Genomic DNA, 224,093 nt, shown 5'->3' with positions numbered 1-224,093 from the left:
CTGGCCGACGGCCGCGCCCGCACGTTCATGCCGCTGATCCCGGCCCGGACCCAGAAGACCGTCGACACCGCGCTCGTGATCCCGATCCGGCGCCGGATCGCCCACGCCCCCGACGGCTCGATCGCCGACGTACGCCGCTGGACCCGGTCGCTGCGCGGCGGCGCGCTGAGCTCGCTGGTCGACCTCGGCGCCACCGCCGGCGGCCGGCCGGTGACCTGGCTGGTCGACCCGGCGGTCGTCGACGCCGTACGCCGCCTCGCCGACGGCAACCCACCGCGGTCGCTGGCCCCGACGATCACTCAGGGCGGAGAGGGCGGAGAGACCGAGTCGCCGAGCCCGTCGCCGACCGAGGACGCCGAGGGCCAGGACGAGGGCCGGGCGGAGCCGGACCCGCGGACCGCGGCCGCCGCCGCGGCGGCCACCGACTGGCTCGACCGGCTGCGTCGGGCGCTCCCCGGCAACGAGATCCTCACCCTGCCCTACGGCGACCTCGACGTCGCCGCGGCCGCCGAGCACGACCCGCGCGCCTACCGCGAGGCGCGCAAGCGCTCCTCCGGCGACCTCGCCCCCTGGGACCTGCCGACCACGCCGGCGGTCGCCGCGCCGAGCGGCTACCTGGACGCCGCCGGCATCCGGCAGACCGAGCCGGGCACCACCACGATCGTCACCGACCAGATGTTCGGCAGGGGCGCGCCCGCGATCGCCACGACCGCGGGCCGCACCCTGGTGGTGTCGTCGTCGGGGGCCGCGAGCGGCGGGCCCGGTCCCGACGACCCGCTCTCCCCCATCGCGGTCCGGCAGCGGATCGCCAGCGAGGCCGCCGTCCGGCTGCTCGCCCCGGACCAGCCACCGCTGTTCGTCGTCCTCCCGTCGACCTGGTCGCCCCCGGCCGACAGCGACTTCTTCGCCGGCCTCGACGACCTGGACTGGATCGACCTGACGACGGTCGACGGCGCCTCCTCACGACCCGGGACCGCGGTACCGGCCGGCGACCTCGACTACCCCGAGGAGCAGGACCAGCTCGAGCTCGACGCCACATCCTTCGCCGCGGCGCAGGACCTGGTGGGCGCCGGCGAGACGCTGCAGAACCTGCTCACGCTCAACGACCAGGTCGCCGCCGAGGTGCGCGACGAGGCGTTCACCGACCTCTCCTACGCGACCCGGGGCAACCCCGCCGAGGCGAGCGCGGGCGCGAGCGCCTCCACCGGCTGGATCACCTCCCGCCTGCGCTCGGTCGGCATCGACGCCCCCAAGGCCGTGATCCTCTCCAGCGGCAGCGGCGGGTTCGCCGCGACCGTGACCAACGGGCTCGACCAGCCCGTGAGCGTGCGGATCCGCGCGATCGCCGAGCCGCCGCTCAAGGTCTCCGTGCCCGCCGAGACGATCGAGCTCAGTCCCGAGAGCCAGAGCACCGTGCTGCTCAACGCCTCCTCCACGGCGGTCGGCATCCGGAACCTCCGGCTGCTGCTGACCGACAGCGACGACGTACCCCTCGGCTCGTCCGACGACCTGCCGATCCGGTCCAACCGGGTCAGCAACGTGATCTGGCTGATCGTCGGCACCGGCATCGCGCTGCTGTTCGGCGCGATCGCGGTCCGCCTGTTCCGCCGCGTGCGTACGGCGAGGCGCGGCTCGTGAGCGACGGGGCCGGCGCGGCGCGCGAGAGCGAGCAGCAGCGCGACCTCGCGAACAGCGTGCTGATGGCCGCCGGCACGATCGTGTCGCGGATGAGCGGGTTCGTCCGGTCCGCCCTGCTCGTCGCGGCGCTCGGCAACGCCCTGCGCGCGGACCTGTTCACGATCGCGAACACGATCCCGAACATGCTCTACATCCTGCTGGCCGGCGGCGTCATCAACGCGGTGCTGGTGCCCCAGCTGGTGCGCTCGATGCGCAACGACGCCGACGGCGGCGACGCCTACCTCGACCGCGTCGTCACGCTCGCGGCCCTGTTCCTCGGGGCGGTCACCGTGCTGCTCGTCGCCGCGGCGCCGTGGGTGATGGACCTCTTCCTGTCCGCGAAGTACGACGACCCCGCGCTGGCGGCCCAGCGCGAGTCGATCATCGCGCTCGCCCGGTTCTGCCTGCCGCAGGTCTTCTTCTACGGGATGTTCGTGCTGGTCGGCCAGGTCCTGAACTCCCGGGGCCGGTTCGGCCCGATGATGTGGGCGCCGATCGCCAACAACGTGATCTCGGTCGGCGTGCTCGTCGTCTACCTGTTCGTCTTCGGCCCGGCGAAGGGCGCCGAGGTCTTCGGCGCGCTCTCCCCGGGCCAGGAGCTGCTGCTCGGCCTCGGCGCGACGCTCGGCATCGTCGCGCAGTTCGCCGTGCTGGTGCCCTACCTGCGGGCGGCGGGAGTGCGCCCGCGCCCGCGCTTCGACTTCCGGCACACCGGCCTCGCCCACACCCTGCGGCTCGCGGTGTGGACCGTCCTGTTCGTGATCGTGAACCAGGTCGCCTACACGGTCGTGGTCCGGCTCGCCGGTGGCGGCACCGCCGAGAGGGGCGACGGCACCGGCATCACGATCTACTCCTCGGCGTTCCTCATCATGATGGTCCCCCACTCGATCGTGACGGTCTCGCTCGCGACCGCGATCCTGCCGGGGCTCTCCGCCCGCGCGGCCGAGGGCGACCACGGCGGCATGTCGCGGTCGCTGTCGGGCACCCTGCGCACCGCGCTCGCCGTCGTCGTGCCCTTCGCGCTGCTGATGCCGGTGGTCGCCACCGACCTGTCCCACGTGATCTGGGGCTTCGGGGCGTCGGCCGGCACCTTCGACCGCTTCGCGCCGTCACTCGCGCTGTTCGGCGTCGGCCTGGTGTTCTTCACCGTCCACTACCTGATGCTGCGCGGCTTCTACGCCCTCGAGCGCACCCGCACCGTGTTCTGGATCCAGTGCGCGGTCGCCGGCACCAACGTCGCCGCCGCGCTCCTGCTCGTCCGCGCGGCCACCGCCGCCGAGACCTCGCCGGCGCTGGTGCTCGCCTACAGCGCCTCCTACGTCGTCGGCTCCGTGATCTCGTACGCCGTGCTCCGGCGCCTCCTGGGCGGGCTGCGCACCCCGGCGCTGGTGCGCTTCCTGGTGCGCATGCTGATCGCTGCCGGGCTCGCGACGGCGGCGGCCGCCGCGGCGGCGTACCTCCTCGACCTGGTCGACGACGACCCGGGGTGGCTCCTCGCCGCCGTCCGCGTGGTCGTGGTCGGCGCGGTCGACGTGGTCGTGCTGATCGCACTGGCCCGGATCTTCCGGGTCCGCGAGGTCACCACGATGGTCGAGACCCTGACCCGCCGCGTGCCCGTCCTCCGCCGGCCGTAAGGGGGTGTCGCGCAAGCCGGATGCGCCTGCTGCGCGGGCTTGCGCATCCGATCTGGCGGCGTTGTCGGCGACTCGACGGGCCTCCGGCCCGCCTTCGCACCTCCGCCTTGCCAGATACGGCGCGAAATCCCGCTCGCGACGGCGCCGGCTTGCGTGACACCCCCTGGCCCGGATCTACGATGGCCCTGTCCGGGAACGACGAGGGGAGTTGCGTGCCGAGCTCGATCCGGCCCGGCGACGTGCTCGCCGGCCGGTACCGCCTGGTCGACCTGCTGACCGAGAGCAGCGGCGGCCGCTTCTGGCGAGCGCACGACAAGGTCCTCGAGCGGTACGTCGCCCTGCACATCGTCGCCGCCGACGACGAGCGCGCCCCGGCGCTGCTGGAGGCCGCCCGCCGCTCGGCGCTCGTGCACGAGCGCCGGCTGCTGCGGGTGCTCGACGCCGACCGCACCGACGCCCTGGTCTACGTCGTCAACGAGTGGGGCTCGGGCGACTCGCTCGACATCATGCTCGCCGGCGAGGGGCCGCTGACCCCGCGCCGGGCGGCCTGGCTGGTCTCCGAGGTGGCCGCCGCGATCGCGAACGGCCACGAGGCCGGCGTCGCGCACGGCCGGCTGGTGCCCGAGAACGTCCTCGTCGACCACACCGGCGCCGTCCGGCTGATCGGGTTCGCGGTCGAGGCGGCGCTGTTCGGGCTGGGCCCGTGCCGCCCGAGCGCCGACGTCGACGCGCTCGGCGGCCTGCTCTACGCCGCGCTCACCGGGCGCTGGCCGGGCGCGCTGCCCTCGCAGGTGCCCGTCGCCCCGGTCGTCGGCGGCCGGGTGCTGCGGCCGCGCCAGGTGCGCGCCGGCATCCCGAAGCCGCTCGACGTGCTCTGCGACGAGGTCGTCAACCCGTACGCCGACAGCGACGGCTCCCGGCTCCGCGAGGTCCACGACCTGGCCAGCGCCCGCGGCATCGCCGACTACCTGGCGGCGTTCGTCGGCGACCCGACCGGCCTCGCCGCGGCCGAGGCCGCCGCCGGCCACCGCGACCTGACCGAGACGATCTCGCTGCCGGGCATCCCGGACCCGCCGCCGCGCGAGCCGGAGCCCGCCTCGACCGAGCTCCCGACCGAGGCCGGGCTGCCGATCTTCGACGACGACAACGACGACGTGTCCTGGCTGGCCGCGCGCGCCGAGCCGGCACCGCCCCCGCCGCCGTTCGAGGAGCCGCCCGAGCGGCCGCTGTTCGCGCCCGAGCCCGCGGACGGCCCGGCACGCACGCCCCGCAAGCCGGTGCCGGCCGCGGCGGCCGGTGGGGCGTCGTACTGGCCCTGGGAGAGCACCGGACCGAGCACCGGCACCGGCCTCACGCCGGCGATCGACGAGCCGGACGAGGAGGTGCCGGGGCGCAGCTGGCTGCGGCTCGCCGGCGTCATCGCGGCCTGCCTGCTCCTGCTGCTCGCGATCGTGGTCGCCTACAACCTCGGCCGCGGCCGCAGCCCGCTCGGCGCCCTGCCCGGCCAGGGCGACGACGGCCCGTCGACCAGCCCGTCGGCCACTCCGACGGCGCAGGTGATCACCGGCGTGACCGCGACCGACTTCGACCCCCAGGGCTCCCCGCCGCGAGACGAGTACCCGGAGCTGGTGCCGCTCGCGCTCGACGGCAAGCCCGGCACCGCCTGGTCGACGATGACCTACACGCAGAACTTCGGCCCCGGCGGCCTCAAGGACGGCGTCGGGCTGATCCTCGACCTGGGCCGCTCCTACGACGTCGGCTCGGTCGACCTCACCTTCCTCGGCGCCCCGACCGGCTACCGGCTCTTCGTCACCGACGCCGCGCCCACCGGCGTCTCGGGCCTCACCCCGGTCGCGGAGGGCACCGCCGCGGACGAGAGCCGCACCCGCGTCGACCTCGAGCGTCCCGCCACCGGCCGGTTCGTCACCGTCTGGCTGACCTCGCTGCCCCAGGTCGAGGACGGGTTCCGCGGCCAGGTCGCCGAGGTGGCGGTCCGGGGATGACCCCCGACGAGCTGGAGTCCGCGAGCGACGCCGACCTCCTGCGCGCCCACGTCGACGGCGACCCGCACGCGTTCGGCGCCCTCTTCGGCCGGCACCGCGACCGCCTGTGGGCGGTCGCGCTGCGCACCATGGGCAACCGCGAGGACGCCGCCGACGGCCTGCAGGACGGCATGGTGGCGGCGTACCGGCGGGCCGGGAGCTTCCGCGGCGACGCGGCCGTCACCACCTGGCTGCACCGGGTCGTCGTCAACGCCTGCCTCGACCGGCTGCGGGCCGCGAAGGTGCGCCGCGCCGAGGCGCTGCCCGACGACCTCGAGGAGTACCGCCACCGCGGCTCCCTCGCCTCCGCGACCGACGAGGCGGACGACCCGGCCGACCGGTCGGTGCGCGCGGAGCGGCGGGCGCAGGTGCTGACCGCGCTGCGCACCCTGCCCGACGAGCAGCGCGCGGCCCTGGTGCTCGTCGACATGGAGGGCTACCCGGTCGCCGAGGCGGCCGAGATCCTCGACTGCGCGGTCGGCACCGTGAAGTCGCGGTGCTCGCGCGGGCGAGCCCGGCTCGCCGAGCTGCTCGCTCCCCTGCTCGAGCCGGACGACGACGCGGCCCACCTCCCCGCACGGAACCCGCGTCCGGCGGGCCCCGTCGAAACCGACGATGCCCCCCGCGGGCCACCCACCCCGGCCTGACCGCGAGCCCCAGCCCTTCCCGAGGAGGTGAGTCACCCATGACCGAGGACGACCAGGTACGCCGGCTGCTGGCCGCCGCCCGCCACACCGACCCGACCCCGGCCGACGTCGTCGAGCGACTGGACGGGGTGCTCGCCGACCTCCACGCCGGCCGGCCGCCCCGGCCGGCCGTCACCGACCTCGCCGCCGCCCGCCGCCGGCGCCGGGCCCGCGCCCTGCTGGTCGCCGCGGCCGCCGTGGTCGTCGCCGGCGTCGGGTTCAACCAGCTCCTCGGCGCGAGCACGTCCGGTGGCGACGCCAGCTCCTCGGCCGACTCCGGTGGCGCCGCCGAGGTCCAGGGGAGCCAAGGGGACGGCCTCGCCAGCGGGCTCCCCGGCGACCGCTTCGAGGGGGCGCCGGGCACCGCCTCGAAGCCCGCCGCGCGCGTCGCCGCCACCGACTTCGGCGAGTCGGCGCTCCGGCTCCGCCGGGTCACCCTGACCACCCAGCTGGACGGGGCGTACAGCCTCGCCAAGGCCCGGTGCACCGGCCGGGACGCCGGCACGGGCACCCTCGTCCCGATCCGGTACGACGGCCGGCCGGCCGCGCTCGTCTACCGCCTGCCGCGGGGCCGCACCCAGGTCGTCGACCTCTACCTCTGCGGCCGCGGCGGGGTCGCCCGCTCGATCACGCTCCCCGCACCCTAGTCACCATCAGGGTCGCGCCGGGCGCGGGAAGATCCCTCGCCTACGATCGGTTCTACTCACCGCGCACTTCCGAGCCCCGAGGAGAACCGACCCCCATGACCGATGTCCGCGATGTGATCGTCATCGGCTCCGGCCCGTCCGGCTACACCGCCGCGCTCTACACCGCCCGGGCGAACCTCAAGCCGCTCGTGTTCGAGGGCTCGGTCACCGCCGGCGGCGCGCTGATGAACACCACCGAGGTGGAGAACTTCCCCGGCTTCCGCGACGGCATCATGGGCCCGGCCCTGATGGACGAGATGCGCGCCCAGGCCGAGCGCTTCGGCGCCGAGCTGGTGCCGGACGACGTGGTCGAGGTCGAGCTGACCGGCGACGTCAAGACCGTGCGGACCGCCACCGGCACCTTCCGCGCCCGCGCGGTGATCCTCGCGATGGGCTCGGGCTACCGCAAGCTCGGCCTCCCCCGCGAGGAGGAGCTCTCCGGCCGCGGTGTCTCCTGGTGCGCCACCTGCGACGGCTTCTTCTTCCGCGAGCAGCACATCGCCGTCGTGGGCGGCGGCGACTCCGCGGTCGAGGAGGCGACGTTCCTGACGCGCTTCGGCTCCAAGGTGTCGCTGATCGTGCGCCGCGACGAGCTGCGCGCCTCCAAGATCATGCAGGAGCGCGCTTTCGCCGACCCCAAGCTGGAGATCCTCTGGAACTCCGTGGTCGCGGAGATCAACGGCGCCGACCGGCTCGAGTCCCTCACGCTCGAGGACACCGCGACCGGGAAGACCCGCAACCTCGACGCGACCGGCCTGTTCATCGCGATCGGCCACGACCCGCGTTCGGAGCTCATCGGCGGCCAGGTCGACCTCGACGAGAACGGCTACGTCGTCGCCAGCCACCCCTCGACCGGCACCAACCTGCCCGGCGTGTTCGCGGCCGGCGACCTGGTCGACCACCACTACCGGCAGGCCATCACCGCCGCCGGCACCGGCTGCGCGGCGGCCCTCGACGCCGAGCGCTACCTCGCGGAGCTGGACCACGCCGCGGCCGGCACGCTCGACGCACAGGCGCGTGCGGACGCCGAGATGGTCACCGAGGCTGTCCAGACCGCCGGGGCCTGACCGGCCCGATCCGCGCGCCGGGAACAACCGTCCCGGCGTCGCTGTTGACCGGACCAGACCTCAGAGTTCACCGAAGAAGGGAATCACCCGTGGGCAACATCAACGCCGTGACCGACGCCGAGTTCGACGCGCAGGTCCTCAAGTCCGACAAGCCGGTCCTCGTGGACTTCTGGGCGGAGTGGTGTGGCCCGTGCCGCCAGGTCGCCCCGATCCTCGACGAGATCGCCTCCACCCACGGCGACAAGATCACGTTCTTCAAGATGAACGTCGACGAGAACCCGGTCACCCCCTCCAACTACCGGGTCACCGGTATCCCGACGATCAACGTCTACCAGGGCGGCCAGGTCGTGAAGACCATCGTCGGCGCCCGGCCGAAGGCGACGCTCCTCAACGAGCTGTCCGAGTTCATCGCCTGAGCTCTAACGAGCACTCCGCGAGGCCCGCGTCGACTTCGGCGCGGGCCTCAGCGCGCTCATCAGCCGGTCGATGGCGGCGTCGACCTCGTCGCGCCAGGTGACCGCGGTGCGCAGGTCCATCCGCATCCGCGGGCTGGCGCGGTGCGGCCGGTGCGTCTTGAAGCCGACGCTGCCCAGGAAGTCGACCGGCAGCACGCAGCGACCGGTCCGGCCCCGGGCGTCGCCGAAGGCCTCGATCGCCCCGATCCCCCCGCGCTTGATCAGGTCGCGCGCCATCCCCTGCACGAGCATCCGGCCCAGCCCGCCGCCGCGGTAGGCCGGGTCGACGTAGGCCATCGTCAGCAGCACCGCGTCCGGGGAGGCCGGCGCGGTCGGGAACCCCGCGGCGCCGGGCACGAACGCCTCGGGGGCGTAGACGACGTACCCCGCGGGCCGTCCGTCGACCAGCGCGACCCGGCCGCAGGAGCCCCACTCGCGCAGCACCTCCGACACCCAGGCGTCCTTCTCGGCGCTCGCGTCCTCGGTCCGCTCCCGGCGGACCGGGTCCAGCTCCCAGAACAGGCAGGAGCGGCACGGGGCGTGGAACGTCTCGAGGTGGTCCAGCGTCAGGCGGACGATCTTGCGCGACATCACCTCTCCGTCCCGTGATACCCGGATGCCATCGTAGGCCGCCGCCTGCGACGATGGGCGGGTGCGCAAGATCCGACAGAGCCGGAAGCTCCAGAACGTCCGCTACGACGTGCGGGGCCCGATCCTCGTCGAGGCCCAGCGGCTCGAGGCCGAGGGCCACCACATCCTCAAGCTGAACATCGGCAACACCGCGCCGTTCGGCTTCGACGCGCCCGAGGCGATCGTGGCCGACATCGTCCACCACCTGCCGGACTCGCAGGGCTACAGCGACAGCCAGGGCATCTACCCTGCGCGCACGGCGGTCGCGCAGTACTACCAGAGCCACGGCCTGCGCGACGTCAGCGTCGAGGACGTCTTCATCGGCAACGGCGTCTCCGAGCTGATCACGATAGTGCTGCAGGCGTTCCTCGACGACGGCAACGAGATCCTCGTGCCGGCGCCCGACTACCCGCTGTGGACCGGCGCGATCACGCTGTCCGGCGGCACGGCCGTGCACTACGACTGCGACGAGAGCAACGGCTGGGACCCCGACCTGGCGGAGGTCGAGTCCAAGATCACGGAGAACACCCACGGGCTGGTGATCATCAACCCGAACAACCCGACCGGGGCCGTCTACAGCGAGGCGACCGTCCGGGGCCTCATCGACATCGCCCGCCGCCACGACCTGGTCGTCTTCGCCGACGAGATCTACGAGAAGGTCATCTTCGACGACGCGGTCCACCACCACGCGGCGACGTACGCCGGGGACGACGTGCTGTGCCTGACGTTCAGCGGGCTCTCCAAGGCCTACCGGGTCTGCGGCTACCGCGCCGGCTGGGTGATGATCTCCGGGCCCAAGGAGGTGGCCGAGGACTTCCTCGAGGGACTCACCCTGATCGCGAACATGCGGATGTGCGCGAACGTGCCCGCCCAGCACGCGATCCAGACCGCGCTCGGCGGCTACCAGTCGATCCAGGAGCTGATCGTCCCCGGCGGCCGCTTCTACGAGCAGAGCAAGCTCGCCGACCGGCTGCTCAACGACATCCCCGGCGTCAGCAACGTCGCCCCGCGGGGCGCGCTCTACTGCTTCCCGCGGCTGGATCCGGAGGTCTACCCGATCGAGGACGACGAGACGTTCGTGATCGACCTCCTGCGGTCCAAGAAGCTCCTGGTCACCCACGGCACCGGCTTCAACTGGCCGGCGCCCGACCACTTCCGGCTGGTCACCCTCCCCGACGTCCAGGTGCTCGAGGAGGCGATCGGCCGGATCGCCGACTTCCTCCAGACGCGGTACTGACCGGCCCTGCGCATGCGCGACCTCGCCTACCCTCCAGTCATCCTCGCGGCCAAGACCGCGTTCCGCCTGCTCGGCCAGGACATCCGGATCACCGGCGCCGAGCACGTCCCCCGGTCCGGCGGCGTGCTGCTCGCCTACAACCACATCGGCTACGTCGACTTCGTCTACGGCGGCCTGGCCGCCAACCCCTCGGGGCGCCTGGTCCGGTTCATGGCCAAGCGCGAGCTGTTCGCGCACCGGTACGTCGGGCCGCTGATGCGCTCGATGCACCACATCGAGGTCGACCGCGGCGCCGGCGAGGCGTCGTACCGGACCGCGGTCGAGTACCTCCGCGCCGGCGAGGCCGTCGGCATCTTCCCCGAGGCCACCATCTCCCGGTCCATGGAGCTCAAGGAATTCAAGACGGGAGCCGTCCGGATCGCGGCCGAGGCCGGCGTGCCGCTGGTCCCGGTCGTCATGTGGGGCACCCAGCGGATGCTGACCAAGGACCACCCCCGCGACCTCTCCCGCGGCCGGACCATCTCCCTCACCGTCGGCGCGCCGCTGCAGCCGACCGCTTCGGACCCGGTTGCCCAAACAGCGCAATTGCGCGCCACGATGGCCGAGCTGCTGGACCGGACGATCCGGGAGTACCCCGCCGACGAGCAGCCGCCCGGTTCGTGGTGGCTCCCCGCGTCGTACGGCGGCGGCGCGCCCACACCCGCCGAGGCGCTCCGCCTGGACGCCGAGGAGAAGGAGCGTCGCCGCGGCCGATAGGACGACAGGTCTCTTTGTCGACTTATCTCTCTACCGTCTCGTCGCTAGATCGGCCGGTCGCTCCGGTTGCGCGGGTCCATGATGTCGACGATCCGCCGGAGGTCGTCCAGCGAGGCGAACTCGACGGTGATCTTGCCCTTGCTCTTGCCGAGGTCGACCTTCACCCGGGTCTCGAGCCGGTCCGAGAGCCGGTCGGCCAGGTCCACCAGTCCCGGGGCGAACGGCTTGGGCCGGGCGGCCCGCCGCGTGGGTGGCCCGCCGTCGCGGAGCGCCACGATCTCCTCGAGGCCGCGCACGCTGATGCCCTCGGCGACCACCCGCTGGGCGAGCCGGTCCTGGCGGTCCGAGTCGTCGACCGCCAGCAGGGCGCGGGCGTGGCCGGCCGAGAGCACTCCGGCGGCCACGCGCCGCTGGACGGCCGGGGTCAGCTTGAGCAGCCGGAGCGTGTTGCTGATCTGCGGCCGGGAGCGGCCGATCCGCCCGGCGAGCTCCTCGTGGGTGCAGCCGAAGTCGTCGAGCATCTGCCGGTACGCGGCGGCCTCCTCCAGCGGGTTGAGCTGGGAGCGGTGCAGGTTCTCCAGGAGGGCGTCGCGGAGCATGTCCACGTCGTCGGTCTCCCGGACGATCGCCGGGATCACCTCCAGGCCGGCCTCCCGGGAGGCGCGCCAGCGGCGCTCGCCCATGACCAGCTCGTAGTCCTCCGGGCCGTGCCTGCGCACGACGACGGGCTGGAGCACGCCGATCTCGCGGATCGAGTGGACCAGCTCGACCATCGCCTCCTCGTCGAAGACCTGGCGCGGCTGCACCCGGTTCGGCAGGATCTGGTCGATCGGCACCTCGGCGAAGTAGGCACCCGCCACCGCAGCGAGCTCGTCGGTCGCCGTGCCGGCGCCCGCGGTGGACGCCGCCGGCGCCTGGTCCGTGGCCGGACCGGTCGGGATCAGCGCGCCCAGCCCCCGGCCCAGCCCGCGTCGCTGCGGCGGCCGGCCGGCGGCGTTCATGACAGGGCCCCCTTGGTCGCGATCTCGCGCGCCGCTTCCAGGTAGGAGAGCGCGCCCGGCGACCCGGGATCGTAGGTCATCACGGTCTGGCCGTAGGAGGGGGCCTCCGAGACCCGTACCGAGCGCGGGATCGTGGTCCTGAGGACCTGACCCCCGAAGTGCTCGCGCACCTCGTCCGCGACGCCGGCGGCGAGCCGGGTACGGGCGTCGTACATGGTGACCAGGATGGTCGAGATCTCCAGGCTCTGGTTGAGGTGCGCCCGGACCATCTCGACGGTCTCGATCAACTGGCCGAGCCCCTCGAGGGCGTAGTACTCCGCCTGGATCGGGATCAGCATCTCGTTGCCGGCCACGAGCGCGTTGAGCGTCAGCAGACCGAGCGAGGGTGGGCAGTCCACCAGGACGTAGTCGAACCGGTCCTCCCCCGCCTCGGCGGCGGAGCCCACCTGCGGATGAGCGTGGATGGCCTTGCGCAGCCGGCTCTCCCGGGCGACCACCGACACCAGCTCGATCTCGGCTCCGGCCAGGTCGATCGTCGCCGGGACGACGTACAGGTCGTCGGCCTCGGGGCTGGGGCTGATCACCTCGGCGAGGGGCACCCCCTCGACCAGAGCGTCGTACGTCGAGGGCACACCGCGACGGTGCTCGACCCCGAGCGCGGTCGAGGCGTTGCCCTGCGGGTCCAGGTCGACGACGAGGACCTTCTGTCCGAGCTGGGCGAGCGCCGCGGCGACATTCACGGTCGACGTGGTCTTGCCTACGCCGCCCTTCTGGTTCGCGACGACGAAGATCCGGGTCGACTCCGGGCGCTCCATCGGTGGCCGCATCCGGGCCCCGTGCCGGGCCAGGACGGTGTGCTCCGCGGCCCGGGCCAGCGGCGTCGCGTGGTCGGCCCCGAGATCCTGCCCGGCGAAGTCCGGCGCGGCGACCGCGATGTCCTCGGCGGTGCGCACCGCGAAGCCGGTTTCACGTGAAACACCGGAGGTCGAGCTGCCGTCGTCATCCTGTGGAGGAGTGCCGCCCGTCTGTGGAAAACCACGCTCAGCGGAGGGTCCGCCACCGGTGGAAAACTCGGTCACGCCCGTCCCCTCCGGTTCGATGTCGCGCGCCTGCGACCGGCACGCCGCTTCGATCGTCCGCCACTCGGCGGTACCGCAAGCGGCCAAGATACCCGCCCCGGATCGGCCCAGACCACCCGGAGCGCGACAGTTGTGGAGAAGTCCCGGCCATCCCCCAGCACCACGACCTCCGGCTCGGCGCAGCCCCACCGGTCGAGCTCCAGCCGGGCGGCGGCCACCTCCTCGGCGACCGCCGCCCCCTTCATCGCGACGAGTGCCCCGGTCGGTGCGACCAACGGCATCGACCAGGCGAGCAGCCTGCCCAGCGGCGCGACGGCGCGCGCGGTGACCACGTCGAACCGGCGCTCGCCATGGAGGACGTCCGCCCGACCACGGACCACCTCGACATGGTCCAGCCCGAGCTCGGCGACCACCTCCTCCAGGAAGGTCGTGCGACGCAGCAGCGGCTCCACCAGGGTCACCCGCAGGTCGGGTCGCGCGATCGCCAGCACCACGCCGGGCAGTCCCGCACCGGAGCCGATGTCGCAGACCGAGCTCTCCGGAGGCATCAGGTCGGCGAGCAGCCCGCAGTTGACCAGGTGCCGTTCCCACAGCCGCGGCGCCTCGCGTGGACCGATCACGCCACGGACGACCCCCTCGGTGGCCAGCAGCTCGGCATACCGCTCGGCGAGCGGCATCAGCTCGGACGCAAACACCCTCCGTGCCTCGTCGGGCGCGGAGGGCGTTTCACGTGAAACACCGCTCATGCCATCACGCGGGCAGGACCACCACGTGCCGACGCGGCTCCACGCCCTCGGACTCCGAGGTCAGGCCGGCGGCGGCCACCGCGTCGTGCACGACCTTGCGCTCGAACGGCGACATCGGCTCCAGGGCGGCCGGCGAGCCGGTCTCCCGCACCCGAGCGACGATCTCCCCGGCCAACTTCACCAGCTCCTCGCGCTTCTGCGCCCGGAAGCCCGAGATGTCGAGCATCAGTCGTGAGCGCTCCCCGATCTCCCGGTAAACGGCGAGCCGGGTCAGCTCCTGGAGCGCGTCGAGGACCTCGCCCCTGGCGCCCACCAGCTGCGAGAGGTCCGCACCGACGATGGAGACCGCGGCCCGATCACCGTCGACGTCCATGTCCAGGTCGCCGTCCAGGTCGGCGATGTCGAGGAGCTCCTCGAGGTAGTCGGCGGCGATGTCGCCCTCGCGCTCGAGCTGCTCGATCCGGGAGACCCCACCGGACTCCTCGGTCCCCTGCGCCTCCACCTCCGTCTCCACGGTCTCCACGTCGGTCACGGCGTCCTCAGTCACTGGTGCCTCCCTCGGGCTTCGGCTTCGGGGCGGGCTTGGGCCCACCGGACTTCTTGCGTTGCTGACGCGACTGCTTCTTGGGCTGCTGGCGCTGCTGCGGCCGGCGCTCCGGCTCGGCCTCCGGCTCGGGCGCCTCGACCTCCGCAGGCTGCCCCTTGCGGGCCGCCTTGGCCGCGTCGCGCTCCTTCTTCGCCGTCTCGGCCGCCGTGCCCGGAGCCGGGTTGTTCCGGATCACGTAGAACTGCTGGCCCATCGTCCACAGGTTCGAGGTCGTCCAGTAGAAGAGGACACCGATCGGGAACGCGATGCCGCCGACGGCGAACACGACCGGCAGCACGTAGAGCAGCAGCTTCTGCTGCTGGGCGTAGGGGCCCGTCAGCGCGTCGGGCGGCATGTTCTTGCTCATCAGCTGGCGCTGGGTGGTGAAGGTGGTCGCGGTCATCGCCACGACCAGGAGCGCGGCGAGGACCTGCACGGACACCAGTCCCTCGGACCGCAAGAAGGTATCCGTGATCGGGATCGAGCCGAACAGCTTCGCATCGCCGAAGCTGGTCGCCAGGTCCGGCGACAAGAACGCCTTCCCCTCCTCGGCCGCGGCGTACTTGTCGAGCAGCCGGAACAGCGCCAGGAAGATCGGCATCTGGATCAGGATGGGCAGGCACGACGAGAACGGGTTGGTGCCGCTCTCCCGGTAGAGCTTCATCGTCTCCTGGGCGAGGCGCTCCCGGTCGTGGCCGTACTTCTTCTGCAGCTCCTTCACCTTCGGCTGGATCAGTTGCATGTTCCGGCTGGCCTTGATCTGCCGCACGAACAGCGGGATCAGCAGCGCCCGGACGACCAGCGTCAGGCCGATGATCGACAGCACCCAGGTGCTACCGCCGTCCGGATCCATGCCGAGGGTCGTGAGGACCGTGTGCCACGCGACCAGGATCGCCGAGATGGCGTAGTACAGCGGCGTCATGATCAGGCCGCCGATGTCGAGGAGGAAGTCCACCGGGTCAGGCTCCTTGCTGAGGTGAGGGAGGTGAGCCCGCGCTCACGCGGGAAGTCTCGGTCGAGGTCGTGCGCCGGGGCACCGGGTCGTAGCCACCGCGGGCCCACGGATGGCACCGACCCAGGCGCCGCACGGTCAGCCAGAAGCCCACGATGCTGCCGCGCTCGGTGACCGCCTCGAGGGCATACGCCGAGCACGACGGGTGGTAGCGGCAGACCTGGCCGTAGAGCGGGCTGATCAGCAGCCGGTAGGCGCGCAGGAGGCCGATCAGCAGCCAGCGCAGCGGGTCGTACCTCACGCGTTCACCTCCGGGCCGACGGCGTCCAACGCTCGTCGGAGGCAACGTGTCAGGTCGGCGCCGAGTTCCGCGGAGGTGGCGGTCGCGGCCGCCGGCAGCGCCCGGACCACGAGCACGGCGGAGCCCGGGAGCGACGAGACGTGCTCCCGGGCGAGGTGTCGCAGCCGGCGCTTCACACGATTACGGGTGACGGCGTCTCCCACGGCCTTGCTGACCACGAAGCCGACCCGTGCGGTCCCTGCGTCACTGCCCGGTGCCAGATGCACCACGACGGTGCGCGCACCGCTGCGGCGGCCCGTTCGGACCGCCTCGCGGAACGACGCACCGTCGGTGAGGCGGTGGGTCGAGGACAGCACGCGGCTGGCCCGGATCCGGCCTGGTCGACCGTCGTCAGACGGCGAGGCTCTTGCGGCCCTTGCGGCGGCGCGAGGACAAGATGGCGCGACCGGCACGGGTGCGCATGCGCAGGCGGAAACCATGCACCTTGTGCCGGCGGCGGTTGTTCGGCTGGTACGTACGCTTGCTCACGAGCTTCTCTCCATGGTGTTGTCAGGGCAGCCACGCCGGGCCGGAGCGGCACGATGCTGGGCCTTTCGGCTGGCACCGCGCACCCACGCTCGATCGTGCAGAGCTGCCGCGACAGCTGCGCCGTCGTGGACATGCGGCACCGGTCGACACCGGGTGACCGAGCAACGGTACGCGCTGCGAATCCACAGGGTCAAACCGGCACTGACCCGGCGTCACCGAACCTGTGGATGACGGGTTGCCGCGGCCCGGTCGCGCTTGTTACGTTCGCCGGTAACGAGGTTCCCCGCCACCTGTGCATCGGTCCGGGACTGCCCTTCGTGTGACCCGCGTCACGATGCGGGGACAGGGGGGCTGGCCTGCAGAAACACCGGCTCGGACCGGCTGCCGGGAGGACTCGTGCCGGCTCTCTCCACAAGGAGGAGGTCGGGTTCACAACCTGTGGACAAAGTTGTGGACGCAGAAGCGGCGAGCAGTGCACGGAGAGTGGGAACGGTGGAGCAAGGAACCTCGGACCTCGGCCCCGACCTCGGCGTCGCCTGGCGCGGTGTCGTCGACGACCTGCAGCCCAACCAGCGGGCCTGGCTGCGCGCGAGCGAACCGGTCACCCTCCACGAGAGCACCGCGATCGTCGCGGTGCCCAACGACTTCACCCGCAGCCAGCTCGAGGGCCGGCTGCGCGGCCAGCTCGAGGACGCGCTCACGCTCCGCTTCGGCCGCGAGATCCGGATCGCGGTCACCGTGAACCCCCAGCTCGAGGAGCTCACGGAGGTCGCCCCGCCCGAGCCGGCGCCCGTGGCCGACGAGGCAACAGAACGACATATAGATATGTCGCCAAAAGTGGCGGCGGCGCCTCCAGTGGCCGCGCCGCCGGCCGAGGCCGGTCCCGCCGGTGACGCCAAGCGCCCGACCGCGCTCGAGACCCGGCTCAACCCGAAGTACACGTTCGAGACCTTCGTGATCGGCTCGTCCAACCGCTTCCCCCACGCGGCCGCCGTCGCGGTCGCGGAGGCGCCGGGCAAGGCGTACAACCCGCTGCTCGTCTACGGCGACTCCGGACTCGGCAAGACCCACCTGCTGCACGCGATCGGCCACTACGTGCGCTCGCTCTACACCGGCGCCAAGGTGCGCTACGTGTCGAGCGAGGAGTTCACCAACGAGTTCATCAACGCGATCCGCGACGACCGGCAGGATCGGTTCAAACGCCGCTACCGCGACGTCGACGTCCTGCTGATCGACGACATCCAGTTCCTGGAGGGCAAGACCCAGACCCAGGAGGAGTTCTTCCACACGTTCAACACCCTCCACAACGCCAACAAGCAGATCGTGCTGACCTCCGACCGCGCGCCCAAGCGGCTCGAGGCGCTGGAGGACCGGCTGCGCAATCGCTTCGAGTGGGGCCTGATCACCGACGTGCAGCCGCCCGACCTCGAGACCCGCATCGCGATCCTGCGCAAGAAGGCCGCGATGGACCGCCTCACCGCGCCCCCGGACGTGCTGGAGTTCATCGCGAGCAAGATCCAGACCAACATCCGCGAACTCGAGGGCGCGCTGATCCGCGTGACGGCGTTCGCCAACCTCAACCGCCAGGAGGTCGACATGACCCTGGCCGAGATCGTGCTCAAGGACCTGATCCCCGAGGGCGGCGAGCCCGAGATCACCGCGGCGCTGATCATCGCGCAGACCGCGGCGTACTTCGGCCTCTCCATCGAGGAGCTCACCGGCCCGAGCCGAGGGCGGCACCTGGTGATGGCCCGCCAGATCGCGATGTACCTGTGCCGGGAGCTCACCGACCTGTCGCTGCCGAAGATCGGCGCGCAATTCGGCAACCGCGACCACACGACGGTGATGTACGCCGACCGGAAGATCAACCAGCTGCTCGCCGAGCGCCGCGCGGTCTTCAACCAGGTCTCCGAGCTCACCAACCGGATCAAGATGCACGCCCGCCAGGGCTGACCACGCGCGGATCACACGTTGTGGAGGACTTGTGGTTCGTCTCCCTCCGGCCCGGGACAAGCTGTGGACGAACGACAGGGTCCGTGCCGGCGCCGCCGCTCACTCCACAGCGGCGGCGAGTACCTCAGCTGTCGCTCCACAAGGCTGTGCACGTCCTCCCGCCCAGCTGACCTGCGAGAACACGAGTTCTCCACAGTGTCCACCGACGCTACGACTCCCACCTACCTCCAGATATCCCGACCCCCGGGCAACATCCACTCCGCGCCCTTCCTGGGGACGACTCCCGCCGTTGGGCCGCGCGTGGCAGGATGCGCATCCCACGACTTTCCCAAGTTCTCGTAGTTCGACCGACCCGAAGGAACCACCGTGAAGTTCCGCGTCGAGCGCGACGTGCTCGCCGATGCCGTCGCCTGGGCCGCCCGCAGCCTCCCGGTCCGTCCCAGCGTGCCGGTGCTGGCCGGCCTCCTCGTCCAGGCCAGCGACGACGGCCTGGTGCTGTCCACCTTCGACTACGAGACCTCCGCACGGGCCACGCTCGCCGCGCAGGTCAGCGACGAGGGCAAGGCCCTGGTCAGTGGCCGGCTGCTCGCCGACATCTGTCGGTCGCTCCCGGACAAGCCGGTCGACATGGTGCTCGACGGCGCCCGCGTCTCGCTGACTTGCGGCTCGGCGCGGTTCAGCCTCCAGACGATGCCGGTCGAGGACTACCCGTCGCTGCCGGACATGCCGGCCGCGACCGGCACCGTCGATGCGGAGTCCTTCGCGCATGCCGTGGCCCAGGCGGTGACCGCGGCCGGCCGAGACGACATGCTGCCGGTGCTGACCGGCGTCCGCATCGAGATCGACGGCGCGACCATCTCGCTGCTGGCCACCGACCGGTTCCGCCTCTCGCACCGCGAGCTGGACTGGAGTCCGCGCACCCCCGACGAGTCGGCCGCAGCGCTGGTCCCGGCCCGGGTCCTCGGCGACACCGCGAAGTCGCTCACGGCCGGCGGCGAGGTGACGATCGCCCTTGCGACCAGCGGCACCGGCGAGGGCATCATCGGGTTCGAGGGCCAGGCGGCTGGCGGCGTACGCCGCACGACGACCCGCCTGCTGGACGGCGAGTTCCCCAAGGTGCGCAGCCTGTTCCCCAGCGAGCACCAGACCACCGCGCTGGTCGACAAGGCCGCGCTGATCGAGTCCGTGAAGCGTGTGGCCCTGGTCGCCGAGCGCAACACCGCCGTCCAACTGGCGTTCAGCGACGGCGTCCTCACTCTCGACGCAGGGTCCGGCGACGAGGCGCAGGCCTCGGAGTCGATCGAGGCGAGCATCACCGGCGAGGACATCACGACGGGCTTCAACCCGCAGTTCCTCCTCGACGGCCTCACCGCCATCGACCAGGCCGTGGTCGAGTTGGCGTTCACGCAGGCCTCGAAGCCGGTGGTCATCAGCGGCCAGCCGGATGACGGCGAGGAGGCGGCGCCGTTCCGCTATCTGCTCATGCCGCGCCGCCTGCTCTCCTGACCCATCGCCCACGCGCCTACGCTGAGACCTATGGACATCGGACTCGTCGGTCTCGGCAAGATGGGCGGCAACATGCGCACCCGGCTCCGCGATGCGGGGCACACGGTGGTCGGCTACGACCGCGACCCCGATCTGGCGGACGCGGACAGCCTGGCCGCGATGGTCGAGCGGCTCCCCTCGCCCAAGGTCGTATGGGTGATGGTGCCGGCGGGCGACCCGACCCGCGAGACCATCCGCGAGCTCGGCGATCTGCTCGGCGAGGGCGACCTCGTCGTCGACGGCGGCAACTCCAAGTGGACCGACGACCAGGCGAACGCCGAGATGCTGGCCGAGAAGGGCATCGGGTTCGTCGACTGCGGTGTCTCCGGAGGCGTCTGGGGCCTGAAGAACGGCTACGCGCTGATGTGCGGCGGCTCCGACGAGGACGTCGCCAAGGTGCAGCCCGCCCTCGACGCACTCAAGCCCGACGAGGGCGGGTTCGTGCACGCCGGCAAGCGGCCGGGCGCGGGCCACTTCGCGAAGATGGTCCACAACGGCATCGAGTACGCGATCATGCAGAGCTACGCCGAGGGCTGGGAGCTGCTGGAGAAGGTCGACCTCGTCGACAACGTCACCGAGGTCTTCGACTCGTGGCGCTCCGGCACCGTCATCCGCTCGTGGCTGCTCGACCTCCTGGTCGCGGCGCTCGAGGAGGACGTCCACCTCGACAAGATCGCCGGCTACGCCGACGACTCGGGCGAGGGCCGGTGGACCGTCGAGGCCGCGATCGACAACGCCGTCCCGATGCACGTGATCGCGGCCTCGCTCTTCGCACGGTTCACCTCGCGTCAGGACGACAGCCCCGCGATGAAGGCGATCGCGGCGATGCGCAACCAGTTCGGCGGCCACGCCGTCCGCACCGAGCCGCCCGTCGGCGGCGACGCCAAGCCCTAGCCGGTCGACGCGTGTACGTCTCGCACCTGACCCTCCACGACTTCCGGTCGTACGCCGCGGCCGAGGTCGCGCTCGAGCCGGGTGCGACCGCGTTCATCGGGCGCAACGGGCAGGGCAAGACGAACCTGGTCGAGGCGATCGACTACCTCTCCCGGCTGGCCAGCCACCGGGTCGCCAGCGACGCGCCCCTGGTGCGGGCCGGCGCCGACCGGGCCGTGGTGCGGGCCGCCGTCGTGCGCGACGGGCGCACCGCCGTACTCGAGGTGGAGCTCAACCCCGGCAGGTCCAACCGCGCGCGGATCAACCGGTCGCCGCTCCCCCGCGCGCGCGAGATCATCGGGCTGGTGCGGACCGTGGTGTTCTCGCCGGAGGACCTGACCCTGGTCAAGGGCGACCCCGGCGACCGGCGCAGGCTCCTCGACGACCTGCTCGTGCTGCGCGCGCCGCGGCTGGCCGGCGTCCGCGCCGACTACGACCGAGTGCTGCGGCAGCGCAACTCGCTGCTCAAGACCGCCCGGATGAGCAAGGGCAGTCTCGAGACGCTCGGCGTGTGGGACGCGCACCTCGCGCGCACCGGCGCCGAACTGCTCGCCGAGCGGATCGCGCTCGTCGACGCGCTGCGGCCCTACGTCGGCAAGGCGTACGAGACGGTCGCGCGCGGTGCCACCCGCGACGACGCCGACGTCGAGTACAGGCCGTCCTTCGACCTCGGCGGGAGGACTGGGCGCGAGGACCTGACCGGGGCGCTGCTCGCCGAGGTCGAGGCCCGACGCGACGACGAGCTCGACCGGGGCGTCTCGCTCGTCGGACCCCACCGCGACGAGCTGCTGCTGACGCTCGGCGACCTGCCGGTGAAGGGGTACGCCTCGCACGGGGAGTCCTGGTCGTTCGCGCTGGCGCTCCGGCTGGCGTCGTACGACCTGCTCCGCGCGGACGGCGACGACCCGATCCTCATCCTCGACGACGTGTTCGCCGAGCTCGACACCGAGCGCCGCGGCCAGCTCGCGGACCTGGTCGCCGGCGCGGAGCAGGTGCTGGTCACCGCGGCGGTCGGCACCGACGTACCCGAGGCGCTGGCCGGCACGCGCTACGCCGTGGCGAACGGCGAGGTGGTCCGTGAGCAGTGACGAGACCGGGCAGGAGCACCGGGACGACGGCCTGGACCTGGCCAAGTCACTGACCCGCGCGACCGCGAAGTCGACGCCGGCGGCGCGCACGAAGCAGCGCGGGAAGGACGCACCCCGACGCGGGCGGGTCTCGGGCGCGCACCCCGACGACCGCGACCCGCAGTTGCTCGACGCGACGCTCGGCCGGCTGGTGGAGGACCACGGCTGGGGCCTTGAGCTCCGGGTGCACGGCGTCTTCGGTCGCTGGGGCGAGCTGGTCGGAGACGAGGTGGCCCAGCACTGCACCCCCGAGTCGTTCGCCGAGGGCCGCCTGGTGGTGCGCACCGACTCGACCGCCTGGGCGACGCAGCTGCGGCTGCTCGCCCCCACCGTCGTGCGGCGGCTCAACGAGGAGCTCGGCCACGGGACGGTCACCGCGATCGACGTCCAGGGCCCGCACCTGCCGACCTGGAAGAAGGGCCCGCGGTCGGTCCGCGACGGCCGGGGGCCGCGCGACACCTACGGCTGATCGAGACGAACTGGCAGGCGGTTCGGCGTACGGGGGCCCGTCCGCACCCCTGTTCGGCGCTCGTGCCGGCGCTCAGGAGCCTCTCTGGCCGCGATCTCCTCCACAGACACCCCCGCGCGGACACGTGACCCGTGGAATGCGGCCTTCTGCCGGGTAGTATGGCCGTTGGCCGCCCAGCCCTCGCGCAGCGGCCATCGCCATGTCAAGAGCAGCAGAAGAGGTCCCGTGAGCGACAACGACGAGGTGCAGTACGACGCCTCCGCGATCCAGGTCCTCGAGGGCCTCGAGGCCGTCCGCAAGCGGCCCGGCATGTACATCGGCTCCACCGGCGAGCGCGGCCTGCACCACCTGATCTGGGAGATCGTGGACAACGCGGTCGACGAGGCTCTCGCCGGCTACTGCGACCGGATCGTCCTCACCCTCCAGGCCGACGGCGGCATCCGGGTCGAGGACAACGGGCGCGGCATCCCGACCGACACCGCGCCCGGTCAGGAGCTGCCGGCGATCACGCTCGCGCTCACGGTCCTCCACGCCGGCGGCAAGTTCGGTGGCGGCGGCTACAAGGTCTCCGGCGGCCTCCACGGCGTCGGCGTCTCGGTCGTCAACGCGCTGTCGTCCACGGTGGTCGCCGAGGTGAGGAACCGCGGCCACCTGTGGCGCCAGACCTTCACCGTCGGCGTACCGGACGGTGAGCTCGAGGAGGTGCGCGCGCTGGCGGACGGCGAGCGCACCGGTACCTCGATCACGTTCTACGCCTCCCCCGACGTCTTCGAGACCACGGCGTACAACCTCGAGACGATCACCTCGCGGATCCGCGAGTACGCCTTCCTCAACAAGGGGCTGGAGATCGTGGTGCGCGACGAGCGCCCGCAGGCCGACGAGATCGCGGACGCCGTCGAGGACGACACCGTCGCCGACGACGTCGACACGAACCGTCCCGACGGCATCAAGCGCGGCGAGGGCGGCGGCATCGAGCAGGTCTTCAAGTACGACCGCGGCCTGGTCGACTTCGTCGAGCACATCAACCGCAAGAAGCAGGCGGCCAACCCCTCGGTCATCTCCTTCGAGGCAGAGACCCCGGACGTGTCCGAGAGCCACATGAGCCTCGAGGTCGCGATGCAGTGGAACACCTCGTTCACCGAGTCGGTGCACACCTTCGCCAACACCATCAACACCCACGAGGGCGGGACCCACGAGGAGGGCTTCCGTGCGGCGCTGACCTCCCTGGTCAACAACTGGGGCTTCGAGTGGGGCCTGATGAAGAAGCAGGAGGACCGGGTGTCGGGCGACGACATCCGCGAGGGCCTGACGGCGATCATCTCGATCAAGCTGGGTGAGCCGCAGTTCGAGGGCCAGACCAAGACCAAGCTGGGCAACACCGAGGCCAAGGGCTTCGTGCAGCGCATCGTCAACGACCAGCTCGGTGCCTGGCTCGAGCAGAACCCGGGTGAGGGCAAGGACATCGTGCGCCGGGCTCAGGCCGCGGCGACCGCCCGGATCGCCGCGCGCAAGGCGCGCGACCTGGCCCGCAGCCGCAAGGGCTTGCTCGGCGGCGGCGGGCTCCCCGGCAAGCTCGCCGACTGCCAGTCGACCAACCCGGGCGAGTGCGAGGTCTTCATCGTCGAGGGCGACTCCGCGGGTGGCTCGGCCAAGTCCGGCCGCGACCCGCGCGTGCAGGCGATCCTGCCGATCCGCGGCAAGATCCTGAACGTCGAGAAGGCGCGCATCGACAAGGTCCTGGGCAACCAGGAGGTGCAGGCGATCATCTCCGCGCTCGGCACCGGCATCCACGAAGAGTTCGACATCGACAAGCTGCGCTACCACAAGGTCGTGCTGATGGCCGACGCCGACGTCGACGGCCACCACATCAACACGCTCCTGCTGACGCTGCTGTTCCGCTTCATGAAGCCGCTGATCGAGGGCGGCTACGTCTACATGGCGCAGCCCCCGCTCTACCGGCTGCGGTGGAACAAGCCGGCCGAGCACGAGTTCGTCTACTCCGACGCGGAGCGCGACGCGCTGATGCGGGCCGGCCAGGAGGCGGGCAAGAGGCTGCCGAGGGAGAACCCGGTCCAGCGCTACAAGGGCCTCGGCGAGATGAACGCCGACGAGCTGTGGGAGACCACGATGGACCCCGACCAGCGGCTGATGCTGCAGGTGACCCTCGACGACGCGGCCCATGCGGATGAGATCTTCTCGATCCTCATGGGCGAGGACGTCGAGCAGCGCCGGTCCTTCATCCAGCGCAACGCCAAGGACGTCCGATTCCTGGATATCTAGTCGTCTCGCGACGTTCCCAGATTCCGGTAGAGGCGACGAGAGAGAGCCAGACAGGTGACTGAGACACCCACGACCGGCGGTGGCGGCGGCCGGATCGAGCCGATCGAGCTGCAGACCTCGATGCAGCGCGCGTACATCGACTACGCGATGGCGGTCATCGTCGGCCGCGCGCTGCCCGACGTACGCGACGGGCTCAAGCCGGTGCACCGGCGGGTGCTCTACGCGATGTACGACGGCGGCTACCGGCCCGACCGCGGGTTCTCGAAGTGTTCGCGCGTGGTCGGCGACGTGATGGGTCAGTACCACCCGCACGGCGACAGCGCGATCTACGACACCCTGGTCCGCCTCGCGCAGCCGTGGGTGATGCGCGCGCCGCTGATCCACGGGCAGGGCAACTTCGGATCGCCGGGCAACGACCCGGCCGCGGCGATGCGGTACACCGAGTGCCGGATGGCCCCGCTGGCCATGGAGATGGTGCGGGACATCGACGAGGACACCGTCGACTTCCAGCCCAACTACGACGGTCGCTCGCAGGAGCCGACGATCCTGCCGGCGCGGTTCCCGAACCTGCTGGTCAACGGCTCGGCCGGCATCGCGGTCGGCATGGCGACCAACATCCCGCCGCACAACCTGCGTGAGGTCGCGGACGGCGCGAAGTGGTGTCTGGAGCACCCCGACGCCGCCCGCGAGGAGCTCCAGGACGCGCTCATCGAGCGGATCAAGGGCCCCGACTTCCCGAACGCGGCGCTGATCGTCGGCCGCCAGGGCATCGAGCAGACCTACCGCACCGGCCGCGGCTCCATCACCCAGCGCGCCGTGATCGAGGTCGACGAGGACAGCAAGGGCCGCACCTGCCTGGTCATCACCGAGCTGCCCTACATGGTCAACCCGGACAACCTGGCGCTGAAGATCGCCGAGCTCGCCGACTCCGGCAAGGTGCAGGGCATCTCCGACGTCCGCGACGACACCTCGTCGCGCACCGGTCAGCGCCTGGTCGTCGTGCTCAAGCGCGACGCGGTCGCACGGGTCGTGCTCAACAACCTGCTCAAGCACACCGAGCTGCAGACCAACTTCAGCGCGAATATGCTCGCGCTGGTCGACGGCGTCCCGCGGACGCTGACCATCGACCAGTTCATCGCGAACTGGGTCGCGCACCAGATCGAGGTCATCCAGCGGCGTACCCGCTATCGCCTCGCGGAGGCCGAGCGTCAGGCGCACATCTACCGCGGCTACGTGAAGGCCCTCGACATGCTCGACGAGGTCATCGCGCTGATCCGCCGCTCCCCCGACGTCGCGGAGGCGCGCGAGGGCCTGATCGAGCTGCTGGAGATCGACGAGGTCCAGGCCGACGCGATCCTGCAGATGCAGCTGCGGCAGCTCGCCGCCCTGCAGCGCCAGAGGATCATCGACCGCCTGGCCGAGCTCGAGGAGGTCATCGCCGACCTCGAGGACATCCTCGCCAACGAGGCGCGGCAGCGGCAGATCGTCTCCGACGAGCTCGACGAGATCGTCGAGAAGTACGGCGACGACCGGCGCACGCAGATCATCGCGGCCGACGGCGACCTCTCGATGGAGGACCTGATCCCGGACGAGGAGCTGGTCGTCTCCATCACCCGCGGCGGCTACGCGAAGCGCACCCGGGCCGACCAGTACCGCACCCAGAAGCGCGGCGGCAAGGGCGTGCGCGGCGCGACCCTGCGCGGCGACGACGTGGTCGAGCACTTCATCGCGACCACCAACCACCACTGGCTGCTGTTCTTCACCACGGCCGGCCGGGTCTACCGGACCAAGGCCTACAACCTGCCGGAGGCGTCGCGCGACGCGAAGGGCGGGCACGTCGCCGGGCTGCTGTCCTTCCAGCCCGACGAGAGCATCGCGCAGGTGTTGGCGATCCGCGACTACGAGCAGGCGCCGTACCTCGTGCTCGCGACCCGCAACGGCCTGGTCAAGAAGACCCGGCTCGGCGACTACAACAGCCCGCGCCAGGCCGGCGTCATCGCGATCAACTTCCGCGAGGACGACGACGAGCTGATCGGCGCGGAGCTGGTCAACGCCGAGGACGACATCCTGCTGGTGTCCCGCAAGGGCTCGGCGATCCGGTTCCAGGCCGAGGACGGGCAGCTGCGACCGATGGGACGTGCGACGTCCGGCGTCACCGGCATGAAGTTCCGCACCGCGGACGACTCGGTCCTGTCGATGTCGGTGATCCGCGCCGAGCAGGTCGCGGCCGAGGAGGCCGCCGAGGCCCGCGCGGAGGCGGCGGGCGAGTCGACCGAGCCGGGCGACCTGCCGGGTGTGCAGGAGCAGTACGTCTTCACGATCACCGACGGCGGCTACGCCAAGCGCAGCCGGATCTCGGAGTACCGCACCACCAACCGTGGCGGCCTCGGCATCAAGGCGATGGCGCTCACGAACGAGGACCGCGGCCAGCTCGTCGGCGCGTTCATCGTCGAGGAGGGCGACGAGGTCCTCTCGATCACGCAGAACGGCCAGGTCGTGCGCAGCCCGATCAACGCCGACTTCCGCCCGACCGGGCGCTCCACCCAGGGCGTGAAGTTCGTGACGCCGAAGGCGGGCGACTCCGTCGCCGTCGTGGCCCGCTCGGTCGACGCGCGGGACGAGGAAGATGCCCTCGACGAGGCAACCTCCGACGTTCCCGAATCGTCGGATGAGGGTACGGATGCAACAATCGAGACGACCGAGCCCGAGACCGACGGGGCCCGAGACCGACCGGGAGAGTGACGGCTGATGACCGACGGCCAGGACACCGCCGTACGCGCGCCTCTGGGCGACCGGATCTCGGCGAAGCTCGCGAACGCGACCGACGAGCACCGCGCCAACGCGCAGCCGGATTCGACCAAGGTCGCCACGAAGGCGGCCGGGCCGGGCAAACGACCTCCGCGCCGAGCACGGCTCCGCCTGACCCGGATCGACCCGTGGTCGGTCATGAAGACGTCGTTCCTGCTCGCGATCGCCTTCGGTGTCGTCACCGTCGTGTCGGTCTTCATCATCTGGTCCGTGCTCGCGGCCGCCGGCGTCTGGGACTCGATCAACGACACCGTCCGCGACGTGGTCGGCGGCCAGGACGCGGCCAACTGGGACGTCGAGAAGTACGTCGGGATGTCGCGTGTCATGGGCTTCACGATGCTCGTGGCCGTGGTCGACGTCATCCTGATCACCGCGATCGCGACCCTGGGCGCCTTCCTCTACAACATGGCCGCGGCCCTGCTCGGCGGCGTCGAGCTCACTCTCGCCGAGGACGAGCGGTAGCCGTTTTGTCGCCGTCCGAGGGGGTCCGGTAGTGTTCCCCCTCGGTTCGAGGGCCTATAGCTCAGACGGTTAGAGCGCTTCCCTGATAAGGAAGAGGTCACAGGTTCAAGTCCTGTTAGGCCCACCATCCGGCACTCTTCCACCCGCCACCAAGGGAGCCACCATGAAGAAGATCCTGTCCCTCCTGCTCGTGGTCGGCGCCGTGGTCGTCGTCAAGCGCAAGCTCGACGAGGGCAAGAAGGAGCAGGCGCTCTGGGCCGAGGCGACCGACCCGGTCGAGCGCGCCTGACGCTCACTCGTCGGGGCCCGGCCCCGCACGGGGCCTTGGCGCAATTGGTAGCGCACCTGCTTTGCAAGCAGGGGGTTGCGAGTTCGAGTCTCGTAGGCTCCACAAGGAAGACCAAGGCCAGCCTGGAGCTTTCGTCAATTGTTCTGATCGGCTTTGGGGTCGGGTTCTAGGACTGGCTGGGGAAGGGCCATCGGTCGCAGGCGCCGGCTACGCGGGTGCTGCGCTCGCGCCTTCGGTACGCCGGGTGCTCTCTCGCGCGCCTCGTGGGTGCTGCGGAGTGGTCGGTCCGGGTGCGGCTGAGCTCGTCCCGGTCGACCTGGCGCTGATCACCGGCGACGGGCGGTCAGGGCGTCAGCAGCTCGGCGAGCTTGTCCACGGCGCGGTAGTTGGCCGGGACGCCCTCGACCAGGCAGGCGATCGACTCGGAGTGCTCGGTGCGCAACAGCAGGATCGCCTGGTAGCCGGGCGACTCGTACCACGCCCCGGCCGACGCGGCGTCGGGGAACTCGATGACCACGACGTCGCCGTCCCAGGTGCCCTCGATCGGCGTCAGCCGGCCGCCGTGGACGAGGAACCGGCCGCCGTACGGCGCAAGGGTCTCGTCGATGCGCTCCAGGTACTCGACGATCGCGTCGCCGAGGTCGACGTTGCGCAGGTAGGCGATGGCGTAGGCCTTGTGGTGCGTGCTGTCCATGGTGGACTCCTCTCGTCGGTGGTGCACCGATCACAGCGCCCCGGGGTGTGGTGCGTCGATGACCTCCGAGGTCATGTCCCCGGCGCCGGGGAGCACCTAGGTTGGCCGGCATGAGCGCCCCCGCCGGAGCCCTGATCCGCGAGTGGCGGCAGCGTCGCCGCCTCTCCCAGCTCGAGCTCGCCAGCCGAGCCGACGTCTCCACCCGCCACCTCAGCTACATCGAGACCGGCCGCTCCCGGCCGACCACCGCGATGGTCGCCCGGCTGTGCGACCACCTGGAAGTCCCGTTGCGCGAGCAGAACCACGTGCTGCTGGCCGCCGGCCACGCGCCGATCCACCCCGAGCACCGGCTCTGCGACCCGCCCATGGCTGAGGCGAACGCCGCCCTGGAGGCCATCTTGCGGGCGCACCATCCCTACCCGGCGCTGGTCGTCGACCGCCGCTGGGAGCTGGTCACGGCCAACGACGCGGCGTACGGCCTGCTCGGCGGCGTGGACGCCGACCTCCTCGAGCCGCCGGTCAACGTCATCCGGCTCTCGATCCACCCGCGCGGCCTCGCGCCCCGGATCGTCAATCTCGGCCAGTGGCGCGCCCACTTGGCCGAGCGGCTCCGGCGTGAGTACGACGCGAGCGGCGACCCGGTCCTCGGCGAGCTCCTCGCGGAGGTGGCCGCCGGCGGGGTGGAGCCGGTCGGGTCCGCGGTGCTCGTGGTGCCGTTGGAGCTGCGCGGCGCCGACGGCACCGTGCTGTCCTTCATCTCGACCACGACGGTCTTCGGCTCGCCGCGGGAGGTCACCCTCTCCGAGCTGGCGATCGAGGCGTTCTACCCGGCCGACGAGGCCACGCGTGCCGCCCTCGCCGCGTCCTGACCGATCCGCCCAACGCGTCGGCGGGCCGTCCGCTCCATGCCGGGACGTGGAGGTGATCACCTCGGATGAGTTCCTCTGCGCGCTGCTCACCGATCACCGTCACGGTGTTGTCGAGTCGTTCACTCGTGCGGCGCTCAGCAAGAAGAGCCCGCCGACGACGACCGACGACCTGGCCACGAGGCTCGCCATCGCGGGTGCACCACGGTTCGCCGGCCGCGTACGCCCGCACCTGGCACACTGACATCCGTAGACGTCGGACCGGTCGCCTGGAGTATCCCGTTCGGCGAACGCGTCGTCGTGACAATCCAGGTAGAAGTCGTCGCCGTCGATGGTCAGGCGCTTCTGGGTAACGACGAACGCGAAGGCTGTGACGACCTCGACTGTCGCGTGAACCGCACCTCAGGGTGAGGTCCGACTGCTCGAACCCTCGCCGACCCGGGCCACACGTGGTTGAACCCCGTCGGCGCGGTGGTGATGCCAGCGAACGAGTCGACGGTGATTGACTGTGCGACGTGACCGAACCGACCGACGTTCAGCGCCTGGTGAAGCAGCTGATAGCCGGAGCCAGCCCGGAGGAGAGCAAGGCGCTCCTCGACGCCCTGATGAGCGGGCAGGTGACCAGTATCTTCGAGAAGCTGCAGCGCGACCAGGCGCCGGCGCTGCTCCCGGTCCCGAGCGAGGTCCGCGGGTTCCGGGTGCGTCTGGACCTGTACGGCGCGAGACCGCCGGTCTGGCGCCGACTCGAGCTGCCCGGCGACCTCAGCCTGCCGCGGCTGCACGAGGTGATCCAGGCCGCGATGGGGTGGTACGACAGCCACCTCCACCGGTTCCGCGCCGGCAGCGACCACCGCTCGCCGTACTTCGTCACGCACTTCGACCTCGACGAGGGCGAGGACGGCGTGCTGGAGGACGACGTACGACTCGACCAGGTCGTCGCCGAGAAGGGGGACGAGCTCTGGTACGAGTACGACTTCGGCGACGGCTGGGACCACCGGCTGGTGGTCGAGGAGGTGCTCGAGGAGTCACCCTCGACGGCGTGCTGTACGGGCGGGCGGATGGCCTGCCCGCCCGAGGACTCCGGTGGGCTCGGCGGCTACGCGGAGCTCGCCGCCTGGGTGCGCAGCGGGTACGACGACGCGCAGCTCCCCGGCGTCTTCGACGCCGCCGCCCACGCCCATGACTGGCTGCCGGTCGACTGGCACCCCGACCACTTCGACGTCGAGGAGGCCAATGCTGCCCTCGCGGTCGTGGTCGCCGAGCCGGTCGCGGTCACCGGTGAGCTGGCGGAGCTGGCCGAGCAGCTCGAACACCATGGCGTCCGCCTGCTGCGGGAGGTGCTGGCCCGGCCGGCCTCCCACGGCCCGACTGAGGTGAACGCGGCCGAGGCCGCGCGGCTGACCGAGACCTACCAGATTCTCCTCGACGTCATCGGCGACGGCGTCGAGCTCACCTCTGCCGGCTACCTGCGACCCGTTGTGGTCGAGCAGTTCGCGGAACGCAGCGGCATCACTGACTGGTGGATCGGCAAGGCCAACCGCGAGGACCTGACACCCCCCGTCGCGCACGTGCGCGACACGGCTCGCGCACTCGGGTTGGTCAGCGTCCGCAAGGGTCGGCTGGCCCCGACCGCGGCCGCCAGGCGCGCCCGCCAGGACCCGCAGGCACTCTGGCGGCACATCGTCGGCCGTCTTCCACTGGGCAGCAAGGACGCCGAGCGCCAGGCGGGCTGGATGGCGCTGGCCGTGGCCGGGAGCGGTGGTGCGGCTCGGGAGTGGCGCAGCGAGGTCAGCGACCTGCTGTTCGCGCTGGGATGGCGGAGCGGGCACGACCGGTTCTCGCCGCCACCGGCCGGCAGCGCGACCCTCGATGTCCTCGACCACCTGGCCGGCGTGGCCCGCAGCGGATGGGGCCGCGGCGAGGGCGTCGACCTCGCCGTGGCGGCCACCGCTCGCGCGGTGATCCGGCGCGGGTGACGCGGCTCCGGAGTGCCCGGCGTCCTCTCCTGATCGAGCTGGTCAGCTTGCCGGCGCAGACGTGCGCCCGTGCCCACGGGTAGTCGCCGATGCCGCCGACGTGGTCGAGGTGGGCGAGCGCGAAGTCGGGCGGGCGCCGACGAGCGCCACCTGCGGACGCCGTAGGCTGGCGCGGTGTCAGCACGGGTGTCCGGCAAGCTCGCTCCGAGGTTCTGGGGCGCGCACCTGCTGGCGCTGGTGTGCGTCGGGATCGCCGTCGGCCTCGGCCTGTGGCAGTACGGCGCCTGGCAGGCCGCCCGCGACGCCGAGGCGGTCGACCTGACCGATGCCGCGGCCGTGCCGCTCGCCGACGTGATGGGCCCCGACGACCCGTTCCCGGCGCCGCAGGTCGGACAGCCGGTGTCGGTCGCCGGCACCTGGGTGCCCGACGGCACGGTCTACGTCTCCGGACGCGAGCGCGCCGGCGTCACCGGCTACTGGGTCGTCACCCCGCTCGCGGTCGGCGGTCCGGGCGCGGCCGCGCTGCCCGTCGTCCGCGGCTGGGTCGCCGACCCCGCCGACGCGCCGCCGGCGCCGACCGGCGGTGCCGAACTCGAGGCCTGGCTCCAGCCGACCGAGGGCACCGGCCAGACCGACGACGACCCGACCGACGACGTCCTGCCGCAGCTGCGCACCGCGGACGTCATCCAGCACGTCGACCAGGACCTGTACGGCGCGTACGGCGTCGCCCGGGAGCCCGAGCCCGGCCTCGAGCAGGCGTCGGTCGAGCAGTTGCCGCCGGTGGGCGCGCTGACGAGCATCCGCAACCTCCTCTACGCGATCGAGTGGTGGTTCTTCGGTCTGTTCGCCGCGTTCATCTGGTGGCGCTGGGTGACCGAGGAGGACGAGCCCGTCACCACGGCTGCCGCCGAGCCGGCCGCCGGGGACGTCCCCGTAGGCTGAGTCCGTGAAGCTGTTCCAGGTCTACCGCGTGCTCGCCTTCGTCGTGGGTGTGCTGCTCGCGTTCTGCGCACTCGTCGCCGCCCCGCTCAAGTACCTCGCCGCCGAGGGCAGCGGCCTCCAGGAGTTCGGCGAGTCGGCGAGCATCCTGTGGGTCGTCCACGGCTGGGTGTTCATGGTCTACGTCGTGGTCGCGCTGCTCCTCGCGCGCCAGGCGCGCTGGTCGCTCGGCTTCACGCTGCTGATGTTCGTCGCCGGCCTGATCCCGCTGCTGATCTTCTGGGTCGAGCACCAGGTCGTGCAGAAGGTGCGTGCCGAGCACCCGGAGCTCGTGGGACCCTCCACGGTGTGACGACGGCATTCGTGCTCGGCGGCGGCGGCGTGCTCGGCGCCGCCGAGGTCGGGATGCTCCGCGCACTCCTCGAGCGCGGCGTCGTCCCCGACCTGGTCCTCGGCACCAGCGTCGGCGCCCTCAACGGCGCGCTCGTCGCCCGCCAGCCCGACGTCGGCGTGGTCGAGAAGCTGACCGCGCTCTGGCAGGGCGCCTCCGAGCAGGCCGCGCAGGTGTACGGCGACCGCCCGCTGCGCACCGTCCGCCGGGCCATGAGCACCGGCACCCACCTCTGGTCGGCCACGCCGCTCAAGCAGGCGCTCGTCGAGGAGTTCGGCTCCGTCACGTTCGAGGAGCTGCCGGTCCGGTTCCAGGTCTGCGCGGCGAGCATCGAGCGGGCCGCGGAGCACTGGTTCGACACGGGACCGGTCGTCGACGCGGTCGTCGCGAGCGCCGCCGTACCCGGGCTGCTGCCGCCGGCGAAGGTGGGCGACGAGCACTACCTCGACGGCGGCATCGTGAACTCCATCCCGCTCGGCCGCGCCGTCCGGCTCGGCGCCACCCGGGTGTTCGTGCTCCAGGTCGGCCGGATCGACCGGCCGCTCTCGGTGCCGCGCCGGCCGTGGGAGGTGGCGCGGGTGTCCTTCGAGATCGCCCGGCGGCACCGCTTCAACCGAGAGCTCGACGAGCTCCCCGCCGGGGTGGAGGCCCACGTCCTCCCCGCCCGCGGCACGTCCGGCAAGGACGACAGCCTGCGCGGCAGCCGCGACTTCTCGGGCGTCCAGCAGCGGATCGACGAGACGTACGCCGCGTCGGTCGCCTACCTCGACGAGATCTTGTGAGTCACCGGTGACTCCCCCGGTGACGTGGTTGCTGCGGCGGCTCGTCATCGCGCCCGCGGTCGTCGCGCTGGCCGCGCTGGTCTGGGTGACGCTGCCGCTGTGGCTGATCGGCGCCGCCGCGCTGTCGCCGCTGATCCGCGGACGGCTGCGCCCGCTGCGCGTCCTGTGGGTCGCGATCGTCTACCTCACCTGCGAGGCGCTGCTGCTCGTGGTGATGCTCGGCCTCTGGATCGCCAGCGGCTTCGGGTGGCGGCTGCGCACGCCGTACTTCGAGGGCATCCACTACGACCTGGTGCAGGGCACCATGTGGGTCTTCTTCCGCGAGGCTCGGCGGGTGCTGCGGCTGACCATCGGCACCGAGGGCCCGACGCCGAACGCGCACCCGGGCCGGCCGATCCTGGTGTGCTGCCGGCACGCCGGGCCGGGCGACTCGTTCGTGCTGATCCACACGCTGATGGCGTGGTACGGCCGCGAGCCGCGGGTGGTGCTCAAGGACACCCTCGCGTGGGACCCGGCCATCGACGTACTGCTCAACCGGATCCCGGCGCGGTTCATCACGCCCAACCCGACCGGCGGGGCCGACCTGGAGGCCCAGATCGCCTCGCTCGCGACCGGGCTCGACGAGAACGACGCCTTCGTGATCTTCCCCGAGGGCGGCAACTTCACCCCGCGCCGGCGGCAGCGCGCGATCGACCGGCTCCGCCGCCTCGGCATGGAGCGGATGGCCGAGCGCGCCGAGCGGATGATCCACGTGCTCGCACCCCGGCCGGGCGGCCTCCTCGCCGCGCTGGACGCGGCTCCCGGGGCCGACGTGGTGCTGGTCGCGCACACCGGGCTCGACCACATGCTCACCGTCGGCGACGTGTGGCGCGAGCTGCCGATGGACAAGCGCATCGTGATGCGCTGGTGGCAGGTGCCGCGCGACGAGATCCCCGCCGGCCGCGAGGAGCGGATCGACTGGCTGTTCGGCTGGTGGGAGCGGATCGACGACTGGATCGACGCCAACCGCCCCTGACCAACGGGTCACTTCTTGTCGACGTCCACCACGTCGGCCGGGTCGTCCGGCGTCGTCACCGGGTGCGGCGACTCCGCCTCGGCCTCGTCGGCGATCGCCTCGCCGGCCGAGGCGCCGCCGGCGTCCTCCTCGGTCGCCGGGCGCGGGGCCGGCGTCGGGGTGTACGACGACTGCCAGTTCTCGCTCTCGCTGCCGCCGCGCAGCCTCTTGGCGATGAACGCGGCCGCCGCGGCGATGCCGGTGATCAGCAGCAGCTTCCTGATCCTGCGGCCCTTCTTCGGGGTCGCGGCGGCCGTGGCCGTCGTGGAGACCTCGTCGGCCTTGTCGGCGACCGCCTGGGCGCCGGCCGCGAGCTTCTCGGCGGCGAGCGCCGCGCCCGTCGCCACCACCGGTGCGGCCTTGGCCCTGGCGTCCGCGAGGGCGGGAGCGGCCTTCGCCTTCGCGTCCGCGAGCACCGGCCCGGCCTTCTCCTTCGCCGCGGCGACGGCGTTCTCCACCTGGGGCTTGACCTGGTCGGCGTACTGGCTCACGGTGTCGGTCGCCTGGTCGAGGAGGGACTTGTTCTTGCGAAGACCCATGTCGGCACTTCCTCTCGTCGTGTCCTACTCATTCGATCATGGCACCCGGGAGGTCACCAGTCGTCGTTCTGCTTGGCGGTCGTGCGAGGATCGGGGTCGCACGTCTGCCCGAGGTACGCCTCGGGTGTACCCATCAGAAGCGAGAGGCACTCATGGCTGACCAGGCCGTCCTGCACACGAACCGCGGCGACATCACGCTCAACCTGTTCCCGAACCACGCTCCCGAGACGGTCGCGAACTTCACCGGGCTCGCCGACGGCAGCAAGGACTACGACGCCGGCAACGGCCGCAGCGGCCCGTTCTACGACGGCCTCACCTTCCACCGGGTCATCACCGGCTTCATGATCCAGGGCGGCTGCCCGCTCGGCACCGGCACCGGCGGGCCGGGCTACACCTTCAAGGACGAGCCGCACCCCGAGCTGGTCTTCGACAAGCCCTATCTGCTCGCGATGGCCAACGCCGGCCCGGGCACCAACGGCTCGCAGTTCTTCATCACCGTCGGCGCGACCACCTGGCTGAACTTCAAGCACACGATCTTCGGCGAGGTCGCCGACCAGGCCTCGCGCGACGTCGTCGACGCGATCGCCACCACCGCGACCGGCCCCGGCGACCGCCCGGCCGAGCCGGTCGTCATCGAGTCGGTCGAGCTCCAGGACTGAGCTTGTCTCCCCGAGCATGACTCAGCCTCCGACCCCCGAGACCGGGGTGCCGACCTGCTACCGGCACCCCGGCCGGGAGTCCTACATCCGCTGCCAGCGCTGCGACCGGACCATCTGCCCGGACTGCATGCACGACGCGTCTGTGGGCTTCCAGTGCCCCGACTGCGTGGCGGAGGGTAAGCAGGCCACGCGCAGCGGCCGCACGGCGTACGGCGGGCTGCGGCCCACGAACGCCGGGCTGACGTCGTTCGTGCTGATCGGCGTCAACGTCGCCGTCTGGCTGGCGGTGCTGGCCACCGGCGGCCAGGGCGGGTGGCTCTACTACTGGCTGTCGCTGCACGCGCGTGGGCTCTGCACGGCCGACGGCGGCTTCTTCCCGCAGGTCGGCAGCGAGACACTCTGCAACACGGTGGGCGGCGCGACGTGGGTGCCCGGCGTCGCCGACGGTGCCTACTGGCAGCTGATGACGAGCGCGTTCACGCATGCGCAGCCGTGGCACATCGCGTTCAACATGCTCGCGCTCTACGTGCTCGGCCCGCAGCTCGAGATGGCCATCGGCCGGGCGCGGTTCCTCGCGCTCTACCTGCTTGCGGCGCTCACCGGCTCCGCGTTCGTCTACTGGTTCTCCGGTGAGACCACGGCCACCGTCGGCGCCTCCGGTGCGATCTTCGGCCTGATGGGCGCGCTGCTGGTCGTCGTCCACAAGATCGGCGGCGACTACCGCACGGTCCTCACCTGGATCGCGATCAACTTCGCCTTCACGTTCCTCTTCGCCGGGATCTCCTGGCAGGGCCACCTCGGCGGCTTCCTCGGCGGCGCCGCCGTCGCCGGCGTCCTCGTCTACGCCCCCCGCGGCTCCCGCCGGACCCTGGTCCAGGTCTCCGGCATGGTCGCCATCGGTGCCCTCACCGTGCTCGCGATCATCCTCCGCAGCGCCACCCTCGCCTGACGCCGAGTCGGCGGGTCTTGCCCGCGTCAGAGTGCCGAGTCGGCGGGTTTTGCCCGCGTCAGGGTGCCGAGTCGGCGGGTTTTGCCCGCGTCAGGGTGCCGAGTCGGCGGGTTTTGCCCGCTGCCGGCTCCACAGCTGTGGAATCTCCTGTGGAGAACTACACGCGTGTAGTTCTCCACAGCGGTTATCCCCAGTGTGGACAGACGGCACCCGCCAGCCCCGTGCCCGGGGCAAGATGCGCCGACTCGGCGTTTACTGGCGGGCAAGTTGCGCCGACTCGACGGCCCCACGCGGGCAAGACGCGCCGAGTCGGGGTCACTCCCAGCGGGTGGCGAAGGTGAAGCCGACCGCCATGAAGGCGATGCCGACGATCAGGTTCTTCTGGCCGAGGTCGTTGAAGACCGGGATGCTGGACATGTCGTTGCTGAAGACGTAGTAGGTGCAGATCCACAGCAGGCCGACGAGGAAGCAGCCGAGCATGCCGACCACGACGCCGCGGCCCCGGCCGAGCGGGGTCGATGGGTGCGCGGAGGCCACCAGGCCGAGCAGCAGCAGGCCGAACCCGATCAGGTAGTTCCAGTTGCCGAGATCGGCCAGGAACGCCGGCTTGCCCGGGTCGGGCGCCGGGAACTCGGTCGGGTCGACCCGGACGACGATGTAGTAGTAGGCCATCCAGGCGACGCCGAGCACCATGAGAACGACGGCCACGAGGAAGCGCGGCGTGAGGATCGGGCCTCGCTGCGGGGCGAGGGGGTCCGCGGGGGCCTTGGCCACGGGTGCTCCTGGATCGGGTCGGACGAGTCTCCGGGTTACCTTAGTCGGCGTGTCCGGTGGAACTCACGCTCGACCCCCGGAGTCCGTGGACTCCGGGGAGCGTCGGCGTCGGCTCGCGCTCCCCGGCACCCGCCCGCAGCAGGGCCGCAGGCGCACCGCCTGGCGGATCGGTACGCCGGTCGTCGTCCTGCTCTGCGGGTCGCTGTTCGTCGTGAGCGCCGCCGACTCCGACGGCACCGACCTGCGCCCGGGCCGCTACACCGACCTCGCCGCGCTGGTCCAGGACGAGTCCGACCAGTACGACGCCCTGCGGCAGGAGGTCTCGGACCTCGACGCCCAGGTGTCCGCGCTGAGCGCGGCGATGAAGGACCGCGAGGTCAACCGCTACCACCGCCGGATCGCGAAGCTGAAGGACCCGGCCGGGCTCGTGCCGCGGTCGGGCCCGGGCGTCACCATCACGCTGTCCGACGCCCCCGAGGACCTGATCAACTCCACGACCGGCAACGTCAACCTCCTGCTGGTCCACCAGCAGGACATCCAGGCGGTCGTCAACGCGCTCTGGAAGGGCGGCGCCACCGCGGTCACCATCGCCGGCCAGCGGATCGTGTCGACCACCGGCATCAAGTGCGAGGGCAACGCGGTCCAACTCCAGGGCGTGCCCTACCCTCAGCCCTACGTGATCTCGGCCGTCGGCGACCAGGGCGACCTGCTCACGGCCATCGAGGACGACGAGTACCTGCAGACCTACCGGGCCCAGGCCGCCGACCCCGAGATCTCCGTCGGGTGGGACCTCGAGCTCGAGGACTCGGTCACCGCTCCGGCGTACGACGGCCTGCTCGACCTGAACTTCGCCACCCCGCTCGGCCCGGCGGGGAGCTGAGCGGCCGCTCCCCCAGCGGCGGGATCGTCGGGGACTCCGTCGTCGGCGACTCGGTCGGCGTGTCCGTCGGGGTCTCGCTCGGCTCCACGTACGTCGACACCTGGATCGTCACGGTGGTGCCCTCGGGTGCCGGCTGCCCGGGCGGGGGGAACTGGTTGACCACCGTGCCGGCCGGCTCGGTGCTGGTGGGGTCCTCCTCGACCTGGACCTTGAAGCCCGCCTTGCGGATCTCGGTCTTCGCCTCCGCCTGCATCAGGCCGCGGACGTCGGGGATCAGCTCCTGGCCGTCGGAGTAGTAGACGGTGACGTTGGTGCCCTGGGCGACCGGCTGGCCCGGCGCGGGATCGGTGCGCGTGACGACGCCCGCCTCCTCGTCCGACTCCTCCTCCTCGAGGGTGACCTTGAGCTTGGCCGCCTCGAGCGTGGCCCGCGCCTCCTCCTTGGGGTCGCCGACGACGTCGGGCACCTGCACCTCGGGCTTGCCCAGCGAGATCACCAGCGCCACCGGGCTGTCGGGCGCCACGAACTGGTCGGCGCCCGGGTCCTGGCTGATCACCCTGCCGGCGGGCACGTTCTCGCTGTTCTGGCGGTCGATGGTGCCCACCGCGAGACCGGCCTCGCCGATCAGGGTGCGCGCCTGGTTCTCGTTCTTGCCGATCACGTTCGGGACCGCGACCTCCTCCGGCGCGGACTCGAACAGCCGCGGCATCAGGTACGCCGCACCGGCGATCAGCACCACCAGCAGCAGCCCGAGCGCGACGAGCAGACCGGTGCGCCCGCGCGGGGAGTCGTCCTCCTCCGGCGGCACGGGCGCGACCACCGCGGTCGCGGCGGTGGGGTACGGCGAGGGGTCCGGCACCGGCGGCGGCACCGGAGCCTGGACCGGACGGCCGGCCAGGTAGCGCTCGATGTCGCTGCGCATCGCCGCCGCCGACTGGTAGCGGTCCTCGACCCGCTTCGCGAGCGCCTTCATCACGATCGCGTCGACCTCGGACGGCAGCTCGGTGTCGTGGTCGGACGGCGGCAGGGCGGGCTCGCGTACGTGCTGGTAGGCGACCGCGACCGGGCTGTCGCCCACGAACGGCGGGCGGCCGGTCAGCAGTTCGTAGAGCAGGCAGCCGGCGGAGTAGACATCGGAGCGGGAGTCGACCGTCTCACCGCGCGCCTGCTCGGGCGAGAGGTACTGCGCCGTACCGACGACCGCCGCGGTCTGGGTCATCGTCGAGGACGCGTCGCTGATCGCGCGGGCGATGCCGAAGTCCATCACCTTCACGTCGCCGCTCGGCGTGAGCATCACGTTGCCGGGCTTGATGTCGCGGTGGATGATCCCCGCGCGGTGGCTGTAGTCGAGGGCGGAGAGCACGCCGCTGGTGATCTCCAGCGCGCGCTCGGGCAGGATCTTGCGGCCCTCGCGCAGGATGTCGCGCAGGGTCCGCCCGGCGACGTACTCCATGACGATGTAGGGCTGGGAGATCCCGGATCCGTCGGTCGCGGGCTCCTCGCCGGTGTCGTAGACCGCGACGATCGCGGGGTGGTTGAGCGAGGCCGCGGACTGCGCCTCCCGCCGGAACCGGGCCTGGAAGGTCGCGTCGCTCGCGAGGTCGGTGCGCAGCCGCTTGACGGCGACGACCCGGCCGAGCCGGGTGTCGGTACCCTTGCGCACCTCGGCCATGCCACCTCGGCCGAGCAGCTCGCCGAGCTCGTAGCGACCCCCGATCAGGGTCGGCGGTTGGTTGCTCATCGACGCATCGACCTGGCCTCACTGCTCGCTGCGCTGGGGGACGGGGTTCCGGAGGGGGTCTGGCTCGGGGTCTCGGACGGCGTCTCGCTGGGCGTCTGCGAGGGCGTCTGGCTCGGCGTCTCCGAGGGGGTCTCGGACGGCGTCTGGCTCGGTGTCTCCGACGGCGTCTGCGAGGGGGTCTCGCTGGGCGTGGGCGGCTCGGACGTCGGCTCCTCCGAGGGCGTCTCGGAGGTCGTCCGCGACGGCGTCGGGGGCTGGCTCGGCTCGTCGGCCGGCTCGTCGTCGCCCAGCGACTGCGCGATCAGGAGGATCGCGAGCACGACGACCGCGACCAGCGCGAGCACGAGCAGCACCGGCCAGGCGGCGTTGCGCCTGCGGACCCGCTTGCCCTCGGCGGGCTGGTGGCCGGCGACGGGACCGGCGTGCACCGGCGGCAGCACCGCGGTCTCGGCCGCCACCGGAGCGGCCACCTGGCTGGTGACCTGGGCGGCGATCTGGGTGGCGGCGGTCGCCGGGTCGCGCAGCGCGGCCGCGAGGGCCGCGCCGTCGGCGTACCGGTCCTGCGGGAGCTTGGCCATCGACCGGCGTACGACGGCGGCCAGGTCGGCCGGGACGGCGTCCGGCAGCGAGGGCACCGGCTCGCGCAGGTGCATGAGCGCGGTCGCGACGGCGGTGTCGGCGGCGTAGGGCCGGTGTCCGGCGAGGCACTCGAACGCGACCACGCCGAGCGAGTAGACGTCGGACGCGGCCGTGGCGCTCTGGCCCTGCGCCTGCTCGGGGGAGAGGTACTGCGGGGTGCCCATCACCTCGCCGGTCCGGGTCAGCCCCATGCCCTCGGCGGCGCGGGCGATGCCGAAGTCGGTGATCTTCACGCGCCGGTCGGGAGTTACCAGCAGGTTGGCCGGCTTCACGTCGCGGTGCACGATGCCGGCGGCGTGCGCGGCCCCGAGGCCGTCGGCGGCCTGGGCGAGCAGCTCGCGGACGGCGGCCGGGTCCATCGGGGTGTCCGGCCGCAGCAGCGCGGACAGCGGCTGGCCGTCGACCAGCTCCATCACGAGGTACGGGCGGCCGTCGTCGCCGGCGCCGTAGTCGTAGACGGTCGCGATGTTCGGGTGGTGCAGGGCACCGGCGTGCTGCGCCTCGACCTCGAAGCGGGCGCGGAACGACGGGTCGTCGGCGTACTCCTGCTTGAGCAGCTTGACCGCGACCTCGCGGCCGAGGGTGGTGTCGGTCGCGCGCCACACCTCGCCCATGCCGCCCGTGGCGAGGCGGCGCTCGAGCCGGTAGCGCCGCGCGTCGTCGGCGGAGCTGTCGGGCGTCTCGGTCACTTGATCACCGCCTCCATCACGGCCTTCGCGATCGGGCCGCCGATCAGGCCGCCGGCGATCTCGCCTCGATCGATGTCGGCCCTCTGGATCATGACGGCGACGGCGACCTCGGGGTTGTCCGCCGGCGCGTAGGAGATGAACCAGGCGTACGGCGGGACGTCGGGGATGCCGCTCTGCGCGGTGCCGGTCTTGCCGGCCACCGAGATGCCGTCGATCCGCGCCGGGCTGGCGGTGCCCTCGTTGACGGTCGCCACCATCAGCTTGGTGACCTCGCTCGCGGTCGTCGGCGAGACCGCCCGGGACAGCTCCTGCGGCTCGGTCTTGTCGAGCACGTCGAGGTTGGCGGACTGCTCCTCGTCGACGAGGTAGGGCTTCATCACGGTGCCGCCGTTGGCGAGCCCGGCCGCGACCATCGCCATCTGCAGCGGCGTCGCGGACACCTCGAACTGGCCGAAGCCGCTCTGCCCGAGCTCGGCGTCGTCGAGCTCGTCGGGGAACACCGACCGGGCCTGCGCGCTCAGGTCGTCGAGGTAGCTGCTGTTGAAGCCGAAGCCCTCCGCGGTCCTCAGCATGTCCTCGGCGCCGACCTGCCCGGCGATCTGCGCGAACGAGGTGTTGCAGGACTGGCCCATCGCCTGGGTGAACGGGATCGTCGAGCCGTTCGCGCCGCAGCTGCGGCCCTCGTTGTCGATCAGGCCGGTCGGCCCGGACGTCAGCGGCAGCTGGTAGGTGTCGCCGCCCGGCACCCGGTCGTCCGCCTTGTAGAGGCCCTTCTCGATCGCCGCGGCCGCGGTGACCACCTTGAACGTCGAGCCGGGCGGGAGCCGGGTCTGGATCGCGCGGTTGAGCAGCGGCTGGGCCGGGTCCTTCTCGAGCCGGTCGAAGGTGTCGGTGACCGCGCCGAGGTCGTGCGAGGCGAGCTTGTTCGGGTCGTAGGTCGGCAGCGAGGCCATCGCCAGGATCCTGCCGGTGTTCGGCTCGATGGCGACCACGGCGCCCTGCACGCCGGGGCCGACGGCCCTGAGGCCGTCGTAGGCGGCCTGCTGTGCGGCGCGGTCGATCGTGAGCTGCACGTTGCCGCCCTGCGGCGGCTCGTTGCTGAGCAGGTCGACCAGCTTGGTGACGAACAGCCGGGAGTCCTCGCCGGAGAGCACGTCGTTGCGGGTCAGCTCGACGCCGGCCTGGGAGTAGTAGGAGAACCACCCCGTGATCGGCGCGTACATCATCGGCTGGGGGTAGGTGCGCTGGAACTTGTAGACGTCGTCGGACTCGACGCTCTCCGCGACCGCGGTGCGGCCGGTGAGGATCGCGCCGCGCTCGCGGGAGTACGACGCCACGATCTCGCGCCGGTTGCGCGGGTCGTCGCCGAGCTTCCCGGCCTTCCAGTACTGCAGGTAGGAGGCGTTGACCATCAGCGCCAGGAACAGCAGCAGGCAGAAGATCGAGATCGTCCGGATCGGCTTGTTCACGTCGGCATCACAGCTTCACCACCTGAGTGGCGTCTGAGTCGATGGCCGCGGTGTCGCCCGACAGCCGAGGCACCGGCCGGCGGGCCTGGTCGGAGATGCGCAGCAGCAGCGCGACGATCACCCAGTTGGCGATCAGCGAGGAGCCGCCGTACGAGAGGAACGGCGTGGTGAGGCCGGTCAGCGGGATCAGCCCGGTCACGCCGCCGATGACCACGAACACCTGGACGGCGAGCACGGTGCCGAGGCCGGTGGCCATCAGCTTGCCGAAGCCGTCGCGGCAGATCAGCGCCGTGCGCAGGGCCCGCTCGACCATCAGGCCGTACATCATGATCACCGCGATCACGGCGGTCAGGCCGAGCTCCTCGCCGATCGCCGCCACGATGAAGTCGGAGTTGGCGAACGGGACCCGGTAGGGGTCGCCCTCGCCGAAGCCGCGGCCGATCAGCCCGCCCCAGCCCATGCCGAACATCGCCTCGACCGGCTGGTAGCTCTGCCCGCCCTGCTCGGCGGTGTAGTAGTCGAACGGGTTGAGCCAGATGTCGAAGCGCACGCGCACGTGGTCGAAGAGGGTGTACGCCGCCGTCGCGCCGCCCGCGAAGAGCAGGCCGCCGACGACCAGCCAGCCAGGGCGCTCGGTGGCGACGTAGAGCATCACCAGGAAGACGCCGAAGAACAGCAGGCTGGAGCCGAGATCGCGCTGGAAGACCAGGATGCCGAGGCTGACCAGCCACATCGCGAGGATCGGGCCGAGGTCGCGGCCGCGGGGCAGGTCGACGAACAGCACCCGGCGGCCGGCGAGCGCGAGCGCGTCGCGGTGCAGCACCAGGTAGCCCGCGAACGCGATCACCAGCAGCACCTTGGCGAGCTCGCCCGGCTGGAAGTTGAACGGCCCGACCTGGATCCAGATCAGGGCGCCGTTGACCTCGTTGCCGATCCCGGGGAGCAGCGGCAGGAGCAGCAATGCGATCGCGGCGAGGCCGCTGGTGTAGGTGAGCCGCTGGAGCACCCGGTGGTCGCGGATGACCAGCAGGGTCGCGACGAACAGGATCACGCCGAGCGTCATCCAGACCAGCTGCTGCTGGGCGTAGTCGGCCTTGCGGTCGACCGCCTCCGCGGCCAGGTCGAGGCGGTGGATCACCGCGAGCCCGAAGCCGTTGAGGGCCGCGACGATGGGCAGCAGCACCGGATCGGCGTACGGCGCGACCAGGCGGATCACGACGTGGGCGCCGATCAGCAGGGCGGCCAGCCAGCCGCCGTACCCGAGCAGGTCGGTGGGGACCTCCTGGTCGACGCCGATGCCCACCGCGGCGTACGCCCCGATGCCGACGGCGAGGGCGAGCACGAGCAGGAACAGCTCCGCGCCCCGGCGGCGCCGGTGCACGAACCCGAGGAAGCTGCCGGACTGCGCCATCAGGACGGCCCCGTCGGCGCGTCCGCCTGCTGGCGGGCCGCGAGGTCCTGGACCTTGGCCTCGGCGTCCGCGAGGTTGTCGTAGGCGATGCCCTCGCGGACCCGGTCGGCCTCGATCTTGCCGAGCAGGTCGACCTGGACGTCGCTGGTCTCGTAGGGCTCGGACAGTTCGAAGCCGGCGATCTGGGTGTTGATGCCCCGGAAGATCGTGACGGCGCCGTCCTGCTCGCCGACGTAGAACTGGTCCTGGCTCCACCCGTAGGCGTAGGCGAGCCCGGTCCAGGCCAGGCCGACCACGACGAGCCCCGTGAACAGCCGCTTGAGCCAGACGAACCGGCGCGGTGCGCGGGGCGCGTAGCGCGCCTGCTCCGGGTCGATCGGGTCGCTGCTGATCGCGAACGCGCCGCCGGGCAGGTCGTCGGGGATCTCGGCCCGTACCGGCTCCAGCTCGCCGGTGTCGCCTGCGCGGTGGCCGCGGAACAGCGCGCCCATCCCGGCCACGCCACGGGTGCGCGGCCGCGGCTCGGCGGCGGCGCCGACCACGAGCGGCTCGGCGGCCGGGCCGCCCTGGTCGGCGACGACGTCGGCGACCAGGCAGGTGACGTTGTCGGAGCTGCCGGCCTCCAGGCTCGCGCGGACCAGCTCGACGGCGGCGTACTCGGCGCTGCCGCCGGACAGGATGTCGGCCAGCCGGCCGTCGGGGAGTACGCCGCTCGCCCCGTCGCTGCAGAGCAGGAGCCGGTCGCCGGCGGCGAGCTCGATGACGAACAGGTCGGGCTCGGACTCGTGGACGCCGTCGAGCGCCTTGAGGATGATGTTGCGGTGCGGGTGGACCCGCGCGTCCTTCTCGGTGATCCGGCCCTCGTCGATGAGCGTCTGCACGAAGGTGTGGTCAGCGGTGAGCTGGGTGATCTCGCCGCCGCGGTAGAGGTACGCACGGCTGTCGCCGACGTGGCCCATGCCGACCCGCTGGCCGTCGAAGAGCGCGAGGGTCGCGGTGGTGCTGGTGCCGCTCAGGGCCGGGTCCTCGTCGACCAGCTCGCCGATCCGGTCGTGCGCGCGGTGCAGGGCGCCGGCCACCCGGCCGAGCAGGTCGTGGTCCGGCTCGTCGGTGGGCGGGACGTCGATCCGGCGCAATTGCGCGATCGCGGTCGACGAGGCGATGTCGCCGCGGGCCGCGCCGCCGACGCCGTCGCAGACCGCGAGCAGCCAGGGTCCGGCGTACCCGGAGTCCTGGTTGTCCTTGCGCACGCGGCCGACGTCGGACGTCGCCGCGAAGAGCAGCCGCAGGCTCGCGGGCGCGCCGGAGGTGCCGTCGGTCATCGCCGGCTACTTCCTGAGCTCCAGGACGGTCTTCCCGATGCGAACCTGGGTGCCGAGCGAGAGCGTGGTCGGCTGGGTGATGCGCACGGTGCCGACGTAGGTGCCGTTGGTGGAGCCGAGATCCTCGACGAACCACTGGTCGCCCGAGGCGGCGATCCGGGCGTGCCGGGTCGAGACGTAGTCGTCGTCGAGCCGGATGGCGGCGTCCGCGCCGCGGCCGATGAGGATCGGCGCGCGGTCGAGGTTGACCCGCTCGCCGGCGTTCGACCCGGCGGAGACGTAGACGTGCGTCGGTGCGCCGCGGCGCCTGCTCGGCTGCTTGGGCTGTTTCGGGACCTTGCCCCCGCGGGCACCGCGCGCCGCCTCCGGGACCCGCGCGCCGAACATGTCGGAGCGGATCACCGAGATCGCGGAGAGGACGAAGATCCACAGGATCGCCAGGTAGGCGATCCTGATCAGGAAGAGGGTCAGCTCGGACACCTAGTGGTCACCGCCGGAGGTGCGTCGGGGGTGGCCCGTGCTCCGGGTGCGTGCCTCGCAAGGCGCCGGAGCGAAGCCGTACCTGATCGTCCAGCGAGCGACGGCAACGCTGCGAGGTGCGTGCCCGGGGTGCGGGACACACGGCGAACCTCCTGTGGTGACCACTAGCCCTCCTCGACGAGTCGGACGGTCAGCGTGGTGTTGCCGATCTTCACCTGGGTCCCGTCCCGTACGCCGGTGGAGGTGATGCGGTGGCCGTCGACCAGCATGCCGTTGGTGGAGCCGAGGTCGTGGACCTGGATCGAGAGGCCGGCCTCGCCGCCACCGGTGGTCGAGCCCGTCGAGACCACGAACTCGACGTGCCGGCGGCTCACGCCGGGGTCGTTGATGCGCAGGTCGGCCTCCGTGCCGCGGCCCACCACCAGGCCGGGCGCTTGGAGCGGGTGCCGGGTGCCGTTGACCTCGAGCAGGGCACGCGCCCTGCGGGTCTGGGTGTGCGTCGCCGTACCCGTCACCTTGGCCTGGGCCCGGCTGCGGATCCGGAACCGCCCGGTGGTGAGGTCCTCGGCCGCCTCGAACCCGATGCTCACCGGCCCGGGGAACACGTAGCTCTGCTGGTCGGCGTGGGTCTTGACCTGCCGCGCGAGCTCGTCGGCGAGCGCCGTGTCGTACGGCGCCAGCCGGTCCAGGTCGCTCGAAGCGAGCTCGACGTGGAAGTCGTTGGGCACCAGGCGCCGGTCGCGGGACAGGATCTGCGCGTTGTTGTCGCACTCGCGCTGGAGGGCCGCCGAGATCTCCACCGGCTGCACGGCGGAGCGGAACGCCTTGGCGAACGCGCCGGAGATCATCTGCTCGAGCCGCTGCTCGAGCCGCTGGAGTCCGCCCACGCCGTCTCCTTCCGCAGTCCCGTGATCGTGTCCCCCAGAGATGTCAGGGTGGGTCGTGCCCGCTGCGGGCCCGGTCCAACCGCGCAGGTGGTTCGAGTGCAGGGGGCCTCCCCCGGTTGCGACCGATCGTAACGAAGCGGACCCATTCGCCCGGGTTTGGGCCAAGCCGACGCGCTGGGATAGCCTTGCCCCGCTTCACGCGCGAGTGGCGGAATAGGCAGACGCGCACGGTTCAGGTCCGTGTGTCCGAAAGGACGTGGGGGTTCAACTCCCCCCTCGCGCACGTCACAACTGGCCCCGGGTCCTCGGATCCGGGGCTTATCCATAATCACGCCAACCCCGCGGGCGGTGGCTGGGAAGCACCTCGCCGTGTTCGGTTGTCGCCGTTGCTGCGGCGTGGCCTTCTTCCTGTCGGTGCGGGCAAGACCGTCAACCGCAGACTCAGCCCTGCCCAGGCCGAGCTATACGCCGAATGGATCGACACCGTAGTCGCACTGGGCACCCCAGCCAGTCCACCGAAACCCAGCCGAGCCGGCCCCGGACGCCCCAACGGCAGCCGCACCGGCCCCCACGAACCCGCCACCCCGCCATCAAGAAGGCAGCCTGACCACCCGGCCAAGGTTTAATCGCAAGCTCAGGTGAGGCGACGTATCGACCTACGCGGGCAGTTTTCGTGAGTCAAGTCGCACTCTTGACGGCGTCGACCCCTTGGTCTATTTTCGATAATCGATGAATGGCCAGCGGGAGTGATGCGCTACTACCGGCCGAGCACGGCGATCCAGGCAGTCGCCGCGCTCGCCGCCGAGCCAGGCACGGCCCGGGTGCTGGTGGGGGGCACCGACCTCTTGGTCGCCATCCGGCACGGCAAGCTCGCTCCGAGCCTGCTCGTGGACATCAAGGACGCAGGCGACCTGCCCCGGCCTGTCGCGGTCGACGACCGGGGCATCACGTTCGGTCCGACAGCGACCATGAGCGCGGTCGCGGCCCATCCGGTCGTGCGGGCCTGGTATCCCGGCTTGGTCGAGGCCGCCGCCCTGGTGGGTTCGGTCGCCATCCGCAACCGGGCCAGCCTTGTCGCCAACTCGGCCAACGGCTCCCCGGCAGCCGATACCTCACCCTGCCTCCTGGCCCTGGGCGCGCAGGTGCGGATCCTCTCGGTGGAGGGGGAGCGCACCGTGGCCTTGCGCGACTTCTTCCTCGGGCCTCGCCGTACCGCGTGCGCACCCGGTGAGCTGGTCACCGGGCTGAGGGTCCCTCGCCCTGCTCACGGCAGTTCGTCGGCCTTCGAGCGGATGACGCGGCGGCGCGGTGTAGACCTCGCGACGTGCAGCGTGGGAGCCGTCGTGACCGCGGACGGCGCGGTGACGGTGGGCCTGGGGGCGGTGGGACCCACAACGCTCTGGGCCGGTCCGGTCACCGTGGGCGACCTCCTGTCCAAGGAGGGGCTCGAACGTGCCGTCGACCGGCTGCTGGCACCGGCGACGCCCATCGGTGACGTACGCGCCGGCCAGGTCTACCGGAGCGCCATGTTGCGAGTGCTGGCCGCCCGTGCCATCGGCAGGGCGGCCCGGCGCCGCGCGGCGGTGGCGGAGCGATGACCACGTCCGGGGGCGGGACGCGCGGGGATTCGGCGCTCGCAGGTGGTGGGGACGCCGATCTCATCGAGGTGACCTGCCGGGTCAACGCCGCTCCGGCGACGTTGCGGGTGCCCGCCCATCGGACCCTGACGGACGCGCTGCGATACGAGCTCGACCTGACCGGCACCAAGACCTGCTGCGCCGAGGGAGAGTGCGGGGCCTGCACCGTGATCATGGACGGCGTGGCCGTCAACAGCTGCCTGGTGCTGGCAGTGGAGACCGAGGGCCACGACATCCTCACGGTCGAAGGCCTCGGCGAGCACGAGCCGACCGGCATGAACGATCTCCAGGAGTCCTTCCTCGAATGCGGCGCCGTGCAGTGTGGTTTCTGCATCCCCGGCCAGGTGATGTCTGCGGAATACCTCCTCCGGACCAACGCCAACCCCTCGGTGGAGGAGATCCGCGAGGGTCTCTCGGGCAATCTGTGCCGGTGCGCCGGCTACCAGCGCATCGTTGCGGCGGTCCGCTCGACCGCTGAGAAGCGAGCCTCGCGTGAGTGACGACGGTGCCCGGTCCGAGGTGTCCCAGGAGACGCTCGATGCCGAGCGCCGCATGACGGGGGCTCCGTTCGCTGCTCCCGCCGGTGCCCCGTCTGGGATCGGGGGAGTGACCCCGGAGCAAGCCCGAGCACTGCTGGACGCCGCCACACAGGGCACCGTGGGGACGCCGGTGCGCCGCTACGGTGGTGAGGACCGGGTCACGGGGCAGCAGAAGTTCCTGTCCGACCTGCGGTTCCCCGGGGTCGCCCACGTCGCCCTCGTCACGATCCCCGTCGCCTGCGCCACCATCACCGAGGTCGACGCACGATGCGCTGCGGACCTGCCGGGAGTGATCGCCGTGGTCAGCGTCCAGGACCTCTCGCAACCCGTCCCGCGGTTCGGTGTCTCCCACCAGGACCGACCGGTCTTGGCCGACGGGGAGGTGCTCTATTTCGGAGAGCCGGTCGCGGCCGTGGTCGCCGAGACACTCGACCAGGCTGAAGCCGCGGCTCGCGCGGTCCGGGTCTCCTACGAGGAGAGGCCCGGGGTCTTCGACCTGGATCAGGCCCTGGCCCTCGGTGCCCCCCTGGTCCGTGACCCGTCCAGACGGCCCGAGGGCGACGAGCACCGCGACTCGAACGTCCTCGAGACCGCGCTCTATGGATGGGGTGACGTCACGGCGGCCCTCGGCGAGGCCGACCTGGTGGTCGAGAACACCTACACCTTCCCCATGGTCACGCACTTCCCGATCGAGCCGGGGGGCATCGTGGTGGTCCCGACGGAGTCCGGTGGGCTCGACGTGTACTCGCCCGTCCAACATCCCTATCTGCTGCAGCGCACGGTCGCCAAGGTCCTGGGCCTCCCTCTCGCCCAGGTCCGGGTCTTCGCGCCGGACCCGGGGGGTGCCTTCGGTGGCAAGCAGAATCCGAAGCTGGAACCCCTGCTCGCCTTCTTGGCCCTGCGCACCCGTCGGCCCTGTCGGCTGGTGCTGTCGCTGGAGCAGACCTTCCAGATGATGCGGCGAGCGGCCTGCCGGGTGACGGCCCGCACCGGCTTCGACGCCGGGGGCCAGCTGATCTTCCACGACCTCGAGTGCGACTACCTCATCGGTGCGTATGCCGACGTCGCACCCCGGGTGATGGCCAAGGGCAGCTACGTCGGGGCCGGTCCGTATCGGATCCCACACGTGCGCACCGCCGCCCGGGCAGTCATGTCCAACACGACACCGAGCACGGCGTTCCGGGGGTTCGGATGTCCCCAGGTCGCGTGGGCCACCGAGGGTCAGATGGACGCGGGCGCTCGTGAGCTGGGCTTGGACGGCCTCGAGATCCGCAGGCGCAACCTGGTCGCCAAGGGCGAGGCGTTCTTCCGCGGTCCCTATGAGGCGAGCGCCGACGGACACTGGCACGAGACGCTCGAGAAGGCCGCCGAGTTGCTGGGTTGGGACCGCCCGCGCGAGCCGGGTCGTGGTCGCGGCATCGCGGTGGCCATCAAGCCCGGCGCGACGTCCGGCCTGTCACAGAGCCTGGTGCGGTTCCTCGCCGACGGGAGTGCGATCGCCTACGCCGGGACCTCGGACATGGGCCAAGGCGCCCGCACGCTGTGGCAACAGATTCTCGCCCACGAGCTCGGGACCCCCCTGGACCACGTGCGAGTGGTCAGCGGCGACACGGGCGTCGTGCCGTTCGACCTCCAGACCTCGGCAAGCCGCTCGACGGTCTTCATGGGCAACGCCGTGATCGAAGCCTGCCGGGACGTGCGCAGCCGCATCTTGTCGCTCTACGCCGAATCGACCGGGGTGGACAGGTCCGAGCTCGCCGAGGCACCAGGCGTGCTCCTCACCCCGGACGGAGAGCTGCCCCTGGTGGAGGCGGCCCGGATCGCGCTCGGGACCCTGGGCGGGGAGTTCGTGGGGCAGGGAACCGTGCGCATGCGTGGACGCAAGGGTCACCCGCTGGGCGGCGACGCGGCCTTCTACGAGTTCAACTGCACCGCGATCGAGGTCGAGGTCGATCTCGAGACGGGCGAGCTGCTGCTCCACAAGCATGTCTCGGTCAGTGACGTCGGCACCGAGCTCAACCCCCTCCAGGTCACCTCGCAGGACGAGGGTGCCTCGATCATGGGACTCGGCCACAGTCAGATGGAACAGCTCCTCCTCGACGAGCACGGCGTGATCCGCAACCTGGGGGCCCTGGACTACCGCATCCCGACCTTCATGGACGTGCCCCTGGAGTTGGTGACCCACGGCGTGGAGAACCACGACGGCCCGGGACCGTACGGCGCCAAGGGGATCAGCGAGGGCGCGCTCCTGTGCACCGCCGGGGCTCTGGGCTCCGCGGTGTCGGATGCGATCGGCGTGGCGGTCCGAGACCTACCGCTCACACCGGAGCGCGTGTGGCTGCTGCTCCGCGAGCGAGGGCCGAGGACCTCGCCTTGACTGAGGAGAGCGCCTTTCGTAGGATGATCATCGATTATCGAAGGATTTCCGCTGGGTTGCCGGCGATGCCGCCGATCGCCCCCTGGAGTCGAAGGATGTCATGACCAGTTCCGAGCCCGTCACCCGCAGCGTGTTGGCGGATCAGGTCAAGGAGTGGCTGCTCGACGCAATCCTGCACGGCAAGTACCCACCGGACTCGCGGATCGTGGAGACGGCCGTGGCGCGCGAGCTCGGCACCAGCCAGGCACCGGTCCGTGAGGCGCTGCGAGGACTGGAGGCCCTGGGTGTCGTCGACATCGCGCCGTTCCGCGGGGCGCGCGTGCGTCGGCTGGAGGCCCCAGACCTCCTCGAGGCCTACGTCGTCCGCTCGACGATCGAAGAGCTCGGCGCCCGGTTGGCCATGGAGCGGATCACCGACGAGGACGTCGCCGAGATCATGGTCATCGGCGAGAAGATGCAGGAGGCCGCCGCCGCCGCCGACGGTCGCTCGCTCGCGGTGATCGACGCCAGCCTGCACGAGCGCATCGTCTCGCTCTCCGCGAACCGGACGCTGCTTCGGGTCTGGAACTCCCTCGAACCCATCTCGCGCACCTACATCACCCTGGCCGGTCCCGGCTCCGACCCCAAGTGGACCGCGGCGCTGCACGACCCCATTCTCAAGGCCATCGCAGACCGGGACACCGAGGCCGTCGTGGTGGCGATCCGTGGCCACTTCGAGGAGGTGCGCGAGTGGCTCGCCGGGCACCTCGCGGAGGTGGTGGATCAGGCCGCCGGGTCGACGGGTGAGGTGTAGGGGTGCCGGCTCGGTGGTCGCCGCGGCGCCGGCGGCGTTGCGGGCCCCGACCGGTGCCCGACCCCCGACCAGCCGGCAACCTCGGAAAGGCGATGAGATGACCCAGACCGCGACCTCCCCTCCTGGCCCGCTGCTCCGCATGGCCCAGCAGACGCCGACGCGGCTGTGGAACGACTCCGCGTCACCCCGTGAGCTCGAGGCCGCCATCGGGTGGGGCGCGGTGGGCGCGACCTGCAACCCCGTGCTCGCCCTGGCCGCGCTGCGCAGTGACCTGCCGCGATGGCAGGCCCGGATCCTCGACTACGCCGAGGAGCACCCGAGCGCGTCCGAGTCGCAGATCGGCTGGGCGATGGTGCGCGAACTGTCGGTGGAGGCGGCCGCCCTGCTGTGGGAGACGTTCAGAGAGCATCGCGGCCGCAACGGCCGGCTCTCGGTCCAGACCGATCCCAGGCTCTACCGCGACAGCGAAGCGTTGGTTGCCCAGACGGTCGAGTTCGACCAACTGGCCAGGAACATCATCGTCAAGATCCCCGCCATCGGGACCGGGATCCGGGCGATCGAGGAGGCCACCTTCCGGGGGGTGAGCATCAACGCCACCGTGTCCTTCACGGTGCCGCAGGCCGTGGCAGTCGCCGAGGCCGTCGAGCGTGGACTGGAGCGGCGCGAAGCCGCGGGGCTCGACGTGAGCGAGATGGGTCCGGTCTGCACGATCATGGTCGGGCGGCTCGACGACTGGCTGAAGTCGGTCGCCGCCCGCGATCGGGTCACCATCGACCCCGGGGTCCTGGAGTGGGCGGGGGTCGCGGTGTTCAAGCGTGCCCACGAGATCTACCAGGAGCGTGGGTTCAGGACCCGCCTCCTCTCCGCGGCCTTCCGCAACCACATGCACTGGAGTCAACTCGTGGGTGGGGACGTGGTGATCTCGCCTCCCTTCGACTGGCAGGTCCGGTTGAACGAGAGCGGCCTCGAGCCAATACCGATGCTCGACCGCCCGGTGGACGGCATGGTCCTGGACACGCTGAATGGCCACTTCGCCGACTTCCGGCGGGCCTACGGCGTGGACCCGATGCCGGTCGAGGACTTCCTGGACTTCGGGGCCACCAGGCACACGCTGCGCCAGTTCCTCGGGGCCTGCGCGGACCTCGAGAGTCAGGTTCGTGACGTACTGCTGCCCTCGCCGTCGTCCTGACCGCGTGGGTCAGGTGGAGGAGCCCATGAGCAGGACCGGCTTGACGACGTCACCCTCGAGACAGTCCGCGGCGGCCCGGTTGATCGCCTCGAAGGGGTAGGTCCGCTGCAGCCGTTCGAAGGGCAGCAGTCCACTCCGGTGGAGCTCGACCAATCGTGGGATGCTCCGCGCCGGGACGCTGTCGCCCTGGAGGACCCCGCGAACGGTCAAGCCCTTGGACATGGCCTCGAGCATGGGGAAGCCCACCGGGGATCCCCGTGGGGCGGTTCCCACGTAGGCGCACGTGCCCAGGGAGTCCAGTGAGCGCACCGCCTGGGTGAGCACCTGCGGCACGCCCGTGGTCTCCAGGGCGAAGTCGACCCCTCGGCCGCCGGTGGCCTCGCGGATCGGCTCGAGAGGGTCCGCGTCGAGGGGGGACACGGTGTGCGTAGCCCCCAGCTCGCTGGCCAGTCTCAGTCGTGCCGGACGACGGTTGACCGCCACGATGACCCTCGCCCCGCTCAGGCGCGCGGCCATCACGGCGCACAGCCCGACCGAGCCCGTCCCGAAGATCGCGATCGTGGATCCGGGTCGGACCTTCAGGACATCCAGCACGGCACCGACGCCGGTCTGCACCCCACACGCCAGTGGTCCGGCTACCCGAAGGTCGATGCCGTCGGGCAGCTTCACGGCGCAGCGGCCGTCGACGACCGCCAGGGTGCCGAACGAGGACTGTCCGAAGAAGTGGTCACCCACCGGACGACCCGACCCGTCGAGCGTCGAGGTGGAGCCGTCGACTCGTCGGCACCCGAACTTCAGCGAGACGATCGAGTCGCAGTAGGCGGGCTGGCCGCCCAGGCAGCGATGGCAGCCACCACATGACGGGAAGCTCAGCACCACCGGGTCTCCGGGCCGCAGCCAGCAGACCGCGCTTCCCACCTCACGGACGATGCCGGCACCCTCGTGGCCGAGAACGGCCGGCAGGGACTCCGGGCGCTCGTCGCGGACCAGGAGGTCGGTGTGACACATCCCGGTCGCGACGATGTCGACCAGAGCCTCGGTCGCCCGCGGACCCGTCAGCTCGACCTGCTCGAGGTTGAAGGGGCCGCCCGGACGGCGTACGACGGCGCTGGTGGCCTGATGTCTCACTGTGTGGCTGTGAGGCCGCCGTCGAGGGTGAGGACTTGGCCGGTCACGAACGAGGACGCCATCGAGCAGAAGAACAGCACGGCGCCGACCAAGTCGTCGGTCTCGGCGATCCGGTGGAGTGGGATCCGATCGACCAAGCTGTCGTAGAAGCCGGGCGCCGACAACAGCGCCGCTGCCTGCTCGGTGCGCACGAACGTCGGCGAGATGGCATTGACGCGGATCCCGTGCTTCGCCCACTCCGTGGCGTGCTGCCGGGTGAGGGCATCCATGGCACCCTTGGCCGCGACGTACGCCGAGTAGCCGGCGTCGATGCCCAGTTGGCCGCGCACCGAGCTGACGTTGAGGATGGAGCCCCCGCGGCCGCCGTCGATCATGGCCCGTGCCGCTGCCTGCGAGACCAGGAGAGCGGTCGTCAAGTTGAGGTTGAGGATGCGGTCCCATTCGGACTGCGGGTAGTGCTCGGCGGGATGCAAGGCGGTGCCGGCCCCGCCGCCGATCCCGTTGACGAGGACGTCGACCCGCCCGAAGGCCGACAGCGCCTCGTCGACGGCATCGTCGGCCGCTTCCTTCTGTGACATGTCGCCGGTGATGACCAGGGCGCGGCCGCCGGCGCTCTCGATGGCCTCGCGCGCCTCGGCGAGCCGTTCCTGAGATCGTCCGATGACCGCGACGTCCGCTCCTACCGCCGCCAGCGCCGCACACATCCGGACGCCGACGCCACCCGAGCCGCCGGCGACGAGGACGAGGTGGTCGTCGAGGCGGAAGCGGTCGAGCTCGTTGAGTGGGGTGTGGGTCATGGCGTCGGAGGCCTTCTGGTCGATGGGGTGGTGGGCCTCAGGCGCCGGCACTGAACTTGTCCCACAGCGAGGCGGCGTTGAGCGTCTGGATGTGGTCCATCATGTAGCCCTGGCCGATGTCGACCGGGCCGAACTTGTCGCGGAAGTCGACCCGGTCAATGGTCTCCTCACGGGACCACCCCTTGGCGACCGCCGCCGCCACGGCACTGGTCCACTCCAGGAGCACCGAGCGCTGGGTGGCCAGGTAGGCCGGGGTCGTGACCGGGCCGTGACCGGGGACCACGATGTCGGCGTCCAGTTCCGCGATGACATCGAGGGCGCCGATCCACTGGTCGATGTCGGAGGTCATCAGCCAGGTCTGGCACTGCGAGAAGACGGTGTCGCCGGTGAAGACCACCCTCTCCTCGGGGACGAAGACCGCCACCTGACCGGGCGTGTGCCCCGGGGTGTGGATGAGGTGAAGGGTCTTGTCCCCCACCCTCAGCTCCAAGTCACCGGTGAAGACCAGGTCGCCTCGGTTGGGGTCCTCGTAGTAGCTGTCCCGGTCCGGGACGATGGTGGCCGCCTGGGGGTCGTCGGTGGGAATGGCCTCGAGTGCGTAGTCGAACGGGTCCAGGTCGGGAGTCGGCTCCATGAAGTTGTCGGCCACCCCCTGGTGGTGCACGACGTCGCCCGCGCCCTTGAAGAAGTAGTTGCCGAAGATGTGGTCCACGTGGTGCTCGGTGTTGATGACGAACTTGATCGGACCGGCGGCTTCGGCCTCGGCGCGCATCTCCAGGGCCTTGGTGGGGAGCTGGGGAGTGTCGATGACGACGACTCCACGGGAGGTCACAACATAGCTGGGGTTGCAGCCACGGAACTCGGTCGAGGTGAACACATGGGGGGTGACGCGCTGCACGAGGTTCCCTTCTGCAGTCGGACGGCTCCGGCCTCATGGGAGGGGGCCGTACTCGCGGCGGATCGCAGCAAGAGAACTATAATCGATTCTCGATGTAGGTGTCAAGGGTTGTCGTGGGGCGCTCGGAGGGGCCTTGACGGCCCCTGTGACGTGAGTTACCTTGCTCGTCATCTATAATCGAGAATCGACTGATCGGGTCTTTGGTTGCCCATGATGAAGCCCAGAACGGCCCGGCACGACCGCGGCCGACGTCCACTGCGCGACGCGGGGGAGGCCCCGTGAGCGGCACCGAGCCGGTGGTGGTCGAGGCCCGGACGACGCCGCCCACCGCGAATGCCACAGGCTGGCGTGGTGTCGCGCGGAGGTCCAACGGTGGCTCGATGGTCCTGGTCGCGGCGGCGCTCCTCGTCGCCTACTGGGTACTGACCAACCGGTCGGCCGCCGGGCCCTCCCTCGTCATCGGGCTGACCGAGCACGCGCCCTTGGTACTCGCCGCGACCGGCTTCGCGTTGCTCTACCGGCTTACCGGACTGATCAACGTGGCGTATGCCGAGACCGTCACCCTCGGCGGCTACTTCGCGATGTACCTCAACACGACATTCGACCTCGGGTTCTTCGTGGTGCTCTTGCCTGCCGGGGTCCTGGCGGGCCTGCTGAGCGTCGCGACGTACCTGCTGATCTTCCGTCCCGCCAAGCTCCGGGGCGTCGGGGAACTCGAGCTGATCATCATCTCGTTCGGGCTCAGCATCGCCTTGCGCTACGGACTGCAGTTCATCTTCGGCACACCAGCGCGCTTCTTCGAGGTCCCACCACCCAACAGCATCGAGATCCTGGGGGTCGGGGTCGCCTCCTTCCGCCTGGTGGCGCTGCTCTGCGTGGTGCTGCTCGCCGCGGGGCTCTACGTGTTCATCCAACGCTCGAGGTACGGGCTGATGATCCGGGCCCTCGCCGGCGACGAGGCATTGGCTCAGGTGAGTGGGATCCGGCCCTTCGCGGTGACGGTGCTGATCTGGTTCCTGGCCGGGCTCGCCGGCGGGCTCGCCGGCGCGTTCTACGGCGTGGGGTCATCGGTGACGCCGTTCCTCGGCGCCCGCGTCTTCCTGTTCGTGCTGCTCGTGGTGCTGGTCGGGGGGATCTGGGGCATCAACGGGGTCATGGCGGTCGGTGTGGCCACTGGCATCGCGCTCGCCTTCATGACGCTGACCCTGGGCGTGGTCCTCTATGCCCAGCTCGTGTTGATCGTCGGCTTCCTGGTCCTGCTCAAGGCCCGTGGTCGCCGACTCACCGAGAGCACGAAGGTCTGAGCGATGGTTCTCGACACGTTCTTGATCTCGGGCCTGTTCACCATGGTCATGCTCATCGGGCTGGCCCTGCTTCTCCACCTGCAGCTGGGGCTCGCCCGCATCGCGAACTTCGGGGTGGTGGGCTTCTGGGGCGTCGGGCTCTATGCCTACGGAGTGCTGTACGTGCGGGTCGACTGGCCATTCGGCGATCCGCTGCGCTTCGTGGTGTGCGCGGTCCTGGCCACGCTGATCGCCGGTTTGTGTGGCTTGCTCGTCGCCTGGCTGATCGCCGACTTGGACGTCGACGGGGTCATGGTCGGCACGCTGGGTTTCGCCACGGCGGTCTCCCTGCTCGCGACCACCGAGCAAGACCTCACCGGTGGCGCGCTGGGCATGGGCGGCCTGAGGTTCCCCTATGACACCGGCGACGTCGCCGTCGACGAGCTGGTCTGGTTGCTCGTCCTGATTGCACTCGTCCTGGGCATCCTCGGCTACGTCTGGCAGGTTCACCGCTCGCCGTACGGCCGGCTGCTCTTCGCGATCGGCAGCAACGAGCCACTGGCCAAGAGCCTTGGGAAGGCGGCGGTCCGGACCAAGTTGGGACTCTTCGCCATCACCTCCGGGCTGATGGGTCTGCTCGGGGTGATGTACGGCGTGATGGTCAAGTTCCTCGAGGTGTCCAGCCTCGGCATCGAGCTGACGCTGGCGGCGGTCGTGGGTCTGGTCCTAGGTGGATCGCTGCGGGTCCTCGGCGGCGTGGTCGGAGTGATGCTCACCGTCGGGCTGTTCGACGTCATCATCCAGTCCTACATCCCGCTGCCAGACAGTTGGTACACCCAAGCCGTGCCGGTGTTGCGCGAGGTGCTGTTCGGCGTCGCCCTCATCCTCGTCCTGATGTTCCGGCCACTCGGCCTGCTGGGACACCTGAGGCGCGATCGACTGATGGAGCGCATCCATGGTTCCTGAGCCATTGACAGGTACGAGAGCGACGGAGGCGCCCGGCCGCCGGGCATCGGCCCATCTGACCCTCACCGACGTGACCAAGAGCTTCTCGGGCCGCACGGTCGTATCGGTGGACGAACTGACCCTGGGTCGGCACGGCATCGAGGGGCTGATCGGCCCCAACGGTGCCGGCAAGACCACCCTCATGCGACTGATCATGGGTTCGCTGGGGGCCGACTCAGGGTCGATCCGGTTGGGGCGCGAGGGTCGGCCGGACATCGAGCTCACCTGCCTGGCTCCTCACCAGATCGTGCGTCGTGGAGTGGTGAAGTCCAACCAAGTGGTTACCGACTTCGACGGGCTCACCATCCTCGACTCACTGCTGTTGGCAACCACGCCCAGCAGGCGCGAGAGTCCGCTGCGGCTGTGGGGGGAGCGGGCCGCCTACGAAGAGCACCGCGCCGAGATCGAGGACGTGCTCTCGTTCTTCGGGCTCGGCAACACTCGGCGGGCCGCGCTCTCGGCCGGGGAGAAGAAGCTGGTCGACATCGTCCGGTGTCTCCTGCTCGAGCCCTCGGTCCTGCTCTTGGACGAGCCCACCGCCGGTCTGCCGGGCGACGTGACCGAGAAGGTCATGGAGTATGTCGCCGGGCTGGCCGCGCAGGGAACGACGGTGGTCATCATCGAGCACGACCTCGACGTCATCTGGAACCTCTGCGAACAGGTGACCTTCATGGCAGAGGGCCGGGTGCTCCTGCAAGGTGTCCCGGCAGAGATCCGGGCACACAAGACCGTGATCGAGAGCTACTTGGGGCAGGGTCATGTCTGAGTCGTCCACGCAGTCGCCGACAGTCCTCGAGGTCGCCGGGCTGCGCACCGGCTACGACGGGATCGCCGTCCTCGACGACGTCGACTTCAGCGTCGGTGAGGAGGTCTTCGCCGTCCTGGGCGCCAATGGCGCCGGCAAGACGACCCTCCTCGCGACCCTCGCACGACTGAACCCGCTGATGGCTGGTTCGATCACCTTCCGGGGGACCGACATCAGCCGCTTCCGGGCCTACCAGAGCGCCGGCGTCGGGCTGGGCTACGTACCGCAGGAGCGCGGCGTCTTCCCCGACCTCACGGTGACCGAGAACCTCCGCGTCGGCGGGATGCTCGGAGACCGGGCGCTGCGCCAGCGACTGGAGGAGATTTTCTCCTTCTTCCCCGACCTCAGGGACAAGCTGCACCTGCGAGCCGGCAACCTGAGCGGTGGTGAGTCCCGGATGGTCGCGTGCGGACGCGCGCTCATGCAGGACCCCAGCCTGCTGCTGCTCGACGAGCCCACGGCCGGCCTCTCGCCGCTCTATGTGAGCTCGTTCTTCGAGGCCATCGTCAAGATCCGTGCCGAACGCCGTATGTCGATCGTGATCGCGGAGCAGAACGCCACGCAGGCGCTCGGGATCGCCCACCGCGTGATGGTGCTGAGCCTCGGGAAGAAGGCGGCCGTAATGGACGCCTCCGAGCTCACTACCGACCAGCTCAAGCACGCCTACCAGATCTGAGTCAGAGCCCTGGCCCGGAGCAGTGGCCGAGAAACACAGGAGGAAGTCCCGATGAAGCAGATGCGCTCGGCGAGCCGCAAACTGATCGCGCTGTTCGCCATGGTGATGATCACCAGTTCCTGCACGGTGGGCAACAACAACAAGAGCGACGCCACCGGCGAGATCTCGGTGTGCGAGCTCGCCTACTACACCGGCGATTTCGGTGCGGTCGGCAAGTCGCTTACCGCCGACGTCCGGTTCCCGATCGAGGAGGTCATCAACCAGGACCCGCCGCTCGGGCGACCCTGGAAGCTCTACAGCGAGGACCTCGGCACGGTGGGAGAGGCGCAGGCGGCGAGGACCTGCCTGGACCGGCGCAAGGCCGACATCCTGGTCAGCATCGCCCACGGCTACCGGACCTATCGCGACCTGATGATCCAGCGCTGGCAGGAGCAGGACTCCCCCCTCGCCCCCACGGTCCACGGCGGGGCCATCCCCGGCAACCTGGGCGGCAAGGTCGCCGAGCCCCTCTTCCGGGGCCAAGGGCTCGACGAGACCCTGGGCATGTCGGGTGTGCTCTATGCCCAGCAGAACGGCGCCAAGCGGATCGTCATCGTCGCGACCGCCGTGGAGGGCTTCCAACTGGCAGCCGACGCGGCGCAGCGCACGGCCGACTACCTCGGCGTCGAGGTGATCCAGCGCATCGACACGGGTGCCGAGCAGCCGTCCTACATCGCCGAGGCGCAGAAGATCGCGGACCTCAAACCGGACGCGGTCATCGTCCAGGCCGGGCCGGTGGACTCGGCGACCCTGATCAAGCAGGCGACCGAGGCGGGGATCTCGCTGCCGTGGATCGGTGAGACCGGATGGGGACTTCCCGAGTTCCGCAAGACTCTCGGCACGCAGCCCCTGACCGCGCAGAAGAGCATCGGCTTCGCGGGGTTGTCCTACAACGCCGACAGTCCCGCCTGGAAGTTTTTCAGCAACCTGTGGAACAACACCCCCGGCTACGCGGACAAGTTCGGCCCGCCCAACGACGCCTACCACTATTCGGCCTACGACCTGATGGTCCAGACCGCCCTGGCGGTGGAGGCCGGAGGCTCGTACAAGGTCAGTGACTGGGCTCCGGCCATGAACAAGGTCGGCTCGGCACCAGGAACCGTGTGCTACACCTACGCCGACTGCCTGAAGTTGTTGCGCGAGGGCAAGGACATCAACTACGAGGGCGTCACCGGCAGCGGCGAGTACACCGACGGCGGCGTCAACGAGATCGTCCAGGCGTACACGCCGCTCAATGCCGACGGCACCACGGGCACTCCGGTGGTTCTGGACGGCAAGCAGACCCTCGACATCGTCAACGCCATCTTGACCAAGGCCAAGTGCACCCCGGCCGACCCACCCAACACCTGCACGTGGTAGTCCCCACTTACCACTGCTAGGCACTCGACCCCCGGCGAGTCCACGTCGGGCCTATGAGCAGGAGACCAGATGTCCGAGATCGTCGCGTCCTTCCTAGGGGACGAGGAGTTCCCCGTCGACTGGGAGGACGGGCAGCAGCAGCTGTTGTGGGTGCACGACGACCTGCACATCCCCAATCCGGTGTCGCCGATGTATGCCGACATCGGGGGGTGGTGGCTCAAGTGCGACTATATGTTCCGCAGGTTCGGCACGCCGTTCGCCTCCGACTGGATCCACAAGATCGTCAACGGCTACGTCTACACGGCCGCCATCCCGGCCGAGCCGGGCCTCTCGGCCGAGACGACTGAGTACGGGGCCCGCTACGTGCCGCGGGTTCCGGACAACGACGCCTATGCCGCGGAGATCGGTGGCTACCTCGGCTGGACGCTGCCGTACTACGCCGAGCACTTCCTCGAGTGGTGGGGCGATCGGCTGGTGCCGGAGATGACTCGCAACTTCGAGCGCTTCGACGCCTATGACTACGGGGCTGCCGGACTCGTCGACCTCGCGATCCTCCTCGAGGACGCGATCGACATGCACGACCGGCACTGGCAGATCCACTGGGTGCTCAACTTCGCCCAGTTCTCCTCCACCACCAACCTCAACGCGGTCATCGCCGAGGTCAAGGGCAAGGGGGACCACAGCGACCTCATGGGCCGGCTGCAGAGCTCGCTGGAGAACCGCAACTGGGACTCCATCGAAGAGCTGTGGAAGTTCAAGGAGAAGGTGAGGTCCGAGGGGGGACCGGTGGCGGAGGCCTTCGGCCGGTCCTCGGTGCCGGAGATCCGGGAGGCGCTCGAGTCCACGGCGGAGGGGCGCGAGTTCCTCGAGGAGTACATCGAGGGCTATCAGCGGGTCTTCGGCTACAAGTCCATGTACGCCCACGAGTTCTCGTTCAAGACCTGGCGCGAGGACCCGGCCCCGGTGCTCGAGGCGATCCGGGGCTACCTCGAGGCGGACTACGACTACCCGGCCGAGATCGCCTCGGTGGCCGCCGATCTCGAGGCCGCCAAGGTCGAGGTGATGGACGGGGTCGACGGGGAGGACCGGCAGCGGCTGCAGTCCGCCCTGGACCTCAGCCTGCGGATGAACCCGCTGACCCCGGACCACCACTTCTACATCGACCAAGGGACCAACGCGCGCGTGCGGCTGGTGCTGGTCGCGATCGGCGCCAAGCTCGTGGAGCAGGGCAAGCTCGCCGACCCCGAGGATGTGATGTACCTGCGCTACAACGAACTGCGCACCCTCATGGCAGGCAGTAATGGCTTCGACGCCGAGGAGTTGGTGGGGGATCGTCGAGACGCCCGCGAGGAGGCCTACGAGAAGCGGCCCCGGGACTGGGTCGGGACCGCAACCGAGGAGAACCTGGCCTTTCCCTACCTGGCCCTGTGGGCGTTCCCCGAGAAGGTTCACCGCAAGCCGTCGGAGGTCGAGGGCGAGGTGCAGGGACTCGGCGCCTCCAAGGGCGTGGTCGAGGGCATCGCCCGCGTCGTTCTCTCCCCCGAGGAGTTCAGCCAGGTGCAGCAGGGTGAAGTCATCGTCTGCCGCATGACCAGCCCGTCCTGGGTGGTGCTCTTCACCAGGATCGCCGGCCTGGTCACCGACGCCGGTGGCATGGCCTCGCACCCCGCCGTGGTCTCCCGTGAGTTCGGCATCCCGGCGGTGGTCGGCACCTCCGTCGCGACCCGCTCGATCAAGACCGGCGACCGGGTCCGGGTGGACGGGACCACCGGTCTGGTGCAAGTCCTCCCATGACCGGGGACCCGACAGCGAAGGCAACGGTGCCTTCGTGACCGACGTGCCCAACGTCCTGCGCTTCGAGGACCCCCGGTGTCGCGAGGTCGCCCTGGCCGGGGGCAAGGGTGCGAGTCTGGCGACGATGACCCAGTACGGCCTGCCGGTCCCCCCGGGCTTCGTGATCACCTCGGCGGCCTTCACCGGGGCCGTCGACGGCGGGCTGCTGCTGGAGCGCCTGCGCGCCGAGGACCTCGAGGGAGCCCGCCGGGTCGTCGCCGGCACCCGCCCCCCCGGCGAGGAGGTCCGGGCTGCACTGGACCTCCTGCCCCCGGACGTCTCGGTCGCGGTTCGGTCCTCGGCGTGCGCCGAGGACAGCGACGACGCGTCGTACGCCGGTCAGCAGGAGACCTATCTGTTCGTCGCGCCCGCCGCGGTGCCGGAGCGGATCGTCGAGTGCTGGCTCTCGTTCTTCTCCGACCGCGCGGTGTTCTACCGCGAGCACAAGGGCGACCTGGACGACATCCAGATGGCCGTCGTCGTCCAGCAGATGGTCAACGCCGACAAGGCCGGTGTCATGTTCACCGTGGACCCGGTCCACGGCCGTCGCGACCGGATCGTGATCGAGGCCGCCTGCGGCGTGGGTGAGCACGTGGTGTCGGGGGAGACCACGCCCGACTACTACACCGTCGACCGCAAGGGAGTTCTGAAGAAGTCGCGAATCGTGGGCCGGCAGGTGCTCTCGGACGCCGAGTTGGCCGACCTGGCCAGGATGGGGCTACAGCTCGCTGACCTCAACGGCGGCCCCCAGGACATCGAGTGGGCCTACGACGCGACCGGACTCCATATGCTCCAGTCGCGTCCGGTGACCACGCTGTGAGGTTCGTGACCTATCAGGCCGACGCCGGTGAGCGGGTCGGCTATCTCGACGGCGAGGACGTCGTGGACGTCGGGTTCGACGGCGACATGGTCGCCTTCATCGAGGCGGGGGCGCCGATCGGCGTGACCCGCCGTGCCGGCGCGGTGGCGCTGCGCGCCCCGCTGAGACCGCGGACGCTTCGGGACTTCCTCGCCTTCGAGGGTCATCTGCTCAATGTCTTCCCGGGTCTGGGCAAGGCGATCCCGGACGAGTGGTACACCGTCCCCGGCTACTACAAGGGCCTGCCCGAGACCGTGATCGGACCGGAGCAGGAGATTCCGTGGCCGGCGTACACTCAGCAGCTCGACCACGAGCTCGAGCTCGCCGCCGTCATCGGTCGCACCGGCCGGGACATCACCGTGGAGCGTGCTCTGGACCACGTCTTCGGCTACACGATCTGGAACGACCTGTCCGCCCGCGACGTCCAGGCCAGGGAGCTGCCCGTCGGGATGGGTCCCGGCAAGGCGAAGGACTGGGACGGCTCCAACGTGCTCGGACCGTGCATCGTCACCGCCGACGAGATCGATCCCCACGACGTCGCTCTCGAGGTGAGGGTCAACGGCGAGCGCTGGGGAGGCGCCTCGACCGCGGACATGCACCACACCTTCGAGGCGATGATCGCCTACAGCTCCCAGGACCTCACGCTGCGTTCGGGGGAGGTGCTGGGCTCCGGGACGGCGACCGGAGGCAGTGGAATCGAGCTGGGCCGCCGGCTCTCATCGGGCGACGTCCTCGAGCTGGAGGCCTCGGGTATCGGGGTCCTGCGCAACACCGTCGGGCCGCGTCGCTCCTGACCGGCCGATCCGCCGCACCACAACCGACCGCACACACACCGAGAGGGGAAACCGCATGGCATTCGTCGTGGCCGCCGTCTGGAAAGCCAAGGAGGGCGAGGAGAAGCGCGTCGAGGAGGTGATCCGCACGATGACACCGTTGTCGCGCGGCGAGGAGGCGAACCTGTTCTACCAGGCGCAGGTCTCTCCGGAGGACCCGCGCACCTTCTTCCTCTACGAGCAGTACGTCGACGAAGCGGGCTATCTCGCGCACAAGGCCACGCCGTACTTCCAGGAGAACGTCTTCGACTACATCGTCGACTACCTGGAGGAACGATCGGTCAAGACCTACACGACCATCGATGTCTGAGGTCCGACTGCTCCTGCTCCGACACGCCGAGGTCGCCTCCCACCGAGGCGACGTCCCGGTGACCCCCGGTGGCCTGGCCTTCGCCGAGGACACGGGCAAGGCCATCGCGGCCGGTGTCGACGGGCCGATCTCGGTTCTCCACGGTGGAACCCGGCGCAGCCGGGAGACGGCCGAGGCGATCGTCCGCGGCATCGCCGAGGACGGTCGGGTCCTCGGACCGCTCGGCTGCTTCGCGCTGCGCAACCCCGACCTCTACCTCGCGGGCACGCGTGTCGACATGGTCAGCTCGGCGCCGGCTCTCGCCGAGCAGGTTCCCGGTCTGGACGAGGAGGACGTGGCGGCTCATCCCTGGTGGCCCTCCTTCTTCGCCGATCCCGATCGGATCGGCTGGTGGCTGGCCCACGCAGACCCGCCCGGCGAGTCGGGCGCCGACCTGGTCCGACGTGTCGGGCACCTCGCCCGATCCCTCGCGGACGCGGGACCGCACCGAGATCGCGTGGTCGTGGGTGTGACGCACTCACCGTTGCTGCGCGCGGTCCTGGCCGGACCCACCGGAGGTGACCCCGGCGAGCCGTCGTACGTGACAGGTGTCGAGCTCCGGGTTCGTCGGGACGGAGTCCTCGAGACCACTGCCTACGATCCGCGGGCCCGGTGAGATCCGGGGTCGCGGCCACGACCCGAACGAGAGGCGTACGCCGTGCCCGCTGACCTGTCCGATGCCATCCTCACCACCAACCCGGCGACCGGGCGCGTCCTGCAGCGCTACTCCCCGATGTCCGGGGCGCAGGTCGAGACGGTCCTCGGCCAGGCTGTGGAGGCTCAGGCGGAGTGGAGCCGGCTGCCGGTGACGGCACGGGCCGATGCGCTGCGCCGGGTGGCCCTCCGATTGCGGGCCGACGCCCCTGGCCTGGCCGCGTTGGCCACGGCGGAGATGGGCAAGCCGATCACCGAGGCGTTGGCCGAGATCGAGAAGTGCGCGTGGGTGTGCGACTACTACGCCGAGGTCTCACCGGGATTGCTGGCCGACAGGGAGGTGGACGGGCCCGGCGCCGCGAGCCTGATCCGCCACGAGCCCCTGGGTGTCGTCCTGGCGGTCATGCCGTGGAACTTCCCGTTCTGGCAGGTGTTCCGCTTCGCAGCCCCGACGCTGATGGCCGGCAACGCGGGTCTGCTCAAGCACGCCCCCAACGTCACGGGCGTGGCGCTGGCCATCGAGCGGCTGCTCGAGGATGCCGGGCTGCCCGCGGGCTTGCTGCGGGCGTTGCTGATCGCCGAGCACCAGGTGCCGGCCACCGTCGATGGGCTCATCTGCGACCCGCGCGTCGCGGCGGTCACGCTCACGGGTAGCAATCGAGCAGGTGCCGCGGTCGCCTCGAGCGCCGCCCGGGCGGCGAAGAAGACCGTGCTGGAGCTGGGTGGCTCCGACCCCTTCGTGGTGCTCGACGACGCCGATCTGGACACGGTGGTCCCCCACGCCGTCCAGGCCAGGTTCCTCAACACCGGGCAGTCCTGCCTGTGCGCCAAGCGGTTCCTCGTGCACGAGACGCTGGTCGAGGAGTTCCAGACCCGGCTGACGACGGCGGTCGAGCAGCTCCGGGTCGGTCCGCCCGACCAGACCACGACCAGGATCGGTCCGTTGGCCCGGGTCGACCTCGCCGACGAGCTCGCCCGGCAGGTCGAGGAGTCCGTTCGGGCCGGCGCCGTCGTACTGACCGGAGGACGGCGCCTCGAGCGCGGGCCGGCGTGGTACGCACCCACCGTGTTGACCGAGGTCTCGCCGGGGACGGCGGCGATGGTGGAGGAGACATTCGGGCCGGTCGCGGCAGTGGCGCGGTTCGGCACTGACGACGAGGCGGTCGACCTCGCCAACGACACGGCCTACGGGCTGGGGGCCAGCGTGTGGTCCGCCGACGTGGAGCGGGCGCTCGCCGTCGGCTCGCGGATCCGATCCGGTCTGTTGTTCGTCAACGCCGTCGCCGCCTCGGACCCCAGGCTGCCGTTCGGGGGCGTGAAGCAGAGCGGCTACGGTCGCGAGCTCGGCGCGATCGGTGCCTTGGAGTTCACCAACGTCCGGACTATCGTGCTGGGCTGAGACGCTTCGACAGAAGCGTCCGAGCAGCCGCAGGACCCGACCGGCCACGTCGGTGCCCCCGGCTACCGTCACCCCGGCACGGGCTTCGTACCGGTGACCGGGACCGCGGTCCTGAGACCGGCCGAGCCGCCCCGAGACGGCGTGGTGGGGTTCAGTGACGAGCGGCGCACGGTCGCGCTGCTCATCCGCGCCGCGTTGCCGGTCCTCACCAAGGCGCACGCCCTGGACGACCTGCACCCGAGCGTCCGGCTGCTGACCTCGTCGGCCCTGCTCGGCCTGCGGCTGGTCGCCGCCGGACGCATCGAGTCGGCCGGCTCGCACTGGCGGGTGGGCGCTCTCAACGCCGAGGACGAGCACCGGGTGACGGCCCTGGTCAAGGACGATCCCGACGACGAGACGACGGTCCGGGCGATGCTCGCCGCGATCGCCGCCGCGATGCCGCGGGCGGCGCCGACGGCCGGGGCACCACCGCGGCGGCGAGGCGGTGTCCGGGACCTCCAGGCCCGGCTGGCCCGGCGGCTCGAGCCGCGACCCGGAGCACAGGACCTGCCCCAGCTCGTTCGGATCTCGTTGCGGGTCGAGGCCGACGAGGAGGAGCTGGTCGCGGGGTCGGTGCGGCTGATCCTCCAGGTGCACGACGAGCAGGATCCGCTGCACCTGTGCGACGCGGGCGTGCTCTGGACCGAGTCCGGACCCGAGGCGACACACGGCTTCGGCAACCGGGCCCGGACGCACGCGGCGACCGCACTCCGTGCACTCGAGGTGGAGTTGTGGCCTTGAGCATCTGTGGTGCTGCATAGGAGTGCATGGGGGTGAACGTGCGGCAAAGGTGAGTCAGAGGCGTGACAGAAGCGAAGGGGCGATCGCGCGAAAACGTCCGCAGTTGAATGGTTTCAAGGAGTTCGGGTCGATGCTGCGCCATGCCTTGGCGTGATCTGGCAGGCACCCTCGCCTGTAGCTAGGCGCTGTCAAGTGTCGTACGACAGCCGGAACTGCTTGCCGACCGCCCTCGCGACAATGGTGCGCACAGATGCGGGTAGCTCATAGTGGGTGAACTGATCGTGGTGGCCGGCTTGGCGAGTGAGCACTCCTGAAGCTGGTCGTTGCTTCTTGGCCATGGCGGCTCGCGGCGTCCGGGCCCCTCGGTCCACGGCTGCTGGCCGTAGCTGAACCGAGGCGGCGGGATTTAGTAGACGGGCATGTTGTCGAGGACTCGTTCGGCGATGTCGACGATGGCGCGGATCTTGGGGAGGTCGTCGCGGATGTCGTCGGGGTGGAGTTCGGGGGTGTCGATCTGTGGGTACTCGGCGTCGTGTCGCTGGCGTCGCATCCGGTCGAGGGGCCGCAGTTGTTGTCCCATCGGTGGGTCGAGTTGGGCTTTCACGGCGTGGTAGACGGCGAGGTGGCCGCCCTTGGTGGTGGGTCGCAGTCCCTGGTTGGCCAGGATCGCCCACAGTGCCTTGCGGCCGGCGTCGTACAGGGTGCCGTAGGCACCTTCTGGATCTGATTCGCAGGTGGCTTCGGCGGAGTCGAGGTGGCGCCGTGCTTGGCTGAGGAGCCGGTCGGCGTGCTCGCGGCTGGCCTGGACGCGTTCGAGTTCGCCGTCGGCGAGCATCTTGTCGATCTCGGCCCGCCCCTGTTGCCATCTCATGCGTCGTTCCCCTCGGAGTTCAGGTGCAACTCGATGAGGGGCCGTTCCCTCACGGTCGTCACGAACGGGTCTTCCTGGTTCTCCCAGGTGGCTGGGCGGATCCTGCGGACGTTGACCTCGCGCCGCAGAACTGCTTCCGCTTCGCGAGCGCGTTCGTCGAGATCGTCGGGGTCCACGTCGCCGATGATGAGTACGTCGACGTCGGCCGGCACGGGTCCCGGTTCGCCGTTGTAGCGGGCTGCCCAGGAGCCGTAGATGAACGCCTGGTCGACGCCGCCTAGTCCGGCCAGGGACCGGGTCAGCACGGGCAGCGGTCCGTAGGTGACTGCGAGCAGGTCGGTCAGGGGGCGGGTGAGGAGCGAGTCCTGCACGGAGCGAACCAGGCGTGAGGTGCCGAGCTTCCGGTCGGACAGGAGCCCGGTCTCCACCAATCGTGTGACCTCTTGGTGGACGGCCTTCACCGATGCCCCGATCCGGTGCGCCGCCTCGGTGATGCTGTACTCCTCGTCGGGGTTGAGGTAGACGAGTGCCAGGAGGTCGCCCTGGACCCGCGATCTCAGGAGTGGCAGCAACGGGAACGACGAGGTTCGCATAACAGGTTCAGTATCGTTACCTCTTAGGCGAATCGCAAGGGGTGCCTGTAGCGTGCATCTTCCAGCGGCTTGTGCTGGACAACTGAACACCGGCTGGTGCACCCCTGGGGTGCACGGACCCGAGGGAACGGGAGTCAACCGGAGGCAACGGGACGCCGGTTTCCCGCTCAGGACAGCGGTTGACGCCGGATCGAGCGTGGTGCTCCACGGTTCAACTCCCCCTCGCGCACGTGTGACTGGCCCCGGTCCCCGATCCGGGGCTTCGTCCATTCCGCGGGCAGTCAGCCGGCGATGCCGGACGGACGCTCCCCGGCCGCGCGTCAGGACCAGAGTGCGGAGTAGGGGAGGGCCCAGAGGCGGTCACCGAAGGGCAGCGGCTGTTTGCCGGTGTACAGGACGACGCCCATCGCAAACCGGTCCCTCAGCTTGTCGCGCTGGAACGTGAGCCCCCCTTGAAGTCGCCTTGCGAGACAGAGCGGCGCCGCCCTGCGCGGCTCGAGGGCTCCGGGTAGCTGCCCGCGCAGATGACCTCGAGGTAGTCCCCGCGGGAGAGGCTCCCCAGACGCGTGCTGAGCCTCTCCTGGTCGCCGGTCAGGAGTCGATCGGCGAAGCCCTCCTTGCGACCGGCCAGCTCGCCCTGGCTCAGACCGTACAGCGCGACCGTCTCGGCCCGGCCGGCCAGACTCCCCTCGGTGCCCGGGATCTGCCGCCTTCTACCCGGCGACCGAGCTACCCGAGGGTCGCTGCGTGCTTCTCCACGGCGACCCGCAGGAGTTGCATGTTGGCCCTCTCCTCGCGGCGGATCGCGAGAAGGAACAGCGGGAAGACGAGTCGGAACCATCCGTGCGGGGTGGGCTCGAACTCGGTGTGGAGCACGGTCCCGTCGGGAGTGGACTCGAGCCGACCGGTCAGAGTCACCTCGATCGCGCCGTCGTTGTGGGTGGTCCAGCAGTGCGGCGGGTCGTGGTCGACGATCTCGAGCTCGACGTCGGGGCTGCTCCTCCACTTCGCCCGCCACCGGGTGCCGACGCCGACAGGACCGATGGTCAGTCGCTCCATCACCTGGCACTTGGGGTTCCATTCGAGCTCGTTGCCGTGATCGGACAGGTAGTCGAAGGCGACCTCGATCGGGCAACGGATGAGCACGGAGTTACGGATCACCGGCATCGGACATCATTCCTGGACGCGCTCGGGGACGCCTTCATGCCCGGCTTCCCGTGCCGTCGATCAGAGCAAGGACCACCAGGACCGTGCGTGCCAGCCCGAGCAGGAAGCCGAACGGCAGCGCGAACCCGACCCAGAAGGCGAGCTCGAGCGGCGCGGGGATCATGGGGACGAACACCCAGATCCCGGTGACGAGGACCACCCAGCCGCGCCAGCCGGACCACCCGCCTCCCCGTCTGATGGCGATGCTGTAGAGCACGTTCAGGTAGGCGTACTGGTCCAGGTCCGCGTCGCGAGCGGTGACCGCCAGCAGCTCGGTGACGGTGAGCAGCGCCATGCCCGCGGCGGCCAGCCAGACTCCGATGCCTCGGGCGCGTCCGGCCCCCGGCACGCCCGCCCCGCGCAGCGCCAGGATGCCCGCCAGCAGACCGAGGTGCTGGATGCCGAACCACACCTGGATGGCCGCGAACCCCTCGGCGCTCAGGGGGTAGCGCCAGGCGGGTTGAGCCGGGTTGAGTACGTGGGCTCAGGGCGCGAGCAGCGCCCCGTTCCTACCGTCGACGGCATGACGGAGACGACCTCGATCCGCTACGCCGATCCCGACCGCTGCCCCGACTGCTCGGCCGCGCTCCACCGCCCGTTGACCGAGTGCGGGGAGTGCGGCCTCCCGCTGACCGGCGACGACGCCGCCCGGCTCTACCGGACCCTCCAGATCGCCGACCAGTACCTGGCGCGGCTCCGCTACCAGGCGGCGTACGGCGGCAACGCAGAGCCGGCCGTGGCGGCACCGACCTCGGGGGAGCCGGTCGCATGGAAGCGCAGCTTCGACCTCCCGGCCCCCCGGTCGGGGGTGAGCTGGACGGTTCCCGCGGTGCTGCTCACCCTCGGCGCCGCCTGTCTGACGGTCGGTGCCCTGGTCTTCCTGGCGGTGACGTGGTCGGTCCTCGGCGTCGGCGGCCGCACCGCCGTGCTGCTGGGGCTGACCGGCGTGGCGCTCGCCGTCACGGCCCTCGCCTCGCGACGCGGGCTCCGCGGCGCGGCCGAGGCGTTCGCGACGCTCGCCGGCATGTTCGCGGCGTTCGACATGGCGGGCGCCTACCAGGCCGGGTGGCTCGGCGATCTCGACGGCTCCGGTGCGGTCACGCTCGGCGGGGTGACTCTCGCGGTGCTCGCCGGCGGCGGCAACGCTGCCCTGCGCGGCAGCCGCACCGGCCTCCTCATGTCGCCGCAGCTCCTGGCCGCGGCCGGGCTCGGAGCGGCGGCCCTCGTCGCTCCCTTCACCTGGGACGCGCACGTCACCACCGTCGTGGGCGTGACGCTCGCGCTCCTCCTCGCGGCCGCGGCCGCGGCCCGGCGTACCGGCCAGATCGCGCTCGCCGGCGGTGCCGCCGGTCTGGCGACGGCGACCTGGCTCGCCCTTGTCGGCCTCGGGCTGGTGTGGGTGTCGATGGGCGAGGTCCGCGTCGGCGACACCGCGCCGTGGCTGATCGCGGCCGGGTACGCCGCGGCAGCGTTCGCCGTCGCGCTCCGCCGGTCCGCGGCCCGGTGGTGGTCGGCGCACTTCGGGGTCGCGGCGTACCTGTTGGTCGTGGCCACCGTCACCGTCCACACGGCCGACACCTCGACCGGCGTGGTCGTCGCCGCCGCCGTCGCGGCCGTGCTCGCCGCCGCCCTGAGCCCCCTGGCCCGCGCCGCCGCCCCGGCGGCGATGGTCGCCGCCGGCACCCTGGCGACCGCCGCCGCAGCTCTCGCGCTCACCTGGCCCACGGCCCTGATCGAGGGCGTTCTCGACGCCGTCGCGACCGAGTCGGACCTCACCGCGACGTTCACCCCGGTCACGACCGACCTGACCACGGCCCCGTGGACGGTCCCGCTCGCCGCCGCGGTCGTGGGGGCGGTGCTCCTCGCCCTCCGGCCGGCGCCGGCCGGGACCTGGGTCCCCGTCGGTGCCGCGGCTGCTGGCGTCACGCTGCTGGGCTATGTCGACGGGCTGCTGGCGGTGGTCGCCGTCGCGGCCGCCGTGGCCGCGCTCCACCTGGCCGCCCGCTGGGCGTCGAGCGGTCCGCGCTGGCTCGCGTGGACCGGCGCGATCGGCTGGGCCTCGGCGGCGGCGGGCGTCGCGGCCTTCCACCCGGCCCCGCTGAGCGCCGTCGGTGTCGCGGCCAGCGCGGTGGCGCTCGCCCTCGTCGTCCGCGGATCCACCGACGAGGCGCCGGTCGCCGCCACGGCTCTCGCTCCGCTGGCGGGCCTGACAACGGCCGCGGTCGGCTGGCTGGTCGACGCCCCGGCTCCGTGGGCGGCGGTCGCCGCCATCGTGGTCATCGGCCTCACGGCCACCGTGCTCGCGACGTCCGGCCGTGGTCCGGCCTGGCCGCGAGACGGCCTCGCGCTGGGCGTGGCGGGCGCCGCCGCGCTGGTCGGCACCGAGGCCGCGGCGGACCAGGGTGCCTGGGCCGCCGGCTACCTCGCCCTCCTCGGCGTCGTGACCGCGGCGCTCGCGCTCGCCGGACGGTCGCTGATCCGCACCGTCCTCGCCACGGGCTTCCAGCTCGCCGCCCTCTGGGTCCGGCTGGCGGTCGCCGACGTGGCGACCCCCGAGGCCTACACGCTGCCGCTGGCCGCCGTCCTCCTCGGGTACGGTGCGTGGTGGATGCGCCGCGACCGGTCCCTCGGCACGACCCGAACCCTCCTGCCCGGGCTCGCGGTCGGACTCGTCCCCTCGCTCGCCCTGGCGGCCGACGACCCGGTGAGCCCTCGAGCCGCGATCTTCGCCGTCGCGTGCGGGCTGCTGCTCGCGGTCGGTGCGATCGCCCGCCTCCGCGCGCCGCTCCTCGCGGGCGCCGGTGCCGGCCTGGTGCTGGTGATCGCCGAGCTCGCGCCATACACCGACGCGGTGCCGCGCTGGGTGTCGCTGAGCGCGGCCGGCGCGGTCCTCCTGACGGCCGGGGTGCGGTGGGAGCACCTCGCCGGAGCCGGGCGCCGCGGCTGGGGGCACCTCCTCGAACTGCGTTAGCCAAGCTCAGGAGATCAGCGGACGCCCGAGCGCCTCGCCGGCGAGCTCGGCCAGGGCGACGGGCGACCCGGCGGCGCGGGCGTCGGAGCGGAACCCCGGCTTCACGACGGCGGTGGTGACCTGGCGCAGGTAGCCGAGGTAGCGGTCGGCCCGGTCGGCGGGGACGGCGAGGAGGACGACCAGGTCGAACTCCTGACCACCGGAGGTCAGCGGCGCGGGGAGCGAGGCGATCGCGACCGAGGGGGTCAGGACGCCGACGGACCGGGCGTGGGGGAGGGCGACGCCGCCGGGGAGGGCGGTCGAGCCCTGCGCCTCGCGGGCGAGCACATCGGCGACGAAGGCGTCGACGTCGGAGAGCCGGCCGGCCTCGGAGAGCCGAGCGGCGAGGGCGCGGACGCAGCCCTCGAGGGTGGTGCCCAGGTCCTGCCCGACCGAGACGGTCGCTGCGTCGACGAGCTGGTCGGCCATGCCGCCAGTGTTTCACGCCACCGGCAGCACCCACGCCGGAGAGAAGGGCTTGGCGGTGAACGACGCGCCTTCGGCGAACACCAGCCGCACCAGCTGCACCTCGGCGGTGTCGAGGGCGTCGTGCTCGGCCCTGGTCACGGTGCCGTGCCGCCACTCGCCGTGCTCGAGCACGTAGGCCCACACGAAGCAGAGGTCGCCGGGCCGGAGGTCGGCGGCACGGCAGCGGCCGTAGCCGGACGGCGAGGCGCGCTCGGCCACTCCGCGCCAGTGCCGGACGCGGAGGATGCACCAGGTCGTCATGGCGACCACAAGCGCGCAGCCGATCGCGACGACGACGGCACCGACGTTCATCGGGCCCCCCACTTCACGGCTGAAAAATACGTCCGGACGGCGCTAGTGGGAAGGGCTGCGATCCAGTTCGAACCAGACAGTCTTCCCCCGGTTTTGCGGGGCCGCGCCCCACCGCGACGAGAGCGCGTCCACGAGCAGCAGCCCGCGGCCGCGCTCGGCGTCGATCGCGGCGAGATGCACGGCGGGAAGGGTCGGGTCGTCGTCGACGACGCAGACCCGCAGCCGGCGCCGGTCCACGACCGCGCCGACGACGGCCGTGCCGCCACCGTGCTCGATCGCGTTGCTGACCAGCTCGGTGACCAGGAGCACCGCCGTCTCGGCGGTCTCCGGGCCGACCGCGGCGCTCGCGCAGAGGTCGCGGACCGCGGCGCGCGCCGATCGCGTCGCTGCATGGTCCGCCGTCACCACGAGGTTGGTGCTCAGCGGGTGACGGTCCATCCGACGTCACCCCCGTCCTGGTCACCGGACGGATACCCGCACGACGGGGTGAGGAAACGAGATCGGCCCGCCTCTAGGATGCTGCGGTGGAAGACACCCCTTACGCCGCCTCGTACGACGCCGAGGCCGGCCTGCTGTGCGTGACCGGCTCGGTGGACGAGCTGTCCGGTCCGACGTTCCGGACCGACCTGGAGAAGGCGACCGACCACTTCGCCCGGGACGTCACGGTCGACCTCACCGGGGTGGACTTCTTCCCCAGCCTGGCCGTCGGCGTCCTCGCCGTCGCGTTGAAGAGCGCGCGCAACGCCGGCCACACCCTCGACGTCGTCGCTGCCCCGGGCTCGATCGTGGCCCGCGTGCTCACGGTCTCGGCGCTGCCGTTCCGCGAGCAGCAGTGACTGTGGAGAGGTCGGCCCACACGCCGTCGTACGGCGAGGTCGACCTCACCACCTGCGACCGCGAGCCGATCCATGTCCCCGGCGCGATCCAGCCGCACGGGGTGCTGATCGCGCTGGACACCGAGGGCCGGGCCCGGGTGGTGTCGGCGAACTGCGGCGAGCTGCTCGGCGTCCCTTCGCACGAGGCCCTCGGCCGATCGCTCGCCGAGCTGATCGGGGCCGAGCCCGCGGCCGCCGTACCCGGCAACGGTCCGGTCGTCGTGGGCGGGGTCGAGGTGGACGTCCGCGTCCACGAGTCGGGTGCGCGGACGATCGTCGAGCTCGAGCCCGTGGGGAGCGGCGACCGGGAGGCGCTGACCTACCAGAGCGCCCGCGGCGCGATGGCCCGGCTGGCCAGCGCCGGCTCGGTCGAGGAGCTCGCCGGCAGCCTCGCCCGCGAGGTGCGGGCACTGACCGGATTCGACCGGGTGATGGTCTACCGCTTCGACGCCGACTGGAACGGCGAGGTGATCGCCGAGGAGCGGCGCGACGACCTCAACCCGTTCCTCGGGCTGCACTACCCGGCATCCGACATCCCCGCCCAGGCCCGGCGGCTCTACACCGTGAACTGGACCCGGCTGATCGCCGACATCGGCTACACCCCGGTGCCGCTGCACCCGGTGTCCGACCCCGGCAGCGGGGAGCCGCTGGACCTGTCGTTCTCGACGCTGCGCAGCGTCTCGCCGATCCACGTCGAGTACCTCTCCAACATGGGCGTCACCGCCTCCATGTCGGTCTCGCTGGTGGTCGACGAGAGGCTGTGGGGCCTGGTCGCCTGCCACCACTACTCCGGCCCGCACCGCCCCAGCCAGGACGCCCGGGCGGCGGCCGAGTTCCTGGGCCAGGTCGCCTCGCAGGTCGTCGTCGAGCGCGAGCGCGCCGACGCCCGCGAGGCCGCCTTGGCGACGCAGGCCGCGGTGACCGGCGTGATGGCGCGGGTCTCGGCGGCCACCGACCCGCCGCTCCAGACCCTCATGGACGACCCCGACCTGCTGACGCTGCTCGACGCCCACGGCGCCGCGCTCTGCTACGACGGCGTCCTGACCACCCGCGGCACCGTGCCGGCCGAGGCGGCGCTGCGGCGGCTCGCGGCCGAGCTCGAGTCGCCGCTGAGCTACGCCACCCAGACCGACCACGTCGCGGACCTGGTCCCCGAGGCGAGTACGCCGGAGGCGGCCGGTGCGCTGCGGATCGGCTCGGCCCCGGACCGCTGGCTGCTGTGGCTGCGGCCGGAGCAGGAGCAGGTCGTCGACTGGGGTGGCGACCCGACCAACAAGCAGATCGCCGCCAGCGAGGGCCCCGAGGTGCGGCTCAGCCCGCGCAAGTCCTTCGAGAAGTGGCGCCAGGTGGTCCGCGGTCGCAGCCTGCCGTGGACGTCGTGGCAGGTCGAGGCCGCCGACACCCTCGGCAAGCACATGATCGGCGTACTCCTGAGCCGCTCGCGCGAGCAGATCGCGATGGCCGAGTCGCTGCAGCGCAGCGTGGTGCTCGACCGGGCACCGCAGTTCGCCGGGATCGAGATCGCGGCGCGCTACCAGCCTGCGACGACCTACCAGCTCGGCGGCGACTGGTGGGACGCGATCGAGCTGCCCGGCGGGCTGATCGCGCTCGCGGTCGGCGACGTCGCCGGCCACGGCGTCTCGGCGGCGTCGGCGATGACCCAGCTGCGGATCGCGCTGCGGGCCTACCTCTTCGAGGGCCACGACCCCGCGCTGTGCCTGGACCGGCTCGACCTGCTGATGGACGGGCTGCTCGACCAGCGGGTCGCGACCGCGATCGCCGCCGTCCTCGACCCGGCCACCGGGCGGTGCCGGGTCGCGAGCGCCGGGCACCCGGCCCCGCTGCTGGTCCGCGACGGTGCGGCCGTCGAGGTCGGCGTCGTACCGCGTCCGCTGCTCGGCCTGGGCGCCGGCACCGCCACCTCGACCGAGCTGACGCTCGAGCCGGGCGGCACGCTGCTCGTCTACACCGACGGCCTGATCGAGGAGCGCGGCACCGACCTGGCCGAGCGGGTGGCGCTGCTGCGCGACCTGGCCGGCCGCACCCACCCCGGCGGCTCGCTCGACGCGTGGGTCGACGGCCTGCTCCGGATCCACCCGGACGTGCCCACCGACGACACGACCGTGCTCGCGGTGCGGCTGGCAGCACCTCGGGCGGGTGGCAGGAACGACCCGTGAGCGTGTTGGTGCCCGGCGGGACGACCAGGATCGGCAGCGACCGCCACTACCCGGAGGAGCGGCCGGCGCGCGACGTCGAGGTCGGCGACGTGTGGTGGGACGAGCACCCGGTCACGAACGCGGAGTTCGCCGCGTTCGTCGAGGCGACCGGGCACGTCACGGTGGCGGAGGTCGCGCCCGACCCGGCCGACTTCCCGGGCGCCGACCCGGCGCTGCTGGTGGCCGGCTCGCAGGTCTTCACGCAGACCGACCGGCCGGTGCGCCTCGGCGACTGGACCCGGTGGTGGCGCTGGCAGCCGGACGCGTGCTGGCGCGCGCCCGAGGGGCCGGACGGCCCGGGCTGGGAGCAGCTCCGCGACCACCCGGTCGTGCACGTCGCCTGGGCCGACGCCTCGGCGTACGCCCGCTGGGCGGGCAAGGAGCTGCCCACCGAGGCCGAGTGGGAGTACGCCGCCCGCGGCGGTCTGCAGGGCTTGGACTATGCCTGGGGCGACGAGCTGTCGCCCGGCGGCGCGGTGCTGGCCAACACCTGGCAGGGCCCGTTCCCGTGGCGCAGCGACGACGAGCGCGGACACCACCGGACCTCGCCGGTCGGCAGCTACCCCGCCAACGGCTATGGGCTCCTCGACCTGATCGGCAACGTCTGGGAGTGGACCCGCACCCGCTGGACGCCCGACCACTCCGGAGGCGCCGGCGTGGCCGGCGAGGAGGTCTCGCCGTGCTGCGGCGGCGCCGCCCGGCTGGTCGAGACCGACCGGATGGTGAGCAAGGGCGGCTCGCACCTGTGCTCCCCGGAGTACTGCCAGCGCTACCGCCCGGCGGCCCGGCAGGGCAACGGCGTCAACGACAGCACGTCTCACCTCGGCTTCCGCTGCGTCCGTCACTGAGCCGCTGTGCTCCGCGTCGTCAGGACGACGGAGGCGCCGGCGCCGTGCGGGACAGCAGCTCGACGATCAGCAGGAGGACTGCAGCCACCCCCAGGAGCGTGACGGTGAACCCGGCGCTCGGGTGGTCGGCCATCGCGTAGAGCAGCAGCGCCAGGCCGAGCACCGCGCCGCGGATCGCCGCCCGGTAGGTGCCGAGGAGCTCGCCGAACCGGCCGGTGTCCAGCCCGGCGCGCTCGCCGCCGGAGCGCACCCAGCCGACGGCGCCACCGGTGCCGCGCCGCAGCGCCACCGGCGCCGTACCCGGGCCGGAGACCCAGGCCACGAACGCCACCGCGAGCGCGAGGGCGAGGACCGCGCGCAGGCCGACCCGGATGAACCGGACCAGCGTGTCGTAGACCGCGGCGGCCGCGTCCACGGGGAGGTCGGAGGGCAGGGCGTCGAGGTAGACCGCGCGGAACGCGTTGAGCGCGACGCCCAGTAGCAGCATGGACGCCGCGATCGCGAGCATCGCGGCGATCACCGCGCGCCGGCGCCGCCGGGCGATCGCCACCGCGAGCGCGAGCAGGACGAGGACGAGGACCGGGAGCACCGTGTTGAGGGTGCTCAGCAGCCGGAACGCGCTCTGCGCCTGGGTGATGTCCTCGGACCGGAAGATCGTGAACCGCGCCTCGACCGCCCGCAGCCGCTCGGCGAGCGTGAACCCGCGGTCGATCAGGCGCTGCTTCACCGCGTCGACCACCGGGGCGAGGTCGACGCTCACCGCGTCGTCGCCGACCTGCACCAGGTCGGTGTCCTCGCCGGTGAGGACGGCGACCAGCTGGGTGTGCGCCTGACGGTTCGCCTCCTCCCACGCCGTCCGGAACCGGTCGGAGGCGACCATCTCGGCGACCTGGTCGCGGACGAACCCCTCGACCGAGTCGGCGAGCGGGCCGCTGAGCGCGCTCAGGCTGCTGGCCGCGAGCGGTGGGAGTCCACGGTCCGCGAGCGCGTCGACGGCGTCCTCGGTCACGGCCTGGATCCGCAGCCGGGAGGTGATCTCGGCGGTGATCCGGTCGGTCACGGCCGCCTGGATGGCCGGGTCGCTCGCGAGCGGCGCCACGGATTCGACGTACCGCTCGGTGTCGGCGACCTCGTCGTGCATCCAGCGGGCGAGCACGCCGAGCGGCGTGAGGACCGCGATCACGACGACGAGGAGGGTGACGACGGCCGGGCGCCACCGGCCGCGTCGGCGCCCGGGCAGGTCCGCCTCCAGGCGCTCGACCTCGCTCATCGCGGGACGCCGGCCCCGATCCTGGTGGCCCGCAGCCGGTACGCCGCCCAGGTGGCGATCGCGCCGGCCAGGATCAGCCACAGCGAGGTGACCACGACCAGCACCCTCACCGAGAAGTCGGTGTAGACGAGGAGAACCGCGCCGACCGCGATGCTGAGGACGCCGGCGAGGACCTCCCAGCCGCGGTCCGCGCGGTCCGCCCCGACGAACGCGCCGAGGACGTCGACGACGCCGGCGATCACCCAGAAGGCGCCGAGGACCATCGTCAGCACCAGCACCGACTGGAGCGGGTCGCGGAGGACCAGCAGGCCGACGATCAGCGCGAGGCCGCCGGAGAGGCCGACCAGTGGCCGGAGGCCGTCGCCGGAGAGCGCCTGCACGATGCGGACGACGCCGGCGACGACCAGCTGGATCGCGAGGAACACGGCGAACGCGGCGAGCGAGACGTCGGGCCAGACGATCAGCGCGACGCCGAGCCCGAGGGTGATCAGCCCGTAGGCGAGCACGAGTCCCCAGTGCTCGGCGAGGCTCTTGACGGTGACGGGAGAGGTGCTCATGGCGCACATCCTTCCGCTTCGCGGCGGCCGGCGCACCCACCCGATTCCGTGGGTCGGGTGGGGCTCAGACCCGTGAGTCCTCCGACCTCAGCATGCCGAGCACCGCCGGCAGCAGGGTGAGCGCGACCAGCAGCGCGATGAGCACGGTCAGGCGGGCGACGACGACCGCGGTAGGCGGTCTTGCCGAGTCGGTAGGGCAGGATGACCATGAGAGGGTCGTCCCCATGGCCGCCACCACCTCGTCGTACTCCATCACCATGCGCCTGCACACGGCCCCCGACCACGGCGTGGTCGGGGCGGTGGCGACCGCGATCGCGCGGGCCGGCGGCATCGTGACCGCGATCGACGTCGCGGAGTCCAGCCACGAGCGGCTGGTCGTCGACGTGACCTGCTCGGCGGCCGACGCCGCACACGCCTCCGTGCTGGAGCAGGCGGTGGACGCGGTCGGCGGCGTCGAGGTCTACAAGGTCAGCGACCGGACCTTCCTGCTCCACATCGGCGGCAAGATCGAGGTGACGTCGAAGGTCCCGCTGCGCAACCGCGACGACCTGTCGATGGCCTACACCCCCGGCGTCGGCCGGGTGTCGCAGGCGCTCGCCGACAACCCCGAGGACGTCCCGCGGCTGACCGTGAAGGGCAACTCGGTCGCGGTCGTCACCGACGGCTCGGCCGTGCTCGGCCTGGGCAACATCGGTCCCGGCGCGGCGCTGCCGGTGATGGAGGGCAAGGCCGCGCTGTTCAAGCGGTTCGCCGGGATCGACGCCTGGCCGATCTGCCTGGCCTCGCAGGACACCGACGAGATCGTGCGCGCGGTCGAGATGATCGCCCCCGGCTTCGGCGGCATCAACCTCGAGGACATCGCCGCCCCGCGCTGCTTCGAGATCGAGCGCCGGCTGCGCGAGTCGCTCGACATCCCGGTCTTCCACGACGACCAGCACGGCACCGCGATCGTGGTGCTCGCCGCGCTGACCAATGCGCTGCGCGTGGTGAAGAAGTCGCTGCCGGCCGTCCGGGTCGTGGTCTCCGGCGGTGGCGCTGCCGGTACGGCGATCGTCACGCTGCTCCTCGCCGCCGGCGTCACCGACGTGGTGGTCGTCGACCGCGCGGGCGCGCTCTCGGCCGACGACTCGCTCTCGCCCGCCCATGCCGAACTCGCGTCGGTGACCAACCCGCGTCGCGTCCGCGGCGACCTGCGGACCGTGCTGGCGGGCGCCGACGTCTTCATCGGCGTCAGCGCGCCCGGCGTACTCCGGGCGGAGTGGATCGAGGACATGGCGCCCGACGCGGTCGTGTTCGCCCTCGCCAACCCCGACCCCGAGGTCGACCCGGCCGAGGCGGACAAGTACGCCGCGGTCGTGGCGAGCGGCCGGTCGGACTACCCCAACCAGATCAACAACGTGCTCGCCTTCCCCGGCGTCTTCCGCGGGCTCCTCGACGCCCGGGCCTCGGAGGTCACCATCGACATGCTGCTCCGCGCCGCCTCCGCGATCGCGCACGTGGTGAAGGACGAGGAGCTCAACCCGAACTTCATCATCCCCACCGTCTTCCACCCCGACGTCCCCAAGGCGGTGGCGGCGGCTGTGCGGGGGGAGGGCTGAGGTTTCGGCTGCTGGCAGCCGAAACCTCGCCCTACCCGCCGCCCTCGGCGGCGTAGAGCGCGGCGCCGACCACGCCGGCCCGGTTGCGCAGGGTGGCCGGGACCATCTCGGTGTCGAGGTCGAGCAGCGGGAGGAACTCGTCGGCGTACTTGCTGACCCCGCCGCCGACCACGAACAGCTCGGGGGAGAACAGCATCTCCAGCGTCCGGTAGTAGCGGGTCAGCCGCTTCGCCCACTCCGCCCACGACAGGTCCTCGCGCTCGCGGGCGCTGTTGGCCGCGCGCGACTCGGCGTCGTGGCCGTCGATCTCGAGGTGGCCGAGCTCGGCGTTCGGGACGAGTACGCCGTCGTGCACGAGCGCCGAGCCGATGCCGGTGCCCAGCGTCGTGACGATCACCAGTCCCGACCGGCCGCGCGCCGCGCCGTACCGCACCTCGGCGAGGCCGGCGGCGTCGGCGTCGTTGACGACGTGCACCTCGCGGCCGGTCGCCTCGGTCAGCAGCGCGTCCGCGTCCGTGCCCTTCCAGGACGGGTCGATGTTGGCGGCCGAGAGTGCAACGCCGTGGCGCACGGGAGCCGGCACGGTCACGCCGACCGCGCCCGTGCACTCGGGGAACTGCGCGAGCAGCTCGACGAAGACGCGGGCGACGTTCTCGGGGGTGGACTCCTCGGGCGTGCGGACGCGGACTCGCTCGGCGGCGAAGTCGCCGGCCTCGAGGTCGACCGGCGCGCCCTTGATCCCGGTGCCCCCGAAGTCGATCCCGAACGGCTGCATGCGCCGACCCTAGACTCCCCGCATGGCCGGCCAGGAGACCCGCATGCTGCTCCTGGGGGCGGTCGCGCTCTTCGAGCCGGTCAACGGCTACCAGATCCGGCGCGAGCTGCTGTCGTGGCACGTCGACCGCTGGGCGCACACCAACCCGGGCTCGATCTACCACGGGCTCGCCTCGCTGGCCGCCCAGGGGCACCTGGTCCGGCACGACCTCACCGACGCCGGCCGCGACGTCGCGGTCTACGAGCTCACCGCCGACGGGCGGGCCGAGCTGGACCGGATGATGGTCGAGGCGCTGGAGACCGTGAACCCCTACGAGCGCACGGCGTTCAACGTCGCGTTCTCGATGCTCCCGTTGCTCGACCGCAAGCGCGTGGTCCGCAGCCTGACGAGGCGCCGGGTGGGGCTGGAGCGGGCCGTCGCGGAGTTCGCGGAGGCCGAGACCGGCACGGCGCCGCCGCACGCGACCCGCACCATGCTGCTCTGGCTCGACCTCGCCGTGGCCGAGCTCGCCTGGTTGCGCGAGACCATCCAGGACCTCCAGGACGGCAGCCTCACCACGTCGTACGACGACGGCTCGTGGACCCCGCCCGCCGACGACCCCGGGTGGCAGATGAACGCCGACCGCGAGAGGTATCGCGCGCTTCTCGGCCGGTAGCCGTGGCGCGCTGCTCCGGCGGGCTTGACCCGTGCTGTTCGATGTTGAACACTCCAACTATTCAAACTTGAACACACTGGAGAGTGCTGATGATCGAGGCACGGGGACTCGTGCAGACGTTCCGGACGGGACGCGGGAGGAAGGCCAAGGAGGTGCGCGCCGTCGACGGCGTGGACCTCCACGTCGCGGAGGGCGAGGTGGTCGGCTTCCTCGGCCCCAACGGCGCCGGCAAGACCACCACGCTGCGGATGCTGACCACGCTGCTCAGGCCGACGGCCGGCACCGCCACGGTCGCGGGGTACGACGTCGTCGCGCAGCCGGTGCAGGTGCGCCGCAGCATCGGCTACGTCTCCCAGGTCGGCTCCACCTTCTCCGGTGCGTACGCCGGAGACGAGGTCGTCGACCACGGGATGCTCTACGGGATGAGCCGCGCGGACGCCGTACGCCGCGGGCAGGAGCTGTTCGAGCGGCTCCAGCTCGACGGGCTGTGGACCCGGATGCCGAAGAACATGTCCGGCGGCCAGAAGCGCCGCCTCGACGTGGTGATGGGGCTGATCCACGACCCGACGCTGGTCTTCCTCGACGAGCCGACCACCGGCCTGGACCCGCAGGCCCGGGCCAACCTGTGGGAGCACATCGAGGGGCTGCGCTCGCAGCACGGCGCGACCGTCTTCCTCACCACCCACTACCTCGACGAGGCGGACGCGCTCGCGGACCGGATCCTCATCATCGACCAGGGCCGGATCGTCGCCTCCGACACCGCCGACAATCTCAAGGCCCAGGTCGCGGGCGACCTGGTGACCCTCGAGGTCGCCGCGGACGAGCAGGTGTCCATCGCCGCTGGGCGGCTCGGCGCGGTCGCCGAGGGCGTCGAGGTCGACGGCCACCGGGTCCGCGGTCGGGTGCAGCGGGGTGGCCGCGTCGTACCCGGCCTGCTCCGCGACCTGGAGTCGGCCGGTGTCGCGCTCGACTCGATCGAGGTCGTGCGCCCGACGCTCGACGACGTGTTCCTGACCCTCACCGGCCGGTCCCTGCGCGACGCGGAGGATGCGGTCGACGAGAAGGAGGAGATCCCGGCATGAGCTTCGCCCGCGAGAGCAATATCGTCTTCCGGCGCCAGATCCGGATGAACCTGCGCAACCCCGCCTGGGTCCTGATCGGGATCATGCAGCCGGTGCTCTACCTGCTGCTGTTCGGGCCGCTGCTCGAGCCGCTGGTGAGCTCGTTCGGGGTCAGCACCGACAACGCCTACACGTTCCTGGTGCCCGGCCTGCTGGTGCAGCTGGGCATGTTCGGCGCGTTCTTCGCCGGGTTCGGCCTGATCGGCGAGTGGCGCGAGGGCGTGATCGAGGCCGAGCGGGTCACCCCGGCCAACCGGTCCGCGCTGCTGTGCGGCCGGCTGCTGCGCGACGTCGCGCAGCTCGCCGTCCAGGCGCTGATCCTGGTCGGGCTCGGCTACCTGATGGGCATGCGGGGGCCGGTGGCCGGCGTCGTGCTCGGCATCGTGATCACCCTCGTCGTCGGCGCCGCCTGCGCGGCCGCCTCCAACGCGCTCGCGCTCACCACCAAGAGCGAGGACGTGATGGCGCCGGTGATCAACATCGTGATGATGCCGGTGCTGCTGCTCAGCGGCATCCTGCTGCCGATGACGATCGGCCCGTCGTGGCTGCGGGGCATCAGCGACTTCATGCCGTTCCGCTACATCGTCGACGCGGTCCGCGACTCCTTCGCCGGCGAGTTCGGCACGTCCGCGGTGCTGTGGGGCTCGGTCTGGGCCGTCGCCCTCGCCGCCCTCGGCGCGTGGTGGGGCACGGCGACGTTCCGGAAGGAGAACGCCTGACTTTACATCTGTCTCCCTCTTGTCAAACGGCTTGACATTTCCTACGGTGCTGTCAAGCAGTGACCGTCGTCGCCGATGGAGGCATGGGGATGTCCGAGATCGCACACAGCACCGTCCCGACCGGGTCGACCGAGACCTGGAAGGACCGCAAGCGCCACCTCTGGCTGATCGGCCTGGTGGTGCCGTCGCTGGCCTTCATCGGGTACGGCGCCTGGGCGCTGACCGGGTGGGGCGTCTGGTTCTGGATCGGCCCGTTCGTGATCCTCGTCGTGGTCCCGGCGATCGACCTGATCGCGGGGCTGGACCGCTCGAACCCGCCCGACGACGTGATCGAGGCGCTCGAGCGGGACCGCTACTACCGGTGGATCACCTACCTGTTCCTGCCGATCCAGTACGCCGGCTTCGTCGGCGCCATGTGGCTGATCGGCGGCGGCGCGGACCTGTCGACGATCGACAAGGTCGGGCTGGCGGTCTCGATCGGCTGCATCGGCGGCATCGGCATCAACACCGCCCACGAGCTCGGCCACAAGCGCGAGGAGAACGAGCGCTGGCTCTCGAAGATCGCCCTGGCGCAGAGCTTCTACGGACACTTCTACATCGAGCACAACCGCGGCCACCACGTCCGGGTCGCGACGCCCGAGGACCCGGCCTCCTCGCGGGTCGGGGAGAGCTTCTACCAGTTCTGGCCGCGCACGGTCGTCGGGTCGCTGAAGTCTGCGTGGAACCTGGAGAAGCGCCGCTACGCCCGCAAGAGCCAGCACCCGTTCCGGCTCGGCAACGACGTCCTCAACGCCTGGCTGATGTCGCTCGTGCTCTGGGGCGCGCTGGTCGCCTGGCTCGGCGTGGAGATCCTGCCGTTCCTGGTGATCCAGGCGGTCGTGGGCTTCTCGCTGCTCGAGGTCGTCAACTACATGGAGCACTACGGGATGCTCCGGCAGAAGGTCGGCGTCGGCGAGCGGCAGCGCTACGAGCGGGTCGACCCCACGCACTCGTGGAACTCCAACAACATCGCGACCAACGTGCTGCTCTACCACCTCCAGCGGCACAGCGATCACCACGCCAACCCGACGCGGCGCTACCAGTCGCTGCGCGACTTCGAGGAGTCGCCGGTATTGCCGACCGGGTACGCCGGGATGATCGTGCTCGCCGCCGTACCCGCGGTGTGGCGCCGGGTGATGGACCCGCGCGTGCTCGCGCACTTCGACGGCGACCTGTCCCGCGCGAACCTGTCACCGCGCAAGCGCGACAGGATCCTGGCGAAGTACCCGCCGCCGGTGGTCGAGGAAGCGGCCACGGCTGCGGGGGTCTCGACAGGCTCGACCGCTGCCGACGAGGTGCTGGCTGCCCGCTGCCCGGGCTGCGGCTACACCTACCGGGTCGAGGCGGGCGACGAGCACGAGGGCTTCGCCGCCGGTACGGCGTGGGCCGACGTCCCCGACACCTGGTGCTGCCCGGACTGCGGCGTGCGCGAGAAGGTCGACTTCGTCCCGCTGACGGAGGCGGTGGCCTGATTCCCACACTGGCGATTCCTAGACTGGCGGTCATGACCCCGGCGCCGACGATGCACTCGCGCATCGTCGCTGCCGCGGCCGCGATGACCACCGAGTCCGGCTGGTCGGCGGTGACGATGGGCGCCCTCGCCGACCGGGTCGGGGTGAGTCGGCAGACCGTCTACAACGAGGTCGGCGCCAAGCCCGGCCTCGCCGAGGCGATGATCCTCGGCGAGCTCGACCGCTTCCTCGGCGTCGTGACCGCGGCCTTCGACGAGCAGCCCGCCGACCTGGTCGAGGCGATCCGGGCGGCGTCGCGCGGGGTGCTCGAGCTCGCCCAGGACAACAAGCTCCTGCACGCGGTCGTCTCCGCCACGCACGGCGCCGACACCGAGCTGCTGCCGCTGCTGACCACGCACGCCGAGTCGCTGCTCGCGGCGGCCAAGCTCGTCGTGGGCGAGCGCGTCGCGCCGTACTCCGTCGGGCTGGACGCCGAGCACCTCGACGCCGCCATCGACATGGTGGTGCGGGTGGTGCTCAGCCACGTCATGCAGCCCTCGGCGTCGCCGGCACGGACCGCCGACGACATCGCCTGGGTCGCCGCCCGGGTGCTGCGCGGCTGAGCTGGTCAGGCTCTTCCTGACGTTGTCGGGCGTTGCAACCCCTGACAACGTCAGGGATCCCCGGCTGACCGGGGATTCCGACAGCCCTAACCCGCGCGCCGGGCCTCGGCCAGCTCGACCGCCTCGCGGAAGACGCGGGCGACGTACGGCGGGACTGGGAGGCCGCACCGGTGGGCCCAGAGCAGGTCGCGCTCGACGCGGGAGATCTGCTCGGCGAAGTCGTCGGTGTCGTCGACGCCGAGGCTGCGCATGACCTCGCCGAAGTCGGCCAGCTGCTCGTCGTCGTTGGCGCCGACGGGGGCGAAGGAGAAGCGGCGCATCCGGCGCACCAGCCACCGCTGCCAGCCGGCGAGCTCGGCCCAGAGGCCGCGCGCGGAGAGCTGGTAGAACGCGTAGTGGCCCGGCTCCTGGCGGCGGATCGGCGCGATCACCGTCTGGGCGACCGCATCCTCGCCGAGGTCCGCGACACCGTCGTAGAGCAGGTTGTAGGCGAGCACCGCCGAGCGCTCGGTGGCCATGCCGGTCAGGTAGTAGAGCATCCGGCAGACGTCCTGGAACGCGTCGAGGTGGGCCAGGGCACCGAGGATCCTCATCTTCACGCCGACCGAGGTCAGGTCGGTGTCGGCGTTCGGGCGGCCGAGGTGGGTCTGCAACTCGTCGAGGATCAGACCGTGCCGGGTCTCCTGCGGCTGCCACACCTCGGCGTAGAACCGCTGGTCGATGTCGGGCGGGTCGGGGAGCAGCGTGGTGAGCTCGAGGACGTTGCGGTCGACCTCGAGCTCGACCCGGGCCATGTAGTCGAGGACGTGGCCGAAGCGGGTGTCGAGCTCCTCGGGCCGGCGTACGGAGTAGTCGACGCTCGCCAGGTCGATGGGCGGGTGCTCGATCCCGAGCCGGTCGACGTGCTCCGCCAGCCTGGCCGCGGAGTAGGTCGCCTGCGCCATTGCTGAATCCTAGGTGGGGGGAGGGGTCGCTCTCATCGGGGATGTCCCTGACTCTCTACTCTTTCGGAGTGACCGAGGGATCCGGATTGGCGGGAGGCGTCCGGCTCGGTACGGCGACCGGGCGGGCCGTCGTCCTGGCCGCGGTCCTCGGCTCGGGCATGACGATGCTCGACGGCACGGTCGTCAACGTCGCGCTGCGGACGATCGGCGAGGACCTCGGCGCGTCGCTGGCCGAGCTCCAGTGGATCTCGAACGGCTACCTGCTCTCGCTCTCCAGCCTGATCCTGCTCGGCGGCTCGCTGGGCGACCGCTACGGCCGGCGCCGGATGTTCGTCGTCGGCACGATCTGGTTCGCGCTCGCCTCGCTGCTGTGCGGGATCGCGCCCAGCCCCGAGGTGCTCATCGCGGCCCGCGTCCTCCAGGGCCTCGGCGCCGCGCTGCTCACCCCGGGCAGCCTGGCGATGATCCAGGGCGCGTTCGCCCGCGAGGACCGCGCGCAGGCGATCGGCGCCTGGTCCGGCCTCGGCAGCATCGCCGCGGCGATCGGGCCGTTCGTCGGCGGCGGGCTGGTGCAGTACGCCGACTGGCGCTGGATCTTCCTGATCAACCCGCCCATCGCCGTACTCACCGTGGCCGTCGCGCAGCGGGCCGTGCCCGAGACCCGCGACCCCAACGCTCCGCGCGAGCTCGACGTGGTCGGCGCCACCTGCGCGGCCCTCGCGCTCGGCGGCCTCACCTACGCGCTGATCGGGTGGGGCGGCGCCTGGGCGCCGTGGGCGCTGGTCGTGACGGTGCTCGCCGCGGCCGGGTACGTCGTCGACGAGCGCCGCAGCGACCACCCGATGCTGCCACTGGGCATCTTCGCCGACCGCACCTTCAGCGCCGCCAACGCGATGACGCTGGTCGTGTATGCCGCGCTCGGCGCCGTCCTCTTCTTCCTGGTGCTCCAGCTCCAGACCGTCGGCGGGTACGGCGCGCTCGAGGCCGGCATCGCGACCCTGCCGATCACGATCTGCATGCTGCTGCTGGCCGCCAGGGGCGGCGAGCTCGGCACCCGCATCGGCCCCCGGATCCCGATGACGGTCGGGCCGCTGCTGATGGCGGGCGGCACGCTCCTGCTGCTCGCGGTCGGCCAGGACGTGGACTACTGGACCGACGTACTGCCCGGCCTGACCGTCTTCGGCCTCGGGCTGGCGCTGATGGTCGCGCCGCTCACCGCGACCGTCCTGGCCGCCGCGCCCGACGAGCACGCCGGCATCGCGAGCGGCGTCAACAACGCCGTCGCTCGCGCGGGCTCGCTGCTCGCGGTCGCCGCGCTGCCGGTGGCGGTCGGCCTCGCCGGGGAGGAGTACGCCGACCCGACGGCCTTCGACGCGGCGTACCGCTCCGCCGTGGTGATCTGCGCCGCGCTGCTCGCGGCCGGCGGCGCGATCTCGTGGGTGACGATCCGGAAGCCCGAGGTCTAGACTCGCCCTCGTCGGTGCGCATCACGAAACGAGTTCCATCATGCGCAACAAGGTGTCGTCCACCAAGACCATGGTCCGGCTGCTCGGGCAGGCCCGGTACGAGGTGCTGCCCACGGCATCGACGGAGGACAAGGTGCTCGCGCACGTGCCGCGGGACGTGGCGATCACCGTGACCGCCTCGCCCGGCAAGGGGCTCGAGGCGACGTTCGACCTGAGTGAGCGACTCGCCGGGCACGGCTACACCGTGGTGCCCCACGTCGCGGCCCGGATGGTCACCGGCCGCGCCGAGCTCGCCGAGATCTGCGCGCGGCTGACCGGCAAGGGGATCAGCCGGGTCTTCGTGCCCGGCGGCGACGCGGAGCCGGCCGGCGACTACCCGGACGCGCTGGCGCTGCTGGAGGATCTCGCGGACCTCGGCCGGCCGTTCGCCCAGGTCGGCATCGCCGGCTACCCGGAGTCGCACCCCACCATTCACGACGACCTGACCGTGCAGTCGATGTGGGACAAGCGCCGCTACGCCACGCACGTCGTCAGCAACCTGACCTTCGACCCCACGGTGATCCGCGACTGGGTGCACCGGATGCGGCGGCGCGGCATCACGATGCCGCTGCTGCTCGGCATCCCCGGCCCGGTCGACCGCGCCAAGCTGCTGTCGATGGCGACCAAGATCGGCGTGGGCGAGTCCACCCGGTTCCTCGCCAAGCACAAGGGCACCTTCGCCCGGCTGGCCGCGCCCGGCGGCTTCACCGGTGAGAAGTTCCTGGAGAGGTGCGCGCCCACCCTCGGGGAGCCGTCCGCGCTGGTGGAGGGGCTGCACGTCTTCACGTTCAACCAGGTCGCCGAGACCGAGGCGTGGCGGCAGGACCTGCTGGGCCGGCTGGCTCGCTGAGCCTTCGCAGTCGTTTCCCGTCGAGACACCAGAAACTGCCCTCAAAACGCCCGAATCAGGGCCATTCCGGGTGTCTCGACGGTCCCGGCGCAGCCGGGCTACGCCACGAAGATGCAGAAGGGGTGGCCGGACGGGTCGGCGAACACGTAGAGCGGCTCGTCCTCGTCGTCGGTGCGGTCGAGGAGGACGGCGCCGCCGAGGGCGAGCACCCGGCGGCGCTGCTCCTCGAGGCTCGCGGCGTCGGGGACGGTGAGGTCGAGGTGCATCGTCATCTGCTGGTCGCCGGGGCGGTCGGGCCCGGGTGTCCACACCGGCGAGACGTACTCCGGGTTGCCCTGGAAGGCGAGCCCGTAGCGGCCGTCGACCGGCCGGAGCACCAGCCAGTCCTCGTCGTCCTCCGGGGTCTCGTCGCCGGGCCGGTAGGCCCAGCCGAGCAGGTCGCGGTAGAAGTCGCCGAGCCGGCGCGGCTCGCGGCAGTCGAGGACGGTCTGGCGGACGACGGGATGGCTCACCCGAGGACGGTACGACGCAGCGCGTCCTCCAGGCGAGGATCGCCGGTCTCGACGACGGTCAGCGGGAGCCCGATCCGCTCCGCCGCCTCGGCGGCGAGGTGGCGCAGCTCGTCGTCGGGGGCCTGGGCGAGCCAGACGACGCGGGTGTAGTGGCCGAAGTAGGCGTCGCGCAGCTCCGGCCACCGGTCGAGGCCGAGCTCCTGCTCGACGGTCCGGGCGAAGGATCGCACCAGGAAGTCGGTGAGCAGGTAGGTGCCGGGCTGCTCGTCGAAGAGCGCCTCGATCCGCGACGCACCGGCGTAGAGGTCGTAGCAGTGCAGCCCCGGCAGCCGCTCCAGCGACAGCTCCTCGCACACGGAGTCGAGAGCGCCGTAGGTGCCGCAGTCGGCGTAGCCGACCACGACGGAGGAGTACGCCGAGCGCAGGTCGGCCGCGAGGCGGCGTACCTCTCCCGCGATGTGCTGGGGCTGGTTGTGCAGCAGCGGGGGCAGCGGGTGGACGTCGACCGGCCAGCCGTTGCGGTCCACGATCTCCTTGCAGGGCTGGGCGATCGCGCCGCACGCGATCAGTGCGACGCGGTCAGAACGCGAGCTGGTCGACGAACCGGTCGTTGAAGTCGGCGCGGTCGGAGAGCTCGACATAGGTCACCTCCTCCAGCAGCGCCTGCGCGCCGGCGCGCTCGCGCACCGAGAGCAGCGCCATCTTCGCGCCCTCGCCGGCGACGTTGCCGGCGGCGACGATGCGCAGCACCGGCAGCTTCGGCACGAGCCCGATGCGGACGGCCGAGGCGGCGGAGAGGTAGGAGCCGAACGACCCGGCGAGCAGCACCTGCTGCACGTCGCGGTGCTCGAGGCCGAGCTCCTCGAGCAGCAGCGTCCAGCCGGTCGAGATCGCGGCCTTGGCGAACTGCAGCTCGCGTACGTCGCGCTGCGAGAGCACCACGCAGTCCTCGGGCTCGGCGTCCGGGCTCGGCCGGTGCAGCACGAACACGCGCTCCTGGCCGAGGTAGGTGAGCCGGTCGGCGAGCGAGGGGGCGACCTCCTTGGCGACGTCGTCGGCGACGTACCGCCCGGACGGGTCGAGGAGCCCGGCCTTCACCAGCTCGGCGACCGCGTCGACCAGACCCGAGCCGCAGAGACCGCGCGGCTCGGCGTCGCCGATCACGCCCAGCTCGACGTCGTCGGTCAGCTTCACGACCTCGATGGCGCCGTCGGCCGCGCGCATGCCGCAGCGGATCGCGCCGCCCTCGAACGCCGGGCCGGCCGGTGCCGCGGTGGAGAGGATCCGGTCGCCGTCGCTGACGACGATCTCGCAGTTGGTGCCGACGTCGATGAAGAGCCGGGTGCGCTTGTCGCGGTCCATCCCGGTCGCGAGCATGCCGGCGACGATGTCGCCGCCGACGTACGCCCCGAGCGCCGGGAACAGCGTGACCCGCGCCCGCGGATGCAGCGTCAGGCCGAGGTCGGCGGCGAGCAGGTCGGGCGGCTGGGTGGTCGACATGATGAACGGCGCGACGCCGAGCGGCTCGGGGTCGATCCCGAGCGCGAGCGCGGTCATCGTGGCGTTGCCGGCGATCGCGACCTCGTAGACGTGGGCCGGGTCGACGCCGCCCTCGGTGCACACCTGCGCGGCCAGCGTCGCCAGCGTCTCCTGGGCCGCGGCCTGCAGCCGGCCGAGCGCGGCGGGGTCCATCATCGTGGCGCTGATCCGGGTGATCACGTCGCCGCCGAACGGCTGCTGCCGGTTGAGCATCGACGCCACCGCGACCGGCGTGCCCGTCGTGACGTCGAGCAGCGTCGCGACGACCGTGGTGGTGCCGAGGTCGAAGGCGATGGCGTACGCCGTGCGCGTGGTGTCGCCCGGCTCCACCTCGACCAGCGCCTCGTCGACGACCACCGCGGTGACCTTGAAGTCGGCCTGCCGCAGCACGGTCGGCAGCCGGCGCAGCAGGTGCAGGTCCGGGCGCGGCTCGAGGTCGTCGATCGCGTCGAGGAGCCGGGCCAGGTCGGTGCGCTGGTCGGCGAGCGTGGGCTCCTCGAGCTCGACGTACCGCTTCTGGATCGCCGGCCGCAGGATCACCTGCCGGCCGACGCCGACGGTCGCGGCCTTGGGACGGGTGGTCAGGGGAGGTACGTCGACGGCCAGGTCGCGGGTGGCGTTGACCAGGCAGGCCAGCCGCCAGCCGGCGTCGAGCTGCTCGCGGGTGAAGGTCTTGACGTCGTGCCGCGTGATGGGCGAGGGCCCCTCGATGCGCACCTTGCACTTGTGGCAGGTGCCGTGGCCGCCGCAGGTGGAGTCGATGGCGATGCCGTTCCACGACGCCGCGTCGAAGACGGTGACGCCGGGGGGCACACGGACCCTGCGTTCGGTGTCCTCGACGGTGAACGCGAGGTCGACGCGGCCGGTCCCCTCGGTCATGGGGTGCTCATGCCGAGGCGGCCGCCTTCGCCCGGTGGGCCGCGATCCAGGCCATGCCCCACTCGTCGTGGTTCAAGAAGACGTCGGCCGCCTTCACGGCGTCGACGATCTGCGGGGTGCGGGTGTCCATGATCGCGCTGGTGAGGCCGGCGGTCATCGCCATCGGCAGCCAGGCGGCGCCGAGGGTGTGCCGGTCGGGCATGCCGAAGGAGGTGTTCGACGCGCCGCAGGTCATGTTCACGCCGAACTCGTCACGGACCCGGCGCATCGTCTCGAAGGTCACCAGCGAGGTGCCGGTGTCCGCGCCGATCGGCATCGCCAGCGGGTCGATCACGATGTCGGCCCGGTCGATGCCGTACTCCTCGGTCGCGACCCGGATGATCTTCGCGGTCAGGTCGACGCGCTTGTCGGCCTCCATCGGGATCTCGTCGTGGTCGTTGGGCAGCGCGATGATCGCGGCGTCGTACCTCTTGACCAGCGGGAGGATGAGCGCGAGTCGGTCGTCCTCGGCGGTGACCGAGTTGACCAGCGCCCGGCCCTGGTAGGCCGCGAGTCCGGCCTCCAGCGCCTCGACCACCGAGGAGTCGATGCAGATCGGCAGGTCGGTCAGCGACTGCACGAGCCGGATCGCCTCGGCCAGCAGCTCGGGCTCGTCGGTGAGCGGGACGCCCATGTTGACGTCGAGTACGTCGGCGCCGCCCTCGACCTGGGCCTTGACGTCCCTCTCGATCGCGGACAGGTCGCCGGCGCGCAGCTGCTCCTGGAAGATCCGGCGGCCGGTCGGGTTGATCCGCTCGCCGATCAGGCAGAAGCGCCGGTCGTGGCCCAGCACGACCTCGGCGCCCGTACCCCGAAGGACCGTGTGGAGACTCATGCGGGCACCTTGGCGCGGCGCTCGTCGAGCAGCGCCTTGGCCCGCTTGACCGTGGCCGAGGCGTCGGCGGCGTACCCGTCGGCACCGACCGCGTCGGCGTACTCCTGGGTGACGGGGGCGCCGCCCACCATGACGACGACCTCGCCGCGCAGGCCGGCCTTCTCGAGCGCGTTGATGTTGGCCTTGAACATCGGCATCGTCGTGGTGAGGAACGCCGAGAAGCCGACGATGTCGGGCCGGTGCTCCTCGATCGCGGAGACGAACCGCTCCGGCGCGACCTGCACGCCGAGGTCGATCACCTCGAAGCCGGCGCCCTCGAGCATGATGTTGACCAGGTTCTTGCCGATGTCGTGGACGTCGCCCTTGACCGTGCCCATGAGGAACTTGCCGATCGTCTCGACGCCGGTCTCGGCGAGCAGCGGGCGCAGCCGCTCCATCGCGCCGGCCATCGCGCGGCCGGCGATGAGCATCTCGGGCACGAAGAAGTCGCCGCGCTCGAACCGCGCGCCGACCTCCTCGAGCGAGGGGATGAGCGCGTCGAAGAGCAGCGTCTGCGGCTCCATCTGCGTGGCCAGGCCCTCCTCGGTCAGCTCGAGCACGCGCGGTGCGTTGCCGACCAGGGTCTCGTCGTAGAGCCCTTGCAGGATCTCCTCTGGGGTCATGTTCTTGGGGTCCCCTCGAAGTTGTGCGGAAGGAGCGAAGCGGGGGGAGCAGAACTTCGTGGGGTATTCATGCCACACCCTCCTTGGGTGCTCGGCCGCGCAGCAGCGTCGACAGCTGCGCGGCGTGGGACGACAGGTTCTTGCCGAGCTCGTCGAGGCGGTCCTCGAGTCGTGGGGTCGGCCCCGAGATGCCGAGGGCGGCGACCACGTCGCCGCGGGCGCCGCGGACGGGTACGGCGATGCCGGTGAGCCCGACCTCGAGCTCGCCGTGGGTGACCGCCCAGCCGCGCCTGCGGGTGCGGACGCCGTCGCGGCGCAGCGCGTCGGGGTCGGTGACGGTGGCGGGGGTCAGGCCCTCGAGCGGGCCGGTCGGGAGCGGCAGCGCGTCCCACGCGTAGAAGACCTTGCCGAGCGCCGAGGTGTGCGCGGGCACGTCGATCTCGGTCCAGTCGCGGGTGCCGAGCAGGTAGCGGCTGTCCACCTGGGCGACCTGCACGACCTTCTCGCCGCGGGCGACCGAGAGGTGCACGCTCTCCGAGGTCTCCTCGCCGATCCGCTCCATCGCCGGTCGCGCCAGGCGGACCAACTCCTCCCAGGGGTCGTGCCGGGCGGCGTACAGCCAGAACAGGCTGCCGGCGACGTAGGACCCGTCGCGGTCGCGCTCGAGCAGGCCGCCGCGCTCGAGGGCGGCGAGCATCCGCGAGGTCGTCGACTTGGCGAGGCCGCTGGCCTCCTGGAGGTCGGCGAAGCTGAGCGGCTGGTCGGCGTGCACGACGGTCTCGACCAGCGCGGCGGCGCGGTCGACCGCCTGGGTGCCGGTGCTCGCCTCAGCCATGTCTTCCGTCCTGTTCCATGTTGTGGAACTGTAGTCCCACATCATGAGGTTAGGCAGGAGGAGCGATGTTCCGCAACCGGATGCCGCGCTACGAGGTGCTGTCCGAGGACGCGATGGCGACGCTGGACGCCGGCTGGCGCCGGCTGGTCAGCGAGATCGGCGTCGAGTTCATGGACGCCCGGGCGCGCGACCTGTTCGCCGCGGCCGGCCAGAAGGTGGAGGAGAACACGGTCTTCCTCGACCCGGACTTCGTGCTCGAGCAGGTGGCCAGGGCGCCGCGCGAGTTCGACCTCCAGGCGCGCAACCCAGAGAACTCCGTGCACATCGGCGGCGACGCGATGGCGTTCGGGGCGGTCTACGGCCCGCCGTTCGTGCGCCAGGGCGACGTCCGCCGCGACGGCACCATGGAGGACTTCCGCAACTTCGCGAAGCTGTCGCAGTCCTTCGGCGTGCTCGACTCCGCGGGTGGCGTGATCACCGAGCCGAACGACACCCCGCTCGACAGCCGGCACCTCGACATGACCTACGCGCTGCAGACGCTGACCGACAAGGTCTACATGGGCAACGTGGTGTCCGGGGTCAACGCCCGCGACACGATCGCGATGACCGAGATCCTGTTCGGGTCCCGCGAGACGATCGAGGAGACGCCCGCGATCATCTCGCTGATCAACTGCAACAGCCCGCTGCGGTGGGACGACCGGATGCTCGAGGCGCAGTTCGAGTACTCGGCGGCCAACCAGCCCGTCGTACTCACCCCCTTCATCCTGATGGGCGCGATGTCGCCGGTGACGATCCCGGCCGCGCTGGTGCAGCAGATGGCCGAGGCGCTCTCGGGCATCGCGCTCTCGCAGCTGATCCGGCCGGGCTGCCCGGTGGTGTTCGGGTCGTTCCTCTCCAACATCGACATGCAGTCCGGCTCCCCGACGTTCGGTACGCCGGAGTCCGGCATCGGACTGCTCTGCACCGGTCAGATCGCGCGGCGCTTCGGGCTGCCGTTCCGCACCGGCGGCGGGCTGACGTCCTCGCAGGTGCCGGACGCGCAGGCCGGCTACGAGGCGATGATGACGCTGCTGCCGACGTTCCTCGCCGGCGCGAACTGGGTGATGCACTCCGCCGGCTGGCTCGAGGGCGGGCTGGTGTCGGGCTACGAGAAGTTCGTCATCGACGCCGAGCTGGTGCAGATGCTCCAGCACGAGTTCACGCCGCTGGAGATCGACGAGGCGTCGCTGGCCTTCGACGCGCACCAGGAGGTCGGCCACGGCGGCCACTTCCTCGGCGCGATGCACACGATGGAGCGGTTCCGCACCTGCTTCTACCGGCCGTTCCTCTCCTCCTCGGAGAACTACGAGCGCTGGATGCGGAACGGCGCCAAGGACACCGCCGCCCGGGCCGGCGACGTGTGGCAGAAGCGGCTCGAGGAGTACCAGCAGCCGCCCCTGGACGAGTCGATCCGCGAGGAGCTCGAGGCCTACGTCGTACGCCGGCGGGCCGAGCTGGGTGACTGAGCGGGGACGCGCCAGCTGGGACGCCGACTCGGCGCAACTTGCCCGCCAGGATCCGCCGAGTCGGCGCAAGTTGCCCGCTGGGGTGGGCAAGACGCGCCGACTCGGCATCCCCGGGTGGACAAGACGCGCCGACTCGCGCCCTTCAGGCGGGCAAGACGAGCCGAGTCAGCGGAAGACGACGGTGCGGGAGCCGTTGAGGAGGACCCGGGACTGGGAGTGCCAGCGGACCGCCCGGGAGAGGACCTGGGCCTCGACGTCGCGGCCGGCGCCGACCATCGCGTCCTGGTCGTAGCCGTGGTCGACGCGCATCACGTCCTGCTCGATGATCGGGCCCTCGTCGAGGTCGGCGGTGACGTAGTGCGCGGTCGCGCCGACCAGCTTCACGCCGCGGTCGAAGGCCTGGTGGTAGGGCTTGGCGCCCTTGAAGCTCGGCAGGAACGAGTGATGGATGTTGATCGCTCGCCCGGACAGCGACCGGCACAGGTCGTCGGAGAGCACCTGCATGTAGCGCGCGAGTACGACGAGGTGCACGTCGAGCTCCTCCACGAGCTCGAGCAGTTGCGCCTCGGCCCGCGGCTTGGTGTCCGGCGTGACCGGGATGTGGTGGAAGGGCACGCCGTACGACGCCGCCATCTCGCCGGCGTCCGGGTGGTTCGAGACGACCGCCGGGACGTCGATCTGCAGCGAGCCGGTGCTGGTGCGGAACAGCAGGTCGTTGAGGCAGTGCAGGTGCTTGGACACCAGGATCAGGGTCCGGTACGGCGCCCGCGCGTCCCAGAGCTCGACGGTCATGTCGAACTGGGCGGCGATGTCGGCGAACGACGCGCGCAGGTCGTCGGCGGTGGCCGGCCCGGGCACCTCGACGTCGATGCGCATGAAGAACCGGCCGCTGAGCCGGTCGCCGAACTGCTGGCTCTCCAGGATGTTGCCGCCCTGCGCGACGAGGAAGCCGGTCACCGCGTGCACGATGCCGGGCCGGTCGGGGCAGGAGAGGATGAGGACGAAGTCGCCGGCCGCGATCGTCGGGGGCGCGAGTGAGGGCACGGGTCCACCTTGGCACGGGTGTTGCGTCGACCGAAACCCGATCTGCGATACGCAACAGATCTCCGCTACTGTCGCCATCGTGAACGACGCAGGCGCCAGCGTCCAGTCGGTCGACCGGGCGCTGACCATCCTCGAGGTGCTGGCACGCCTCGGCGAGGCCGGGGTCACCGAGATCGCCGGCGAGCTCGGCGTCCACAAGAGCACCGCGTTCCGCCTCGTCAGCACGCTCGAGGCCCACCGGCTCGTCGAGCAGACCACCGAGCGCGGCCGCTACCGGCTCGGCGTCGGCGTGCTGCGCCTCGCCGGCGCGACCACCGCCCGGCTCGACCTGGTGCAGGAGGCCCGGCCGGTCTGCCGGCAGCTCGCCGCGGACACCCGCGAGACCGTCAACATCGCCGTACTCTCCGAGAGCTCGGCGCTCTACCTCGACCAGGTCGCCGGCTCGTCCGCGCTCCAGCCGCACAACTGGGTCGGCCAGCACATCCCGCTGCACGCCACTAGCAACGGCAAGGTGCTGCTGAGCGGCCTGGACGACAAGAAGGTCGCCGCGGTGCTCGGCAGCCTCTCGCGCTACACCTCGCTCACGATCACCACGAAGGCCAAGCTGCGCGCGGAGCTCGAGCAGGTCCGCCAGCAGGGGTACGCCGTCGCGGTCGACGAGCTGGAGGAGGGGCTGACCGCCGTGGCGGCGCCGATCCGCAACGCGCACGGGGACGTGATCGCCTCGATGAGCGTGTCGGGGCCGACGTTCCGGCTCCCGGGCACGCGCGTCGACGAGGTGCTCCCGCAGCTCGTCGAGGCCGCGGCCGAGGTGTCGCACCGCCTCGGCTGGGGTCACCGCTGAGTCACAAATGGGGTCACAACTCATCGATTCTGCTTGACGACCGGGTGGCCGGACAGCATCCTCAGCACTGACAACCGGTTGCGCGGAGAGCATCACGTTGCGTGATACGCAACTCAGCGATCCGGGCAGGGAGTGGGTCCCGAGGTGGCAGAGCTCTACGTGGACGGCGCGTGGACGAGCGCGCGGGGTGGAGCGCGCCGCGAGATCAGGTGCCCCGCGGACGGCTCGCTGGTCGCCGAGGTCGACGAGGCCACCGCCGAGGACACCCACGCCGCCATCGCCGCGGCGCACCGGGCCTTCCACCAGGGCTCGTGGCCGCAGCGCCCGGCGCGCGACCGCGGCGACCTGCTGCTGGCGGTCGCCGACCTGGTCGACCGCGACGCCGAGGAGCTCGCCCGGCTCGAGTCACTCGACACCGGCAAGCGGCTGGTGGAGAGCCGCTACGACATGGCCGACGTGGCCGCGGTCCTCCGGCACTACGGCCGGGTCGCGGCCGAGGACGCCGGCCGGGTGGTCGACACCGGCAACGCCGACGTGGTCAGCCGGATCGGGCACGAGCCGGTCGGCGTCTGCGGCCTGATCACGCCCTGGAACTACCCGCTGCTCCAGGTGTCCTGGAAGGTCGCGCCCTGCCTCGCGGCCGGCAACACCTTCGTGCTGAAGCCGAGCGAGCTGACCCCGCACACCGCCGTACACCTGATGCGGCTGCTGGAGGAGGCCGGCCTGCCCCCGGGCGTCGGCAACCTCGTGCTCGGCGCCGGCGCCACGGCCGGGGCGCCGCTGGCGACCGACCCGCGCGTCGACCTGGTCTCCTTCACCGGCGGCCTCGCCACCGGGCGCGCGCTGATGGCCGCCGCGGCCGGCACCGTGAAGCGGGTCGCGCTGGAGCTCGGCGGCAAGAACCCCAACATCGTCTTCGCGGACGCCGACCTCGACGTCGCCCTCGACTTCGCGCTGACCGCGGTCTTCCTGCACTCCGGCCAGGTCTGCTCGGCCGGCGCGCGGCTCGTGGTCGAGGAGTCGATCCACGACGCGTTCGTCGACGCCCTGGTCGAGCGCGCCGAGCACATCCGCCTCGGTGGCCCGTTCGACGAGAAGGCCGAGACCGGCCCGCTCACCAGTGCCGCGCACCGCGCCAAGGTCGAGGAGTACGTCGCCCGCGGGATCGCCGAGGGCGCCGTACTCCGCACCGGCGGCCGCCGCCCGGACGACCCGTCCCTCGCCGACGGGTTCTACTACCTGCCGACGATCCTCGACGGCTGCCGCGGCGACATGTCGGTGACCCAGGACGAGTCGTTCGGCCCCGTGCTGACCGTGGAGACCTTCCGCGACGAGGACGAGGCGGTGCGGATCGCCAACGACTCGATCTACGGGCTGGCCGGCGCGGTGTGGACCCGGGACGCCGGCCGGGGCCAGCGGGTCGCGGCGCGGCTGCGGATGGGGACGGTCTGGATCAACGACTACCACCCGTACGTGCCGCAGGCCGAGTGGGGCGGCTACAAGCAGTCGGGCATCGGCCGCGAGCTCGGGCGGGCCGGGCTCGAGGAGTACCGCGAGACCAAGCACGTCTGGCACAACATCCGCCCGGTCGAGCAGAGATGGTTCGGATCGTGAGTCGGGACCGGTACGACTACGTGATCGTGGGCGGCGGCTCGGCGGGGTGCGCGCTGGCCAACCGGCTCTCCGCGGACCCCGGCACGTCGGTGCTCGTGCTGGAGGCCGGGCGCTCGGACTTCCGGGTCGACCCGTTCATCCACATGCCGGCGGCGCTGCCGTTCCCGATCGGGAACCGGCTCTACGACTGGAGGTACGAGACCGACCCGGAGCCGAACCTCAACGGACGCAGGGTGTTCCACGCCCGCGGCAAGGTGCTCGGCGGGTCGTCGTCGATCAACGGGATGATCTTCCAGCGCGGCAACCCGATGGACTACGAGCGCTGGGCGGCCGAGCCGGGGATGAAGGAGTGGGACTACCTCCACTGCCTGCCCTACTTCAAGCGGATGGAGACCCGCCTCCTCGAGGACGGCAGCGTCGGCGCCGACGACTGGCGCGGCGGCGACGGGCCGCTGGTGCTGGAGCGCGGCCCGGCGACCAACCCGCTCTTCGCCGCCTTCTTCGCCGCCGTCCAGGAGGCCGGCTACCCGCTGACCGACGACGTCAACGGCTACCGGCAGGAGGGGTTCGCGAGGTTCGACCGCAACGTGCACCGCGGCCGCCGGCTCTCCGCCGCCCGTGCCTACCTGCACCCCGTGAGGCACCGGAGGAACCTCAGGGTCGAGACCCTGGCCCTCGTCACCGGCGTCCGGTTCGACGCCAACAGAGCGACCGGAGTCGACTACCTGCGCGCCGGCCGCGTCCGGCGTACCGCCCATGCCGGCGAGGTGATCCTCTGCGGCGGCGCGATCAACACCCCGCAGCTGCTCCAGCTCTCCGGCGTCGGCGACGAGGAGCTGCTGCGGCGGCACGGCATCCCGGTCGTGCAGCACCTGCCCGGCGTCGGCGCGAACGCGCAGGACCACCTCGAGGTCTACATCCAGTACGCGTCCAGGCAGCCGGTCTCGATCGCGCCCGGCCTGAAGTGGCGCAGGCGCCCGGGCATCGGCTACCAGTGGCTGGTCCACCGCCGCGGGCTCGGCGCCACCAACCACTTCGAGGGCGGCGGCTTCTGCCGCAGCAACGAGGACGTCGACTACCCGAACCTGATGTTCCACTTCCTGCCGGTCGCGATCCGGTACGACGGCTCCGCGCCGACCGAGGGCCACGGCTACCAGGTGCACATCGGGCCGATGTACGCCGACACCCGCGGGCATGTGCGGATCCGCAGCCGCGACCCGAGACAGCACCCGTCGATCCTGTTCAACTACCTCTCGACGCCGAACGACCGCCGCGAGTGGGTCGAGGCGGTCCGGGTCGCGCGCGGCATCCTCAACCAGCCGGCCTTCGCGCCGTACAACGACGGCGAGCTCTCGCCCGGTCCGGACGTCGAGACCGACGAGCAGATCCTGGACTGGGTGCGCGCCGACGCCGAGACCGCGCTGCACCCCTCGTGCACCGCCAGGATGGGCGTCGACGAGGTGTCCGTGGTCGACCCCGGCTCGATGAGGGTGCACGGCGTCGAGGGGCTGCGCGTGGTCGACGCGTCGGTCTTCCCCTACGTCACCAACGGCAACATCTACGCCCCCGTGATGATGGTCGCCGAGAAGGCCGCGGACCTCATCGCCGGCAACCCGCCGCTCCCACCCGCCGACGTGCCGTACTACCGCCACCGCGACGGCATGCCGCTCTACCCCTCGCAGGAGTCGTCATGAGCGATGCCGCCCTCTCGGTCAGGAACCTCTGGAAGATCTTCGGCCGCGGCGCCGACCGGATCGTCGGTACGCCGGACGCGGAGCTCTCCCGGGCCGAGCTGAAGGAGCGGACCGGCTGCGTCGTGGGGGTCCGCGACGTCTCCTTCGACGTCGCGCCCGGCGAGGTCTTCGTCGTGATGGGCCTGTCCGGCTCGGGCAAGTCGACGCTGGTGCGCTGCCTGACCCGGCTGATCGAGCCGACCGCGGGCGAGGTCGTCATCGACGGCCGCGACATCACCAAGGCCGGCGAGAGCGAGCTGCGCGACCTGCGGCGTACCCATGCCTCGATGGTGTTCCAGCACTTCGGGCTGCTGCCGCACCGTCAGGTGATCGACAACGTCGCCTACGGCCTGGAGGTCAGGGGCATCGGCAAGAGGGAGCGCCGGGCGAAGGCGGAGGAGATCGTCGGCCTGGTGGGCCTGTCGGGCTTCGAGCGGTCCTACCCCGACCAGCTCTCCGGCGGCATGCAGCAGCGCGTCGGCCTGGCCCGGGCGCTGGCGAACGACCCGGCGCTGCTGCTCTTCGACGAGCCGTTCTCCGCGCTCGACCCGCTGATCCGCCGCGACATGCAGAACGAGGTGATCCGGCTCCACCGCGAGCTCGGCAAGACCATGGTCTTCATCACCCACGACCTGCAGGAGGCGCTCAAGCTGGGCGACCGGATCCTGATCATGCGCGACGGCGCGCTGGTCCAGATCGGCACGCCGGACGAGGTGGTCGGCGCCCCGGCCGACGACTACGTCAGGGACTTCACCTCCGACGTACCGCGCTCGCACGTGCTCACCCTCAAGTGGGTGATGCGCGACCCGCGGACCGACGACTCCGCCGAGGGCCCGGTGATGAGCTCCGACACGATCGTGCGCAAGGCGGCCCAGGCCGCGCTCGCGTCCGCCCACCCGGTGCGCGTGGTCGACGACGGAGAGCTGGTCGGCATCGTCGACGACGACGCGATCCTCCGCGTGGTCGTCGCCGAGGAAGAAGCACACGCATGAACACCCCACGACGTTCTTCTCCTCCCCCGCTCCGCTCCTCCGTCGAACAACGCCCTGGGGACCCCGCATGAGCACTCTCGCTCCGGCGAGGCCCGAGACCGGCGCCGAGCCGCCACCGCCGCGGGAGCCGCGCTCGCTGCCGAGGTGGGCGTGGGCGCTGGTGGTCCTCGGCGGCTGGATCGTGGTGTGGGCGTTCACGAAGGGCACCGACACCCTCCAGATCCCGGTCCGGGAGCAGACCGACGTCCACCGCGAGCTGGCCGGCTTCCGCGACGCCGTGCTCGCGAGCCGCGACACCAACCCGATCATCGCGCTCAGCTACGACATCGGGGCCTGGTTCACCGACGTCGTCACGCGGGTGCAGCAGCTGATCTCGGTCCCGGACTTCCCGCGGCCGGTGCCGCAGGTCGGCTGGCTGGGGGTGGTCGCGCTCGCGACCTGGACCGGCCTGGCCGTCGCCGGCTGGCGGATCGCGATGCTGGTCGGCGCGTCGTTCCTCTCCTTCGGGCTCTTCGGCTACTGGTCGGACTCGATGGACCTGCTGATCGTCACGTTCGTGGCGGTCGCGGTCTCCGTGCTGATCGGCCTGCCGCTCGCGGTCTGGCTCGGCACCACCCGCCGGCCCTGGGTGGTGGCGGGGATCAACACCACGCTCGACGTACTCCAGACGATGCCGACCTTCGTCTACCTGCTGCCCGTGGTGCTCTTCTTCGGCATCGGCGCCTCGGCAGCCGTGGTCTGCACGCTGATCTATGCGCTGCCTCCGATCATCCGGATCGCCGGGCACGGCATCCGCAACGTCTCGCCGACGACCATCGAGGCGACCGACGCCGCCGGCCAGACGCCCTTCCAGCGGCTCCGCAAGGTGCAGCTGCCGATGGCGCGCAAGACCATCGTCGTGGGCCTCAACCAGACGATCATGGCGGCGCTGTCGATGGCGACGCTCGCCGCCCTGGTCAACGGCCCGGGGCTCGGCCAGCCCGTGATCGAGGCCCTCACCCGCAACGACATCGGCGGCGGCTTCGTGCCCGGCATGCTGATCGTCGTCATGGCGGTGATGCTCGACCGCACCACGACCGCCGCCAGCGAGGCGTCGGAGCGCGCCGCCCGCGGGCAGGTCGACCTCCGGCGGCGGCGCATCGTGCTCGCCGTCACCGGCGCGACCGCGCTGGTCTGCGTCTACCTCTCGCGGACCTACCTCTCGCTCGCCGAGTTCCCGGAGACCTCCTGGGGCGCGCAGCTCGCCGATGCCGTCGACTCCGCGGCCACCTGGGTGACCGACACCTTCTCCGGCGCCACCGAGTCGTTCAAGAACTCGATCAGCTACGTCCTGCTCGACCCACTCCAGTCGCTGATGGCGGAGTCGCCGTGGTACGTGACCGCGACCGCGATCCTCCTGCTCGGCCTGGTCTTCGGCGGGACCCGGGTCCTGGTGCCCACGGTCGTCTGCCTGGCCGGCCTGCGCTTCTTCGGCCTCTGGTACGGCGCGATGCTCACCTTGAGCATGACCCTGGTCGGCACGGTGCTGGTGATGGTCCTCGCCGTCGTGGTCGGGGTGTGGATGGCGCGGCGCCCGGTCGTCGACCTGGTCGTGCGCCCGGTGCTCGACGCCGGGCAGACGATCCCGCCGTTCGTCTATCTCCTCCCGATGCTCGCGCTCTTCGACCCCACCCGCTTCACCGCGATCGCCGCCGGCGTGTTCTACGCGGCCCCGGTGGCGATCAAGCTGGTCGCCGACGGCGTCAAGGGCGTCTCGACCACGACGCTCGAGGCGTCGCGGTCGACCGGCGCGACGCCGTGGCAGGAGATCACGAAGGTGCAGCTGCCGATGGCGCGCGGCTCGCTCGTGCTCGCCTCCAACCAGGGACTGCTCTACATGCTGTCCATGGCCGTCATCGGTGGCATGGTCGGCGCGGGTGCGCTCGGCTACGACGTGGTGCTCGGCTTCAACCGGTCCGAGGACTGGGGCAAGGGCGCCGCGGCCGGCGTCAGCATCGTGCTGCTCGGGATCATGGTCGACCGGATCTGCCGGGCAGCGGCCGACAAGGACACCGTCACGCACGACCCGACCAGGCGCCCCTGGTGGCGCGCGCCCGCTCTCTGACGCGGGCACCCCGACTCGGAACAACAGATCGCCCAGGCGACGACGGAGGAGATGGAATGCGGATCACGCGGATCGGAAGACTGGCGGCCGTCGCGGCGTGTGCGACGTTCGTGCTGGCGGGCTGCGGGAGCAGCGGCTCGATCGAGAAGGAGACCCAGGCCAACAAGTCGGCGGCCTCCGGGGCCGGCGACTGCGGCGACATCAACATGGCGGTCAACCCCTGGGTCGGCTACGAGGCCAGCGCCTACGTGGTCGGCACCGTGGCGCAGGAGCAGCTCGGCTGCACCGTCAACTACAAGGACCTCAAGGAGGGCGTCTCCTGGCAGGGCTTCGGCACCGGCGAGGTCGACGTGATCATCGAGGACTGGGGCCAGCCCGACCTGGAGAAGAAGTTCTTCGCCGAGTCCGGCGACGGCAGCGCGATGGCCTTCGGCCCCAACGGCAACGTCGGTATCATCGGCTGGTACGTCCCGCCGTGGCTGGCCGAGAAGTACCCGGACATCCTCGACTGGAAGAACCTCAACAAGTACGCCGACCAGTTCGCCACCAGCGAGTCCGGCGGGCAGGGCCAGTTCCTCGGTGCCGACCCGTCCTACGTGCAGTTCGACGAGGCGATCGTCAGCAACCTGAAGCTGAACTTCAAGGTCGTCTTCTCCGGCAGCGAGGCCGCCAGCATCACGGCCTTCCAGCAGGCGGAGAAGAACAAGGAGTTCCTGATCGGCTACTTCTACGAGCCGCAGTGGCTCTTCGCCGACCTGCCGCTCAAGCGGGTCTCCCTGCCGGCGTACAGCGAGGGTTGCCAGGACGACCTGGCCAAGGTCGCCTGCGACTACCCGGAGACCGTGCTCCAGAAGGTCGTCTCCACGTCGTGGGCCGACGAGGGCGGCCCCGGGGTCGACCTGGTCAAGAACTTCGAGTGGACCAACGAGGACCAGAACGTCGTCGCGAAGTACATCTCCCAGGACGGCATGTCGCCCGAGGACGCCGCGGCGAAGTGGATCGCCGACAACCAGGACAAGGTCGACGCCTGGCTCGCTTGAGCCGCGCCGCTTCCTGATCGCGTCCGCACCCCGGCTGGGGGTTGACCTCCCGGCCGGGGCCGGGCGATCCTAGACTCAGTTCCGTATGACGCATCGCGTTGCGTATTGCGCAACTACTGATGAGAGAGAACCGGAGAGCACATGGCCACCGTCCCCGCCTCGGCCAAGGTCGTCGTCATCGGCGCCGGCATCGTCGGCAACAGCCTGGTCCACCACCTCGCGCGGCTCGGCTGGCGCGACATCGTGCAGCTCGACAAGGGGCCGCTGCCCAACCCGGGCGGCTCGACCGGGCATGCGTCGAACTTCATCTTCCCCGTCGACCACTCCCGGGAGATCACGGACCTGACGCTCGACTCGATGCGGCAGTACCAGGAGATGGGCGTCTTCACCGAGTCCGGCGGCTTCGAGATCGCGCGTACGCCGGAGCGGATGGAGGAGTTGCGCCGGCGCATGTCGAGCGCGAAGGCGTGGGGGATCGAGGCGCACCTGGTCGAGCCGTCCTTCGTGAAGGAGAAGGTGCCCTTCATCGAGGAGGACCAGTTCATCGGGGCCTTCTGGACGCCGAGCGTGGGGGTGGTCGACTCGCTGCGGGCCGGCACCCTCATGCGCGAGAGCGCGCTCGAGGCCGGGGCGCTGACCGTCGTACCGAACGTGGAGGTGACCGGCCTCGACGTGGAGGGTGGTCGGATCAGGCGGGTGCGCACCGACGCCGGCGACATCGAGGCGGAGCACGTCGTGATCGCGTGCGGCGTGTGGAGCCCGAAGATCGGCGACCTGGCGGGGATCTCGATCCCGCTGACGCCGGCCGTGCACCAGATGATCAGCGTCGGGCCGTGCCCGCAGCTGGCCGAGCGGGAGGGCGAGATCTCCTTCCCGATCGTCCGCGACATGGACACCTTCTGCTACGAGCGCCAGCACGGCGCCGACATGGAGGTCGGCTCCTACGCGCACCGCGCGATCCTGCACGAGCCGGAGGACATCCCCTCGATCGAGCAGGCCAAGCTGTCGCCGACCGAGATGCCGTTCACGCACCGTGACTTCGACCCGCAGCTCGAGCAGGCCTACGAGCTGATGCCGGAGCTGCTCGGCGCCGAGGGCGCGGAGATGCGCTACGCGATCAACGGCCTGCTCTCGCTGACCTGCGACGGCTGGCCGATCCTCGGCGAGAGCGAGGTCCGCGGCCTCTGGACCGCGGCGGCGGTCTGGATCAAGGAGGGCCCGGGCGTCGGGCGCGCGGTCGCGGAGTGGATGGTCAACGGGCACTCCGAGATCGACGTCAGCCACAGCGACATCGCGCGCTTCCACCCCCACCAGAAGCGCCGCGAGCACACCCGGCTGCGCACCACCGAGTCGTTCATCAAGACCTACGGGATCGTCCACCCGGCCGAGCAGTACGAGTCCGACCGCGGCCGGCGGCTCTCGCCGATGCACGAGTCGCAGCAGCAGCTCGGCGCGGTGTTCTTCGAGACGGGCGGCTGGGAGCGGCCGCACTGGTACGAGTCGAACGCCGGCCTCCTGGAGGAGTACGGCGACGCGGTGATGCCGCGCGAGCACGAGTGGGACGCGCGCTGGTGGAGCCCGATCGTCAACGCCGAGCACCTGCGGATGCGCGCGGCCGCGGGCGTGATCGACCTGTCGGCGTTCGAGATCTTCGACATCGCCGGCCCGGGCGCGCTCGAGGCCGTGCAGACCGTCTGCGTCGCGCAGTGCGACGTCGCGGTCGGCAAGGTCGTCTACACGCCGGTGCTCGACCCGGCCGGCGGCTTCAAGTCCGACCTCACCGTGATGCGGCTCGGCGACGACCACTTCCGCGTCGTGACCGGCGCCGCGCACGGACCGGCGGACCGCCAGTGGTTCAGCCGGTTCGTCCCGGACGGCACCACCCTCACCAACCGCACCGACGACGTGGTGACCATCGGCCTGTGGGGCCCGCGGGCGCGCGACATCCTCGCCGGGCTGACGTCGGACGACGTGAGCGACGGCGGCTTCGGGTTCCTCACCTGCCGGGAGGTGCAGGTGAAGGGCACGCCCGTGCTCGCGTCGCGGATCTCCTACGTCGGCGAGCTCGGCTGGGAGCTGTACGTCGCGGCCGACGACGCCGCCACGCTCTGGGACACGCTGCTCGAGGCGGGCGCCGCGCACGGCGCCGTGCCGGTCGGCATCGGCGTCTACGGCACGACCGGCCGGATCGAGAAGGGCTACCGCGCGTTCGGCTACGAGCTCGACGCGGAGCGGTCCATCGTCGAGGCCGGCATGCAGCGGCCGAAGGTCAAGGCGGCGGACTTCGTCGGCAAGGCGGCGTACCTCGCGCAGCGCGAGGCTCCTCCCGAGGCCGTGCTGTGCACGCTGGTCGTCGAGGACCACACGTCGGCGTCCGGCGTGAGGCGCTACATGCTCGGCGGCGAGCCGATCCTGCGGCGCGACGGCTCGGCGCTCGTCGACGGGCACGGGCGTCACCCCTACGTCACGACCGCCGGGTCGGCGCCGTCGCTCGGCAGGCACCTGCTGCTGGCCTACCTGCCGCCCGCGGAGGCGCGGATCGGCAACGAGCTGGCGGTGTCCTACATGGAGGAGCTCTACCCGGTGACCGTCGGCTCGGTCGACGCGACGCCGCTGCTCGACCCCGCGAACGAGCGCATCCGCTGATGTCCGTCCTGGTCTGCGTGAAGCGGGTCGTCGACTCCTCCAGCGAGGTGGTGCTGACCGACGACGAGCAGGCCGTCGACGGGCGGTACGCCGGCTTCACGATGAGCGCGCACGAGGAGTGCGCCGTCGAGCTGGCCGTGCAGATCGGCTCTGCTCACGTGATGACCCTCGGCGATGCGGACGCGGTCGAGCAGCTGCGCGCCGCGCTGGCGGTCGGCTGCGAGGCCGCGACCCACGTGGTGGCCGACCCGCAGACGTTCGGGCCGGCCGACGTGGCGCGCGAGATCGCCGCCGTCGTGCGCGAGCAGGGGCACGACCTCGTGCTCCTCGGCAACGACGCCGCCGACAGCGGCGACTTCCAGGTCGGCATCCGGCTCGCCTACGAGCTCGGCTGGCCGGTCGTGAACGGGGTGTCCACCGTCTCGGTCGACGGCGGCGTGGTCGAGGCCAGCGGCGCCGGCCCCGACGGACACGAGACCTACCGGGTGCCGCTGCCCGCCGTCGTCACCGTGCTCGAGGGCGGGGTCGCCCCCCGCTACCCGACCGTGCCCGGCCGGATGAAGGCCAAGAAGGTCCCGATCGACGAGCGCCGGCCCACCGCCGAGCCCGCCGGGCCGGGCCGGGTGAGGCTGCTGCTCCCCCCGCCCGCGCCGTCCTCGGTGCAGGTCCTAGGCAAGGGCCCGGAGGCCGCGCCCGCCGTCGTCGACCTGTTCGAGCGGCTGGGGGTGCTGTCGCGATGATCCTGGTGCTGGTGGAGACCTCGCTCGCCGGCGAGGCGATCGAGGTGTCCCGCGAGGCGGTCACCTTCGCCCGGACGCTGTCGGCTGCGGGCGGCGGCGTGCCGGTCGACGCGGTCGTCGTCGGGTCGCCCGCGCCGGACCTGGTGACGCTGCTGGGCGAGTACGGCGTGCGCCGCGTGCACGCGCTCACCGGCCCGGCCTTCGGGGCGTTCTCGGGCGCGGCGTGGGCGTCCGGGATCCTGTCGGTGCGGGAGAAGGCAGGCTCGGTCGTGGTGACGGCGGCCGGCACCCCGCGCGGCAACGAGGTGCTGGCCCACGTGGCCGCGCGCGCCGGCGTACCCATGGCCGCCAACGTGCTGTCCTTCGGCGGCCTCTCGCCGTTCGTCGTCACCCGCCAGGTGGTGGGCGGGGCGGCGCTGGAGGAGATGCGGCTGGCCGAGCGGCCCGCCGTCTTCAGCGTCGCCGGGCACGCGGTCGAGGCCTCCGCCGCGGACACGCCCGGGGTCGGCGAGCTCGTCGTCGAGACGCCGGAGGTCGCCGACGCGGACCTGGTCGCGCGGGTGGTCTCCACCGAGGAGCCCGAGCCCGACCTGTCCGGCTCGCTGAAGTCGGCGAAGGTCGTCGTCGGCGCCGGGCGCGGGGCCGGCTCGGCGGATGGCTTCAAGGACCTGCTGGAGCTGACGGAGCTGCTGGAGGCGTCGCTCGGCGTCTCGCGCGTCGTGACCTCGCTCGGCTGGCGGCCGCACCACGAGCAGGTCGGCCAGACGGGCTCGCGGATCGCGCCCGACCTCTACATCCCGTGCGGCATCAGCGGCGCCATCCAGCACTGGGCCGGCTGCTCGTCGGCCAAGAGCATCCTCGCGATCAACACCGACGCCGAGGCGCCGATGGTCACCCGGGCGACGTACGCCGTCATCGGCGACCTGCACGAGGTGGTCCCGGCGATCAACGCGGAGATCCGGCGGCGCCGGGGGTAGCGGCCGGCCGCTCTGGGTAGACGTACGCTGAACACCTGGGGAGGGGGATCCATGCGACTGGGGCGCGCGCTCGCTACGACGCTGCTGGCGGCCACGCTGCTGACCGCGTGCGACGGGAGCACCCGGGCGGGCGCACCGGATCCCGCGCCGTCCGACACCAGCCCCGCCTCCAGCGGGCAGACCGCCGCGCCGACGCTCGACCCGGAGCACGCGGTCGACCCGCCCGGGCGGCGTACCGGGATGATCGCGCCGGCCGACATCGTGGCCAACGGCTCGGAGACGATCCCGCAGGAGAAGGTCGACCAGATCCGCGCCCTCGAGGGCGTCGTCGGCGTCGAGCAGATCTCGCTGGCGTCGGTGCCGATCGAGAACCGGGCGCTCAACGTCGCCGCCGTGGACCCGAACACCTACCGCAACTGGGTGACCAAGGCGGCGAGCGCGCAGACCGCCGAGGTCTGGGACCGGGTGGCCGGCGGAGAGGTCGCGGTGCGGCCCGCGCTGCGGAAGCGGCTGCCGACCGACGCCGAGAACTTCCTCACCCTCGGCAGCGCCCAGGACGCGCCGAAGGTGCACGTCGGCGCCTACGCCCAGCAGTCCTGGCTGGTCGACGCGGTCGTCAACGAGACCTGGATCCCGACGCTCGACATGACCGAGGGCAACGCGCTGCTGATCCGCACCGGAGGCACGGCGCCGGACACGCTGCGCAAGCCGATCGCGCGGATCCTCCGCGGCACCCGGGCGGTGCCGCAGATGACCGACGTGGTCGCGCGGGAGGGCCTCGACATCGACGCCGTGCAGACCGCGGTCGTCGTCGGCACCGTCGCCGACGCGGTCGGCGTCTACCGGTACACCGTGCTCGGGGGCGGCCGGATCGCGCCGACCGCGGCCTGGGAGGCCTCGCACATCACGACCGAGCCGGTGCCGATCCTCGGCAACGTCACCTGCAACCGGCTGATCCTCCCGCAGCTGCGCGCGGCGCTCGAGGACGTGCGCGCCCAGGGGCTGGCCGACGAGATCAACCCGGGCGAGTACGCCGGCTGCTACTACCCGCGCTTCATCGCCGGGACGACCACCCTCTCCAACCACGCGTTCGGCCTCGCCCTCGACCTCAACGTGCCCGGCAACCAGCGCGGCACCGTCGGCGAGATGGACCGCTCGGTCGTCCAGATCTTCAAGCGCTGGGGCTTCGCCTGGGGCGGCGACTGGGCCTACACGGACCCGATGCACTTCGAGATGAACCGGTTGGTCGCGCCTCGCTAGGGTCGCCACCATGCGCGCAGCCCAGGTCGTCACCACCACCGGTCCCGCCGACGTCGTGATCAACGACGTCCCCGAGCCCGCGCCCGGCGCCGACGACGTCCTCGTCGAGGTGCACCGCGTCGGCGTCTCGTTCCCCGACCTGCTGCTGACCAAGGGCGAGTACCAGCTCAGGCCGGAGCCGCCGTTCACGCTCGGCGTCGACTTCGCGGGTGTTGTCGTCTCCGGGCCCGGCTTCGAGCCCGGCCAACGGGTCGCGGGCGTCGGGGCGTACGGCGGTGCCGCCGAGCTGGTCGCGAACCCGGCGACGTCCACCTTCGCGCTGCCCGACCACGTGTCCTTCGACGAGGGCGCGGCGCTGCCGATGAACTACCTGACCGCGCAGTTCGCGCTCGCCGAGCGCGGGGGGCTGCGATCCGGCGAGACCGTGCTCGTGCACGGCGCGGCGGGCGGTGTCGGCACCGCGTCGATCCAGGTCGCGAGGGGGTACGGCGCACGCACGATCGCCGTCGTGTCGACTCCGGAGAAGGCCGACGTCGCGAGTGCTGCCGGCGCGGACGAGGCGGTGCTGCTCGACGGGTTCCGGGACGCGGTCGCCTCGCTCACGGAGGGGCGCGGGGTCGACGTGGTCGTCGACGTCGTCGGCGGGGACGCCTTCACCGACTCGCTGCGCGTCCTGGCGCCGCAGGGCCGGCTGCTGGTGGTCGGCTTCGCCGCCGGCCAGGGCATCCCCGAGGTCAAGGTCAACCGGCTGCTGCTCAACAACGTCGACGTCCGCGGCGTCGGCTGGGGCGCCTACGCGATGGTGCGGCCGGGCTACATGCAGCAGCAGTGGGCCGAGATCCTCCCGATGCTCGAGTCGGGCGTCGTGCGGCCAGCGATCGGGGCGACGTACGCCTTCGAGGAGTTCGGCCGGGCACTGATCGACATGGAGGCGCGCAGGACGCTCGGCAAGTCGGTCGTCCGGGTGCGCTGACGGCCCGCGTCACCTTCGGGACGGCCCTGCCGGCCAGCCGAGCAACCCCTCGATTTTTGTAACTGCGACTGCTCGGATATTGGTAGTTAAAGCCCCTCGAAATATGGTAGTTTGCTTGGATGCCCGCACCGTTGACCGGCATGGTCGCCCGCCGGGTCACCGCGCTCCTGGCGGCCCTGAGTGCCGAGGAGCCTGTGATCGCGCTGCACGGCCCTCGAGCGGTCGGCAAGTCGACGATCCTGCGCACCTTCGCCGAAGCCCGCGGAGTTCCGGTGGTCGACCTCGACGATCCGGCCGTGCGCGAGGCGGTCCTGGCCAACCCGGCCGCGACCATCGGCCAGCACACCCCGCTGTGCCTGGACGAGTACCAGCACGCGCCCGACCTCCTCGACGCGCTCAAGGCGCGCCTGAACCGTGAGGGCTCCCGGCCCGGAACCGCAGTGCTGACTGGCTCCACCCGCCAGGATGCACTTCCCCGAACTGCGCAGACGCTGACTGGGCGGCTGCACTCGATGAAGATCTGGCCACTGTCCCAAGGAGAGATGGCCGGGGTGGTCGAAGACCTACTCCCGGCGCTTCGTGCGGACCCCGAGGCCGCGGTACTCTCCCACCCCTCCTCATCCACGACCCGCAGCGACTACATCGACCGGGCCTGCGCGGGCGGCTTCCCCCTGGCGGTCAACCGATCGCCGGCCGCACGGAACCGGTGGTTCGACGACTACGTGACCCAGTCCGTCGAACGCGATGCCCTGGAACTGGTGCGCATCCGGCAACGACAGGTGCTGCGCGAGTTGCTGAACCGCCTGGCCGGTCGGACCGGTCAGATCCTGAATCTGAGCGATGCCGTGAACGGCCTCGGCGTGGAGCGCAAGACCGCAGAGGAGTACACCAAGCTGCTCGAGGACCTGTTCCTGATAGCGCGGCTCCCGGCATGGGGCAAGACGCTGCGAGCGCGCGCAGCGTCCAGCCCGAAGCTGCATGTGGTCGACTCCGGGCTCGCGGCGCGATTGTTGCGGCTGACCCCGGCAAAGCTGGCCAGCCTGGATCCGACCGCGCTCACCGAGTTCGGCAATCTGCTGGAGACCTTCGTGGTCGGCGAGCTGCGCAAGCAGGTCGCGTGGCTCGGGGAGCAGGTCACCGTGGGGCACTGGCGCACCCACGACGGCGACGAGGCAGACTTCGTCGTCGAGTTCGACGACGGGACCGTGCTGGCCTTCGAGGTCAAGGCCGCAGAACGCGTTGCAGGCAAGGACTTCTCCGGGCTTCGCAAGCTTCGCGAGGCGCTCGGGAGCCGCTTCATCGCCGGGGTGGCCCTGTCCACCGGCCCGCGGTCGTTCAACTACGAGGACCGGCTCTACGTCATGCCCATCGACCGGCTGTGGACTCCGGTCGGCTGATCGCACGAGCCCGACGTCGCCGTTCACGACTGAGAACGTGTTTAAGAAGGGTCGGCGTGCCTGCGGGGTAGCCGGGTGCGGGGCGCTCAGGATGAGCGCATGCGGTCTACTTCCCCGGCCCGCTACCCATCCGATCTGACCGATGATCAGTGGGCCCTGATCGAACCGATGGTGCAGGTCAAACCCGGCGGCCGTCCCGCCGACCATCCACGCCGCCGGATCGTCGATGCGATCTTGTATCTGGACCGGGCCGGCTGCTCGTGGCGGCAGCTCCCACACGACTTCCCGCCCTGGCGTAGCGTCTACGGCTACTTCCGGCAATGGGCTGAAGACGGGACCACCGACCGGATCCACGACGCGCTACGCGACCAGGTTCGTGACGCCGACGGCCGTGACCCGATGGCCTCGGCAGGGATCGTGGACTCCCAGTCCGTCAAGGGCGCCGACACCGTCGGGCGTGACTCTCGTGGCTATGACGCGGGCAAGAAGATCAACGGCCGTAAGCGGCATGTCGTGACCGACACCCTCGGCCTGTTGATCGTCGTGGTGGTCACCAGCGCCGCGCTCCAGGACCGCGACGGTGGCCGGCTCGTGCTGGAACGGGCGAAGATGAAGATGCCCTCGATCGTGCTCATCTGGGCCGATGGCGGCTACGCCGGCAAACTCCTCGCCTTTGCCCACCACCACTTCCGGATCCTCGTTCAGATCGTCAAACGAACCGACAAGCGGCCCACGTTCGAGGTCCTGCCCAGGCGATGGGTCATCGAGCGGACCAACTCCTGGCTGATGCAGACCAGACGCCTGGCACGCGACTACGAACGACTTCCCCAGCACTCCGAGGCCATGGTCAAGTGGACCATGATCGGACTCATGACCCGGCGACTCGCTCCAGGCCCGGGCAGACGACCGTGGCAACCCAAACCGACCCCACGCCCCACTTCTTAAACACGTTCTGAGACCCGAAGGCAGCCGTTCGCCCTGCGCGAAGCGCCGTGTCCGAGACCGGGGGCGGCGGCTAGGGTCGCAGGGTGACCACGCTCGACGATGCCCGACCGGGCATGAACCCCGACATCCGCCCCCAGGACGACCTCTTCGGCCACGTCAACGGCCGCTGGCTCGACGAGACGGAGATCCCGTCCGACCGGTCCAGCTGGGGCCCCTTCGTGCAGCTCGCCGAGGCGGCGGAGGAGCACGTCCACGCGATCATCGAGGACCTCGCCGCGCGGGTCGCCGCCGGCGAGGACGTCGACGAGGAGGCCCACAAGATCGGCGACCTGTTCGCCTCGTTCATGGACGAGGAGGCCGTCAACGCGAGGGGCACCGCGCCGATCCGGCCGCTGGTGAACGCGGTCGAGGGGCTGCGCGACGTACGCGACCTGGCGGCGTTCCTCGGCGAGTTCGAGCGGATCGGCGGGCACGGCCTGTTCGGGTCCTACGTCGACACCGACAGCAAGGACTCCGACCGCTACCTCTTCAACCTCCTCCAGGGCGGCCTCGGGCTGCCCGACGAGTCCTACTACCGCGACGAGAAGTTCGCCGAGGTCCGCGACAAGTACGTCGCCTACCTGACCCGCCTCTTCACGCTGGCCGGCCACGAGGACGCCGAGGTCGCGGCCGCGACCGTGCTCGCGATCGACACGAGGATCGCGGCCGGCCACTGGGAGCGCGCGGAGACCCGCGACGTCCAGAAGACCTACAACCTGATGACCAGGGCCGAGCTGGTCGAGCTCTGCCCGGCCTTCGACTGGGACGCCTACGTCACCAACCTCGGCGGCAGCGACGCCACGCTCGCCGAGGTGTGCGTCCGGCAGCCGTCGTTCTTCAGCCACCTCTCCGGCGTGCTGGACGAGGTCCCGGTCGAGGAGTGGAGGCACTGGCTGCTCGCGCACGTGCTGCGCGCGGCGGCGGCCTACCTCACCGACGACTTCGTCGAGACCAACTTCGACTTCTACGGCCGCACCCTCAACGGCACCCCCGAGCTGCGCGCCCGGTGGAAGCGCGGCGTCGCGCTCGTCGAGGGCGCGATGGGCGAGGCGGTCGGCAGGGAGTACGTCGCCCGGCACTTCCCGCCGCGCTCGAAGGCGATGATGGACGAGCTGGTCGCCAACCTGCTGGCCGCCTACCGCGTCTCGATCGAGGCCCTGGACTGGATGACCGAGGAGACCAAGCAGCGGGCCTACGAGAAGCTCGACACGTTCCGCCCGAAGATCGGCTACCCCGAGAAGTTCCGCGACTACTCCGCGCTCCGGGTCACCCGCGACGACCTGCTCGGCAACGTGGCCGCGGCGTCGGCGTTCGAGACCGACCGCCAGCTCGCCAAGATCGGCTCCCCGGTCGACCGCGACGAATGGTTCATGCTGCCGCAGACCGTCAACGCCTACTACAACCCGGGCACCAACGAGATCTGCTTCCCGGCGGGCATCCTGCAGAAGCCGTTCTTCTCCCCGGAGGCGGCCGGGGCCGAGAACTACGGCGGCATCGGCGCGGTCATCGGCCACGAGATCGGCCACGGCTTCGACGACCAGGGCGCGCAGTACGACGGCGCCGGCAACCTGCACGACTGGTGGACGCCGGACGACAAGGCCGCCTTCGAGGTGAAGTCGAAGGCGCTCATCGAGCAGTACGACGCCTTCGAGCCGCGCAACCTCCCCGGCGAGCGGGTCAACGGCGCGCTCACCGTCGGCGAGAACCTCGGCGACCTCGGCGGCCTCACGATCGGCCACACGGCGTACCAGATCGCGCGCGACGGCGGGGCCAGCGTGGCGGAGCGCCGGCAACTCTTCCTGAACTGGGCCTACTGCTGGCGGACCAAGACCCGCAAGGAGCAGGAGCTCCAGTACCTCACCGTCGACCCGCACAGCCCCGCCGAGTTCCGCGCGAACATCGTGCGCAACCTCGACGAGTTCCACGAGGTCTTCGAGACCGTCGAGGGCGACGGCCTCTGGCTCGACCCGGCGGAGCGCGTCCGCATCTGGTAGCGGTCAGATCGCGAGTTCGGCGCCGGTCCAGTTCTCGTCGTCGGTGACCTCGCGGACGACGTCCAGCCACGACGGTGCGGCGGCGACCGGCTGGTCGCCGCCGTCGATCTCGGCGAGCAGTGTCCCGTCGGGCAGCTCGTCCACGGCGACGTGCACGCCGTCGGCGTGGACGTGGTGTCGCTTCTTGCGCAGCTCGCGCGCCGGGAGCTCCGTCAGCACGGCCCACTCGACTTCGTCGAGATAGACCGAGGTGCACGCGATCCGCTGGGGTCCGTCGGTCAGCCGCACCTTGTGGCCGAGCTTGCGGACGACGGTGCCGTCCGGCTCGACGACCTCTCGCAGCCGCAGGCGGGTGCCGACGACGTAGCGGTCCACGATCTCGGTCGTGCGCTCGACCTCTGCGGGCAGCGACGCCACGAGGAAGCGGCGCTCGGACTCGACGACGGCGTACTTCATCGGGTGCGGCATCTGCCAAGTATCGCGGTGCGGGTCGTGTGCCTGAGGACGCGCGCTGGCGCGTCCTCAGGCACACGACCCACGCGGCGCTCAGCTGAACCGCTGGTAGGTGACGGTCGGGAAGTACAGCGACGACGCGCCGCCACCGCCGTCGGAGACCCGCAGGGTCAGGGTGTGGTTGCCCTTGTTGATCTTCGTGCAGAACGACACGGACGCCTGGTCGAGGACGTTGTTGTACGTGAAGTACTTGGTGCCCTCGCCGGTGCCGACGCCGTCCTTGTAGAACTGCACCGAGGTGAGCTCGCCGGCGCCGCCGCTGGACGCCATCGCGGTCAGCGTGACGAGGACGGTGTCGGTGCCCTTCCTCGGGCCCTTGACCTGCCAGGCCGAGCCCTCGACGTCGACGGTCGCCCCGGCGGCGACGCTCTGGAAGTCCATGCTGCGGGAGAACAGCGCGGTGGCCGCGCCGCCCGAGCAGGTCTGCACGAGCGCCTTCTGGGCCGGGCGGGCCGGCAGCTTCGTGCCGCCGTCCGCCTGGGCGGAGCTGCCGGTGATCGCGGCGCCGCCGACGAGGACGAGGGCCGAGGCGGCGGCGAGGGCGAGGGGAGTGGTCTTGTTCATGATCGGTTCCTCCTGACGGCGGCCCCGAGTTGAGCCGCACTGGTCGTTGAGGAGCCGGTCGTCCACAGGGGGATACCCACCCGTTCGGGTCATGTGGCCGGCGGCTGGTAGACAGGCCGCATGACCAGAGGCCCTGTCACTCGTGAGGGGGCAGAGGCCCATCTCCGCGCGCTCGTCGGCCCTCGGGACGGTCAGGGCGACGCCGTACTCCGCCCGGACCAGTGGTCGGCGATCGAGGCCCTGGCGGTCGAACGCCGCCGTGCGCTGGTCGTGCAGCGCACCGGCTGGGGCAAGTCCGCGGTCTACTTCGTCGCGACGCTGCTGCTCCGCGAGCAGGGCGCCGGCCCGACCGTGATCGTCTCGCCGCTGTTGGCGCTGATGCGCAACCAGATCGCCGCGGCCGAACGGGCGGGCATCCGCGCGGTGACCATCAATTCCACCAACACCGAGGACTGGGAGCCGATCCAGGAGGCGATCCGCGGCGGTGAGGTCGACGTGCTGCTGGTCAGCCCCGAGCGGCTCAACAACCCGGGCTTCCGCGACGAGGTGCTGCCCCGGCTGGCCGCGACCTGCGGGCTGCTCGTCGTCGACGAGGCGCACTGCATCTCCGACTGGGGCCACGACTTCCGGCCCGACTACCGCCGGATCCGCACGCTCCTCGACGGGCTGCCCGACGGCATCCCCGTCCTCGCCACCACCGCGACCGCCAACGCCCGGGTGACCGACGACGTGGCCGAGCAGCTGGGCGACGGGGTGCTGGTGCTCCGCGGCTCGCTCGACCGCGAGTCGCTCCGGCTCGGAGTCGTCCGGCTGAGGACCGCCGAGCAGCGGCTGGCCTGGCTGGCCGACCACCTCGCCGAGCAGCCCGGCTCCGGCATCGTCTACTGCCTCACCGTGGCCGCCACCCAGGAGATCGCCGACTACCTGCGCTCGCGCGGCCACGAGGTGGCGGCGTACTCCGGCCAGACCGAGACCACCGAGCGGCAGGCCCTCGAGCAGGACCTCCTCAGCGGGCGGATCAAGGCGCTGGTGGCCACCAGTGCGCTCGGGATGGGCTTCGACGCGACGCTCGGGTTCGTGGTCAACATGGGCGCGCCACCGTCCCCGGTCGCCTACTACCAGCAGGTCGGCCGCGCCGGCCGCGGCACCGACGAGGCCGCGGTGGTCCTGCTGCCCGCGGTCGAGGACCGCGACATCTGGGCCTACTTCGCCTCGCTCGCGTTCCCGCGCGAGGAGCAGGTGCGCCGCACCCTCGACGTGCTCGCCGACGAGGGCCGGCCGCTCTCGACCGCGACGCTCGAGACGTACGTCGACCTCAACCGCACCCGCCTCGAGACCATGCTCAAGGTGCTCGACGTCGACGGCGCCGTCCGCCGGGTCCGCGGCGGCTGGGAGGCGACCGGGCGGCCGTGGGTCTACGACGAGGAGCGCTACCGCCGCGTCGCCGAGGCCCGCGAGCGCGAGCAGCGGGCGATGCTCGACTACCTCGCGACCGACCGATGCCGGATGCGCTATCTGCGCGAGCAGCTCGACGACCCGGAGGCGGCCGACTGCGGGCGCTGCGACAACTGCGGCGGGCTCGCCCTCTCGACCGACGTCTCGGCCGCGGCCGTCGAGGAGGCCGAGGCCCGGCTGGCGCGCCCCGGCGTGCCCGTCGAGCCGCGGAGGATGTGGCCGACCGCGCTCGCCAACCTCGGTATCGACCTCAGGGGCAGGATCGCCGGGGCCGCCGAGGAGGGGAGGGCCGTCGCCCGGCTCACCGACCTCGGCCACGGCAACGCGCTGCGCGAGCTCTTCTCCCCGAGTACGCCGGACGGCCAGGTGCCCGTGGCCCTCGTGAAGGCGGTGATCGAGGTGCTCGGCGACTGGCGGCCGCCGGCCGACGGCCTCGTGGTCGTGGAGTCGGCCGGCCGCCCGACGCTGGTCGAGGACCTCGCCGCCGGGCTGTCCCGCCACCTCCGGGTGCCGATCCTCGGCCGCTGGGCAATCGTCGACCGCGACGTGCTCCCCGGCCAGGGCGCCGCCAACTCCGCACAGCGGGTCGCGGCCGTCGGGCGCCGCTTCGGCCTTCGGGCCGAGGGGCTGGAGGGGAGCCGGGTGCTGCTCGTCGACGACCTCGTCGTCACCGGCTGGACCCTCACGATGGCCGCCCGCGCGATCCGGTCGGCGGGTGCCGCGGAGGTCCGCCCCCTGGTGCTCGGGACCACCGCCTAGACACGCCCTGCTCACCGGACGGATCTCGGGTCTCGGCTGTTAGCAGCCGAAACCGGGGGGCCGAATCTCAGTGCCCGGCGAGCATCGCCGGGTCGACCGGGTGCTCGACCTTCCGGCGCGGCAGGAAGAACGCCGGGACCAGCACGAGCGCGACCAGGACTGCGGCGACGAGGAAGACGCCGCCGTACACCTCGGCCCAGCCCGACGGCGTGGGCGCCGACTCCTTGAGGCCGTTGGTGAGCAGCACGGTGAAGACCGCGGTGCCGATGGAGGCGGCGACCTGCTGGACGATGTTCATCAGCGTCGAGCCGCGGGCGATCGTGTGCGTGCGCAGGGTCGCCAGCGCGGCCGACATGATCGGCATCATCGTGCCGCCCATGCCGAGGCCCATCACGAACAGCGAGGCCAACAGGAAGGCGTACGGCGTCGTGTCGGTCAGCGTCGAGAACATCGCCATGCCGACGGTGATCACGGCGATGCCGGTGAGCACGATCTTGCCGGGTCCGATCCGGTCGGCGAGCACGCCGGCGATCGGCATCGTGAGCATCGCGCCGAAGCCCTGTGGGGCGAGCAGCAGGCCGGCGTGCAGCGCGTCCTCGCCGCGCACCTGTTGGAAGTAGAGCGGGAACAGCAGGGCGGCGCCGAAGAACGCGACCGCGAACAGCGACATCGCCACGATCGCGATCGTCATGTTGCGGTTCTCGAAGAGCCGCAGGTCGACGAGTGGGTGGACGTTGCGGCGGTTCAGCGCCCACGGCACGAACGCGACGATCAGCACGGCGCCGATCACGGCCGGGACCAGCACCTTGGTGGCGAAGAACGTGCCCGTCTCGGGGATGGTCGAGATGCCGTAGAGGAACAGCGCGAGGCCGGGTGAGAGCAGCACCATGCCGAGCCAGTCGAAGGTCTCGGACGGCTCGACGTGGTCCCTCGGCAGTACGACGGCGGCGTACGCGATCGCGACGACGCCGATCGGGACGTTGATGAGGAAGATCCAGTGCCAGCTCGCCGCGTCGATCAGCCAGCCGCCGAGGATCGGGCCGAAGATCGGGCCGAGCAGCATCGGGATGCCCATGATCGCCATCACCCGGCCGACCCGCTCCGGGCCGGCGGCGCGGGTCAGGATGGTCATCCCGAGCGGCATCAGCATGCCGCCGCCGAGGCCCTGGACCACGCGGAAGCCGACCAGCATCGGCAGGCTCGTGGCCAGCGCGCAGAGCGCGGAGCCGGCGGCGAACAGCACGACCGCCAGGAGGTAGAGGCGCTTGGTGCCGAACCGGTCCGCGGCCCAGCCGGTCAGCGGGATCACCGCCGCGAGCGCCAGCGTGTAGCCGGTCATCGTCCACGCGACCTGCGCGGCGGTGGCGTCGAACTCCCGCTGGAAGGTCTGCAGCGCGACCGACACGACGGTGATGTCGAGGATCGACATGATCGCGCCGAGCACGACCACGCCGGCGGTGATGATCACGCCGCGGTCGAGCTGGTCCGGCTCGTGGCCGATGGGGGCCTGGGTCTCGGTACTCACCCGTGGAGGCTAGACAAGGCCACCGACAACCTCATCCGACTTTCGGCCATGTCTCGGCGTGGGGTGGGTCACCCCGCCGGGACGCGGCGCGCGATGCTGACGCAGAACGACGCGTCGGCGTGCCAGGGGCGCAGGTCCCAGGTGGCGAAGCGCTGCTCCAGGGTGAGACCGGCGCCGGGGAGCGCGGCGTCGAGGTCGTCGGCGGTGAAGCCCTGGTGGGTCCGGCAGCCGACGACGAGGAAGCCGTCCGAGCGCAGGTGGGCCGCCACCCGCTCGATCACCGTGGCGCGGGCGTCGACGGTCACGAAGTCCATGACGTTCCCGGCGATGAGTGCGCCGTCGAAGGGCTCGGGCTCGCCCATCGCGGCCAGGTCGAGGGTCGCCAGGTCGGCGACCAGCCAGGTCACCTCCGGGTGGTCGGCGCGCGCCGCGGCGATCAGCGCGGGGTCGATGTCCACGCCCACGACGCGGTGGCCCCGCCCGGCGAGATCGCCGCCGTGGCGGCCGGGGCCGCAGCCCGCGTCGAGCAGCCGGGCGGCGCGCGGCGCGAGGACGTCGACGAGGCGCGACTCGCCCTGCACGTCCTCGCCGCCGGCCGCCAGGCCGCGCATCCGGTCGATGTACCAGGTCGAGTGCGCGGGGTCGCTCAGGCCGGGCCAGGTGGAGTGGGCCTCCGCGTCGGAGGTCTGCCGGGTCACGACGGCTCGCCCGGGCTACCCGAGGGCCGACTCGACGGCGGCGACGAGGCGCTCGTCCTCCGGCTCCACGCGCGGGGAGAACCGGTGGAGCACGCTTCCGGAGCCGTCGACGAGGAACTTCTCGAAGTTCCAGGTGACGTCGCCGGCCTCGCCCTGCTCGTTCGGGGCGGCCACGAGCGAGCGGTAGATCTCGTGGCGGTCCGCGCCGTTGACCTCGATCTTCTCGGTCATCGGGAAGGTCACGCCGTACGTCGCCGAGCAGAACTCCGCGATCTCCGCAGCTGTGCCGGGCTCCTGGCCGTGGAACTGGTTGCAGGGCAGCCCGACCACGGTGAAGCCGCGGGCGGCGTACCGCTCCTGGAGCTCCTCCAGCCCGGTGTACTGCGGGGTCAGGCCACACTTGGAGGCGACGTTGACCAGCAGCGCCGGCTGGCCGCCGGTGATCTCGCCGAGGGTGGCGGGGGTGCCGTCGAGGCGGGCGATCGGGGCGTCGAGGATGCTCATGCTCCCGAGCGTAGTGGCAGTCACGACGCCACCGGGTGGCCCGGTGCGTGGGCACGAGCCACGGTGCTCCAGCCCTCGGCGCCGAGGGTGACGACGGCGACCGGGAAGATCCCGAGGTTCTCCTTGTCGATGTGGACGGTCAGCTCGGCGAAGAGCGTCTCGAGGTCGGCGCGCAGCGTCGCCGACGAGCGGTCGAGCTCGCTGACCAGCTCGTCGAAGGAGGCGTGCTCCTCCTCGAGCTCGCGCACGGCGTCGGCGAAGTCGCCCTGCTCCTTCAGTGCGGTGAAGATCCCGGCCTCTTCCCGACGGACGTGCCGGACCAGCAGGTCGGCGAGCACCGACATCCGCGCCCAGGCGGCGTCGAGGTCGCCGGCGTCGAGCAGCCGGCGTACCTCTCCGGCGTGGTCGAGCAGCTCGAGGTGCTCGTCCATCAGCTCCGCGATCGGAGGGATCTCACGACATCCGCAGTGCTCGCACATGTGCTCCACGATGGGGGCCGAAAGGGGGTGTCCAGCAGGGTCGAAGGTCCTTTACATGCCCGGACCGTCTCCCTACGTTGGCGGGGTGTCCAACGGAACTCGGATCGGTGTGGATGGGCCGGGGAGCGAAGCGCTGCTGCGGGCCGGGCGCTTCTTCACGCGGTGGGAGGAGACCGGCGACGGTCGCGCGGTGTTCCGCGAGGGCGGCCGGGCCGGCGACGTGTTCTACCGGGACCGGTGGAGCCACGACAAGGTCGTGCGCTCGACGCACGGCGTGAACTGCACCGGCTCCTGCTCGTGGAAGGTCTACGTCAAGGACGGGATCATCACCTGGGAGAGCCAGGAGACCGACTACCCGTCGGTCGGGCCGGACCGGCCGGAGTACGAGCCCCGCGGCTGCCCGCGCGGCGCGGCGTTCTCCTGGTACACCTACTCGCCCACCCGGGTCCGCTACCCCTACGCCCGCGGCGTGCTCGTCGAGATGTTCCGCGAGGCGCGCGAGCGGCTCGGCGACCCGGTCCTCGCCTGGGCCGAGATCGTCGGCGACCCCGAGAAGCGCCGGCGCTACCAGCGGGCCCGCGGCAAGGGCGGCCTGGTCCGGGTGAGCTGGCGCGACGCCGTCGACATGGTCGCCGCCGCGCACATCCACACGATCAGGACCCACGGCCCCGACCGCTGCACCGGCTTCTCGCCGATCCCCGCGATGTCGATGGTCAGCCACTGCGTCGGCACCCGCTTCATCCAGCTCATCGGCGGGGTGATGACCTCGTTCTACGACTGGTACGCCGACCTGCCCGTCGCCAGCCCGCAGGTGTTCGGCGACCAGACCGACGTCCCCGAGTCCGGCGACTGGTGGGACGCGACGTACCTGATGATGTGGGGCTCCAACGTCCCCGTCACCCGCACGCCCGACGCGCACTGGATGGCCGAGGTCCGCTACCGCGGCACCAAGGTGGTCACGGTCAGCCCGGACTACGCCGACAACACCAAGTTCGCCGACGAGTGGATGCCCGCGCAGGCCGGCACCGACGCTGCGCTCGCGATGGGCATGGGGCATGTGCTGCTCAAGGAGTTCTTCGTCGACCGGCGCACGCCGTTCTTCGTCGACTACGTGCGGCAGTACACCGACCTGCCGTTCCTGGTCCGGCTCGAGGAGCACGAGCAGGGCCTGGTGCCGGGCAGGTTCCTCACCGCCGCGGATCTTGCTCCAGACGGGGCGAGCACCGCCGACGAGGACCGCTGGAAGACCGTGCTCATCGACGGAGTCACCGGTGAACCGGTGACTCCGAACGGCTCGATGGGCTTCCGGTACGCCGAGAGCGGCATCGGCAGGTGGAACCTCGACCTCGAGGGGGTCAGCCCCAGCCTCACCGCGGCGGGCGGGGACAGCGAGGCCGTCGAGGTGCTGCTGCCGGCGTTCGTCGACGCCGACGGCACCGGCTCGGTGCTCCGGCGCGGCGTCCCGACCCGGGTCGTCGGCGGCCACCGGGTCACCACGGTCTTCGACCTGATGCTCGCGCAGTACGGCGTCGCGCGCGACGGCCTCCCCGGCGAGTGGCCCACGGGCTACGACGACGCGGCCACGCCGTACACCCCGGCCTGGCAGGCCGAGCGCACCAGTGTGCCGGCCGAGCAGTGCATCCGGATCGCGCGGGAGTTCGCGCGCAACGCCGAGGAGTCCGGCGGTCGCTCGATGATCATCATGGGCGCGGGCATCTGCCAGTGGTTCCACGGCGACGCGACCTACCGGGCGATCCTGTCGCTGCTGATCCTCACCGGCTCGATGGGCCGCAACGGCGGCGGCTGGGCGCACTACGTCGGGCAGGAGAAGTGCCGCCCGATCACCGGCTGGATCTCGCTCGCCAACGCCCTCGACTGGAGCCGGCCGCCGCGCACCATGACCGGCACGTCGTTCTGGTACATGCACACCGGCCAGTGGCGCACCGACGGCTACTCCGCCGACTCGCTGAGCTCCCCGCTCGCCAAGGGCCACCTCGCCGGCATGCACACCGCCGACACCATCGCGCAGTCGGCGAAGCGGGGCTGGATGCCGTTCTACCCGCAGTTCGACAAGAACCCGCTCGACGTCGCCGACGAGGCGGCGGCGACCGACGACCCGGCGGCGTACGTCGCCGGCGCGCTCGACCGGGGCGACCTGAGGCCCGCCATCGCCGACATCGACGCGCCGGAGTCGTGGCCGCGCACGCTGGTGCTGTGGCGGTCGAACCTCTTCGGGTCCTCGGCCAAGGGCAACGAGTACTTCCTCAAGAACCTGCTCGGCACGCACTCCAACGTGCTCGGCGAGGAGAACCCCGAGGCGCCGCGGCCGAGCGAGGTCGCCTGGCACGACGACCCGCCGGAGGGGAAGCTCGACCTGCTGGTCTCCGCCGACTTCCGGATGACCTCGACCACGCTGCTCTCCGACGTCGTGCTGCCCGCGGCGACCTGGTACGAGAAGCACGACCTGTCCTCGACCGACATGCACCCGTTCGTGCACGCCTTCAGCCCGGCGATCGACCCGCCGTGGGAGGCGCGCACCGACTTCGAGGCGTTCCACGCGATCGCCCAGCGGCTCTCGGAGCTGGCGAAGGACCACCTCGGCACCCGCCGGGACCTGGTCAGCGTCCCGCTGCAGCACGACACCCCGGGCGAGACGCCGCGCGACCCCTACGACACGAGGCCGGTCTTCCAGGTGGTCGAGCGCGACTACACCGCGATCGCCGACAGGCTCGCGTCCGTCGGGCCGCTCGCCGACACCCTCGGCTTCACCGTCAAGAACGTCGCCTACCGGCTCGAGGAGCAGGTCGAGGCGCTGGCGAGGAGCAACGGCGTGATGTCCCACGGCGCCGGCGCCGGCCGGCCCGCGATCGACACCGACAAGAAGATGGCCGAGGCGATCCTGCGCTTCTCGGGTACGACGAACGGCGCGCTCGCCGTCCAGGGCTTCAAGACGCTCGAGGAGCGGGTGGGCAGGCCGCTGCACGACCTCGCGGAGGGCTCGGAGGAGAAGCGGATCAGCTTCGCCGACACCCAGGCGGCTCCGGTACCGGTGATCACCTCGCCCGAGTGGTCGGGGTCGGAGACCGGCGGGCGGCGGTACGCGCCGTTCACGGTCAACATCGAGCGGCTCAAGCCGTTCCACACGTTGACCGGCCGGATGCACTTCTACCTCGACCACGACTGGATGACCGACGTGGGCGAGGCGCTGCCGACGTACCGGCCGCCGCTGGACATGCAGCGGCTCTTCGGCGAGCCGGCGCTCGGGCCGGACGGCGAGCTCCAGATCACGGTGCGCTACCTGACGCCGCACTCGAAGTGGTCGATCCACTCGGAGTACCAGGACAACCTGTTCATGCTCTCGCTCTCCCGAGGCGGGCCGACGGTGTGGATGAGCCCGCAGGACGCCGGCGCCATCGACGTCCACGACAACGACTGGGTCGAGGCCACCAACGCCAACGGCGTACTCGTGGCGCGCGCGATCGTCAGCCACCGGATGCCGCGGGGCGTGGTGTTCGTGCACCACGCGCAGGAGCGCACCATCGACGTGCCCAAGTCCGAGGCGACCGGCCGCCGCGGCGGCATCCACAACTCCGTCACCCGGCTGCTGGTGAAGCCGACGCACCTGATCGGCGGCTACGCCCAGCTCTCCTACACGTTCAACTACCTCGGCCCCACCGGCAACCAGCGCGACATGGTCTCCACGATCCGCAAGCGGTCCCAGGAGGTGACCTACTGATGCGCGTGATGGCCCAGATGGGCATGGTGATGAACCTGGACAAGTGCATCGGCTGCCAGACCTGCTCGGTGACCTGCAAGCAGGCGTGGACCAACCGGGCCGGCACCGAGTACGTCTGGTTCAACAACGTCGAGACCCGGCCCGGCCAGGGCTACCCGCGCCGGCACGAGGACCAGGAGCGGTGGAAGGGCGGCTGGGAGCTCAACCGGCGCGGCCGGCTCCGGCTCAAGACCGGCGGCCGGCTCAGGCGGCTGCTCTCGATCTTCGCCAGCCCGGTGCAGCCCGAGCTCGACGACTACTACGAGCCGTGGACCTACGACTACAAGACGCTGGTCGAGGCGCCGCTCGGCGACGACTTCCCGGTCGCCCGGCCCAAGTCGCTGATCACCGGCGAGGACACCCAGGTCACCTGGTCGGCCAACTGGGACGACAACCTGGCCGGCGCCCCCGAGTTGGGGCACCTCGACCCGATCGTGCAGCGGATCCGCAGGGAGTCCGAGGACAAGATCAGGTTCGAGTTCGAGCAGACCTTCATGTTCTACCTGCCCCGGATCTGCGAGCACTGCCTCAACCCGTCCTGCATGGCCTCCTGCCCGTCCGGCGCGATCTACAAGCGCTCCGAGGACGGCATCGTGCTCGTCGACCAGGATCGCTGCCGCGGCTGGCGCCAGTGCATCACCGGCTGCCCGTACAAGAAGATCTACTTCAACCACAAGTCGGGCAAGGCCGAGAAGTGCACGTTCTGCTACCCGCGGATCGAGGTCGGCATCCCCACGGTGTGCGCCGAGACCTGCGTGGGTCGGCTGCGCTACCTCGGCCTCTTCCTGTACGACGCCGACGCGGTCACCGCGGCCGCGTCGGTGCCCGACGAGAGGGACCTCTACGAGGCGCAGCTGGACCTGCTCCTCGACCCGGCGGACCCGCAGGTGGTCGCGGCCGCGCGCGAGCAGGGCATCCCGGAGGACTGGCTGGACGCGGCCCGCCGTTCGCCCGTCTACGCGCTCGCCAAGAAGTACCGCGTCGCGCTGCCGCTGCACCCGGAGTACCGCACGATGCCGATGGTCTGGTACGTCCCGCCGCTCTCGCCGGTGGTCGACCTGCTCTCCGAGCAGGGCCACGACGCCGAGGACCGCGACGTGCTCTTCGGTGCGATCGAGGCGCTGCGGATCCCGGTCGAGTACCTCGCCGAACTCTTCACCGCCGGCGACACCGACGTCGTGGACGGCGTGCTGCGCAAGCTCGCCGCGATGCGCGCCTACATGCGCGGGGTCAACCTCGGCCGCGAGCCCGACGCCTCGATCCCCGAGGCGGTCGGCATGACCGAGGAGTCGATGTACGAGATGTACCGGCTGATGGCGATCGCCAAGTACGACGAGCGCTACGTGATCCCCAAGGCGCACGTCGAGCAGGCCCACGACCTCGAGGAGCTCGGCTGCTCCCTGGACTTCGAGGACGGCCCGGGCATGTATGGCTCGGCGCCGTTCGGCGAGGCCAGCGGCCGGCCGGTACCGGTCGCGGTGGAGACCTTCCACGCGCTCAAGCAGCGGCAGACGACCGACGCGCCGGCCGGCGCCGAGGAGCTGCGCGGCCGGGTGAACCTGCTCAACTGGGACGGCAACGGCACCCCGCCCGGGCTCTTCCCCGCGAAGCGAGAGGAGCCGTCGTCGTGAGGGGTCTCGACAGGCTCGACCACCGGGTGACACGGCAGGCGGCGTCGTACCTGCTCTCCTACCCCGACCGGTCCCTGCTCGACCGGGTGCCGGTGCTGCGCGCCGCGCTCGCCGAGCACCGGGTGACCTCGCTCGACGCGTTCCTCGACCACCTGGAGCGCACGCCGCTGCGCGAGCTCGAGCGGCAGTACGTCGAGGTCTTCGACCTGTCCCGGCGGCACGCGCTCTACCTGTCCTACTGGACCGACGGCGACACCCGCCGCCGGGGCGAGGTGCTCGGGCTGTTCAAGGCGGCCTACCGCGAGAGCGGCTTCCTCGTCGACACCTCCGGTGAGCTGCCCGACTACCTGCCGATGGTGCTGGAGTTCGCCGCGATCGCCGACCCGAAGGCGGGCGAGGCGATGCTGCGGGAGTACCGCCCCAGCCTGGAGCTGCTGCGGATCGGGCTCGCCGAGGACGGCACGCCGTACGCCGGCGTGGTCGCCGCCGTCTGCGCGACCCTGCCCGGGGCGTCGCCGGCGGACCGGGCCGCCGTGCAGGCGATGGTGGGCAGCCCGCCGCCCGCCGAGACCGTCGGACTCGACCTGCTGCCGATCGGAGGCTACCGGTGAACGTGCTGCTGTGGGGCGTGCTGCCCTACCTGGTGATCGCGACGCTCGTGCTGGGCACGATCTGGCGCTACCGCTACGACAAGTTCGGCTGGACCACCCGGTCCTCGCAGCTCTACGAGTCGCGGCTGCTGCGGATCGGCTCGCCGCTGTTCCACTTCGGCATCCTGATGGTCTTCATCGGCCACGTCGGCGGGCTGCTGATCCCGCAGGACTGGACCGAGCGGGTCGGCATCTCGGAGGACATGTACCACTTCAACGCGCTGCTCTTCGGCGGCATCGCCGGTGTCTGCACGCTCGTGGGCATCGTGATCCTGGTGATCCGCCGGCGGCGTACCGGCCCGGTCTTCATGGCGACCACCCTCAACGACAAGGTCATGTACGTGCTGCTCGTCGGGGCGATCACGCTGGGTCTGTGGACCACGCTGATCAGCGTCGGCGCGGGCTCGCAGGCGCACAACTACCGCGAGACCGTCTCGCCGTGGTTCCGCTCGATCTTCCGGCTGCAGCCCGACGTCGAGGCGATGGCCGCGGCGCCGATCCAGTTCCACGTCCACGCGCTGGTCGGGATGCTGCTCTTCGCCGCGTGGCCGTTCACCCGGCTCGTGCACGCGTTCACCGCGCCGCTGCACTACCTGTTCCGCCCCTACATCGTCTACCGGAGCCGGGACGCGCGGACCCCCGCCCCGACCGGACGGCCGCGCGCGGGCTGGAGCCCGGTCGGCACCTCCGATCGTGCCTCCGACCGCGACCGGAGGCCGCGATGACCCCGATGGCCGGCCAGTCGAAGAACCTCGCCCTCGCCACGCTGGCCTTCGCGATCAGCTTCTGGGCCTGGAACATGATCGCCCCGCTCGGGGTGCGGTACGCCGAGAGCATGGGCCTCACCTCGGGCGAGAAGTCGCTGCTCGTGGCCACGCCGGTGCTCGTCGGCTCGCTCGGCCGGATCCTCGCCGGCGCGCTGACCGACCGCTTCGGCGGCCGGCTGATGTTCACCGTGCTGCTGCTCGCGACCGCGCCGTTCGTGCTGCTGGTCGCGGTCGCGGGCGACCGGGGCTCCTACGGGTTGATGCTGCTGTTCGGGTTCTTCCTCGGCATCGGCGGCACCACCTTCGCGGTCGGCATCCCGTTCGCCAATGCGTGGTTCGAGGCGGACCGGCGCGGCTTCGCGACCGGCGTCTTCGGCGCCGGCATGGGCGGCACCGCGCTGTCGGCGTTCTTCACGCCGCGGTTCGTGGACTGGTTCGGGTACGGCGTGACCCACCTGATCGTCGCCGTCGCGCTGGTCGTCGTCGCGGCCCTCGTCTGGACGGCGATGCGCGACTCGCCCGCGTGGGCGCCGAACACCGACCCGGTGGTCCCGAAGCTCATCGCCGCGCTGAAGCTGCCGGTGACCTGGCAGATGTCGTTCCTCTACGCGGTCGCCTTCGGCGGCTTCGTCGCGTTCTCGACCTACCTCCCGACCTACCTCAAGGACGTCTACGACTTCGACCTCACCCAGGCCGGCACGCGGACGGCGGGCTTCGCGATCGCCGCGGTCCTCGCCCGCCCGGTCGGCGGCACCCTGTCCGACCGGGTCGGCCCGCGGCTGGTCGCGTCGGTCTCGTTCGCGGGCGCCGCGGCGCTGGCGGTCGTCGTCGCGCTGCAGCCGCAGCCGGAGGTCCCGGCCGGCGTCGCGTTCGTCGTACTCGCCGCGTTCCTCGGCCTCGGCACCGGCGGCGTCTTCGCGTGGGTCGCGTCGCAGGCGCCCCAGGAGCGCGTCGGCAGCGTCAGCGGCCTGGTCGGCGCGGCCGGGGGCCTCGGCGGGTTCTTCCCGCCGTTGGTCATGGGCGCGACCTACGACGAGGCGGACCACAGCTACACGACCGGCCTGCTGCTGCTCTGCGTCACCGCCGTCTGCGCGCTGCTGTTCACGCTGTTCGGCATCCGGCGCAAGCCGCGGGTCGCGGCGGAGTAGCGAGCGGGGCCGGCACGTCAGCCGGCACGGACGAGGCCGAGGACCTCCTCGGTCGACCGGACGTCGCCGTAGGACCGGTAGACGACGTGCAGCGTGGCGTTGTGGTCGCGGTCGCGCATTGCGGCACAGGCGTCGGCGACGAGGATCACCCGGAGCCCGTGGGTGCTGGCGTCGCGAACGGTCGCCTCGACGCAGACGTTGGTCACCGTGCCGGCGACCAGGAGCGTGTCGACCCCGCGCTCGGCCAGCAACTCGGGCAGCTCGCTGCTCCCGGGGAAGTAGGCGCTGCGGGCGGTCTTCTCGACGGCGATGTCGCCGATCTGGCACGACCAGGAGGACATCATCCAACGGTTGTGTGGACTCACCAGGTAAGCCAGCCGTCCCGAAACCGGAGAAGCCTCGCTGACGCCCCAGGCCGCAAGACACTCGGTTCGTAGTTGTCGTTATTGCACTTACGGGTATCATGGAGACATGCCTACCCGAGCACTGACGACCAGCCTCGACCCGGTCGACCCGACCGTCCGGTCCGACGCGAAGAACCTGGCCGACCGCCTCAACGGAGACACTCCGGTCGAGGTCGCGGTGCGGGCGATGCTCGACGACGTCGCCCACGGAGCACGCGTGGTCGTGCTGCGCGCCGAGGACGAGGTCACTCCCGCACAGGCCGCCGACATCCTCGGAGTCACCCGTCAGTTCGTCGACCGGCTCTGCGAGGATGGCATGCTCGCCTTCCGCCGCCTGCCCGGCAGCCGCCACCGCCGCATCCGCGTCCAAGACGTCGTCGATGTCGCCGCCGAACGCGAGCAGCGCCGCGCCGGCGGCGACGCGATCCGCGCGGCCATCGGCGAGTAGCACGGTGGCCCGTCCACAACGGGTCTTCATCGACACCAGTGAGCTGTTCCCGTTCACGATCATGGACGTACTGCTCACCCTGTCCGAAGACTTCCTGTTCACCTGGGTCTGGACCGACGAACTCCTCGACGAGTGGGAAGAAGTCATCGTCCGCGAGGGTCAGCGCACCCCGGTCTTGCCCTTGCGGAACTTCCTGGCCTGCTGCCTGCCTGGCAGATCTGGTCGCCGCCGCTTGGTGTGCCGCCGCCACGATCACGTCGATGTCCAGGATCGCCTTCGCCGCGAGGCCCGGCACCGAGGTCGACCCGACGTGCTCGAGCTGCGCCCCCGGTAGGTCCCGCACTGCGTCCCGCAGTACCTTCGCGACGGTCTCGAACTGGATGGTCCACTCGTCGGAATGGGGAACGACCGCGACCGCCATGGAGCGATTCTCCACGAGCGACGTCCGAGGTGGCGTCGACCGGCGTCGTCGTTGGATCAACGTCTGCTGCAGCCTTGCGCGGGTCGCTCACCCGGCCTCCGGCGTCATCGCAGGGCGAGGAAGTCGCGGAGCCAGCCATCGACTTCGCCCATGGTCTCCTCGTCGACCATGCCGGCGATCTTGCCCAGTCGCGAGCGCGACGTCGCGCGGACCTGCTCGGTCATCGCGAAGCAGGCGCCCTCCAGGGTCAGGTCGCCCGAGAGCCGGATGTGGTTGGGCCACCCGCGGTCGGTCGTGGTGACCGGCACGGTCAGGACCAGCTCGGTGACGGTGCGCAGATACATCTCCGAGGAGACGACCAGGACCGGGCGGCGTCCGGACTGCTCGCGGCCGACGGTCGGGTCGGGGGCCGCCCACACCACCATGCCGCGCGCCAGGCCGGGGAGTGGGCCGGGGGCCGGGTCGTGGTCCTCACTCACCGGGCAGCTCTGCGTCCATGGCCGCGAAGGCGGCGAAGTCCGACCAGTACTCGGCATCGGGCGGGCTCGCCGCGATGGCGTCGCGAAGAGCCTCCTCGCGCCTGGCCCGCTCCCACTGGTCGACCAGCCCGGCCAGGAACGCCGCGATCGTCTTCTCCTCGCGACGCGCCTCGCCGGCGATGCGGTCGCGCAACTCGGTCGGGACCTTCAGCGTGGTCAGTGCCATACGGACAAGCGTACCGAAGGTGACACCCTAGATATGCATACCAGTACGACGTACGTATCGGTATGGCATAGGCGGGTCGCTGAGATGAGTTGGACGGACTCTGTAACAACGGCTCGACCTCGGCGCATCTAGCAAGTGCCACTCGATGATGAGATCGATGGGCAACCGACGGATCAGACGGATGAGGGGAGGGCTGGCGTGGTCTCCGATACCGACGGCTTCCGGTCCTTCGCGGAGGCCCGGCTCCCCAAGCTCTACCGGTCCGCGCTGGCGCTGTGCGGCAACACGCACACCGCCGAGGACCTCGTCCAGGAGGCGCTGACCCGGGTCTTCATGGCGTGGGGCACGAGGCGGATCGATGACCCGGTCGCCTATACCCAGGCCACCTTGACCAACGTCTTCCTCGCCGGCCGACGCAGACGCAGCTCGCGCGAGTACCCGACCGAGACGCTCCCCGACGGTGGCGGCACGGAGGTGGACCTGACGCTGAGACTCGACCTCTACCGAGCGCTGCAGGAGCTGAAGCCGCTCGATCGAGCGATCGTCGTCCTGAGGTACCTCGAGGATCTGCCGGTCGACGAGGTGGCCGCGATGGTCAAGCAGTCTCCGGGGAACGTGCGAGTGCGGGCGAGTCGCTCCCTCCCCCGGTTGCGGGACCTCCTCGCCGAGTTCCACGAGTCGACCACTCCCATCGCCACGCAGGGCAGTCCGGAGGTGACGTGCCGTGATTGAACGAGAGCTCACTGCGCTTCTCCACGCCACGGCCGCGGAAGTCACGCGGATCCCCGCAGGAGTGGTCGAGGCCAGCATCGAGGACGGACTCCGCCGCTCGCGGCTGCGACGTCGGCGCTGGACGGTCGGGCTTGCTGCGGCTGCTGCGGTCTTCGGCGGCAGCGTGACGTACGGCGCGACGGCACTGGTCGGTCAGTCCCCGGCAGCCGTCTCCCCGTCTGCGGCTCCGGCTCGCCAGCTGGCCGTGGCCGGGGACCAGATGGCGCAGACCTTGACGGCGGTCCTCACCACCGAGGCTCGAGCCGTGCACGTCCTCAACGGCGCCGCTCCCGGCCGGCTCGCTCCCGACCTGAGAACAGCGGGATACCCGGACGATCTCCTGCAGGCCGGAGCGTCGGCCCGGACCGGTTACGTGGTGCTCCAACGTGCGGTTAGCGGCGGCGTCGCCAGGTCCCAGGTGGTCGTCGTGATCGAGAGGCTGGACAAGTCCCGGGCCGACCGGCTGGCAGGCACGCTGTGCCCGCCTGAGGAGTCCAGCGGCTGTACGCCGACGGCTGCCGGCCGACTGCTGGTCTGGGAGGGCGACAACGCCAAGAGCGCGGTCGTCAGCCTGCTGACGCCCGACAGCTGGCTCGTCACCGTGGCCACAGCCACCGGCCCGAACACGGTTCCGGTCGGGGTGACGACCACCGACCTGACCCGGATCGCCTTGAGCGAGGTGTGGTGGAGATGAGGACGAGAGGACGTCGAACGGCGACGGCTCTGGCAGTGATCTCGACGCTGGGGCTCCTCACCGGCTGCGAGGGCACGTCGTCCCCGGGGGTCGCCACTGCCCAAACGGGCCAACCGGAGGGCAGCCAGTCCAGCACGCCGGCCACCGGCAAGGACTCGGTCCTCGAGGCGTTCGTCGCGGCTCGACAGCGATGGGTGGACTGCGCCCGCGAGCAGGGCATGAGCGACGTGAAGGACCCCGACCAGTACGGCAGGGTCGAGTTCGGGACCGCCGGGGTTCCGGAGTCCATCCTCACGAAGGCCCGGATGGTGTGCGCCACGCTGCAGGTGCCGGTTCCGCCGGAGGTCAGGAAGATCTGGGACGACCAGTACGCGGCGACCATCACTCCGGCCGAGAAGAAGATGAACCAGGAGTACGCCGACTGCATGCAGGCCAACGGCGCCCCCGACTTCCCCGACCCGCTCCCGAACGGGATGTCGCCCAATCAAGGCCCGGACACGCTCTGGGATCAGACCTCGGCGGGAGCTCAGCGCGCGCTCGCCACCTGCCTGCCCATCGTCCGCGGCCCCGACGCCGCGCCCTGACGACCCATGAGTGGTGAGGGCAGGACCCGGCGCCGATCGGTGCTCGTCTTGGCCATCGGCCTGGTTGTCGCACCCGCGGCGGGTGCCGTCCTCCTGCTGCGTCCCACATCGCCGACCGCCCCAGCTGCGAAGTCGACCGAGGCCGGCCTCTCGTTGGTGACGGTACGACGGGAGGACCTGACGATCAGCACCAGCCTCGACGGCACGCTGGGTTACGGCTCGGCATCGGCCATCCCGCTGCAGGCCAGCGGCGTGGTGACCTGGCTGCCCGCCTCGGGCTCGATCGTCGGTCGCGGCCAGACCCTGCTGCGGGTCGCCGACCGGCCGATCGTGCTGATGTACGGCACGACGCCGGCGTATCGGGCGATGTACGACACTGCCGCGTCCGACGCCGACCAGGGCAAGGCCGACCAGGGCAGCCGACCGTCGGGTCCGCCGCCGGCGCCGTCCCCACCGATGCGGGGACCCGATGTCGAACAGCTCGAGCAGAGCCTGTCGGCACTGGGCTACGGAGGCTTCACGGTCGATGACGAGTTCACCCCCTACACCGCCCAGGCTGTCGAGGCGTGGCAGAGCGACCTGGGCGTCGATCCCACCGGCAGGGTCGAGTTCGGTGACGTGGTCTTCCTGCCCGGACCGGTGCGAGTCTCCACCGACCGGACGAGGCTGGGCACCGCCGACGTCTCCTCGGCGGTCAAGGCGACCGCCACCGAGAAGGTCGTCACGGTGACGGCTCCTGCAGAGTCGCTGGCGTGGGCCACGGAGGGGGCCCGCGTCTCGGTCGCCCTGCCGAACCAGAAGAAGGTCCGGGGCACCGTGACCAGCGCCGGTTCCCAGGCCTCCGGTGGGGGCGGCGGGACCGTGTCGGTCAAGATCGGCCTGGCCCGCCCCGGGCAGGCCAAGGAGTCGGGCCCGGTCACCGTCACCTACGTCTCCCGCCGAGAGCCGAACGTGCTCACGGTGCCGGTGACCGCTCTGGTCGCCCTGGCCGAGGGCGGCTACGGCGTCCAGCTCGAGGACGGCTCCTACGTCCCGGTCACCCCCGGCCTCTACGCGAAGGGCGTCGTCCAGGTCACCGGCGATCTCAAGGTCGGCACTCGGGTCAGGGACGCCTCATGACCGCCAGCACGGTCGGTACGGCGGCCGGCGACCCGGCTGTCGTGGAGTGTGTCGATCTGACCAAGACCTACCCCGGTGACGTGCACGCGCTCCAAGGAGTGTCGCTGAGCGTCCATGCCGGTGACGTCACCGCGATCCTGGGCCCGTCCGGCTCGGGCAAGACCACCCTGCTGCAGCTGCTGGGCACGCTGGACCGGCCGACCTCGGGAACCATCCACGTCGCCGGCACCGATGTCTCGGAGCTGTCCGATCGGGCCCTGTCGCGGCTTCGCGCCGAGCGGATCGGGTTCGTCTTCCAACAGTTCCACCTCTCTGCGCTGATGAACGTCCTGGACAACGTCGCCGAGGGCCTGCTGTACGCCGGTGTCGGCCACCGCCACCGCCAGCAGCGCGCGACCGCAGCCCTCGAGCGCCTCGGTCTGGGGCACCGGCTGACTCATCGACCCACCGCGCTGTCGGGTGGTGAGCGTCAACGGGTCGCGATCGCCAGGGCGATCGTCGGCCGGCCCGCGCTCGTGCTGGCCGACGAGCCGACCGGCAACCTCGACAGCGCCAACGGGCGCATCGTCGTGAGCTTCCTGCGAGAGCTCGCCCGCGACGGCACCGCCGTCGTGGTCATCACCCACGACCGCGACGTCGCCGCCGCCATGGACCGCCGCATCGAGCTACGCGACGGCCGACTCGTCGAGAGCGCCGCCGCGCCGGCGTACCCCGAGGCTCGCACCGAGGGTCGCACTGTGGCGCGGGTCCGACCCGAGGCGTGACATGGCCCGCCTCTCGCCCGCCGACACCGCCCGCCTGGCCAGCAGGGGCCTGCGCGGTCATCCCCTGCGCTTCGCGCTCTCCGCCCTCGGCATCGCCATCGGTGTGGCGGCGATGGTCTCCGTTGCCGGCATCACCCAGTCCAGCCGGGTCCAGCTCAACGACCTTCTCTCCCAGCTCGGCACCAACCTGCTGCGCGCCTACCCCGCCCCCGACCTCCAGGGCCAGCCCACCCGGCTGCCGGCGACCGCCCGACCCATGCTGGCCCGCATCGGACCGGTCACCGCCGCCAGCAGCATCGGGCAACTGCCCGACGTCGGTGTCTACCGCTCGCCCTACGTCCCCTCGGGCAACACCAACAGCCTGGTCGTCGACGCCGTCGATCCAGCCCTGCTCTCCACACTGCACGGCACCCTCGCCCAGGGCCGCTGGTTCACCACCGCCAACCAGGCGTTCCCCACCGTGGTCCTCGGTGCTGCCGCAGCCGAGCGCCTCGGCATCGACGCCCCCGGAACCCGGGTCTGGATCGAACGGCAATGGTGGGTCGTCATCGGCATCCTGGACCCCCTCCAGCTCGCCACCGACCTCGACGCCGCCGCGATGATCCCGGCCCAGGCGGCACGCACCTACACCAGCTTCGACGGAACGCTCACCGGCGTCTACCTTCGAGCCGACGAGCGCCAGATCGAGGCCGTGGCCGCGGTCGTGCCCCAGACCGCGTCGCCACAACGTCCTGAGCAAGTCGGGATCGACCGCCCCGCGGATGCCCTCACCGCCCAGCTCACCGCCAACGACACCCTCAACCGGCTCCTGATCGGTCTCGCCGCGATCGGGCTGCTCGTCGGCGGCATCGGCATCAGCAACACCATGATCATCGCCGCGCTCGAACGCCGCGCCGAGATCGGCCTGCGGCGGGCCCTCGGCGCCACCCGCGGCAACATCGCCGTCCAGTTCCTGTCCGAGTCCGCGCTCATGTCGGCCACCGGAGGACTCGGCGGCGCTCTGCTCGGCTACGCCGTCACCGTCGGCTATGCCCGCATCCAGGACTGGGGCGTCAGCCTCCCCCTCTGGATCGGTGCCGCCGCCGTACTGGCCACAGCAGTCGTCGGCGCCATCGCCGGCCTCTACCCCGCGATCAAGGCCAGCCGCGAGTCACCCACCCACGCCCTGACCAGCGTGTAGTTCCTTCGCCGGCAGCTCCCGCGTCAGGGTGACCTCGTTGAGCGCGTAGCCGAGCCGCTCGTAGAAGGCACGAGCTCCCGTGTTCGCCGCCCCGGTGCTGAGCCGAACGTGCCTCAGAGCCCGTGCGGTCGCCCAGTCCTCGGCCTCCGCGACCAGTGCGCGAGCCAGCCCCTGGCCCTCGCAGCGCTCGGCCACCATCAGCTCCCCGATCCACGCGTCTGTCTCGCCGCTCCAGTGGTCCTCCTCCGAGACCGACACGAAGCCGACGATGGCCCCGTCGAGTACCGCGACCCATCCGGCGTGACCGTCGGTGCCCGCGGCCTTCACCGAGTCGTCGACCCAGCCCTCGACGGCCTTGCGGACCCGATCGGTCGATCGGGAGGGGTCCACCCCGACCAGGAGTCGCGGGGTCAGGCGCAGCACGCCTTCGAGATCGGTGGACTCCAGGGGCCGGATCGTCGCGTCCATGCGCAGGAGCGTCCCACCGGGGCCTGGTCCTTGAAAATGGCACCGCTACTCGACCCAGAGCACGGTGGAGCCGGGGAGGGGCTCGACCTCCCCGTCCTCGCCGGTCCGTACGCCGATCAGGCAGGCGAGCCCCGACGCGGCGTCGACGGTGATGTCCACGGCTCGGACGGTGAAGTCCGGCATGGGACTCCCCGGACGCACCGGATGCCCACTGGTGACCGTGTCGGGGAACGTGCCGATCAGCCGGATCTGGAGCTCTCGACCAGACGTGCACGGGCGTCCGGTGTTGGAGGTCTCGGTGGTCCGGGCCCGGGCGACGACCGAAGCGCTCGTCACGGTCGCGCGCTGCTCCGCGATCACGTCTCGCGCGACCGCCTCCGCCTTGGCGAGCTCGTCCCGGCTCAGGGAGGACTCCGTGGTGGGGGAAGGGCCGCCGGACGCGGCCTCGGTGGACGGTGCGGCTCGCCCGTCCCCGGGGACGAGGACCTGGGCGGCGACCGTGCCGCCTCCGACGACGAGCGCCGTGGCCGCGACGATGCCGGCGACGAGGGTACGTCGCCGACGTCTCCTCGCGGCGCGGCCGGCGGTCAGCAGCTCCTCGAGCGGGGCGGGCGCCACGGAGGCCCGGTCGAGCCGGTCCAGCAGGTCGGAGGTGTGGTCGTTCATCGCGGTCTTCCTTCGGGCAGGTCGGGCAGGTCGGACAGGTGGGAGTTGGCGGCGAGGCGGGCCAGCGCGCGAGACAGCCGGCTCTTCACCGTGCCGGGAGCGATGCCGAGGACCTCGGCGGTCCGCTGCTCGCTGAGGCCGGCGTAGTAGCGGAGCACGACGACCTCGCGGTGCGACGTGGTGAGGTCGTCCAGTGCGCGGTGGACGGCGTCCGCGATCTCCACCTGGCTGGTGTGGTCGGGCGTTCCCCGGTCCGGCAGCGTGCCGGTCGGGCGCTCTCCCCACCACCGGCGTCGCCGGCTGTCGCGGTGGCAGTTCAACAGGATCCGGTACACGTAGGCGTCCCGGTCGTCGGCCGCGGCCACCCTGCGCCAGGCGGTGTAGCACCGCAGCAGGGTGGACTGCGCGAGGTCCTGCGCCTCCTCGGGCGAGCACCCCAGGACGATCGCGGACCGGACGAGGGCACCCCACCGGGCGCCCGCGAAGGCCGTGAAGTCGTCGTCCCGCTCCACGCTCACCTCCCCGGTGCGCTGCCCCGTCTCTCCAACGACGACGTGGCCACCCACCCAGGTTCCCGCACGGTGCCTGTAGGTGCCGCGGGCTAACGTCGCTGCGTGTCCTTCGTCCCCGTCACCGGCCCGGCCACCTTCCGGCCCGCGATGCCGCCGCGGGAGGGCGTGGTCGAGTTCACCGACGACCGGCGCACGGTGGTGCTGCCGATCCGCGCCGCGCTGCCGGTGCTGACGAAGGCGCGGTCCCGCGACGACCTCCACCCGAGCGTCGGCCTGCTCGCGGGGGCGGCGCTGCTCGGTATGAGGATCGTCGCCGCGGGCAAGTTCGCGCCCGTCGCCGACCACTGGGCGGCCGCCGGTCTCGACCGCGACGACGAGGAGCGCATCGCGATGCTCGCCGGCGGCGAGGTCGAGGAGCGGCTGGTCCGCGACCTGGTCGACGCCGTCGCGGACGCGCTGCCGCGTGGGGCGCCGGCCACCGCGGCGAGTCCGGTACGCCGCCACGACAAGCCGACCTTCGAGCAGCGCCTCCAGGCGCGACTGGCGCGGCACCAGCGGCTCGACCCCCGCGACCTGCCGCAGCTCGTGACGATCTCGCTGCGGGTCGAGGCCGACGAGGAGGAGCTGGTCGCCGGCGCCGTACGACTCGTGCCGCAGGCGCACGACGAGCAGAACCCGCTGCACCTCTGCGACCTGGCGCTGCTGTGGACCGGGACGCCCGACGAGCACGGGTTCGGCGACCGGGCGCGCACCCACGCGACGATCGCGCTGCGGGCGGCCGCGGACGCCTGGCCGGTGCTCGACCGGCTGCTCGAGCTGCGGGTGCCCGACGAGATCGCGCTCGACACCGACGAGCTGGTCGGCCTGCTCGACGAGGGTGTCGGCGCCCTCAAGCAGGCGGGTGTCGACGTGCTCTGGCCGAAGAGCCTCGGCCGCGACCTGACGGCGACCACCGTGCTCGACCGGGCCAGCCCACAGAAGCGCGAGGCGCCGCTCAACGAGCCGACGTTGGGCGCCGACACGCTGTTCGCCTTCAACTGGCAGATCGCGCTGCACGGCGACCCGCTCACGCCCGAGGAGATGGACCGGCTGGCGCAGTCGGCCAGCCCGCTGCTGCGGCTGCGCGGCAGCTGGACCGTGGTCGACCCGGCGATCGCGAAGAAGGCGAAGAGGCGGCTGGTCCGCACGGTCAAGCCGGCCGAGGCGGTCGCCGCCGCGCTCACCGGCACCGTGCAGGTTCACGACCAGGAGGAGCAGGTCGTCGTCGGCGCGAGCCTGCTGAAGGTCCGGGACCGGCTGCTGAGCGCCGCGACCCGCGAGCCGGTCGAGCCGCCGGCCGCGCTGCGGGCGACGCTGCGCGACTACCAGCGCCACGGCCTGACCTGGCTCGCCGAGATGACCGACCTCGGCCTCGGCGCCTGCCTCGCCGACGACATGGGCCTGGGCAAGACCGTCACGCTGATCGCGCTGCACCTGCACCGGGCCTCGACGGGCTCGACCACCGGAGGGCCCACCCTCGTGGTCTGCCCGGCCAGCCTGCTCGGCAACTGGGAGGCGGAGGTGCGGCGCTTCGCCCCCGGCACGCCGGTCGTCCGCTTCCACGGCACCTCGCGCGACCTCGAGGCCGCGGGCGACGGGTTCGTGCTCACGACGTACGGCACCATGCGGCGCGACGCCGAGACGCTCAACCGCGTCCGGTGGGACCTGGTCGTCGCCGACGAGGCGCAGCACGTGAAGAACCCGCGCACCTCGACCGCGCGGGCGCTGCGGTCGATCGAGAGCACGGCGCGCGTGGCGCTCACCGGCACGCCGGTCGAGAACGACCTCACCGAGCTCTGGGCGATCCTGGACTGGGCGACGCCGGGGCTGCTCGGCAGCCGCAACGCCTTCCGCAAGGTCTGGGCCGGGCCGATCGAGTCGGGGCTGGAGCCGACCAAGGCGCGGCAGTTCGCGGACCTGATCGGGCCGTTCCTGCTGCGGCGCCGCAAGTCCGACCCGGGCATCGCGCCGGAGCTGCCGGCCAAGACCGAGACCGACCACCCGCTGCGGCTGACCCGCGAGCAGGCGGTGCTCTACGAGTCGTTCGTGCGCGACACGATGGCGCGGATCGAGCGCGCGGACGAGGATGCCCGGCGCGGCCTGGTGCTGATGCTGCTCACCGGCCTCAAGCAGATCTGCAACCACCCCGACCACTTCTTGAAGCGGTCCGGGGCTCGCCTGTCGGGACGGAGCGAGAAGGTCGACCTGCTCGACGAGCTCGTCGGCACCGTGCTCGCCGAGGACGGCGCGGTGCTGGTCTTCACCCAGTACGTCGCGATGGCCCGCCTGCTCGAGGGACACCTCGCGCGCGCCGGCGTACCTCATCAGCTTCTGTACGGCGGCACGCCGGTGCGCGAGCGCGAGGCGATGGTCGAGCGGTTCCAGGCGGGCGAGGCGCCGGTCTTCCTGCTGTCGCTCAAGGCCGGCGGGACCGGGCTCAACCTCACCCGCGCCGACCACGTCGTGCACGTCGACCGCTGGTGGAACCCGGCCGTCGAGGACCAGGCGACCGACCGGGCCTACCGGATCGGGCAGACCAAGCCGGTGCAGGTGCACCGGATGGTCACGCGCGGCACGGTCGAGGAGAAGGTCGCCGAGCTGCTCACCCGCAAGCGCGCGCTCGCCGACGCCGTGCTGGCGAAGGGCGAGGCCGCGCTGACCGAGCTCTCCAACGAGGAGCTGCGCGACTTCGTGACGCTGCGCCGGGAGGACTGATGGCCGCCGTCCTGCACCCGCGCGTCCCGGCCCGGCGCTCGGCCGCGCGGGCGACGACGTGGTGGGGCAAGGCGTGGGTGCGCGCGGTCGAGGAGGCGGCGTACGCCGAGGCCGACCTGCGCGCCGCCCGCACGCTCGCCCGGGGCGGCCACGTCGGCCAGATCTCCACCGAGCCGGGGCGGTACGTCGCCTCGGTCGAGGACCGGCGCGGGCTCTGGACGGTCGGTGGCTCGGTGCCGGTGCTCGGGGCGGTCGACGTCGCCGCGCTGGTCGAGACGGTGGCCGCGGAGTCGGGGCGGATCGCCGCGCTGCTCGCCGGCGACCTGCCGCACAGCCTGGTCGAGCACGCCGAGGAGGCCGGCGTCGAGCTGCTGCCGTACGGCGGCGAGCTCGGCGCGTCCTGCACCTGCGACCACTGGGCCGACCCGTGCACGCACGCGCTCGCCGTACTCCAGCAGCTGGCCTGGCTGGTCGAGGACGACCCGTTCGTGCTGCTCCAGCTCCGCGGCCTGCCGCGCGACGAGCTGCTGGCGCGCCTGCACGCCCGGACGGCGGAGCCCGACGACGACGTCGACCTGGACGCGGCCGTCGAGGCCGCGCTCTACGCGGCGCGGCTGCTCAGGGGCGCTGCTGAGGACCCAGCGCCCCGAGCGCCATCCGGCTGAGTACGTCGCGCAGCTGCTCGTCGGGGAGCAGGCCGGAGTGCGGGGTGGAGTTGATCAGCCCGAACGCCGCGTGTGCCATCGCGCGGGCGGTGGGCAGGTCGACGGTGTCGTCGCGGAGCCGGAGCTGGGCGGCCCAGAGGTCGACGTACTCCCGCTGGAGGGCGCGCACCCGCTCGCGGGCGTCCTCGGGCAGCGACTCCCAGTCGCGGTCCTGGACCACGATCAGCGGCCGGTGGCGGAGTGCGAAGTCGACGTGCCAGTCGACGAGCGCCGTCAGGGCGTCGTCCGGGCCGGTCGCGGAGGCCACCCGCTGCCAGCCGACGGCGAGCAGCTCCTCGCTGATCGAGACCAGCATCTCGGCGAGCATCGCCTGCTTGGACGCGAAGTGCTTGTAGAGCGCCGGCCCGGAGATCCCGCAGGACGCGCCGAGGTCGGCGACCGAGACCCCGTGGAACCCGCGCGCGGCGAAGAGCTCCGCCGCGGTCTCCAGGATCTGGCTCCGTCGATCCTGGGGGTGTCGATCCTGGGGGCGGCTCACCCGGTCAGGTTAGCGGTCGCTAACCCCCGTGGTCTCACGACTCCAGGAACGCCCGGAGCCGCTCGTGGTAGCCCGGCGGGTCCAGCAGGAAGGAGTCGTGGCCGTGCGGTGAGGACAGCTCGGCGAAGTCGACCCCGACCCCGAGCCGCTCCAGCTCGGCGACCATGCGCCGGGACTGGGCGGTGTCGAAGCGCCAGTCGGAGTCGAAGGAGGTGACCTGGAAGCGGGTGGCCGTCGCCGCGAGGCGCTCGTCGGTCTCCGGGTCGGCGAACGGGTCGAAGTAGTCGAGCAGGCGGGTGAGGTAGAGGTAGCTCAGCGCGTCGAACCGGCCGAGGAAGGTGTCGCCCTGATGCTGGAGGTAGTGCTCGACCTCGAAGTCGGGGCCCATCCGGGCCCCGTCGTCCGGCGAGAGGCGCCGGCGGCCGAACTTGGCGTCCAGGGACTCCGCCGAGACGTAGGTGATGTGCGCCGTCATCCGGGCCACCTTCTGGCCGCGCCACGGGAAGACTCCCTGCTCGAGGTAGCGCCCGTGGAGGAAGTCCGGATCGCTCATGATCGCCTGCCGGCCCACGGCGGAGAAGGCGATGTTCTCGGGCGTGAGGCGCGAGGACGCCGCGACCAGGACCGCCCGGTCGATCGCGGCGGGGTCGTCGATCACCCACTGGAGGACCTGCATCCCGCCCATCGAGCCGCCGACGGCGGCGTACAGGCGCTCGATGCCCAGGTGCGCGGCGAGCCGTCGGTGGACGGCGACCAGGTCGGCCATGTGGAGCATCGGGAAGTCCAGGCCGTGGACGCGCCCGGTGGCGGGGTCGACCGACGAGGGACCGGTGGTGCCGGAGCAGCCGCCGAGGAGGTTGGGCGAGACGACGAAGAGCCGGTCGGTGTCCACCGGCTTGCCGGGCCCGATCAGGTTGTCCCACCAGCCGCGCTTCTTCGCCCCCAGGTGCAGGCCCGCGGCGTGCGCGTCGCCGGTGAGCGCGTGGCAGACGAAGACGACGTTGTCGCGGGCGGGCGACAGTTCGCCGTAGGTCTCGTAGGCCACCTCGACGTGGTCCAGGCGCCCGCCCCCACGCAGGCGCAGCGGGTCGCCCTCGTCGGCGAGGACGACCCGCTGGGTCTCGACGTAGCCGAGGGCGCCGGTCACTTGCTGGCGGTCAGGGCCTGTTCGAGGTCGGCCAGGATGTCCTCGACGTTCTCGATGCCGATCGAGAGCCGCACCATGTCCGCCGGCACGCCGGCCGCCTCGAGCTCGTCGGGCGTGAGCTGGCTGTGCGTGGTGGTGGCGTTGTGGATCGCCAGGGACTTTGCGTCGCCGATGTTGGCCAAGTGGCTGAACAGCCGCAGCGACTCGATGAACCGCTTGCCGCCGTCCCGGCCGGACTTCAGGCCGAAGCTGACCAGCCCGCCGTAGCCCTTGCCGGTGAAGGTGCGGTCGGCGACCTCCTTGTAGGGGCTGGTCGCCAGGCCCGGGTAGCTCACCCACGAGACGGCCTCGTGGCCCTCGAGGAACTCGGCCACTGCCAGCGCATTCGCGCTGTGCCGCTCCATGCGCAGGTGGAGGGTCTCCAGGCCCTGGAGGAAGAGGAAGGAGTTGAGCGGGGCGATGGCCGCGCCGGTGTTGCGCAGCAGCACGGTGCGGGCCCGGATGATGTAGGCCGCCGGGCCGGCCGCCTCGGTCCACACCGCGCCGTGGTAGGCCGGGTCCGGCTTGGTCAGGCCCGGGAACCGGTCGGCGTGGGCGGTCCAGTCGAACCGGCCGGAGTCGACGATCACGCCGCCGATGGAGGTGCCGTGGCCGCCGATGTACTTGGTGGCGGCGTGCACGACGACGTCGGCGCCCTGGTCGAAGGCGCGGACGAGGTACGGCGTGGGCGTGGTGTTGTCGATGACCAGCGGCAGACCCAGGGCGTGCGCGGCCTCGGCCCAGGCGGGCAGGTCGACCACGTTGATCCGCGGGTTGCCGATGGTCTCGCCGAAGACCAGCTTGGTGCGCTCGTCGACGTGCCGGGCCAGGTCCTCGGGCTTCTCCGGGTCGACGAAGCGCACCTCGATGCCGAACTGGGGCAGCGTGTGCGCGAACAGCGCGTAGGTGCCGCCGTACAGCGTGGAGAGCGCGACGATGTTGTCGCCGGCGTAGGTCAGGTTGAGCACGGCGTACGTCGTCGCTGCCGAGCCGCTGGCCGTGGCGAGCGCGCCGACGCCGCCCTCGAGCTGGGCGATGCGCTCCTCGAAGACCGACTGGGTCGGGTTCATGATCCGCGTGTAGATGTTGCCGGGCTCGGCGAGCGCGAACAGGTTGGCGGCGTGCTCGGTGTCGTTGAACACGTACGACGTGGTCTGGTAGATCGGCACCGCGCGGGCGTTGGTGGCCGGGTCGGCCTCCTCCTGGCCGGCGTGGACCGCCAGGGTCTCGGGACGGTAGGTCATGGTCTCTCCCTGCATCGACGGACCCCCAGCCTAAAGTCGACCAGGTCGGTAGATCTTCGCTGTCCGAACTGCGAGAGGACGGCGCGAGGGTCGACGGCGTCGACAGCCAGCAGAATGACATCCATGACCAGCAACCGGCGTCCGCGCCTTGGCGTTCGCGACTACCTGTGGGCTGGCTCAGGCGTCGGCCTGGTCTATCTCACCGTGATCATGATGAACGCCCTGGGGCAGTTCGAGATCGCCAGTCCTGTCGCCACGATCGCAGTCATTGCGTTGACCGTCTTTACGTTCGAGGGAGTCCTCGAGTACCGACGGCGGCTGCGGAAGAAGCAACCGCACGAGTCGTAGTTGCTGGGCCGAGTGAGGTGCCCCCGACTGACCTGGTTCGCCGGGGCGCCTCACTCATCCGGAATCATCATGGCGGGCCGCATCCCGTAGGGCGTCACGTCACGATGCCCGCGAAACGACGGTGGACCCGCAGGTTAACGATCGCTAACCTTGGTCGGGTGAGCCAGATGAGGGAGCTGACCGACGAGCTGCGCGAGCGGCTCGCGATCGTCCGGCTGGGCGGCAGCGAGGCGGCCCGGCGCAAGCACACGGACCGGGGCAAGCTGCTGGTGCGCGAGCGGGTGGACCGGCTGCTCGACCCGGGCAGCCCGTTCCTGGAGCTGAGCCCGCTGGCGGCGTACGGGATGTACGGCGGGCAGGTGTCGAGCGCCGGGGTCGTGACCGGCATCGGCCGGGTGAGCGGCCGCGAGGTCGTGGTCGTCGCCAACGACGCAACCGTCAAGGGCGGCACCTACTACCCGATGACGGTCAAGAAGCACCTGCGCGCGCAGACCGTCGCGAGCGACAACCACCTGCCGTGCGTCTACCTCGTCGACTCCGGCGGCGCGTTCCTGCCGATGCAGGACGAGGTGTTCCCCGACCGCGAGCACTTCGGCCGGATCTTCTTCAACCAGGCCAACCTCTCCGCGCGCGGCATCGCCCAGATCGCCAGCGTGATGGGCTCGTGCACCGCCGGCGGCGCCTACGTGCCGGCGATGTCGGACGAGACGGTGATCGTGCGCGACCAGGGCACGATCTTCCTCGGCGGCCCGCCGCTGGTGCGGGCCGCGACCGGCGAGGTCGTCACGGCCGAGGAGCTCGGCGGCGGCGACGTGCACGCGCGCACGTCGGGTGTGGTCGACCATCTCGCCGAGGACGACGCGCACGCGCTGCGGATCGTGCGCAGCATCGTCGGGACGCTGCCCCGCCGAAGTGGTTTCGAGACGGGCGCAGAACGCCCTCCTCAACCCCCGGCCGAGGTGGAGGAGCCGCACGAGGACCCGAGCACGCTCTACGACGTGGTCCCGGCCGACACGCGCACGCCGTACGACGTGCGCGAGGTGATCCGTCGGGTCGTCGACGGCAGCCGCTTCCACGAGTTCAAGAGGCTGTACGGCGAGACGCTGGTGACCGGGTTCGCGCACGTGTGGGGGCACCCGGTGGGGATCGTGGCCAACAACGGCATCCTGTTCAGCGAGTCGGCGCTCAAGGGCGCGCACTTCATCGAGCTGTGCAACCAGCGCGGCATCCCGCTGGTGTTCCTGCAGAACATCACCGGCTTCATGGTCGGCCGAGAGTACGAGAACCGCGGCATCGCCAAGGACGGCGCCAAGCTGGTCACCGCGGTCGCCTGCTCGGTGGTCCCGAAGTTCACCATCGTGATCGGCGGCTCCTTCGGCGCCGGCAACTACGGCATGTGCGGGCGCGCCTACGACCCGCGGCTCCTGTGGATGTGGCCCAATGCGCGGATCTCGGTGATGGGCGGCGAGCAGGCCGCGTCGGTGCTTGCGACCGTCGCCGGTCGCGCCGACGACGAGGAGTTCAAGGCGCCGATCCGCGAGCAGTACGAGACCCAGGGCTCGCCGTACTACGCCACCGCCCGGCTGTGGGACGACGGCATCATCGACCCCGCCGACACCCGCCGCGTCCTCGGCCTGGGCCTCGCGGCCGCCGCCAACGCCCCCGTCCCCGCGCCGTCCTACGGCGTGTTCAGGATGTGATGAGCTGATGTTCGCCAGTGTCTTCATCGCCAACCGGGGCGAGATCGCGGCCCGGATCGCCCGCACCTGCCACCGCCTCGGGATCGAGGCGGTCGCCAGCACCGGCGACTATCTCGACGTCGACGCGCAGGTCGCCCAGGCGCTGGCCGCGGGCGCGCAGGCGGTGCACCCCGGCTACGGCTTCCTGTCGGAGAACCCCGCCTTCGCCCGGGCGGTCACGGCCGCCGGACTGGCCTGGGTCGGGCCGCCGCCGGAGGCGATGGAGGCGATGGCCCGCAAGGACCGCGCCCGCGAGATCGCGGTCGCCGCCGGCGTACCCGTCGTGCCGCGCGGCGAGGACGCGGCCAAGAACTGGACCGGCCCGGTTCTCGTGAAGGCCGCGGCCGGCGGCGGCGGCAAGGGCATGCGCATCGTGCACGAGGCCGCCGACCTGGAGGAGGCGAAGGCCGCCGCGGCCCGCGAGGCGCGAGGCGCGTTCGGCGACGACACCCTGATCGTCGAGAGGTACGTCGAGCGCGGCCGCCACATCGAGGTGCAGGTCATGGCCGACGCCCACGGCCACGTCGTCCACCTCCACGAGCGCGACTGCTCCACCCAGCGCCGGCACCAGAAGGTGCTGGAGGAGGCGCCGGCGCCGACGGTTTCACCGGCTGCCCGGGGAAACCTGCACGCCGCCGCGGTCGCGCTGGCGAGGCAGGTCGGCTACGAGAACGCCGGCACGGTCGAGTTCCTGCTCGACGAGGCGACCGGCGAGGCGTACTTCCTGGAGATGAACACCCGCCTCCAGGTCGAGCACCCCGTGACCGAGCTGGTCACTGGGCTGGACCTCGTGGAGCTCCAGCTCCGCGTCGCGGCCGGCGAGCCGCTGCCGATCACCCAGGACGACGTCACGGTCAGCGGCCACGCGATCGAGGCGCGGGTGTACGCCGAGGACTCCTTCGGCGGCTTCCTGCCCCAGGCCGGCCGGGCGAAGTACGTCGAGTGGCCCCGCGGCATGCGCATCCGGGTCGACCACGCGCTGGAGAGCGGCCAGGTCGTGAGCACGGCGTACGACCCGATGCTCGGCAAGGTCATCGCCCACGGCGCCACCCGCGAGGAGGCCCGGCTCGCGCTGGTCGAGGCATTGGACGGTACGGCGATCCTCGGCCTCACCACCAACACCGGCTTCCTGCGCGCGCTGGTGGCGAGCGAGGAGTTCCGCGACGCCGCCATCGACACCGCGTGGCTGGACCGCCACGACGTGCCGGCGCCCGATCCCGCACCGGCCCGGGTGGCCGCGGCGTGGGAGGTCTTCCTCGCCCGGCGCGAGGAGGAGGGGCCGTTCCGCTCCGACGGGTTCCGGCTCGCGGCCGACCCGGCTCCGGTCGTGATCGACCTCGACGAGCCGGTCGTGCTCAGTCAGTCGGGGGCCGGACCCGAGCCGCGCGACCGTCCGGTCGCCGACGTGGGCATCGACCACGTCGAGGTCGTCCGGCAGGGCCAGCGGTTCGTCTTCGCCCGCCCCGACGTCTTCGGCGACCACGCGGCCGACGTCGGCGACGGCGCGATCGCCGCGCCGATGCCCGGCACCGTGCTCGACGTCCGGGTCGCCGACGGCGACCGGGTCGAGGCCGGCCAGGTGCTGGTCGTGCTGGAGGCGATGAAGATGGAGCTCGCGCTCAAGGCGCCCTTCGACGGCACCGTCGCCGGGCTCGACGCCGCCACCGGCGCGCAGGTCGCGCTCGGCGCCACGCTGCTGGAGGTGCAGCCCGATGAGTGAGCTCCCCACCGTCGTACGACAGGACGGCCTGCCGGACCGGGTGACGATCTACGAGGTCGGCCCGCGCGACGGCCTGCAGAACGAGCAGGCGCTGGTGCCGACCGGCGTGAAGGCCGAGTTCGTCCGGCGCCTGCTGGCCGCCGGGCTGCCGGTCGTGGAGGCCACCAGCTTCGTGCACCCGGCGTGGGTGCCCCAGCTCGCCGACGCCGCCGACCTGATGGCGCTGCTGATCGACGGGTTGGGCGAGCCCGGGCGCGACTGCCCCGTGCTGGTCCCCAACGAGCGCGGCCTCGACCGCGCCCTCGAGCTCGGCTGCCGGCACATCGCGATCTTCGGCTCCGCCACCGAGACGTTCGCGCGGAAGAACCTCAACCGCGGCCTGGACGAGCAGTTCGCGATGTTCGAGCCGACCGTGCGCCGCGCCCGCGACGCCGGGCTCGACGTCCGCGCCTACGTGAGCATGTGCTTCGGCGACCCGTGGGAGGGCGGCGTACCCGTCGAGCAGGTCGTCGACGTCGGCCGGCGGCTCCTCGACCTCGGCGCGAGCCGGCTCAGCCTCGGCGACACCATCGGGGTCGGTACGGCGGGCCAGGTGGCCGCCCTCGTCGAGGCGTTCGAGCGGGCGGGCGTGGGCGCCGACCGGCTCGCGATGCACTTCCACGACACCTACGGCCAGGCGCTCGCGAACACCCTCGCGGCGCTGCACGCCGGCATCACGACGTTCGACGCCAGCGCGGGCGGCCTGGGCGGCTGCCCGTACGCGAAGAGCGCCACCGGCAACCTCGCCACCGAGGACCTGGTGTGGCTGCTCACCGGGCTCGGGATCGAGCACGGCGTCGACCTCGGGCAGGTGGTCGCGACCAGCGTCTGGATGGCCGGGCACCTGGGCCGGCCCAGCCCCTCCGCCGTGGTACGCGCACTGGCAGAATCCGGGGCATGAGCCGGAGGGTCTACCTGCACATCGGTGCGCCGAAGACCGGCACCACCTACCTGCAGCACCGGCTTGCGCTGAACGCGAAGACCCTCGCCGCGCAGGGCGTGCACTTCCCGACGACGTCGCCGCTGGTGAGCCCCGGGCTGGCCCAGTTCCGTGGCGCGCTCGACCTGCTCGGCCAGGACTGGGGCGGCGCGCCCGGCCACGCGGACGGCGCTTGGGACGCCCTGGTGCGCCGGGTCCGCCGGCGCTCCGGCACCGTCGTGGTCAGCCACGAGATCCTCGCCCCGGCCACGCCCGGCCAGGTGGCGAAGGCGATGCGCGACCTCGCGGGCAGCGAGATCCACGTCGTCTACACCGCCCGCGACCTCGGCCGGCAGATCCCGGCCGCGTGGCAGGAGAGCGTCAAGCAGGGCCGGCGCTGGAGCTACGGACGCTTCGTCGACCGGTTCGAGAGGGGCCGCACCTGGTTCCACCGCGCCTTCGACGTCCCGCGCGTGCTCGGCACCTGGGGCGCAGGGCTGCCGCCGGAGCGGGTGCACGTCGTCACGGTCCCGCACGGCCGCCACGAGCAGCAGCACGGCGACCCGCTGTGGCTGCGGATGTGCGAGGTCCTCGGCGTCGACCCGGTCTGGGCGCCGCTCGACAGCGACCGATCCAACCAGTCGCTCGGCGTCGCCGAGACCCAGGTGGTGCGCCAGCTCAACCGGCGGATGGACCGCCAGGCCCGCCGCGAGTCGAGCTTCGACGAGCTGATCCGCGACCTGCTCGCCCAGGGCGAGCTGGCCAAGGGCCGCACGTCGGCCGCGGTCACACTCCCGCCGGACCACTACCCGTGGGCCGAGGAGCGGGCCGAGCGCTGGATCGAGTGGATCGAGGGCAGCGGCGTCCACGTCGTCGGCGACGTCGCGGACCTGCGCCCGGCCCGCCCCGACCCCGAGGAGAAGTGGCAGGACCCCGACAAGGTCCGTGCCAAGCGCCAGCTCAAGACCGCGCTCGACGCCCTCGCCGCGATGACCCGCGAGGCCGCCCGCCGCCCCGACCCCGGGCGCCAGCTCTCCCAGCGGGTCCGCGCCGGGGCACAGCGGCTGCGCGAGCGATGAGCGACGGCGTCCGCCACGCCTGGGGGTGGGTGGCCCACCTCCGCGAGGGCGGTACGACGCCGTGGCGGGACTGGACCGGCGAGGGCGAGCCCCGCGGCCGCGTGCTCCCCGGCGCCCAGCAGCTCGAGCTGCTCCGCCGGCTCAACGGGGTCGGTCGCCCGGCGCCGGACCTGGCCGGCCGGGTGCTCGACGCGAGCGCCCCGGGCCGCGGCCGGCCGGACCTCGAGCTCGCCGGCGCCGTCGACCGGCTGGAGTTCGGGCCGCCGCCGGTCGACCCCGCCGACCTCCCCGACGACGAGCTGCTCCGCGTCGCGGCCAGCGTGATCGCCGACGACGTCGTCGCCGCCGGACTGCCGCCGGCCGGCCGCGCGGCGCCGCCGCGGCTCTGGCGCACGCGCTACCGCTTGGTCGGCGACCCGATCCTCGCCGACCCGATGCGCGACGCGCTCGTCGCGCAGGGCCGACCGCCCGGCGGACGCGGCTCGGTCGTGCTCGTCGTCGGCACCGACGTCGGCGCGATGGTCGCCCACGCCTGGACGACGCGCAGCCTCGCGGAGGGCGGCGCGTCCTGGCGCGAGTGGCTGACGCCGTACACCCGCGGCCGCGCGCTGCCCCGTCGCGTCGACCTCCTGCGCACCGCCCGCGAGTGGTCGGCGAATGTGGGCACGGAGCGGGTGCGGATCGTGCTCGACCCCGGCCTGGTGCCGGGGCTCGTCGGCGTCCGCCGGCTCCCAGACCCGCTCGCGCTGTCGGCCGACGCCACCGACCTGGCCCGCCGGGTCGGGCAGGTGCTCGGCCTGCTCGCCGTACCGGGCCGCAAGCGGGCGCTGATGCGGCACACGCTGCTGCCGCGGCTGGCCGCCCTGGGCGGAGAGCCGCTGGTCGTGCCGGAGGAGCACCACGACTGGCTGCACGGCCGGGCGGTCCGGGTGCGCGACGCCCTGCTCCGGTCTGGATACGCTGTCCACGGCGACCCGGACGCCCTGCTGCCGGCCGACCGCGCCGGTGTGCCGGAGCCGTCCGACGCCGGGGTCCTCGCCCTCGCACTGCGCCTGATGCTGGAGCCAGGAGGAAGTAGAGCTTGAGCAATCGCGTCCTGCTGCACGTCGGCACCCCGAAGACCGGCACGTCCTACCTCCAGGACGTGCTGTTCCGGAACCGGCACACGCTCGCGGGGGCCGGCATCCTCTACCCGGCCGACCGCTTCGACGCGCACTTCCTGGCCGCGCTCGACCTGATGCGGCTGCCGTGGGGCGGGCTGGAGACCGAGGCGATCGGCGCCTGGGACCGGCTCGCGGAGCGGGTCCGCAGGCACCGGGGCACGGCGATCGTCAGCCACGAGATCCTCGCGACCGCGTCTCGCGCCCAGGCCGGGCGGGCACTCGAGTCGCTCGGCCACGGCTCCGGCGCCGAGGTGCACCTGGTGCTCTCGGCGCGCGACCTGGTCCGCCAGATCCCGGCGGAGTGGCAGGAGAACGTCAAGCACCGCAGCGCGATCGGCTACGGCTCCTTCCTCGACAAGATCCGGGACCCGCGGCGGGAGTCGCGGATCGCCACCTGGTTCTGGGGAGTCCAGGAGCTGCCCGACATCCTCAACCGCTGGGGCCACGACCTCCCGCCGGAGCGGGTCCACCTCGTCACGGTGCCGCCGCCGGGCGGGCCCTCCCAGCTGCTCTGGAAGCGGTTCAGCCTCGCCTTCGGGCTCGACGGCCTGGACCTCGACCTCGAGGCCGAGCGGTCGAACCCGTCGCTCGGCGTCCCGGAGACCGCGCTGGTGCGGCGGATCAACCGCGCGGCGAACCGCGAGCTCAACCCCGCCGACTACCGTCCGCTGGTCCGCGAGCTGCTCGCGCACCAGACGCTCTCGCGCCGTACCCGCACGCCGCGGCTGGCGCTGCCGCCCGACGTCCACCCGTGGGCCGCGGAGGTGACGGCGTCCTGGATCGCGGAGATCGAGCGCCGCGGGTACGACGTCGTCGGCGACCTCGGCGACCTGGTCGGAGCGCCGCCGGTGGCGTCGTACGCCGACCCGGACCACCCGTCGGAGCGGCTGGTCGCCCGGGCCGCGGTCGACGCGGTCAAGGCGCTGCTGCTGGAGAGCGCCCGGCTGCGGCACTCCGAGGAGCAGCTGCGCCGCGAGCTGGAGGACACCCGGATCGCGCTCGAGCGCTCCTACCTGCGTCCGACCTACCGCTGGCGCGAGAAGGTGATCCGCCGGCTGCGCGGCAGCGCCGCCGGACGCGGGCTGCTCACGGCCTACCGGGCCGTGCGCGGCCGCAGCTCGCCGGCGGCGTAGCGGCCGACCCGCCAGGTGGCGAGCCCGTCGGCGCCCATCCCGAAGGCGCCGCCGACGATGGGGGTACGCCGCGCGATCGTGATCGCCAGCCGCTTCCCGCCGACGCGGGCGACCAGGTCGGAGGCGACCTCGGCGGACAGCAGCCGGTCCAGGTCGGGATCGTGCACGGGCGCGGTCGCGATCGCCATCGGCGGGCCGGGCAGCTTCCGCTCCTTGATTCTCTGGTCGACGATCTCGCGGCCGAGCAGGCAGGTGAGGACCGCGTTGCGGACCCGCGGGTCCTCGATGTCATAACCGCGCAAATGCGCTATTCCGGCAACCATCCGGGACTGGATCAGCGCCAGGCCGGCCACGTTCGCCGGGAGCGTCACGGTCGCGGTGACGACCCCGCCGAGCCCGGTGAGCAGGCCCTGCGCGCCCGCGTAGCGGACGTGGTCCTCGATGAACCCCGGCACGTCGGTCCTCTCGGCCGCGATCGCCGCCGGCGGCAGCGGTCCGACGCCGTTGATCGCGCGGTGCAGGGCCTCCCGGACGAAGGAGTGGGTGAGCTCCGGCGCGAGGTGCGGCACCCGTGGCCCGACGTGCCGGGCCACCAGCTTGCCGGTCGCGCTCGCCTTGCCCATGCGGCCCAGCCTACGGGCGGCCCCGTTACGGTGAGTCATGCCCGTCGAGCCGCCGCCGTCGCGCTGGACCTTCGGCGACCCGGCCGGCTTCGACGCGCGCGACGACCTGGTGGCGATCGGCGCCGACCTCGAGCCGGGCACGCTGCTGGCGGCGTACCGCCGCGGCCTCTTCCCGATGCCCTCGGTCCCGCCGGGCGGCCCGGTGCACTGGTTCTGCCCGGTGCGTCGCGGCGTGATCCCGCTGGACGGGCTGCTGGTGTCGCGCTCACTGCGCCGTTCGCGCCGGGACTTCGAGATCCGCGTCGACACGGCCTTCCCGGAGGTGGTCGCCGGCTGCGCGGACCCCTCCCGGCCGTCCGGTTGGGTCGACGGCGACGTCGCGGCGGCGTACCTGCGCCTGCACGAGCTCGGCTGGGCGCACTCGGTGGAGGCGTGGCGGGACGGGCGGCTGGCCGGGGGGCTGTACGGCGTCTCGATCGGTGGGCTGTTCGCCGGGGAGTCGATGTTCCACCGGGTGCGCGACGCGTCCAAGGTCGCGCTCGTCGCGCTGGTCGAGGCGCTCACCGACGAGCACGTCGCGCGCCGGCTCCTCGACGTCCAGTGGCTCACGCCGCACCTCGCGTCGCTGGGCGCGGTCGAGGTGCCGCGGGCGGCGTACCTCCGGGCGCTGGCCCGCGCCCTTTCGGCGCCGCAGCCCTCCTGGTGAGGCTCTCCGCCCGTCAGACGACCTGGGGCGGCCGGCCGGTCTCGCTCACCATCGGGCGGCCGGCCGCCGCCCAGTCGAGCATGCCGCCCTCGAGGTTCACGGCCTCGCGGCCCTGCTGCTGCAGCCACGCCACCGCCTGCGCAGACCGGCCGCCGACCTTGCAGACCACGAGCACCTGACCCTCGGGCAGCTCGGTGTGCCGCACCGGCAGGGTCGCGAGCGGGATGTGGACCGCGCCCTCGATGTGGGCGTACTGCCACTCGACCGGCTCGCGGACGTCGAGGACCGTGAGGCCCTCGGGGAGCGGGTCCGGTACCTGGTCGATGGTCATGGTCGGGATCATTTGAGGAGCCTGCTCATCCTTCGGTCGGCCAGCGGCTTGCCGCCGGTCTGGCAGGTGGGGCAGTACTGGAGGCTGGAGTCGGCGAAGGACACCTCGCGCACGGTGTCGCCGCACACCGGGCACTTCTCGCCGGCCCTCCCGTGCACCGCGAGGTTCGACTTCTTCTCGCCCTTGAGCTCGCTGGCCGCGAGGCCCCGCGACCGGTCGACCGCGTCGCCGAGGGTGGACCGCACGGCGTCGTACAGGACCCGGATCTCGTCGTCGGTCAGGTGGCCGGCGGGCTTGAACGGTGACATCCGCGCGGCGTGCAGGATCTCGTCGGAGTAGGCGTTGCCGATGCCGGCGATGGTGCCCTGGTGGCGGAGCACGCCCTTGAGCTGCTTGCCGCCCTCCTTCTCGAGGATGCTCCGCAGGGTGTCGATCGTGAAGTCGTCGGTGAGGGGGTCGGGCCCCAGGCTGGCGATGCCGGGCACGTCCCGCGGGTCGCGGACGACGTACGCCGCCAGGCTCTTGCGCGTGCCCGCCTCGGTGACGTCCAGGCCGGCCTGGTCGTCGAGCACCACGCGCAGCGCGAGGGTGGACTTCGTGCTCGGCTTCGGCGGGATCGCCGGCACCTCGTCGCGCCAGCGGACCCAGCCGGCGCGCGCCAGGTGGAGGACGAGGTGGGTGCCGGACGCCTCGATGTCGAGGAACTTGCCGTGCCGGGTCACGTCGTCGACCAGCGTCCCCTCGAGTGCGGAGAGCGGCGGGTCGAAGGTCTTGAGAGCGCTGAACTGCGGCACGTGGACCTTCGCGATTGCGTGCCCGGCCAGCCGGCCCCTCAGGTCGAGGGCCAGCGCTTCCACCTCGGGCAGCTCGGGCACGGTGCGAGTGTAGGCCGCCGTACTTGTCGGCCTTTCCCTGACGTTGTCAGGTGTTGCAACGGCCGACAACGTCAGGGATCCCCGGCTGACCGGGGATTCCGCCGGCCCACCACCTGTCCACAGAACCGGTGACAGGCTCCACCCGGCAGGCGCAGAATGGGAGCATGCCCGCCGTCCGACCGTTCCCGCAGACGGGGTCGATCCACCTCGACGCCCGCGGCGGCGACCGCGCGCTGCGGGTCACCTGGCACGAGGACGCCGGGCTGGTGGTGCTCTCGCTGTGGCGCGACAACGTCTGCGCCGGGTCGTTCCGGCTGGCCGTCGACGAGGTGCCCGAGCTGATCGAGGTCCTCCGCGCCGGCCTGGTGCACTCCTACGAGGCCGCGCGCACCCGCCTCGAGGCCGTCGAGTCCGCCTGAGGCCGAGCTGAGCCTGAGCCTGAGCCGACCCCGAGCCGAGGCTGGGCGCGCGGCACCCGCGGCGGCGCGGGCTGCCATCATCGGAGCGTGGACCTGGTCGAGCACCGGCACCGGCACCCATGAGACCGCAGATCGTCGCGCACCGCGGCGCCAGCCACGACAACGCCGAGCACACCCTCGGGGCGTACGTCGCCGCGCTCGATGCCGGGGCGGACGGGCTGGAGTGCGACGTGCGGCTGACCGCCGACGGGCACCTGGTCTGCGTGCACGACCGCGACCTGCGGCGTACCGCCAGCAGCCGGGGCGTCGTCTCCACCATGGAGCTGGCCGAGCTCGACCAGCTCGACTTCGCGTCGTGGAAGAATCCCTGGGCCGACCTCGACGACGAGGCGCCGGCGCGCGACGAGCGGCTCGACCGGGTGCTGACGCTGCGCACGCTGCTCGAGACCGTCGCCGACTACGACCGCCGGGTCGAGATCGCGATCGAGACCAAGCACCCGACGCGGTACGGCGGGCTGGTCGAGCGCCGCCTCGTCGAGATGCTGCGCGACTTCGGCTGGGACCGGCCCGGGTCGCCGGCCCGGGTGATGAGCTTCAGCTGGACCGCGCTGCAGCGGGTCGAGCGGCTGGCGCCGGCGGTGGGGCTGGTGCAGCTGGTCGAGAAGGCGCACCACTGGCCGATGCTGAGCCGGGTGATCGGCGAGGACTGGCTGGTCGGCCCGGGCATTGGCGAGCTCGCCGACCATCCGCGGCTCGGGCCGCGGATCACCCGGGCCGGCCACGACCTGCACGTGTGGACGGTGAACACCCCGGCCGACCTCGACCTCTGTCTCGAGCTCGGGGTGGCGGCGGTGATCACCGACCGGCCGGCGTACCTGCTGGAGCTGCTCGACGAGCGCGACGGATAGCCTCGCCGGCATGGCGAAGAAGTCGCGCACCCAGGCACGCACCCAGGCAACCGACGGCGAGGTCGGCCCGCGCCAGCCCTGCCCGTGCGGCTCGGGCCGGCGCTACAAGGCATGCCACGGCGCGCCCGGCGGGGCGCCCGCGCCGTACGTCGGCCGGCCGTTCGAGGGCCTCGCGGGCGAGTGCGACGTCGTCGCGATGCGCGAGCTGGTGCCGGCGGCGACCGCGCCGCTCACGCTGAGGGACCACCCCGACCGCACCGTGCGGCTCTGCTCGCTGCTGCCGATGGCCGCGCCCGCGATGGTCCGCGACAGCGGCGCGATCTGGCTCGGCCTGCAGGTCCAGCACAACTTCGGCGACGTCTCCCGCGACCTCGGCGCGGTGCTCGTCAAGGCGCTCGCCGCGGACGCCGGCATCGTCGGCCTCACCGACCCGCCCGGCGAGGGCCCGCGGCTGCAGGACCTGATCGCGAACGACTCCCTCGACGTGACCGTCCACGACGGCTTCGACTTCTGGATCGCCGACGTCGAAGAGGGCGACCGCGCGACGATGGCGGCCGCCCTGGAGCAGGCCAACGCCGCCGCCTCGCCGACGGCCCGACTGACGTCGGTCGAGGCGGCGTACTGGACCGACGTCGGCGCCAAGGAGCACCTGCGCTGGGTGCTGCCCGAGCCCGAGGGCCCGCTGCTCGACGCGCTCGCGCGGCTGCACGCCGCGGGCAGGGACGTGCTGGTCGAGGACTCGCGGTTCGTGGGCATGTTCCGCGCGCACGGCCTGCTCGCGCCGGTCTGGGACCTCCCGCTGGGCACCGGCGCGGAGGCGCTCGAGGAGCCCGCGGCCCGCTTCGCGGCCGAGCTCGCCGAGGCGCTCGCGGACGGCTCCGACCTCACCGGCGAGCAACGCTCGGCCCGGTCCGGTCTGGCCAACCGGCAGGTCACGCTGAGGTGAGCGCGGGCTGAGGGGCGGATCACGCTCCCACGCCGGCGCGGGAGTTGTGTCGTGCGCGCGGCGGCACGTAGATTCGCCCGCGCTCGGTCGTTGTCGTGTCCCCCGTCGGCAACGGCCGAGCCCTATGTTTCGCCCTAATGTTTGCCCCGTGTCGAGCCTGCTGATCCGCGGCGCCCGCCTGGTGCCGCTGCGCCCCGGCGAGGTCGCGCCGGACCGTCTCGTCGACGTCGCCGTCGAGTACGGCGTCGTGACGACCGTGGCCCCCGGAGCCGGGCGCCCCGACGGCGCGGACGTCGTCGACGCGGGCGGCCGGTGGCTGGTCCCGGGGCTCTGGGACCAGCACACCCACCTCACCCAGTGGACGCTCGCCTCGCAGCGGCTCGACCTCGGCGGCACCCGGTCGCCCGAGGAGATCGTCCGGGCGGTGGCCGATCGGATCCGCGAGCACCCCGACCTCCCGGTCGTCGGCTGGGGACACCGCGCCGGCGCCTGGGACCGCGAGGCCACCGTCGCCGAGCTCGACGCCGTCTCCGGCGACACCCCGGTCGTGCTGATCAGCGGCGACGGCCACCACGCCTGGCTGAACACCACCGCGCTGCTGCACCTCGCGATGCCGGTGCGCGACTCGGTCGTGCGCGAGCGGGAGTGGTTCGCGGCGTACCCCCGCCTGGTCACGCTGGGCGCCGACGGCACCTCGCCCGAGGCCTACCGCCGGATGCTCGACGCCGCGGCCGCGCGGGGCATCGTGGGCATGGTCGACTTCGAGTTCGGCGCGAGCATGGCCGGGTGGGCGGAGCGCTGGGCGCAGGGATGCGACCGGCTGCGCATCCGCTGGGCGACGTACGCCGACACCCTCGACGCCGTGCTCGCCGCCGGGCTGCAGACCGGCGACCCCCTCGGCGGCGACCCGCGGCTGACGATGGGGCCGCTCAAGATCATCAGCGACGGGTCGCTCAACACCCGGACCGCGTGGTGCTGCGAGCCGTACGGCGACGCGCACCGCCTCGAGCACCCCGCCGGCCAGCCCAACCAGTCCGGCGACGAGCTGCGCGACCTGTTCCGCCGCGCGCACGCCGGCGGCCTCGATGTGGCGTGCCACGCGATCGGCGACGCCGCGGTCGAGGACGCGCTGGCGGCGTACGCCGACACCGGCGCGCGCGGGTCGATCGAGCACGTGCAGCTGGCGCGGCGCGAGGACCTGCGCCGGATGGCCGGGCTCGGTGTGCGGGCCAGCGTGCAGCCCGCGCACCTGCTCGACGACCGCGACCTCACCGAGCGGGTGTGGGGCGAGCGGTCGGAGCGCTGCTTCGCGTTCCGCTGGATGCTGGAGGACGGCATCGAGCTGGCGCTCGGGTCGGACGCGCCGGTCTCGCCGCTGGACCCGTGGCTCGCGATGGCCGCCGCCGTGCACCGCAGCGCCGACGAGCGCGAGCCGTGGCACGGCGAGCAGGCGCTGACCGTCCGCGAGGCGCTCGCCGCGTCGGTCGACGGCCAGCCGATGGTGCGGCCGGGCTCGCGCGGCGACCTGGTGCTGCTCGACCGGGACCCGCTCGGGCTCGGCGGCGACAGCGCGGCCGTGGGTACGGCGCTGCGCGCGATGTCCTCCGCGCTCACGGTCGTGGCCGGCGTACCGGTCCACGACGCGATCAGCTGATCTCGTCCAGGATCAGGCGGGCGACGGCCTCCTGCTCGACCGCGAGCGGGTGGTAGGCGAGCGCGGTCGTCGCCGAGGTGACCCGGCCGTTGATCCACGGGTCGGCGGAGCAGATGTCGCGCCCGGCGCTGGGCGCCCAGAGGTCGACGAAGTCGACGCCCGCGTCCTCGGCGGCGGCCTGGACGGCGTCGGCCAGGCCCTGGTTGATGGTGCGGGCGAAGGCGTAGTCGCCCTCGGCGAGGGGCAGGTCCGCGCAGGTGCCGGTCGCCGGGATCAGCTGCGGGTAGCCGATCAGCAGCACCCGCGCGTCGGGCGACCGCTTCTCGACGCCCCGCACGACCTCGACGAGGTTCGCGCGGATCCGCTCCAGGATCCGGTCGACGTCGCGACCGCCGGCCGCGGCGTCGGTGCACGGCGAGCCGGTCGGGTCCTGCGCCGCGACCAGGACGCAGGTGCCGAGCGTGCCGCCGAAGAGGTTCTCGTCGTTGCCGCCGAGGCCGATCGTGACCAGGTCGGTGCCAGGGCGGAGCGCGTCGAACTGCGGCGGCACGGAGCCGCCGCGCCCGGCCTGCGGGCGGACCGTGTTGCGCGTGCTCGCGCCGCTGCAGCTGACGTCGGTCAACGCGGTGCCGGGCATCGCCTCCGCGACCAGCGCCGGGTAGTTCACCCCGGAGCGCAGGCAGAGGTTCGAGGCGTCGGTCGGCGGCACCAGCGGCGCGGCGGTGTAGGAGTCGCCGAGGGCGACGTACTCGTCGTACCGCGTCGGCGCTCCCGTCGGCGCGCCGGTGGTCTCGGCCGGCAGCGGCAGCGGTCGATCGTCGCCGCCCGAGCACGCCGTCAGCGCGGCGAGGAGCGCGAGGGTGACGACGAGCGGCCGCATGGGTCGACCGTACGTGTGTCGAGTCGGGCCTTCCTCCCGACTCGACGCCGGTCGGCTCCGCGAAATTCCGGCGGAGCCCTTGACGAGCAATATGTAAGTGCGCTGAACTAACAAACGTGACGACGACCTCTCCCGTGGGCCGGCCGCTGCGGCCGCAGGGCAAGCGGCTCCAGGAGGACGCCCGTCGGCACCATCGCTCGCTGCTGCTCCAGCAGCTCTTCCGCGAGGGCCCGGCCAGCCGCGCCGACCTCGCCCGGAGCACCGGGCTGACCCGGGTCACCACCTCCGACCTGATCGGCGAGCTGGTCGCCGACGGCCTGGTCGAGGAGTTGGGCGCCCCCGCGGAGTCGCGGGTCGGCAAGCCGCCGGTGCTGGTCGGCCTCGCCGCGGACAGCACCCACGTGATCGGCATCGACCTGTCCAACGACGACCGGATGACCGGTGCGGTCCTCGACCTGCTCGGCCGGGTGCAGGCCCGCCACGAGGTCGCCATCGACGGCGCGACCGGCCAGGACGCCGTCGACCTCGTGCACCGGCTCGCCGCCGCGCTGATCGCGATGACCGACCGGCCGGTGCTCGGCATCGGCGTCGGGAGCCCGGGCGTCGTGGACGCCGCCGGCACGATCATCGACGCCCCCAACCTGGCCTGGGCCGACACCCCGCTCTCCGCGACGCTCGCCCGGGCCTTCGACCTCCCCGTCGTCGTCGCGAACGACGCCAACACCGCCGTCCTCGGCGAGCACACCTTCGGCCAGACCGGCGACGGCGGCCTGATGGTGCTCCGGGTCGGCACCGGCGTCGGCGCCGGGCTGGTGCTCGAGGGCGCGCTGCTGCACGGCCACCGCGGCGCCGCGGGCGAGATCGGCCACGTCGTCGTCGACCCCGGCGGCGAGCGGTGCGCCTGCGGCCGCACCGGCTGCCTGGAGACGATCCTCGCCGTACCCCGCCTGCGCCGTGCCATCGAGAACGGCGACGCCGACTCCGTCCTGGCGGCGACCGGCGAGCGGCTCGGTGCCGCGCTCGCCCCGGTCGTCGGCACGCTCAACATCTCGGAGCTGGTGCTCAGCGGCCCCGGCGAACTGGTCGACGGCCCGCTGCGCGAGGCCGCCGACCGCACCATCCGCGACCGGGTCATGCCGGTCAGCTCCGCGGGCCTCGTGGTCCGCGCCTCGACGCTCGGCGAGGACGTCGTCCTCGTCGGTGCCGCCGTCCTCGTCCTCGCCGGACAGCTCGGCGTCTCGTGAAGGACCGACTCGGAACCATCCCCACCAGAAGTTCGCAAGAGAGGAAGACCGCCGTGCGGATCAAGAAGACACTCGCGGGCGCTGCGCTGGCCACCCTGGCCCTCACCGCGCTCGCCGCCTGTGGCAGCGACGACAGCGACAAGGAGCCGTCGAGCGGCGGTACTCCCCAGGCCGCCGACATCCGGGTCTGGCTCAACGGCACGGACACGCCCGAGGAGGCGCGGGCGTGGCTGAAGAAGACCTTCGAGGACCAGAACCCCGGCTCCACGCTCACCATCGAGCAGCAGGAGTGGGACGGCCTGGTCGAGCGCCTGACCACCGCGCTCTCGAGCGAGTCGGAGACCCCGGACGTCGTCGAGATCGGCAACACCCAGGCCCCGACTTTCACCTCGGCCGGCGCGTTCTCCCCGCTCACCGACCAGCTCGGCGACCTCGGCGGCGACGACCTGCTCCCGGGCTTCGTGGACGGCGCGACCGTCGACGGCGAGACCTACGCGGTGCCCTACTACGCGGGCTCGAAGTACATCTTCTACCGCAAGGACCTGCTCGCGAAGGCGGGCCTCGAGGTGCCGACCACCATGAGCGAGTTCGTCGACGCGGCGGTCGCGCTGAAGAAGGCGAACCCCAAGCCCGCCAACTTCTCCGGCTTCTGGTTCCCGGGCCAGGACTGGCGCAACGGCGCGGCGTTCGTCTGGGACGCCGGCGGCGACTTCGCCACCGCGGACGGCGGCGAGTGGAGCGGCTCGCTCTCCTCGGCGGAGTCGATCGCGGGCCTCGAGACCGCGCAGCGGCTCTTCGCCGAGGCATCCGGCGCGCCCAAGGACGGCAACGAGGCCGACCCGTGGACGCCGTTCTGCGCCGGCGAGATCGGCATGATGTCGACCCCGGGCTGGGTCAAGGGCCTGATCGAGGACCCGAAGACCGGCTGCCCCGACACCTACGCCAAGCAGATCGGCGTCTTCGCGATGCCGGGCTCGGACGGCTCGCCGGCCCCGGTGCTGCTGGGCGGCTCGGACATCGCGATCGCCGCGAAGTCGGCCAACCAGGAGCTCGCCCAGAAGGCCGTGGCCCTGATGCTGAGCGAGGACTACCAGACGATCCTCGCGCAGAACGGCCTCACCCCGGCGCTGACCTCGCTCGCCTCGCTCCTCGGCGACGACGAGTTCGCGCAGGCGACGATCGCGGCGGCGTCCAACGCCAAGCTCACGCCGGCGGCGCCGGGCTGGGCGACCGTCGAGGGCTCCCGCGTCCTCGAGGACCTGTTCAGCGCCCTCGCCCAGGGCGGCGACCCGGCCCAGCTCGCGGCCGACGCCGACGAGCAGATGAACGGCCAGCTGAACGGCTGACCCGTTCGGTCGGAGCCAGGCAGACCCGGCCGGGGCGGTCCGCCGCCCCGGCCGGATCGTGCCCACGCCGTAGGCCCGCCATCATGTGACGGAAGGAGGAGCAGATGAGCGAGACCGCACCGCGCCCGCGGCGTACCCCCTTGCCGTACGCGCTCCTCGTGCCGGCCGTCGTCGCCCTCGCCGTCGCGCTGGGCTATCCGCTCGTGCGCCAGGTGGTGCTGTCCTTCCAGGACTTCGGGCTCGCCCAGCAGTTCGGCCGGCCGCCGGAGTGGGTCGGGTTCGAGAACTACCGGGCACTGCTCACTGACGGGTACCTGTGGCGGGTCACGCTGCGCTCGCTGGTCTTCTGCGTGGTCAACGCGGTGCTCACGTTGGGGATCGGCGTCGGGCTCGCGCTGCTGATGCGGCACATGGCCACGGGCATCCGGGTCCTCGTGCAGACCGGCCTGCTGCTCGCCTGGGCGATGCCGATCGTGGCGTCGCTGACCGTGTGGCAGTGGCTCTTCGACACCCAGTACGGCGTCGTCAACTACCTGCTCACCAAGCTCGGCCTCGACTTCGCGGGCCACTCCTGGCTGCTCCAGCCGCTGTCCTTCTTCTTCGTGGCGACCGTGATCATCGTCTGGATGAGCGTCCCGTTCGTGGCGTTCACCGTGTACGCCGCCCTCACCCAGGTCTCGGAGGACCTGGTCGAGGCCGCCGAGATCGACGGGGCCGGGCCGCTCGCGCGGCTGCGGCACATCGTGTTCCCGGCGATCAAGCCGGTGCTGCTCGTGGTCGGCATCCTGCAGGTGATCTGGGATCTGCGGGTGTTCAGCCAGATCTACATCCTCCAGCAGGCCGGTGGGTCGACCCGTGACACGAACCTGCTCGGCACCTACATCTACCGGCTCGGCATCGGCGGCGGCGACTTCGGCATGGCCGCCGCGGTCGCGATCTTCATGCTCGTGCTGACGGTCGCGCTCACCTCGCCGTACCTCCGCGTCATGCTCAAGCAGGAGAACTGATGGCCCGCGCACCCCGCCGCTCCCTGCGGATCACCGCGAACGTCATCGGCGTCGTCGCGTTCCTGGTCGCGACCTTCCCGGTCTACTGGATGGTCAACAGCTCCTTCCTGCCGCGCAACAAGATCCGCAACCCGGTGCCGACCTGGGTCCCGCTCGGCGGCGACCTGGACAACTACCGCACGGTCTTCGAGGGCGGCCGGTTCCTCGACGCGATGAGGATGAGCCTGATGGTCACCCTGCTGACCGTGCTCGTCGCGCTGGTCTTCGCCTTCGTCGCGGCGGTCGCGGTGTCGCGGTTCCGGTTCCGCGGGCGGATGTCGTTCGTCGTGACCCTGCTGGTGATCCAGATGATCCCGGTCGAGGGCCTGTTCATCTCCCAGTACAAGATGCTCGAGGCGATGGACCTGCTCAACACCGTGGTGGGCCTGACGCTCGTGTACGTCGCCCTGGTGCTGCCCTTCACGATCTGGACCCTGCGCGGGTTCGTCGCGGGCGTGCCGTACGAGCTGGAGGAGGCCGCGATGATGGACGGCTGCTCCCGCGTGCAGGCGTTCTTCCGGGTGACGTTCCCGCTGCTCGCGCCCGGCCTCGTGGCGACCGGCGTGTTCGGGTTCATCCAGGCCTGGAACGAGTTCACGCTCGCGCTGGTCGTGATGACCCGTCAGGACCGGGAGACGCTGCCGCTGTGGCTGACCACGTTCACCGACGTCAACCGCGGCACCGACTGGGGCGGCATCATGGCCGGCTCGACGCTGATCGCGGTCCCGGTGATCGTCTTCTTCCTCGTCGTGCAGGGCCGGATGGTCGGCGGCCTCACGAGCGGGGCGGTGAAGGGATGAACACCGCGCGACATCGAGGGACTCCCCCGCCGCGCTCCTCCACGCACGCTCCCGCGGGTGCCCCGAACCGCGATCTCGACCGCCTGGCACTCGACCGTCTCGCGCTGGGCGTCCTGCTGCCGGCGTTCCCCGGTACGACGCTGCCCGGCGACTGGGCCGAGCTGCTCGTCGAGGGCCTCGGCGGCGTCTGCCTGTTCGGCAGCAACACCGCCGAGGGGCCGGCCGCCGTGCGGGAGCTGACCCGCACTATCGGCGCAATTGCGCCGGATGTGCTGATCGCCGTCGACGAGGAGGGCGGCGACGTCACCCGCCTGCACGCGCTGACCGGAAGCCCGGTGCTCGGGCCGGCCGCGCTCGGCGCCGCCGACGACCTGGCGCTGACCCGGGCGACCGGCCACGCGATCGGCCGCGAGCTCGTGGCCGTGGGCATCGACCTGGACCTCGGCCCGGTCGCCGACGTCAACACCGACCCGGACAACCCGGTGATCGGCACCCGCAGCTTCGGCACCGATCCGGTCCGGGTCGCCGAGCACGTCGCCGCCTGGGTCGAGGGGCTCCAGGCCGCGGGCGTCGCCGCCTGCGCGAAGCACTTCCCCGGGCACGGCGACACCGCCCAGGACAGCCACCTCGAGCTGCCGACCGTGGACGCGCCGCTGTCGGTGCTGGAGACCCGGGAGCTGGTGCCGTTCGCGGCAGCCGCCCGGGCCGGGGTCGCGTCGGTGATGACCTCGCACATCGTCGTACCCGCCCTCGACCCAGAGCTGCCCGCGACGCTGAGCGCGCCGGTGCTGCGGCTGCTGCGCGAGGACCTGGGGTACGACGGCGTCGTCGTCAGCGACGCGCTCGACATGGCGGGCGCGTCCGCGGGCCGGGGCATCCCGGAGGCGGCGGTCCTGTCGCTGAACGCCGGCGCCGACCTGCTCTGCATCGGGCCCGAGAAGGACGCGGCGCTGGTCCGCGAGATCCAGGCCGCCCTCGTGGCCGCGGTCCGCGCGGGCCGGCTGGCCGAGTCGCGGCTGCGCGACGCGGTCGACCGGATCGCGCAATTGCGCCGGTTTGGCAGCGGCGGGCCGCCAGAAGATGTCCAAACGGCGCAATTGCGTGGGGCGCGCGCGGCGATCACGGTCGAGGGCGAGCTGCCTGACCTGTCCGGCGCCGAGGTGGTGAGCGTCGCGACCACCGCGAACATCGCGATCGGCGAGGTCCCGTGGGGGCTGCCGCCGGATCGCGTCGTCAGCCCCGGCGAACCGATCGCCGGCGACCGGCCGGTGATCCTCCAGGTGCGCGACGCCCACCGGCGTCCAGACCTCGTGGCCACCGGGGCCGCGGTCGTGGTCGAGTGGGGCTGGCCGGGCCCGTACGACGGCGTACCGCCGCGGATCTGCATGCGCGGCCACTCCCGACCGGGGGCCGCGGCACTGACGGAGCTGCTGAGGAAGGCAGGGTGGGACCGGTGAACGTCGGTCTGGACATCGGCGCGACCAAGACGCTCGGGCTGGTCATCGACGATGCCGGCGCGATCCTCGCCGAGGTGCGCGAGGCGACCGAGCCGGGCACCGACGGCGTGGTGCGTACGGCGGCGCGCGTGGTCGAGGCACTGCGGGCCGCGACCGGCGAGCCGCTGACCGGTGCCGTCGGTGTCGGCATCCCCGGCCTGGTCGACAGCGCGAACGGCACCGTCAAGCACGCGGTCAACCTCGGCCTCGACGGCGACTGGTTCGCCCTCGGCGAGCGGCTCGGCGAGCGGCTCGGGGTGGAGGTCGTGGTCGAGAACGACGTCAACGTGGCCACTCTCGGTGCGGTGGCGATGAGCGGCGAGGACGACCTCGTCTACCTCAGCATCGGCACCGGCCTGGCCGCCGGCCTCGTCCTCGAGGGCCGGCTCCGCCGCGGCGACCACGGCGCGGCCGGCGAGGTCGGGCACATCCCGGTCGACCCCCACGGCGTCCTCTGCGAGTGCGGCCAGCGCGGCTGTCTGGAGACGATCGCGTCCGGCCGGGCGCTCGCGACCGCCTGGCCCTCGTCGGGCCAGGTGCCGCCCGCGCAGGCGCTGTTCGCCGCCGCCCAGGACGGCGACGAGAAGGCCATGGCGCTGCGCGAGGAGTTCGCCGCCGGCGTCGCCTCGGCGATCCGGGTGCTCGCGCTCGCCGTCGACCCGCGGACGGTCGTGCTCGGCGGCGGCGTCGCCCAGCTCGGCGAGCAGCTCCGGGTCGCGGTGGCCTCCGCGCTGCGCGAGCAGGCCGCGACCTCGCCGTTCCTCGCCTCGCTCGACCTGGCCGGCCGGCTGAGCGTCGTCCCGGCCGACTACCCCGTCGCCGCCGTCGGCGCCGCGCACCTGGGCCGATGAAGGGGAGCCGATGAGGGTCCCCGGACTCGTCGACGCGCAGGTCAACGGCGCGGCCGGCATCGACCTCACCGCCGAGCCGCACCGGCTGTGGGAGGTCGCGTCCGCCCTGCCGGCGTACGGCGTCGTGGCGTTCGTCCCCACCGTGATCACCTCCGACCCGGAGGCCCGCGCGGCGGCGCTGGCGGCCCTCGCGGCCGGACCGCCCGCCGGCTGGGTGGGCGCCGAGCCGCTGGGCCTGCACTTCGAGGGACCGATGATCGCCCCGAACCGCAAGGGCGCCCACCCCGAGCACTGGCTGCGGCCGCCGTCGCTCGACCTCGTCGACGGCTGGTCGCGCGAGGCCGGTGTGCTGATGGCGACGATCGCTCCGGAGCTGCCGGGCGCACTTGACGTGATCGCGCGGCTGACCGCCGAGGGCGTCGTCGTCGCGGTGGGCCACACCGGGGCCACGGCCGCGCAGGTCTCCGACGCTGTCGAGGCCGGCGCGCGGGTGGTGACCCACCTCGGCAACGCGATGCCGCCGCTGCTGCCGCGCGAGCCGGGGCCGGTCGGTGCCGCCCTCGGCGGATCCCACCTGGTTGCGGGGTTGATCGTGGACGGCCACCACCTCGACCCGCTGTTCGTGCGGGCGGCCTGGCGCGCGCTCGGCCCGGCACGGTTGCTGTCCGTCTCGGACACCACCGCCGCGCTCGGCCTGCCCGACGGACCGACCCGCCTCGGTGACCAGGACGTCGTCGTCTCCGCCGGCACGGTCCGGCTGCCCGACGGGACCCTGGCGGGCTCGGCCGCGTCGCTGGCCGACTGCCTGCGCGTGCTGATCGCGCAGACCGGCTGCTCGGTCGCCGAGGCCGTCGCCACGGCCACGACGACGCCGCTCACCCTGCTCGGCCTGCCGCCGCGCGAGGAGACCGTCGAGCTGGAGCTGGGCTGATGGAGGTCGTGATCACCCCCTCGGCCGCGGTGCTCGCGGCCGACGCGATCGAATCGCTGGTGGCCGCCCGGCCGTCCGCCGTGCTCGGTCTCGCCACCGGCTCGAGCCCGCTGCCGGCGTACCGGGAGCTGATCCGGCGGCACCGCGCCGGCACCGCTCCGCCGTACGACGGCGTGCGCTGCTTCCTGCTCGACGAGTACGTCGGCCTGCCGGTCGGCCACCCGGAGACCTACCGGGAGACGATCTTCCGCGAGCTCACCGACGCGCTCGGGATCGCGCGCGACCGGGTCGCGAGCCCGGATCCGTCGGACCCGGAGCAGGCCGGTGCGGCCTACGAGGCGGCGCTGGTGTCGGCCGGCGGCGTCGACCTCCAGGTGCTCGGGATCGGCAGCGACGGCCACCTCGCGTTCAACGAGCCCGGCTCGTCCCTGGCGTCGCTGACCCGGATCAAGACGCTCACCGCGCAGACCCGCGCGGACAACGCGCGGTTCTTCGGCTCGGTCGACGAGGTCCCCCACCACGTCCTCACGCAGGGTCTCGGCACCATCCTCCGCGCCCGGCACCTGGTGCTGCTCGCCTCGGGCGCCGGCAAGGCCGCGGCCGTCGCCGCCGCCGTCGAGGGCCCGCTCTCGGCTTCATGCCCAGCCTCCGTCCTCCAGCTCCACCCGCACGTCTCGGTACTGCTGGACGAGGCGGCCGCCTCGGGTCTTACCCGTGCCGGCCACTACCGCGAGGTGTACGCCGCCAAGCCGCCCTGGCAGGGGCTCTGAACGCCGAGTCGGCGTGAACTCACCCTCCAGGGATGCTCAGTCGGCGCGAACTACCGGTAACTCACGCCGACTCGGCCGCGCTGACGCTGGCGCTGCTGCCCTGGAGTCGTGAACCGGTGAGGGCGCCAGCGCGCACGCTGGGCCTCCTGGGCCTCACGACTCCCAACCTAGGCTCGCCGGGTGACCGACTTCCGCCAGGACCGCGTCGGCAGCGCACTCGCCGGCACCAACCCGACCGTGCTGCGGCGGATGCGCGCCGGGTTCGCGGTGATCGGCGACGTGCAGCACCTGCCCGGCTACTGCGTGCTGATCACCGACGACCCCGCGGCCGACCAGCTCACCGACCTGACGCCCGATCGGCAGCTGGCGTTCCTCGAGGACGCGGCGATCCTCGCGCGTGCGGTGTCCTCGGTCTGCCGGAGAAGAGACCCTCGGTTCCGCCGGGTCAACCTGGAGATCCAGGGCAACACCGACGCGTTCCTGCACGCCCATGTCACGCCGCGCTACGAGTGGGAGCCGGCCGACATCGTCGGCTGGCCGGCGGCCCTCCATCACATCCAGGGGCGGGTGACCGCCGAGCACCGGCTCGGCCCGCAGCACGACGATCTCCGGGCCGAGCTGACGGAGGAGCTCGGCGTAGTGTGCCGGACATGGGAGAGCTGACCATCCGCAACGAGCCCCCTCTCGCCGGCACCGAGGTCGAGGCCCTGCTCGGGTCGCTCGAGCGGCTGCGCGGCTACCTGCTGTGGAAGTGCGGCGGCCTCGACGCCGCCGGCATCCGCCAGACCCTCGGCCCCTCGACGCTGACCCTCGGCGGCCTGCTCAAGCACCTCTCCGCGGTCGAGGCGATCACGTTCGCGTGGAAGCTGCACGGGCGCCGGCCGTTCCCGCCGTTCGACCGGGCCGACTGGGACGACGAGGGCTTCCACCTCCGGGTCGAGGACGACGACACCCCCGAGTCCCTCGAGCGACTCTTCCAGGAGTCGGTCGCGCAGGGCCGGGCGCTGGTCGCGGAGGCGATCGAGAACGGCGGGCTCGGCGGTCCGGCCGACGTCGGCGACGACGACGGCAACCACGCGAACGTGCGGAGGCTCGTCTGCGACATGATCGAGGAGTACGGCCGCCACGTCGGCCACGCCGACCTGATCCGGGAGTCCGTCGACGGGCTCGTGGGCGAGGACCCGGAGTAGCGGCCGGTCAGCCCAGGGCCACCGCGAGAGCGGGGTCGGCGAGCCGGCCCGGTACTCGGGCTCAGGCCAGCCAGCCGCGATCGTCGCGCGGCACCGCCGCGAGCAGCTCTCGGGTGTACGCGTGGCCCGGCTCGTCCAGGACCCGGGCGGTCGGGCCGGACTCGATGCAGCGGCCCGACCGGAGCACGTAGGTGCGCTGGGTCACCTGGCGTACGACGGCGAGGTCGTGGGTGACGAACAGCAGCGCCATGTCGAGCTCCCGGACCAGCCGGGCAAGCAGGTCGAGGACCTGGGCCTGGACGGAGACGTCGAGCGCGGAGACGGGTTCGTCGCACACGAGCAGCTCGGGCTCGGCCGCGAGCGCGCGGGCGATCGCCACGCGCTGCCGCTCCCCGCCGGAGAGCGCGGCCGGCCGGCGTCGGGCGTGGGCCGGCGAGAGTCCGACCAGGTCGAGCAGGGCGACGACGTCCGCCGGGCCGTGCGGGCGGCCGAACGCCGCGAGGGAGTCGGCGAGCGTCGTCCCGACCGGCCGTACGGGGTGCAGGCTCGAGTACGGGTCCTGGAACACCATCTGCACGACCCCGCGCAGCCGCCGGCTCTCCCGGACATCGAGATCGGACCAGGACGAGAACGAGGTGCCGTCGAGCTGGACCGAGCCGGACGTCGGGCTCTCCAGGCCGACCACGCACCGGGCCAGCGTCGTCTTGCCCGAGCCGGACTCGCCCACCAGCCCGACCGTCTCCCCTCGGGCGACCTCCAGCGTCGCGTCCTCCAGGGCCGGCCCGATCGCACCGGCGAACCGCTTGCCGAGGCCGGTGACCCGCAGCAGGGCGCGGTCCGGGTCGGTCGGCGCGAAGGCGACGGGTGCCACCGTGCCCCGGTCCTGGCGGAGCGCTCCGAGCTCGGACACTCGGGCGCATGCGGAGGAGCGGCCCGGCGTGAGCGGTGTGAGCGGCGGCGCCGAGGCCCGGCAGGCCGCGGCGGCATGGGCGCAGCGGTCCGCGAAGGCGCACCGGTCCGCGACGTCGTCGTGCGCGGGCACCGAGCCGGGCGGGGCGGGCAGCACCGCCAGCCGCTCGTCCACCGGGGGCTCGGCGTCGAGCAGCGCCGCCGTGTAGGGGTGCCGCGGGTCGCGCTGGACCATGTCGGCCGGCCCGACCTCCATGGTCCGTCCCGCGTACATCACCAGGACCCGCTCGCACATCGAGAACGCCACCCGCAGATCGTGGGTGATCAGCACGAACGCCATGCCGCGGTCGCGCTGGATGCGACGGACCAGCCGCAGGATCTCGCGCTGCGTGGTGACGTCGAGCGCGGTGGTCGGCTCGTCGGCGACCAGGACGTCGGGGTCGCTCACCAGCGCGGCGGCGATCCCCACCCGCTGGCGCATGCCGCCGGAGAGCTGGATGGGGTAGCGCCCCGCCACGTCCGCGCCGAGCCCGACCTCGGCGAGCCGGCGGGTCACCTCGGTACGTCGGCGTCGCCGGTCGCGCCGGACGGCGGCGGGCAGGCCGTCGGCGAGCTGGGCGCCGACCCGGCGCAGCGGGTTGAGCATCGTGAACGGGTCCTGCATCAGCAGCGCGACCCGGCGACCGCGCAGGGCGCGGGCGCTGCGGTCGTCGGTGACGGTGGCGCCGGTGACCTCGACCCGGCCGTCGGCGACCAGGCCGGGCGGCAGGAGCGCGAGCAGCGAGCGTGCGGTCAGCGACTTGCCGGAGCCGGACTCGCCGACGATCGCCAGCGAGTCGGCCGGACCGAGCGTGAGGTCGACGCCCGAGACGAGGACGCGGTCCGCCGCGGGCATCCGGATCGTCAGGCCGCGGACGTCCACCACCGGTGCGGTCATCGCCGCAGTCCTCTCTCGTCGAGCTGCCGATGCACCCAGTCGCCGACCACGTTGACCGCGGCGGCGGTGAGGATGATCGCGAGTCCCGGAGCGATGACCGACGCCGGGTTGGCGAGCAGCAGCCCCCGGTTGTCGGCGAGCATCCGGCCCCAGTCCGCCGATCCGGGCGCGACCCCGAGCCCCAGGAACGAGAGCGAGGACAGCGCGACCAGCGCGAAGCCGAAGTTGAGGAAGGCGTTGCCGACCACGACCGGCGCGATGTTCGGCCAGATGTAGCGCAGGGCGATCGTGCGACCCCGCAGGTTCGACAGCGTCGCCGCCTCGACGTAGGGCCGCTGCCGCTGCTCGAGGACGGCGGCGCGTACGACGCGGGTGTCGCCGGGCGAGAACAGCACCACCAGGGTCGCCACCGCCAGCAGGTAGCCGCCGCCCACGACCCCGGTCACCACGATCGCGACCAGCAGGGCGGGCAGCGAGAACATCAGGTCGGTCCAGCGCATCGCGACATGGTCGGTCCAGCCGCCGCGGTAGCCGGCGGGCAGCCCGACGAGGTGGCCGATCAGCAGCGATCCCGAGGCGATCAGGAGCGCCCCGAGCACCGAGCTGCGGGTGCCGATCGCCACCATCTGGAGCACGTCGCGGCCCAGGTCGTCGGTGCCGAGCGGGTGGTCGGCGCTCGGGCCGGCGACGCCGAGCAGCAGGTCCTGGTCGCTCGCTCCGGGGAGCAGCAGCGGCGCCACCAGCGCCGCGACGAGGACCAGCACCGAGACGGCGAGGGCGCCGGCCACGACCGTGCCGGGCCACCGGCGCGGCCGGCGGGCCCGCGAGACGGCGGTGGCGGACCCGAGCGGGAGGGGGTGGCTCACCGGGGTCTCCTCACGAGCGACACGCGCGGGTCGGCGGCGGCGTACGCCGCGTCCACGACGAGGTTGACCAGGGCGATCAGGGCGGTCAGCAGGAGCGCCACGCCCTGCACGACCGGCACGTCCTTGAAGGTCACCGCGTCGACGAGCAGGGACCCGAGGCCGGGCAGGGCGAAGACGATCTCCACCAGCACCGAGCCGACCAGGATCGAGGTCAGCACCAGCCCGGTGGCGGTCAGGATCGGGACCGCGCAGTTGCGCAGCGCGTAGCGCAGCACGCGCACCGGGCCCAGCCCGCGGGCGCGGGCGAAGACGACGTAGTCCTGGCCCAGTTCGCGCACCAGCGCCGTCCGGGTGAACCGGACGAGCAGGCCGGCGCCGCCGACCGCGAGCGCGATCGCCGGCAGCATCAGGTGCCACAGTCGGTCGGGGCCGCCGGCCCCGGAGCCGTAGACCGGGAACCACCCGAGCCGCACGGCCAGCAGTCCGAGCAGGAGCAGGCCGACGGCGAACGGCGGTGCACTCAGGCCGGCGACGCTGAGCACCACGATGCCCTGGTCGGCGGCGCGGCCACGGCGCAGCGCGGCCAGCACCCCGCCCGCGATGCCCAGCAGCACCGCGAACAGGGTGCCCAGCAGCGCGAGCTGGAGGGTCAGCCCGGCCCGCGCGGAGATCGCCGAGCCGACCGGCTCGCCGGAGCGGATCGAGGTGCCGAGGTCGCCCTGCAGGGCGTCGGCGAGCCACCGCCCGTACTGCACCAGCAGCGGATCGTCGAGGCGGTACTGCGCGCGGATCGCGGCGCGGGTGGCGTCGGTCGCTGGCCGGTTGCCCAGGAGGGTCTGCTCGACCGAGCCCGGAGCGAGGTAGACCAGGCAGTAGATCCCGAAGGAGAGGACCAGCAGCACGAGCGCCGTGCCCGCCAGTCGGCCGAGCAGGAACCGGAGCCAGGCCACGGCCATGTCAGTCCTCCGTCCCGTTCAGCACCCCGTGCGACCGCAGCCACCGGGCCACCCGGGCCGCGGCGTCGCGCCGGTGATCCGGCTCGACCAGCTCATGGCCCTCGCGCGGATAGACGACGAGCTCGGACTCGACGCCGGCGCGGGCGAGCCGGCCGAACAGCTGCTCGGCCTGGGCCAGCGGAGTGATCCGGTCGAGCTCGCCGTGCAGGATCAGGGTAGGGGTCGCGCCCGCGTGGACCTGGTAGAGCGGGGATGCGGCGACCAGCACCTCGTGGCCCGTCGGCGACGCCAGGTCGCCGGCCGGCAGGTAGACGGCGTCGTACCCGCCGCCGATCGCGCTCGTCGTGGCGAACCCGAGCCAGTCGCCGACGCCCGACATCACTACCGCCGCCCGGAACCGCCTCTCGCTCACGGCGGCCCGCGCGGTGAGGAAGCCGCCGTAGCTGAGCCCCATGACCGCCGACCGGTCGGGATCGGCGACGCCTCGCTCGACCAGGTGGTCCACGCCGGCCAGGACGTCCGCGAGGTCGCGACCGCCCAGGTCCCCGGCGACCCGCGCCGCGTACGGCTGGCCGCGGCCGCTGCTGCCCCGGGGGTTGGGCAGGAGGACCGCCGCGCCGGCGGCGGCCAGGGGGAGCGCGAGATGGTTGGACTCGGCCGGTGCGTACGCCGCCGACCACAGCCAGGTGGGGCCGCCGTGCAGCAGCAGCACCAGTGGCAGTGGACCGGCCGCGTCGGCGGGCCGCAGCAGCAGCCCGTGCACGGTGGCGCCGTCCGGCGCCGGCCACTCGACCGGCTCGGTGACGACGCCGGTCGGGACCGCGCGCAGCGTGGCGTTGTGGGTGGTCAGCGCCGTGGTGCCGGGTCCGGCCAGCGAGAGGCGCACCACCTCGGGCGGCTCGCCGGGCTGCTCCCAGACGGCGTAGGCCCGTTCGCCGTCGGGGGCGACGGCCAGCTCGGGCTGGCCGCTCTCGCCGTGGGCGGTCGCCAGGCAGGTCCAGCGGGTCACGCGGTCCGGCGTGGCCCGGGGATCGTGGGGGTCCCGGTCGTCCGCGAGCGCCACCCGGCCGAGCTGTACGCCGAGATCCGCCCAGCCGGCGAACCACAGCGTCGCGGCGTCGACCCAGCCGAGGTCGGTCACGTCGTCGAGCCTCGCGACCGTGCGCCGGACGCCGGTGCCGAGGTCGACGAGGTGGACGATCCCCGCGACGATCGACTGTCCCTCGAGCACCGCGACTCGGCGGCCGTCCGGGGAGATCCGGGGCCGCGCGAGCTGGCCCGGGAACGGGGGGAGCTCGCGTATCCGCGGCCGGTCCGATCCCAGCGCCGTGAGGGCCAGGAGCGTCGGCCGGTAGTAGCCGGCGGGAGCCGGATCCGCGGAGGCCACGACCACCGCCTGGTCGCCGGCCGCGTCGACGTCCCACACCGACCAGTCGCCGAGGTCCAGCGGCGTCGGCTCGAGTCCGGCGTCGCCCAGATCGACCCGCACGAGCCGGCGCAGCGGCGGCAGCTGGCTGCGCCGTACCCGTGGGTCCCCGGGCTCCGGAGCACGGACCCGGAGCCCGAGGTTCATGCCGTCGCGGTCCGCGCCGACGTCGGCCACGCGGAGCAGCGCGGCCGACCCGTCCAGGGGTACGACGTCCTCGATCGATCCGGCGAGGTCCGTGCGGGCGAGGACGCGACCGGCGCCGTCGAGGAGCAGCAGGCCGGTCGCCTCGCCGTGTGCCGCCGCGACCACCGCCCACAGCCGGTCGCCGGTGCGCGCCCACCGGACCAGCACGACCGGGGCGCCGAGGTCCCAGGTGGCGGTCGTCGCCGGGGCGTCGGCCTCGATCGTGCGCACCACCGGGTGGCCGCCGTCGCCGGGCGCGACGTAGGCCAGCCGGCGCCCGTCCGGGTGCAGTGCCGGGACACCCGGGTAGACGAGGTCGACGAGCTCGTCGTGGAGGGGCAGCCGGCGACTCATGCCGGCTGGACGCGCGTCACCCAGGGGCCGAGGAAGAAGTACGGCCCGAAGTCCTCGGCGCGGACGCCGGCGCCGAAGGCGGTGGCGGCCTGGCCCCACCACAGCGGCTGGTAGGGCACGTCGGCGGCCGCGGCGACCAGCGCCCGGCCGAGCAGGTCGCCCCGGGCCGCCGGGTCGGTCTCCGCGACCTCCTGGTCGAGCAGCGCGGTGACCTCGTCGTTGCGGTACTCGGCGAGGTTGGTCCCGCCCTTGGCGGCGTAGGAGCCGTTGAGCAGGAGCTGGACGTACTCCGCGGGATCGCCCGTGCTGGGGAAGTACCAGCCCACCGCGATGCCGGCGTGGTCGCCGAGGGCGGCGATCCACTGCTCGAGGGTGACCTCCTCGACCGTGAGGTCGATGCCGAGCGTCTTCAGGTTCTCGGCGAGGGTCAGCAGCGCACGACCGATCAGCGGGCCGCTGTTGGGATAGGTCACGGTCGCGGAGAACCCGTCCGGCACCGACGACTCGGCCAGCAGCGTCGCCGCGGCGTCGAGGTCGAAGTCGACCTGCGGAATGCTCGCGTAGAGCTCGTCCACCTGGCTCCGGTCGAGCAGTCCGCCCCACTGCGCCCGGGTGGGGATCGTCAGCGCCACCTCCGCGTTGCCGCGCAGCACGCTGTCGACGACCGACTGCCGGTCGATGCAGTGGGCGACGGCCGTGCGCACCTTGAGGTCGGACCACGGCGCGACCGAGGTGTTGAAGGCGAGGGTGACCAGCGAGTTGTCGGTCGCGTTCTCGAGACTGACCCCGCTGATCGCCGCCCAGTCCGCGGTCTGGTTCGGCGGCACCGACAAGGCGACGTCGACCGAGCCGTCCCGCATCGCCAGCTGACGGGTGTTCTCGTCGGTGATGAAGTCCAGGCGCACCGACGCGACCTCGACCTCCCCGCCCCACCACGACTGGTTGCGCTCGAGGAGCACGTAGGAGTCCGGCTGGAACTCGGTCACGACGTACGGGCCGGTGCCGAGCAGCAGCGCCTGGGGCGTCCCGACCTTGTCGGCGTTCGCCTCGAGGAACGCGCGGCTGCTCACCTGGAGGGTGCCCGGGCTCGGGACCCAGGCGAACGTCGACGTGGGGGCCGAGAGCTTGAAGGTGATCTCGTCCTCGGCGCTCGCGCGCACCGACTTCACCGGCGCGTAGGCGTAGGCGAGCGCGGACGTCGAGCCCTTCCTCGTGTTGACCTCGATGGAGGCCAGGACGTCGTCGGCCGTCAGCGGCGTGCCGTCGGAGAAGGTCACACCGGAGCGGAGGGTGTAGACGTAGGTGAGCGGGTCGGGCTGGGACCACTTGGTCGCGAGCGCCGGCGCCAGGCTGCCGTCCGCGGCGATGGCCGAGAGGGACTCGAGGCACAGCAGGGCGACGACGTAGTTCGCGATCCCGGCCTCGCGCGTCACGTCGAGCGAGCCGATCGAGGACGGCAGTGCGACCGTCAGGCTGTCCAGCCGGGCGCCGGGGCTCCCGCCGTCCTCGTCGCCGGCCGAGCAGGCGGTGAGGGCGGGGCCGATGACGCCGAGCCCCCCGGCGACGCCGAGGACCTGGAGCAGTCGGCGGCGGCTGAAGCCGGGCCGGGCGGAGGACGAGACGCGGGTGAGCGGGGTCATGGGGCCTGCCTTCGAGGGAAAGGAGCGTTTAGCAATTGTTCCCGAATGGGAACGAACGATATACATGACCCCATCGGTCGTCAACGAGTTCCCGGAGGTCCCGTGAGCCAGCCGCTGCCGGTGGTCTACTCGGCCACCTGGTGTGGGCACTGCACCCGCCTGAAGTCCCAGCTCGACCGGGCCGCCGTGGCCTACGACGTCGTCGACGTCGACGAGCACCCCGAGCACCTCGACCGGCTCGCCGAGCTCAACGGCGGGTCGTGGCTGATCCCGACGGTCGAGCTCCCCGACGGGGTCGCTCTCGTGAACCCGTCGGCGGCCGCTGTCGTCGCGGCGCTCGCGGCCACATGACGGACCGGGCCTCGCCGCGCGACCCGGTGCCGCCGGTCGCCGCCGGCCGGTCGGGAGCTGTGTCAGCATCGTGTCCCACAGGAGGTGCACGATGAGCACACGTCAGCGGGCCGTGGCGCCGGACGCGGACGGACCCGGCGAGGACGAGCCCGGCGAGGACGCCGCCCGGGAGGCGCTGGCCGGCAACGTCCGCCGGCTGCGGCTGTCGCGCGGCATGAGCCTGCGCGACCTGGCCGAGGCCACCGGGTCCAGCAAGGCCCTGCTCTCCCAGATCGAGCGCGCCGTCGCCAACCCGACCATCGGCGTCCTCACGCGGGTCGCCGACGCACTGGGCGTCACGCTCCACGAGCTCGTGCGCAGTCCGCTGCTCGCGCCGCAGCGGGTCACCGGCGACTGGGCCGACCTCGACGACCTCGACGACGTGGCATTGCGCACGCTGTTCACCTCCTTCGAGCGGCGTCGGCTCGAGATCTCCGAGGCCGCCCTGCCCACCGGCCACGCGAGCTCGAAGAGCTCTCACGGGCGGGGCTCGGTGGAGTACGCCTACGTGCTCGACGGCGCGGTCACCGTGACCTCTCGGGACTGGGCGATCGAGCTCGGCCGAGGCGACGGGCTGCGCTTCTCCGCCGAGTACGACCACGTCTACACGGGTGGTCCGGCCGGCGCCCGCGTGCTGACGGTGGTCGCCTTCGCGGACGACTGACGGGTACCGGGCCCGCGGATCAGCCCAGGGAAGTCAGCCCAGCGCCACGGTGAGGGCGAGCACGGTCTCGGGGTCGTCCAGCCGGTCGCCGTAGAGCTCGCGCAGCTGGCCCAGCCGGTAGCGCACGGTCTGCGGGTGCACGAACAGCGCGGCCGCGACCTCGTCGCGCCGGCCCTGGTGCAGGAGCCAGGCGCGCAGGGTGTCGGCGAGCTTGTCGGCCGTGCCGGGACGCAGGTCGGCGAGCGGCGCGAGCACCTGCGTGCGGAGGTCCGCGCGCGCCGCCGCGTCGGCGTCGAGCACCAGCTCCACGAGGTGGGCCTCGGTGTCGGACCGGAGGCCGGCGGCGTAGGCCCGCAGCGCCCGGTCGTACGACGAGCGCGCCTCGAGCCACGGCCGCCCGGGTCCCGCCAGCGCGTCGTGACCGACGAGGGAGCGCAGCAGCGCCGGGCGTCGGTGCGCGTGCGCGTCGGGCACGAGCAGCAGGACGCGGTCGTCGAGCTCGGGCTGGTCGCCGGCCCGGATCGTCGCGCTCGAGACCGCGGTCAGCACGGGCCGCACGCGCGACTCCGGCACGAGCACCGCGGTCAGCGACTTCGGCGGCTCCCAGCCGGCGCGCTCGGCGGCCGCGACCACCTGGTCGACCGGGGAGTCGGTGAGCAGGTGGTGCGCGACCCGCTCGAGCATCCGCTGCCGGACCCGGCCGGTGGTCGCGAGCTCGTCGGTGTGGCCCGCGACCGCGGCCGCCGACTGCTCGTCGATGTAGGCGAAGACCAGCTCGGCGAAGTCGGCCAGCACCTCCGAGCCCAGCTCGTGCCGCACCGCGGTGGTGGAGAGCTCGCGCCAGGCCACCCGGGCGCCGATCCGGTACGCCGACAGCAGGGCGTCCGTCGTACGCCCGCTGCGCGCCTCGCCGCGGCCGAGCTGGTAGGAGCCGTTGACCGCGGAGGGCGAGTTGAGGTCGACCGCCTGCCCGCGGCTGGCCAGGGTGAGGAAGCCGCCGAGCGCGAGCTCCACCGCGCTGCTGATGGTCTCGCCCATCGGACCGGAGAAGGCGTCGCGGTAGCTCGGCACCTCCTCGACGATCGCGGCGACCACGTCGTCGGCGAGCGTGGCCAGCTGGCTGCGCATCTCCTCCAGCGCCGCGGGCGGGAGATCAAGGGTCATTTCGTCTCCTGCGAACAAATGTGGCGCAGATCTTCACGTCTGCCGGTCATGATGTTACGCGCTGAGGCCAGCACACTGGAGGGCATGAGCTTCGCCGTCCCGACTCCCGGCTCCTCGGGCCTCGGCCTGCGGCAGAGCCTGCGCCGGGTCGCCGCGGCCGCGGTCACCCCGCTCGAGCTCGGCGACGTCCTCGACGTCTTCAGCCCGCTGCGCCGCGGCCGCGACGGCCTCCAGGGCCGGATCGTGTCCGTGACCCCCGAGACGGCCGAGTCCGCGACGATCCTCATCAAGCCGGGCCGCGACTGGGCCGGCCACGTGCCGGGGCAGTACGTCCGCGTCGGCGTCGACGTCGACGGCGTCCGCCTCTGGCGCACCTACTCCCTCACCCACGGCCCCCGCCAGGACCGCTGCATCGCCGTCACGGTCAAGGCGATCCCCGGCGGCGTCGTCAGCAACCACCTCGTGCACGCGGCCCGGGTCGGCGCGATGGTCCAGCTCGAGCAGGCCGAGGGCGAGTTCGTGCTGCCGCAGCCGCTGCCGGACAAGCTGCTCCTGGTCACCGCCGGCTCCGGCATCACCCCGGTGATCGGCATGCTCCGCAACCTCTTCTCGCGTCGCCGGCAGCCGGACCTCGACATCGTCTTGCTGCACGTCAACCAGTGCGCCGACAGCGCGATCTTCCGCGACGAGCTCCGCGCCCACGGCGCCGCCGGCCGGATCGCCCTGATCGAGCGGTACGACGACGTGCACGGCCTCCTCGACGTGTCCGACCTGCCGGCGCTGGTGCCGGACCTCGACGAGCGGCTCGCCTACGGCTGCGGCCCGGCCGGCCTGCTCGACGCGCTCGAGGCCCACCACGCCGCGCGCGGCCTGGCGCTCACCACCGAGCGGTTCCGCCCCGTGCTGGTCGAGCCGGCCGGAGACGGGCAGGGCGGCGGCACGGTCACCTTCGCCGACGGCCGGGAGGTCGAGGCCGACGGCGCCACCCCGATCCTCGACGCCGCCGAGTCCGCCGGCGTCCTCATGCCCAGCGGCTGCCGGATGGGCATCTGCATGGGCTGCGTCATCCCCATGAAGCGGGGTGCCGTCCGCGACCTGCGCAACGGCGCGATCACGGTCGCCGTGCCCGGCGAGACCGACCCGGCCGGCGTACCGATCCAGACCTGCATCAGCGCCGCCGCTGGTGCCTGCCACATCGACGAAGGAGCACGCTCCCGATGACCGCCATCACCAAGAAGCCCGTCAACCCGACCGCGCACCTCACCCCGGAGGACGTCGAGCAGATCGGCGTCGAGCTCGACGCGATCCGCCAGGACGTGCTCGACGACCGCGGCGAGCGCGACGCGGCGTACATCCGCAGGGTCGTCGCGGTGCAGCGGCGGCTCGAGCTCGGCTCGCGCGCGGTGCTGCTCGGGTCGGCGCTGCCGCCGCTGTGGGTGCTCGGCACGGTCGGGCTGTCGGTCGCCAAGATCCTCGAGAACATGGAGATCGGCCACAACGTCATGCACGGCCAGTGGGACTGGATGCGCGACCCCAAGATCCACTCGACCACCTGGGAGTGGGACAACGCGTCGACCGCAGAGGGCTGGAAGCACGCGCACAACGAGATCCACCACACCTACACGAACATCGTCGGCAAGGACAACGACCTCGGCTACGGCATCATGCGCGTCGACGAGGACCAGCGCTGGCACCCGCTGTACCTCGCGCAGCCGCTGTGGAACTTCGTCAACGCCTGCTTCTTCGAGTACGGCATCGCGGCCTACGACCTCGAGCTCGGGCGCAACCTGCGGATCCCGAAGGAGAAGCGGTCCGCGGAGTTCCGGGCCAACCTGAGGAAGACGCTCAAGAAGATCCGCGGGCAGGCGACCAAGGACTACGTCGTCAACCCGGCGCTCGCGATCCCGTTCGGCGCGTTCCTGCCGACGCTCGCCGCGAACTTCACCGCCAACCTGGTGCGCAACGTCTGGTCGCACTCGGTGATCATGTGCGGCCACTTCCCCGAGGGCGTCGAGACCTTCGAGAAGAGGGCGATCCCGGACCACGAGACCCGCGGCGAGTGGTACCTGCGCCAGATGCTCGGCTCCGCCAACATCTCCGGCTCGAAGGCGATGCACCTGATGACCGGCAACCTCTCGCACCAGATCGAGCACCACCTCTTCCCCGACCTGCCGTCCAACCGGTACGCCGAGATCGCCCCGCGGGTGCGGGCGCTGTTCGACAAGTACGAGCTGAACTACCACACCGCGCCGCTGCCGCAGCAGGTCTACTCGGCCTGGCACCGGGTCGTCCGGCTGTCGCTGCCGAACGGCTGGCTCGCCACCACCGACGCCAAGAACCTGCCCGCGCAGGCCAAGCTGCTCTGGGCGATGTCGACCAAGGGCCCGAAGGTACGCCGCGCCGCGGCCGCCCGCCTCGAGCAGCTCGCGCGCCGGAAGGCCGCCGCCAAGGCCGCCTGACCGCTGACGGTGGTCTCACCGGTGCCGGTCGAGGAACCCCACGATCACGTCGAGCGCCTCCCGCTGCACGTCGTCGACAACAGGCACGCCGTGCTCGTCGACCTCCGGGTAGATGTAGCCGTGCACGTCGTGGCTCCAGGTCCGCCACTCGGCGTCGGGGCGCTTCTCGGCGAGCAGCTCGTAGGTGAGCCGGAAGATGCCCTGGAGCTCGTCCTGGTCCCGGCCGAGCACCAGCACCGGGATGTCCACGCCGTCCAGGCGCGCCGAGACCTCCTCCGGTGAGGTGATCCGGGCGCGGGCCAGCTCGGTGCTGCGGATCTCCATGCTCTCGATGTCGCGCATGCCGCCGACGGTCTCCACCGTCGGCACGTCGTCGAGCCGCAGCGTGAGCAGCTCGTGCGAGGCGGGCTCGGCCGCGACGCCGGCACGCAGCAGCCCGCCGTACTGCGAGCAGAGCTTGAACAGCATCTCGCCCGCGTGGCTGACCCCGAGATGGAACAGCCGCGAGCCGTCGACCGCCGGGTGCTTGGCGACGTGCCGCAGGATCGCGACCTCGTCCTCGTACTCCAGCGGGGCGCGGTTCATCAGCTCCATGCCCTGCCGGCCCTCGATCCGCAGCGCGCCGCCGGTGTCGTAGCCGAGCTCGACCTCGGTCCGGTAGCGCGTCCACGCGCAGGCGTACCCCGCGGCGAGCAGCACGTCGGTGACGTGGCGGAAGCGGTGCACGCGGTCGCGCAGCCAGTCCAGGCCGCCGCCGCCGTTGCCGTAGGCGACGAACACGAACGGGTGCGGGCCCGGGCCCGCGGGCAGCCGGAGGGCGTACGGCGTGTAGAGCCCGTCGAGCGTCTCGGCGAGCAGGTAGTGGGCGGGGCTGTCGGAGCCGGCGAGCTCCTCGGTGAGCAGGGGCGCGTGCGGGTCGGTCATGGGAGCACCGTAGCGGCGGACTACAAACGATTGCAACGGGTCAGGCCGGCGCCGCCGTCGACCCCCGCACGACCAGGCCCAGCGGCAGCAGCACCGACCGGGCCGCCCGGGTGGGGTCGGCGATCGCGTCGAGCAGCAGCCGCGCCGCCTCGGCGCCGATCTGCTGATGCGGGATCGCGACGGTGGTCAGCGGCGGGCGCAGCTTGTCGAGGAACGGCATGCCGTTGAAGCCCACCACGCTGACGTCGCGGGGGCAGTCGATGCCGCGCTCGGCGAAGACGTCGTAGCAGCCGAGCGCGATCAGGTCGTTGCCCGCGACGACGGCGGTGAGCTCGGCGCCGCTGTCGAGCAGGGTGCGGAGCGCCGCCGCCCCGGCCTCCTCGCTCCAGTAGTCGCAGGTGACGACCAGCGAGGGGTCGTCGGCCAGCCCGAGGTCGCGGACGGCGCCGCGGAACGCCCGGGCGCGGACCAGGCCGGTCGAGGTGTTGGCCGGGCCGGCCAGGTGGGCGATCCGGCGGTGGCCGAGGTCGGCGAGGTGGCGGACGGCGAGCTCGATGCCGGTCGCGTCGTCCGGGGTGATCGAGGGGACGTCGATGCCGTCGGGGCGCCGGTTGACCATCACCATCGGCACCCCCTCGCGGCGCAGCTGGGTCAGCAGCGGGTGGTCGAGCCGCGCCGTGGCGACGATGAGCCCCTCGACCTGCCGCGAGCGCAGCGACTCGACCTGCTGCCGCTCGCGGCTCGGGTCGTTGTCGGTGTTGACGATCAGGCCGCTGTAGCCGGCCGGCTCCAGCACGTCCTCGATGCCGCGCACGATCGGCGGGAACAGCGGGTTGGTCAGGTCGGGGATCACCAGCCCGACGGTGGCGGACTTCGCGGTCTTCAGCCCCCGCGCGATCGGGTTGGGCCGGTAGCCCAGCGACTCCGCGACCTTGATGACCCGGCGCGCCGTGTCCGCGTTGACCAGCCCCCGCGTCGCGGGGTTGAGCGCGCGCGACGCCGTGGCCGGATGCACGCCCGCTGCGTCGGCCACGTCCCGGAGCGTCGGGGTCTGCACAGGGGGCATCCTAGGGTGCCCCCTCCGGCGGCCGGCGCCACCGCCGACGCCCCCATCTGGCCGTGAGCCCGAGCGGCACCGCCAGCGCGGCGTACGCCGCGTAGATGGCCGAGTACCGGCCGGCGTCGGCGAGGCCCGCCACCACGACCGCGGCGAGGGCGCTCCCCACGAACAGCGACCCGGCGAAGAACGACACCACGGTCGCGCGCGCGGCCGGCAGCACCTCGGTCGCCCAGGTCTGGAGCGAGGAGTGCATCGTGGTCCAGGCCAGACCGAGCAGGATCGCGACGGCGATCGCCATCGGCGGTGCCTGCGAGAGGGCCAGCAGCGTGCACCCGAGCACGGCCGCGCTCGCGCCGAGGGCGATCAGCCGGGAGGGGTGCCAGGTGGCCGCCAGCCGGCCGACCAGGCGGGAGCCGAGGAAGACCGCGACGCCGTACACCGCGGTGACCGCGCCGGCCACGGCCGCGGTGGCGCCGGTGCTCTCGACCGCGGGCGGCAGCAGGGTGAGCCCGCCGAGCAGCACCGCGCCCTCCGCGAACGCGAACAGCAGCACCAGCAGCGTCGCCGGCGACCGGGCCACCGCCCCGACCGCCGCGGGCACCGAGCTCGGGCGGCCGGTCGCGTCGGGCTCGGGCAGCCGGCGCAGCGTCCACGCGAGCACGACCGAGGCCGCCCCCGTGATCAGGAACGCCACCCGCCACGAGCTCACGTCGGCCAGCACGCCCGCGCCGAGGGAGGCCAGCGCGGTCCCGGTCGCGACGCCGACCATCAGCCGCGCGATGTCGCGCTGCCGCTCGGCGATCGCGACGGTGTCGCCGACGTAGATCAGGGTCGAGGGGTACGCCGCGCCGAAGAAGCCGCCGGCGAGCGCCCGGCTGATCGCCAGCGTGAGCGGCGACCAGGCGGCCGCCGACAGCAGCGTCAGCAGACCCGCGACCAGCAGGGTCAGGCGCATGGTGCGCACCCGGCCGAGACGGTCGGAGACCATGCCCCACACCGGCTGACCGAGCCCGTAGGCGAGGAAGTAGGCGCCGGCCACGCTCACGATGCTGCTCAGCGGCACACCGAGGTCGGCCGCGATCGCCACCAGCATCGGGGGCATCGCGAACCGGTCGAGCGTGCTGACGAAGGTGGTGACCTGCAGTCGTCGCAGCTGGCCGCTCACTCGTGCACCAGGCCCGAACCCCGTTCGAGTGCGGCGTCCAGGGCGTCGCCGCCGTCCGGCGCCGGGCTGGGCAGGTAGGTGGTGCGCAGCCGCACCAGCGTCTCGAGCGCGCCGCGGTCGACGACCCCGTCGGGGACGAGCCCGTCGCGCGGGTCGCGCAGCCGGGCGACGTAGCGCCGGGCGAGATCCGCGTCGAGGTCGAGCCGGCTCGCGGCGCAGGCGGCGGCCTGATCGTCGAGCCGCCCCGCGACGATCTCGCGCGCGGTCTCCAGCAGCGCCGCCGAGAGCCGCTCGGCAGCGCCGAGGTGGGCCGACCCGGCCACGGCGACCACGGTCCCGAGGTACGGCGAGAGCGACTCCGCCGCGGAGGCCAGCCGGACGCAGCCGTGCCGCTCGGCGACCAGCTCGTTGCCGGCGTTGAGCATGGTCGCGGCGCAGTCGCCGGCGAGCAGCGACTCCAGGCGCCGGGGGGTCGAGCCGAGGGCGACCAGCTCGTACCGGTCGCGGGGCACGCCCAGCGACTCGGTGAGGGCGTACAGCGCGAGCGCGAACCCGGACGTGGCGACGTCGACGCCCACCGCGGCGCCCACCAGGTCGGCCGCGGTCATGCCCGGCCGCCCGTACAGGCCGAGCCCCATGCCGCGGTCGATCGCCGCCACGATCCGCACGTCGGCGAGCTCGCCGAGCGGATTGCGCGGGTTGAACCGGTAGGCGAGCACGTTGTCCGGGCTGGTCAGCGCGGCGTCGAGCTCGCCGTCGAGCAGCGATCGGAACTGGGCCGGCGAGGAGGTGACCGGCACCTCCTCGACCTCCAGGTCGCGCTCGGCCAGGCGGCCGGTCTCCCGGGCCACCTCGAGGAGCACCGACGGCGTGAAGGAGCCGACCACGATCTGCGTCACGAGCGAACCGTAGCGGATTGTGCAGTCGATTGCAGCACCAACGCCTCCAAGCGGTCGGCGGCTTGACACCGTGAGCCGGAGGCTGGATGCTGCACTCGTTTGCAGTGGCCGGTGCGGCACTGCCGAGACCGGAGGAGCGAGATGGACGAACGGGTCGCCTCCGCGGTGTCCCACTGGGGCCCGCGGTTCACGGTGAACGGCGTGACCGTGGCCGACTTCGAGCGGGTCACCGCCGGGGTCGAGCGCTGGGCCGACTGGTGCGCCGCCTGGGTCGCCGCCGGGTCGGACCACGAGGAGCTCGGCCGCGCCGCCCTCGCCGAGGGGCGGCTCCGCTCGGCCGGCGAGCACCTGGCGCAGGCCGCCGTCTACCACCACTTCGCCAAGTTCGTCTTCGTCGAGGACCTCGAGCAGATGCGGGCCGCGCACGCCCGCGCGGTCGCCTGCCTCGACGCCGCGCTGCCCCACCTGGACCCGCCCGGTCGCCGCGTCGAGATGCCGTTCGAGGACGGCCGGCTGGTCGCCGTACTCCGGGTGCCGGCCGGCGCCGGGCCGCACCCGGTCGTGGTGCTCGTGCCGGGCCTGGACTCGACCAAGGAGGAGCTCCGGTCGACCGAGGCGACCTTCCTCGTCCGCGGGATGGCGACGTTCACCGTGGACGGTCCCGGGCAGGGCGAGGCGGAGTACGACCTGCCCATCCGGGGGGACTGGGGCCCGGTGGCGGAGACGCTCTGGGCGACCCTCGGCGACCTCCCGGAGGTGGACCGATCGCGGCTCGGCGTCTGGGGCGTCAGCCTCGGCGGCTACTACGCGCCGCGGATCGCCGCCGCGCTGGGCGACCGCGTCTCCGCGTGCGTCGCGCTGGCCGGCCCCTTCAACTTCGGCGAGTGCTGGCCCGGCCTCCCCCAGCTGACCCGCGACACCTTCCGGGTGCGCAGCGGGGCGGCGACCGACGAGGAGGCGCGCCGGATCGCGCTGACCCTCTCGATGGCCGACGTGGCCGGCGACCTGGTCGCCCCGCTGCTCATCGTCTTCGGCCGGCTCGACCGGCTGATCCCGTGGGAGAACGCCGTCCGGCTCCGCGACGCCGTCGCCGGACCGGTCGAGCTGCTGATGCTCGAGGACGGCAACCACGGGTGCGCGAACGTCGCCCCCTGGCACCGGCCGCGCACCGCCGACTGGCTGGCCGACCGGCTGGCCGCCACCACCACTCAGAAGGCAGGCTCATGACCGACACTTCCGCCCACCGGCCCGGCACCCTCACGGTCGGCTGGATCGGCGCCGGCCGGATGGGCGCCGCGATGGCGAGCCGCCTGGCGAGGGCGGGCGAGGACGTCACCGTCTGGAACCGCACCCGGTCCAAGGCCGAGGCCCTGACCGAGGTCGGCTGCCGGGTCGCCGACACGATCGCCGACCTGCGCGGCCACGACGTCGTCTTCACGATGGTCTCGACCCCGGCCGACCTCGAGCAGGTGCTCGTCGGCGCGGGCGGCCTGCTCGCCGACCCCGCGCACGTCCCGGGCATGGTCGTCGACTGCTCGACGGTCTCCACCGAGGCCTCCGCCGCGATGCGGGCCGCCTGCGACGAGCTCGGCGTCGCGTTCCTCTCCTCCCCGGTGAGCGGCAACGGCAAGGTCGTGCGGTCCGGCGGCCTGACCCTGGTCGTCTCGGGTCCCGAGGAGGCCTGGCTGAAGGTCGAGCCGCTCCTCGACCACCTCGGCAAGGGCGCGACGTACGTCGGCGAGGGCGAGCTCGCCCGGCTGGCCAAGATCTGCCACAACGTCATGCTCGGCGTCGTCACCCAGAACCTCGCCGAGATCACGGTGCTGGCCGAGAAGGGCGGCATCCCGCGGGCGGCGTTCCTGGAGTTCCTCAACAACTCGGTCATGGGCTCGGTGTTCACCCGGTACAAGTCGCCGGCCTTCGTGAACCTCGATTTCACCCCGACCTTCACCCCGATCCTGCTGCGCAAGGACTTCGACCTCGGCTTCGCGGCGGCGCACGACCTCGACGTGCCCATGCCGGTGGCCGCGGCGGCCGCCGCCGCCGTGCAGGCCAGCGTGAGCAGCGGCCGGGTCGAGGAGGACTTCGCGATCCTGCTCGAGCTCCAGGCCCACAACTCCGGCGTCACGCTCAAGCCCGAGAACGTGCCGGTCGACGACGGGCTGAGTGGGTGACGGGCCGATGAGCGCGCCCATCCCCGCACCGGGGCACATGGGGGTCGACTACGAGGAGCGGGTCGACTTCGACCGGCTGCGCCGCTACCGGCTCGGCCGGGCGCAGGCCGCCCTGGAGAGCAGCGAGTGCGGCGCGTTCCTGCTGTTCGACTTCTACAACATCCGCTACACCACGCAGACGTGGATCGGGGGCGCGCTCGGCGACAAGATGATCCGCTACGCGCTGCTGGCCCGCGGCAAGGACCCTGTCCTGTGGGACTTCGGGTCCGCGGTGAAGCACCACAAGAAGTACAGCCAGTGGGTCCCGGAGGAGAACTACCGGGCCGGCTTCCTCGGCTTCCGCGGCGCCGTCGCGCCGTCCGTCGGACTCATGGCCGATGCCGTCGCGGAGATCAAGTCGCTGCTCGTCGAGGCGGGGGTCGCGGACCTGCCGGTCGGCATGGACATCGTCGAGCCGCCGTTCCTCCTCGAGATGGAGCACCAGGGGCTGCGCGTCGTCGACGCCCAGCAGTTGATGCTCGACGCCCGGTGCATCAAGAGCCAGGACGAGATCGTCCTGCTCAACCAGGCGGCCGCGATGGTCGACGGCGTCTACCAGGACATCGTGGAGGCGCTCAAGCCCGGCGTCCGGGAGAACCAGATCGTCGCGCTCGCCAACCAGCGCCTCTACGAGATGGGCTCGGACCAGGTCGAGGCCGTCAACGCGATCTCCGGCGAGCGGTGCAACCCGCACCCGCACAACTTCACCGACCGGCTGATCCGCCCGGGCGACCAGGCGTTCTTCGACATCATCCACTCCTTCAACGGCTACCGGACCTGCTACTACCGCACCTTCGCGGTCGGCAGCTCGACCCCGGCCCAGCGCGACGCCTACACGAAGGCGCGCGAGTGGATGGACCGCGGCATCGACGGCATCAAGGCCGGTGTCGGCACCGACGAGGTCGCCGCGTTGCTGCCGGCGGCCGAGGAGTTCGGGTTCGGCAGCGAGATGGAGGCCTTCGGCCTCCAGTTCGCCCACGGCCTCGGCCTCGGCCTGCACGAGCGCCCGATCATCTCCCGGCTCAATTCGATGAAGGAGCCCGTCGAACTCCAGGTCGGCATGGTCTTCGCGCTGGAGACCTACTGCCCCGCCACCGACGGCTTCTCCGCCGCGCGGATCGAGGAGGAGATCGTCCTCACCGAGGACGGCCCCCAGATCCTCACGCTCTTCCCCGCGCAGGAGCTCGTCGTCGCCAACCCGTACTGACAGACGGTGGTTGAGGAGGTTGCGCTAGCAACCGTCTCGAGACCACCGTCGAATGAAAGGCAACAGCAGATGGCTGACTTCTCGCTCGACCAGATCTCCGACCTGCCGCTCGACCTCTGCATCGGCGGCAAGGCGGTGCCCGCCTCCGACGGCGGCCGCTTCGACGTGCTCGACCCGGCCACCGGCGCGGTGCTCACGACCGTCGCCAACGGCACCGTCGACGACGCGCTCGCCTGCGTCGACGCCGCCGAGGCCGCGGCGGCCGGCTGGGCCGCAACCGCGCCGCGCGAGCGCGCCGAGATCCTGCGCCGGGCGTTCGAGCTGATGACCGAGCGGCGCGAGGAGATCGCCCACCTCATCTCGCTGGAGAACGGCAAGGCCCTCCCCGACGCACGCGGCGAGACGGCGTACGCCGCGGAGTTCTTCCGGTGGTACGCCGAGGAGGCGGTGCGCGCGTCCGGCCAGGTCATGACCGCGCCGTCGGGTGCGAACAGGATCGTGGTGCTGCAGCAGCCGGTCGGCATCTGCGTGCTCGTGACGCCGTGGAACTTCCCGGCCGCGATGGCGACCCGCAAGATCGGCCCGGCGCTGGCCGCCGGCTGCACGGTGATCCTCAAGCCCGCCTCGGACACCCCGCTCACCGCGCTGCTGATGGCGAAGATCCTCGAGGACGCCGGCGTCCCGGCCGGCGTCGTCAATGTGCTGCCCGCGCGCCGCTCGGGGGCGGTCGTCTCGGCGATGCTGCACGACCCGCGGGTGCGCAAGCTGTCGTTCACCGGCTCGACCGAGGTCGGCCGGGTGCTGCTCAAGGAGGCCGCCGACCAGGTCGTGAACTGCTCGATGGAGCTCGGCGGCAACGCCCCGTTCCTCGTCCTCGACGACGCCGACCTCGACGCCGCCGTCGACGGCGCGATGGTCGCCAAGATGCGCAACGCCGGCGAGGCCTGCACCGCCGCCAACCGGTTCTACGTGCACGAGTCCGTGGCCGCGGAGTTCTCCCGTCGGCTCGCCGACCGGATGGCCGCGCTGCGCGTCGGCCCCGGCACCTCCGACGACACCGAGGTCGGCCCGCTGGTCAACGAGGAGGCGGCCGTCTCCGTCCACTCGCTGGTCTCCGGGGCGGTCGCTGCCGGCGCGCGCGTGGTGACCGGCGGCAGCCGCCCGGATCGCGAGGGGTTCTACTACGAGCCGACCGTGCTGCTCGACGTACCTCTGGGAGCGGAGATCCTCGGCGAGGAGATCTTCGGCCCGGTCGCCCCGATCATCACCTTCACCGACGAGGCGGACGCGATCGCGATGGCCAACGACACCGAGTACGGCCTGGTCTCCTACGTCTACACCCGCGACCTCGCGCGCGGCCTGCGCGTCAGCGAGCGGCTCGACTCCGGCATGGTCGGCCTCAACCGCGGCCTGGTCTCCGACCCCGCCGCCCCCTTCGGCGGCACCAAGCAGTCCGGCATCGGCCGCGAGGGCGGCCACGAGGGCATGCTCGACTACCTGGAGTCGAAGTACGTCGCCGTCAGCTGGTGAGGCTGGCGGCGTCGCCGCGAGTTCAGCCTGGATCCAGGTTCAGGGTGCCTGCGGCTCGCGGAGCGTCAGCGGCCTGAGTCCCGAGCTGCTGATCGCCAGCGCCCACGGGCCGGCGCCGCGCTTGACGATCTCGCGCCCGAGCCGCTCCTCGTGCCGCAGGAACAGCTCGAGCTGGTCGCGCGGACCCATGTCCTGCTTGGCTCCCAGCCACACCGAACGGATCCCGAGCTCCCAATACGCCCGCAGCTCGGCCGGGCGGGTGCGGATCCTCCGGTCGCGCGTCACGACGACGAGATCGAGGCGGGCGATGACAGGCATCCAGTCCAGATCCGGCGTGCCGACTCGAACCTCAGGCAGAGCGTCGTGGCCTGGATAGACGATGTCGTCGCGTCCTGCGCGGCGCAGCAGCTTGCCCAGGCCCAGCGTGTTCTCGTCGGTGAAGTACACCGGCGCGGGTGCCACCACGATCAGGCGGCGCGATCTGCACCGACGATCAGCTCGAATCGGATCGCCTCATCGACCTGCCCCAGAGTCAGGTCGTACAGGTAGGCGAGCTCGTCGCGGCTGGTCCCCGCCCGGTAGTCCTCGGCCAAGGACTCGGTCCGGACGTTTCGGACCGCCGGCTGCCCGAACGCCCGCCGTGGGTCCATGGCCACGTCGGGTGTGCGCGGATCCGGGCGTAGCAGCCCGGCCACGGGACCGTCGTACTCGACCGCGGAGCGGAACCGCTCGGCTGCCGGGGTGAGCAGGAGCTGCCCGTCACGAACCACGACCAACTGCAACTGCCGATCGAGGCCGACGTCCTCCTGCACGACCCTCACCAGCTCGCGCCCATCCACGTCCAGGAACGGGCGGGCACAGGCCAACGGATGGCGACCGAACTCCTCGCGCAGCCTCACGATGGCTGGACGCATCCGCTGCACCGTCACGTTCCGTGCGCGAAACTCCGCCAGCATCCGGGCCGCGACCATCTCGCCCCACGTGACCACGTCGGAGCCCGTCGGCGCCGGCCGAAGCACCGGGTCGTAGAACCGACCGAGGCGGGTGTAGCCCTCAAGCCACCGCATCGCGGTGCCAGCGTGCAGGCCGACCAGCCGATCCACGTCGGCGTAGGAGTAGATCGCACGATCCAGCAGCGAGTCGGCCATGTCGCCATCCTCGCATCTGGGCCCGTCACCGACCATCCAGTTGGACCGCGAGTGCGGCATGCCGGCCCGGCATCAGGCAAGCTGGCTGCCGGGGCTCCCCATGACTGTGCGGGGGTGTCTGGCGGGAGAGGTCATGCAGGCTGGTAGTCGTCGCGGTGTCTGGGCTTGCCCTGACCGCCATCCCGGCGCAATTGCGCTGTTACGACCGTGCCTGCCGCTCGCCGACTGCCGTTTCGGCGCTGGTCGTGGGGTGACCACCTCGGATGAGACGACCAGCCCGCTCAGTCGGTCGCGACCTCGACCATCCCGAGCGCGCCGGCGTTCGAGACCCACAGCGACCCGTCCTCGACCGGGAGCGGCGGCACCACCGAGCCGGTGATCACGACGTCGCCGGCAGACAGAGCGGCCCCACAGGCGGCGAGGGTGTCGGCCATCGAGGCGAGCACGAAGCCGAGCTCGCCGGTGAGGGCCTCGGGGTCGGCGGTGGCGGCGACCTCCACGCCGTCGCGCAGCACCGAGAACGAGAGCGGCGACGGGAGCGACGACACGGCCGGGCCGAGGAGCACGTGCCGGTGGTAGATGTTGCCGGCCAGGATCTCCTCGATGTCGTCCGGCGGGAACGAGACGTCGGCGAGCTCGATGGCCACCGACCAGCCGCCGACGGCGGCGAGCGCCTCCGAAGGAGAAGCACCCGGACCGATGTCGGCAGCGAGATGCGCGGCGATCTCGGCCTCCAGCATCGGCTTCACCCAGGAGGCGACCGACGCCGACGCGCCCGACGGCAGCAGGCGCGAACGGGTCAGGAAGCCGACCAGCGGCCGGTCGGTCCCCAGCGCGGTAAGAGAAGCGGGGGCGCCGAAGCCGGCCTTCCAGCCGAGCGGGTCGGGGGCGGCGGCCCGAGCCGCCAGCATCCGTTCCGTGCCGCGCCGGATCCGGGGATCGAGAGGGGTCACGACGGGTCGTCGAAGGTCTCGTCCGGGCCGGGCAGGCCGTAGCCGGCCGCGGCCAGCGAGCCGGCGCCGCTCCAGCCCCAGATGAGCAGCACGTCCTCGTCGCCGGTGTTGACGAAGCCGTGGTAGTTGCCGCGCGGGGTGAAGATCACGTCGCCGGCCTGCGACGGCTCGCGCCCGGTGTTCGTGTGGATCTCGCCGCGGCCCGACATCACCACGAGGAACTCGTCGGCGTCGGTGTGCAGGTGCCGGTCGTGGCGGGCGCCCGGCGGCAGCACGGTCCGGCCGACGGTCAGCCCGTCGGACCCGCCGCGCTCGGAGTTGACGAGGTACTGCACCCGCATGTCGACCCAGCCCTCGTCCTCGCGCAGGTTCTGCTCGAGCGGTACGTCGCCGATCGTGGTGCGGAAGGGAGGCTTGGTCACCGGATCACTCCTGCTGCTCGTCGGTACACGTCGGACACGCTGATGAGGAAGTCGCGGTCGGCCAGGTCGCTGCTCCGGGCGGCGCTGAGCATCTCGCTCGCGGCCGAGCAGGTCGGCACCATCGCACCGAGCCGGCGCCCGAGCTCCTGGGCGAGGACCAGGTCCTTCTGCTGGAGCTCGACGTCGGCGTACACGGTGTCGTCCTCGACCAGCAGCGGCGCGCGGTAGCCGATCACCGGCGACGCCACCACGCTCTTGAGCGCCGCGTCGACCACGGCGGCCCGGTCGACGCCGGCCTTCTCGACCAGCGCCACCGCCTCGGCGAACGCCGTCACCGAGACGACCAGCGTCAGGTTGATCGCGACCTTGGTGAGGATGGCGTGGCCGTTGGCGCCGATGTAGGTGACCTTCGGCCCGATGGCGTGCAGCAGCTCCTCGACGTGGTCGTACGCCGCCCGCTCCCCTCCGACCATCACCGACATCTGCCCAGCGGCGAGGGTGGCGGGGCTGCCGGAGACGGGCGTGTCCAGGTAGAACGCCCCGGTCGCGGCGACCTCCTCGGACAGCGCCACGCTCGCGTCGGGGGCGATCGTGCTCAGGTCGGCCCAGACCGTGCCGGGCCGCAGGCCCGCGATCAGGCCGTCGGCGCCGTGCGCGTTCGCCTGGATCGCCGCGGTGTTGGTGAGCATCGTGAAGACCACGTCGCACTGCTCGGCAACACCGCGGGGAGTGTCCGCCCAGCCCATGCCGGCGGCGAGCAGGTCCTCGGCCCTGGCCTTGGTGCGGTTCCAGCCGACGACCGCGTACCCGGCGTCCATCAGACGCTGAGCGATGCCGCTGCCCATAGCGCCCAGGCCGACGAAGCCGACCTTCTCGATCGAGCGCAGCCCGGTCATCGAGCGACCCCAGGGGCCAGACCGGCGGTGGAGTCGATGCCCTCCACGGCGTACTCCTGGTGCCCGATCCCGAGCAGCCGGATCCACGACTGCTGGCCGAAGGTCAGGGCGACGAAGCAGCCCAGCTCGACCAGCTCGGGCTCGGTGAACTGCGCGTGCAGCCGCGACCACAGCGCGTCGAGGTCCTGCTCGCCCCATGCGATCGCCTGGGCGTAGGCCAGCGCGGCCCTCTGGCGCTCGTCGTAGGAGTCGGAGGTCTCGAAGTTCAACAGGTCGTCGGCCTCGTACTCCGGCAGTCCGGCGGTCGAGGAGCGCTGGTTGCCGCAGAACTGGCAGTTCGTCGTCTTGGTGATGTAGAGCCGCGCCAGCTCCTTGACCGCGTGGTCGAGCACGCCCTGGCGGAAGGTCGCGTCCCAGTAGTCGGTGAACGTCATGAAGACGTCGGGACAGTGCGCGCGCACGGCCGACGACTCCGGGCGCGGCGTGCCCTCGCGGGCGCTGCGCTCCATCTCCACGCGCATCTGCGCGGACATCGCGTCCATCGGCACGTAGCTGATCCGGGGCATCACTGCTCTCCTCTTGTCGGGATCACTCCTGGGCCTCGATGGCCCGGACGATGGCGGCGGCGTCGAGCGGCAGGTCCCGCACGCGTACGCCGAGGGCGCGGTGCACCGCGTTGGCGATGGCCGCGGCGGTCGGCCCCTGGGCGGCCTCGCCGGCACCGACCGACGGGGCCGGTGAGTCGACCAGGTGCACGTCGACCAGCGGCGACTCGCGGAAGGTGAGGATCGGGTAGAGCTCCCAGTCCGACGTGGTGATCCGCCGGCGGTCGAAGCGCACCCGCTCCCTCGTGGTCCAGCTGACCGACTGGGTGGCGCCGCCCTCGAGCTGGTTGCGGGCACCGTCGGGGTTCACGACCAGCCCGATGTCGGCGACGACGGTCAGCCGGCGCACCTCCACCGACGACTCGACGCCGACCTCGGCCACCACGGCGCAGTAGGCGCCCTTGTCCTTGTAGCGTGCGAAGCCGAGTCCGCGGCCGGTCTCGTCGGGCAGCGGGTCCGGCCAGCCGGAGCGCCGCGCCGCCTCGGCGACGACATGCCGGGCGCGCTCGTCGGAGAGGTGCGCGAGCCGGAAGTCGACCGGGTCCGCACCCGTCTCGTCGGCCAGCTCGTCGATGAAGCTCTCGATCGCGAACACGTTGAGGTAGGCGCCGAGAGCGCGCATCGCCGAGGTGCGGAACGGGCTGTCCACCCGCCGGTGCCCGGCCACCCGGCGCGGGCCGACGTCGTAGATCGGTACGGCGTTGCGGGTGGTGCCGCCGCCGGCGGCGGGCGGCGGGTCGGTCGAGGGCGGGAGCGCTACGGGCGTCGCGAGGTGCGCGCCGGCCAGCAGGCCCGGAGCGCCCCGGTAGCCGGGCCTCGCCGAGTGCCCGAGGCCCCAGACGTCGTACGACCATCCCTCGATCCGGCCCCCGGCGAGCGTGGCGGAGACGGTCGCGGTCATCGCCGGCGAGAGCGGCCCCCACGTCAGCTCGTCGGGCCGCGTCCAGCGCGCCTGCACCGGGTGGCCGGGCACGGCCCGCGCGAGCAGCACCGCGTCGAACGCGGCGTCGTCGGCGGCGTTGTGCCCGTAGCAGCCGGCGTTCTCGACGTGCTCGACGACGACCGAGTCGGCGTCCGACGAGAGCGCCGAGGCGATCGCGAGCCGCAGCGCGTGGATGCCCTGGCTGTGGCTCCACACGTGCACCGACGGGCCGTCCCACCGCGCCAGCCCGACGCTCGGCGCGATCGAGCCGTGCACCAGCAGGGGCTTGGAGTACGACGCCGTGACGGTGCCCGGGGTCGGCCCCTCGTCGAGCACCTCGATCTCCTCGTGCGGGCCCGCGCGCAGCCAGTCGGCCAGCCCGTCCTCGTCCGGCAGCGTGTCGTCCTCGGACCACGCAGCGTCGCGAGCCAGCTGCTCCAGAGCCCGGTCGACATCGGCCTCGCGCTCGCCGACGACGCCGAGGAACGACCCGTCCCGTACCAGCGTCACGCCCGGCGCCTTCCAGTCCGGGTCGAGCGACGAGAGCCGGGCGCCGGGCGACGGCGGGCGCAGCACCCGGCCGTAGAGCAGCCCGTCGGGCCGCAGGTCGGCCAGGTAGCGCGGCCGGCCCAGCACCTTGTCGGGCAGGTCGAGCCGGGGCGTGCTGCTCCCGACCGCGGCGGGCGTGACGGGGTCCGCGGTCGGGGCAGTGCGGAGGTCCGTCTCGGGGTCGAGGGCGGCGATCCGCCCGATGTACCCCTCCGCGGACGGGTCGGCCAGCGCGCGCACGACGGCACCCACGTGCCGGAGCGCGGGACCGGCCTGCAGCACGGACAGGCTGCCGGCGGTGAGGCCCTCGTCGGGGCCGTTCGTCGTGTGGGCCGCGGCCATGCGGATCTCGTTCAACGGGAGGGCGAGCGCGTCCGCGGCGATCTGCGCGAGCGCGGTCAGGATGCCCTGCCCGAGCTCGACCTTGCCGACGTGCACCTCGACGCCCAGCCCGTCGGAGGCCACCGTCACCCAGGTGCCGAGCCGTGGGTTGTCGACCACGTGTGGCGGCAGGTCGCTCACACCGACTCCCGGGCGGCCAGCACGGCCTCGACGATGCGGCGCTGCGCTCCACACCGGCAGAGGTTGCGGTCGAGGGCCTCGGCGACGCGGTCGGCGTCGGCGTCCGGCTCGTCGCGCAGCAGCGCGGCCGCGCGGACGACGATGCCGGAGATGCAGAACCCGCACTGCGCGGCCTGCCGGTCGAGGATCGCGCGCTGCACCGGGTGCGGATCGCCGTCTCGCGACAGCCCCTCGACGGTCGTCACCGCCTGCCCCGCCACCTGCCACACCGGGGTCTGGCAGGACGGCATCACGGTGCCGTCGACGTCGACGAAGCACGCGCCGCACAGACCCTGCCCGCACCCGAACCGGGTGCCGACCAGGCCGAGCTCGTCGCGCAGCGCCGTCAGGAGCGTGGTGTCGCCGTCGGAGGCGAGGCTCACATCCCTTCCGTTGACAGAGATCTGCATCAGTCGAAGACCTCCGGGTGGTGCGAGAGCTCGATGCGGGTACGCCGGATGTGCCCCTCGAGGAACCGCTCCGCGTCGGAGGCGTCGCGGCGGACCACGGCGTCGAGGATCAGCCGGTGCTCGGCGTTCACGACCCACATCCGGCTCTTGCCGCCGAGCGCGACGTAGGCGCGGCGGTAGGGCTGCGTGGAGTTCCAGAGCCGGGTGACGTTCTGGTTGAGCGGCTCGATCGTGCAGCCGCTGTAGGTGAGCATGTGGAACTCGCGGTCGAGGTCGAGGAACTTCTCGAGGTCCTCGTTGTCCTCGATCCGGCGCTGCACGTCCTCGAGCCGCTCGTGGTCACTCGCGTCGAGGCGCGACAGGCTCTCGGTGAGGGCAAGTGGCTCGAGCCGCTCGCGCATCCGGTAGATCACCTCGACCTCGTGCTGCGTCAGCCGCGGCACCCGGGCGCCCTTGTGCGGCTCGTGCTCGGTCAGCCCCTCCGCCTCGAGCATCCGCAGCGCCTCGCGCACCGGCAGCCGGCTCGCGCCGAGCTTCGCGGCGATGTCCTCCTGGCGGATCCGGTCGCCCGGCTTGAGGTCGCCACCCAGGATGGCCTCGCGGAGGTACGCCGCCACGCGGCTGCTGCTCACGTCAGTCATGGGCCTGATTCTCCCCACGGTGGTCGCGGTCCCAGGCCTTGCCGCCGGGGTAGGAGACCAGCTCGAACTGCATCCCCCACGGGCTCAGGAAGTAGATCCACCGGTTGCCCTCGGCCGGACCCCTGCTGGCGGTCGGGCCGGCGAGCACGCGCACGCCGTTCGCCTCGAGGTGCGTGATCGCGGCGTCCAGGTCGTCGACGTAGAGCGCGACGTGGTGGCCGCCGACGTCGCTGTTGCGCGGGATCGCGTCGCGCTGGTCGGGCGAGGTGTAGTGGAAGACCTCGAACACGGCCTGGTCGCCGCAGCGGAACCACCGGTTCTCGACCATCTCCGCGCGCGGGTGCACGCCCAGGTGGCTGAGCATCCAGTCGTCCTCGTGCCGGAACGGCCCGAGCGAGTAGAGGTACTCGCAGCCGAGTACGTCGACCAGGAACCGGTGCGCCGCGTCCAGGTCGGGCACGGTGAAGCCGATGTGGTCCATCCGGCGCAGGCCCGGCATCGGCATCGACGTACCACCTTTCGGATCCGATTCGACGTCTGGATGCAGCAAAGCACGCCGCGATATGTGGCGTCCACCGGTCCGTGCCTAGATTTTGGATCCAATCGTGTGTCATCGTGCTGCCGAGCGAAGGAGACACTCATGCCCGAGCACCACCCCCTCGCGCCCGCGTCGCCGTGGGTCGAGGTCGTCGCCACCGAGGCCGACTGGGACGCCGCCGAGCCGCACCTGCTGCGCACGATCTACGCGCAGCTGGTCTGGATCCGCGCCTTCGAGCAGTACGTGCTCGACCTGGCCAGCGGCGGCCTGATCCACGGGCCCGCGCACTCGAGCATCGGTCAGGAGGGCGGCGCCGTCGGCTCCGTCCTCGCCCTCACCAGCGAGGACTCGGTCAACGGCTCGCACCGCGGACACCACCAGTTCCTGGCCAAGGCGCTGCACCACGTCGAGCCCAAGGGCCTCGACCCGCTCGAGGCCCCATCGCAGCAGGTGCGCGACGTACTGCTCACGACGCTCGCCGAGATCTGCGGCCTCGACCGCGGCTGGAGCCACGGCCGCGGCGGCTCGATGCACCTGCAGTGGAAGGATGCCGGCGCGATGGGCACCAACGCCATCGTCGGCGGCGGCGTCCCGCAGGCCGCCGGGTTCGCGTGGTCGCACCGGCACTCCGGCGGCGACGCCGTCTCGGTGACCTACTTCGGCGACGGCGCGGTCAACATCGGCTCCACGCTCGAGACCATGAACCTCGCCGCCGCCTGGTCGCTCCCGGTCTGCTTCTTCATCGAGAACAACCAGTACGCCGTCTCCACCTCGGTCCACGAGTCGACCGCCGAGCCGCGCCTCTCCGCGCGCGGCCTCGGCTTCAACATCGCCAGCTGGAAGGTCGACGGCATGGACCCGCTCGCGGTCCACCTCGCGATGACCGAGGCCGTCGAGCACATGCGCCGCGGTCGCGGCCCGACCGTCGTCGAGGCCGACACCTACCGCTTCTTCCACCAGAACGGCGGGTTCGCCGGCAGCGCGTTCGGCTACCGGGAGAAGGAGGAGGAGCGGTCCTGGCGCGAGCGCGACCCGCTGACGCAGACCGCCGCGCATCTCGTGCGCCGCGGCATCATGACCGCCGACGAGACCGCGCAGGCGGTCGCCGCCGCCAAGGCGGTCATGGAGGAGGTCGGCCGCGAGCTGGTCGAGCCGCTGCCCGGCGGCAAGCCCGGCCAGCGCCGGATCAGGCCGGCCGAGTGGCCCGACCCCGACTGGGTCGACGTCGGCGTGCGCGGTGACCTCTCGGAGTTCGACTCCGCGCGCGTGGTCGACCCGGCCGGCTTCGCCGTACCCGTGCAGGAGACGAAGTTCATCGAGTCCGTCGCCGCGGTGATGGGCCGCCGGATGGAGACCGACCCGGGCGTCGTCGTGATGGGCGAGGACGTGCATCGGCTCAACGGCGGGACGAACGGCGCCACCCGCGGCCTGCCCGACCGCTTCCCCGGCCGCATCCTCGGCACCCCGATCAGCGAGAACGCGTTCGCCGGCCTGGCCGGCGGCATCGCGCTCGACGGCCGCTACACGCCGGTGGTCGAGTTCATGTACGCCGACTTCATGTGGGTCGCCGCCGACCAGCTGTTCAACCAGATCGGCAAGGCGCGGCACATGTACGGCGGGGAGTCCGGCGTGCCGCTCGTGCTGAGGAGCAAGGTGGCGATGGGCACCGGCTACGGGTCGCAGCACTCCATGGACCCGGCGGGCGTCTTCGCGACCAACCCGGGCTGGCGGATCGTCGCGCCGTCCACGCCCTACGACTACGTCGGGTTGATGAACGCCGCGCTCGCCTGCCAGGACCCGGTCGTCGTGCTCGAGCACGTCGACCTCTACAACTCGACCGGGCCGGGCCCGGTCGACGACCTCGACTACGTACTGCCGGTCGGCAGGGCGGCCGTGCGCCGACCCGGCAGCGACGTCACCGTCCTGACCTACCTCGGGATGGTGCCGTTCGTGCTGGAGGCGGTCGAGGAGTTCGGCCGGGTCGACGCCGAGGTGATCGACCTGCGCTGGCTGGACCGCGCCAGCATCGACTGGGAGCTGATCGAGGATTCGGTCGCGAAGACCAACCAGGTGCTGATCGCCGAGCAGGGCGCGGTCGGCACGTCGTACGGCGGCTGGCTCGCCGACGAGATCCACCGCCGCTTCTTCGACCTGCTCGACGCGCCGGTCCGCCGGGTCACCGGCGCCGAGGCGTCGCCGAGCATCAGCAGGGTGCTCGAGCGCGCCGCGATCGCCCAGAAGGACGAGGTCATCGCCGAGCTCGCCGAGATCGCGAGGTACTGACGTGCCCACCGTGCTGCGCATGCCCGAGGTCGCCGCCAACGCGACCGAAGCGGTCCTCGCCGACTGGCTGGTCGCCGAGAACGCCGAGTTCGCCGCCGCCGACCCGATCGCGAGCGTCGAGACCGAGAAGGCGGTCGTCGACGTCGAGGCCGAGGCCGCCGGCGTCGTGCTCAGGCGACTGGTGACGCCCGGGTCGCAGGTCGAGGTGGGCGCGCCCATCGCCGTCCTGGGTACGCCGGGCGAGCGGGTCGCCGACCTCGACGCGGTGCTCGCCGAGCTCGGCGTCGCGGTCGAGGCGAACCCCGTCGTGCCCGAGCGGCGCGACGTCCCCGAGCCAACCCCGACGGTGGTCGAGCCTGTCGAGACCACCCGATCCGACGGCCGGGTCTTCGCCAGCCCGCTGGCGCGCAAGCTGGCCAAGGACGGCGGGCTCGCCGTCGAGGACCTGGTCGGCACCGGCCCTCGCGGCCGGATCCTGCGCCGCGACGTCGAGAGGGCGCTGGTCGCTCCGGTGGTCGAGCCTGTCGAGACCCCGGTGGTCGGGCCTGTCGAGACCCCCCACTCCCGCCTGCGCAAGGCGATCGCCTCCCGGCTCACCGAGAGCAAGCAGACCGCGCCGCACTTCTACGTCCGCGCCACGGTGCGCGCCGACGCCCTCGTCGCGCTCCGGGCCGAGGTCAACGACGGCGAGGTGAGGGTGTCCGTCAACGACCTGGTGATCAAGGCCGTCGCGGCCGCCCACCGCGCCGTACCGGAGATGAACGTCGTCTGGACGCCCGACGCGGTCCGCAGCTTCGACACCGTCGACGTCGCCGTCGCGGTCGCCACCGACCGCGGCCTCCTCACGCCGGTCGTCCGCGACGTCACTTCGCTCCCGGTGAGCGCCGTGGCCGAGCGCGTGCGCGACCTCGCCGCGCGTGCTCGTGACGGCAAGCTGAGGCAGGACGAGCTCGAGGGCGGCACCATCAGCGTCACGAACCTGGGGATGTACGGCGTGGAGGAGTTCGCCGCGATCATCAACCCGCCGCACGCCGCGATCCTCGCGGTCGGCGCGGTGCGCGACGAGCCCGTCGTCGAGGACGGCGCGGTCGTGCCCGGGAAGCTGATGACCGTGACGCTGTCGGTCGACCACCGCCCGGTGGACGGCGTCGTCGCCGCCCGCTGGCTCGCCGCCCTCGCCGAGCTGCTGGAGCACCCGGTGCGCATCCTCATCTGAGGACTCGCACCGGGTGCCCGGTCAGCTCGGCCCCATCACCTGCAGCGGGTCGAGGCCGAGCGAGCCGAGCACCGTGCGGGCGGCGTTGCGGCCCGGGCGGCCCGAGACCGAGCCGCCGGGGTGCACGCAGGCGCCGGTGAGGAACAGCCCCGGCACGTCGGTGTCGTAGCGCTGCCAGCCGGCGAAGACCTCGCCGTCGACCAGGAACTCGCCGCCGTGGCAGGAGCCGCCGACGTTCTGCGGGTTGTGCGCGGCGACGTCGAGCGGCGACTCGGTGCGCATCGCCAGGATGTCCGACGCCGCCAGCCCGCCGACGCGCTGCCGCACCAGGCCGACGATGCGGGCGCCGTACTCGTTCTTCTCGTCGGCCCACGACCGGCCGCCGGACAGTGTGTACGGCGCGATGGTGAGGATCTTGAACGTGCCGCCACCGCCGGCGGGGCGGCGCGTCGGGTCCACGGCGGTCTGGTTGACCACGAGCAGCCACGGGTCCTCGGCGTCCCACTCGCCGGCCGCGAACCGGTCGAGGTGGCGCGCGACGCCGTCGGCGGTGCCGAGACCCGCGGCGGCGCTCGTGGTGCCGGCCGGGCCGAACCGCAGGTCGTCGCGGATCGCGGCGTGCACGGCCAGCACGCTCAGCCCCGGCCGCCAGGCGTCGCGCGCCTGCTCGAGGTCGGGCGAGGGGGCGCGGTCCTCGATCATCGCCGGCAGCCCGGTCACGTGCCCTCCGGCGACCACCGCCCGGCTCGCCCGGATGGCCGCGCCGCCGGCCAGCCGGACGCCGGCCGCGCGGTCCTGCGCGGTGAGGACGCCGGTCACCGGCGCGCCGCAGACGACCCGGCCGCCGTGCTTCTCGATGATGCGGATGAGCGCGTCGGGGAGGGCCTGGCTGCCCCCGACCGGCGTGGTCCAGCCGAAGTCGAGCCGGCCGGCGGCCAGCGACGACGGCAGGAAGCCGGTGCCCGCTCGCCGCGGGTCCTGGATCGTGGCCATGGCCAGCCAGAGCATGAAGGAGCGCACGACCGGGTGGGAGAACCTCTCGTGGACGACGTCCCACGCGCTGCGCCGCCGGAGGTCGAGGTAGCGTCGCGAGACCTCGTCGTCGGGCTGCGGCAGGTGGGAGCTCCACCGGCCGTGCGCCGCGGCGAGCCCGCCGCGCCACTCGCCGATCAGCCGCTCGAACGCCCGCGCGTCGTCCGACGACCACCGCGCCAGCTCGGCCGCGGTCGCCTCGAGGTCGCGGTGCATGACCAGCAGCTCGCCGTCCTCCTGGGGGAGTACGACGGCCGGGTCGGTCGCGAGGTACTCGAGGCCGTGGTCCGCGAGTAGGCCGAGCTCGTCGTCCCGGATCAGGGGGTTGTTCTGGATGAGCACGTGCGCGCTGCTGCACGAATCGTGGGCGAAGCCGGGCAGCGTCAGCTCCTCGGTGCGGGTGTTGCCGCCGGGCTGGTCGTTCGCCTCGACCACGACCACCTCGAGCCCGGCCCGGGCGAGGTAGGCCGCGGCGACCAACGAGTTGTGGCCGGCACCGACCACCACGACCTCGGCCTCGTCCGGGAGGTCGTCGGCGCGAGCTACCGTGCTCAGAGGGGTCACGCGGCGAGGGTCCCACCTGCCACAACCGTTTGCAAGAGCCGACCGGTCCAGCTCGGCACGGCGGCGTCGCCGTTCTCGCCCGGGAATGCGGGTTTTCGGCGCAGGTGCTTGACAGATTGTGGCCTCGTTCACAAGACTGCGAAGGCCGCAATCGATTGCGACAATCCATGGCAGTACCGAGGAGGAAGAATGTCCCACGTTTCACGCCGCCGGGGCCTGGGCGCCCTGGCTCTGACGGGGGTGCTGGCGCTCGGCCTGGCTGCTTGTGGTGGTGACGACTCCGGTGGTGGTGGCGGTGCCGACGGCCCGATCACGATCGGCACGTCGCTCCCGCTGACCGGCGAGTTCTCCCAGCCCGGGCAGGCAGCCCAGGAGGGCTACCAGATCTGGCAGCAGATGGTGAACGACAGCGGCGGCCTGCTGGGCCGCGACGTCGAGCTCGTCGTGAAGGACGACGCGTCCAACCAGAACACGATCGTCGCCGACTACAACGCGCTGATCAGCCAGGAGAAGGTGGATCTCCTCCTCGGGACCTTCTCCTCGCTGCTGAACCTGCCGGCGTCGGCGGTCGCCGAGAAGAACCAGATGGTCTACATCGAGCCGGCCGGCGGGTCGCCGGAGATGTTCACCCGCGGCTTCAAGTACCTCTTCTTCTCCCAGCAGGCCACCGCGGACAAGCAGGGCAAGCTGTTCACCGAGTGGGTTGCCAGCCTGCCCGAGGACCAGCGGCCGAAGACCGCGGCCTACCCCACGCTGGACGACCCGTTCGCCGCGCCGGTCGTCGAGGGCGCCCGCGCCGCGCTCGAGGCCGCCGGGGTCAAGACGGTCTACCAGGAGACCTACGCGATCGACACCAAGAACTTCGACACGATCGTCAGTGCGATGAAGAGCAAGAACCCCGACCTTGTCTTCCAGGGCGCGCAGTTCGAGGACGGCATCGGCCTGACCCGCTCCATGCTCAAGGCTGGGTTCAAGCCCGACATGTTCTTCCAGACCAATGCGCCCTCGTTCGGCGACCAGTACTCCCAGGGCATCGGTGCGGAGAACACCGAGGGCGTCTTCTACGCGGTCAGCCACTCTCCCGCGGCCGGCACCCCCGGGAACGCCGAGTTCGTGAAGGCCTACCAGGACAAGTTCGGCGGGCTCCCACCCGAGGACGCCGCCGACGCGTACGCCTCCGGCCAGGTGCTCCAGGCCGCGGTCGAGGCGGTCGGCAGCATCGACGACCAGGGTGCCCTGGCCGACTGGCTGCGCGCGAACAAGGTCGAGACCATCCTCGGTCCGCTGTCGTGGGACGACACCGGTGCCCCCACCGGTGACTTCCTGATCGGCCAATGGCAGGGAGGCAAGGCGCAGATCGTGCTGCCCGAGGCGGCCTCCACCGCCACGATCACGCGCGAGTGGCTGCCGGGCGGCGCCGGCTGATGACCGAGTTGCTCCAGACTCTCCTCCTGGGTCTGCTGCTGGGTGGCGTGTACGCCCTGGCGTCGAGCGGGCTGACCCTGATCTTCGGCGTGATGCGGGTGATCAACATCGCGCACGGTGCCTTCCTGATCCTGGGAGCCTTCGTCACCTACTGGCTGTGGGACTCCTTCGGGGTGGACCCGCTGCTCGCCACCGTGCTCACGACCCCGATCGTGTTCGTGCTCGGGTGGGTCACCTACAGCGTGGTGGTCTCGCCGGTCCGCAGCGCGCCGATGGCCTCGACGGTCCTGCTGACCTTCGGACTCGCGCTGGTGCTGGAGGGAGCGATGGGGGAGATCTGGGGCAACAACTCGACCTCGATCAGGCCGTCCTACGGCGATCAGTCCTTCACGATCGGCGGGCTGTTCCTGCCGAAGGCCCAGGTGTTCGGCGGCCTGATCGCGGTGGTGGTCCTCGGGCTGCTCTGGGTGGTGCTGACCAAGACCTGGCTGGGCCGGGCGATCCGTGCGGCGGCGACCAACCCGGCGTCCGCCGAGCTCGTCGGCATCAAGGTCGCATCCGTCGCCGCGCTCGTGTTCGGGATCGGCATCGCGGCCGCCGGTGCGGGTGGCGCGATCACCGGCGTGCTCTACCCGTTCGTACCCGGCTCGCACTACCAGTGGATCGCCCGATTGCTGGCGATCGTGGTGCTCGGCGGTCTGGGCAGCCTGAACGGCGCCGTGCTCGGCGCCTTGATGTTCGGCATCGCCGAGACCCTGACGGCGGCGTACGTCTCGCCGGCCTGGGCGACGGCGGTTCCGTACATGATCGTGTTCGCCGTCCTGCTGATCCGGCCGCAGGGCCTCCTCGGCACCCGACTCCGAGAGGACGCAGTAGCAGCATGAGCTCCACCTCCACCGCCGAGGGCGCCAGCCGGAGCCCGTGGTCCCGGGTCCAGCCGATCTGGGTGGGTCGTGCGATCGCACTCGCGGCGGCCGTCCTGCTCGTCGTCTACCCGCTGGTCAGCGACGACCTCTACTACCAGAACATGATCATCCTGTCGCTGGTCTTCGCGATCGGCGCCAGCGGGCTGAGCATCATCTCCGGGTTCGCCGGCTACATCTCGCTGGGTCAGGGAGCGTTCATCGGTCTCGGGGGCTACACGATCGGCGTGCTCGCCACCAGGCTGCCCGACAACAACGTCTGGCTCTGGGTGCCGCTCGCGGGCGCCGTCGCGGCGGTGGTCGCGCTCGTTCTCGGCTTCGTCTCGCTGCGCTCGCGCGGTCCGGCGTTCGTGATCATCACCGTCGCGTTCCTCTTCCTCGTGCAGGTGATCGCGATCAACTGGGCGTCGCTCACCAACGGCACGGCCGGCCTGACCCTCCCGCTGCCCACCTGGGACCGCGACATCGCGAACTGGCCCTTCTACTACGCCCTGCTCGGGCTGCTCGGGCTCCAGGTCCTGATGACCTGGTGGATCCGGCGGACCAAGCTCGGCATGGGCCTGATCGCGATCCGGGAGGACGAGACCAAGGCCGCGACGATCGGCATCAGCCTGCCGTCCCAGAAGATCATCGCGTTCATGGCGAGTGCCCTGTTCGTCGGCATGGCGGGCGCGGTGTACGGCTACTACCTGACGTTCATCGACCCCCGCGGCATGTTCAGCATCCTGCTCAGCGTGCAGCTCGTGCTGTCGATGCTCATCGGCGGCAAAGCCACGCTGTGGGGGCCGGTGCTCGGCGCATTCTTCATCGAGTGGCTCAACGAGACCGCGAACAACAGCTGGGGCGGCGGCAACACCCGGCTGTTCCTGTTCGGCGGCCTGCTCGTCGCGGTGGTGATCTTCCTGCCGCAGGGCATCCTGCCGGCCGTCGAGTCCGGCCTGGCCCGGCTGCGCACGCGTGGCAGGGCCGGCCTGGTGGGTGCCCGCATCGGCACCGGCGGCAGCCTCGCCTCCCTGACCGACCGGATCCAGGTCGTCGACCGCAGCGAGCTCCCCGACCGGCCGATCCTCGAGGTGAGGGATCTCAAGAAGCACTTCGGCGGCGTCCGGGCCGTCGACGGCGCGTCCTTCGCCGTACCGGAGGGCTCGATCACCGGCCTGATCGGGCCGAACGGCTCGGGCAAGACCACGATCTTCAACCTCATCGACGACACCATCAGCGCCGACGCGGGGGAGATCCGGCTCGACGGGCACCGCATCGACGGCCTGCCGTCGTGGGAGCGGGCGCACCGCGGCCTGGGCCGCACCTTCCAGATCACCCGGCTCTTCCGGGAGATGACCGTGCTCGAGAACGTCGTCGCCGTGCAGCGCACCTTCTCGGTCGGCCAGCTCGGCCGGATCGCGGTGAGCGGCGCCGAGGCGCGGGCGGCCGACGAGCTGCTCGAGTACGTCGGCATGCGGGCCTTCCGCGACCAGAAGGCGCACGCTCTGTCCTACGGCCAGCAGAAGCTGGTCGAGCTCGCGCAGATCCTGATGCTGGACCCGAAGGTGATCCTCCTCGACGAGCCGGCCGGCGGCATCAACCCGGTCCTCATCGAGCGGATGGGTGAGATGATCCGCGAGCTCAACTCCTACGGCAAGACGTTCCTGCTCGTCGAGCACAACATGCCGTTCGTGCTCGGGCTCTGCGACCCGATCCACGTGCTGGCGCGAGGCCGGAAGATGGCGTCGGGCACGCCCGAGGAGATCCAGCGCGACCCCGCCGTCATCGATGCCTACCTGGGCGACGACTTCGTCCTCGAGGAGAGGGTGGAAGCATGACCGAGCCGATGCTCGAGTTGCAGGGCGTCGTGGCCGGGTACGGCGGCGGCGACGTGCTCCAGGGGGTCGACATCACCGTCGCCTCGGGGTCGGTCGCCTGCATCGTCGGCCCGAACGGCGCCGGCAAGTCGACGGTCCTCAGGACGGTCAGTGGGCTGCTGACCCCCCGGCTGGGCGAGGTGCACCTTCAGGGCGAGCCGATCCACAGGGCCTCGGCGGCGGAGATCCTCGAGCGCGGCATCTCGCAGGTGCCGCAGTCGAACGCCCTGTTCCCGACGATGTCGGTGCGGGAGAACGTGCTGCTCGGCGCCTACATCATCCGGCGCAAGAAGGCGCTGGTGGCCGAGCGCTTCGACCAGGTGGCCGCGCTCTTCCCGATCGTCGCGGACCGCTGCAACGACAACGCCGGCAACCTCTCGGGCGGCCAGCGCCGGATGGTGGAGTTCGCCCGCTCGCTGATGCTCGACCCGGTGCTGCTGCTCCTCGACGAGCCGTCGCTCGGCCTCGACCCGAAGGCGCTGCAGACGCTCTACGACTCGGTGATGGTGCTCCGCGACAGCGGCAAGACCATCCTCATCGTCGAGCAGAACGTCCGGTTCGGCATGAAGATGGCGACCGACGGCATCGTGATGGAGTCCGGCAAGGTCGTCACCCAGCGCGACGCCGCGTCGATCGTCTCCGATCCCCACCTGGCCCAGATGTACTTCGGCGGCACCGTCGCGCCGGTCGAGGGCGAGGTCACCCCGGACGTGCCGGTCGTCGGCGGCTGAGGTGGCCGCCCGGTCATCTCTCGTCGAGACACCAGAAACGGCCCTTGATCTGCCCTTCTGAGGGCCGTTCTGGGTGTCTCGACGGTCCACGGACCCACGTCAGGGGTAGCGGATGCCGGTGGCCTCCTCGCTGAGCTGCCAGAGCCGGCGCTGGGCGGTCTCGTCGTGGGACAGCCTGTTCGACGTGGTCACCCGCGGCCGCCCACCCCACTCGAGGAAGCCGTCGGGCCCGACGTACGACGCGCCCGGCAGGGCGGCGGTCGCCGCCATCAGCGTCGGCCATGCCCCCTGGGACGCGGTGTTGGGCGAGACCGCCTTGATCGCGGCGTCCAGGATCGAGGCGCGGCCGCCGGCGGCCCGCCCGTACTGCCCGTTCGCGGCCAGGTGGGTCGCCGCGAAACCCGGGTGCGCGGCCAGCGCCCGCACCGGCAGCCCGGCCCGGCGGCAGCGGCGCTCGAGCTCGTAGGTGAAGAGCAGGTTCGCGAGCTTGGACTGCCCGTAGACCGGCCAGCGCTGGTAGCGCCCGTGCTGCGCCCGCGGGTCGCCCAGCGGCGCCTTCCGCGCCACCCGGTGCATCTGGGACGAGACCGTCACCACGGTCGCGTCCTCGCTGGCGACCAGCTGCGGCAACAGCAGGCCGGTGAGCAGGAACGGGCCGAAGTGGTTCGTCGCCAGCTGCAGCTCGAGGCCGTCGGGCGTGCGGCGGTACGGCGTGCCCATCACGCCCGCGTTGTTCACCAGCACGTCGATCGGGCCCAGGCCCGCGGCCTCGGCCGCCGCCCGGCGTACCGACCCGAGGTCGGAGAGGTCGACCACCAGCGATTCCAGCGACGCCGAGGGCACCTCGGTCAGGATCGCGGCCCGCGTTTCGGCGACCCGCTCCGCGCGCCGCCCGGCGAGCACGACGCGCGCGCCCCGGCGGGCCAGCTCGAGCGCGGTGAACTGCCCGAGCCCGCCGACGGTCGTGCCGGTGACGAGGACCGTGCGGCCCTCCTGGGCCGGGATGTCGGCCGGCTCCCAGCGGTCGGTCGCGGCCCTCACGGGGTCGTGGCCAGGGCGTCGAGGAGGCGCTGCCCGAGGTCCTGGTCGCCCTCGACCCGCACCGTGCCCGGCACCGGCTCGCACCGGCCGCCCGCCAGGCGGATGAACGCCTCGCGGTCCATCCGCAGCCGCACCGTCGGCTCGTCGGGTACGCCGCCCAGCCGCTCGCCCCGGCCGGAGTCATCGACCGCGTACGCGAACGGCGCGCTGCCCTCCATCTCCAGCACTGCGGCCGTGCCGGCCGGAGCGCCGAGCCGCTTGGCGAGCACGTAGCCGAGGCTCTCGGCGAGGTACTCGGCCGTGTGCCTCGCCGCAGGCGAGTCCATGCCGCCCGGCCGGTCGGCCGCGCGGCGTACGTCCTGCTCGTGCATCCACACGTCGAGCGGGCGGTTGCGCAGCAGCGTGCGCCAGTCCCACGGCACGCCGCCGAAGATCGGCTCCGGTCTCGCGGACGCGTCGGTCGGCGGGTCGGCCAGCAGCGCGGTATGCCGCGCCGTGGCGGCGGCACGGATCTCGTTGATGATCGCGTCCGGGCTGGCGTCGCGGCGGTTGAGCACGCCGACCTCGGTGTAGAGGCCCATTGGCCCCGTCACATGGCCGGGCTCGCCGACGTCGGCGGTCTCCTCGGGCGCGCCGGCGAGGATGCCCTCGAGGTGGGCGATGTGCGAGGCGACCGCCTTCACGTCCCAGCCCGGCAGGTCGGTCGGGGCGGCCCACTCCGACTCGTCGAGCTCCTCGAGGAGCTCGGTGAAGTCGTTGACCGCCTGCCACCAGACGTCGACGTACTCGCTCAGCAGCTGCTGGTCGCTCATGCCCTCGAGCCTAGACGGCCGGCTCAGCCAAGCGCGAGGGAGAGTGCGATCGCCAGCATCGTCAGGCCGATCAGCACGTCGAGCACCCGCCACGCCCGCGGCTTCGAGAGCAGGCCGCTCGCCCGCCGGGCGCCGTACCCCAGGCCGCAGAACCACGCCGCGCTCGCGACGATCGCGCCGGCCGCGAACCACCAGCGCCCGACCGGGCCCTCATGGTTCGCGATCGAGCCGAGCAGCAGCACGGTGTCGAGGTAGACGTGGGGGTTGAGCCAGGTGAGCGCGGTCGCCTTGAGCACGACGCCGCGCCGGGAGATCCCGGTGCCGCCCCCGTTGGCGCGCAGCGACTCGGGCCTCCGGGCGCGGAGCAGCGAGCTCACGCCGTACCAGGTCAGGAACGCCACGCCGAGCCAGCGGATCACGTCGATTGCCCAGGGCGCGCGCTCGACGATCGTGCCGATGCCCGCGACGCCGGCCGTGATCAGCACGACGTCGGAGAGCGTGCAGATCGCGACGACCGGGCCGACGTGCTCGCGCGCGAGTCCCTGCCTGAGCACGAACGCGTTCTGTGCGCCGATGGCCACGATCAGCGACAGCCCGGTGACGAGACCGGTGGCCAGGGAGTCGAGCACGCCGCCACGCTAGGGGTCGGGCTGTGATGAGGCCAGCGAATGATTTTCAGCAACCATTAGCATCGCTTCATGGATCTGGCGCCGTCCCAGCTCGCCGCGCTGGTGGCGATCGCCGATCACGGCACGTTCGAGGCCGCCGCCCGGGCGCTGCACCTGACGCCGTCCGCGATCAGCCAGCGGATCCGGGCGCTCGAGTCGCAGGTGGGCCGCGTGGTCGTGCAGCGCACCACGCCGTGCCGGCCGACCGAGTACGGCGAGGTGCTGCTCCGGCTGGCCCGGCAGACCCGGCTCCTCCACGACGAGGTCCGCGACGCGCTCGCGCAGGAGCGGTCCGTCGTCGACCTGCCGGTCGCGGTGAACGCCGACTCGCTGGCGACCTGGTTCCGCGGCGTCCTCGCCGAGGTCGCCGGCTGGGACGACGTCGCGCTGCGCCTGCACGTCGAGGACCAGGCGTTCTCCGCCGGGCTGCTGCGCAGTGGCGGGGCGCTCGCGGCGGTGACATCGGAGCCGACCGCGGTGCAGGGCTGCTCGGTGGAGCGGCTCGGCGTGCTGCGCTACGTCCCGGCCGCGACGCCGGAGGTCGCCGCGCGGTACCGCCGCGGCCGGGGCCCCGACTGGGCCGCGCTGCCGGTCGTCGTCTTCAACGAGAAGGACACGCTCCAGCACGATGTCCTCGCCTCCCGCGGCGTCACCACTCCCCCGGTCGTGCACCGGGTCCCGACCTCGGCCGACTTCCTCGAGGCGGTCTGCCTCGGGCTCGGCTGGGGGATGGTCCCCGAGCCGCAACTGGGCCCCCTGGTCGACCAGGGCCGGCTGGTGCCGCTGGTCGGCCGGCTGCACGTCGACGTACCCCTGCACTGGCAGCGCTGGCGCCTCGACTCCCCCGTCCTCGACCGGCTCACCGACGCCGTACGCCGCGCCGCAACCGTCCTGAAGTAGGCCGAGTCGGCGCAGTCTCAGCTGAGACTGCGCCGACTCGGCTGCGGAGCAGAGACTAGAAGGCGGCCTCGTCGAGGTCCATCAGGTCGAGGCCGACGCCCTCGGCGATGGCGCGCTCGGCGGAGATCCTCGGCAGCACGTTCTGGGCGAAGAACTGGGCCGCGGCGACCTTGCCCTCGTAGAACGCCTGGTCCCGGCCCGGGTCTCCGGCCAGCTTCTCCAGCGCGACCTCGGCCTGGCGGAGCAGCAGCCACGAGCAGACGACGTCGCCGAGGACCATCAGCAGGCGGGTGGTGTTCAGCCCGACCTGGTAGATGTTGCGGACCTCGTCCTGGGCGGACATCAGCTCGTTGATCAGGTGACCGACGATCGCCTGGGCGTCCTCGAGCGCGGTGGCGAGCAGCTCGCGCTCGTTCTTGAGGCGGCCGTTGCCGGCCTCGCTCTCGAGGAACTTCGAGATCTCGCCGGCGAGGTGGCCCAGCGCCGCGCCCTGGTCCTTGACGATCTTGCGGAAGAAGAGGTCCTGGCCCTGGATCGCGGTGGTGCCCTCGTAGAGGGTGTCGATCTTGGCGTCGCGGACGTACTGCTCGATCGGGTACTCCTGCAGGAAGCCGGAGCCGCCGAAGGTCTGCAGCGACTCGGTGCCGAGCAGCGTCCACGAGCGCTCCGAGCCGTAGCCCTTCACGATCGGCAGCAGCAGGTCGTTGACCTTCTCGGCCATCTCGTCGCGCTCGCTGCTGTAGTCGGCGAGCATCACCCGGTCCTGCCAGGTGGCGGTGTAGAGCACGAGCGCGCGCATCGCCTCGGCGTACGACTTCTGCGTCATCAGCGAGCGGCGTACGTCGGGGTGGTGGGTGATCGTCACGCGCGGGGCCGTCTTGTCGGCGGACTGGGTCAGGTCGGCGCCCTGGACGCGCTCCTTGGCGAACTCCAGCGCGTTGAGGTAGCCGGTCGACAGCGTCGCGATGGCCTTGGTGCCGACCATCATGCGGGCGTTCTCGATGACCTGGAACATCTGCGCGATGCCGTTGTGCACCTCGCCGAGCAGGTAGCCGACGGCCGGCTCGCCGCCACCGACGCCCGGGTCGCCGAAGGTGAGCTCGCAGGTGTTGGACACCTTGATCCCCATCTTGTGCTCGACGTGGGTGACGTAGGCGCCGTTGCGCGCGCCGAGCTCACCGGTCTCGAGGTCGAAGTGATACTTCGGCACCACGAAGAGCGAGAGGCCCTTCGTGCCGGGGCCGCCGGCGCCCTCGACGCCGACCGGGCGCGCGAGCACTAAGTGGATGATCTGGTCGGAGAGGTCGCTCTCGGCCGAGGTGATGAAGCGCTTGACGCCCTCGACGCTCCATGTGCCGTCGTCGTTCGGCGTGGCCTTCGCGCGGCCGGCGCCGACGTCGGAGCCGGCGTCGGGCTCGGTGAGCACCATCGTGGTGGTCCAGCCCCGGTCGACGACGAGCCGCGCGATCCTGCGGTCGCGCTCGTTACCGTTGCGCCACAAGACGCCGGCGAACATCGGGCCGGCGCCGTACATCCAGATCGCCGGGTTCGCGCCGAGCACCAGCTCGCCCATCGCCCAGCAGATGCTGGACGGGGCCGGGGTGCCGCCGAGGTCGGCGAAGGTCGTGAGGCGCCAGTACTCGGCGTCCATCCAGGCCTGGTAGCTCTTCTTGAACGCCTCCGGCACCGGCGCGGTGTTCGTGGCCGGGTCGAAGACCGGCGGGTTCCGGTCGGCCTCCTCGAACGACGCCGCGAGGTCCTCGCGGGCGAGCCGGTCCACCTCGGCGAGGATCGAGCGGGCGGTGTCGGCGTCGACCTCGGCGAAGGGGCCGGTGCCCAGGATCTGGTCGCGGCCGAGGACCTCGAAGAGGTTGAACTCGATGTCGCGGAGGTTGCTCTTGTAGTGGCTCACTGCCCCACCTTCGGTTTGCTTACTCGTCGGTAACCACAAGCCTACGTACCCGTCGGTAACCTCGCAAGGCGACCCCGCCGAGCCTTCGGCGGGATGCGGGGCTGGTAGGCACCAAGATCGACTGAACAAGTCGACACATCTGACACACTGGCCGCATGCGCGTCTCCGCCAAGTCCGACTACGCCCTGCGCGCGCTGATCGAGATGGCCTCGCGTGAAGACGGTCGCGCGGTGAGCGCGGAGGAGCTCGGCCGGCTCCAGGACATCCCGCACGGCTTCCTGCAGGCGATCCTGGCCGACCTCCGTCGCGCCGGTGTCGTGATGTCGCAGCGCGGCCAGTCCGGTGGCTGGCGGATGGGCCGGGACGCCGCGAGCGTGTCCGTCGCCGACGTGATCCGCGCGGTCGACGGCCCGCTGGTCTCGGTCTACGGGCTGCGCCCCGAGGCGGTCACCTACAACGACGCCGCCGACGTGCTCCAGCACGTGTGGATCGCCGCGCGCCGGTCGCTGCGGGACGTGTTCGAGAGCGTCTCGATCCAGGACCTGGCCAACCGCAAGCTGCCCGACGCGGTGACCTCGCGGACCGCCGACGAGGACGCCTGGCAGCCGCACTGAGCCTCCACTGAGCCTCCAGGCTGGTCCTGCTAGCCGGTCTCGGCGAGCTTCCGCTTCAGCTTGTCCTTCTTGCGCTCGAGCTTCGCGTTGCGCTCCTCGAGCACCCGGTTGTGCGCCCGCAGCCGGGCCACCTCCGCGAGGACGTCGGAGGGCTCCGGGCGGGGCAGCGACCATGCCGCCGAGAGGGGCAGCGCGGCCGCGTCGAACCCGACGATCTCGCCGAACGCCGTCCACACCGCCTGCTCGGGATCGGTGTCAGGAACGTCGATGAGGTGGAGTCGCTCCGGCTTCACCACCGGCGACCACGCCGCCGGTGGGTCGCCGGTGACCACGACGTGGATCGCGAACCCGTGCAGGCCGTCGAGCAGCAGGTCCACCTGCTCCGGCGTACACCCCGCGAGCAGCTCCTGGCTGAGCACCACCGTGCCCTTGCCCTTCCATGCCCGCCGGCAGATGCCGGCCCAGGCGCCCTCGACCTCGCGGCGCTGATAGCCCCACGCCTTGTGGTCGCGCCGGATCTCGATCGCGGCGCGAAACATCTCCTCCGCGGAGATCGCGGGGTGCTTGAGGCCGGCCTCCGCCAGGGCGTCGGCGTGCTCGGCCAGGGCCGAGTCGAGGAAGCCGCCGCCGCTCTGCGCGGGTCCGATGTGGAGGAATGCCTTGCGCTTCGCCATGTCGCCACGGTCGCATCCGTGTGCGGCCGGCCGGTGAAATCCGGGTGACCTGCCTCCTTCGGTCGGCGAGCCCGTCGACTCGGTTGTCGAGCCCGTCGAGACATGGAACGTGTTCTAGAGTGGCGCCATGATCACGTCGGACGCCATCACGTGGACCGCGCCCAACGACGACCACCCCGCGCGGGCGGCCTCGCAGCGCTCGTACTCCGCCGTCGCCAAGGGCGACCTCGCTGAGTGGCTCACGGTGTACGCCGAGGACGCGGTGATCGAGGACCCGGTCGGCCCGTCGATGTTCGACCCGGAGGGCACGGGCCACCGCGGGCACGAGGGCATCTCGGCGTTCTGGAACCTCGCGATCGCGCCGATCGCGAGGTTCGAGTTCGAGATCTACGACTCCTTCGCCAACCCGGGCAGCAACACCTGCGCCAACATCGGCCGGATCAAGACCTCGTTCCCCGACGGCAGCCACACCACGACCGAGCTGATCATGGTCTACGTCGTGAACGACGACGGCCGGGTGGCCTCGATGAGGGCCTACTGGGAGCCGGACCGCACGATGGCGACCTTCACGAAGGACTGAACCCTCTCGTCCCATCCGTCACAGGAATCACCGGTTGACCGGTGAAACCCGACCGACACGCCGTGCCGCACCGGCGTGTTGCGCGGGTTTCTCCGGCTGACCGGTGAAACCCGACGGGTCAGTCGCGCACGTGCTCGGCCACCCAGTCGACGAGCGGGCGCAGCGCCTGCCAGTCGGCGCGCACCAGGTCGAGCAGCCCAGGGGTGTGGATCACCGGCTCGAAGCCCAGCGGGTGGCCCACCGTCAGTGAGCGGTGGCGCAGCAGCTCGATGCGCGGGTGGTCGGCGGCGTACCCGCGCGGCGTGGTCTTGAGGCGGTCGCCGCCGACCTCGAAGCCCTGCTTCTCCAGCCTCGCGAGGATCCGCCCGAGCTCGGCTCCGAACCGGTCGTGCGCGACGGCCGCGCGGAACGCCGCGAGCCGGCCGCTGCTCGCCTCGTAGAAGCCGGCGCCGGTGCGGACGCCGCGCGGCGACACCTCGACGTACCAGCCGGTCGCCTCGCCGACCCGGACGAACGCGCCCTGGTGGGTCTTGTACGGCGTCTTGTCCTTGGCGAACCGCACGTCGCGGTACGGGCGGAAGATCTTCGCCGCCCCGAACTCCGGCTCGAGCGCGGCGCAGAGCGCGGTCATCGGCGCCTTCACCGACTCGGCGTAGACGTCCTTGTGCTTCTCCCAGAACGCCCTGGTGTTGTCGACCTCGAGGTCGTCGTAGAAGTCGAGGGCGGCGACCGGGAAGCCGGTGAACGGAGCAATCACGCCAGCCAGCGTAGGTGGGGAGGTGTTGGACGAGGTGGCGGCACCCGCTGCGTTGCCACCACCTCGCCGTCACGTCGGATCCCCATGCTCCGACGACCGTCCAACGCAGGGGTCGCGGGGACGTGACGGCCCCGTCCGGACTTCACGAAAGCCGGGCGGTGACCTGCTGGTCGCCGTCCTCGGCGAACGCGGTGACCGTGATCTGGTCGCCGCCGCAGCGCGGCTCGGAGAGGAACGCCTGGCCGCCCGGCGACTCGTAGGCGACATCGAGGCCGTCGGCCGCCGACCAGCGCATCAGGGCCGCCGGGTCGCCCTCGGCCTGGGGGTCGCGGGTGAAGTACGCCGCGCCGCTGCACCAGACCAGGCTGCCCGCCGTACCGGGGCCGAGGTCGGCCCGCTCGCCGCCGGCGGTGGCGTAGAAGCGGGCCTCCTCGATGCGGCGCTCGTTCGGGATCACCGACCAAACCTGGCCGTCGTCGGTGAGCAGGCCGTCCCACGCCTGGCACTCCTCGACGCCCTCGAACGGCGTGCCGGTGGTGCCGTCGAGCGCCATCAGCGTCCGGCACGAGGGCCGGCCGGCGTCGAAGCTCAGCACCGAGACCCCGCCGGGCGCGACCTGCGCGCCGTTGAAGCCGTGCCGCTTCGGCGCGCACCACGAGAGCGTCGACTCCCGGCTCGCGAGGTCGACCGACGCGACGCAGTAGGCGCGGTCCGGTCCGACGGTCGCGTGCAGGAGCCGGCCGTCGCCGAGCGCCCAGGCGCCACCATTCGTGGTGGGTACGTCGGAGGAGCCGTCGACCGTGAACGTGTCGCCGGTCGCGAGCTCGGTGACCTCGGCGCGGCTGGGCCTCGACTCGGTCGGGTCCTGGAGCACGACCACTGCCCACTCCTCGTCGAGCAGCGCGTCGCTGACCCGCCAGTCCGAGGAACCGCTGCCGGTGGAGGTGCTCGGGCCGTCCAGCGACCAGCCGCGCCCGTTGCCGGTGACGGTCAGGGTCCAGTCCGCGTTGCGGGTGACGCTGTCGCGGACCGGGCCCTCGACCGGCTGCCAGTCGAGCTTCGCCGTCGGGCTGCCGGTCGGCCGGCTCGAGGACGGGGTCGCGCGGGGCTCGGGCGCCGGCTGCTCGTCGCCACTGCAGGCCGCCAGCCCGAGCGCGAGGGTCGCCGCGGCGGCGTACCGGAGGAGGCGCATCAGACGCCGACGTTGTGCTGGAAGTGCGCCTGGTTGGCGCGATAGCTGCGGTAGGCGTCGCGCCACTGGACCCGGGCGATGTAGGGCTCGGACGGGTCGAACCGCTGCTGGTTCCACGGCTCGAAGTAGCCGAGCCGGTCGGGCTTCTTGCCGCGCTTGGCGAACCCGCGGCCGACCTGGAAGTGCCCGGAGGCGTCGTCGTCGAGGTAGGGGTAGAACTTCTTGAGCAGGACCGGGTGCAGGACCACCGGCGCCCGGTAGTCGTAGACGTGCCGCATCATCAGCAGCATCCACTTGGAGAAGCTGTAGTCGCTGATGTCGAGGACGATGTAGGGCCCGGCGTACTTCTGCTGGTCGTAGCCGGTCGACTGGTTGACCACGCGCACCATGTCCCAGATCGAGGTGCCCTCGGTGGTGGTCCGCAGCCGCTGGGCCCAGTGGCCCTGGGACTTCCTCTGCTTCTGCCAGCCCCACGTGATCATCTGCATCGCGCCCGGGCCGCACCAGTAGGTGCGCCTCTGGGCGGCGGTGCGGTCGCCGTCCATGATCTGGAAGCGCCTCGGGTAGTCAGCGGCGGTCTTGACCGGGGCCCTGGTCGGCCGGACCGTCGGGGTCCCGGTGGGCTTGGGAGTCGCGGTGCGCGCCCGCGCCTCGGGGTGGTCCTCGAGGAAGCCCGCGGGCAGCGGCACGCCCTCGATCTGGTTGCGCAGCAGCCAGACCTTGGCGACCGAGCGCGCCGCCATGGTCAGCTCGGTGCGGTCGGCCCGGGCCAGCGCCGCGGGGCTCATCCGGGCTCGTCGAGCCAGCGTCTCCTGCGCGTCCAGGTCGCCGGTCTCCTCCGCGGCGCCGGTGGGCCGGGCCGCGACGGTGCGGGCGGCGCGGAGCGTCCGGGCGCGGACCTCGGCCTCGGTGTCGTCGGTCCAGCCGGCGCCCAGGCAGTAGCGCTGTCCCTCGAACTCCGCGCACCGGACGGCGGTCTCGGCGAGCTGCTCGGGGGTGGCCTTGCCGCTGCTCCGCGCCATCCGGCGGCTGAGCATGGCGCCCTCGGCGACGACGCGGTCGATCTCCGCGCGGGCCTCGGGGGTGAGCTTCGCGAGGCCGGCGGTGCCGGCCGGGCGGGCGGCGTACTCCTTGTCCCCGGAGGGGAGCAGTGCCCCGCGGTCGCCGCCGCGGGGGACGAAGGGTGCCAGCGCGAGCAGGAGGGCCAGGGCGCCGACGACGATGACCACGGTGCGGCGGGACATGGGAGCGACCTCGAGACTCGCGGGGAAGGGAGCCACCCCACTGTCACCTTTCGTCACTTGAATAGTCAAGTGCAACAGAGGTAACGGGGTCGTTGCTGCCGCCGCGGCTCACCATGGTCCGTGGGTGAACCCGCACTTCCCACGGCGGGTATGCCGTGGGAAGTGCGGGCTCGACGGCACTCCGTGGTGAACCCGCGCGGCGACCGATGGGCGCGGCTTTCGCTGAGCGGATGACGAGGCTCGAACTCGCGACATCGACCTTGGGCAGAGTGTCGCGCTGGTGAGCGCAACGACCCCTTGTCGTTGGAGCGGATGACGAGGCTCGAACTCGCGACATCGACGGTGGGCAGAGTGTCGCGCTGGTGAGCGCAACGACCCCTTGTTGTTGGAGCGGATGACGAGGCTCGAACTCGCGACATCGACCTTGGGAAGGTCGCGCTCTACCAACTGAGCTACATCCGCATGACTCCGGCCGGTCGGCCGGGGTCGCGGCGATCCTAGTCGATCGGCGCGGGCGCCGGACGCCTCGGGTCGGGTACGCCGCCGGATGGACCCTGATGGACCCTGATGGACCCTGATGGACCCCGGATGGACGCGGCGCCCACCGGTAGGGTGCGAGCGTGCTGCTCTCAGACCGCGACATCGTGGCCGAGATCGACGCGGGTCGGATCGCCCTGGACCCGTACGAGCCCGGCATGCTCCAGCCGTCGTCCATCGACGTGCGGCTGGACCGGTTCTTCCGGGTCTTCGACAACCACAAGTACCCGCACATCGACCCCGCGGCCGACCAGTCGGACCTCACCCGGATGGTCGAGCCGGAGGGCGACAACCCGTTCATCCTGCATCCGGGGGAGTTCGTGCTCGGGTCGACCTACGAGGTCATCACGCTGCCCGACGACATCGCGGCGCGGGTCGAGGGCAAGTCCTCGCTCGGCCGGCTGGGACTGCTGACCCACGCGACCGCAGGGTTCGTCGACCCCGGGTTCAGCGGGCACGTGACGCTCGAGCTCGCGAACGTCGCGACGCTGCCGATCAAGCTCTACCCGGGCATGAAGATCGGGCAGTTCTGCTTCTTCCGGCTCTCCTCGCCCTCGGAGCACCCGTACGGCTCGGCGAAGTACGGCTCGCGCTACCAGGGCCAGCGCGGGCCGACGCCGTCGCGCTCGTTCCAGAACTTCCACCGCACGCCGATCTGATCCCGGAGCCTCGAAAGAGGCTCGCGCCACCCTTCGTCGTCGTCCGGGCTTCGTACAACGCATCTACCGCATCTACCAGGGATATGCGCACCTTCGCCAGGAACAGTCCTGCTACGGACGTCGGCCGAGTCCGGCATCACGGGCTTTGACGATTGCCTCGGGGCGGTTGGCGATGTGCAGTTTGGCGAGGATCGCGGTGATGTTGTTGGCGACGGTCTTGGGTGAGAGGAAGAGCTTGGCGCCGATCTCGGTGTTGGTCAGGCCGGTGGCGACTGCGTCGAGAATGTCTCGCTCGCGGTTGGTGAGCTCCGGGAAGGGGGTCTCTCGTTGGGTGGGTGGCCGGGCGAACCAGTGATGGAGTCGTCGGGCGAGAGCCGCGCCGAACACTGCTTGGCCGGCGGCGGCCGCACGGACGGCGGCGATGATATCGGCGCCGTCGGCTCCCTTGAGGAGATACCCGGCTGCTCCGGCTGAGACGGCGGCGAACACCGTGTCGTCCTCGTCGAACATGGTGAGGACCAGGACGGCGGTCCCGGGGGCTGCCTTGCGCAACTGACCGGTTGCGTCGATCCCGTGCAGGCCGGGCATCTGGAGGTCCATGAGCACCACGTCGGGCTGTAGCTCGACGCAGAGCCGAACGGCGTCGTGGCCGTTGTCGGCCTCGGCAGCGACATCGATGTCGTCGGTGGTGTCGAAGACCGCCCGCAGCCCTTGCCGGACCAGGGGGTGGTCGTCGGCGAGCACGATCGTGGTCATCGCCCGACTCCCAGCGGGTAGGCCGCCCGGACCCGTCCGCCGTGCGGAGTGGGTCCGGCTTCGAGGGTGCCGCCGAGCTCCTCGGCGCGCTCCCGCATCCCGGCGAGACCGAGACCTGCGTGCCAGGCCGTCCGGGAGGGGCCGTCGTCGGTCACTGTCACGGTCAGGTTGCGGGTGTCCTGGTCCAGCTCGACACGGGCACGGCGTGCGCCGCTATGTCGCGCGGCGTTGGTGACGGCTTCGACCACGGTGCGGAAGGCAGCCACCTCCACGGCGGCCGGCAGCACGGTTTCGGGGACACGCAGGTCGAGGGCGATCCCGGCATCGGATGCGAGTGGTTCGAGGTGGAGCTTGATGGCGCCGGCGAGTCCGAGTTCGTCGAGGGCGGGTGGACGTAGGCCGTCGACCAGTTCGCGG

At 72.0% G+C, this 224,093-nt stretch carries 218 protein-coding genes, 4 tRNA genes and 1 pseudogene (2 of these 223 cut by a window edge); 130 read left to right on the top strand and 93 right to left on the bottom strand.

All coding sequences use genetic code 11. From position 1 onward, the window contains the following. The 7 genes from ACYVKX_RS06395 to trxA all read left to right on the top strand — a co-directional run. Positions 1-1,638, top strand: the 3' portion of a protein-coding gene (locus ACYVKX_RS06395; RefSeq protein ID WP_460829907.1) for a DUF6049 family protein. Its footprint begins 489 nt before the window's first position; 1,638 of the gene's 2,127 nt are visible here — the last part of the coding sequence; its start codon lies beyond the left edge, outside the window; it ends in the stop codon at positions 1,636-1,638. Beyond that, a complete protein-coding gene (murJ, locus tag ACYVKX_RS06390; RefSeq protein WP_460829906.1) occupies positions 1,635-3,311 on the top strand; it encodes a murein biosynthesis integral membrane protein MurJ in 1,677 nt (558 codons plus the stop codon). The genes ACYVKX_RS06395 and murJ overlap by 4 nt, the downstream gene beginning before the upstream one ends. A 212-nt stretch (positions 3,312-3,523) precedes the next feature. After that, the gene (locus tag ACYVKX_RS06385) at positions 3,524-5,314 is read left to right on the top strand and encodes a protein kinase domain-containing protein (RefSeq protein WP_460829905.1); all 1,791 of its coding nucleotides are present in this window, start codon (positions 3,524-3,526) and stop codon (positions 5,312-5,314) included. Continuing rightward, positions 5,311-6,000 (top strand): RNA polymerase sigma factor SigM, encoded by a 690-nt coding sequence (gene sigM, locus ACYVKX_RS06380; protein ID WP_460829904.1) that lies wholly within the window; start codon positions 5,311-5,313, stop codon positions 5,998-6,000. Before ACYVKX_RS06385 ends, sigM begins: the two co-directional genes overlap by 4 nt. A gap of 38 nt (positions 6,001-6,038) precedes the next feature. Beyond that, positions 6,039-6,686, top strand: a complete 648-nt coding sequence (locus ACYVKX_RS06375) for a hypothetical protein (RefSeq protein ID WP_460829903.1) — start codon at positions 6,039-6,041, stop codon at positions 6,684-6,686. 95 nt (positions 6,687-6,781) lie between these two features. Further along, on the top strand, positions 6,782-7,792 hold the full coding sequence (trxB, locus tag ACYVKX_RS06370) for a thioredoxin-disulfide reductase (RefSeq protein WP_460829902.1): 1,011 nt from the start codon (positions 6,782-6,784) through the stop codon (positions 7,790-7,792). A gap of 89 nt (positions 7,793-7,881) precedes the next feature. Beyond that, on the top strand, positions 7,882-8,208 hold the full coding sequence (gene trxA, locus ACYVKX_RS06365) for a thioredoxin (protein ID WP_460829901.1): 327 nt from the start codon (positions 7,882-7,884) through the stop codon (positions 8,206-8,208). A 3-nt stretch (positions 8,209-8,211) separates the two neighbouring features. On the opposite strand, the gene ACYVKX_RS06360 is transcribed toward trxA, so the two are convergent. After that, positions 8,212-8,838: a GNAT family N-acetyltransferase gene (locus ACYVKX_RS06360; RefSeq protein WP_460829900.1), complete on the bottom strand. Its 627-nt coding sequence runs from the start codon at positions 8,836-8,838 to the stop codon at positions 8,212-8,214. Positions 8,839-8,899: 61 nt separating this feature from the next. On the opposite strand from ACYVKX_RS06360, the gene ACYVKX_RS06355 reads away from it, so the two are divergent. Then, entirely contained in the window at positions 8,900-10,114 is a 1,215-nt protein-coding gene (locus ACYVKX_RS06355; protein ID WP_460829899.1) for a pyridoxal phosphate-dependent aminotransferase, read from the top strand. Positions 10,115-10,126: 12 nt separating this feature from the next. Then, on the top strand, positions 10,127-10,870 hold the full coding sequence (locus ACYVKX_RS06350) for a lysophospholipid acyltransferase family protein (protein WP_460829898.1): 744 nt from the start codon (positions 10,127-10,129) through the stop codon (positions 10,868-10,870). Between the two features lie 44 nt (positions 10,871-10,914). On the opposite strand, the gene ACYVKX_RS06345 is transcribed toward ACYVKX_RS06350, so the two are convergent. The 8 genes from ACYVKX_RS06345 to rpmH all read right to left on the bottom strand — a co-directional run bounded on the left by ACYVKX_RS06345 (position 10,915) and on the right by rpmH (position 16,063). Further along, complete coding sequence (locus ACYVKX_RS06345) at positions 10,915-11,871, bottom strand: ParB/RepB/Spo0J family partition protein (RefSeq protein ID WP_460829897.1); 957 nt, start codon at positions 11,869-11,871, stop codon at positions 10,915-10,917. Continuing rightward, positions 11,868-12,824: a ParA family protein gene (locus ACYVKX_RS06340; RefSeq protein WP_460829896.1), complete on the bottom strand. Its 957-nt coding sequence runs from the start codon at positions 12,822-12,824 to the stop codon at positions 11,868-11,870. The genes ACYVKX_RS06345 and ACYVKX_RS06340 overlap by 4 nt, the downstream gene beginning before the upstream one ends. 122 nt (positions 12,825-12,946) lie before the next feature. Then, positions 12,947-13,645 (bottom strand): 16S rRNA (guanine(527)-N(7))-methyltransferase RsmG, encoded by a 699-nt coding sequence (rsmG, locus tag ACYVKX_RS06335; RefSeq protein ID WP_460829895.1) that lies wholly within the window; start codon positions 13,643-13,645, stop codon positions 12,947-12,949. Between the two features lie 55 nt (positions 13,646-13,700). Next, on the bottom strand, positions 13,701-14,198 hold the full coding sequence (locus ACYVKX_RS06330; RefSeq protein WP_460830108.1) for a Jag family protein: 498 nt from the start codon (positions 14,196-14,198) through the stop codon (positions 13,701-13,703). A gap of 37 nt (positions 14,199-14,235) precedes the next feature. Then, positions 14,236-15,204 (bottom strand): membrane protein insertase YidC, encoded by a 969-nt coding sequence (yidC, locus tag ACYVKX_RS06325; RefSeq protein WP_460830104.1) that lies wholly within the window; start codon positions 15,202-15,204, stop codon positions 14,236-14,238. Between the two features lie 37 nt (positions 15,205-15,241). Beyond that, entirely contained in the window at positions 15,242-15,535 is a 294-nt protein-coding gene (gene yidD / locus ACYVKX_RS06320) for a membrane protein insertion efficiency factor YidD (RefSeq protein ID WP_460829894.1), read from the bottom strand. Then, positions 15,532-15,891, bottom strand: a complete 360-nt coding sequence (gene rnpA, locus ACYVKX_RS06315) for a ribonuclease P protein component (protein WP_460829893.1) — start codon at positions 15,889-15,891, stop codon at positions 15,532-15,534. Before rnpA ends, yidD begins: the two co-directional genes overlap by 4 nt. A gap of 34 nt (positions 15,892-15,925) precedes the next feature. Continuing rightward, positions 15,926-16,063: a 50S ribosomal protein L34 gene (gene rpmH / locus ACYVKX_RS06310; protein WP_011758123.1), complete on the bottom strand. Its 138-nt coding sequence runs from the start codon at positions 16,061-16,063 to the stop codon at positions 15,926-15,928. A 483-nt stretch (positions 16,064-16,546) separates the two neighbouring features. Here rpmH and dnaA point away from each other — a divergent pair, with 483 nt between their 5' ends. The 11 genes from dnaA (at position 16,547) to ACYVKX_RS06255 (ending at position 28,031) form a co-directional block, all read left to right on the top strand. Then, on the top strand, positions 16,547-18,016 hold the full coding sequence (dnaA, locus tag ACYVKX_RS06305) for a chromosomal replication initiator protein DnaA (RefSeq protein WP_460829892.1): 1,470 nt from the start codon (positions 16,547-16,549) through the stop codon (positions 18,014-18,016). A gap of 366 nt (positions 18,017-18,382) precedes the next feature. Continuing rightward, complete coding sequence (gene dnaN / locus ACYVKX_RS06300; protein WP_460829891.1) at positions 18,383-19,522, top strand: DNA polymerase III subunit beta; 1,140 nt, start codon at positions 18,383-18,385, stop codon at positions 19,520-19,522. 30 nt (positions 19,523-19,552) lie between these two features. Further along, positions 19,553-20,455, top strand: coding sequence for a phosphogluconate dehydrogenase (NAD(+)-dependent, decarboxylating) (gene gnd / locus ACYVKX_RS06295; RefSeq protein WP_460829890.1), 903 nt, complete (start codon positions 19,553-19,555; stop codon positions 20,453-20,455). A gap of 11 nt (positions 20,456-20,466) precedes the next feature. Further along, positions 20,467-21,582: a DNA replication/repair protein RecF gene (gene recF, locus ACYVKX_RS06290; RefSeq protein WP_460829889.1), complete on the top strand. Its 1,116-nt coding sequence runs from the start codon at positions 20,467-20,469 to the stop codon at positions 21,580-21,582. Beyond that, positions 21,572-22,090, top strand: coding sequence for a DciA family protein (locus ACYVKX_RS06285; RefSeq protein ID WP_460829888.1), 519 nt, complete (start codon positions 21,572-21,574; stop codon positions 22,088-22,090). The genes recF and ACYVKX_RS06285 overlap by 11 nt, the downstream gene beginning before the upstream one ends. 225 nt (positions 22,091-22,315) lie before the next feature. Further along, positions 22,316-24,370 (top strand): DNA topoisomerase (ATP-hydrolyzing) subunit B, encoded by a 2,055-nt coding sequence (gyrB, locus tag ACYVKX_RS06280; protein WP_460829887.1) that lies wholly within the window; start codon positions 22,316-22,318, stop codon positions 24,368-24,370. Positions 24,371-24,424: 54 nt separating this feature from the next. Next, positions 24,425-27,112, top strand: coding sequence for a DNA gyrase subunit A (gene gyrA / locus ACYVKX_RS06275; RefSeq protein WP_460829886.1), 2,688 nt, complete (start codon positions 24,425-24,427; stop codon positions 27,110-27,112). Between the two features lie 6 nt (positions 27,113-27,118). Next, positions 27,119-27,640 (top strand): DUF3566 domain-containing protein, encoded by a 522-nt coding sequence (locus ACYVKX_RS06270; RefSeq protein ID WP_460829885.1) that lies wholly within the window; start codon positions 27,119-27,121, stop codon positions 27,638-27,640. 50 nt (positions 27,641-27,690) lie between these two features. Then, positions 27,691-27,767: transfer RNA gene (locus ACYVKX_RS06265), tRNA-Ile, on the top strand. Positions 27,768-27,803: 36 nt separating this feature from the next. Continuing rightward, positions 27,804-27,929, top strand: coding sequence for a DLW-39 family protein (locus ACYVKX_RS06260; RefSeq protein ID WP_460829884.1), 126 nt, complete (start codon positions 27,804-27,806; stop codon positions 27,927-27,929). A 29-nt stretch (positions 27,930-27,958) separates the two neighbouring features. Further along, a tRNA-Ala gene (locus ACYVKX_RS06255) sits at positions 27,959-28,031 on the top strand. Between the two features lie 241 nt (positions 28,032-28,272). Here the strand turns inward: ACYVKX_RS06255 and ACYVKX_RS06250 are convergent. Then, positions 28,273-28,623, bottom strand: a complete 351-nt coding sequence (locus ACYVKX_RS06250) for a DUF1330 domain-containing protein (RefSeq protein WP_460829883.1) — start codon at positions 28,621-28,623, stop codon at positions 28,273-28,275. Between the two features lie 110 nt (positions 28,624-28,733). Here ACYVKX_RS06250 and ACYVKX_RS06245 point away from each other — a divergent pair, with 110 nt between their 5' ends. The 7 genes from ACYVKX_RS06245 to ACYVKX_RS06215 all read left to right on the top strand — a co-directional run bounded on the left by ACYVKX_RS06245 (position 28,734) and on the right by ACYVKX_RS06215 (position 34,592). After that, the gene (locus tag ACYVKX_RS06245; RefSeq protein WP_460829882.1) at positions 28,734-29,492 is read left to right on the top strand and encodes a helix-turn-helix domain-containing protein; all 759 of its coding nucleotides are present in this window, start codon (positions 28,734-28,736) and stop codon (positions 29,490-29,492) included. Between the two features lie 52 nt (positions 29,493-29,544). Beyond that, entirely contained in the window at positions 29,545-29,733 is a 189-nt protein-coding gene (locus ACYVKX_RS06240; protein WP_460829881.1) for a hypothetical protein, read from the top strand. A 271-nt stretch (positions 29,734-30,004) separates the two neighbouring features. Continuing rightward, complete coding sequence (locus ACYVKX_RS06235; protein ID WP_460829880.1) at positions 30,005-31,465, top strand: plasmid pRiA4b ORF-3 family protein; 1,461 nt, start codon at positions 30,005-30,007, stop codon at positions 31,463-31,465. A 174-nt stretch (positions 31,466-31,639) separates the two neighbouring features. Further along, positions 31,640-32,407, top strand: coding sequence for an SURF1 family protein (locus tag ACYVKX_RS06230; protein WP_460829879.1), 768 nt, complete (start codon positions 31,640-31,642; stop codon positions 32,405-32,407). Positions 32,408-32,411: 4 nt separating this feature from the next. Further along, positions 32,412-32,756 carry a DUF3817 domain-containing protein gene (locus ACYVKX_RS06225; protein WP_460829878.1) on the top strand — a complete coding sequence of 115 codons (345 nt, stop codon included), beginning with the start codon at positions 32,412-32,414 and terminating at the stop codon, positions 32,754-32,756. Continuing rightward, positions 32,753-33,577 (top strand): patatin-like phospholipase family protein, encoded by an 825-nt coding sequence (locus ACYVKX_RS06220; RefSeq protein WP_460829877.1) that lies wholly within the window; start codon positions 32,753-32,755, stop codon positions 33,575-33,577. Before ACYVKX_RS06225 ends, ACYVKX_RS06220 begins: the two co-directional genes overlap by 4 nt. Before the next feature lie 19 nt (positions 33,578-33,596). After that, positions 33,597-34,592, top strand: coding sequence for a 1-acyl-sn-glycerol-3-phosphate acyltransferase (locus ACYVKX_RS06215; protein WP_460829876.1), 996 nt, complete (start codon positions 33,597-33,599; stop codon positions 34,590-34,592). An 8-nt stretch (positions 34,593-34,600) separates the two neighbouring features. Here ACYVKX_RS06215 and ACYVKX_RS06210 read toward each other — a convergent pair whose 3' ends face one another. Beyond that, complete coding sequence (locus tag ACYVKX_RS06210) at positions 34,601-35,170, bottom strand: hypothetical protein (RefSeq protein ID WP_460829875.1); 570 nt, start codon at positions 35,168-35,170, stop codon at positions 34,601-34,603. Between the two features lie 152 nt (positions 35,171-35,322). On the opposite strand from ACYVKX_RS06210, the gene ACYVKX_RS06205 reads away from it, so the two are divergent. Next, entirely contained in the window at positions 35,323-35,829 is a 507-nt protein-coding gene (locus ACYVKX_RS06205) for a peptidylprolyl isomerase (RefSeq protein ID WP_460829874.1), read from the top strand. Positions 35,830-35,845: 16 nt separating this feature from the next. Next, entirely contained in the window at positions 35,846-36,778 is a 933-nt protein-coding gene (locus ACYVKX_RS06200) for a rhomboid family intramembrane serine protease (RefSeq protein WP_460829873.1), read from the top strand. A gap of 315 nt (positions 36,779-37,093) precedes the next feature. Here the strand turns inward: ACYVKX_RS06200 and ACYVKX_RS06195 are convergent, their stop codons facing one another. Continuing rightward, positions 37,094-37,552: a cell division protein CrgA gene (locus ACYVKX_RS06195; protein ID WP_460829872.1), complete on the bottom strand. Its 459-nt coding sequence runs from the start codon at positions 37,550-37,552 to the stop codon at positions 37,094-37,096. Positions 37,553-37,601: 49 nt separating this feature from the next. Here ACYVKX_RS06195 and ACYVKX_RS06190 point away from each other — a divergent pair, with 49 nt between their 5' ends. Further along, the gene (locus ACYVKX_RS06190; protein ID WP_460829871.1) at positions 37,602-38,432 is read left to right on the top strand and encodes a DUF881 domain-containing protein; all 831 of its coding nucleotides are present in this window, start codon (positions 37,602-37,604) and stop codon (positions 38,430-38,432) included. On the opposite strand, the gene pknB is transcribed toward ACYVKX_RS06190, so the two are convergent. From pknB to ACYVKX_RS06155, 7 genes are all read right to left on the bottom strand, one after another. Continuing rightward, complete coding sequence (gene pknB, locus ACYVKX_RS06185) at positions 38,362-40,173, bottom strand: Stk1 family PASTA domain-containing Ser/Thr kinase (RefSeq protein WP_460829870.1); 1,812 nt, start codon at positions 40,171-40,173, stop codon at positions 38,362-38,364. The two genes, ACYVKX_RS06190 and pknB, sit on opposite strands and share 71 nt — an antisense overlap. Then, on the bottom strand, positions 40,170-41,501 hold the full coding sequence (locus ACYVKX_RS06180; protein WP_460829869.1) for a serine/threonine-protein kinase: 1,332 nt from the start codon (positions 41,499-41,501) through the stop codon (positions 40,170-40,172). Before ACYVKX_RS06180 ends, pknB begins: the two co-directional genes overlap by 4 nt. Next, entirely contained in the window at positions 41,498-42,970 is a 1,473-nt protein-coding gene (locus ACYVKX_RS06175) for a peptidoglycan D,D-transpeptidase FtsI family protein (RefSeq protein WP_460829868.1), read from the bottom strand. Before ACYVKX_RS06175 ends, ACYVKX_RS06180 begins: the two co-directional genes overlap by 4 nt. Before the next feature lie 7 nt (positions 42,971-42,977). Further along, positions 42,978-44,381: an FtsW/RodA/SpoVE family cell cycle protein gene (locus ACYVKX_RS06170; RefSeq protein ID WP_460829867.1), complete on the bottom strand. Its 1,404-nt coding sequence runs from the start codon at positions 44,379-44,381 to the stop codon at positions 42,978-42,980. Next, positions 44,381-45,703 carry a PP2C family protein-serine/threonine phosphatase gene (locus tag ACYVKX_RS06165; protein ID WP_460829866.1) on the bottom strand — a complete coding sequence of 441 codons (1,323 nt, stop codon included), beginning with the start codon at positions 45,701-45,703 and terminating at the stop codon, positions 44,381-44,383. The genes ACYVKX_RS06170 and ACYVKX_RS06165 overlap by 1 nt, the downstream gene beginning before the upstream one ends. A gap of 6 nt (positions 45,704-45,709) precedes the next feature. Next, positions 45,710-46,183, bottom strand: coding sequence for an FHA domain-containing protein FhaB/FipA (locus ACYVKX_RS06160; RefSeq protein WP_460829865.1), 474 nt, complete (start codon positions 46,181-46,183; stop codon positions 45,710-45,712). A 164-nt stretch (positions 46,184-46,347) separates the two neighbouring features. Then, a complete protein-coding gene (locus tag ACYVKX_RS06155) occupies positions 46,348-47,070 on the bottom strand; it encodes an FhaA domain-containing protein (protein ID WP_460829864.1) in 723 nt (240 codons plus the stop codon). A gap of 199 nt (positions 47,071-47,269) precedes the next feature. On the opposite strand from ACYVKX_RS06155, the gene ACYVKX_RS06150 reads away from it, so the two are divergent. The 6 genes from ACYVKX_RS06150 to ACYVKX_RS06125 all read left to right on the top strand — a co-directional run bounded on the left by ACYVKX_RS06150 (position 47,270) and on the right by ACYVKX_RS06125 (position 53,605). Next, positions 47,270-47,353 (top strand) — tRNA-Leu (locus tag ACYVKX_RS06150). A 466-nt stretch (positions 47,354-47,819) separates the two neighbouring features. Further along, positions 47,820-48,668: an FAD binding domain-containing protein gene (locus tag ACYVKX_RS06145; RefSeq protein WP_460829863.1), complete on the top strand. Its 849-nt coding sequence runs from the start codon at positions 47,820-47,822 to the stop codon at positions 48,666-48,668. Next, entirely contained in the window at positions 48,665-49,207 is a 543-nt protein-coding gene (locus ACYVKX_RS06140; RefSeq protein ID WP_460829862.1) for a (2Fe-2S)-binding protein, read from the top strand. The genes ACYVKX_RS06145 and ACYVKX_RS06140 overlap by 4 nt, the downstream gene beginning before the upstream one ends. Positions 49,208-49,313: 106 nt before the next feature. Beyond that, positions 49,314-51,623, top strand: a complete 2,310-nt coding sequence (locus ACYVKX_RS06135) for a xanthine dehydrogenase family protein molybdopterin-binding subunit (protein ID WP_460829861.1) — start codon at positions 49,314-49,316, stop codon at positions 51,621-51,623. Between the two features lie 100 nt (positions 51,624-51,723). Continuing rightward, positions 51,724-52,416 carry a GntR family transcriptional regulator gene (locus ACYVKX_RS06130; RefSeq protein WP_460829860.1) on the top strand — a complete coding sequence of 231 codons (693 nt, stop codon included), beginning with the start codon at positions 51,724-51,726 and terminating at the stop codon, positions 52,414-52,416. Positions 52,417-52,513: 97 nt separating this feature from the next. Then, positions 52,514-53,605: a transaldolase family protein gene (locus ACYVKX_RS06125; RefSeq protein WP_460829859.1), complete on the top strand. Its 1,092-nt coding sequence runs from the start codon at positions 52,514-52,516 to the stop codon at positions 53,603-53,605. Positions 53,606-53,614: 9 nt separating this feature from the next. On the opposite strand, the gene ACYVKX_RS06120 is transcribed toward ACYVKX_RS06125, so the two are convergent. From ACYVKX_RS06120 to ACYVKX_RS06110, 3 genes are read right to left on the bottom strand one after another with little or no spacing between them, the layout of a single operon-like run. Beyond that, a complete protein-coding gene (locus ACYVKX_RS06120; RefSeq protein WP_460829858.1) occupies positions 53,615-54,733 on the bottom strand; it encodes an NAD(P)-dependent alcohol dehydrogenase in 1,119 nt (372 codons plus the stop codon). Further along, positions 54,730-55,530 carry an SDR family NAD(P)-dependent oxidoreductase gene (locus ACYVKX_RS06115; protein ID WP_460829857.1) on the bottom strand — a complete coding sequence of 267 codons (801 nt, stop codon included), beginning with the start codon at positions 55,528-55,530 and terminating at the stop codon, positions 54,730-54,732. The genes ACYVKX_RS06120 and ACYVKX_RS06115 overlap by 4 nt, the downstream gene beginning before the upstream one ends. Positions 55,531-55,567: 37 nt before the next feature. Further along, on the bottom strand, positions 55,568-56,428 hold the full coding sequence (locus tag ACYVKX_RS06110; protein ID WP_460829856.1) for an MBL fold metallo-hydrolase: 861 nt from the start codon (positions 56,426-56,428) through the stop codon (positions 55,568-55,570). Between the two features lie 278 nt (positions 56,429-56,706). On the opposite strand from ACYVKX_RS06110, the gene ACYVKX_RS06105 reads away from it, so the two are divergent. From ACYVKX_RS06105 to ACYVKX_RS06050, 12 genes are all read left to right on the top strand, one after another. After that, complete coding sequence (locus tag ACYVKX_RS06105; RefSeq protein ID WP_460829855.1) at positions 56,707-57,732, top strand: branched-chain amino acid ABC transporter permease; 1,026 nt, start codon at positions 56,707-56,709, stop codon at positions 57,730-57,732. Positions 57,733-57,735: 3 nt separating this feature from the next. Next, complete coding sequence (locus tag ACYVKX_RS06100) at positions 57,736-58,677, top strand: branched-chain amino acid ABC transporter permease (RefSeq protein WP_460829854.1); 942 nt, start codon at positions 57,736-57,738, stop codon at positions 58,675-58,677. Between the two features lie 70 nt (positions 58,678-58,747). Continuing rightward, the gene (locus tag ACYVKX_RS06095; RefSeq protein ID WP_460829853.1) at positions 58,748-59,482 is read left to right on the top strand and encodes an ABC transporter ATP-binding protein; all 735 of its coding nucleotides are present in this window, start codon (positions 58,748-58,750) and stop codon (positions 59,480-59,482) included. Further along, positions 59,475-60,197 carry an ABC transporter ATP-binding protein gene (locus tag ACYVKX_RS06090; RefSeq protein WP_460829852.1) on the top strand — a complete coding sequence of 241 codons (723 nt, stop codon included), beginning with the start codon at positions 59,475-59,477 and terminating at the stop codon, positions 60,195-60,197. The genes ACYVKX_RS06095 and ACYVKX_RS06090 overlap by 8 nt, the downstream gene beginning before the upstream one ends. A gap of 51 nt (positions 60,198-60,248) precedes the next feature. Continuing rightward, a complete protein-coding gene (locus tag ACYVKX_RS06085) occupies positions 60,249-61,595 on the top strand; it encodes an ABC transporter substrate-binding protein (RefSeq protein WP_460829851.1) in 1,347 nt (448 codons plus the stop codon). A gap of 69 nt (positions 61,596-61,664) precedes the next feature. Continuing rightward, positions 61,665-63,389 carry a PEP-utilizing enzyme gene (locus tag ACYVKX_RS06080; protein ID WP_460829850.1) on the top strand — a complete coding sequence of 575 codons (1,725 nt, stop codon included), beginning with the start codon at positions 61,665-61,667 and terminating at the stop codon, positions 63,387-63,389. A gap of 34 nt (positions 63,390-63,423) precedes the next feature. Then, positions 63,424-64,248, top strand: a complete 825-nt coding sequence (locus tag ACYVKX_RS06075; protein WP_460829849.1) for a PEP/pyruvate-binding domain-containing protein — start codon at positions 63,424-63,426, stop codon at positions 64,246-64,248. Positions 64,249-64,253: 5 nt separating this feature from the next. Next, complete coding sequence (locus ACYVKX_RS06070; RefSeq protein WP_460829848.1) at positions 64,254-65,081, top strand: fumarylacetoacetate hydrolase family protein; 828 nt, start codon at positions 64,254-64,256, stop codon at positions 65,079-65,081. Positions 65,082-65,136: 55 nt separating this feature from the next. Next, entirely contained in the window at positions 65,137-65,430 is a 294-nt protein-coding gene (locus tag ACYVKX_RS06065; protein WP_460829847.1) for a putative quinol monooxygenase, read from the top strand. After that, positions 65,423-66,085: a phosphoglycerate mutase family protein gene (locus ACYVKX_RS06060; protein WP_460829846.1), complete on the top strand. Its 663-nt coding sequence runs from the start codon at positions 65,423-65,425 to the stop codon at positions 66,083-66,085. Before ACYVKX_RS06065 ends, ACYVKX_RS06060 begins: the two co-directional genes overlap by 8 nt. 42 nt (positions 66,086-66,127) lie before the next feature. After that, the gene (locus ACYVKX_RS06055; protein ID WP_460829845.1) at positions 66,128-67,522 is read left to right on the top strand and encodes an NAD-dependent succinate-semialdehyde dehydrogenase; all 1,395 of its coding nucleotides are present in this window, start codon (positions 66,128-66,130) and stop codon (positions 67,520-67,522) included. Between the two features lie 93 nt (positions 67,523-67,615). Further along, positions 67,616-68,302, top strand: a complete 687-nt coding sequence (locus ACYVKX_RS06050; protein ID WP_460829844.1) for a hypothetical protein — start codon at positions 67,616-67,618, stop codon at positions 68,300-68,302. Positions 68,303-68,708: 406 nt separating this feature from the next. On the opposite strand, the gene ACYVKX_RS06045 is transcribed toward ACYVKX_RS06050, so the two are convergent. The 4 genes from ACYVKX_RS06045 to ACYVKX_RS06030 all read right to left on the bottom strand — a co-directional run bounded on the left by ACYVKX_RS06045 (position 68,709) and on the right by ACYVKX_RS06030 (position 71,384). Beyond that, complete coding sequence (locus ACYVKX_RS06045) at positions 68,709-69,173, bottom strand: HEPN domain-containing protein (RefSeq protein ID WP_460829843.1); 465 nt, start codon at positions 69,171-69,173, stop codon at positions 68,709-68,711. Beyond that, positions 69,170-69,868, bottom strand: coding sequence for a nucleotidyltransferase domain-containing protein (locus tag ACYVKX_RS06040; protein WP_460829842.1), 699 nt, complete (start codon positions 69,866-69,868; stop codon positions 69,170-69,172). Before ACYVKX_RS06040 ends, ACYVKX_RS06045 begins: the two co-directional genes overlap by 4 nt. A gap of 627 nt (positions 69,869-70,495) precedes the next feature. Then, complete coding sequence (locus ACYVKX_RS06035; protein ID WP_460829841.1) at positions 70,496-70,933, bottom strand: SRPBCC family protein; 438 nt, start codon at positions 70,931-70,933, stop codon at positions 70,496-70,498. 34 nt (positions 70,934-70,967) lie between these two features. Further along, a complete protein-coding gene (locus ACYVKX_RS06030) occupies positions 70,968-71,384 on the bottom strand; it encodes a hypothetical protein (RefSeq protein WP_460829840.1) in 417 nt (138 codons plus the stop codon). A gap of 111 nt (positions 71,385-71,495) precedes the next feature. On the opposite strand from ACYVKX_RS06030, the gene ACYVKX_RS06025 reads away from it, so the two are divergent. Continuing rightward, a complete protein-coding gene (locus tag ACYVKX_RS06025) occupies positions 71,496-73,943 on the top strand; it encodes an SCO7613 C-terminal domain-containing membrane protein (RefSeq protein ID WP_460829839.1) in 2,448 nt (815 codons plus the stop codon). Between the two features lie 6 nt (positions 73,944-73,949). Here the strand turns inward: ACYVKX_RS06025 and ACYVKX_RS06020 are convergent, their stop codons facing one another. Genes ACYVKX_RS06020 through ACYVKX_RS06010 form a run of 3 tightly spaced genes read right to left on the bottom strand, consistent with a single transcriptional unit; the run spans position 73,950 to position 75,200 of the window. Then, on the bottom strand, positions 73,950-74,411 hold the full coding sequence (locus tag ACYVKX_RS06020) for a PTS sugar transporter subunit IIA (protein WP_460829838.1): 462 nt from the start codon (positions 74,409-74,411) through the stop codon (positions 73,950-73,952). A gap of 12 nt (positions 74,412-74,423) precedes the next feature. Further along, positions 74,424-74,762, bottom strand: a complete 339-nt coding sequence (locus ACYVKX_RS06015; protein ID WP_460829837.1) for a hypothetical protein — start codon at positions 74,760-74,762, stop codon at positions 74,424-74,426. Between the two features lie 42 nt (positions 74,763-74,804). Next, positions 74,805-75,200, bottom strand: coding sequence for an ATP-binding protein (locus tag ACYVKX_RS06010; RefSeq protein WP_460829836.1), 396 nt, complete (start codon positions 75,198-75,200; stop codon positions 74,805-74,807). A gap of 86 nt (positions 75,201-75,286) precedes the next feature. On the opposite strand from ACYVKX_RS06010, the gene ACYVKX_RS06005 reads away from it, so the two are divergent. The 3 genes from ACYVKX_RS06005 to ACYVKX_RS05995 are packed head-to-tail and all read left to right on the top strand — an operon-like array spanning position 75,287 to position 78,701. Beyond that, positions 75,287-75,598: an STAS domain-containing protein gene (locus tag ACYVKX_RS06005; RefSeq protein WP_460829835.1), complete on the top strand. Its 312-nt coding sequence runs from the start codon at positions 75,287-75,289 to the stop codon at positions 75,596-75,598. A 2-nt stretch (positions 75,599-75,600) separates the two neighbouring features. Beyond that, the gene (locus tag ACYVKX_RS06000) at positions 75,601-77,814 is read left to right on the top strand and encodes a SpoIIE family protein phosphatase (RefSeq protein ID WP_460829834.1); all 2,214 of its coding nucleotides are present in this window, start codon (positions 75,601-75,603) and stop codon (positions 77,812-77,814) included. After that, entirely contained in the window at positions 77,811-78,701 is an 891-nt protein-coding gene (locus ACYVKX_RS05995) for a formylglycine-generating enzyme family protein (RefSeq protein ID WP_460829833.1), read from the top strand. Before ACYVKX_RS06000 ends, ACYVKX_RS05995 begins: the two co-directional genes overlap by 4 nt. A 19-nt stretch (positions 78,702-78,720) precedes the next feature. Here ACYVKX_RS05995 and ACYVKX_RS05990 read toward each other — a convergent pair whose 3' ends face one another. From ACYVKX_RS05990 to ACYVKX_RS05980, 3 genes are all read right to left on the bottom strand, one after another. Further along, on the bottom strand, positions 78,721-79,971 hold the full coding sequence (locus tag ACYVKX_RS05990; protein WP_460829832.1) for a hypothetical protein: 1,251 nt from the start codon (positions 79,969-79,971) through the stop codon (positions 78,721-78,723). Then, entirely contained in the window at positions 79,968-80,528 is a 561-nt protein-coding gene (locus tag ACYVKX_RS05985; RefSeq protein WP_460829831.1) for an HdeD family acid-resistance protein, read from the bottom strand. Before ACYVKX_RS05985 ends, ACYVKX_RS05990 begins: the two co-directional genes overlap by 4 nt. Before the next feature lie 64 nt (positions 80,529-80,592). Further along, the gene (locus tag ACYVKX_RS05980; protein ID WP_460829830.1) at positions 80,593-80,754 is read right to left on the bottom strand and encodes a hypothetical protein; all 162 of its coding nucleotides are present in this window, start codon (positions 80,752-80,754) and stop codon (positions 80,593-80,595) included. Here ACYVKX_RS05980 and ACYVKX_RS05975 point away from each other — a divergent pair. Continuing rightward, complete coding sequence (locus ACYVKX_RS05975) at positions 80,753-82,126, top strand: malic enzyme-like NAD(P)-binding protein (protein WP_460829829.1); 1,374 nt, start codon at positions 80,753-80,755, stop codon at positions 82,124-82,126. The two genes, ACYVKX_RS05980 and ACYVKX_RS05975, sit on opposite strands and share 2 nt — an antisense overlap. Before the next feature lie 31 nt (positions 82,127-82,157). Here the strand turns inward: ACYVKX_RS05975 and ppgK are convergent, their stop codons facing one another. Continuing rightward, positions 82,158-82,901: a polyphosphate--glucose phosphotransferase gene (gene ppgK, locus ACYVKX_RS05970; RefSeq protein WP_460829828.1), complete on the bottom strand. Its 744-nt coding sequence runs from the start codon at positions 82,899-82,901 to the stop codon at positions 82,158-82,160. A 22-nt stretch (positions 82,902-82,923) separates the two neighbouring features. Here ppgK and ACYVKX_RS05965 point away from each other — a divergent pair, with 22 nt between their 5' ends. The 5 genes from ACYVKX_RS05965 (at position 82,924) to ACYVKX_RS05945 (ending at position 87,509) form a co-directional block, all read left to right on the top strand. Beyond that, on the top strand, positions 82,924-83,556 hold the full coding sequence (locus ACYVKX_RS05965) for a PadR family transcriptional regulator (protein ID WP_460829827.1): 633 nt from the start codon (positions 82,924-82,926) through the stop codon (positions 83,554-83,556). Between the two features lie 89 nt (positions 83,557-83,645). Continuing rightward, positions 83,646-84,638, top strand: a complete 993-nt coding sequence (locus ACYVKX_RS05960; protein WP_460829826.1) for an ATP-binding cassette domain-containing protein — start codon at positions 83,646-83,648, stop codon at positions 84,636-84,638. Continuing rightward, a complete protein-coding gene (locus tag ACYVKX_RS05955) occupies positions 84,635-85,396 on the top strand; it encodes an ABC transporter permease (RefSeq protein WP_460829825.1) in 762 nt (253 codons plus the stop codon). The genes ACYVKX_RS05960 and ACYVKX_RS05955 overlap by 4 nt, the downstream gene beginning before the upstream one ends. Positions 85,397-85,485: 89 nt before the next feature. Further along, on the top strand, positions 85,486-86,907 hold the full coding sequence (locus ACYVKX_RS05950; protein ID WP_460829824.1) for a fatty acid desaturase: 1,422 nt from the start codon (positions 85,486-85,488) through the stop codon (positions 86,905-86,907). A gap of 32 nt (positions 86,908-86,939) precedes the next feature. Continuing rightward, the gene (locus tag ACYVKX_RS05945; RefSeq protein WP_460829823.1) at positions 86,940-87,509 is read left to right on the top strand and encodes a TetR family transcriptional regulator; all 570 of its coding nucleotides are present in this window, start codon (positions 86,940-86,942) and stop codon (positions 87,507-87,509) included. An 86-nt stretch (positions 87,510-87,595) separates the two neighbouring features. Here ACYVKX_RS05945 and ACYVKX_RS05940 read toward each other — a convergent pair whose 3' ends face one another. Then, positions 87,596-88,453: a GTP-binding protein LepA gene (locus ACYVKX_RS05940; protein ID WP_460829822.1), complete on the bottom strand. Its 858-nt coding sequence runs from the start codon at positions 88,451-88,453 to the stop codon at positions 87,596-87,598. A gap of 68 nt (positions 88,454-88,521) precedes the next feature. Here ACYVKX_RS05940 and ACYVKX_RS05935 point away from each other — a divergent pair, with 68 nt between their 5' ends. Both ACYVKX_RS05935 and ACYVKX_RS05930 read left to right on the top strand, forming a co-directional pair. After that, positions 88,522-89,919, top strand: coding sequence for an MFS transporter (locus ACYVKX_RS05935; protein WP_460829821.1), 1,398 nt, complete (start codon positions 88,522-88,524; stop codon positions 89,917-89,919). Between the two features lie 40 nt (positions 89,920-89,959). Next, positions 89,960-90,808: a methylenetetrahydrofolate reductase gene (locus tag ACYVKX_RS05930; protein ID WP_460829820.1), complete on the top strand. Its 849-nt coding sequence runs from the start codon at positions 89,960-89,962 to the stop codon at positions 90,806-90,808. A 98-nt stretch (positions 90,809-90,906) separates the two neighbouring features. Here ACYVKX_RS05930 and ACYVKX_RS05925 read toward each other — a convergent pair whose 3' ends face one another. From ACYVKX_RS05925 to ACYVKX_RS05900, 6 genes are all read right to left on the bottom strand, one after another. Next, positions 90,907-91,320, bottom strand: coding sequence for a VOC family protein (locus ACYVKX_RS05925; RefSeq protein ID WP_460829819.1), 414 nt, complete (start codon positions 91,318-91,320; stop codon positions 90,907-90,909). Next, positions 91,317-91,961 carry a DUF1638 domain-containing protein gene (locus ACYVKX_RS05920; protein WP_460829818.1) on the bottom strand — a complete coding sequence of 215 codons (645 nt, stop codon included), beginning with the start codon at positions 91,959-91,961 and terminating at the stop codon, positions 91,317-91,319. The genes ACYVKX_RS05925 and ACYVKX_RS05920 overlap by 4 nt, the downstream gene beginning before the upstream one ends. Further along, complete coding sequence (locus ACYVKX_RS05915) at positions 91,900-93,738, bottom strand: ASKHA domain-containing protein (protein ID WP_460829816.1); 1,839 nt, start codon at positions 93,736-93,738, stop codon at positions 91,900-91,902. Before ACYVKX_RS05915 ends, ACYVKX_RS05920 begins: the two co-directional genes overlap by 62 nt. A gap of 7 nt (positions 93,739-93,745) precedes the next feature. Continuing rightward, positions 93,746-94,612 carry a dihydropteroate synthase gene (locus ACYVKX_RS05910; RefSeq protein WP_460829813.1) on the bottom strand — a complete coding sequence of 289 codons (867 nt, stop codon included), beginning with the start codon at positions 94,610-94,612 and terminating at the stop codon, positions 93,746-93,748. Next, entirely contained in the window at positions 94,609-95,274 is a 666-nt protein-coding gene (locus ACYVKX_RS05905) for a corrinoid protein (protein ID WP_460829811.1), read from the bottom strand. The genes ACYVKX_RS05910 and ACYVKX_RS05905 overlap by 4 nt, the downstream gene beginning before the upstream one ends. Positions 95,275-95,341: 67 nt before the next feature. Then, the gene (locus tag ACYVKX_RS05900) at positions 95,342-96,109 is read right to left on the bottom strand and encodes an IclR family transcriptional regulator (RefSeq protein ID WP_460829809.1); all 768 of its coding nucleotides are present in this window, start codon (positions 96,107-96,109) and stop codon (positions 95,342-95,344) included. 65 nt (positions 96,110-96,174) lie between these two features. On the opposite strand from ACYVKX_RS05900, the gene ACYVKX_RS05895 reads away from it, so the two are divergent. Beyond that, positions 96,175-97,614, top strand: a complete 1,440-nt coding sequence (locus ACYVKX_RS05895; RefSeq protein WP_460829807.1) for a trimethylamine methyltransferase family protein — start codon at positions 96,175-96,177, stop codon at positions 97,612-97,614. 165 nt (positions 97,615-97,779) lie between these two features. Here the strand turns inward: ACYVKX_RS05895 and purU are convergent, their stop codons facing one another. Further along, positions 97,780-98,658 (bottom strand): formyltetrahydrofolate deformylase, encoded by an 879-nt coding sequence (gene purU / locus ACYVKX_RS05890; RefSeq protein WP_460829805.1) that lies wholly within the window; start codon positions 98,656-98,658, stop codon positions 97,780-97,782. 79 nt (positions 98,659-98,737) lie between these two features. Here purU and ACYVKX_RS05885 point away from each other — a divergent pair, with 79 nt between their 5' ends. The 14 genes from ACYVKX_RS05885 (at position 98,738) to ACYVKX_RS05820 (ending at position 117,956) form a co-directional block, all read left to right on the top strand. Beyond that, complete coding sequence (locus ACYVKX_RS05885) at positions 98,738-99,502, top strand: IclR family transcriptional regulator (protein ID WP_460829803.1); 765 nt, start codon at positions 98,738-98,740, stop codon at positions 99,500-99,502. A 144-nt stretch (positions 99,503-99,646) separates the two neighbouring features. Further along, the gene (locus ACYVKX_RS05880) at positions 99,647-101,116 is read left to right on the top strand and encodes an aldehyde dehydrogenase family protein (protein WP_460829800.1); all 1,470 of its coding nucleotides are present in this window, start codon (positions 99,647-99,649) and stop codon (positions 101,114-101,116) included. After that, positions 101,113-102,810, top strand: coding sequence for a choline dehydrogenase (betA, locus tag ACYVKX_RS05875; RefSeq protein ID WP_460829798.1), 1,698 nt, complete (start codon positions 101,113-101,115; stop codon positions 102,808-102,810). The genes ACYVKX_RS05880 and betA overlap by 4 nt, the downstream gene beginning before the upstream one ends. Further along, positions 102,807-103,841 (top strand): quaternary amine ABC transporter ATP-binding protein, encoded by a 1,035-nt coding sequence (locus tag ACYVKX_RS05870; RefSeq protein WP_460829796.1) that lies wholly within the window; start codon positions 102,807-102,809, stop codon positions 103,839-103,841. Before betA ends, ACYVKX_RS05870 begins: the two co-directional genes overlap by 4 nt. Positions 103,842-103,908: 67 nt before the next feature. After that, positions 103,909-105,945, top strand: a complete 2,037-nt coding sequence (locus ACYVKX_RS05865; RefSeq protein ID WP_460829794.1) for an ABC transporter permease — start codon at positions 103,909-103,911, stop codon at positions 105,943-105,945. A 56-nt stretch (positions 105,946-106,001) separates the two neighbouring features. Next, positions 106,002-106,985 (top strand): ABC transporter substrate-binding protein, encoded by a 984-nt coding sequence (locus ACYVKX_RS05860; protein ID WP_460829792.1) that lies wholly within the window; start codon positions 106,002-106,004, stop codon positions 106,983-106,985. 141 nt (positions 106,986-107,126) lie between these two features. Continuing rightward, positions 107,127-109,631 (top strand): GcvT family protein, encoded by a 2,505-nt coding sequence (locus ACYVKX_RS05855; protein ID WP_460829789.1) that lies wholly within the window; start codon positions 107,127-107,129, stop codon positions 109,629-109,631. Continuing rightward, positions 109,631-110,371 carry an electron transfer flavoprotein subunit beta/FixA family protein gene (locus ACYVKX_RS05850; RefSeq protein ID WP_460829787.1) on the top strand — a complete coding sequence of 247 codons (741 nt, stop codon included), beginning with the start codon at positions 109,631-109,633 and terminating at the stop codon, positions 110,369-110,371. The genes ACYVKX_RS05855 and ACYVKX_RS05850 overlap by 1 nt, the downstream gene beginning before the upstream one ends. Next, positions 110,368-111,348, top strand: coding sequence for an electron transfer flavoprotein subunit alpha/FixB family protein (locus ACYVKX_RS05845; RefSeq protein ID WP_460829785.1), 981 nt, complete (start codon positions 110,368-110,370; stop codon positions 111,346-111,348). Before ACYVKX_RS05850 ends, ACYVKX_RS05845 begins: the two co-directional genes overlap by 4 nt. Before the next feature lie 51 nt (positions 111,349-111,399). After that, complete coding sequence (locus tag ACYVKX_RS05840; protein ID WP_460829783.1) at positions 111,400-112,608, top strand: M15 family metallopeptidase; 1,209 nt, start codon at positions 111,400-111,402, stop codon at positions 112,606-112,608. A gap of 10 nt (positions 112,609-112,618) precedes the next feature. Continuing rightward, positions 112,619-113,581, top strand: a complete 963-nt coding sequence (locus tag ACYVKX_RS05835; RefSeq protein WP_460829781.1) for an NADPH:quinone oxidoreductase family protein — start codon at positions 112,619-112,621, stop codon at positions 113,579-113,581. Between the two features lie 119 nt (positions 113,582-113,700). Then, positions 113,701-114,978 (top strand): ATP-binding protein, encoded by a 1,278-nt coding sequence (locus ACYVKX_RS05830; RefSeq protein ID WP_460829778.1) that lies wholly within the window; start codon positions 113,701-113,703, stop codon positions 114,976-114,978. A 99-nt stretch (positions 114,979-115,077) separates the two neighbouring features. After that, the gene (locus tag ACYVKX_RS05825) at positions 115,078-115,923 is read left to right on the top strand and encodes an IS5 family transposase (RefSeq protein WP_460830101.1); all 846 of its coding nucleotides are present in this window, start codon (positions 115,078-115,080) and stop codon (positions 115,921-115,923) included. Positions 115,924-116,006: 83 nt separating this feature from the next. After that, complete coding sequence (locus ACYVKX_RS05820; protein WP_460829776.1) at positions 116,007-117,956, top strand: M13 family metallopeptidase; 1,950 nt, start codon at positions 116,007-116,009, stop codon at positions 117,954-117,956. 3 nt (positions 117,957-117,959) lie between these two features. Here ACYVKX_RS05820 and ACYVKX_RS05815 read toward each other — a convergent pair whose 3' ends face one another. Together ACYVKX_RS05815 and ACYVKX_RS05810 are read right to left on the bottom strand one after the other, a co-directional pair. Then, positions 117,960-118,424, bottom strand: a complete 465-nt coding sequence (locus ACYVKX_RS05815) for a hypothetical protein (protein WP_460829774.1) — start codon at positions 118,422-118,424, stop codon at positions 117,960-117,962. A gap of 78 nt (positions 118,425-118,502) precedes the next feature. Beyond that, complete coding sequence (locus ACYVKX_RS05810) at positions 118,503-119,033, bottom strand: hypothetical protein (RefSeq protein ID WP_460829772.1); 531 nt, start codon at positions 119,031-119,033, stop codon at positions 118,503-118,505. 120 nt (positions 119,034-119,153) lie between these two features. Between ACYVKX_RS05810 and ACYVKX_RS05805 the strand changes: the two genes are divergently transcribed. Next, positions 119,154-121,247, top strand: coding sequence for a RecQ family ATP-dependent DNA helicase (locus ACYVKX_RS05805; protein ID WP_460829769.1), 2,094 nt, complete (start codon positions 119,154-119,156; stop codon positions 121,245-121,247). A gap of 67 nt (positions 121,248-121,314) precedes the next feature. On the opposite strand, the gene ACYVKX_RS05800 is transcribed toward ACYVKX_RS05805, so the two are convergent. From ACYVKX_RS05800 to ACYVKX_RS05785, 4 genes are all read right to left on the bottom strand, one after another. Further along, the gene (locus ACYVKX_RS05800) at positions 121,315-122,772 is read right to left on the bottom strand and encodes a DHA2 family efflux MFS transporter permease subunit (RefSeq protein WP_460829767.1); all 1,458 of its coding nucleotides are present in this window, start codon (positions 122,770-122,772) and stop codon (positions 121,315-121,317) included. Positions 122,773-122,840: 68 nt separating this feature from the next. Continuing rightward, positions 122,841-123,470 (bottom strand): class I SAM-dependent methyltransferase, encoded by a 630-nt coding sequence (locus tag ACYVKX_RS05795; protein WP_460829765.1) that lies wholly within the window; start codon positions 123,468-123,470, stop codon positions 122,841-122,843. 15 nt (positions 123,471-123,485) lie between these two features. Beyond that, the gene (locus tag ACYVKX_RS05790) at positions 123,486-123,974 is read right to left on the bottom strand and encodes a glutathione peroxidase (RefSeq protein WP_460829764.1); all 489 of its coding nucleotides are present in this window, start codon (positions 123,972-123,974) and stop codon (positions 123,486-123,488) included. A gap of 20 nt (positions 123,975-123,994) precedes the next feature. After that, positions 123,995-124,453: a hemerythrin domain-containing protein gene (locus ACYVKX_RS05785; RefSeq protein ID WP_460829762.1), complete on the bottom strand. Its 459-nt coding sequence runs from the start codon at positions 124,451-124,453 to the stop codon at positions 123,995-123,997. Between the two features lie 55 nt (positions 124,454-124,508). Here ACYVKX_RS05785 and ACYVKX_RS05780 point away from each other — a divergent pair, with 55 nt between their 5' ends. The 5 genes from ACYVKX_RS05780 to ACYVKX_RS05760 are packed head-to-tail and all read left to right on the top strand — an operon-like array spanning position 124,509 to position 132,424. Next, the gene (locus ACYVKX_RS05780; protein WP_460829760.1) at positions 124,509-128,189 is read left to right on the top strand and encodes a nitrate reductase subunit alpha; all 3,681 of its coding nucleotides are present in this window, start codon (positions 124,509-124,511) and stop codon (positions 128,187-128,189) included. After that, positions 128,189-129,859 (top strand): nitrate reductase subunit beta, encoded by a 1,671-nt coding sequence (gene narH / locus ACYVKX_RS05775; protein WP_460829759.1) that lies wholly within the window; start codon positions 128,189-128,191, stop codon positions 129,857-129,859. Before ACYVKX_RS05780 ends, narH begins: the two co-directional genes overlap by 1 nt. Then, the gene (gene narJ, locus ACYVKX_RS05770) at positions 129,856-130,470 is read left to right on the top strand and encodes a nitrate reductase molybdenum cofactor assembly chaperone (protein WP_460829757.1); all 615 of its coding nucleotides are present in this window, start codon (positions 129,856-129,858) and stop codon (positions 130,468-130,470) included. The genes narH and narJ overlap by 4 nt, the downstream gene beginning before the upstream one ends. Next, on the top strand, positions 130,467-131,234 hold the full coding sequence (gene narI, locus ACYVKX_RS05765) for a respiratory nitrate reductase subunit gamma (RefSeq protein WP_460829755.1): 768 nt from the start codon (positions 130,467-130,469) through the stop codon (positions 131,232-131,234). The genes narJ and narI overlap by 4 nt, the downstream gene beginning before the upstream one ends. Further along, the gene (locus ACYVKX_RS05760; RefSeq protein ID WP_460829753.1) at positions 131,231-132,424 is read left to right on the top strand and encodes an MFS transporter; all 1,194 of its coding nucleotides are present in this window, start codon (positions 131,231-131,233) and stop codon (positions 132,422-132,424) included. The genes narI and ACYVKX_RS05760 overlap by 4 nt, the downstream gene beginning before the upstream one ends. A gap of 17 nt (positions 132,425-132,441) precedes the next feature. On the opposite strand, the gene ACYVKX_RS05755 is transcribed toward ACYVKX_RS05760, so the two are convergent. Further along, the gene (locus ACYVKX_RS05755) at positions 132,442-132,765 is read right to left on the bottom strand and encodes an isochorismatase family protein (RefSeq protein WP_460829751.1); all 324 of its coding nucleotides are present in this window, start codon (positions 132,763-132,765) and stop codon (positions 132,442-132,444) included. 130 nt (positions 132,766-132,895) lie between these two features. Here ACYVKX_RS05755 and ACYVKX_RS05750 point away from each other — a divergent pair, with 130 nt between their 5' ends. Then, complete coding sequence (locus tag ACYVKX_RS05750) at positions 132,896-133,276, top strand: helix-turn-helix domain-containing protein (protein ID WP_460829750.1); 381 nt, start codon at positions 132,896-132,898, stop codon at positions 133,274-133,276. A gap of 172 nt (positions 133,277-133,448) precedes the next feature. On the opposite strand, the pseudogene ACYVKX_RS05745 reads toward ACYVKX_RS05750, so the two are convergent. From ACYVKX_RS05745 to ACYVKX_RS05735, 3 genes and pseudogenes are all read right to left on the bottom strand, one after another. Continuing rightward, positions 133,449-133,697 (bottom strand): annotated as a pseudogene (locus tag ACYVKX_RS05745) (GrpB family protein); the annotation flags it as partial. Between the two features lie 104 nt (positions 133,698-133,801). Beyond that, the gene (locus ACYVKX_RS05740; RefSeq protein WP_460829748.1) at positions 133,802-134,176 is read right to left on the bottom strand and encodes a type II toxin-antitoxin system PemK/MazF family toxin; all 375 of its coding nucleotides are present in this window, start codon (positions 134,174-134,176) and stop codon (positions 133,802-133,804) included. Further along, positions 134,169-134,402 (bottom strand): hypothetical protein, encoded by a 234-nt coding sequence (locus tag ACYVKX_RS05735; protein ID WP_460829747.1) that lies wholly within the window; start codon positions 134,400-134,402, stop codon positions 134,169-134,171. Before ACYVKX_RS05735 ends, ACYVKX_RS05740 begins: the two co-directional genes overlap by 8 nt. Positions 134,403-134,600: 198 nt before the next feature. On the opposite strand from ACYVKX_RS05735, the gene ACYVKX_RS05730 reads away from it, so the two are divergent. Genes ACYVKX_RS05730 through ACYVKX_RS05705 form a run of 6 tightly spaced genes read left to right on the top strand, consistent with a single transcriptional unit; the run spans position 134,601 to position 139,514 of the window. Continuing rightward, on the top strand, positions 134,601-135,134 hold the full coding sequence (locus tag ACYVKX_RS05730; protein WP_460829745.1) for a SigE family RNA polymerase sigma factor: 534 nt from the start codon (positions 134,601-134,603) through the stop codon (positions 135,132-135,134). After that, positions 135,127-135,867, top strand: coding sequence for a hypothetical protein (locus tag ACYVKX_RS05725; RefSeq protein ID WP_460829743.1), 741 nt, complete (start codon positions 135,127-135,129; stop codon positions 135,865-135,867). Before ACYVKX_RS05730 ends, ACYVKX_RS05725 begins: the two co-directional genes overlap by 8 nt. 35 nt (positions 135,868-135,902) lie before the next feature. Further along, positions 135,903-136,451 (top strand): hypothetical protein, encoded by a 549-nt coding sequence (locus tag ACYVKX_RS05720; RefSeq protein ID WP_460829741.1) that lies wholly within the window; start codon positions 135,903-135,905, stop codon positions 136,449-136,451. Positions 136,452-136,490: 39 nt separating this feature from the next. Beyond that, positions 136,491-137,570, top strand: coding sequence for a peptidoglycan-binding protein (locus ACYVKX_RS05715; RefSeq protein WP_460829739.1), 1,080 nt, complete (start codon positions 136,491-136,493; stop codon positions 137,568-137,570). Then, positions 137,567-138,334: an ABC transporter ATP-binding protein gene (locus ACYVKX_RS05710; RefSeq protein WP_460829737.1), complete on the top strand. Its 768-nt coding sequence runs from the start codon at positions 137,567-137,569 to the stop codon at positions 138,332-138,334. Before ACYVKX_RS05715 ends, ACYVKX_RS05710 begins: the two co-directional genes overlap by 4 nt. A 1-nt stretch (position 138,335) precedes the next feature. Continuing rightward, positions 138,336-139,514, top strand: a complete 1,179-nt coding sequence (locus ACYVKX_RS05705) for an ABC transporter permease (RefSeq protein WP_460829736.1) — start codon at positions 138,336-138,338, stop codon at positions 139,512-139,514. On the opposite strand, the gene ACYVKX_RS05700 is transcribed toward ACYVKX_RS05705, so the two are convergent. From ACYVKX_RS05700 to ACYVKX_RS05690, 3 genes are read right to left on the bottom strand one after another with little or no spacing between them, the layout of a single operon-like run. Next, positions 139,485-139,982, bottom strand: coding sequence for a GNAT family N-acetyltransferase (locus tag ACYVKX_RS05700; protein WP_460829734.1), 498 nt, complete (start codon positions 139,980-139,982; stop codon positions 139,485-139,487). The two genes, ACYVKX_RS05705 and ACYVKX_RS05700, sit on opposite strands and share 30 nt — an antisense overlap. Positions 139,983-140,027: 45 nt before the next feature. Next, on the bottom strand, positions 140,028-140,648 hold the full coding sequence (locus ACYVKX_RS05695) for a hypothetical protein (RefSeq protein ID WP_460829732.1): 621 nt from the start codon (positions 140,646-140,648) through the stop codon (positions 140,028-140,030). After that, complete coding sequence (locus ACYVKX_RS05690) at positions 140,645-141,160, bottom strand: SigE family RNA polymerase sigma factor (protein ID WP_460829731.1); 516 nt, start codon at positions 141,158-141,160, stop codon at positions 140,645-140,647. Before ACYVKX_RS05690 ends, ACYVKX_RS05695 begins: the two co-directional genes overlap by 4 nt. 102 nt (positions 141,161-141,262) lie before the next feature. Here ACYVKX_RS05690 and ACYVKX_RS05685 point away from each other — a divergent pair, with 102 nt between their 5' ends. Together ACYVKX_RS05685 and ACYVKX_RS05680 are read left to right on the top strand one after the other, a co-directional pair. After that, the gene (locus tag ACYVKX_RS05685; protein WP_460829729.1) at positions 141,263-143,914 is read left to right on the top strand and encodes a DEAD/DEAH box helicase; all 2,652 of its coding nucleotides are present in this window, start codon (positions 141,263-141,265) and stop codon (positions 143,912-143,914) included. Continuing rightward, positions 143,914-144,579, top strand: a complete 666-nt coding sequence (locus tag ACYVKX_RS05680; protein WP_460829727.1) for an SWIM zinc finger family protein — start codon at positions 143,914-143,916, stop codon at positions 144,577-144,579. Before ACYVKX_RS05685 ends, ACYVKX_RS05680 begins: the two co-directional genes overlap by 1 nt. Here ACYVKX_RS05680 and ACYVKX_RS05675 read toward each other — a convergent pair. From ACYVKX_RS05675 to ACYVKX_RS05665, 3 genes are read right to left on the bottom strand one after another with little or no spacing between them, the layout of a single operon-like run. Continuing rightward, entirely contained in the window at positions 144,533-145,117 is a 585-nt protein-coding gene (locus tag ACYVKX_RS05675; RefSeq protein ID WP_460829726.1) for an SACE_7040 family transcriptional regulator, read from the bottom strand. The two genes, ACYVKX_RS05680 and ACYVKX_RS05675, sit on opposite strands and share 47 nt — an antisense overlap. Before the next feature lie 34 nt (positions 145,118-145,151). Next, a complete protein-coding gene (metX, locus tag ACYVKX_RS05670; protein WP_460829724.1) occupies positions 145,152-146,264 on the bottom strand; it encodes a homoserine O-acetyltransferase MetX in 1,113 nt (370 codons plus the stop codon). After that, positions 146,261-147,547, bottom strand: coding sequence for an O-acetylhomoserine aminocarboxypropyltransferase/cysteine synthase family protein (locus ACYVKX_RS05665; protein ID WP_460829723.1), 1,287 nt, complete (start codon positions 147,545-147,547; stop codon positions 146,261-146,263). The genes metX and ACYVKX_RS05665 overlap by 4 nt, the downstream gene beginning before the upstream one ends. Before the next feature lie 123 nt (positions 147,548-147,670). Here ACYVKX_RS05665 and ACYVKX_RS05660 point away from each other — a divergent pair, with 123 nt between their 5' ends. From ACYVKX_RS05660 to ACYVKX_RS05630, 7 genes are all read left to right on the top strand, one after another. After that, complete coding sequence (locus ACYVKX_RS05660; RefSeq protein WP_460829721.1) at positions 147,671-147,895, top strand: hypothetical protein; 225 nt, start codon at positions 147,671-147,673, stop codon at positions 147,893-147,895. A gap of 167 nt (positions 147,896-148,062) precedes the next feature. Continuing rightward, positions 148,063-149,595: a carboxyl transferase domain-containing protein gene (locus tag ACYVKX_RS05655; RefSeq protein WP_460830098.1), complete on the top strand. Its 1,533-nt coding sequence runs from the start codon at positions 148,063-148,065 to the stop codon at positions 149,593-149,595. Between the two features lie 7 nt (positions 149,596-149,602). Then, a complete protein-coding gene (locus ACYVKX_RS05650; RefSeq protein ID WP_460829720.1) occupies positions 149,603-151,354 on the top strand; it encodes an acetyl/propionyl/methylcrotonyl-CoA carboxylase subunit alpha in 1,752 nt (583 codons plus the stop codon). Continuing rightward, positions 151,347-152,294 carry a hydroxymethylglutaryl-CoA lyase gene (locus ACYVKX_RS05645; protein ID WP_460829718.1) on the top strand — a complete coding sequence of 316 codons (948 nt, stop codon included), beginning with the start codon at positions 151,347-151,349 and terminating at the stop codon, positions 152,292-152,294. The genes ACYVKX_RS05650 and ACYVKX_RS05645 overlap by 8 nt, the downstream gene beginning before the upstream one ends. Further along, entirely contained in the window at positions 152,291-153,391 is a 1,101-nt protein-coding gene (locus tag ACYVKX_RS05640) for a hypothetical protein (RefSeq protein WP_460829716.1), read from the top strand. Before ACYVKX_RS05645 ends, ACYVKX_RS05640 begins: the two co-directional genes overlap by 4 nt. After that, positions 153,388-154,476, top strand: coding sequence for a hypothetical protein (locus ACYVKX_RS05635; RefSeq protein WP_460829714.1), 1,089 nt, complete (start codon positions 153,388-153,390; stop codon positions 154,474-154,476). Before ACYVKX_RS05640 ends, ACYVKX_RS05635 begins: the two co-directional genes overlap by 4 nt. Beyond that, positions 154,473-155,687, top strand: coding sequence for a hypothetical protein (locus ACYVKX_RS05630; RefSeq protein WP_460829712.1), 1,215 nt, complete (start codon positions 154,473-154,475; stop codon positions 155,685-155,687). Before ACYVKX_RS05635 ends, ACYVKX_RS05630 begins: the two co-directional genes overlap by 4 nt. On the opposite strand, the gene ACYVKX_RS05625 is transcribed toward ACYVKX_RS05630, so the two are convergent. Then, positions 155,648-156,310 (bottom strand): EcsC family protein, encoded by a 663-nt coding sequence (locus ACYVKX_RS05625; RefSeq protein WP_460829711.1) that lies wholly within the window; start codon positions 156,308-156,310, stop codon positions 155,648-155,650. The genes ACYVKX_RS05630 and ACYVKX_RS05625 overlap by 40 nt on opposite strands. Positions 156,311-156,347: 37 nt before the next feature. On the opposite strand from ACYVKX_RS05625, the gene aat reads away from it, so the two are divergent. Then, positions 156,348-157,016 carry a leucyl/phenylalanyl-tRNA--protein transferase gene (gene aat / locus ACYVKX_RS05620; protein ID WP_460829710.1) on the top strand — a complete coding sequence of 223 codons (669 nt, stop codon included), beginning with the start codon at positions 156,348-156,350 and terminating at the stop codon, positions 157,014-157,016. 13 nt (positions 157,017-157,029) lie between these two features. Here aat and ACYVKX_RS05615 read toward each other — a convergent pair whose 3' ends face one another. Both ACYVKX_RS05615 and ACYVKX_RS05610 read right to left on the bottom strand, forming a co-directional pair. After that, positions 157,030-157,347: a rhodanese-like domain-containing protein gene (locus ACYVKX_RS05615; protein WP_460829707.1), complete on the bottom strand. Its 318-nt coding sequence runs from the start codon at positions 157,345-157,347 to the stop codon at positions 157,030-157,032. A gap of 8 nt (positions 157,348-157,355) precedes the next feature. Further along, the gene (locus ACYVKX_RS05610) at positions 157,356-158,222 is read right to left on the bottom strand and encodes an Fpg/Nei family DNA glycosylase (RefSeq protein WP_460829706.1); all 867 of its coding nucleotides are present in this window, start codon (positions 158,220-158,222) and stop codon (positions 157,356-157,358) included. Positions 158,223-158,386: 164 nt separating this feature from the next. Between ACYVKX_RS05610 and ACYVKX_RS05605 the strand changes: the two genes are divergently transcribed. The 4 genes from ACYVKX_RS05605 (at position 158,387) to ACYVKX_RS05590 (ending at position 162,149) form a co-directional block, all read left to right on the top strand. Then, positions 158,387-158,641, top strand: a complete 255-nt coding sequence (locus tag ACYVKX_RS05605) for a hypothetical protein (RefSeq protein ID WP_460829705.1) — start codon at positions 158,387-158,389, stop codon at positions 158,639-158,641. A 119-nt stretch (positions 158,642-158,760) separates the two neighbouring features. After that, the gene (locus ACYVKX_RS05600; protein WP_460829703.1) at positions 158,761-159,549 is read left to right on the top strand and encodes a glycerophosphodiester phosphodiesterase; all 789 of its coding nucleotides are present in this window, start codon (positions 158,761-158,763) and stop codon (positions 159,547-159,549) included. Positions 159,550-159,559: 10 nt separating this feature from the next. Continuing rightward, complete coding sequence (locus ACYVKX_RS05595; RefSeq protein WP_460829702.1) at positions 159,560-160,495, top strand: DUF5926 family protein; 936 nt, start codon at positions 159,560-159,562, stop codon at positions 160,493-160,495. A 148-nt stretch (positions 160,496-160,643) separates the two neighbouring features. Beyond that, positions 160,644-162,149 (top strand): amidohydrolase, encoded by a 1,506-nt coding sequence (locus ACYVKX_RS05590; protein WP_460829700.1) that lies wholly within the window; start codon positions 160,644-160,646, stop codon positions 162,147-162,149. Here ACYVKX_RS05590 and ACYVKX_RS05585 read toward each other — a convergent pair. Continuing rightward, entirely contained in the window at positions 162,142-163,029 is an 888-nt protein-coding gene (locus ACYVKX_RS05585) for an SGNH/GDSL hydrolase family protein (protein ID WP_460829698.1), read from the bottom strand. The two genes, ACYVKX_RS05590 and ACYVKX_RS05585, sit on opposite strands and share 8 nt — an antisense overlap. Before the next feature lie 116 nt (positions 163,030-163,145). On the opposite strand from ACYVKX_RS05585, the gene ACYVKX_RS05580 reads away from it, so the two are divergent. The 10 genes from ACYVKX_RS05580 to ACYVKX_RS05535 all read left to right on the top strand — a co-directional run bounded on the left by ACYVKX_RS05580 (position 163,146) and on the right by ACYVKX_RS05535 (position 172,703). Beyond that, on the top strand, positions 163,146-164,273 hold the full coding sequence (locus tag ACYVKX_RS05580; RefSeq protein ID WP_460829696.1) for an ROK family transcriptional regulator: 1,128 nt from the start codon (positions 163,146-163,148) through the stop codon (positions 164,271-164,273). A 53-nt stretch (positions 164,274-164,326) separates the two neighbouring features. Beyond that, a complete protein-coding gene (locus tag ACYVKX_RS05575) occupies positions 164,327-165,619 on the top strand; it encodes an extracellular solute-binding protein (RefSeq protein ID WP_460829694.1) in 1,293 nt (430 codons plus the stop codon). Positions 165,620-165,723: 104 nt separating this feature from the next. Then, positions 165,724-166,626, top strand: coding sequence for a carbohydrate ABC transporter permease (locus ACYVKX_RS05570; protein ID WP_460829692.1), 903 nt, complete (start codon positions 165,724-165,726; stop codon positions 166,624-166,626). Continuing rightward, a complete protein-coding gene (locus tag ACYVKX_RS05565) occupies positions 166,626-167,465 on the top strand; it encodes a carbohydrate ABC transporter permease (RefSeq protein ID WP_460829690.1) in 840 nt (279 codons plus the stop codon). Before ACYVKX_RS05570 ends, ACYVKX_RS05565 begins: the two co-directional genes overlap by 1 nt. Next, entirely contained in the window at positions 167,462-168,922 is a 1,461-nt protein-coding gene (locus ACYVKX_RS05560) for a glycoside hydrolase family 3 protein (RefSeq protein ID WP_460829688.1), read from the top strand. Before ACYVKX_RS05565 ends, ACYVKX_RS05560 begins: the two co-directional genes overlap by 4 nt. After that, entirely contained in the window at positions 168,919-169,812 is an 894-nt protein-coding gene (locus tag ACYVKX_RS05555; RefSeq protein WP_460829687.1) for an ROK family protein, read from the top strand. The genes ACYVKX_RS05560 and ACYVKX_RS05555 overlap by 4 nt, the downstream gene beginning before the upstream one ends. A 10-nt stretch (positions 169,813-169,822) precedes the next feature. Beyond that, positions 169,823-170,743 (top strand): N-acetylglucosamine-6-phosphate deacetylase, encoded by a 921-nt coding sequence (locus ACYVKX_RS05550; RefSeq protein WP_460829686.1) that lies wholly within the window; start codon positions 169,823-169,825, stop codon positions 170,741-170,743. After that, positions 170,743-171,513 carry a glucosamine-6-phosphate deaminase gene (locus ACYVKX_RS05545; RefSeq protein ID WP_460829684.1) on the top strand — a complete coding sequence of 257 codons (771 nt, stop codon included), beginning with the start codon at positions 170,743-170,745 and terminating at the stop codon, positions 171,511-171,513. The genes ACYVKX_RS05550 and ACYVKX_RS05545 overlap by 1 nt, the downstream gene beginning before the upstream one ends. Before the next feature lie 180 nt (positions 171,514-171,693). Beyond that, positions 171,694-172,176 carry a diadenosine tetraphosphate hydrolase gene (locus ACYVKX_RS05540; RefSeq protein ID WP_460829683.1) on the top strand — a complete coding sequence of 161 codons (483 nt, stop codon included), beginning with the start codon at positions 171,694-171,696 and terminating at the stop codon, positions 172,174-172,176. Beyond that, on the top strand, positions 172,164-172,703 hold the full coding sequence (locus ACYVKX_RS05535; RefSeq protein ID WP_460829682.1) for a mycothiol transferase: 540 nt from the start codon (positions 172,164-172,166) through the stop codon (positions 172,701-172,703). Before ACYVKX_RS05540 ends, ACYVKX_RS05535 begins: the two co-directional genes overlap by 13 nt. Before the next feature lie 61 nt (positions 172,704-172,764). Here the strand turns inward: ACYVKX_RS05535 and ACYVKX_RS05530 are convergent, their stop codons facing one another. The 5 genes from ACYVKX_RS05530 to ACYVKX_RS05510 are packed head-to-tail and all read right to left on the bottom strand — an operon-like array spanning position 172,765 to position 179,977. Then, positions 172,765-174,549 carry an ABC transporter ATP-binding protein gene (locus ACYVKX_RS05530; protein ID WP_460829680.1) on the bottom strand — a complete coding sequence of 595 codons (1,785 nt, stop codon included), beginning with the start codon at positions 174,547-174,549 and terminating at the stop codon, positions 172,765-172,767. Next, entirely contained in the window at positions 174,546-175,415 is an 870-nt protein-coding gene (locus ACYVKX_RS05525) for an ABC transporter permease (protein WP_460829678.1), read from the bottom strand. The genes ACYVKX_RS05530 and ACYVKX_RS05525 overlap by 4 nt, the downstream gene beginning before the upstream one ends. Then, positions 175,412-176,371, bottom strand: a complete 960-nt coding sequence (locus tag ACYVKX_RS05520) for an ABC transporter permease (protein WP_460829676.1) — start codon at positions 176,369-176,371, stop codon at positions 175,412-175,414. The genes ACYVKX_RS05525 and ACYVKX_RS05520 overlap by 4 nt, the downstream gene beginning before the upstream one ends. Before the next feature lies 1 nt (position 176,372). Then, positions 176,373-178,337 carry an alpha/beta hydrolase family protein gene (locus ACYVKX_RS05515; RefSeq protein ID WP_460829675.1) on the bottom strand — a complete coding sequence of 655 codons (1,965 nt, stop codon included), beginning with the start codon at positions 178,335-178,337 and terminating at the stop codon, positions 176,373-176,375. Next, positions 178,334-179,977, bottom strand: a complete 1,644-nt coding sequence (locus ACYVKX_RS05510; protein WP_460829673.1) for an ABC transporter substrate-binding protein — start codon at positions 179,975-179,977, stop codon at positions 178,334-178,336. Before ACYVKX_RS05510 ends, ACYVKX_RS05515 begins: the two co-directional genes overlap by 4 nt. A 102-nt stretch (positions 179,978-180,079) precedes the next feature. Here ACYVKX_RS05510 and ACYVKX_RS05505 point away from each other — a divergent pair, with 102 nt between their 5' ends. Both ACYVKX_RS05505 and ACYVKX_RS05500 read left to right on the top strand, forming a co-directional pair. Beyond that, a complete protein-coding gene (locus ACYVKX_RS05505; RefSeq protein WP_460829672.1) occupies positions 180,080-180,328 on the top strand; it encodes a glutaredoxin domain-containing protein in 249 nt (82 codons plus the stop codon). A 91-nt stretch (positions 180,329-180,419) separates the two neighbouring features. After that, on the top strand, positions 180,420-181,031 hold the full coding sequence (locus ACYVKX_RS05500) for a helix-turn-helix domain-containing protein (RefSeq protein WP_460829671.1): 612 nt from the start codon (positions 180,420-180,422) through the stop codon (positions 181,029-181,031). Between the two features lie 33 nt (positions 181,032-181,064). Here ACYVKX_RS05500 and ACYVKX_RS05495 read toward each other — a convergent pair whose 3' ends face one another. Continuing rightward, a complete protein-coding gene (locus ACYVKX_RS05495; RefSeq protein ID WP_460829669.1) occupies positions 181,065-182,195 on the bottom strand; it encodes a PucR family transcriptional regulator in 1,131 nt (376 codons plus the stop codon). 84 nt (positions 182,196-182,279) lie between these two features. On the opposite strand from ACYVKX_RS05495, the gene ACYVKX_RS05490 reads away from it, so the two are divergent. Together ACYVKX_RS05490 and ACYVKX_RS05485 are read left to right on the top strand one after the other, a co-directional pair. Next, positions 182,280-183,416 (top strand): flavin reductase family protein, encoded by a 1,137-nt coding sequence (locus ACYVKX_RS05490; protein WP_460829668.1) that lies wholly within the window; start codon positions 182,280-182,282, stop codon positions 183,414-183,416. Then, positions 183,413-184,654, top strand: a complete 1,242-nt coding sequence (locus ACYVKX_RS05485; RefSeq protein ID WP_460829667.1) for a fatty acid desaturase family protein — start codon at positions 183,413-183,415, stop codon at positions 184,652-184,654. The genes ACYVKX_RS05490 and ACYVKX_RS05485 overlap by 4 nt, the downstream gene beginning before the upstream one ends. Before the next feature lie 15 nt (positions 184,655-184,669). On the opposite strand, the gene ACYVKX_RS05480 is transcribed toward ACYVKX_RS05485, so the two are convergent. From ACYVKX_RS05480 to ACYVKX_RS05465, 4 genes are read right to left on the bottom strand one after another with little or no spacing between them, the layout of a single operon-like run. Then, entirely contained in the window at positions 184,670-185,578 is a 909-nt protein-coding gene (locus tag ACYVKX_RS05480) for an alpha/beta hydrolase family protein (protein ID WP_460829665.1), read from the bottom strand. A gap of 40 nt (positions 185,579-185,618) precedes the next feature. Then, positions 185,619-186,635 carry a LacI family DNA-binding transcriptional regulator gene (locus tag ACYVKX_RS05475; RefSeq protein ID WP_460829664.1) on the bottom strand — a complete coding sequence of 339 codons (1,017 nt, stop codon included), beginning with the start codon at positions 186,633-186,635 and terminating at the stop codon, positions 185,619-185,621. Positions 186,636-186,645: 10 nt separating this feature from the next. Beyond that, positions 186,646-187,803 carry an MFS transporter gene (locus ACYVKX_RS05470; RefSeq protein WP_460829662.1) on the bottom strand — a complete coding sequence of 386 codons (1,158 nt, stop codon included), beginning with the start codon at positions 187,801-187,803 and terminating at the stop codon, positions 186,646-186,648. Beyond that, a complete protein-coding gene (locus ACYVKX_RS05465; protein WP_460829660.1) occupies positions 187,800-188,702 on the bottom strand; it encodes an ABC transporter substrate-binding protein in 903 nt (300 codons plus the stop codon). Before ACYVKX_RS05465 ends, ACYVKX_RS05470 begins: the two co-directional genes overlap by 4 nt. Before the next feature lie 141 nt (positions 188,703-188,843). Here ACYVKX_RS05465 and ACYVKX_RS05460 point away from each other — a divergent pair, with 141 nt between their 5' ends. The 4 genes from ACYVKX_RS05460 to ACYVKX_RS05445 all read left to right on the top strand — a co-directional run bounded on the left by ACYVKX_RS05460 (position 188,844) and on the right by ACYVKX_RS05445 (position 193,652). Continuing rightward, on the top strand, positions 188,844-189,929 hold the full coding sequence (locus tag ACYVKX_RS05460) for an alpha/beta hydrolase family protein (protein ID WP_460829659.1): 1,086 nt from the start codon (positions 188,844-188,846) through the stop codon (positions 189,927-189,929). Continuing rightward, positions 189,926-190,876, top strand: coding sequence for an NAD(P)-dependent oxidoreductase (locus tag ACYVKX_RS05455; RefSeq protein ID WP_460829658.1), 951 nt, complete (start codon positions 189,926-189,928; stop codon positions 190,874-190,876). Before ACYVKX_RS05460 ends, ACYVKX_RS05455 begins: the two co-directional genes overlap by 4 nt. A gap of 7 nt (positions 190,877-190,883) precedes the next feature. Continuing rightward, the gene (locus ACYVKX_RS05450) at positions 190,884-192,122 is read left to right on the top strand and encodes a M24 family metallopeptidase (RefSeq protein WP_460829656.1); all 1,239 of its coding nucleotides are present in this window, start codon (positions 190,884-190,886) and stop codon (positions 192,120-192,122) included. A 69-nt stretch (positions 192,123-192,191) separates the two neighbouring features. Further along, entirely contained in the window at positions 192,192-193,652 is a 1,461-nt protein-coding gene (locus ACYVKX_RS05445) for an NAD-dependent succinate-semialdehyde dehydrogenase (protein ID WP_460829655.1), read from the top strand. A gap of 39 nt (positions 193,653-193,691) precedes the next feature. Here the strand turns inward: ACYVKX_RS05445 and ACYVKX_RS05440 are convergent, their stop codons facing one another. The 10 genes from ACYVKX_RS05440 to ACYVKX_RS05395 all read right to left on the bottom strand — a co-directional run bounded on the left by ACYVKX_RS05440 (position 193,692) and on the right by ACYVKX_RS05395 (position 201,264). After that, positions 193,692-194,114: a PIN-like domain-containing protein gene (locus tag ACYVKX_RS05440; RefSeq protein ID WP_460829654.1), complete on the bottom strand. Its 423-nt coding sequence runs from the start codon at positions 194,112-194,114 to the stop codon at positions 193,692-193,694. 5 nt (positions 194,115-194,119) lie between these two features. Continuing rightward, positions 194,120-194,800 (bottom strand): DUF433 domain-containing protein, encoded by a 681-nt coding sequence (locus tag ACYVKX_RS05435; RefSeq protein WP_460829653.1) that lies wholly within the window; start codon positions 194,798-194,800, stop codon positions 194,120-194,122. 281 nt (positions 194,801-195,081) lie between these two features. Continuing rightward, positions 195,082-195,753, bottom strand: a complete 672-nt coding sequence (locus ACYVKX_RS05430) for a fumarylacetoacetate hydrolase family protein (protein WP_460829652.1) — start codon at positions 195,751-195,753, stop codon at positions 195,082-195,084. Then, on the bottom strand, positions 195,750-196,175 hold the full coding sequence (locus ACYVKX_RS05425; RefSeq protein WP_460829651.1) for a cupin domain-containing protein: 426 nt from the start codon (positions 196,173-196,175) through the stop codon (positions 195,750-195,752). Before ACYVKX_RS05425 ends, ACYVKX_RS05430 begins: the two co-directional genes overlap by 4 nt. Beyond that, on the bottom strand, positions 196,172-197,071 hold the full coding sequence (locus tag ACYVKX_RS05420; RefSeq protein WP_460829650.1) for an NAD(P)-dependent oxidoreductase: 900 nt from the start codon (positions 197,069-197,071) through the stop codon (positions 196,172-196,174). The genes ACYVKX_RS05425 and ACYVKX_RS05420 overlap by 4 nt, the downstream gene beginning before the upstream one ends. Next, on the bottom strand, positions 197,068-197,637 hold the full coding sequence (locus ACYVKX_RS05415; RefSeq protein WP_460829648.1) for a carboxymuconolactone decarboxylase family protein: 570 nt from the start codon (positions 197,635-197,637) through the stop codon (positions 197,068-197,070). Before ACYVKX_RS05415 ends, ACYVKX_RS05420 begins: the two co-directional genes overlap by 4 nt. Positions 197,638-197,659: 22 nt before the next feature. After that, complete coding sequence (locus tag ACYVKX_RS05410) at positions 197,660-199,669, bottom strand: xanthine dehydrogenase family protein molybdopterin-binding subunit (protein ID WP_460829646.1); 2,010 nt, start codon at positions 199,667-199,669, stop codon at positions 197,660-197,662. Then, on the bottom strand, positions 199,666-200,118 hold the full coding sequence (locus ACYVKX_RS05405; protein WP_460829645.1) for a (2Fe-2S)-binding protein: 453 nt from the start codon (positions 200,116-200,118) through the stop codon (positions 199,666-199,668). Before ACYVKX_RS05405 ends, ACYVKX_RS05410 begins: the two co-directional genes overlap by 4 nt. Beyond that, complete coding sequence (locus ACYVKX_RS05400; RefSeq protein ID WP_460829644.1) at positions 200,118-200,759, bottom strand: GntR family transcriptional regulator; 642 nt, start codon at positions 200,757-200,759, stop codon at positions 200,118-200,120. Before ACYVKX_RS05400 ends, ACYVKX_RS05405 begins: the two co-directional genes overlap by 1 nt. Then, entirely contained in the window at positions 200,752-201,264 is a 513-nt protein-coding gene (locus tag ACYVKX_RS05395; RefSeq protein ID WP_460829643.1) for a VOC family protein, read from the bottom strand. The genes ACYVKX_RS05400 and ACYVKX_RS05395 overlap by 8 nt, the downstream gene beginning before the upstream one ends. Before the next feature lie 135 nt (positions 201,265-201,399). Here ACYVKX_RS05395 and ACYVKX_RS05390 point away from each other — a divergent pair, with 135 nt between their 5' ends. Further along, on the top strand, positions 201,400-203,580 hold the full coding sequence (locus ACYVKX_RS05390; RefSeq protein WP_460829640.1) for an alpha-ketoacid dehydrogenase subunit alpha/beta: 2,181 nt from the start codon (positions 201,400-201,402) through the stop codon (positions 203,578-203,580). A 1-nt stretch (position 203,581) separates the two neighbouring features. Beyond that, positions 203,582-204,796 (top strand): dihydrolipoamide acetyltransferase family protein, encoded by a 1,215-nt coding sequence (locus ACYVKX_RS05385; protein ID WP_460829639.1) that lies wholly within the window; start codon positions 203,582-203,584, stop codon positions 204,794-204,796. A 21-nt stretch (positions 204,797-204,817) separates the two neighbouring features. Here ACYVKX_RS05385 and ACYVKX_RS05380 read toward each other — a convergent pair whose 3' ends face one another. Beyond that, positions 204,818-206,392 (bottom strand): phytoene desaturase family protein, encoded by a 1,575-nt coding sequence (locus tag ACYVKX_RS05380; RefSeq protein WP_460829638.1) that lies wholly within the window; start codon positions 206,390-206,392, stop codon positions 204,818-204,820. 189 nt (positions 206,393-206,581) lie between these two features. On the opposite strand from ACYVKX_RS05380, the gene ACYVKX_RS05375 reads away from it, so the two are divergent. From ACYVKX_RS05375 to ACYVKX_RS05360, 4 genes are read left to right on the top strand one after another with little or no spacing between them, the layout of a single operon-like run. Continuing rightward, on the top strand, positions 206,582-207,817 hold the full coding sequence (locus ACYVKX_RS05375) for an amino acid ABC transporter substrate-binding protein (RefSeq protein WP_460829636.1): 1,236 nt from the start codon (positions 206,582-206,584) through the stop codon (positions 207,815-207,817). Then, positions 207,817-208,701, top strand: a complete 885-nt coding sequence (locus ACYVKX_RS05370) for a branched-chain amino acid ABC transporter permease (protein ID WP_460829635.1) — start codon at positions 207,817-207,819, stop codon at positions 208,699-208,701. Before ACYVKX_RS05375 ends, ACYVKX_RS05370 begins: the two co-directional genes overlap by 1 nt. Further along, complete coding sequence (locus ACYVKX_RS05365; RefSeq protein ID WP_460829633.1) at positions 208,698-210,560, top strand: branched-chain amino acid ABC transporter ATP-binding protein/permease; 1,863 nt, start codon at positions 208,698-208,700, stop codon at positions 210,558-210,560. Before ACYVKX_RS05370 ends, ACYVKX_RS05365 begins: the two co-directional genes overlap by 4 nt. After that, positions 210,557-211,330, top strand: coding sequence for an ABC transporter ATP-binding protein (locus ACYVKX_RS05360; protein ID WP_460829631.1), 774 nt, complete (start codon positions 210,557-210,559; stop codon positions 211,328-211,330). The genes ACYVKX_RS05365 and ACYVKX_RS05360 overlap by 4 nt, the downstream gene beginning before the upstream one ends. 99 nt (positions 211,331-211,429) lie before the next feature. On the opposite strand, the gene ACYVKX_RS05355 is transcribed toward ACYVKX_RS05360, so the two are convergent. The 3 genes from ACYVKX_RS05355 to ACYVKX_RS05345 are packed head-to-tail and all read right to left on the bottom strand — an operon-like array spanning position 211,430 to position 213,812. Next, positions 211,430-212,371 carry an oxidoreductase gene (locus ACYVKX_RS05355; RefSeq protein ID WP_460829629.1) on the bottom strand — a complete coding sequence of 314 codons (942 nt, stop codon included), beginning with the start codon at positions 212,369-212,371 and terminating at the stop codon, positions 211,430-211,432. Further along, entirely contained in the window at positions 212,368-213,183 is an 816-nt protein-coding gene (locus ACYVKX_RS05350; protein WP_460829628.1) for a maleylpyruvate isomerase family mycothiol-dependent enzyme, read from the bottom strand. Before ACYVKX_RS05350 ends, ACYVKX_RS05355 begins: the two co-directional genes overlap by 4 nt. Before the next feature lie 23 nt (positions 213,184-213,206). Further along, positions 213,207-213,812, bottom strand: coding sequence for a LysE/ArgO family amino acid transporter (locus ACYVKX_RS05345; protein ID WP_460829627.1), 606 nt, complete (start codon positions 213,810-213,812; stop codon positions 213,207-213,209). 69 nt (positions 213,813-213,881) lie between these two features. On the opposite strand from ACYVKX_RS05345, the gene ACYVKX_RS05340 reads away from it, so the two are divergent. Then, the gene (locus tag ACYVKX_RS05340) at positions 213,882-214,751 is read left to right on the top strand and encodes a LysR family transcriptional regulator ArgP (RefSeq protein ID WP_460829625.1); all 870 of its coding nucleotides are present in this window, start codon (positions 213,882-213,884) and stop codon (positions 214,749-214,751) included. A gap of 55 nt (positions 214,752-214,806) precedes the next feature. Here the strand turns inward: ACYVKX_RS05340 and ACYVKX_RS05335 are convergent, their stop codons facing one another. Beyond that, positions 214,807-216,663, bottom strand: a complete 1,857-nt coding sequence (locus ACYVKX_RS05335) for an acyl-CoA dehydrogenase (RefSeq protein ID WP_460829623.1) — start codon at positions 216,661-216,663, stop codon at positions 214,807-214,809. Positions 216,664-216,818: 155 nt separating this feature from the next. On the opposite strand from ACYVKX_RS05335, the gene ACYVKX_RS05330 reads away from it, so the two are divergent. Then, complete coding sequence (locus tag ACYVKX_RS05330; protein WP_460829622.1) at positions 216,819-217,277, top strand: RrF2 family transcriptional regulator; 459 nt, start codon at positions 216,819-216,821, stop codon at positions 217,275-217,277. A gap of 29 nt (positions 217,278-217,306) precedes the next feature. On the opposite strand, the gene ACYVKX_RS05325 is transcribed toward ACYVKX_RS05330, so the two are convergent. Further along, entirely contained in the window at positions 217,307-217,951 is a 645-nt protein-coding gene (locus tag ACYVKX_RS05325; RefSeq protein WP_460829621.1) for a hypothetical protein, read from the bottom strand. A 127-nt stretch (positions 217,952-218,078) separates the two neighbouring features. Here ACYVKX_RS05325 and ACYVKX_RS05320 point away from each other — a divergent pair, with 127 nt between their 5' ends. After that, positions 218,079-218,531: a nuclear transport factor 2 family protein gene (locus ACYVKX_RS05320; protein ID WP_460829620.1), complete on the top strand. Its 453-nt coding sequence runs from the start codon at positions 218,079-218,081 to the stop codon at positions 218,529-218,531. A 118-nt stretch (positions 218,532-218,649) separates the two neighbouring features. On the opposite strand, the gene ACYVKX_RS05315 is transcribed toward ACYVKX_RS05320, so the two are convergent. The 4 genes from ACYVKX_RS05315 to ACYVKX_RS05300 form a co-directional block, all read right to left on the bottom strand. Next, positions 218,650-219,288 carry a DUF2461 domain-containing protein gene (locus ACYVKX_RS05315; RefSeq protein ID WP_460829617.1) on the bottom strand — a complete coding sequence of 213 codons (639 nt, stop codon included), beginning with the start codon at positions 219,286-219,288 and terminating at the stop codon, positions 218,650-218,652. A gap of 142 nt (positions 219,289-219,430) precedes the next feature. After that, positions 219,431-220,480, bottom strand: coding sequence for a hypothetical protein (locus ACYVKX_RS05310; RefSeq protein WP_460829616.1), 1,050 nt, complete (start codon positions 220,478-220,480; stop codon positions 219,431-219,433). Further along, entirely contained in the window at positions 220,480-221,724 is a 1,245-nt protein-coding gene (locus tag ACYVKX_RS05305) for a hypothetical protein (protein ID WP_460829615.1), read from the bottom strand. Before ACYVKX_RS05305 ends, ACYVKX_RS05310 begins: the two co-directional genes overlap by 1 nt. Before the next feature lie 386 nt (positions 221,725-222,110). Then, positions 222,111-222,186: transfer RNA gene (locus ACYVKX_RS05300), tRNA-Gly, on the bottom strand. A 158-nt stretch (positions 222,187-222,344) separates the two neighbouring features. Between ACYVKX_RS05300 and dcd the strand changes: the two genes are divergently transcribed. Next, a complete protein-coding gene (dcd, locus tag ACYVKX_RS05295; protein WP_460829613.1) occupies positions 222,345-222,920 on the top strand; it encodes a dCTP deaminase in 576 nt (191 codons plus the stop codon). Positions 222,921-223,031: 111 nt separating this feature from the next. Here the strand turns inward: dcd and ACYVKX_RS05290 are convergent, their stop codons facing one another. Beyond that, positions 223,032-223,676: a response regulator gene (locus ACYVKX_RS05290; RefSeq protein WP_460829611.1), complete on the bottom strand. Its 645-nt coding sequence runs from the start codon at positions 223,674-223,676 to the stop codon at positions 223,032-223,034. Beyond that, positions 223,673-224,093, bottom strand: the 3' end of a protein-coding gene (locus ACYVKX_RS05285) for a sensor histidine kinase (RefSeq protein ID WP_460829610.1). 1,382 nt of this gene lie beyond the right edge of the window; 421 of the gene's 1,803 nt are visible here — the last part of the coding sequence; the start codon falls outside the window, past its right edge; the stop codon is at positions 223,673-223,675. Before ACYVKX_RS05285 ends, ACYVKX_RS05290 begins: the two co-directional genes overlap by 4 nt.

The sequence above is a fragment of the Nocardioides hungaricus genome, assembly GCF_054782915.1.
Note: the sequence above shows the minus strand (reverse complement) of the source record. Positions and strands in the feature narration are given on the sequence as shown.

Excerpts from the sequence above, each read along its gene's own strand:
- sigM (WP_460829904.1), top strand. The coding sequence starts at position 5,311 with ATGACCCCCGACGAGCTGGAGTCCGCGAGCGACGCCGACCTCCTGCGC.
- ACYVKX_RS06375 (WP_460829903.1), top strand. The coding sequence starts at position 6,039 with ATGACCGAGGACGACCAGGTACGCCGGCTGCTGGCCGCCGCCCGCCAC.
- trxB (WP_460829902.1), top strand. The coding sequence starts at position 6,782 with ATGACCGATGTCCGCGATGTGATCGTCATCGGCTCCGGCCCGTCCGGC.
- ACYVKX_RS06360 (WP_460829900.1), bottom strand. The coding sequence starts at position 8,838 with ATGTCGCGCAAGATCGTCCGCCTGACGCTGGACCACCTCGAGACGTTC.
- ACYVKX_RS06350 (WP_460829898.1), top strand. The coding sequence starts at position 10,127 with ATGCGCGACCTCGCCTACCCTCCAGTCATCCTCGCGGCCAAGACCGCG.
- ACYVKX_RS06345 (WP_460829897.1), bottom strand. The coding sequence starts at position 11,871 with ATGAACGCCGCCGGCCGGCCGCCGCAGCGACGCGGGCTGGGCCGGGGG.
- yidC (WP_460830104.1), bottom strand. The coding sequence starts at position 15,204 with ATGACGCCGCTGTACTACGCCATCTCGGCGATCCTGGTCGCGTGGCAC.
- gnd (WP_460829890.1), top strand. The coding sequence starts at position 19,553 with ATGGACATCGGACTCGTCGGTCTCGGCAAGATGGGCGGCAACATGCGC.
- ACYVKX_RS06270 (WP_460829885.1), top strand. The coding sequence starts at position 27,119 with ATGACCGACGGCCAGGACACCGCCGTACGCGCGCCTCTGGGCGACCGG.
- ACYVKX_RS06260 (WP_460829884.1), top strand. The coding sequence starts at position 27,804 with ATGAAGAAGATCCTGTCCCTCCTGCTCGTGGTCGGCGCCGTGGTCGTC.
- ACYVKX_RS06250 (WP_460829883.1), bottom strand. The coding sequence starts at position 28,623 with ATGGACAGCACGCACCACAAGGCCTACGCCATCGCCTACCTGCGCAAC.
- ACYVKX_RS06245 (WP_460829882.1), top strand. The coding sequence starts at position 28,734 with ATGAGCGCCCCCGCCGGAGCCCTGATCCGCGAGTGGCGGCAGCGTCGC.
- ACYVKX_RS06210 (WP_460829875.1), bottom strand. The coding sequence starts at position 35,170 with ATGGGTCTTCGCAAGAACAAGTCCCTCCTCGACCAGGCGACCGACACC.
- ACYVKX_RS06205 (WP_460829874.1), top strand. The coding sequence starts at position 35,323 with ATGGCTGACCAGGCCGTCCTGCACACGAACCGCGGCGACATCACGCTC.
- ACYVKX_RS06200 (WP_460829873.1), top strand. The coding sequence starts at position 35,846 with ATGACTCAGCCTCCGACCCCCGAGACCGGGGTGCCGACCTGCTACCGG.
- pknB (WP_460829870.1), bottom strand. The coding sequence starts at position 40,173 with ATGAGCAACCAACCGCCGACCCTGATCGGGGGTCGCTACGAGCTCGGC.
- ACYVKX_RS06170 (WP_460829867.1), bottom strand. The coding sequence starts at position 44,381 with ATGGCGCAGTCCGGCAGCTTCCTCGGGTTCGTGCACCGGCGCCGCCGG.
- ACYVKX_RS06165 (WP_460829866.1), bottom strand. The coding sequence starts at position 45,703 with ATGACCGACGGCACCTCCGGCGCGCCCGCGAGCCTGCGGCTGCTCTTC.
- ACYVKX_RS06145 (WP_460829863.1), top strand. The coding sequence starts at position 47,820 with ATGCGCTACTACCGGCCGAGCACGGCGATCCAGGCAGTCGCCGCGCTC.
- ACYVKX_RS06140 (WP_460829862.1), top strand. The coding sequence starts at position 48,665 with ATGACCACGTCCGGGGGCGGGACGCGCGGGGATTCGGCGCTCGCAGGT.
- ACYVKX_RS06130 (WP_460829860.1), top strand. The coding sequence starts at position 51,724 with ATGACCAGTTCCGAGCCCGTCACCCGCAGCGTGTTGGCGGATCAGGTC.
- ACYVKX_RS06125 (WP_460829859.1), top strand. The coding sequence starts at position 52,514 with ATGACCCAGACCGCGACCTCCCCTCCTGGCCCGCTGCTCCGCATGGCC.
- ACYVKX_RS06115 (WP_460829857.1), bottom strand. The coding sequence starts at position 55,530 with ATGACCCACACCCCACTCAACGAGCTCGACCGCTTCCGCCTCGACGAC.
- ACYVKX_RS06100 (WP_460829854.1), top strand. The coding sequence starts at position 57,736 with ATGGTTCTCGACACGTTCTTGATCTCGGGCCTGTTCACCATGGTCATG.
- ACYVKX_RS06090 (WP_460829852.1), top strand. The coding sequence starts at position 59,475 with ATGTCTGAGTCGTCCACGCAGTCGCCGACAGTCCTCGAGGTCGCCGGG.
- ACYVKX_RS06085 (WP_460829851.1), top strand. The coding sequence starts at position 60,249 with ATGAAGCAGATGCGCTCGGCGAGCCGCAAACTGATCGCGCTGTTCGCC.
- ACYVKX_RS06080 (WP_460829850.1), top strand. The coding sequence starts at position 61,665 with ATGTCCGAGATCGTCGCGTCCTTCCTAGGGGACGAGGAGTTCCCCGTC.
- ACYVKX_RS06065 (WP_460829847.1), top strand. The coding sequence starts at position 65,137 with ATGGCATTCGTCGTGGCCGCCGTCTGGAAAGCCAAGGAGGGCGAGGAG.
- ACYVKX_RS06060 (WP_460829846.1), top strand. The coding sequence starts at position 65,423 with ATGTCTGAGGTCCGACTGCTCCTGCTCCGACACGCCGAGGTCGCCTCC.
- ACYVKX_RS06045 (WP_460829843.1), bottom strand. The coding sequence starts at position 69,173 with ATGAGATGGCAACAGGGGCGGGCCGAGATCGACAAGATGCTCGCCGAC.
- ACYVKX_RS06035 (WP_460829841.1), bottom strand. The coding sequence starts at position 70,933 with ATGCCGGTGATCCGTAACTCCGTGCTCATCCGTTGCCCGATCGAGGTC.
- ACYVKX_RS06025 (WP_460829839.1), top strand. The coding sequence starts at position 71,496 with ATGACGGAGACGACCTCGATCCGCTACGCCGATCCCGACCGCTGCCCC.
- ACYVKX_RS06020 (WP_460829838.1), bottom strand. The coding sequence starts at position 74,411 with ATGGCCGACCAGCTCGTCGACGCAGCGACCGTCTCGGTCGGGCAGGAC.
- ACYVKX_RS06015 (WP_460829837.1), bottom strand. The coding sequence starts at position 74,762 with ATGAACGTCGGTGCCGTCGTCGTCGCGATCGGCTGCGCGCTTGTGGTC.
- ACYVKX_RS06010 (WP_460829836.1), bottom strand. The coding sequence starts at position 75,200 with ATGGACCGTCACCCGCTGAGCACCAACCTCGTGGTGACGGCGGACCAT.
- ACYVKX_RS05990 (WP_460829832.1), bottom strand. The coding sequence starts at position 79,971 with ATGAGCGAGGTCGAGCGCCTGGAGGCGGACCTGCCCGGGCGCCGACGC.
- ACYVKX_RS05985 (WP_460829831.1), bottom strand. The coding sequence starts at position 80,528 with ATGAGCACCTCTCCCGTCACCGTCAAGAGCCTCGCCGAGCACTGGGGA.
- ACYVKX_RS05975 (WP_460829829.1), top strand. The coding sequence starts at position 80,753 with ATGGCCGCCACCACCTCGTCGTACTCCATCACCATGCGCCTGCACACG.
- ACYVKX_RS05980 (WP_460829830.1), bottom strand. The coding sequence starts at position 80,754 with ATGGGGACGACCCTCTCATGGTCATCCTGCCCTACCGACTCGGCAAGA.
- ppgK (WP_460829828.1), bottom strand. The coding sequence starts at position 82,901 with ATGCAGCCGTTCGGGATCGACTTCGGGGGCACCGGGATCAAGGGCGCG.
- ACYVKX_RS05965 (WP_460829827.1), top strand. The coding sequence starts at position 82,924 with ATGGCCGGCCAGGAGACCCGCATGCTGCTCCTGGGGGCGGTCGCGCTC.
- ACYVKX_RS05960 (WP_460829826.1), top strand. The coding sequence starts at position 83,646 with ATGATCGAGGCACGGGGACTCGTGCAGACGTTCCGGACGGGACGCGGG.
- ACYVKX_RS05955 (WP_460829825.1), top strand. The coding sequence starts at position 84,635 with ATGAGCTTCGCCCGCGAGAGCAATATCGTCTTCCGGCGCCAGATCCGG.
- ACYVKX_RS05950 (WP_460829824.1), top strand. The coding sequence starts at position 85,486 with ATGTCCGAGATCGCACACAGCACCGTCCCGACCGGGTCGACCGAGACC.
- ACYVKX_RS05945 (WP_460829823.1), top strand. The coding sequence starts at position 86,940 with ATGACCCCGGCGCCGACGATGCACTCGCGCATCGTCGCTGCCGCGGCC.
- ACYVKX_RS05940 (WP_460829822.1), bottom strand. The coding sequence starts at position 88,453 with ATGGCGCAGGCGACCTACTCCGCGGCCAGGCTGGCGGAGCACGTCGAC.
- ACYVKX_RS05930 (WP_460829820.1), top strand. The coding sequence starts at position 89,960 with ATGCGCAACAAGGTGTCGTCCACCAAGACCATGGTCCGGCTGCTCGGG.
- ACYVKX_RS05920 (WP_460829818.1), bottom strand. The coding sequence starts at position 91,961 with ATGTCGAGCTCTCCGACCGCGCCGACTTCAACGACCGGTTCGTCGACC.
- ACYVKX_RS05915 (WP_460829816.1), bottom strand. The coding sequence starts at position 93,738 with ATGACCGAGGGGACCGGCCGCGTCGACCTCGCGTTCACCGTCGAGGAC.
- ACYVKX_RS05910 (WP_460829813.1), bottom strand. The coding sequence starts at position 94,612 with ATGAGTCTCCACACGGTCCTTCGGGGTACGGGCGCCGAGGTCGTGCTG.
- ACYVKX_RS05905 (WP_460829811.1), bottom strand. The coding sequence starts at position 95,274 with ATGACCCCAGAGGAGATCCTGCAAGGGCTCTACGACGAGACCCTGGTC.
- ACYVKX_RS05900 (WP_460829809.1), bottom strand. The coding sequence starts at position 96,109 with ATGGCTGAGGCGAGCACCGGCACCCAGGCGGTCGACCGCGCCGCCGCG.
- ACYVKX_RS05895 (WP_460829807.1), top strand. The coding sequence starts at position 96,175 with ATGTTCCGCAACCGGATGCCGCGCTACGAGGTGCTGTCCGAGGACGCG.
- ACYVKX_RS05870 (WP_460829796.1), top strand. The coding sequence starts at position 102,807 with ATGAGCGATGCCGCCCTCTCGGTCAGGAACCTCTGGAAGATCTTCGGC.
- ACYVKX_RS05865 (WP_460829794.1), top strand. The coding sequence starts at position 103,909 with ATGAGCACTCTCGCTCCGGCGAGGCCCGAGACCGGCGCCGAGCCGCCA.
- ACYVKX_RS05860 (WP_460829792.1), top strand. The coding sequence starts at position 106,002 with ATGCGGATCACGCGGATCGGAAGACTGGCGGCCGTCGCGGCGTGTGCG.
- ACYVKX_RS05855 (WP_460829789.1), top strand. The coding sequence starts at position 107,127 with ATGGCCACCGTCCCCGCCTCGGCCAAGGTCGTCGTCATCGGCGCCGGC.
- ACYVKX_RS05850 (WP_460829787.1), top strand. The coding sequence starts at position 109,631 with ATGTCCGTCCTGGTCTGCGTGAAGCGGGTCGTCGACTCCTCCAGCGAG.
- ACYVKX_RS05845 (WP_460829785.1), top strand. The coding sequence starts at position 110,368 with ATGATCCTGGTGCTGGTGGAGACCTCGCTCGCCGGCGAGGCGATCGAG.
- ACYVKX_RS05840 (WP_460829783.1), top strand. The coding sequence starts at position 111,400 with ATGCGACTGGGGCGCGCGCTCGCTACGACGCTGCTGGCGGCCACGCTG.
- ACYVKX_RS05835 (WP_460829781.1), top strand. The coding sequence starts at position 112,619 with ATGCGCGCAGCCCAGGTCGTCACCACCACCGGTCCCGCCGACGTCGTG.
- ACYVKX_RS05830 (WP_460829778.1), top strand. The coding sequence starts at position 113,701 with ATGCCCGCACCGTTGACCGGCATGGTCGCCCGCCGGGTCACCGCGCTC.
- ACYVKX_RS05825 (WP_460830101.1), top strand. The coding sequence starts at position 115,078 with ATGCGGTCTACTTCCCCGGCCCGCTACCCATCCGATCTGACCGATGAT.
- ACYVKX_RS05815 (WP_460829774.1), bottom strand. The coding sequence starts at position 118,424 with ATGCCGCACCCGATGAAGTACGCCGTCGTCGAGTCCGAGCGCCGCTTC.
- ACYVKX_RS05810 (WP_460829772.1), bottom strand. The coding sequence starts at position 119,033 with ATGAACAAGACCACTCCCCTCGCCCTCGCCGCCGCCTCGGCCCTCGTC.
- ACYVKX_RS05805 (WP_460829769.1), top strand. The coding sequence starts at position 119,154 with ATGACCAGAGGCCCTGTCACTCGTGAGGGGGCAGAGGCCCATCTCCGC.
- ACYVKX_RS05790 (WP_460829764.1), bottom strand. The coding sequence starts at position 123,974 with ATGAGCATCCTCGACGCCCCGATCGCCCGCCTCGACGGCACCCCCGCC.
- ACYVKX_RS05785 (WP_460829762.1), bottom strand. The coding sequence starts at position 124,453 with ATGTGCGAGCACTGCGGATGTCGTGAGATCCCTCCGATCGCGGAGCTG.
- ACYVKX_RS05780 (WP_460829760.1), top strand. The coding sequence starts at position 124,509 with ATGCCCGGACCGTCTCCCTACGTTGGCGGGGTGTCCAACGGAACTCGG.
- narH (WP_460829759.1), top strand. The coding sequence starts at position 128,189 with ATGCGCGTGATGGCCCAGATGGGCATGGTGATGAACCTGGACAAGTGC.
- ACYVKX_RS05760 (WP_460829753.1), top strand. The coding sequence starts at position 131,231 with ATGACCCCGATGGCCGGCCAGTCGAAGAACCTCGCCCTCGCCACGCTG.
- ACYVKX_RS05755 (WP_460829751.1), bottom strand. The coding sequence starts at position 132,765 with ATGTCCTCCTGGTCGTGCCAGATCGGCGACATCGCCGTCGAGAAGACC.
- ACYVKX_RS05750 (WP_460829750.1), top strand. The coding sequence starts at position 132,896 with ATGCCTACCCGAGCACTGACGACCAGCCTCGACCCGGTCGACCCGACC.
- ACYVKX_RS05735 (WP_460829747.1), bottom strand. The coding sequence starts at position 134,402 with ATGGCACTGACCACGCTGAAGGTCCCGACCGAGTTGCGCGACCGCATC.
- ACYVKX_RS05710 (WP_460829737.1), top strand. The coding sequence starts at position 137,567 with ATGACCGCCAGCACGGTCGGTACGGCGGCCGGCGACCCGGCTGTCGTG.
- ACYVKX_RS05705 (WP_460829736.1), top strand. The coding sequence starts at position 138,336 with ATGGCCCGCCTCTCGCCCGCCGACACCGCCCGCCTGGCCAGCAGGGGC.
- ACYVKX_RS05700 (WP_460829734.1), bottom strand. The coding sequence starts at position 139,982 with ATGGACGCGACGATCCGGCCCCTGGAGTCCACCGATCTCGAAGGCGTG.
- ACYVKX_RS05695 (WP_460829732.1), bottom strand. The coding sequence starts at position 140,648 with ATGAACGACCACACCTCCGACCTGCTGGACCGGCTCGACCGGGCCTCC.
- ACYVKX_RS05680 (WP_460829727.1), top strand. The coding sequence starts at position 143,914 with ATGGCCGCCGTCCTGCACCCGCGCGTCCCGGCCCGGCGCTCGGCCGCG.
- ACYVKX_RS05665 (WP_460829723.1), bottom strand. The coding sequence starts at position 147,547 with ATGACCTACCGTCCCGAGACCCTGGCGGTCCACGCCGGCCAGGAGGAG.
- ACYVKX_RS05660 (WP_460829721.1), top strand. The coding sequence starts at position 147,671 with ATGACCAGCAACCGGCGTCCGCGCCTTGGCGTTCGCGACTACCTGTGG.
- ACYVKX_RS05655 (WP_460830098.1), top strand. The coding sequence starts at position 148,063 with ATGAGGGAGCTGACCGACGAGCTGCGCGAGCGGCTCGCGATCGTCCGG.
- ACYVKX_RS05650 (WP_460829720.1), top strand. The coding sequence starts at position 149,603 with ATGTTCGCCAGTGTCTTCATCGCCAACCGGGGCGAGATCGCGGCCCGG.
- ACYVKX_RS05645 (WP_460829718.1), top strand. The coding sequence starts at position 151,347 with ATGAGTGAGCTCCCCACCGTCGTACGACAGGACGGCCTGCCGGACCGG.
- ACYVKX_RS05640 (WP_460829716.1), top strand. The coding sequence starts at position 152,291 with ATGAGCCGGAGGGTCTACCTGCACATCGGTGCGCCGAAGACCGGCACC.
- ACYVKX_RS05635 (WP_460829714.1), top strand. The coding sequence starts at position 153,388 with ATGAGCGACGGCGTCCGCCACGCCTGGGGGTGGGTGGCCCACCTCCGC.
- ACYVKX_RS05625 (WP_460829711.1), bottom strand. The coding sequence starts at position 156,310 with ATGGGCAAGGCGAGCGCGACCGGCAAGCTGGTGGCCCGGCACGTCGGG.
- aat (WP_460829710.1), top strand. The coding sequence starts at position 156,348 with ATGCCCGTCGAGCCGCCGCCGTCGCGCTGGACCTTCGGCGACCCGGCC.
- ACYVKX_RS05615 (WP_460829707.1), bottom strand. The coding sequence starts at position 157,347 with ATGACCATCGACCAGGTACCGGACCCGCTCCCCGAGGGCCTCACGGTC.
- ACYVKX_RS05605 (WP_460829705.1), top strand. The coding sequence starts at position 158,387 with ATGCCCGCCGTCCGACCGTTCCCGCAGACGGGGTCGATCCACCTCGAC.
- ACYVKX_RS05600 (WP_460829703.1), top strand. The coding sequence starts at position 158,761 with ATGAGACCGCAGATCGTCGCGCACCGCGGCGCCAGCCACGACAACGCC.
- ACYVKX_RS05595 (WP_460829702.1), top strand. The coding sequence starts at position 159,560 with ATGGCGAAGAAGTCGCGCACCCAGGCACGCACCCAGGCAACCGACGGC.
- ACYVKX_RS05585 (WP_460829698.1), bottom strand. The coding sequence starts at position 163,029 with ATGCGGCCGCTCGTCGTCACCCTCGCGCTCCTCGCCGCGCTGACGGCG.
- ACYVKX_RS05570 (WP_460829692.1), top strand. The coding sequence starts at position 165,724 with ATGAGCGAGACCGCACCGCGCCCGCGGCGTACCCCCTTGCCGTACGCG.
- ACYVKX_RS05565 (WP_460829690.1), top strand. The coding sequence starts at position 166,626 with ATGGCCCGCGCACCCCGCCGCTCCCTGCGGATCACCGCGAACGTCATC.
- ACYVKX_RS05560 (WP_460829688.1), top strand. The coding sequence starts at position 167,462 with ATGAACACCGCGCGACATCGAGGGACTCCCCCGCCGCGCTCCTCCACG.
- ACYVKX_RS05550 (WP_460829686.1), top strand. The coding sequence starts at position 169,823 with ATGAGGGTCCCCGGACTCGTCGACGCGCAGGTCAACGGCGCGGCCGGC.
- ACYVKX_RS05545 (WP_460829684.1), top strand. The coding sequence starts at position 170,743 with ATGGAGGTCGTGATCACCCCCTCGGCCGCGGTGCTCGCGGCCGACGCG.
- ACYVKX_RS05535 (WP_460829682.1), top strand. The coding sequence starts at position 172,164 with ATGGGAGAGCTGACCATCCGCAACGAGCCCCCTCTCGCCGGCACCGAG.
- ACYVKX_RS05530 (WP_460829680.1), bottom strand. The coding sequence starts at position 174,549 with ATGACCGCACCGGTGGTGGACGTCCGCGGCCTGACGATCCGGATGCCC.
- ACYVKX_RS05520 (WP_460829676.1), bottom strand. The coding sequence starts at position 176,371 with ATGGCCGTGGCCTGGCTCCGGTTCCTGCTCGGCCGACTGGCGGGCACG.
- ACYVKX_RS05515 (WP_460829675.1), bottom strand. The coding sequence starts at position 178,337 with ATGAGTCGCCGGCTGCCCCTCCACGACGAGCTCGTCGACCTCGTCTAC.
- ACYVKX_RS05510 (WP_460829673.1), bottom strand. The coding sequence starts at position 179,977 with ATGACCCCGCTCACCCGCGTCTCGTCCTCCGCCCGGCCCGGCTTCAGC.
- ACYVKX_RS05500 (WP_460829671.1), top strand. The coding sequence starts at position 180,420 with ATGAGCACACGTCAGCGGGCCGTGGCGCCGGACGCGGACGGACCCGGC.
- ACYVKX_RS05495 (WP_460829669.1), bottom strand. The coding sequence starts at position 182,195 with ATGACCCTTGATCTCCCGCCCGCGGCGCTGGAGGAGATGCGCAGCCAG.
- ACYVKX_RS05490 (WP_460829668.1), top strand. The coding sequence starts at position 182,280 with ATGAGCTTCGCCGTCCCGACTCCCGGCTCCTCGGGCCTCGGCCTGCGG.
- ACYVKX_RS05485 (WP_460829667.1), top strand. The coding sequence starts at position 183,413 with ATGACCGCCATCACCAAGAAGCCCGTCAACCCGACCGCGCACCTCACC.
- ACYVKX_RS05480 (WP_460829665.1), bottom strand. The coding sequence starts at position 185,578 with ATGACCGACCCGCACGCGCCCCTGCTCACCGAGGAGCTCGCCGGCTCC.
- ACYVKX_RS05460 (WP_460829659.1), top strand. The coding sequence starts at position 188,844 with ATGGACGAACGGGTCGCCTCCGCGGTGTCCCACTGGGGCCCGCGGTTC.
- ACYVKX_RS05455 (WP_460829658.1), top strand. The coding sequence starts at position 189,926 with ATGACCGACACTTCCGCCCACCGGCCCGGCACCCTCACGGTCGGCTGG.
- ACYVKX_RS05450 (WP_460829656.1), top strand. The coding sequence starts at position 190,884 with ATGAGCGCGCCCATCCCCGCACCGGGGCACATGGGGGTCGACTACGAG.
- ACYVKX_RS05445 (WP_460829655.1), top strand. The coding sequence starts at position 192,192 with ATGGCTGACTTCTCGCTCGACCAGATCTCCGACCTGCCGCTCGACCTC.
- ACYVKX_RS05435 (WP_460829653.1), bottom strand. The coding sequence starts at position 194,800 with ATGGCCGACTCGCTGCTGGATCGTGCGATCTACTCCTACGCCGACGTG.
- ACYVKX_RS05420 (WP_460829650.1), bottom strand. The coding sequence starts at position 197,071 with ATGACCGGGCTGCGCTCGATCGAGAAGGTCGGCTTCGTCGGCCTGGGC.
- ACYVKX_RS05415 (WP_460829648.1), bottom strand. The coding sequence starts at position 197,637 with ATGCCCCGGATCAGCTACGTGCCGATGGACGCGATGTCCGCGCAGATG.
- ACYVKX_RS05405 (WP_460829645.1), bottom strand. The coding sequence starts at position 200,118 with ATGCAGATCTCTGTCAACGGAAGGGATGTGAGCCTCGCCTCCGACGGC.
- ACYVKX_RS05400 (WP_460829644.1), bottom strand. The coding sequence starts at position 200,759 with ATGACTGACGTGAGCAGCAGCCGCGTGGCGGCGTACCTCCGCGAGGCC.
- ACYVKX_RS05395 (WP_460829643.1), bottom strand. The coding sequence starts at position 201,264 with ATGCCGATGCCGGGCCTGCGCCGGATGGACCACATCGGCTTCACCGTG.
- ACYVKX_RS05390 (WP_460829640.1), top strand. The coding sequence starts at position 201,400 with ATGCCCGAGCACCACCCCCTCGCGCCCGCGTCGCCGTGGGTCGAGGTC.
- ACYVKX_RS05375 (WP_460829636.1), top strand. The coding sequence starts at position 206,582 with ATGTCCCACGTTTCACGCCGCCGGGGCCTGGGCGCCCTGGCTCTGACG.
- ACYVKX_RS05370 (WP_460829635.1), top strand. The coding sequence starts at position 207,817 with ATGACCGAGTTGCTCCAGACTCTCCTCCTGGGTCTGCTGCTGGGTGGC.
- ACYVKX_RS05365 (WP_460829633.1), top strand. The coding sequence starts at position 208,698 with ATGAGCTCCACCTCCACCGCCGAGGGCGCCAGCCGGAGCCCGTGGTCC.
- ACYVKX_RS05360 (WP_460829631.1), top strand. The coding sequence starts at position 210,557 with ATGACCGAGCCGATGCTCGAGTTGCAGGGCGTCGTGGCCGGGTACGGC.
- ACYVKX_RS05350 (WP_460829628.1), bottom strand. The coding sequence starts at position 213,183 with ATGAGCGACCAGCAGCTGCTGAGCGAGTACGTCGACGTCTGGTGGCAG.
- ACYVKX_RS05340 (WP_460829625.1), top strand. The coding sequence starts at position 213,882 with ATGGATCTGGCGCCGTCCCAGCTCGCCGCGCTGGTGGCGATCGCCGAT.
- ACYVKX_RS05330 (WP_460829622.1), top strand. The coding sequence starts at position 216,819 with ATGCGCGTCTCCGCCAAGTCCGACTACGCCCTGCGCGCGCTGATCGAG.
- ACYVKX_RS05325 (WP_460829621.1), bottom strand. The coding sequence starts at position 217,951 with ATGGCGAAGCGCAAGGCATTCCTCCACATCGGACCCGCGCAGAGCGGC.
- ACYVKX_RS05320 (WP_460829620.1), top strand. The coding sequence starts at position 218,079 with ATGATCACGTCGGACGCCATCACGTGGACCGCGCCCAACGACGACCAC.
- ACYVKX_RS05310 (WP_460829616.1), bottom strand. The coding sequence starts at position 220,480 with ATGCGCCTCCTCCGGTACGCCGCCGCGGCGACCCTCGCGCTCGGGCTG.
- ACYVKX_RS05305 (WP_460829615.1), bottom strand. The coding sequence starts at position 221,724 with ATGTCCCGCCGCACCGTGGTCATCGTCGTCGGCGCCCTGGCCCTCCTG.
- ACYVKX_RS05290 (WP_460829611.1), bottom strand. The coding sequence starts at position 223,676 with ATGACCACGATCGTGCTCGCCGACGACCACCCCCTGGTCCGGCAAGGG.